Source organism: Rhodococcus sp. PvR099 (assembly GCF_017833315.1).
Classification (GTDB): Bacteria; Actinomycetota; Actinomycetes; order Mycobacteriales; family Mycobacteriaceae; genus Rhodococcus_G; species Rhodococcus_G oryzae.
Genome location: NZ_JAFIBV010000001.1, coordinates 2,386,550 through 2,613,930, shown reverse-complemented (window position 1 = coordinate 2,613,930; position 227,381 = coordinate 2,386,550). Strand labels below are relative to the sequence as shown.

The window sequence follows — 227,381 nt, the reverse complement described above, 5'->3', positions numbered from 1 at the left end:
TCACTGTCGGTCTCGGCCGTGTCGTCGTCGGCGGTGTTGTTATCGGAGCGGGCCGGGGCATCGGGGTCGGGCACCTTGTTCAGCAGTTCGACGATCGCCCGGACCTGGTCGTAATCGGTTTCTCCGGCATCGAATGCCGCGGCCACCTCCGGATGCTTGGCCAACTCCCGGCCGAGTCGGACGATCCTGTTCGCCTGGCCGGGGGTCATAGTGGTCGCCCCGGCGAGCCAGCTGCCGGGCGAGGACGCCCCGACCTGTTCGGCCACACATCGCTGATCGACCTGATGCATCAGACGTACCCGCAGCGCCTCGAGTTGCCGCATCCGCAGCGAGAGCTCGGGAATCAGCGTCAGGAGTTCGGAGTCGGCGAGCTGCCACGCGGCCACATCCTGTGGCGCGGTGAGCATCTCGTCGAGATCCATGTTCGAAGTCTACTCGAACATGCGTTCGAGCGCTAGGGGTGTGGGTGACTGGGAGGAGCTCTTACCCGGCCGAGTTTGGAGCCGGAGAGGTGGTGGTGGTCGGGGCGGTCGTGGTCGCCGCCACCGCGGTGGTCGGGGGAGTCGCGATGGCAGGCACCGCGTCCTGCGAGTCCACCGGGACGGCGGCCTCAGTGGTGGGGACCGCGCTCGGCGTCGTCGTGGGTGTCGATGCCGATCCGGTGGCCGATGCCGCCGGTGTTTCGGTGGGCGCCGCGTCGGTCGTGGTTGGTGCGACGGACTCGGTTGCCGTCACGGTGCCCGCCACGGGCGTGGTGCTCGGCGCCGTCGGCGCGGACGTGGCGGTGGCTGTGGCCGAAGAGAGGGCCGCGGCCAGGCTTCCGGCGTCCGGCTTCGCCGACGGGTCGATGGGCTGTCCGTTCTGCGCCTGCTGAGCGAGGTGGGTCAGCCACGCCGCGGCGTACTCGGCGGAGGTCAGCGGCTTGCCGTTGGCGGCATCGTTGTCGCGCCAGTAGTCGAAGTGGTGACCGACGTCCTTGGCGAGCGTCAGCTGGTAGGGATCGCTCAGGACGACCGGGATGGTGTTCTGGTTCGTAGTGATGAGACCGATGATCTCCTTGAACACCTTCTGCGGGAGGTAGGCCAGCGGGGACATCTCGTCGGCGGAGATCGACTGGGCCTTCGCCGGAGCCTTCGGGGCCTCACCCGGCTTGTACGACGGGGAGGACACCGTCAGCAGCACGTCGAGGAAGGTCTGGTCGCCCTTCATCCAGTCCGGCTGGGACCGAACCTCCGCGAACGCGTTGAACGCGATCTGGCTGAGCGCGACGGCGACATCCTGTCCCGTCGCAGGCGTGAGGCCCTCGCGCTCGAGGGTGTCGACGTTCAGTTGCCTGCCCACGTTGATCGCGAGCTGCAACAGCGAGATGTTCTCCGGCACCGCGCAGGTGAAGTCCTTCTCAGAGCAGAACGACGCGACCTTGCCGCCCAGCGCGCCGAAATCGTCGCCGCCGGTGTCTGGAAGGGCGCCCGCTCCTGCGGTCGGGTTGGTGCCGTTCTGGTACTGCCGGTCGAATCCGTCCGGATTGGCAAACGGATTCTTCGCCCCGGGGAACGGGCCCTGACCATTCGCGCGGCCCGCGTCGGCCAGGATGACCACGCCGACGACGTTGCCCGGATTCACGATCCCGTATTCACCGTTGGTGTCCGCGTCCTGATGGCCGACGTCCATCGCGACCCGCCGGGCGACGTCCGCGCCTTCGCTGTACCCGACGACGGCGAACTTCGTGTCCGGGCACGCCACCCGGATCTCGCGCATCACCGATTCGGTGTTGGCCACGCCCTTGGCGACGGCGCCCTCGTAGCTGCTCATGTTCGCGGGGTAGGCGATGTAGACGGCGGCATACGCCTTCGGATCGACGACACCGTTCGGTGCGTTGATCACCGGATCGACCCAGTGGCTGCTGTAGTCGCTCGACAAAGCGGCAGGCAGCGCCTCGCCGTTGGGTCCGACCAGCATCTTCGTGGTGCCCGCCACGGGCGTGTCATTGCGGCCGGCGATCGAGATGGTCACCATGTCGTGGCACTCGGTCACCGACGACGTGAGCTCGGTGTCCGCGGTGCGCGGCGCCGGGGACAAGGCCCACGTCAACCCGAGTATCGCCGTCACCCCCACGACGGCAGGCACCAAGGCAGCCGAAGCTATCCGATGGCGTGCGATGAACCCGCGAACTGTCATGTCGTCTCCCCATTCCGACTACCGAGGCACGCGTCGGTACTACCCCCCGAGCGGTGCGTCACATCACCAGATACATCGTCACATGGGACGGAAGTGCTACACAGAGATTACGCACGGACTTTCCGCAGTACCGGAAAGGGCACGACGCGCCCACCCCCTCTGGTGGGCGCGCCGATCCGGACTACCGCAGGCTGACCCGCACTCCGCCGGAGAACATCGAGTCGTGTAGCTCGATCTCCGCGGGCGCCGCGTCGATGGGCATGTCGTAGACCACCTTCATGGTCACGGTGTTTCCGGGGTTGATCTCGTCCCAGAGCGCCACGTCGGTGTCCAGGTTCAGCCCGGCGGAGGTGTCCGCGGTGAACTTGCGACCCTTCGTGTCGTACATCTCCTGGTTGTCGGGGCTCAGCCCCTTCGGCTCGTCGGCGGTGTTCTGAACCGTCATCGTGACGATCACGAACTGGCCCTGTGCCTCCTCTGCGAGAAACTGGTTGTCGCCCAGGGAAGACAGGCCGGTCTGCACATCGGTGACCACGAACTCGAACTTGCCGTCGCGGACCGGGGCGTTCATCGTGGCGGCGGCCTCCGAGGCCGGCTTGTTCGAAGGCGCCTCGACCGTCGCGGCGCCCGGCTGCGCGCCCGCGGGTGCCGCTTCATAGGAGGCATCGGGATTTCCGGCTTCCTTGTCGCCGCCGCCGCTGAGGCCGCCGACGACGAGGATGGCGCCGATCGCGCCGACGACCCACGGCCACTTCTTGACCTTCTTCTTCGGCGGCTCGGGGGCAGGGTGCGGCGGGATCCGCCAACCCTGCGGGGACTGGTCGGGATTCGGTGTCTGGGGGTAGGTCATGGTCTCCCTCTCGTGGTCGGGCGGAGGCCGTCCGAGTTACTTCGTGAACGTGTGGTCACATCGTGCGGGAGTCGAGGCGATAGGTGGTTACGTCACCGCGATAAGGCGGGTTATCAAAACTCAGCATCGCCCCATGGGCCTGCCTGCGGTGTGCTGGACCCGCATCCGCCGCGGGACCTTGGGCACTCTGCCGAGAGAACCGTCACCCTTGGCGAGGGCACCTTCTAGGTTGGTCATCATGAAAGAGGTTGTGGACATGGGCGAGTCGCATGGGTTGTCCGAGGACGACTGGGAGCACCTGGCCCTCGACGTGCTCTCGGAGCTCGCATGGAAGCCGCTGAGCGGCACCGAAATCGCCCCCGGCACCGGTGAGCGGGCCTCCTGGGACGAGTTGCTGATCGTCCCGCGCCTGCGGGCCGCGATCGCCAAGTTCAATCCGGAGTTGCCTCCGCACATCGTCGACCAGGCGGTCGCGCTCGTCGCGACGGCCACCTCCAACGACGCGATCTCGGAGAATCAGGTCATCCACGGCTTCCTCACCGAGGGGCTGCGCAAGATCAGCTACGTCGACGACTCGGGAGTCGAGGTCACCCCGACCATCCGGCTGTTGTCCACGCAGCCTGATGACAACGACTGGCTTGCAGTCAACCAGGTGACGATCGTCCGGGCCGACTTCAAGCGCCGGTTCGACGTCGTCCTCTACCTGAACGGGATGCCGGTCAGCGTTGTCGAGCTCAAGCGGGCGGGTGCCGAGCACGCCGGCCTCGTCGAGGCGCACTCGCAGCTGCGCACGTACCTCGCCGAGTTCCCTCTGGCGTTCCGTTTCGCCGTCTTCAACCTCGTCTCCGACGGCATCACCGCCCGCTACGGCACCCCGTTCACCGTGTTCAACCACTTCTCGCCGTGGAACGTCGACGACGACGGAGTCCCGGTCACCGCGGAGAACTCCGATGCCGACACCACCGCGCTCGACGTGGCGCTGCACGGCTTGTACAACCAGGAGCGGTTCCTGCAGCTGATCCGCGGCTACACCGCGTTCGACAAGGGTGAGGATGGGCTGGTCAAGCGGATCGCCAAGCCGCACCAGTACTTTGCCGTCACCAAGGCGGAGGGCTCCACGGTCTACGCCGTGGAGAGCAACGGCAAGGCCGGCGTGGTGTGGCACACCCAGGGCTCGGGCAAGTCCATGGAGATGGAGCTCTACGCCAATCAGGTGATCCGGCACCCCAAGCTGGCGAACCCGACGATTGTGGTCATCACCGACCGCACCGAGCTCGACGGACAGCTCTACGAGACCTTCCTGCGCTCGCAGTTACTGCCCGAGCGCCCGCAGCAGGTCCGCAAGCGCGAGGAGTTGCGGCAGGAACTGTCCGGCCGGACCACCGGCGGCATCTACTTCACCACCCTGCAGAAGTTCGGGAAGACGAAAGAGGAGAAGGACTCCGGGGCCAGCCATCCTCTGCTGTCCGCGCGCAGGAACATCATCGTCATCGTCGACGAGGCGCATCGCAGCCACTACGACAACCTCGACGGCTACGCGCGGCACCTGCGCGACGCGTTGCCGCACGCCACCCTCATCGCCTTCACCGGCACCCCGATCTCGTTCGAGGACCGTGACACCCGAGCGGTGTTCGGCGACTACATCGACATCTACGACCTGACCCGCGCCGTCGCGGACGGGGCGACGGTCCCGGTGTACTTCGAGAGCCGTCTCGTCAAGGTTGCGTTCGCGGACGGCGTCAGCGAGGACGACCTCGACGCCACCGCCGACGAGGTGACCGCAGGCCTCGACGACACCGAGCGCGACCGGATCGAGAAGTCCGTCGCCGTCGTCAACGCCGTCTACGGCACGCCTGCCCGGCTGTCCAAGCTGGCGCAGGACGTCGTCGAACACTGGGAGTACCGCCGGGACGCGATGCGCCCCTTCATCGGATCGGACGACAACCCGACGGCGCCGGGCAAGGCCATGATCGTCGGCGCGACCCGCGAGATCTGCGCCAACCTGTACCGCGAGATCGTGGCGCTGCGGCCGGACTGGCACTCCGACGACCTCGCCTCCGGGCGCATCAAGGTCGTCTACTCGGGCAACGCCTCGGATCAGCCCCCGATCAGCGACCACGTGCGTCGCGACTCGGAGAACGCGACGATCAAGAAGCGGCTCAAGGACGTCGACGACGAGCTGGAGATCGTCATTGTCAAGGACATGATGCTCACCGGCTTCGACTCGCCGCCGCTGCACACCATGTACCTGGACCGGCCGCTCAAGGGTGCTCTGCTGATGCAGGCGCTGGCGCGCGTCAACCGGACCTTCCGGGGCAAGCAGGACGGCCTGCTCGTCGCCTACGCGCCGATCGCGGACCACCTGGCCGAGGCGCTCGCCGAATACACCCAGGCGGACCAGAAATCCAAGCCGCTGGGCCGCGACATCAACGAGGCGATCGACACCGCGAAGAACCTGATCACGGTCCTCGAGTCGATCCTGCACGGGTTCGACTGGCGAGCACGGCTGCGTGCCGCGAGCGCCCGCGCCTACTTCGAGGCGGCGAACGCGACCGTCAACCACCTCCGCGATCCGCGGAACCCGGAGAACCAGGTCCGCGAGGGGGAGGAGACCCTGGCCGTCCGCTACCGGAAGTTCGCCTCGCAGCTGTCCCGGGTGTGGGCGATCTGTGGCAGCCGAGAGGAACTCCGTGAGCTCGCGCCCACCGCGCGGTTCTTCGAGGAGGTCCGCGTCTACATGGCGAAGTGGGATGCGGAGGACCGGCTGGCGCGCGGCCAGGCGGTGCCCGAGGACGTGGAGCGCGCGCTGCGGCAGCTGATGGCGGCGTCGGTCGAATCCGGCGAGGTGCTCGACATCTACGACGCGGCGGGGATGCCGAAGCCGTCGCTGAGCGACATCAACGTCGACTTCATCGCCAAGACCAAGCAGGCGAAGAACCCCAATCTGGCGATCGAGGCACTGCGGCGGCTCATCAACGAGGAGTCGCGGAAGGCCGCCAGACACAACGTCGTCCGCCAGCGCGCCTTCTCGGAGAAGCTGCAGGACCTGATGGTCAAGTACACCAACAGCCAGCTCACCTCCGCGGAGGTGATCGCGGCGATGGTCGAGATGGCGAAGGAGGTGGCCGAGGAGGCCGACCGCGGCGCCCGCTTCTCGCCGCCGCTCGACTACAAGGAGCTGGCGTTCTACGACGCCGTCTCGCAGAACCCTTCCGCCGTGGCGGAGCAGGGGGAGGGCAAGCTCGCCGACATCGCGCGCGAGTTGGTCGCCGTCATGCGACGGGACGTGCGCACCGACTGGACCGTCCGCGAGGACGTCAAGGCCAAGCTGCGCTCGCAGATCAAACGGCTGCTCACCAAGCACGGGTATCCGCCGGATCAGCAGCCCGAGGCGATCAAGCTGGTGATCGAGCAGATGGAGATCATCGCGCCGGAGATGGCGGCCTAGGGTGCCCTGTGCGCGATTTGTACCCCAGCTGGGGTACAAATCGCGCACAGGCGGCGGAGCCGCCCTACAGCGTCAACTGCATGAATGTCATGTCCAGCCAACGCCCGAACTTCATCCCGACCTCGGGCATCACGGCGACCGTCCGGAATCCGAACCGCTCGTGCAGTGCGATCGAGGTGGTGTTGCTGGACTCGATGCTCGCCACCATCACGTGCACGCTGCCCGCCTTGGCCCGCTCGATCAGCTCGGCCATCAGCTGGGACGCGATGCCCTTGCGGTGGTGATCGACGTGCACGTACACGGAGTTCTCCACCGTGTACCGGTAGCCGGTCTTGGCCCGCCACACGCCGTAGGACGCGTAACCCGCCACCCGGCCGTCGGATTCCGCGACGAGCACCGGATAGCCGGCCCTGCGGCGGGCCTCGAGCCACTCGCGGCGGTCCTCGACGTCCACCGTCTCCTCGTCCCAGATGGCGGTGGTGTTGAGGACCGCCTCGTTGTGGATCTCGAGGATGCCGGGCAGATCGTGGTGGTCGGCGTCGCGGATCAACAGGCTCACCGCCTCATCGTGCCGCACCGGGACGGTCCGCCGCATCGGGACCGTCGGCTCAGCCGTCGATGCCGCGGCGGGTCTTCTCCAGCGCGGCCAGCATGCGCAGGATCGAGGCCTTCTGGTTGCCGAGATCGGTGAGCCGGGCGCGGGCGGCCAGGCCCTGACCGGCCTCCGCGACGGTGATCTGCTCGTCGACCGACGCGAGCTGGTCCAGCAGGCCGGTGACGCGCGCCTCGAGGGTCGCCATGTCGACGGTGGTGGTCGGTGCCGACGCGGCCGGGGTCGAGGCCGAGGATGCGGCCTTCGGGGCGGCCGTGCGGCGGGGTGCGGGCGCGGTCTCCGCGACGACCGCGGCGGCGCGCGGCCGCAGGGCCTTGCGGACCAGGGCCGGGTCCGGCGGGGTCTCGAGCTTGATCTGGTTCAGCACGGCGCGGGCGTCGCGGGCGGTGACGCGCCACTCCCGCTCTTCCTCGTCGTCGGACTGCAGCGTGCCGCCGAGCGGGCGCAGACCGTACATCCCGAGGAAGCGCCGGGCGCCCTCGATGATCTCCTCGTTCTCGCGGCAGGTTCCGCAGCGCGGCTCGTTGCGGTACATGTCAACCGACTCCGCGTCTCCGCACCAGACGCAGGCTCCTGGGACCCATCGCCTGGCCGTCCGCATCGTCGTTGTTCCGGACTGGCCATCGAGTGTCTGCGCGTCAATCACGACGCATGACAATAGGGCAGAGCGAAGTGGCCCTCGACACCGGCTGGCAACCAACCTGCGGTTCTGCATTCCGGCGTGATCAATCTCATGTTCATGTCCCGGCGCGGCGCGCCGCGACCCGGTCAAACGCTTGCCGCGCAAGAGGTTCCGGCACCCGTCGGGACGTCGAACGGAGCCGGTCGACGGGTCGCGGGTCAACGCTGCGGCGGGGGCGGAGGCGCGTCGCCGGGGGCGAGCTGGGCGCCTATCTTCCGGAAGATCGATTCGGCCTCGTTCTTGTACAGGCCGGCGTCGTCGAAGGCCTCCTGGTCGTAGGTGACGGCGACGGCGATCGCGACCTTCTTCGACGGCAGGTAGGCCTCCGCGGCCGCGTAGCCGGAGAACAACGGGTTCTGCATCAGCCAGTCGCCGGTGATGATGATCCCGAGCCCGTAGGTGTAGCCCTCCGACATCGTGGTGCATGTGGGGCACCCGGGCAGGGTCGTCGTCTTGCCGCGCAGGTCGGTCGACACCATCTTCTTGTACGACTCCGCGGACAGGAGCTTGCCGGTGCCGATCGCGACCGCGGTGTCGTGCATGTCGGAGATGTCGGTGGTCTGGACGGCCCCGCGGGTGATGGTCCAGGACGGGTTCCAGTAGGTGGATTCCTCGTAGAACGGGGCGCCTGCCGGGATCTGGAGGGCCTCGCGACGCTCGGAACTGAAGGCGTGCAGGGCGGGTTCGGTGATGGCGGCGGTGCCGGGGTCGGTGGTGTTGGTCAGCCCGAGCGGGCCGAGCACCCTCTCCTGCATGAGGTCCGTCATCCGCTTGCCGGTGATCTTCTCCAGCGCCAGCCCGAGGATGACGTAGTTGGTGTGCGCGTAGTTCCAGTTGGTCCCTGGCTCGTAGAGCAGCGGCTTGGCGGTCGAGGAGGCGATGAGTTCCTCTGGGGTCCACCTGCGGAAGGGGTCGGCGTAGATGGCCGCGTCGAACTCGGTGGCGCCCAGGACGTAGTCGGGATAGCCCGAGGTCATCTGGGCCAGCTGACCGAGCGTCACGAGGTCACTGTGGGGGATGTAGGGCAGCCAGGTCGACACCTTGTCGTCGAGGCTCACCTTCCCCTCGTCGACGAGCTGGAGCAGCAGGGTGGAGACGTAGGAGATCGCCACCGCGCCGTTGCGGAAGTGCATGTCGGTGGTGGCGGGCACTCCCGTCATCGACTCCCCGACGGCCTCGGTGAGGATCTCCCTGCCGTCGACGGTGGCGCGCACGATCACCGACTTCAGGTGGCCCTCGGCCATGGCCTCGCGGACGATCGTCTTGACGGCATCGGTCTGCGCCGGATCGGCGGGTGACGGGGGTGGCGACGCGGTGTCCGTCGAGGTGCACGCGGCCACGAGGCCGACCAGGCTCACGAGCACGAGAACGCGCCGAATCATCGCCATAGTTGATCATCGCAGATCGGGCGGGCCGACCTGGTGGTTTCTAGGCCGGGGCCCCGATCACATCGGTGGCCCATTCGACCAGGGGCCGCAACGATTCCCACGCCTTGCGGACCTCGGTCGCGGTGCGCCTGGTGTCGAGCCACTTCGGGGAGGGGTACAGGCGACTGGCCGTCAGCGACTTGTGACGAAGCAGCTCGATCCGCGGATGCTCGACGGTGTAGCCGCGCGGCGTCGTCTTGAGCCGGTCGCCGCCGATCTCGAACTTCGCGGCCTCGAGGTCCCGGGTGATCGTCTCGAGCTGGCCGCCGCGGAGGTCGGTGTCGACCGCGGCACGGAAGCGTGCGACCCGATCAGGGTCGGCCTGATAGAAGCCGCCCGCCACGAAGAGCCCGCGGGCGTCGAGCTGCACGTAATAGCCGAGGGCCGGCCCCACCGCACAGAAGCCGCCCTGATGCGTCTTGTACGGCGACTTGTCCTTGGAGAACCGGACATCGCGGTACGGGCGGAACAGCTTGGCCTGCCCGAAATCGGACTCCAGCTCGGCGAGCAACGCGGCCATCGGCGCGTGCACGCTCTCGTCGTAGACGGCCTTGTGCGCCGTCCACCAACTCTTGCTGTTGTCCGCCTCGAGGTCCTCGTAGAAGTCCAGGGCGGCGACGGGGAACCCGGAGAACGCGGTCATGTGAAAAGGCTAGCGCCTGTGCGCGGTTGACGGGTCCAGGGACTCGTCAACCGCGCACAGGCGCGAAGCGCCTAGGCGCTGCCGTTGAAGAGGGAGGTCACCGAGCCGTTCTCGAAGACCTCCTTGATGGTGCGCGCGAGCAGCGGCGCGATCGAGAGCACGGTCAGCGTCGGGAAACGCTTCTCCTCGGGGATCGGCAGCGTGTTGGTCGCGATGACCTCCTTGGCGCCGCAGGCCGCGAGCCGCTCGGCGGCCGGGTGCGAGAAGATCCCGTGCGTGGTGGCGATGATGACGTCGCCGGCACCGGCGTCCTTGAGCACCTTGACGGCGCCGGCGATGGTGCCGCCGGTGTCGATCATGTCGTCGATCAGCACGCAGGTGCGGCCGTTGACGTCACCGACGACGCGGTTGGACTTGACCTGGTTCGGGACCAGCGGGTCGCGGGTCTTGTGCACGAACGCCAGCGGCGCGCCGTCGAGGGCGTCCGCCCACTTCTCGGCGACCTTGACGCGGCCGGCGTCAGGGGAGACGACGCAGATGTTGTCGGTGCCGTAGTTCTCCCGCACGTACTCGGCGAGCTGGCCCTGCGCGTGCATGTGGTCGACGGGGCCGTCGAAGAAGCCCTGGATCTGATCGGTGTGCAGGTCGACCGTGATGATCCGGTCGGCGCCCGCGGTCTTGAGCAGGTCCGCGATCAGGCGGGCCGAGATGGGCTCGCGGCCGCGGTGCTTCTTGTCCTGGCGGGCGTACGGGTAGAACGGCAGCACCGCGGTGATGCGCTTGGCGGACCCGCGCTTGAGCGCGTCGATCATGATCAGCTGCTCCATGACCCACTGGTTCAGCGGGGCCGGGTGGCTCTGCAGCACGAATGCATCGGATCCACGCACCGACTCCTCGAACCGGACGAAGATCTCGCCGTTGGCGAAGTCGCGGGCGGTCTGCGGGGTGACCTGGATGTCCAGCTCTTTCGCGACCTGCTCGGCCAACTCGGGATGGGCGCGACCAGAGAAGAGCATCAGGTTCTTCTGGTTGTCGATCCAATTCGCGCTAGTCACTGATCTTCGCCATCCTTGTTCGTGTTTTCGGCTTGTTGCTGCTGTGCCCGCGCCGCCGCTTCGGCGGCCGCGGTGCCGGGTCGGTTCCGCTCGACCCAACCTTCGATGTTGCGCTGCTTACCCCCGGACACGGCGAGCGCGCCGGGCGGAACGTCGAACCGCAGCACCGTACCCGCACCGGTGTACGCACCGTCGCCCACCTGCACCGGGGCGACGAACATCGTGTCGGACCCGGTGCGGACGTGCGACCCCACCACCGTACGGCTCTTGCTGACGCCGTCGTAGTTGACGAACACGCTCGACGCCCCGATGTTGCTGTGCTCACCGACGGTGGCATCGCCGACATAGGTCAGGTGCGGCACCTTCGAGTGCGCCCCGATGTCGGAGTTCTTCACCTCGACGAAGGCGCCCAGCTTGCCGGCCTCGCCGAGCACGGTGCCGGGGCGCAGGTAGGTGTACGGCCCGACGGTGGCGCCCGCGCCGATCGTCGAGCGGTCGGCATGGGTGCGGATCACGGTGGCGCCCTCGCCGACGGTGACGTCGCTGAGGGTCGAGTCCGGGCCGATGACGGCGTCCTCGCCCACGGTGGTGCGGCCGCGCAGCTGCACGCCGGGCTCGATGGTCACGTCGGGCCCGAGCTCCACGTCGACGTCGATCCACGTGCTCGACGGGTCGATGACGGTGACCCCGGCGCGCATGTGTCGTTCCAGGATCCGACTGTTCATCTCCGCGGCCACTTTCGAGAGCTGGACGCGGTCGTTGACACCGGTCACCTTGGCCTCATCGGCGAGCTGCGCGGCGTACACATGATGACCGTCTTCGCGGGCGATCTTCAGGACGTCGGTGAGATAGAGCTCCTGCTGCGCGTTATCCGTTCCGAGCTTGCCGAGCGCGTCGCGAAGGACCTGGGCGTCGAACGCGTAGACGCCCGAGTTGACCTCGGTGATCGCGATCTGCTCGGGAGTGGCATCCACGTGTTCGACGATCTCGACCACTTCGCCTGCCGCGTTGCGGACGATGCGCCCGTACCCGTTGGGATCGGCGGGGACGAAGGTCAGGACCGTCACTGCGGCGGGGGTGGGCGCCGTTCGGTGCTCGTCGATCAGGCCGTGCAGGGTGTGGCTGTCGAGTAGTGGTACATCAGCCGCGGTGACGAGCACGATCCCCTCGAAGTCGTCGGGGAGCGCCTGAAGGCCGCACTCGACAGCATGCCCGGTTCCGTTCTGCTGCTCCTGGACCGGCGCGAAGATCTTGCGACCGAGTTCGGTCGCGACCTCTGCGATCGCGCTGCCGACGGCCTCGCGCTCGTGCCCGACCACGGCGACCAGGTGCGTCGGGTCGAGTTCGGCTGCCGCGTGCAAGGAATGCGCGAGCATCGTCCGACCCGACAGCGTGTGCAGCACCTTGGGGGTCTTGGACCGCATCCGGGTCCCCGCACCCGCTGCGAGGACGACCACGGCGGTCTCGGCTGGCATGACGCTCCCTCGAACTCGAACCGGTTTGTACAGCTACTGGGTCACCCAGTAGATCGCGCTCCGCCGCCAGGACTCGAACCTGAACTATCTGAACCAAAATCAGAGGTGCTGCCATTACACTACGGCGGATTGCCGCACCTGCGGAAACGCGTCAGAAACTGGAGGCTCGACCCAGCCCCGCCTGTGCGCCCACGATCCTCGCATGCTGGCGCGGATTTGGTCGAACCGCCTCGACTGAATCGATTCGCGTGCCGGATAGGCTGGCGGCATGTCCCGACCCCCGCAGGCCCCCGGCGAACGACCTCCGCGGACGCGGATGACCGGCACCCAGCGTCGAGAGCAGCTGATCGAGATCGCCCGCACCCTGTTCGCCGAGCGCGGGTACGAGGCCACCTCCATCGAGGAGATCTCCGCCCGCGCGAGCGTCTCCAAGCCCGTGGTCTACGAGCACTTCGGCGGCAAGGAGGGTCTCTACGCCGTGGTCGTGGACCGCGAGATGTCGACCCTGCTCAACATGATCACCGCCTCGCTCTCGCAGAATCGGTCCCGCGTCCGGGTCGAGCGGGTGGCGCTGGCACTGCTCACCTACGTCGAGGAGCGCACCGACGGCTTCCGCATCCTGGTGCGCGACTCCTCGGTGACGGCAGCCGACGGCACCTATTCGTCCCTGCTCAACGATGCGGTCAGTCAGGTCGGCCACATCCTGGCCTCGGACTTCTCCAAGCGCGGCTTCGACCCGGAGCTCGCCCCGCTCTACGCACAGGCGTTGGTCGGGATGGTGTCGATGACCGCGCAGTGGTGGCTCGACGAACGCACCCCGTCCAAGGAGGTGGTGGCCGCGCACGTGGTGAACCTGTGCTGGAACGGCCTGACCAACCTGGAGGCCGATCCAAAACTCGGCGGCCAGTAGCGGCGGCAGGGGCCGCGCCGCCGTGGCCGGCCCATCGGAAAACGTCGGTGGCCGCGCCTAGACTCTTCTGTGGTCGTCCCCAGCGGCGGCTTCACCCGTTCGGCGAGCCCAGGAGCATCGACGTTGTCTTCCCGTTCTTCGAATCCGGTGGCCGTCGACTCCGCTGCGTTTCCCCTCGCCGGAGTGTTCTCGGTGGCCCTCGCCGACCCGGCCTTCGGCGGCGTGCGCGAGGCCGTCGGCTCGGCTTCGCTCGACATCGTCGCGCCCACCCCGGCCCGGCCGTTCATCGCCTCGGCCATCGCGGGGGAGACGCAGCTGCTGCTCGTCACCGCGACCGGCCGCGAGGCCGACGACCTGACCGGTGAGCTGCGCGAGGTGCTCGGTGACGCGGTCGCGCAGTTCCCGTCCTGGGAGACGCTGCCGCACGAGCGGCTCTCGCCCGGCGCGGACACGGTCGGGCGCAGGCTCGAGGTGCTGCGCAGACTGGCCCGCCCGGACGACGCGGACTACGGCCCGCCGCTGCGGGTCATCGTCACCACCGTCCGCTCGCTGGTGCAGCCGATGGCCCCCGGGCTCGGCGAGATCGAGCCGATCACGCTGCGGGTCGGCTCCGAACACGACTTCGACGCGCTGACGCACCGACTCGTCGAACTGGCCTACGAGCGCGTCGACATGGTCGGCAAGCGCGGCGAGTTCGCGGTCCGCGGCGGCATCCTCGACATCTTCTCGCCGACCGCCGACCACCCGGTGCGGGTGGAGTTCTGGGGCGACGAGGTCACCGAGCTGCGCGCGTTCTCGGTGGCCGATCAGCGGTCGCTGCCCGAGCTGGATATCGCCACCCTGATCGCGCCGCCCTGCCGCGAGCTGCTGCTCACCGCGGCGGTGCGCGATCGCGCGGCGGCACTCGCCGCCGACAACCAGGCCGATGCGGCACTGGTGGAGATGCTCGACAAGCTGTCCGCAGGCATCCCGGTCGAGGGCATGGAGGCGCTGCTGCCCGTGCTGCAGAACGGCGAGTTGGCGCTGCTCACCGACGCGCTGCCCGCGAACACGCACGTACTGCTCTGCGACCCGGAGAAGATCCGCACCCGCGCGACCGATCTGGTGCGTACCGGCCAGGAGTTCCTCGAGGCCTCCTGGACGGCGGCCTCGCTGGGCGGGGCGGCGCCGCTGGACGCGTCCACGATCGACACCTCGAGCGTCGGCGGCAAGGGCCTCGACCTCGCGGCCTCCGCGTACCGGTCGCTGCGCCAGGTCCGCGAGAGCGTCGAGGCGTCCGGCCGGCCCTGGTGGACGGTCAGCCCGCTCGCCTCGGGCAGCGGCGAGGAACTGACCCTCGAACTGCGGTCGGTGCCGGAGGTCCGCGGTTCCGACGAGCTGCTGGCCGAACTGTTCGTGACGCTGCGGGCGCACGTGAGCGCGGGCGGTCGGGCCGCGATCGTGGTGGCCGGCTCCGGCACCGCGCACCGGGTGCTGGAACGCCTCGCCGAGGCGGAGGTCCCTGCGACCGAGCTGGCGCCGGGCGCGGCGCCAGGGCAAGGCGTGGTCGGGGTGCTCTGCGGCAGCCTGCACGACGGACTGATGTTCCCTGGCGGCGAGGCCGCCGACGCCGGCCTGGTCCTGATAACCGAGTCCGACCTCACCGGCAATCGCGTCGCGGCGGTAGGGGACGGCAAGCGGCTGCCCGCCAAGCGGCGCAACCAGGTCGACCCGCTCGCGCTGACCGCGGGCGACATGGTGGTGCACGACCAGCACGGCATCGGCCGCTTCGTCGAGATGGTCGAGCGGACCGTGGGCGGCGCGCGCCGCGAGTACCTGGTGATCGAGTACGCGGCCAGCAAGCGGGGTCATCCCGGCGACCGGCTGTTCGTGCCGATGGAGTCCCTCGACCAGCTCTCCCGGTACGTCGGCGGCGAGCTGCCCGCGCTCTCGAAGCTCGGCGGCTCCGACTGGACCAACACCAAGCGCAAGGCCCGCAAGGCGGTTCGAGAGATCGCAGGCGAGCTGGTGCAGCTGTACGCCGCCCGGCAGGCCGCACCGGGCCACGCCTTCGGCCCGGACACCCCGTGGCAGAAGGAGATGGAGGACGCGTTCGCGTTCACCGAGACCCACGACCAGCTGACGGTCATCGACGAGGTCAAGGCCGACATGGAGAAGCCGGTCCCGATGGACCGCGTGGTGATCGGCGATGTCGGCTACGGCAAGACCGAGGTCGCGGTCCGGGCGGCCTTCAAGGCCGTCCAGGACGGCAAGCAGGTGGCGGTGCTGGTACCGACCACCCTTCTCGCGCAACAGCATCTGCAGACCTTCACCGAGCGGATGGCCTCCTTCCCTGTCAAGGTCCGGGGGCTGTCCCGCTTCACCGATGCGGGGGAGTCGAAGGAGATCATCGCCGGCATGGCGGACGGCGAGGTCGACGTCGTCGTCGGCACCCACCGGCTGTTGCAGACCGCGGTCCGCTGGAAGGACCTCGGGCTGGTGATCGTCGACGAGGAACAGCGCTTCGGTGTCGAGCACAAGGAACACATCAAGGCGCTGCGCACCCACGTCGACGTGCTCACCATGTCCGCCACCCCGATTCCGCGAACCCTCGAGATGAGCATGGCGGGCATCCGCGAGATGTCGACCATCCTCACCCCGCCGGAGGAGCGGCACCCGGTGCTCACCTATGTCGGCGCGTACGCCGACAAGCAGGTGGCCGCCGCGATCCGGCGCGAGCTGCTGCGCGACGGCCAGGTGTTCTACGTGCACAACCGGGTCAGCTCGATCGACAAGGCCGCCAAGCGACTTCGCGACCTGGTGCCCGAGGGACGGGTGGTGGTCGCGCACGGTCAGATGAACGAGGAGACCCTCGAGAAGACCGTGCAGGGCTTCTGGGAGCGCGAGTTCGACGTGCTGGTGTGCACCACGATCATCGAGACCGGGTTGGACATCTCCAATGCCAACACCCTGCTCGTGGAGCGGGCCGATTCGCTCGGTCTGTCCCAGCTGCACCAGCTGCGCGGGCGCGTCGGCCGCAGTCGTGAGCGCGGGTACGCGTACTTCCTGTACCCGCCGGAGAAGCCGCTCACCGAGACCGCCTACGACCGCCTCGCCACCATCTCGCAGAACTCCGATCTGGGCGCGGGCATGGCCGTCGCCATGAAGGACCTCGAGATCCGTGGCGCGGGAAATGTGTTGGGGGCGGAACAGTCCGGACACGTCGCCGGCGTCGGCTTCGACCTGTACGTGCGGCTGGTCGGCGAGGCCGTCGAGGCGTTCCGTGCGGTCGCCGACGGCAGGCCGGTCACCACCGATGAGGCACCGAAAGAGGTCCGCATCGACCTGCCGGTGGACGCGCACATCCCGCCCGACTACGTGACCAGCGACCGGCTCCGGCTCGAGGCGTACCGGAAGCTGGCCGCCGCCACCGACCCCGAGGCCATCGCCGCGGTGATCGAGGAGCTCGTCGACCGGTACGGCCCCGTGCCGGAGGAGGTGGGCCGGCTGGTCTCGGTCGCCAAGCTGCGCCTGCTCTGCCGCGAGTTCGGCCTCGAGGAGGTCTCGGTGGCGGGCACCCAGCTCAAGATCGCGCCGATGCACCTCCCGGACTCGAAGCAGCTGCGTCTCAAGCGCCTGTACCCGAGCGCGCAGTACCGCGCGACGACCGGGATGGTGCAGCTTCCGTTGCCGCGCACCGGTTCCGGCGGGGTCGGCGCCGACCGGGTGCGCGACGTCGCGCTGCTGCAGTACATCGCGGACTTCCTGCTCGCCCTCGACGGCCGCGCCGCGGGCGCGGTCGACGTCAGCCTGCCCGCGAGGGTGTGAGACGGTGACGAGCGAGCCCGGACGTCCCGAGCCACGGCCGGGCGACAGTGTGGTCGAGGCCATCGACGTGATGGACAAGCTGTGGGGCTACGGCGGCTGGGAGGTCACCCAGACCCACCACTCGCTGACGGTCTACCTCGTCGAGGAGACCTACGAGCTGCTCGACGCGATCGCCGCGAGCGATCCGGCCGAGATCCGTGAGGAACTCGGGGATCTGTTGCTGCAGGTGCTCTTTCAGTCCCGGATCGCGCAGGCCGCCGGGCATTTCGACGTCGACGACGTGGCGGCCACCCTGGTCGCCAAGCTGGCGCACCGCAGCCCGCACCTGGCCGAGGACGCCGTCGGCCCGATCGACATCGCCGAGCAGGAGGCGGCGTGGGAGCGTCGCAAGACCGCGGAGAAGTCGCGCGCCTCGTGCATCGACGGCATCGCCACCAGCCTGCCCGCACTGGCGTTGGCGGAGAAGGTGATCGGCCGGGCCCGCAAGGCCGGGTTGCCCGCCGAGCTGGTGCCCGAGGACCTCACGACGGTACGGATCGGGGAGAACGGCAACGCGGAGGTGACCCTGAGGCGGGCGGTGCTGGCGTTCGCGGACCGGATCCGGGCCGCCGAGCGCGCCGCCGCTGCGGCCGGGATCAGTCCCGGCGCACTCGCCCCCGAGGACTGGAAGGCGCACTGGGCCTAGCGGATCCGGGCCGCCGTCATCAGTGCCCCGGCTCGGCCACCGGTTCCGCCGGGGACGCCTGTCCCTCGAACAGCGTCGAACCCCAGTACCCGCCGTCGTCCTGGACGCCGGGCGGCACGGCGAACACCGCGGACCCGACGTGCTTGATGTACTCGTTGAGCGCGTCGTTGCGCGAGAGCGACAACTGCATCGGCACGAACTGCTTCTGGGGATCGCGGCAGTAGGCGATGAAGAACAGTCCGGCATCGAGATGTCCGAAGCCGTCTGACCCATCGGTGAAGTTGTAGCCGCGGCGCAGGATCTTGATGCCGCCGAGCTCCTCGTCGGAGGCGAGCCGAACGTGCGCGTCGGTGTCGATGACGGGCTGCCCGCCCGCGCCCTTCGCATCGAGGTTCAGCGGATCGAACTCGTTCTTCTCTCCGAGCGGTGCGCCGGTGCCCTTGCTGCGCCCGATCACCCGCTCCTGTTCGTGGAGCGCGGTGCGGTCCCACGATTCGATCAGCATCCGGATGCGCCGGGCCACCAGGTACGAGCCGCCCGCCATCCACTCCTGGTCGTCGGCCCCGGCCACCCAGACCTGTTCGTCCACGGCGCCCTGGTCCTCGGCCTTGATGTTGCGCGTTCCGTCCTTGAACCCGAACAGGTTCCGCGGCGTCGACTGGGTCGTCGAGGTCGAGGAGGTCCGGCCGAACCCGAGCTGCGACCACTTCACCGCGACGGTGCCGAAGCCGACCCTGGCGAGGTTGCGGATGGCGTGCACGGCCACCTGCGGGTCGTCCGCGCAGGCCTGGATGCAGATGTCCCCGCCGCTGCGGGCCGGTTCGAGGGAGTCGCCGGTGAACTTGGGCAACTCGGCCAGCGCTGTCGGCCGCTTGCCCGCCAGGCCGAACCGCTCGAACAGCGATGGTCCGAACCCGATGGTCAGCGTCAGCCGGCTCGCGTGCAGGTCGAGTGCCTCGCCGGTGTCGGTCGGCGGGGAGTAGTCGCCCGCGCCGATCGCGCCGTCGGGCACGGCCTCCTCGCCCGCCGTCATCCGCTCCGCCATCTCGGTCCACCTCTTCAGCAGGGCGACCAGCTCGTCCCGGGAGTCGGTGGTGACGTCGAACGCGACGAAGTGCATGCGGTCCTGCGCCGGGGTGACGATCCCGGCCTGGTGGGCGCCGCGGAAGGCGACCACCTGGGTGTCCACCGATGCGGGCTCCGGGGCGGTCAGGCGACCGACCGCTGCGCCAGCGCCCACCGCGAGCGCCCCGGCGCCAACGGCGCCGAAGAGCCGCCGCCGCGAGAGCCCGGGACGGCGGGCGCCGTCACTGTCCGGCGACGACACCCTGCACCTGGCTCACCTCGGCGGACAGCGCGTCGATCTTCTGCGAGAGTGCCTGCCGCTGCGGCTCGGTCACCGTGCTGTACAGCACGAATCCGTCGCCGCTGCGGTAGAGGGCCAGCTCCGCGTCGAGCTCGGCGAAGCGCTGATCGATCCGGGTGCCCAGCGCGGGGTCCTTCTCGTCGACGATCGGGCGGAGCGTCGCGATCGCGGCCTGGGAGCCGTCGACATTGGCCTGGAAGTCCCACAGGTCGGTGCCGCTGAAGATGTCCTCCTCGCCGGTGATCTTGGTGCGGGAGACCTCGTCGAGCAGCGTCTGGGCGCCGCCGGCGACCTGGATCGGGTCGACGGTGAAGTCGGGGGAGTTGATGCCGTCGGACAGTTCCTGGAGGTCGGCGAGGAGCTGGTCGGCGATGGCGTTCGTGTCCGGCTGCAGGCCCTGCGCCCACAGGTCCTTCTCGAGCCGGTGGAAGCCGGTCCACTTCTGGCCGGGCTCGAGGTCGACCTCGCGCAGGTCCAGTCGCGGGTCGAGGTCGTCGGGGAACGCCTCGGCAATCGGCTCGATGCGCTCGTAGTAGGTGCGGGTCGTCGGGAACTTCGCCTTGGCGGCCTCGATGTCGCCGGACTTGACCGCGGCGACGAACGCCGCCGCCGTCTCCTGGAGGGCGGTGACCTGGCTCGTGACGTAGCGCTTGTACTCGGCCGCGGCGTCGGCCAGCTGGCCGCTCTCGTCGGCGGCCTTGGAGGAGTCGCCGGTCACCGTGAACTCGGAGCGGATGCCGTCGCCGACCATGCCCGGCTTGCAGGCGGTGTGGTACGTGCCGGCCTCGGAGAAGTTCACGATCAGGGTGCGGATCAGGCCCGGACCGACGTTCTCGACCTCGCCCATGACGCGGTCGCCCTCGCCGTAGACGTAGAACTCGGTGACCTTCGAACCGTTGTTGGTGATCTCGAAGGTGTTGTTGCCGGTCTCCCCGGTGTCGCGCGCGACCTCGCAGCTGGTGTCCGTCGCGGTGACCGCGATCGCGCCCTCGGCGCTCTCGGACTTGGAGGTGCAGGCGGCCAGCGCCACCGGCGCGAGGGCCAGCAGTGCAATGGTGGGAACGGTGCGACGCACGGTGGAGCCTTTCAGGATGCGGTGATGTGTGAAGATTCGGGGAGCGGAGCCTGCGAGGGCTTGGCTGGTACCGGGCGCAGGAACAGGGTGAGCACGACGACCAGATACACCGCCCAGGCGACCACCTGGAGGACTGTCGGGTCCGGCCGGAAGTTGAAGATGCCCTGCAGGACGGTGCCGTACCAGGTCGAGGTGTCGAAGTGTGCCGACACATCGAACGCCAGGTTCGATCCGCCCGGGAGCCAGCCGGCGATCTGCAGGGCGCGGACGCCGTACGCCAGGATCCCGGCCGCGACGACGACCAGGAACACCCCGGTATAGCGGAAGAAGGCGGTGAAGTTGATCCGGACCGCGCCGAAGTACAGGGCGACGGTCAGGGCCGCGGCGATGGCGATCCCCAGGAGCAGTCCGACGAGCGGCCAGATGCTGCCCGCGGTGTTCTCCGCGTAGCCGACCAGCAGCAGCGCGGTCTCCACCCCCTCGCGGCCGACGGCGAAGAAGGCCATCGACGCGACCGCGAACGGTCCGACCGCGAGCGCCTTGGACAGCCCCGCGCGCAGGTGCCCGGAGATCGAGGCGGCGGCCTTGCGCATCCACAGGATCATCGCGGTCACGATGACCACGGCGACCAGGGACGCGAGTCCACTGATGAGCTCGGCCGCCATGCCGGTCACGGTCGAGGTACCGAAATGGATGGCGACGAAGATGATCGCGACCATGGCGACGGCCGCGGCGACGCCGAGCCACACCCATTTGAGGGCGTCGCGCCGGTCGGACTTGACCAGAAACGCGACCAGGATCATCACGACGATGCCGGTCTCGAGCCCCTCGCGGAGCCCGATGAGCCCGCTGCCGAACAGCTGCGTCGCAACGCTCGGCGCGCTCGCGCCCGCGGCGAGTATGAGCACGGGGGCTCCTTATCTGTGCACGTCCGCAGCCCGGACATAGGCAAGGCGAACCTTCTCTTGAACCGAACTAAGGTAGCACTTACCAGATGTGCGCCCCGGTCGAGGCGGCGGCCCGTCCGAATTGCCCGGATTGCCGCCCGTCCGTGATTCACGTGGATCATGGACGCGGTGACCACACGACGTCGACGACTGCTCGGGTGCGTTGTCGGGACCGTGCTCGGCGCCGCGATCCTCGCCGGATGTGCGGGTGAGCCGAAGATCGCCATCCCGCAGGGCATTCCGCCGGGCCCCGGTGCGCCCGTGCCCCCGATCGACATCGACGCGCCCGGTCGGACCGCCGATCAGTTGCGGGACTGGGCCGCCGACCAGACCGATGCCCTCGGCATCTCGGTCACCGCGCTCGAGGCCTACGGCTACGCGGCCGCGGTGATGGCGCAGAGCCGGCCCGAGTGTGGCATCGGCTGGACGACGCTGGCGGGTATCGCGAGCGTCGAGAGCAGGCACGGCACCTATCGCGGTTCATCCGTCGCGCCGACCGGCGACGTCAGCCCGCAGATCCGGGGGATACCGCTGGACGGGGGACCGGGCGTCGCCGAGATCCCGGACACCGACGGCGGCGCGATGGACGGCGACCCCGTGCACGACCGCGCGATGGGCCCGCTGCAGTTCATCCCGGAGACATGGAAGCGGTGGGGCGTCGACGCCAACGGCGACGGGGTGGCGAATCCGGACAACATCGACGACGCGGCGCTGACGGCGGCGCGGTATCTCTGCGCCAGGGGCGGCGACCTGACCTCCGAGGAGGGCTGGCGCCGGTCGCTGATGGCATACAACCTGTCCGGCGAGTACCTGGCCGACGTTCGCGACCGCGCGGCCGCGTATTCGGTGGGGACCCGGCCGTGACCGCGCGGCGCGACGACACGGCCGGTTGCTGCCGTTAGGCTCAGACCTGGCACTATGTAGCGAAATCGTCTACTGGAAACGCCGCCAAAAGGAGAACCATCCGTGGCCATCATTGAGCAGGTCGGAGCTCGCGAGATCCTCGATTCCCGGGGAAACCCCACGGTGGAGGTCGAGGTGCTGCTCGACGACGGCAGCTTCGCGCGCGCCGCGGTGCCCTCGGGTGCCTCCACCGGCGAGCACGAGGCCGTGGAGCTGCGTGACGGTGGCGACCGCTACGGCGGCAAGGGCGTCGAGAAGGCCGTCGAGGCCGTGCTCGGCGAGATCGCCCCGGCCATCATCGGCATCGACGCCACCGAGCAGCGCGTGGTCGACCAGGCGCTGCTGGACCTCGACGGCACCCCGGACAAGTCCCGACTCGGAGCCAACGCCCTGCTCGGCGCGTCGCTGGCCGTCGCCCGCGCGGGCGCCGAGTCCTCCGGCCTGGAGCTCTTCCGCTACGTCGGCGGCCCGAACGCGCACGTCCTGCCCGTCCCGATGATGAACATCCTCAACGGTGGCGCGCACGCTGACACCGGCGTCGACGTCCAGGAGTTCATGGTCGCGCCGATCGGCGCCGCCACCTTCAAGGAGTCGCTGCGCTGGGGCACCGAGGTGTACCACTCGCTCAAGTCGGTCCTCAAGGCCAAGGGCCTGTCCACCGGCCTCGGTGACGAGGGCGGCTTCGCCCCCGACGTCGCGGGCACCAAGGAAGCACTCGACCTGATCATCGAGGCCATCGCCAAGACGGGCCTGAACCTGGGCACCGACGTCGCGCTGGCGCTCGACGTCGCGGCGACCGAGTTCTACACCAAGGGCACCGGCTACAAGTTCGAGGGCAAGATCCGCACCGCCGCCGAGATGTCGGCCTTCTACGCCGAGCTGATCGCCGCGTACCCGCTGGTCTCCATCGAGGACCCGCTGGACGAGGACGACTGGGAGGGCTGGGTCGCGCTCACCGAGCAGATCGGTGACAAGGTCCAGCTCGTCGGCGACGACCTGTTCGTCACCAACCCGGATCGCCTCGAAGAGGGCATCGTCAAGGGCGCCGCGAACGCGCTGCTGGTCAAGGTCAACCAGATCGGCACGCTGACCGAGACCCTGGACGCCGTCGACCTGGCGCACCGCAACGGCTACAAGACGATGATGAGCCACCGCTCGGGCGAGACCGAGGACACCACCATCGCCGACCTCGCCGTCGCCGTCGGCAGCGGCCAGATCAAGACCGGCGCCCCCGCCCGCAGCGAGCGCGTCGCGAAGTACAACCAGCTCCTCCGCATCGAGGAGGCCCTCGGCGACGCGGCCCGCTACGCAGGCGAGCTCGCGTTCCCGCGCTTCTCCTTCGACGGCTCGGCGAGCTGAGAACGGAAGCGGTACTGAGCCTATGAGCCAACGCGGTAGGTCACGTCCGGGCGGCAGCCCGGCCGGTCGGGACTCCCGTCGCACCCGCGACGAGTCGGCTGCGCGGCGTCCGTCGCGCGGCCGTACGACCGGACCTACCGCGTCGGCTCCAGGCTCCGGCCCCGCTGCGGGCGGAAAGCCCGCACCGGAGTTCGAGCCCGAGTCGTCCAGCGAGAAGCCCATCCGCGCACGGGGTTCGCGCGCCGGCTCCTCGGGCGAGGACAAGCCCGAACGCACCATCCTCGGGCTCTCCACCGGCAAGGCGGTGATGCTGGCGGTGGTGGTCTGCGCCCTCGCGCTCACCCTGGCCGTCCCGCTGCGCAACTACCTCACCCAGCGCAGCGAGGCGGATCGGGTTGCCGCGCAGCAGAAGGAACTCGAGGAAGACCTCAAGCAGCTGACCCGGCAGAAGCAGCAGAACGACGACCCCGCGTACATCTCCGCCGAGGCCAGGGAGCGGCTGCAGTACGTCAAGCCGGGCGAGACGCCGTTCCAGGTGCAGCTCCCCGGCGAGGTGGCGACCAGGCCCGAGCAGCTCAGCGAGCGCAAGCGGACAGGGGATCCCTGGTACACCGACCTGTGGCGTCCCATCGTGGAGCCGCAGCCGGAGCCCAGCGCGACGCCAGCGCCGCCCGTCCCGGGACCGCCACCGCCCGCACCGGATTCGACCGGCGCGGGTTCGATGACCATTCCTCATGATCAAGGAGGGCCCGTCGGGTGACCGATTCGGCTGACAGCACTTCCCGCCCCGCGGTATCCCAGGACGACCTGGCCGCCGTGGCCGCGCAGCTCGGCCGCGATCCGCGCGGCGTGCTCGCCATCGCCTACCGGGCACCGGACGGCACGCCAGGTGTCGTCAAGACCGCGCCCCGGCTGCCGGACGGCACGCCGTTCCCCACGCTGTACTACCTGACCGATCCGCGTCTCACCGCCGAGGCGAGCCGGCAGGAGTCGGCCGGGGTGATGCGCGAGATGACCGAGCGCCTCGAGCGCGATCCGGAGCTGGCGCAGGCCTACCTCCGTGCGCACGAGTCCTACCTCGCCGAGCGGAACGAGATCGATTCGCTCGGAACCGATTTCACCGGCGGCGGCATGCCCGACCGGGTCAAGTGCCTGCACGTGCTGATGGCGCATTCGCTGGCGAAGGGACCGGGGCTCAACCCGCTCGGCGACGAGTCGGTCGCGCTGGCCGCGCAGGGCAAGCTGCGCGGCACCGCCATCCCGGCGGACTGGCCGGTCTACCAGGGACCCGGCGAGACCGGGAACGACGAATGACCAGGGTCGCTGCTGTCGACTGTGGCACCAACTCGATCCGCCTGCTGATCGCGGACGCCGACGCGGAGGGACACCTGCACGACGTCCGCCGCGAGATGCGGGTCGTGCGCCTCGGGCAGGGTGTCGACGCCACCGGCGCGTTCGCGCCCGAGGCCATCGAACGCACCCGGGTCGCGCTGCAGGAGTACGCGGACATGATCCGCGAGACCGGCGCCACCGCGGTCCGGATGGTCGCGACGTCGGCGACAAGGGACGCCTCCAACCGCGAGGACTTCTTCGCGATGACCAGGGAGGTCCTCGGTGCCGTGATCGAGGGGGCGGAGGCGGAGGTGATCTCCGGGGACGAGGAGGCACGGCTGTCCTTCGCGGGCGCCGTCGGCGAACTCGACCCTGCCGCAGGACCTTTCGTTGTCGTCGATCTCGGCGGCGGATCCACCGAGGTGGTCCTCGGTGACGGCGGCGGGGTGCACGCGGCGCACTCGACCGACATCGGCTGCGTGCGGATCACCGAGCGCTGCCTGCACGACGACCCGCCGACGGCCGAGCAGATCGCGCAGGCGCGCGAGTTCGCGTTGGCGAAGCTGACCGAGGCCTTCGATGTGGTGCCGGTGGAGCAGGCACACACCTGGGTCGGCGTGGCGGGCACGATGACGACCATCGCCGCGGTCTCACTGGAACTGCCGCACTACGACGCCGAGAAGGTGCACCTGTCGCGGATGACGCTGCCGCGACTGCACGAGGTGAACGATTCGCTCGTGCACATGACCCACGACCAGCGCGCCGCCCTCGGGCCGATGCACCCGGGTCGGGTCGACGTGATCGGTGGGGGAGCGATCGTCTCCGACGTCCTGGCCGAGGAGCTCGCGCGCCGGGCGGGGATCACCGAACTGGTGGTCAGCGAGCACGACATCCTCGACGGGATCGCGCTCTCGATCCTGTAGCTCCGATCCGGCAAATCGTCGCCGCGGGCAAGCTAGCATCCACGTGTCCAGTTCGACCGTTTCCGCGGTCGGACCGGTAGCGGCTGTCGCGATGTCGGCGCCGCGGCCCCCATAGCCCAATTGGCAGAGGCAGCGGACTTAAAATCCGCCGAGTGTCGGTTCGAGTCCGACTGGGGGCACTGGTCTGGGTGTTTCCCGGCAGGATCCGGGCGCCCACCGCCTCGCGCCGCTACCCGATCACAACGAGATTGCCTCGCCCTATCATGGGCAGATGAGCAGTAACCCTGCTGCGAAACGAGTTGCTCGCCTCCTGGTTGAGCGGGAGGAGCTCCTGCTCAGAGTCCGCGAACTCGAGGCTCTCCTGGACCGATCGAGGCGACAGCTTGACGAGGTGAACGCAGAGATCTCCTCGCTGCGCCGAGTCGAGAGCGAACTGCTCCGGCGTCACCCTGAGCTCAAGCAGGAATGACTGAGAAACGGCATCGCCGATGCCTATCCCGGCCGTAGACAGAAGGCTGACGTTGTCCTGGGCGGACTGATCGAGCTTGCCCGTGCGGCGCTACGCCGACCGGCGGATGTCGTCCTTCTCGCCCGTCGGGCGGGGCGCTTCGATGGGGATGCCGATGAACATTCGGCGCATCACGGCTCGCGTCAACGCGCCGACGGCGCGGGTCTGGAGGTCCAAGACTGCGTCAGTCGTCGCCAATGCCAGCACCACGGGTGTGCCGATCCACACCGGAATCTTCATGCGCCTTCTCCTCGGGACTGCGTGCGCCCGTCAGCGATGGGAGTTCTGGCGGGATGAACAGGCGGCCCCGCCGACGCAGGGGGCTTTGTCGACGGGGCCTACGCCACTCATCGAGGGATGGTGGCGCGAACTCACCGTAGACGGAGCAAGTCGTTACTCGCGCGTACAAAACTGGACGGTTCTCCAGATTGGCAGATGGGCCTCCCATCCGGGTTTCACCCATGCCGGATGAGGTGTCGGTGGCACATCCGAGAAAATCTGAACTCCTCGATCACTCGAATAGAGGAGAGAAACGGCATGGATGGTTCCGGATCCGTTGAACTGACTGCAGCGTTGGCCGGGATCGGTGTCCCGGACCGCGTGGAGACACCGCTCGGCGCATTCGAGTTCTTCGACGGCGTACCGCTACCCGAGTCGACCCGCAAGCTGTACGACGGACTGGACTTCGTCCGAGGCATCGACGCCTTCCTCAATGCCGTGCCAGGAGCGTCTCTGGTGGCGATGAGGCGCGGATTCCGCAGTATCGGGATCGACGGGCTCAACGTCCTCGGCGTCACCGACCCCCGGGCCAACTCGGGGAGCTACTTCCTGACCCCGAACACCTCGACCGCGTACGGGACGATGTTCATCGACCTGCACGACGGGCCGGTGGTCATCGAGCCGCCGACGAACTCCCTGTGTGTCGTCGACGACTTCTGGTTCCGATACGTGACGGACATGGGCATCGCCGGACCGGACAAGGGGCAGGGCGGAAAGTACCTGTTCCTCCCGCCCGGCTACACCGGCGACGAGCCTGAAGGCTACTTCGTCTGTCGCACACCTACTTTCACCAACTGGGTGGTCTTCCGCGCACTCGACGGGATCGAGGCGGTCAAGCAGTCCCGTGTCTACCGGCTCTCCGAGTCGGCCAATCCGCCCGAGATGACGTTCGTCAACATTGCGGACGAAGTGTTCAACACCGTCCACTCGAACGACATCTCCTTCTTCGGCGAGGTCGACGAACTGATCCAGGAGGAGCCGCCCGGCTCGCTCGACCCCGAGCGGGCGGGGCAGCTCGCCGGGATCGGCATCAAGCACGGACGACCGTTTGAACCGGACGACCGGCTGAAGAAAATCCTCGACTCGGCGGCGAAGACCGCCGCGGGCATCAGCCGGGCGCTCGCGTACTTCCCGCGCGGCACGGAGAACTTCACCTTCGAAGGCGCGTCCTGGAAGGACGGGTTCGTCGGCGGCAGTTACGAATTCCTGCACGAGCATGCGCGCCTGCTCGACGCCCGCACCCTGTTTCACTACGTCGCCACCGTCATCACGCCGGCGATGGCCCACGCGCAGGTCGGCGCCGGTTCCGCATACACCTACACCGCCGAGGACTCGCAGGGGCGCCTGCTCGACGGCGCCAAGACCTACCGCCTCGTGTTGCCACCGAACCCGCCGGCAAAGAACTTCTGGTCGGTCGACGTTTATGACACCCAGACGCGGTCGCTCCTCCAGACGGACAACCCCCACCCGAGCGTGATGAGCCTCAGCGGCACCGTGCAGGAGGAGAACGACGGGTCGATCGTGCTGTGGTTCGGGCCGACCGCGCCTGCGGGCAAGGAAGCGAACTGGATCCGAACCGTCCCCGGCAAGAGCTGGTGGCCGATCCTTCGACTCTACGGCCCCCTACAGCCGTGGTTCGACAAGGCCTGGCAGCCCGGCGAGATCGAAGAAGCAAGCTGAGGATCGCCCGTCAGGAGCTCGGTGGCGTCTCGCCTCGGTAGGCCTGGTGGCGGTGTAGGAACTTGGCGCGGTGCCCGCGGAGGAGCTGCACCTCGTCCACGTCCTCGCCCTGCTCCCGCTGCTCGGCCTGACGTTTCTCGAACTCCAGGGCGATCCTGGCCGGGTTCGTTTGTTCGCGCAGATCGCGGGCCCGCATGGCGGCGGACTCGTCATGCAGTAGATACGCGGCGGCACGGTCGCAATAGATGAGCATTCGCTCGTACCCCAGTCTCACCGCCGCGCCTTCGTCGAGCCTTGTTGCGCCGATGTCCTCGACCAGCTGAAACGGAAGGCGCGCGAACCGGTAGTTGAATCGGGCCACCGCCATGGGTATCCCGAGCACGGTTCGATCGTATCGGCGTCGCATCGGGCTGGCTGTGGACAACCGCTGTGGAAATCAGCGCATGGCGGGGAGGCCGTACCTCTTGAGGGCGGCGGCCACCAAGCCGGTAGCGAGGGCGGCCGCTGCCGCGGCTCGAAATGCGGCCGACCTGATGCGGGGTGCTGCGTGCGATGCCATTGGCGACGGTTCTCCCTCGTTGGCGTGCCTCCGGTTGAGGCGGCGGAGCCAAAGGTATGCCACGTCACACGTGTTGGCCACCAATGGAACGCTTGGTTTCCACCGAGGTGAAACACGTTCTCGCGCTACGTGAGTTGGCACAAAGAAGGCCCGTCGCCCGGAGGGTGTCGGCTCAGGACTCGTCGATGCCGGCGAAGGCGGCAGTGGACTGGCGCAGCAGATCGGTGACCCGTTTGTCCGAGTACCCGGTGGGAGTGATCACGACGCCCCTGCGCGGGCACCACACCACGCCTTTGTCGATACGGGTCGCCGACGCGGCTAGGCCGACCTCCCACTTCCCGAGCACGACCGCATCGGGGTCCACCGATACTTCCCAGTCGAGGATCCAGGACTCGAGGGCTGCCCACTGATAGGCGGGGTCAGCGATTCTTGCGCGCACCGCGGCCATTGTGGCGACGCGAGCAGAAGCTGGCAAGCGTCGCACTTCAGAGCGAGATTCGGCCGACCTCCACGGGTTCGACGCGTCCGGTTGAGAGGTCCGTCGGCGGCCGGTTCACGGGTAGATGGCGGCCTTCAGGTCCTCGAAGGATTCGCGCAGCAACTCGGCGTAGCGACCGTCGTCGCGCAGCTGCCGCGGGTCTGCGGTGATGTTGACCGCCAGCGAATCACCCACCGAGCTGATCGAATGCACCACGCCGCCGAGGCCTACGAGCGGGGCCACCCCGAAGTTCGCGGCGACGGTGGATCCGCAGAGCGCCATGTCGGCTGGGCCCTTGGGCACGTTGGTGACCAGGGTGTTGGCGAGCCGGATGGTCGACGACTGCCGGGTGGGGAGCGCGCCGAGGACGCGGAGACCGTTCCGCACCACGAATCCCGGGATCGAATTGGCGAGCGCGTCGAACTGCGTCTCGCCGGGGCCGGTCTTGCGCACCGTGTCCATCAACACCGAGCGATGGATCGCCCCGGCGCGCTCGACGAGGTCGGGGAGGTCGGTGTGCAGGTCCACAGCGAGGGTGACGAACCGGTTCCGGGAGGTCGCCTCGGCGGCGTTGCGGGTCGAGAGCGGGACCCCGGCAGCCAACGATCCTTCCGGCGCGGTGCCGACCTCGCACAGATATCTGTGCATGGTCGAGCCGACGATAGTGAGCATCAGGTCGTTGACGGTCACACCGCCGATCGCGCTCCGCATCGCCCGCAGCTCGGGGACCGAGAAGAACACGGCGTCGAAGACGCGCTCCGGGCCGAGGGGTTGATTCAGCACAGTGCGCGGGCGCAGCGCGGCGGGAACCTCGTACATCCCCTGCGCGCGCTCCGCCCGCATCAGTCGCTGGACCCGTCGCGCCCGGGGCACAAGGCCTGCGAGTAGGCAGAGGTTTCGGGGTAGAGAGGAAACCGCGGCGGCGGCCATCGAGAACCGGGAAGGAATCGCAGCCGCCGCGGCCGGGCGCTCATCGGTCGGCAGGTTCTCGGTGAACAGCTGCCGGGAGATCTTGGCGCCGAGGCCGCCGTCCGCCATCGAATGGTGCATCTTGATGGCCACCACGGTGGCGTCCCCCGGGATCTCGGCGACCCCGGCGACCCCGGTGACGATGTGGATCTCCCACAGGGGTCGCGAGGGGTTCAGTGGCCGCCGCTGGATGTCCGCCAGCAGCGTCCGCAGTTCCTCCCAGCCTCGCCCGTCGTGGAAGACGACGTGGTCCTCGGCCGCGAACGCGGGGTCCTCGGCCCAGTACGGGTGGTCGAGGTCGAAGGGGATCCGGATCATGCGCTGGCGCAGGATGCCGATTCGGTCGGCCCGTTCCGTGATCCACCGCAGCAGCTCGTCCCGGCCTGGTTCGGGGTGCTCACCCGAGTCGAAGGCAAATGTCGAGACGGAGGTCTGATTGGCCGACGGTGTCTCGACGTACACGAACACGGCGTCGCGCGGATCGACCTGCATCATCAATGTCCCCCGAGGGCCGAAGCGCCATTCCCAGGTGAACGTACCGTCCAGCTCGGCGGTTGCTGTCTTTAGCACCCCCGCGACTCCAATCGGCCGACTCGGGTACGTGACGTCGGCCACTAGTTTTTCGGCGCCTGTGGGAGCTCGAAACCGTCGGGTCTCGCGCGGGTCGGTTCCGTGATCGACGCAAAACCGGCCGGTTTGTTATCTCGTCGTTACTGAATCTGTCTCGCTCGGATTTTCGCGCCTGACCTCACATTTTTGACGGTCCGCCGGATCGCAGTAGGGACTTGTCGCAGGTGGGGCGGCGCGCCGCGCCGGGCGGACAGGGTGCCCGGCGCGGCGTCCCGGCCGGGGTTCAGTCGATCAAGATCGTATTTAGATAAAGATTCGATCACGGTGGACGTATCGATATCGTTTCGTTACATTCGTTGTGGGGGTCCGAGGTTGCACGGCCCAAAAGGTGCGACCAAGAAGCCAACGAAGATGAGGTAAAGACTGTGGGAACTCTCCGCAGGACGTTCAATCGTTCCAGCTCGATCACCACCGCCCGTCGCCTGAAGGGTGCAACCGTCGCCGTCGCGACCGGCGCGATCCTGGTCGGCGGCATGCAGCTCGGATCCGCCACCGCGACCGCTGCGCCGATCGATCACCAGGCCTTCGCCGCCGTGCCCTTCCAGCTTCCGCAGGAACTGCTGCCCCAGGGAGCCCCCGCCGCACCGGCGCCGCTGCCCGAGATCACCGGCGCGCAGCAGTGGGTCAACGACCAGCTGCGCGCGCTCAACCCGGGCGGGTCTGTCGCACCGCTCAAGGCGCGCACCGTGCAGCCCGTCAACGGCCACATGACCTCCGGCTACGGCGCTCGCTGGGGCTCGCATCACGGCGGCATCGACATCGGCGCCAACCTCGGCACCCCGATCATGTCCGCTGCCAACGGTGAGATCATCTCCGCGGGCCCGGCCTCCGGCTTCGGGCTGTGGGTCCGCGTGCGTCACGACGACGGCACCGTCACCGTCTACGGACACGTCAACGAGTACACCGTCAATGTCGGCCAGCGTGTCGAGGCCGGTCAGCAGATCGCGACCGTCGGCAACCGCGGCCAGTCCACCGGACCGCACCTGCACTTCGAGGTGTGGGACGCGAACGGTGCCCAGCTGGACCCGAGCGAGTGGCTGGCGGCCAACGGTGTCGCGGTGACCTGGGGCAGCGCCCCGGCCGCCTAGGCGCCGGACCAGGCTTCAGACCCCCACGCGCGGGGCGTGGGCACGCTGTCGGAAGACGGCGATGCTCATGCCCCGCGCGTTCGGCGTCTCAGATGCCGACGGCCGTCTCGAGTGCCTCTAGCTCGGTGTCGAGGTGGTCCAGGATCGCCTCGAGGTCCGGCAATGCCCGCCTGCAGCCGGTCAGCCCGAACGCGATCGCGTCGTCGGAACTGGTGCAGGTGATGTTCAGGGCCTGTCCCTCCTGCGGGAACGCGATCGGATACAGCCCGTCGAGCCGGGCCCCGTTCCAGTACAGCGGTGTGCGGGGGCCGGGAACGTTGGAGATCACGACGTTGAACGGCGGGCGGACCGCCCCGCTGCTGCCCGCGACCACGTGCAGCGCCGCAGGCACCATTCCGGCCGCGCTCACCGCGAGGATCTGCGACGAACTCATGCCGATCATCGACTCCTTGCCCTCGAGCATCGACGTTCGCACGGTCTCGAGCCGCTGCGCCGCGTCGGCGGAGTGGGTCGCGAGGTTGCACATCAGCACGCCGAACGAGTTGCCCGCCTGGCTTTCGTCGGGGCCGCCGCGAAGCGACACCGGCACGGCGGCGATCAGCGGGACCTCGGGCAGGGCCTCCCGCGACTGCAGATACGTGCGCAGGCCGCCGGAGCACATCGCGAGCACCACGTCGTTGACGGTGGCGTCGGACGCCTTGGCGATCAGGCGGAGTCGCTCGATCGGCCAGGACCGGGCGGCGTAGCGCCGTGCCCCGGCGATGGGCACGTTGAGGATGGTGTTCGGGGCGGCAAAGGACAGAGAGCCGCCCTGCTCGCGGAGCGCGCGGACCACGGTGCCCGCCAGCGCCGAGCCGAGCCCGGCCGCCCCTCCCAGCAGTGACGCGGCCCCGCGGACCGCGGCGGCGGGCAGTCCGAGGACGCCGCCACCGTCGCTGGTCTCGACGGCCGGTTCCTCCGATGCGGGGCACGCCGGCTCCGGGTCCTTCATGTCCCAGACGGCGGGGATCGCCCGGTCCGTCGGGTCCTCGCTCAGTGACTGCGCCAGCAGTCTCATCGCCGAGACCCCGTCGGCGAACGCGTGGTGAAACTTCGTGTACACCGCGAATCGGCCGTCGTTCATGCCCTCGATCAGGTGCATCTCCCACAGTGGACGGTGACGGTCCAGGGGTGCCGAGTGCAGTTGTGAGCACAGGTCGAGTAGTTCACGCATGCCGCCGGGTTGCGGCAGGGCGTCGTGGCGCACGTGATACCCGAGGTCGAACCCGCTGTCCTCCTCCCAGGCCCACTGTCCGAATGAGGACCACGAGCGCGTCGGCTTCTGGCGGAACCTTTGTGCCGCAGTGTCCTTCGCGAGAGCGGCATCGAATGCCGCGCGGACATCGGAAGCGGTGGCGCCCTCCGGCGGCTCGAAAAGCTGCAGCCCGCCAACGTGCATGGGGTGTTCGCGCGATTCCGCCAGCAGCCACATCGAGTCGGCGGGAGACATAGACAGCGGCATGGGCGGCCCTCCTGGGTTCTCGACCGCTGCCCCGGTCGGATTGTGGATTTCTGTCGAATTTGTTGTACCCGTTCGTGAATCGCCCCGCTACTTGTCACTTGTCCAGTCATGGGACGGACGGTCGAGGTGGTCGCTCGTCCATGTCGGGCCCGGGACCTGGAACAATCGAGCGGTGCCGGTCCCCGAAGAAGTCCTGTCCCGACTGCGTCGGTTCCCCGACGTGGAGGCGCCGAACCTGTTCGCCGTCGACGGCGCGGATCGGCTGATCCTCGACGAGGCGGGCCCGTCGCTGCTGGGCGCGGCGAGCGGGACGGTGGCGGTGATCGGCGACCACTACGGCGCCCTCACCCTTGGGACGATCGCGGGCTTCGGCGTCACCGACGTCCGGGTTCACCAGGACCCGATCACCGGCGAGCTCGCGCTGTCGCACAACGCCGCGCGAGCCGGACTGAGCGAGGCCTACCGGTCCTGCGGGCTGGACGAGTCCCTGCTCTCGGGGGCGCGGGTGGTGCTGGTCCAGCTGCCGCGCAGCCTGGCCGCCCTCGCCGAGATCGCCGAGGCCGTCGCCCGGCATGCCGATCCGGAGGTGGTGATCTACGCGGGCGGCCGCGACAAGCACATCACCCCCGCGATGAACGAGGTGCTCGCCCGCAGCTTCGGCGACGTGCATGCCACCCGTGGCAGGCAGAAGTCCCGGGTGCTCGTCGCCCGCGGCCCGCTCGATCCGCCCGCCGAGCCGACCTACCCGCTGCGCGAGCACCTGGCCGAGCTCGACATGGAGGTGGTCGCGCACGGGGCCGCCTTCGCGGGCACCAAGCTCGACATCGGAACCCGGTTCCTGCTCGACTACCTGCCCCGGATGAACCCGGATGCGCGATCGGCGGTCGACCTCGGTTGTGGCACAGGGATTCTCGCCGTGGCCTTGGCTCGTTCCCGTGCCGACCTGCGGGTGATCGCGACCGATCAGTCCGCCGCGGCTGTCGCGTCGACGGCGGCGACCGCGCACGCGAACGGGGTCGGCGACCGGGTGACCGCGCTGCGAGACGACGTGATGTCCACCCTCGGCGACGCCACCGCCGACCTGATCGTCTGCAATCCGCCGTTCCACGTGGGTGCGGCCGTCCATACCGGGGCGGCGCTGTCGATGTTCCGCGGCGCGGGCCGGGTGCTGCGCGAGGGTGGTGAGCTGTGGACCGTCTACAACTCACACCTGGGATACCGCGGTGCGCTCAGGAAGTCGGTCGGCCCCACCGAACTGATCGGACGGAACCCGAAGTTCACCGTCGCCCGGTCGGTCAAGGGCGTGTGACGGCTCGGCCCGCTACTTGACGGGCCCGCCGCCGATCGGGTCGCCGTCGAACTGGTCGCGGGTGATGCCGAGGTCCTCGATGATGACGCCGTCGACCACCTCCGCCTCGACGGACTCGGGATCGCCCGGCTGCTGACCGTCGTCGTCGAGCGGGGTGTCGGGCTCTTCCTCGGCGAGCCGCTCGTCGAGGGTCTCGCCCGCGGCGGCCTCCGCCGCGGTGGTCCCGAAGCGATCGGCCTCGCTCCAGTGATCGGGGGCGTCGACGACATCATCGCCGTCGTCGTTGCGGACCTCGTCCGAGTCGAGCGACTCGCTGGCGTTGAGGGTCTGGCCCGGGCCGTCCTCGGTGCTCATGAGTCAATAATGCCACCCTTGGGTGCAATGTCGTGCCAGGTGAACCTCGTTTTCGTGCGGGGCGGGCGCGATCCGCGCCCGGTAGAGTCCCCACTGTTCCGGCTGGCGACTTGTTTAAGTTCGAAGCGCTGGGAACTTACGGTCACATGTGAGACGTTTTACCAACAGAACGGGATTTCCCGTCGCGGTCGGGCCACAGCGGCACGGCAGGATCCCCAGGGATCCACCTATAGAAGGGACACGCACGGTGCGCACCACCAGTAACCCGGTGTTCCGCAACCTCCCCAAGCAGGAGGGCAGCGGATACGCCTCGTTCGGTTCTGCCGCGGCAGGCGCGGGGCAGATGACACAGCAGTTCGGTCAGCCCCAGTACACGCAGGCTGAGCCGTACACGACAGGTCCTGCTCAGCGGGCCATGACCATCGACGACGTCGTCACCAAGACGGGCATCACGCTCGGTGTGCTGACGGTCGCGGCGATCATCTCCTACGTGCTCGTCAACTCGAACGTCGACCTCGCGGCGCCGTTCGTGATCGGCGGCGGACTCATCGGGCTGGTCCTGGTCCTGGTCGCGACCTTCGGCCGCAAGATGGACAACCCGGCGATCGTGCTGGCCTACGCCGCGGCGGAGGGCGTCTTCCTTGGCGCGCTGTCGTTCATGTTCACCGACATCACGTTCGGCGGCACCGGCGGCTCCACCCTCATCGCCCAGGCGGTGCTCGGCACCTTCGGCGTGTTCTTCGGCATGCTCGTGGTCTACAAGACCGGCGCCATCCGCGTCACCCCGCGGCTGACCCGGATGATCATCGGCGCACTGATCGGTGTCGTGGTGCTCTCGCTCGGCAACCTGATCGCCAGCTTCTTCACCCCGGGTGGCCTCGGCCTCCGTGACGGTGGCGGACTCGCGATCGTCTTCAGCCTCGTCTGCATCGGCATCGCCGCGTTCAGCTTCCTGCTGGATTTCGACGCCGCCGACCAGCTGATCCGCGCCCAGGCGCCGGAGAAGGCGGCCTGGGGCGTCGCGTTCGGCCTCACCGTCACCCTGGTGTGGCTGTACGTCGAGATCCTGCGACTGCTGAGCTACTTCAACAGCGACTAGTCACCGCACGCCTGACCACGAACGGGCGGTTTCCTGCTCCGTCACTCGACGGATGTTCAGGAAACCGCCCGTTCGGCGTTGTGGAATCGATTCGCGGGTTGTCCACAGGTCGACGGTTCGCCGGGATCGGTGCCTCGCCGACGCGGCATGGTGAGGCGATGGGGGCAGACGACGCACCGTTTCGGGGATCGAGCGCCATCGCGGCGGGGGTGGTCACCGAACACCAGCTATACCACGATTTCGTGCGCCTCTACCAGGGCGTCTACATCAGCAAGCGTGTGGAGATCACCGCAGCCCTGCGCGCACGCGCGGCATCGCTGTTCGCCGGGCCCGACGCGGTCCTGACAGGGTTCTCCGCCGCTGCTCTGCACGGGTCCAGGTGGATCGACGCCAGCGAGCCTGCGGAGGTGATCCGCCCGGGCCATCATCGGGCGACGAGGAAGCTCATCGTCCACGATTGCCGACTCGAACCGGACGAGATCACCGTCGTCGACGGCATTCGAGTGGCCACGGCAGCGCGTGCTGGGTTCGATCTGGGCAGGCGCTTGTCGCGAGTATCCGCGATCGTCGCGTTGGATGCCCTCTGCAACGCGACGGGACTCAAACCCGCCGAGGTCACAAGGCTCGCGGAGCAACACCCACGGGCGCGTGGACTCGTCCGGTTGCGCTCGATCCTCGGCGAGGTGGACGCCGGGGCGGATTCGCCGCCCGAGACCCATACTCGTCTGGCCATCGTCGACGCGGGTCTGCCGCCGCCTGAAACACAGATCCCGATCGTCGAGAACGATGGATGGAGGTTCGCGTGTGCGGACCTGGGCTGGCGGGAGTGGTCGGTCCTCGTGGAGTACGACGGAGAACACCACTGGACCGATCGCCGCCAGCGAGCCTGGGACATCGAGCGCTCGGCGCGGATCGAGGCGCTGGGCTGGACCGTGGTGCGGATCGGTGCGGAGCTGCTCTACAACCGGCCGGATGAACTGGTCCGCCGGGTGAGGGCCAAACTCCGCGCGGCTGGGGCTCCGGTATGACGACGAACGGGCGGTTTCCTCGCGGGCCTCTCGGCCGATGCTCAGGAAACCGCCCGTTCGCGGTGGTGCAGAAGGACTAGCTGAGGCGCTCGAGCACCATCGCCATGCCCTGGCCGCCGCCGACGCACATGGTCTCGACGCCGAAGGTCTTGTCCTGCTCACGCAGGTTGTTGAGCAGGGTGTTGGTGATGCGGGCACCGGTCATGCCGAACGGGTGGCCAAGGGCGATCGCGCCACCGGAGACGTTGATCTTGTCCTCGTCCAGGTTCAGCGCGCGGGCGGAGCCGATGACCTGCACCGCGAACGCCTCGTTGATCTCGTACAGGTCGATGTCCGAGGTGGCCATCTTCGCGTAGCCGAGGGCCTTCTTGACGGCCTCGATCGGGCCGAGGCCCATGATCTCGGGGGAGAGGCCGGTCGCGGCGGTCGAGACGACGCGCGCCAGCGGGGTCAGGCCGAGGGCCTTCGCCTTGGTGTCGCTCATGATGACGAGCGCGGCCGCGCCGTCGTTGAGCGGGCAGGCGTTACCGGCGGTGACGGTGCCGTCGGGGCGGAAGACCGGCTTGAGCTGGCTGATCTTGTCGTAGCTGGTGCCTGCGCGCGGGCCGTCGTCGGTGGACACGACGGTGCCGTCGGCGAGGGTGACCGGGGTGATCTCGTTGGCGAAGAAGCCGCGGTTGATGGCCTCCTCCGCGCGGTTCTGGCTGCGGACGCCCCAGCGGTCCTGGTCCTCACGGCTGATGCCGGTCAGCGAGGCGACGTTCTCGGCGGTCTGGCCCATCGAGATGTAGATGTCGGGGGTCAGGCCGTCCTCGCGGGGGTCCTTCCACGCGACGCCACCCTGCGCGGCCAGCTCGGTGCGCGCCTGGGCGTCGGCGTACAGGGCGTTCTTGGTGTTCGGCCAGCCGTCGGCGGTGCCGGTGGTGAAGGACGAGACGGACTCGACGCCCGCCGAGATGAACACGTCGCCCTCGCCCGCGCGGATTGCGTGCATCGCCATCCGGGTGGTCTGCAGCGAGGAGGAGCAGTAGCGGTTGACGGTGACGCCGGGCAGGAAGTCGTAGCCGATCGCGGTGGCGACCACCTTGGCGATGTTGTAGCCCGACTGGCCGCCGGGCTGGCCACAGCCCATCATCAGGTCGTCGATGTCGGCGGGATCGAGCTCCGGGATCTTCGCGAGGGCCGCGGCCACCATCTGGGCGGCCAGGTCGTCGGGACGGATATCCTTGAGCGAACCCTTGCCGGCCCGGCCGATGGGCGAACGTACAGCGGAGACAATGACGGCCTCAGGCATGAGAACTCCTTGCAGTAATCGGGGTGCATGGTGGGTGCCACACACTGTGGATTTGACCCAGACGTTACGTGGCGCTCGCGGCGCGCTGACGGCGCCGTCGGTCATCGACGATCTTGAGCACTCCGGAGGTCGGTTCCGGGGCCACCTGATCGGCCCCCGGCTCGCCCCTGCTGGCCCGGCGCTCGGTGTCGCGGCGCCACAGGAAGCGGTTCGCGGCCTCGGTGATCCGGGCGGAGATCCGGCGCGACTCGGCGGCCTCGGAGACCTCGGGCAGCTCGGGCAGCGGACCGCCCTCCCATTCCCCGAGCGCGCTGGCGAGGACGGGGAGCAACTGCTGGGCCGCGAGCTCGTACCCGGCCGCGGAGGGATGGAAGTGGTCGGCGGAGAACATGGTGTCCGGGGCGGCCAGGAACTCCGGCGCGAGCAGGTCTGCGAGGGCGACGGGATGGCCGCCTGCCCGCAGCACCGCCGCCGCCTGCGCGCGGGCCAGCCGGTGGCCCCACTCGCGAACCACCGACCGCAGCGGCTGCGGGATCGCCGTGACCACCCCCAGGTCCGGACAGGTGCCGACGACCACAACCGCGCCGGCCTGGCGGAGCCGCGCCACCGCGTCGCCGAGCCTGCGGGCGGACGAGTGGATCGAGTTCTTGGCGGTGACGTCGTTGGCGCCCACCAGGATCACCGCGGCGTCCGGTGGCGGGCCCGCGATGAACATGGCATCGACCTGACCCTTGAGCCCCTTCGAGGTGGCGCCGCCGATCGCCTTGGTGGACAACCAGATCCGCTTGCCCGTCTCCTCGGCGAGGCCGCGGGCGATCCGCACCCCTGGCACCTCGTCCGGGACCGCGCAGCCGACCCCGGCCGCGGTCGAGTCGCCGAAGATCATCAGGTGGATGTCGAACTCCGCGCCGAGGCGCCAGCGCTCGGGGGCCTCGCACCCGGGCGTGTAGATGCCGTCGGCCTCGGGTGGTTTGGCGACGTTGCGGCCGATCACGCCGCGCGCGGCGGTGGCCTGGCCCATCAGGTAGTTGTAGAGCGCCCACGACGCGGTGCCTGCCGAGGACCCCGCGACGACCGCGGCCGCGCTTGCTTTCGCGGCCGTTTTCCATCCGCTGGTGGGCACCGGATCCACCCTCCGCTCGTCGCGAGTGCTACCGGCCACAAATCTAGTGCGAAAGCCCGCGCCGCGTGGGGTCTGCGCTCGGGGACCCGACATCGAGATCGGAGCGGGCGGAGCGACCCCCGAGAAGGGACCTGGTGTTGCCCCCGTCGCGCGCTCTGGGACCATGTAGGCATGCGCATCGCGGATCATGTCACCGACCTCATCGGAAATACTCCGCTGGTCAAGCTGAACTCGGTGGTCGAGCCCGGCTCGGGCCTGGTGGCCGCCAAGATCGAGTACCTCAACCCGGGCGGCAGCTCCAAGGACCGGATCGCGGTCAAGATGATCGACGCCGCCGAGGCGTCGGGCGAGCTGAAGCCCGGCGGGACCATCGTCGAGCCGACGTCGGGCAACACCGGCATCGGGCTGGCACTGGTCGCGCAGCAGCGCGGCTACAAGTGCGTCTTCGTCTGCCCGGACAAGGTCAGCGAGGACAAGCGCAACGTCCTCAAGGCATACGGCGCCGAGGTCGTGGTGTGCCCGACCGCGGTGGCACCGGAGCACCCGGACAGCTACTACAACGTCTCCGACCGCCTGGCCCGCGAGCTGCCCGGCGGCTGGAAGCCCAACCAGTACTCCAACCCGGGCGGGCCTGCGAGCCACTACGAGACCACGGGCCCCGAGATCTGGCGGGACACCGAGGGCAAGATCACGCACTTCGTGGCGGGCGTCGGCACCGGCGGCACGATCACCGGCACCGGTCGCTACCTCAAGGAGGTCTCCGGCGGCAAGGTCAAGGTCATCGGCGCGGATCCTGAGGGCTCGGTGTACTCGGGCGGCACCGGACGGCCGTACCTGGTCGAGGGCGTCGGCGAGGACTTCTGGCCCACCGCCTACGACCCCTCGGTCCCCGACGAGATCATTGCGGTCTCCGATGCCGACTCCTTCGACATGACGCGGCGCCTGGCCCGCGAGGAGGGCCTGCTGGTCGGCGGCTCCTGCGGCATGGCCGTGGTGGCCGCGCTGCGGGTCGCCGAGCGCGAGCCCGACGCGGTGATCGTGGTGCTGCTGCCCGACGGCGGCCGCGGCTACCTGTCGAAGATCTTCAACGACAAGTGGATGGCCTCGTACGGCTTCCTGCGCACCCCGCTGGACGGCAAGGTCCACGAGCCGACCGTCGGCGACGTGCTGCGTGGCAAGTCGGGCGAGCTGCCCGACCTGGTGCACACGCATCCGTCGGAGACGCTGCGCGACGCGATCGAGATCCTGCGCGAGTACGGCGTCTCGCAGATGCCGGTCGTCGGTGCCGAGCCGCCGGTGATGGCGGGCGAGGTCGCGGGCAGCGTCACCGAGCGGGACCTGCTCTCGGCGGTGTTCGAGGGCCGGGCGCAACTCGCCGATCCGGTCGCCAAGCACATGAGCCCTCCGTTCCCGCTGATCGGCTCGGGCGAGCCGGTGACCGCCGCGACCAAGGCGCTCGGCGACTCGGACGCGCTGATGGTGGTCGACGACGGCAAGCCCGTCGGCGTCATCACCCGGCACGACCTGCTCGGATTCCTCAGCGCCGGGGGATAGCTCGACCCGGGCCGCCCCGCCCGGGTGCCGTTAGGATCCCCGCATGGGGGAGATGAGATCTCGGGTGGGGATGGTCGCCGCGGCGACCGCGGTGCTGGTGTCCGGATGTTCGACGGTGACCAGTGGGACACCGGTCGCGGAGTCAGAGGGTTCGGACGGCGGTGCGGCGGTGGCGCTGTCCGCGGGCGAAGCGCCGGACTGCGCCACGATGGCCGGGGCGTTGGGCGGCTTGGTGGCCGGCATGCCGCTGGCCAACCAGGGCACGCTGCCGGGCTCCACCGACCCGCTCTGCCTGTGGGCGGACGGGGACTTCACCGGGACCCAGCGCAATCTCTTCGTCAGCGTCAAGGCCAACGGGTTCACCGAGGCGATGCTCGAGGCCTCCAGGGGGAAGACGAGCCTCGGCGTGGTCGACGAGCCGCGCGCCGACGCGCTGGGTGGGCTCGTGATCAAGGTCAACGACACCGTGTACACGCTGACGATGGCCGGTCGCAGTGTCGATGCCGGCAGCCACGGCAGCCAGGGATACACGGAATCGGAGTACATCGACGCGCTGGTCTCGGTTGCCCGATTACTGACCGAATAGCGGCTCGCTAGGCTTACCGGCATGAGCGAGCACAGCAACGCAGAGCAGGGGTTCTCCACCAGGGCCGTTCACGCCGGGTACGAGCCGGATCCGCTGACCGGCGCGGTGAACGTGCCGATCTACGCCAGCTCGACCTTCGCCCAGGACGGCGTCGGCGGGATGCGGAGCGGGTTCGAGTACGCGCGCACCGGGAACCCGACCCGGCGTCCGCTCGAGGCCAACCTCGCCGCCCTCGAGTCGGGCACCTATGGTCGCGCGTTCGCGTCCGGCATGGCGGCCACGGACTGCCTGCTGCGCTCGGTCCTGCGCCCCGGTGATCACCTGGTGATCCCGAACGATGCCTACGGCGGCACCTTCCGGCTGATCGACAAGGTGTTCACCCAGTGGGGCATCGAGCACACTCCGGCCGCGGTGTCCGATGTGGACGCGGTCCGCGCCGCGATCCGCCCGAACACCAAGCTGGTGTGGGTGGAGACCCCGACCAACCCGCTGCTCAACATCGGCGACATCGAGGCGCTGGCCGGAGTCGCGCACGAGGCCGGGGCAAAGCTGGTGGTGGACAACACCTTCGCGTCGCCGTACCTGCAGCAGCCGCTCGGCCTCGGTGCGGACATCGCGCTGCATTCGACCACCAAGTACATCGGCGGGCACTCCGACGTCGTCGGCGGCGCGCTCATCACCGACGACGAGGAACTCGACACCGCCTTCGCGTTCCTGCAGAACGGCGCGGGCGCGGTGCCCGGCCCGTTCGACGCGTACCTGACCATGCGCGGCATCAAGACCCTCGCGCTGCGGATGGAGCGGCACAGCGAGAACGCCGAGCAGATCGTCGACCTGCTCACCGGCCACGCCGCGGTCTCGCAGGTGATCTACCCGGGTCTCGAGTCGCACCCGGGCCACAAGGTCGCGGCCAAGCAGATGCGTCGCTTCGGCGGCATGATCTCGGTGCGTCTCAAGGGCGGCAAGCAGGCCGCGCTCGACTTCTGCTCGCGGACTGAGATCTTCACGCTCGCCGAGTCCCTCGGCGGTGTCGAGTCGCTGATCGAGCACCCCGGCGCGATGACCCACGCGTCGACCGCGGGCTCCGCGCTCGAGGTGCCGGACGACCTGGTCCGGCTCTCGGTCGGCATCGAGGACGCCGCCGACCTCATCGCCGATGTGGAGCAGGCACTGAAGTAGGCAGCTCCGCTGCCCGTGCGCGGTTGACGAGTCCTGAGACTCGTCAACCGCGCACGGGCGCCGCAGGCGCCTTACGCTGGCGCTGTGGAACTCGTGACGAGGGAACAGATCGCGGCGGCGGCCGACCGACTCGCCCCGGTGATGCGCAGGACACCGATGGTCGCGTCGCGGGTGCTCTCGGAGCGCTGCGCCCACGACGTGTGGCTCAAGTGTGAAAACCTTCAGCGCACAGGCTCTTTCAAACCTCGTGGCGCCTACAACCGGATCGCGAACCTGACCCCCGAGCAGCGGGCGGGCGGTGTGGTGGCAGCCAGCGCAGGCAACCATGCGCAGGGTGTCGCCTGGGCCGCCAGCCGGCTCGGCATCGAGTCCACGGTCTTCATGCCGGTCGGCGCGGCGCTGCCGAAGCTCGTCGCGACCAAGGCGTACGGTGCGACGGTCCACCTGCGCGGTCACACCGTCGACGAGGCACTCGTGGCAGCCAAGGAGTTCGCCGCCGCGACCGGGGCCGTGCTCATCCACCCGTTCGATCACGTCGACGTGGTCGCGGGCCAGGCCACCGTCGGGCTGGAGATCCTCGAGCAGCTGCCGGAGGTCGGGACCATCGTGGTGCCGACCGGCGGTGGCGGTCTGCTCGCCGGGATCGCGGCGGCGGTCCGGGACTCGGGCCGCCGGGTGCGCCTCGTCGGCGTGCAGGCCGAGCAGGCGGCGGCCTGGCCGAGGTCGCTCGCCGAGGGCGCCCCCGTCGAGGCGGAGGCCCTGTCCACCATGGCCGACGGAATCGCCATCGGACTCCCGGGTGCGGTGCCGTTCGCGCACGTCGACGCCCTGGTGGACGAGGTGGTCACGGTCAGTGAAGACGCGCTGTCCCGGGCCCTGTTGCTGTGCAGCGAGCGGGCCAAGCTGATCGTCGAGCCGGCGGGGGCGGCAGCGGTGGCCGCCCTGATGAGCTGCGCGGCGGAACAGCTGCGGCTGGAGGGGACCGTGTGCGCGGTGTTGTCCGGCGGCAACATCGACCCGTTGCTGCTCACCCACGTGATCACCCACGGCCTGCGGGCCGCCGGGCGCTACCTGGTCGTGCGGGTCACCATCCCGGACCGCCCGGGTGGGCTGGTGCGGCTACTCGGCGTGGTGAGCGAGCGCGGCGCCAGCGTGGTGGACGTGGTGCACTCGCGGACCGCCCGCGACCTCGGCCTGGACGAGGTGGAGGTGCTGTTGACTCTGGAAACGAGGGGGCCCGACCACCGCGACGAGGTGCTGGGCGCCCTCGACACCGCCGGCTTCGCCGTGCGGGTGCAGGAGTAGGCGCTCCGCGCCCGTGCGCGGTTGACGAGTCCCCACACTCGTCAACCGCGCACGGGCGGCGCAGCCGCCTAGGCGATGGTCGCGTTCGCGACCGGGACGTCGAACACCCGGCACCAGATGAGCACCGTGCTGGCCTGGCCGATCTGGATCTCGGCGGGCAGCTCGTAGTTCTGGTCGCCGCGGCTGCCCTTCAACGCCCCCAGCCGGACCGGCTCTGGGCTCCGGACATCGGCCCCGTCGATGAGGTGCACGAAGTAGTCGGGTCCCGCCTCGACCTCGAAGTTCTCGAAGCGCAGCACGCGGCGGCCGTCGCCCAGGTCCAGTAGCCGTGCGGAACCCGTTGCGTCGTGGTCGATTCCGACGAACTTCGCGGCGCCGATCTCGTGCGCGCCGCCCGGGTGGTCCCCGCCCGGTTCGAGCACGGCCACCCCGACGAGTGGATCGGGTTCTCGAACGTCGGTGCCGCGGAACGTCGGCACGATGACGAGCGCGATGACCGCGGCGGCGAGCAGGGTCTGCGCGAGCGCGCCGATCCAGACGTGGCGGGTCAGCCGGTAGAGCGTCCAGCCGAGCAGCAGGAACAGGGCGAGGGTGGCCGCGCCGATGGCGAGCGTCCGGGGATGGGTGGAGGTGTTCGAGATGAGGTTCGGCGGGATCTCGTAGATCAGGGCGAGGGCACCCACGGCCAGGCCCGCGGCGATCAGGACGAGCAGCGATCCGGTCAGCCACCGTCGACGGCGGAAGGGGCCGATCTCGGGCCCGGATCGCATCGCCATGTCGTCAAGCGTAGGCACGGGTGCTCGCCACGGTGGCGTTGTTCTCGTGCGCGATGACGCGGTCGATCACGGCCAGCCGCAGAGCCGGGTGACCCGGAAGTCCTGGTCCACCAGCCTGGCCGGCATCCCGAGCTCCTCGAGCCAGGCGAGCGTCTCCTCGCCCCCGCGGACCGCCGCCCTGCTCGCCGCGGCGGCGGCCAGGGCGGAGCCCGCGACCACGGACACGGTGCGCCAGTGCGGCGCCCCGGCGGGATCCGGGTGCAGCGGGCTGACCGTGCTGGCGGTCGCGAGGCCGGAGCCGGACGGGATCGAGACCTGACACGACGGGTCGCCGGGCAGGTCCTCGACCTTGATCTGCCAGCCGCTGCGCGGCTCCGGACCCGCGGTCGCCACGTCGCCGCCGAGGCTGACCAGCACCCCGCAGCCGAGCAGCTCGGCGACGGCGGTGGCGCAGCGGTCGGCCGTGACGGAGCGGGCGGTCGCGGACACGTCGAGGGTCAGCCCGGCGGGGAGGGTGACGTCGTGGCCGCGGACGGTCACGGAGCGCCACCGGTCCGGTTGCGTGCCGCCGACGGTGGGGTCGAGGACGCCCGCCGTCAGCTCGGCGGCCAGGAGGGCCCTGCTGACCTGCTCGGCGAGCAGGACGCTCACCCGGGTCGTGGTGCCCGCGGACCGGTTGAGTGCCGCGATCTCGGAGTCTTCCCGGGTGGCACTGGTCGCGACGTCGGCGGCGGCCAGGTGGCCGCGGACCATGTTCCAGGCGGATTCCAGCATGTCGGGGTCTGCCACGACCACCGTCGCGCGCACACCCCACATCGACCAGCTCTTCGCGGCCTTGTCCGCCGCGAGGGTCACGACCCGCCCGAGATCACGTCGAACTGCCCGGCGCCCCGGGTGACGACCGGGCCTGCGCCGTTCGAGCGGTTCGAATCGGCGGCGATGACCGTCCCCGAATCCGAGGAGGGGGCGTCTCCGAGCGCGAACGAGGCGCCGGCGAGGGACCCGACGCTGAGCGCACCGACGATGCCGGACGCCGCGACAGCACGGCGGAATCGGGACGTCCGGTGGGGCTGCTCTGCGGGTCGCTCGCTCATGACGACCAGGATCCACCGCGAGCCTGAGAGAGACCTGAGGGTCTGCTGAAATTCTGGTTCTTGGCCTGAAATGTCGCGGTGCGCGGGCATACGCTCCGTGAGTGCGCAGTTTTCCCCGCCCGAAGTGGGCCGATCCGCCGGCAGATGCACAGTCGGCGGCGGCTAACGCCGGACCGGCACGCCGCGATACAGGCGTCGTGTGGGTTCGGGAAACACGGTTCGATCGATGTGATCGAAATCGCCCCGCGGCCGGGTCGGGGGACCTAGCGTTGCACCTGATAGCCCGCTCGAAGTTTGGAGTTGCGAATGCCGGTTGATCCAACGGCGGTGATCGTGGCAGTTGCCACTGCCCTCGGCGGCCTCGTTCAAGGGGCCGACATCCCATTACCGGTGAAGGATCAAGCAGCACAAGCGATTCAGTCTTTCGAGGCGTCGGCACCCGCGGCGTCGCAGCAGATCAACGACGTCATCGGCATGTTGCCCCAGAATATGCAGGGTCAGGCACAGCAGGCCGTCGCGGATGCTGCTGCCGCAGTGGAGGATTCAATCAAGCCGTACCTCCCACCTGCCCCGCAGATTGCACCGGGGGTGCCGGCCGTGCCGCCGCCCGCGGTGGTCGCGCCGCCGGTGCCGGAGGCGCCCCGCTACACGGCGCCGCCCGCGCTGCAGGCGACCCCGATCGGCGGCGACCCGAGCCGGATGCTGCCCGACGCATTGACGGACCTTCCCGAGATGGTGATGGCCCCGATCGGCGCGATCGCGGTCTTCGTGCCGTGGCTGAAGAAGGCGGGCGAGATCTGTGAGGGCATCAAGCCCCCGGTCCTCGCCGCGCTCTATTCGGCGGAGAACGGTTTCCGGTACGGCCCGACGGCGCCGGTGTCCAGGGACGGAGCGCGCGGGCCGGGCCAGTTCATGCCCGGCACCTGGGCCAAGTACGGCAAGGACGCCGACGGCGACGGCAAGGCGGACATCCTCGGCGTCGCGGACTCGGTGATGGCGTCGGGGCACCTGCTCTGCGACATGTACACCGAGATCGAGGGCTGGCAGAAGCAGGGCCTGGTCAAGGGCGACACCCTCGATCTGGCCATCGCCGGGTACAACGCGGGGGTCGGGGCCGTGCGGCGGTCCGGCGGGATGCCGTCCGGGCTGCCCGACTACGAGAACCAGACCAAGCCGTACGTGAAGAAGATCCGGGCCAGCGAGGCTCGATTCGCGGGGATCCTCACCCCGTTCGTCGGCGGCAACTTCGGCGACGGGATCGGCGGCAAGATCGTCGAGGCCGCGCTCCGCTACCTGGGCCTGCCCTACGTCTGGGGTGGCGGCAACATCAACGGGCCCTCCGGCGGTGGCTTCGACTGCTCCGGGCTGACGTCCTACGCGGTGTACGCCGCAACCGGCGACCTGCTGAAGCTGCCGCGGACCTCGGAGACCCAGTGGAACGTCGGCGAGGAGATCCCGCTGGCCGAGGCCAGACCCGGAGACCTGCTGTTCGGCAACTGGCAGTCGGGTGGGCCGGGGCACGTCGCGATCTACATCGGCAACGGGCAGATGGTGCACGCCCCGCAGACCGGTGACGTGGTCCGGGTCGGGCCGGTGTTCGACGGGATGAAGGTCCGCCGGATGGTGTGACGCGGCTCCGCCGCAGTTCGCTACTGCTGGAGCGGCGGCGCGGCGACAGCCGGAGCTGGGTCGATGGATGTGGTCGTCGACGCGCTCGCCGGGGAGGTGGCCGCGCTCGACGGCGTCACCGGCGAGGTCGAGATCGGCGGTGCGACGGTTGTGGTGGCCGGGGGAACCGTCCAGTTGCTGCCGATCCCGCAGACGGGGACCCCGGGCGGACACCCTTCAGTGGTCATGCCGCACTCGGTGTGGCCACAGCTGTCGGTCCCGCATGCCGGGCCCGGCACGCAGTTGTATCCCGGCGGGATCTCCTGGACCGGCGACTCGTAGTACGAGGACTCCGGTGCCGGGGCGGGCGCGTGGCCGTCCCACGATTCCGGCCCGGCCTGCGGTGCGCCCGGGGCCGCCGAACTCGTCGGCGGCGCAGACTTGGTCACCTTGGCCGAGGTCGTGGACGCCGAGCTCGGCGCGGGGCCGCCGGATTCCGATCCGCTCGAGCATCCGGCCAGCAACACCACCGGCACGACCAACACGAGCAGCATGCGCAGAACCGCACCCAACCGACTGCCGGTCCACATTTTTCGCAACATGGCGAGAACATTTGCAGACCGCGACTCGCGTGGACCAGTGGCCGGGAGGCCACCCATCGATAAGATCGGGTCATGCTTTCGGTAGCGGTCGTTGCGTTCGACGGAATCAGCCCGTTCCACCTGGCGGTACCGACGCTGGTGCTCGGCCGATCCGGCACCGGCGTCGAATCCGGCTCGCCCTATGACGTGCGGGTCTGCGCCGAAGAGCCCGGAACGCTTTCCACCGCAGCCGGTTTCGACATCACCGTGCGAGACGACCTCGACGTGGTGGCCGGCTCCGACATGGTGGTCTTTCCCGGCTGGCTCCGCGGACGCGGGGTGTCGCCCGCGCTGAACGAGGCGGTACACGCCGCCCACGAGAGGGGCGCTCGACTGGTCGGGCTGTGCCTGGGTTCCTGGGCGATCGCGGCGACCGGGCTGGCCGACGGTCGCGAACTCACCACTCACTGGGCCGCGGCCGAGGAGATGGCCCTCGCATTCCCGAAGGTGCGCGTGCGCGCCGACAACCTCTGGACCGATCTGGGTGACGTGATCACCTCCGCGGGCGTCGCCGCGGCACTGGACTGCTGCCTGCACATCGTGCGCGGCGACCTGGGCGCCCGCGCCGCCACCGACCTGGCTCGGTCGCTGGTCACCGCGCCGCACCGCAACGGCTCGCAGGCCCAGTTCATCCCGGTCGCGGTGCCCGACGACGACACCGACGATCCGATCGAGCACGCGATGGTGTGGGCCCGCACCCACCTCGACACCGGCATCGACCTGGACAACTGGTCGCGTCGGGCGCTGATGTCGCGGCGCACCTTCACCCGGCGGTTCAGGGACCGCACCGGCACCAGCCCCCAGCAGTGGTTGTTGCAGCAGCGCACCGACCACGCCCGGCTGCTGCTCGAATCGACCGACGAGACGGTGGACCGGATCGCCCGTGACACCGGCTTCGGCAGCGCGGTGAGCCTGCGCCACCACTTCCACCGCATGCTCGGCACCAGTCCGGCGGCCCACCGCGCCCAGTTCCGCGGGGCAGCGCAATGATCACCGCGTCCTGACTTCCTCGGAAAACACGAAACCCCGGCTCGAGCCGATGCTCGAACCGGGGTCCGGTGGAAATGAACGCGAACGGGCGGCGTGCCGCCTCAGCTGTGGTACGGCTCCGCGCTGACGAGCGTCACCTGCATGGTGTTGCCGTTGGGGAGCGTGTACTTGCGGGTCTCGCCGACCTTCGCCTCGAGCAGCGCGCTGCCCAGCGGGGAGTTGGGGGAGTAGACCTCGAGCTTGTTGTCGCGGGCGCCCTCTTCGCGGGTGGCGATCAGGAAGGTCTCGGTGTCGGACTTGTCGCCGTCGTAGTAGACCTTGACCACGGAACCGGGCAGTGCCACACCGGACTGGGTCGGCGCCTCGCCGACCTTCGCGCTGTTGAGCAGCTCCTGGAGCTGGCGGATGCGGGCCTCCTGCTGGCCCTGCTCCTCGCGTGCCGCGTGGTAGCCGCCGTTCTCCTTGAGGTCGCCTTCCTCGCGTCGCTCGTTGATCTCGGCCGCGATGACCGGGCGGTTGGCAATGAGCTGGTCGAGTTCGCTCTTGAGCCGGTCGTGTGACTCCTGGGTAAGCCAGGTCACCTGGGTCTCGGTCATGCTCGATCACTCCTCGTAGTCGGAACCCATCCGGGTCCCCTGGGCGGGCCACTGAACTCCAGTGGCCTTCGGCGACGAGAGCGCGCCTACCCCCGGTGGTTGGATCCCCCCGGTTCGCTCAGTCATGTGAGCGGTGCACCCTGCCGCTATGCATCTATACGCAAATGCAGCAATACACGGTTCCAAAGCCGGAACCGTGTACCCGAGGATTCTAGCACGAGCAGGGATTTCTCCATGAAAATCGCGCTGGTGCGGGCCCGGGGCGGTCCGGCCGGATCAGCCGTTGGTCAGGTACTCCGGCACGGTCGTCCCGCAGCCGTAGATATCGGCGATGGCGGGGCGCTGAGACGTCTTGATCAGCGTGGTCACGTCGACGGTGCCGCTGTCGGACGGTCCCAGGTACACCTCGCGGCGGCCGGTCTCGGAGCCGTCCCTCGACCGGGCCCGCACGATGCAGACGGCGGACTCGGACGGGTCCTCGCGGGTCACGGTGAACCGGATGCTGATCGTCGACTCGTCCACCAGGTTGTACGCGATCGACTGGCCCTCGACGTCGTCGCCTGCGAACTTGTTGTACGCGAAGAAGGCCAGGGCGAGCCCAAGGAGCACCACGCCGACGCTGAGGATGATCGCCACCACCCGGGATCCGCGCAGATCGCGCGTTGGCGTCGGGTAACGGTCGGCGGGAGGCGTCTCGGTCATATCGCTCAGCTCTCGTACAGCGGCACCGGGCCTGCGGCGGCCCGGTCGGTGTACCTCGCGCGCTGCTGGGGCGGGGCCACGGCTGACGGCGGAAGTACCGGGTGGAACTATAGGGGAAGGACAACGGTGCGTTGTCGGCGGACGTCGGCGTCGGACCACCACGTCGCTACAGGCGAAGCTGAGGTGAAGGAGCACTGTGAGCGGATTGCGTCTCATGGCCGTGCACGCCCATCCCGACGACGAGTCGAGCAAGGGCGCCGCCACCACGGCCCGGTACTCGGCCGAGGGCAACGAGGTTCTCGTGGTGACGCTGACCGGCGGCGAGCGCGGCGACATCCTCAACCCCGCGATGGATGTGCCCGGCGTGCGCGACCGGATCAGCGAGGTGCGCAAGGAGGAGATGGCCGAGGCCGCTCGCATCCTCGGCGTCCAGCAGCTCTGGCTCGGCTTCGTCGACTCCGGGCTGCCCGAGGGCGACCCGCTGCCGCCGCTGCCCGAGGGCTGCTTCGCGCTGGTGCCGCTGGAGGAGTCGACCGAGGCGCTGGTCAAGGTGATCCGCGAGTTCCGTCCGCACGTCATCACCACCTACGACGAGAACGGCGGATACCCGCACCCCGATCACATCCGCTGTCACGAGGTGTCGGTGGCCGCGTTCGAGGCCGCGGGCGACCCCGAGCGTTTTCCGGGGGTGGGGGAGCCGTGGGAGCCGCTGAAGCTCTACTACTCGCACGGCTTCATCCGTAAGCGCCTGCTGCTGTTCCAGGACGAGTACGACCGCCGCGGCGAGGAGTTCCCGATGGCGGAGTGGCTCAAGAAGTGGCGGACCGAGCAGGGCGACCTGATGGCGCGGGTGACCACCCAGATCGTCTGCGGTGACTACTTCCCGCAGCGCGACGACGCCCTGCGTGCGCACGCCACCCAGATCGACCCCAACGGGTCGTTCTTCGCGGTGCCGCTGGACATCCAGCAGAAGATCTGGCCGACGGAGGAGTTCGAGCTCGCGAAGACGAGGGTGCGCACCGCGATCCCGGAGTCCGACCTGTTCGCAGGCATCGACCACGTCGGCTACGGCCACCCTGAGGAGAAGAAGTGATCTTGGCAAGTGCGGCCGGCTGGCTGGCACAGACCCCCAGCAATCCGGTCGGGCCGGAGTTCGGCAAGGCCTCACCGATCGGCTTCGTCATCATCGTCGCGCTGCTCGTCGGCACGGTGCTGCTGGTCCGCTCGATGAACAAGCAGCTCCGCAAGCTGCCCGACACCTTCGAGCCGGAGCATCCCGAGCTCGACCAGGCCGCGGACGAGGGCACCGATCGGGGCGCGGCGGGCGAGGCGCCCACCGACGGGAAGAACGCCGAACCGCCGACCGGCTCGGCGAGCTAGGCAGCGCGCGATGTCGGCCCTGGCCCGAAACACTCTCGGCGGGGCGACGAGCCCCTACCTGCGTCAGCACGCCGACAACCCCGTGCACTGGCAGCAGTGGGGCCAGGAGGCGCTGGAGTGGGCGCGCGAGCGAGACGTGCCGATCCTGCTCTCCGTCGGCTACTCCGCCTGCCATTGGTGCCACGTGATGGCCCACGAGTCCTTCGAGGACGAGGCGACCGCGGCGCTGATGAACGAGAACTTCGTCTGCATCAAGGTCGACCGCGAGGAGCGGCCGGACCTCGACGCGGTCTACATGAACGCGACGGTCGCGATGACCGGCCAGGGCGGCTGGCCGATGACCTGCTTCCTGACCCCCTCGGCCGAACCGTTCTACTGCGGCACCTACTACCCGACGGTGCCGCGCGGCGGGATGCCGTCCTTCACCCAGCTGCTCGAGGCCATCACGGACACCTGGCGGGGCAGGCGAGGAGAGGTGGAGGAGGCGTCCGCCGCGATCACGGCACAGCTGACCGCCAACGCCGCCGGGGTTCCCGGGGGGCAGGTGGTCCTCGACGCGAACCTGCTGGACGCCGCGATCGTCGCCGCGCTGCGTGACGAGGACCGGGACAGGGGCGGATTCGGGGCGGCGCCCAAGTTCCCGCCGTCCGCACTGATGGAAGGGCTGCTGCGAGGCTACGAGCGCAGCGGTGACGCGAAGGTGCTCGCCGCGGTGGAACGCACCGCGGAGGCGATGGCGCGCGGCGGGATCTACGACCAGCTGGGCGGCGGGTTCGCGCGCTACTCGGTGGATGCCGACTGGGTGGTCCCGCACTTCGAGAAGATGCTCTACGACAATGCCCAGCTGTTGCGGGCGTACGCCCACCTGGGGCGGCGTACTGGGTCGGCGCTGGCGATCCGGGTGGCCGAGGAGACGGTCGAGTTCCTACTGCGGGACCTGCGCACCGAGTCCGGCTGTTTCGCCTCGGCGCTGGACGCCGACACCGATGGCATCGAGGGCCTGACCTACGCGTGGACCCCGGACGAGCTGCTCTCGGTCCTGGGCTTCGAGGACGGTGTGTGGGCCGCCGGGCTGCTCGCCGTGAGCTCCGCGGGCACCTTCGAGGCGGGCACCTCGGTGCTGCAGCTGCCCGCGGACCCCGAGGACCCCGCGCGCTGGGATTCGGTGCGGTCCAGGCTGTTCGAGGCGCGGTCTGCTCGCCCGCAGCCGGGGCGTGACGACAAGGTCGTCACCGCCTGGAACGGTCTCGCGGTCACGGCCCTTGCCGAGGCGGGCGCCGGGCTCGGTCGCCCCGAGTGGGTCGAGGCCGCGGCGCACTGCGCCCGGACGCTCCTCGGCGAGCATCTGGTCGACGGCCGGCTTCGCCGGGCCTCGCTCGGTGGGGTCGTCGGTGACGCGGCCGCGGTGCTCGACGACCACGGCGCGCTGGCGGTCGGGCTGCTCGCCCTGCACCAGGCGACCGGTGACCTCGAATGGCTCACCCGCGCAGAGGAACTCATCGACCTGGCGATCGCACACTTTGCCGATCCCGAGGAACCGGGCAGCTGGTTCGACACCGCCGACGACGCAGAGGCCCTGATCACCCGGCCGCGCGACCCCTTCGACGGGGCGACGCCATCGGGGGCGTCCACGATGGCGGAGGCGTTGCTGGCGGCCGCGGCGCTGGCCGGTCCCGAGCGTTCCGCCCGGTACGCCGCGGCGGCCGCGGACACCCTGGACCGCGGGGTGCTGTTGCTCGCGCGGGCGGCCAGGTCCGCGGGGCACTGGCTGGCCGTGGCCGAAGCCTCGGTGCGCGGACCGATCCAGGTGGCGGTGTCGATGACCGGCGACGGCGCCGGCCTGTTGGAGGCGGCCCGGCGCGAGGCGCCGGGTGGTGCGGTGGTGATCGGCGGTGCGCCGGACACGTCGCCGCTGCTCGCCGACCGCCCACTGGTCGACGGCGAACCTGCCGCCTACGTGTGCCGAGGGTTCGTCTGCGACCGGCCGGTGACCGGCGCCGAGGAGTTGCGTGGACTGCTGGGGGTCCACGCTCCGTAGCCGACGCTGCTGAAGGTGCCCTCGGGTCAGCCGCCGGTCGCCGCACGAATCGTGGGCCACGACCTGCCGAGTTCGTCCCGCCAGTAGGGCCACGCGTGCAGCCCCACCGGGGAGGCGCCGCGGGTGACGTGGGCGCCTGCCTCGCGCAGGGTCTGAGCGAGCTGGTCGGTGCACAGCGAAACGGCGAATTCCATCACGCCGCCGACCACGACCGACTGCGCGAAGCCGGGGGCGTTCGGGTTCTCGTGCGGTCCAGGCAGACCGGAACCGGAGGACAGGTACACGGGTTTACCTGCCAGCCGTGGGGCTCCGAGGAACACGTCGTGCGAGCGCCATGTCTCGCTGCCAGGTGGCCCCCACATCTGGTCGGAGGTCCCGTTGCCGTTGATGACCACGAGATCGGTCAGTGCCTTGCCTGCCGGTCCCTCGGTGAGATAGCAGCCGCTGTATCCCACGGCGCCGTCGTAGACCTCGGGCGCCCGCTCGGCGAGCATCATCGCCGCGGTGGCACCCATCGAGATGCCGCCGATCGCGTTGCGGCCGTTGGTGCCGAACCGGGCGTCGATCAGCGGCGGCAGCTCCTTGGACAGAAACGACTCCCATTGGGCGCGACCGAATTTCGGGTGGTCCTGCACCCAGTCGGTGTACATGCTGCCGGTTCCGCCGATCGGGAAGACGACGTTGACGTCCTTGTCGGCGAAGAACGCCGCCGCATCGCCCCGAGCGGGGTCGAGCCAGTTGTTGTCGTCGACCTGTCCGGAATTGCCGTCGAGTAGGTAGTAGACGCCGTGGGGTCGGCTGCGGTCGGCGGCGGGGAGCACCTTCACCGGCACCTCGCGTCGCATCGCGGGGGAGGCGACCTGCAGCAACAACACGCCACCGCTCAGCTCGGTGGCGCTGGTGACGGCGGGCGTGGCGTCCGCGGCCACCGGGACGTAGTCCGGGACCACGGTCTGCGCCGCGGCCCCAGGCGCGACGAGGACGGCCACCGCGATCGTCGCGATGGCCGCGATCGCTGTCGATGCTTCTCGCATGCCGCCTCAGATCCCGAGCGAACGGGCGATCATCGGCCACGACCCGTGGAGGTCGTCCTGCCAGTAGCCCCACGAATGGGTTCCGGCGGGCCGGAAGTCGAAGACCACGTTGTCCATGCCGAGTTCGCGCGTGCGGTCGGCGAGCCTGTGGGTGCAGTAGTTGGTGGCGGACTCGATCACGCCGCCGACCACGATCTGGCTGCCCAGGGTGAGTGGGTTGCCCTTCAGCCTCGGGTTGGCCAGCGTGTCGTGCGGGCCGGGCAACCCACTGCCGTTGGAGACGTAGATGGGGATGCGCGGCAGTCTGGCCGCGTTCACGTAGGGGTCGCGGGCGGTCCACTCGGGATCGCCGGGCGGCCCCCACATGTTCTCTGCCTTCCCGCTGCCCGCCCCGACCACCATCGTCACGAACTGGCGCCCCGGCATCTCGCTGGTCATCGCGCAGCCGCTGTAGGAGGCGACGCTGCGATAGAGCGTCGGAGCCTGGATGGCGAGGTCGAGCACGGCGGTGCCCGTCATGGACAGGCCCGCCAGCGAGTTCTCGCCGGTGGTGGCGAACGCGGAATCGATCACCGGCGGGAGCTCCCGCGTCAGGAACGTGGTCCACATGTTCCTGCCGTTGTTCTCGTTGGTCTTCGCCAGACCGGGATCCGGGTTACGCCAGTCGGTGTAGTAGCTGAACGCGCCCTCCATCGGGGTCACCACGGTGACGTGCTTGTCCGCGAAGAACTGGGCGACGTCGGTCTGCGCCTGCCAGGACGCGCCGTCCTCGCCGCCGCCCGCCCCGTTGAGCAGGTACAGCGTCGGCGCCGGGCGGTCCGTGTCCTTCGGCCGCAGCACCTGCAGCGGGATGTTCCGATCCATCGAGGGCGAATAGACCTCGATGTCGATGCGCCGGTCGGGGCCCTGTTGCTCGCTGACGATCGCGGCCCCGGCGGGCTGGGCGGCGGCGGTCGGCTGAGCGGTGACCGCGATCGCCGCGCACACCCCGAGGATCAGGGTCGCGGAAACACCGCGTCGACGCCGCGCGGGCATCTGGTCGCTGTGGCTGTCCATCTGGCTCCTCCTGATCACGCAGGGAAGGCGGCGGGTTCTCGCCCGGCTCGGGCCCGCGTGGGGAGAACCCGCGCGGGCCCGAGGTCACACTCGAAGTCGAACGAGGCTACTTGCCGGCTCCCGGCGTGCCGCCGCTGAGCGCGATCAGCGCGTTGATCACCTTTTGGCCGTTGTCGTTCATGCTCGTCACGATGGGTCCGAGCACTTCACCGATCGATCCCATTTCTCTCCTCAAAGGTAGGACGAGGGTCGTCACATCCGCCCTCGCGTGGTCGAAAGTGGTGTCGTAGTTGGTGTTACAACGAATTCGCGCGGTCGCGGAGACCGCCCCGTGTCTCAGGCGGGCGGCGTCCCCACGCTGCCCTCCACCGATCCCATGAAGACCTCGAACAACCCGTCAGCGGCCATCATCGACCCCAGCCCGGGGATGATCGCCCCGATGATGTCTCCCAAAGACCCCACGTGTGCCTCCTCAAGTCATACCTCGGATGCGGTGCGTGATCTCGCCAGTGATTCCGCGGGCTCATGCACCGTTCGGATCGTCACGACCGGTTGGTTCGTGACGTCAGTACGGTAACAACGAGTTAATGATTGTGTTGTGAATTCGCAAAGTTTCGTGACCTTGGGTAACGGATGGGTCGCGGCGGGGCTCAGATGCCGACTTCGTGGGCCGGCTCCGCGAGGTCGCGGAGCGAGTCGCGCAGGAGGTCCCGGTAGCGGTCCGTGTCGGGCATCATCGCGGCGTCCGTGCTGAAGGACACCGCGACCCCGTCGCCGCGGGAGGACACGATCAGGTGCCGGAGGCCCGAGCCGTCGAGGATCTCGAGGATGCCGAACGTCCGGACCAGCGGGGCCGAGCGCAGCAGCAGGTCATCCCCTGCCCATGGGACGTTGCTGATCATGGTGTTGTACCGCTCGACGGTGGGGCCGGAGTGGTCCTTGAAGGCCTTTGCCCGGCCGGCGAGCCGCAGCAGGAGCGCAGGCGAGGACTCGATCCGCCGCGCCGAGCGTCGCACGTGCTCGTTGCGGCTGCGCTGCTTCTCCAGGCGCGTGGAGGCGCCGATCGCCCGCAGTCGGTCGACCGGGTCGCCGATGTCGGTGTGCAGATCCACCGCCATCAACGCGAGGTGGGTCGCGCGGGGGCCCTCGGGTCCGTCCGCGACCCCCTTTCCGGTGCCGCGCAAGGACATCGGGACCATGGCGGCCAGCGAACCGTCTGGTGACTCGTCCTGCTCGGACAGGTAGGTGCGGAGCGCGCCCGAGATCGTCGCCAGCATCACGTCATTGACCGTCGCGCCGTCGGCCGCCGCCTGTGCCGCCCTGATCTGGTCGCCGGGAAGGATCACCAGATCGAAGGTCAGCTCGGCTGAGATCGGTCGGTTGAAGCGGCAGGACGGGCGCGACAACGCCGGTTCGACGATGGTCCCGTCGGCCACCTCCGCCCGGATGCGCTCGTCGGCGGCCCCTGCCGCCGCGAGGCCGCGGCGAAAGCGCAGGCACTGCACCGGGAGTGAGGCGAGCGCGCGCGTCACCGCAGTGGCGGTCGACCAGTCACGCGGCCGGGTGGGGACGGGCGGGTGCGAGGTGTCCGGCCCGAACAGCCGCCGCCCGAGGTCGCGGGTGGCGATCCCGTCACCGGCGCTGTGATGGAACTTCAGTACGGCCGCCGTCATGCGGTCGGGGTCCCCGGCAGATATCGGGTCGCGGCGCAGGCTCCGCTCCCGCGTGGTGACTCCGGTGATGAAGTGCAATTCCCACGGGGGGCGCGTCAGGTCGATCGGGGCGTCTGCGATGCGGGAGATCTGTCGCCGCAACGGATCCCAGCCCGGGGCCTCGGCCGGCGACACGTGGACGTGGTCACGCAGGTTCATCCGGGGGTCGGGTGCCCAGTACGGCAGGTCGAGGTCGAGCGGCACCCGTCGTAGCCGGCGCGTGAACATCCCGGCGTGGCCGAGGCGCGCCCGCATCCAGGCGATCGCCTCGGGTTCGGTCAGCGGCGCTGCCTCGGCGGACGTGTCGAACAGGTACACCACGACGATGTTCGAGCGGTGACGTGACGACTCGCTGTACACGAACTCGGCATCCTGCGGTGCCAGCTGCGTGACCCCGGCCCCCGACACCCTCACCGCTCTCCCTCCCATGCGTGCGGAGCGGCGGACCGGTGCAGGGCCCCCCGCGGTTCGTGTCCCAGGCTAAGCACATCGCGCCGTCCTGGGGTCACAATTGCCCAATCGGGTCGCCGGGTTCGATGGGGTCGCTGGTGCCCGGTCGGGGGCCGCGGGCGCGGTCGGGCGTGCTCAGCCGAGGACGACGAGCCATACCGCGATGTAGTGGCACAGTGCCGCGATCACGGTGCCCGCGTGGAAGAACTCGTGGTGGCCGAAGGTGTCGGGCCAGGGGTTCGGCCACTTGGTGGCGTAGAGGATGGCGCCGACGCTGTAGAGCACCCCGCCGACCGCGAGCAGGATCAGCGGCAGCCAGCCGACCTCGTCGACGAGTTGTCCCGCGACCGGCACGATCGCCCAGCCGAGGATCAGGTAGAGCGGGACGCCGACCCAGCGCGGAGCTGTGGGCCACAGCATCTTCAGCGCCACCCCGGCCAGTGCGCCCGCCCACACCACGGCCAGCAACGTCCGGCCGGTCTCGGGCGGCAGCGCGAGCAGTGCGAACGGGGTGTAGCTGCCCGCGATGAACAGGAAGATCATCGAGTGGTCGGCGCGCTTCATCCAGATCCGGCCGCGCGTGGTCGCCCAGTGCACCCGGTGGTACGTGGCACTCACGCCGAACACTCCGCAGACCGTCACTGAGTAGATCGCGGTCGCGACGGCGGCTCGACCGGATTCCTGCGCCGCGGCGGCGACGAGCACGGCGCACGCGATCACCGCGACCACGAATGCCCACAGGTGGATCCAGCCCCGCATCCGCGGCTTCACCGGCGGCGCTGCGAGGTCGAGTTCGGACATTGCGGCTCCCGGGCGGTCGTGAACCTACGGTTGCGTAGGTTCGGGCGTCGGTCGCCACTGTAGCGGCCGCCGGAACCGCCGGAAACGGGGTGAGACGACGATTACAGCCGCGGCCGTCGGGGCCGCACCGGGGCCGCGTAATGTGGGCTCTCGTGGTGATGTCCAGGTGAAGGTCCCGAACCTGCTGTACAGCATCTACGAGCGACGCCTTCGCCGTCAGCTCGAGGGGCTCCAGCACCCGCGACACGTCGCGGTGATGTGCGATGGCAACCGTCGATGGGCCAGGGAGAACGGTTTCACCGACGTCAGCCACGGTCACCGGATGGGTGCGCTGAAGATCGCCGAGATGCTCGGCTGGTGCGATCAGGCGGGCATCGAGATGGCCACCATCTACCTGCTCTCCACCGAGAACCTGCGGCGCGAGCCGGAGGAGCTCGACACCCTCCTCGAGATCATCACCGATGTGGTGGAGGAGATCTCGGGTCCCGGGCAGAACTGGAGCGTCAAGATAGTCGGCACCCTCGACCTGCTCCCGGAGGAGCAGGCGCGCCGCCTGCGCGAGGCCGCCGAGCGCACCGCGGGCCGCACCGGCACGCACGTCAACGTCGCCGTCGGCTACGGCGGTCGGCAGGAGATCGCCGATGCCGTGAAGTCGCTGCTGCGCGAGAAGCTCGACGAGGGGCTGTCCGGCGACGCACTGGTCCGGGCGATGTCCGTGAAGGGGATCGACGGCCACCTCTACACCTCCGGGCAGCCGGACCCGGACCTGGTGATCCGCACCTCGGGGGAGCAGCGACTGTCGGGCTTCCTGCTGTGGCAGAGCGCGTACTCCGAGATCTGGTTCACCGAGGCGTACTGGCCGGAGTTCCGGCACGTCGACTTCCTGCGCGCGCTGCGTGACTACGCGGCCCGGCACCGCCGATTCGGCGCATAGGCGCTTCGCGCCTGTGCGTGGTCGACGAGTCTCAGGACTCGTCAACCACGCACGGGCGGCGTAGCCGCCCTACAGCTTGCGCAGCCGCAGCCGGTTGATGGAGTGGTCGGCGTCCTTGCGTAGCACCAGCGTGGCGCGCGGGCGGGTCGGCAGGATGTTCTCGACCAGGTTCGGCCGGTTGATCGAGTTCCAGATGTCGTCCGCGGCCAGCACGGCGTGCTCGTCGGACAGCCCGGAGAAGTGGTGGAAGTGCGACGTCGGGTCCGCGAACGACGTCTTGCGCAGCGCCAGGAAGCGCTTGATGTACCAGCGCTCGATGTCCTCGATCCGCGCGTCGACGTAGATGGAGAAGTCGAACAGGTCCGAGACCATCAGCCGCGGTCCGGTCTGCAGGACGTTGAGGCCCTCGATGATCAGGATGTCGGGCTGGCGCACCAGGTGGTACTGGCCGGGCAGGACGTCGTACGAGACGTGTGAGTACACCGGCGCCGCGACCTCTTCCGCGCCGGACTTGACCTCGGTGACGAAGCGCAGCAGCTTGCGGCGGTCGTAGCTCTCGGGAAAACCCTTGCGGTGCATGAGGCCCCGGCGCGTCAGCTCGGCCGTCGAGTACAGGAAGCCGTCGGTGGTGACCAGGTCGACGCGCGGGTGGTGATCCCAGCGCGCGAGCAGGGCCTGCAGCACGCGGGCGGTGGTGGACTTGCCCACCGCGACGCTGCCCGCCACGCCGATCACGAAGGGCACCTGCCGATCCGGGTGCTTCTCGCCGAGGAACGTCGCGGTGGCGGCGAACAGGCGCTGCCGAGCGGCCACCTGGAGGTGGATGAGCCTGGAGAGCGGCAGGTAGACCTCGGCGACCTCGTCGAGGTCGATCTGTTCGCCGAGGCCGCGCAGGCCGAGGAGCTCTTCCTCGGTGAGCACGAGCGGTGTCGACTTACGCAGGGTTCGCCATTGCTTGCGGTCGAACTCGACGTAGGGGCTGCTCTCGCTCACTCGTGCCATGCGCGCACCTGGATCTCGCTCTGCATAGTCGGATTGTGCTCGACACCACTGTGCGCGGCGGCGGCGGGTCGGACAACTCGCCGATGGTTAGGGTGGACGACCATGGACCCCGTCGAACTCGTCCGCGAATACCTGCTGCTCGGACTCGGTTTCGACCGGTTGGAGGAGGGCTTCGTCGACGCCTTCACCGGCGACCAGGCGCTGCGCAGGCAGGTGGAGAACGCGCCGCCGCCCGATCCGCGCCTGCTCGCGCGCCGCGCCGCCGAATTGCGTGACGAGGTTGCCGGTTCCGGGTTGCCCGCCGAACGGGCCGCGTTCCTCGACGTGCACCTGCGCGCGCTGGAGTGCTCCGCCCGGAAGTTCGCGGGCGAGCAGATCGGCTTCGTCGACGAGGTGCAGGCCTACTTCGACGTGCGCATCGAGCCGGGCTCCGAGGACGAGTACCGGGCTGCGCACCGGGCGATGGACGAGGTGCTGGCGGGCGACGCCGCCCGCCCGCTCGCCGAGCGGCTGCAGGCGCACCGCGCCGCCGACGAGATCCCGCCGGAGCGGCTGCCGGAGTGCGTCGAGGCCTTCTCCAGCGCGCTGCGCGACCGGGTGCGGGCGGAGTACGCGTTGCCCGAGACCGAGCGGGTCGAGTACGAGGTGGTCGGGGACAAGCCCTGGTCCGGGTTCAACTACTACCTCGGTGACTACCGGTCGAAGGTGGCGATCAACTCCGACCTCAAGCAGCACATGGCGAACCTGCCGCACCTGATCGCCCACGAGTCGTATCCCGGCCACCACACCGAGCACTGCCGCAAGGAGGCGGGACTGGTCGGAGCGGGGCAGGCCGAGCAGACCCTGTTCCTGGTCAACACGCCGCAGTGCCTGATGGCGGAGGGCTTGGCGGACCACGCTCTCGGCTCGATCGTGGGGTGGAGTGGAGCCGGCGGAACTCCCATGGGTGCAGGCTGGGGGCCGTGGGCCCAGGAGATCTACGCGGACCTGGGACTGCGCTTCGACGGCGAACGCGCGGAGCGGTTGGCGAATGCGTCGGCCTCGCTACTCGGGGTCCGGCAGGACGCGGCCCTGCTGCTGCACGACCGCGGCCGCAGCCAGGACGACGTCGCCGCGTTCCTGCAGCGGTGGACCCTGTCCACGCAGGAGCGGGCCCGGCAGACGCTGCGGTTCCTGTCCGACCCGCTGTGGCGCGCCTACATCAGCACCTACGTCGAGGGCTACCGGCTGCTCGGGAGCTGGCTCGACCGCGGCGCCGACGCGGCAGGCCGATCCGAGTTGTTCCGGCGGTTGCTGGACGAGCCGCTGATCCCGTCTGCGCTGCGTTGACAGCCATTGCCTAGACTGAGCGTGCCCCTGCCGTAGCTCCCGCTTGGAGATTCCTCGATGACCGCTGTGCCCAGCACCGACGTCAACAATGCCTCGCTCGCCGAACTCGATCCCGAGGTCGCGGCCGCGATGAACGGCGAGCTGGCCCGTCAGCGCGACACCCTCGAGATGATCGCGTCCGAGAACTTCGTGCCGCGCGCGGTGCTGCAGGCTCAGGGCAGCGTGCTGACCAACAAGTACGCCGAGGGCTACCCGGGCCGTCGCTACTACGGCGGCTGCGAGCACGTCGACGTCATCGAGGACCTGGCGCGCAACCGTGCCAAGGAGCTATTCGGTGCCGAGTTCGCGAACGTCCAGCCGCACTCCGGCGCGCAGGCGAACGCCGCGGTGCTGATGGCGCTGATGAACCCGGGCGAGAAGCTGCTCGGCCTCGACCTGGCGCACGGCGGCCACCTGACGCACGGGATGAAGCTCAACTTCTCCGGCAAGCTCTACGACGTGGCGTCCTACGGGGTCAGCAAGGAAGACCACCGCATCGACATGGACGAGGTCCGCAAGATCGCGGTGGCGGAGAAGCCGAAGGTGATCGTCGCCGGCTGGTCCGCGTACCCGCGGCAGCAGGACTTCGCCGCGTTCCGGTCCATCGCGGACGAGGTCGGCGCCTACCTGTGGGTCGACATGGCGCACTTCGCCGGGCTCGTCGCCGCGGGCCTGCACCCGTCGCCCGTGCCCTACGCGGACGTCGTGTCCACCACCGTGCACAAGACCCTCGGCGGCCCCCGCTCCGGACTGATCCTGGCCAAGCAGGAGTGGGCCAAGAAGATCAACTCCGCGGTGTTCCCCGGCCAGCAGGGCGGGCCGCTCATGCACGCCATCGCCGCGAAGGCCGTCTCGCTCAAGATCGCGGGCACCGAGGAGTTCAAGGACCGTCAGGCCCGCACCCTGTCCGGTGCCCGGATCCTGGCTGAGCGCCTCACCGGCGCCGACGTCGCGGACAAGGGCATCTCCGTGCTCACAGGCGGCACCGACGTGCACCTGGTCCTGGTGGACCTGCGCAACTCGGCGCTGGACGGCCAGCAGGGCGAGGATCTGCTGCACGAGGTCGGCATCACCGTCAACCGCAACGCGGTGCCCTTCGACCCGCGTCCGCCGATGGTCACCTCCGGCCTGCGCATCGGCACCGCCGCGCTGGCCACCCGTGGGTTCGGCGACGCCGAGTTCACCGAGGTCGCGGACATCATCGCGACCGCGCTGGCGCAGGGCTCGGACACCGATTTCGCCGCGCTGCGCGCCCGGGTCTCGAAGCTTGCCCTCGACCTGCCGCTGTACGAGGGCCTCGAGGACTGGGGCCTGCTCTCCAAGACGGTCTAGCGCCTGAGCTGGAGTTAACGACGTGTTCATCGGCGCCCTGCGTGTTGCGAGTGCAGCAGGGCGCCGATCGCAGTAGCGTCCCCGGTAACAGGCAGCGGACCTAGTTGCCTGTCCGGGAGGTTCTGATCGTGGCTGAAGTATTCAGTACGAGAGGGCCGGCGCCCGGCCCTCGTGCGGATTGACGCACCAGGGACGGACCGGCCCAGCGAACTGAAGTTTGCGCGGGTGCCGCGCAGACGTAGGAGCCTCACGTGACCGCAACTCGCTCCGTATCTGCCCATTCCGGACATGCCGGGAACTCCCCGAGGTCCGCAACCACGAAGTCTCCCGAACGGTCAGTTCGCACCTACGTACTCGACACCTCGGTTCTGCTCTCGGATCCGTGGGCCGTCACGCGTTTCGCGGAGCACGAGGTGGTGCTGCCCCTGGTGGTCATCGGGGAGTTGGAGGGCAAACGCCACCACCACGAGCTGGGATGGTTTGCCCGCGAGGCGCTTCGGATGCTCGACGACCTGCGGATCGAGCACGGACGGTTGGATCAGCCGGTTCCGATCGGCTCCGACGACGGCACGCTCCAGGTGGAGCTCAATCACACGGACCCCTCGGTCCTGCCGATCGGATTCCGCACCGACTCAAACGATTCCAGGATTCTGGCCTGCGCCCTCAATCTCGCCGCCGACGGCAAGGAGGTGGTCCTGGTCAGCAAGGACATTCCCCTGCGGGTCAAGGCCGGCGCGGTGGGTCTGCCCGCCGACGAGTACCACGCGCACGACGTGGTCCCGTCGGGATGGACGGGGATGACCGAACTCGACGTCGCCTCGACCCGGATCGACGAGCTGTTCTCCGAGGGGGTCATCGATCTCGACGAGGCGCGAGAACTGCCCTGTCACACCGGAATCCGGCTGATGGGTGGCAGCTCCAGCGCGCTGGGGCGGGTGACCCCGGACAAGCGGGTGCAGCTGGTCCGCGGCGAACGGGAGGCCTTCGGCCTGCACGGCCGCTCGGCCGAGCAGCGGATCGCCCTCGACCTGTTGCTCGACGAGAGCATCGGCATCATCTCGCTCGGCGGCAAGGCCGGTACCGGTAAGTCGGCGCTCGCCCTGACCGCAGGGCTGGAGGCGGTGCTCGAGCGTCGCACCCACCGGAAGGTGGTCGTCTTCCGGCCGCTGTACGCGGTCGGTGGACAGGAGCTCGGCTACCTGCCCGGCAGCGAGAGCGAGAAGATGGGTCCGTGGGCGCAGGCGGTGTTCGACACCCTGGACGGCCTGGCGAGCCCCGAGGTGATGGACGAGGTGATCAACCGCGGGATGCTGGAGGTATTGCCGCTCACCCACATTCGCGGCCGGTCACTACACGACTCGTTCGTGATCGTGGACGAGGCGCAGTCCCTCGAGCGCAACGTGCTGCTCACGGTGTTGTCCCGGCTGGGCACCGGGTCCCGGGTGGTGCTCACCCATGACGTCGCCCAGCGCGACAACCTGAGGGTCGGCAGGCACGACGGCGTCGCCGCGGTGATCGAGAAGCTCAAGGGGCACCCGCTCTTCGCCCACATCACGCTCACCCGCAGCGAGCGGTCGCCGATCGCGGCGCTGGTGACCGAGATGCTCGAGGAGTTCGGCCCGACCGCCTGAGGCGCGGGGTGGGGAGGCCCGGTCGCTCGGGCCTCCCCATCTGCTACTGCTGCGGAGCCTGGTCCTGGGCAGGCGTCTGGGCCGTCTTGTCCGTGCCGCGGAGCTTGCGCCACTGGGTGGTGGCGACGTACTTGATGAGCAGGCCGTAGTTGCGGAGCTTTTCCATCATGGGTCCCTTCGGTACCGGATCGGTGAGTCGATCCGGTGAATTCTATGGGGCGACAGACACGCCGGATCGACACCGGTCAATGTCGGGATGAACACACCTCACCAGGGCTTTTCGAGGCCCCTGTCAATGGCGCGTACCGCCGGGGCGTCCGTACCATCGGCGGACGTGCACGGTGAGAGCGAAGTGATCGACGCGAATTCGGACTGGGTCCGCCCGAGGCTGCTGCAGGCGACCTTCATCCCGGTTCACGGGGCGATGGCGTGGTGGGGCACAGACGATGTTGCCGCCGAGCTGGTTCGGTTGGGTCTGCCGCAGGGGCGGGCGGCGAGCTGCCGGTTCGCGGTTCCCGTCGGCGGCGCCGTCGCGCCTCGCACGGTCGATGCGCGACTGATCGATCTGGTGGACGTGCTGCCCGCGTTGCGGGCGATGGACCCGGACGGGGGCGCCGGGGGATCCGTCCGGTCGTGGTGCGCGGCCGCGCACCTCGCGGGCGGGGACCGGGCGGCGAGCGACGAGCTCGCCGCGCAGATGCCCGCCGCGGCCCATGCTCTGCTGAACGAGGACGAGTCGGCGATCCATACCGCGGCCGCCCTGCTGAACAGTTTCACCTCGGCGGCGCGGACCACCGAGGACCTGGCGACGGCGCACATCCGCGCCACCTTGCGGCCGTACCAGGTCCAGGGTGTGGCCTGGCTCCTGGCTCTCGAGGAGGTGGGCGGCGGCATCCTCGCCGACGAGATGGGGCTCGGTAAGACGCTGCAGGCGATCTGTGCGCTCGCCACCCGGAACGAGCTGGGTCCCCACCTCGTGGTGTGCCCGACCTCGGTTGTCGGGAACTGGCGTCGCGAGCTCGCACGGTTCGCCCCCGACCTCCCGGTGATCGTCCATCACGGTGCGGGCAGGGCGCTGCCTGCGACGGTGATTCCGGGGACCGTGGTGCTGACCAGCTACGGTCTGCTGCGCTCGGACGTCGACCGACTGTGCGAAGCGGCCTGGGACGTGGTCATATTCGACGAGGCGCAGCAGATCAAGAATTCCGATTCCCTCGCGGCCAGGGCGGCGGCGCGGCTGTCCGCGCGGATTCGGGTCGCGATGACCGGTACCCCGGTCGAGAATCGGCTCGACGAGCTGTGGTCGATCTTCCGCGCGGCCAATCCGGCGCTGTTGGGCACCAGGGCACGCTTCCGTCAGCGGTTCGTGGTGCCGATCGAGTCCCGACGATCGGCGACGGCCGCGGCCCGGCTCGGCGCCCTCATCGCGCCACACGTGCTGCGGCGTACCAAGTCCGCGGTCGCCACCGAGCTGCCGGACAAGCAGTACTCGACGGTCGCGTGCACGCTGTCCGAGGAGCAGGCGCGGCTGTACCGTCACGCGGTGGAGCGTGCGTTCGATACGGGGCTCGGCAGTGGGATCGCCAGGCGCGGCAACGTGCTCGCGCTACTGACCACCCTCAAGCAGGTCTGCAACCATCCCGAACAGTTTCTCGGTGACGGCGGCGCGCTGCGCGGCAGGTCGGGCAAGTTCGACCGGGCCACCGAAATGCTCTCGGAGATAGTCGAAGACGGGGATCGGGCCTTGGTGTTCACGCAGTACCGCACGATGGGGGAGCTGCTGTCGACGCACCTGACGACCGAGCTCGGGGTCGGCGAGATCCCCTTCCTGCACGGTGGTCTGAGCGCACGGTCGCGCGATCGGATGGTCCAGGAGTTCCAGGACGACCCGGACTCGGCCCCCGTCCTCATCCTGAGTCTGCGTGCGGCGGGATTCGGTCTGAACCTGACCCGAGCCAGTCATGTCGTGCACTACGACCGATGGTGGAATCCCGCGGTCGAGGACCAGGCCACGGACCGGGCGCATCGGATCGGCCAACGCCGAACGGTGAACGTGTACACCCTCGTCACCGGCGGCACCATCGAGGACCACATCGCCTCGATGCACGAATCGAAGCGTGCTCTGGCGGAATCGATCTCAGGGAACTCGGAGGCTGCGCTGGCCGAGCTGGCCGATGACGAGCTGCGCTCGCTGCTCGACCTCGACGCGGTCGGTGCTCGATGACGGCGGCAGAGTTCGGAGCGACGGCGTGGGGTCGGGCCTGGCTCCGCACGATCGAGTCGACGGCGGCCTCGGCGCCGAATGCGCTGCTGCCCGAGGCCCGGCGCCTCGCCAGGGGCGGCGCGGTGAATGTCACGGGTGTGTCCGCAGGAAGGGTGTGCGCGGAGGTGGCGGCGAGGCAGAAGTCCCACGCGGTCACCATCGAGGTGCCGCGCTGGGACGATGCCGCGCTGGCGCGGGTGGGCGAGGTGCTCGGCGCGGCCGGGCTCGGCGACGCAGGTGCGTCCGGTGATCTCCCGGATGCGCCCGTGGCGGAGCTGCAGGGCGCGGGTATCGCGGTGGCGGCGACACCGGCGGAGTGCGGGGCGACGTGTGCCTGCACGAGCCGCCGGACGCCGTGCCTGCACCACCTGGCGACCGTGTACGCCCTCGTCCAGCTGATCGACGAGGAACCGGCGCTGGCCGTCCGGCTACGATCCGACGACTCGGTCGGCTCGGCGGGCCCCGGCTCGCTGGAGCCGTCGGACTGGATCACCCTGTCCGAGGTGGACCCGGCGTCGTTCTACGGCTGACGAGAAGCTGCTCGGCCGCCGACTTGTCACGCGTCCAGCGCAGCAGCCTCGCTGAGGTAGCCCGTACCGCGTCCGCCGCGCCTGCCGGTCACGGCCCTGGCAACGCCGACCACGATGCCGCGGATGACATCGCGGACGCTGAAGTAGTCCCGCCACACCGCGATTCTTCCGTCGCGCAGCTCGAACGTGCCGCACACCCAGAACTCGGCGTTGACCGGACCCGCTCCGAGCAGGTCGGTGCGCTCGGTGAGGACCACGCCGTTCTCTCCCGCCGCGTGATGCACGATCACGTCGAACCGCAGGCCGGGGCGGGCGAGCTGCCGGAGCACCCGGGTCACCGTGGGGTATCCACGCAGGATCGGCAGCGAGACGTTGTGCCAGGCGATCTCGGGGTGCAGGTATTCGGCCGCGGCGTCGACATCGGCCCTGGCCAGGGCGGCCAGGAACGCGCGCACCACCCGGACGTCGGCCGGTGTGTCCACGGAACTCGGTTCGATGGTTGCAGGGCTCATGTCGGTCCGATCGCTCGTGTGGTCGGGGGTGACGGTATCCCGACCGTACCGGCCAGGTGCTTGACCGCGCGGGCCCCGCGGGACACCATGTGGTGTGCGCAAACTGGCGAGCGCGATCCTATCGACCGTCATCGCAACGGTGCTGGCGCTGCTGTGTGCGCCGCACGCTCTGGCTCAGGGGCCCTGGTTCGACGGGGCCGTCGGAGGGGCCACCCAGGTCATCGCCGTCCGCGGGTCGGGCGGCTCGAACGCCACTCTGGAGGCCTGGCAGCGCTCCCCGCTCGGCTGGCACCGGATCTCCCCGAGCCTGCCCGCACAGGTCGGTGCGGACGGGTTCACGGATGCGGCCGCGGACGGCGTGCCCGCGACCCCGGAGGGCGTGTTCAGCCTGGACGCGGCGTTCGGCACCGCCGGGAACCCGGGCGGCGGCCTGCCGTACCGGAAGGTGGGTGCCAACGACTGGTGGGACGGCGATCCGGACAGCGCGACCTACAACACGCATCAGGTCTGCGCCCCGGGGTCCTGCGCCTTCGACGAGTCGGCCAGCGAGGAGCTGGAGATCCCCGCCTACCGCTACGCGGTGGTGATGGGCGTCAACAAGGAGCGGGTGCCCGGCGGTGGCGGCGCCTTCTTCCTGCACGTCTCGAACGGCGAACCCACGCTGGGCTGCGTCGCGGTGAGCGAGGGCGCCCTGGTCTGGCTGATCCGGTGGCTGCAGCCGGGTGCGGTCATCGCCATCGCGAACTGAGCAAGGCTCGTCGACTGCCGGGAGGCCGGAGTGAACAGCGATCGATCCACCCCCTCGGCGGACGCGAAGTCGATCGCCGTGCGCAGCATCGAGTTCGTCGCCGCGGGCAGCCGCGAGGACTTCGACGCCATCATCCATCCGGACGCGGTCAACCACGAGACCAAGACCGAGCCGCCGCACACCCGGGTCCGCGGACCGGGATCCTGGCATGCGACCGCGCTGTGGCTGCGCAGGCCGTTCGCGGACCTGCACTTCGAGATCGGGAACATCGTGGCGGAGGGCGACCTCGTCGCGGTCGAGGTGACCATGAGCGGTCGCCACGTCGGGCTGTTCCTGAACTTCGACGAGGGCGGCGCCGTCGCCGGTGCATTCCCGCCGACCGGCCGGAGTTTCGCTGTCACCCAATCACATTGGGTACGACTCGAGGACAGCCTGGTGATCGAGCACTGGGCCAACCGCGATGATCTGGGCATGGCCGAGCAACTCGGCTGGTTGCAGCCGAGCCCGGCCTACTTGGTGCGGATGCTGTGGGCCAGGAGTCGCGCTCGGAAGTCGCCGCCTGCCTGAGCCGCTACTCCTGGACCTTCGCCATCGCGAGGACGTCGAGACGGCGGTCGAGCTCGGCCTCGGTCAGCTTCTCGGGAACCAGCCCGCGGTCGATCACCGTCTGGCGGATCGTCTTGCGCTCTTTGAGCGCCTCCTTCGCGACGGCGGCGGCCTCCTCGTAGCCGATCGCGGAATTCAGTGGCGTCACGATCGAGGGCGACGACTCCGCGAGCGTCTTGAGGTGATCGGTGTTGGCGACAAGGCCCGAGACGCACTTGTCGGCGAACAGTCGGGAGACGTTGGCGAGCAAGCGAAATGACTCGAGCAGGTTCCTGGCCATCATCGGGATGTACACGTTGAGCTCGAAGGAGCCTGCCGCGCCACCCCATGCGACGGCCGCATCGTTGCCCACGACCTGCGCGGCCACCTGCGTGACCGCTTCCGGCAGAACGGGATTGACCTTGCCGGGCATGATCGACGAGCCGGGCTGCAGGTCGGGGAGCCGGATCTCGCCGAGTCCGGTCAGTGGGCCCGACCCCATCCAGCGGATGTCGTTCGCGATCTTGGTGAGCGAGACCGCGATCGTCCGCAGTGCGCCCGATGCCTCGACCAATCCGTCGCGGGCGGCCTGAGCCTCAAAGCTGTTGCGCGCCGGGGAGAGTGCGTCGATCCCGGTGGTCCGGACGAGTTCGGCGACCACCAAGGGCCCGAACCCGTCGGGGGCGTTGAGCCCGGTGCCGACCGCGGTGCCACCGATCGGCAGCTCGCCGAGCCGGGGGAGGGCAGACATGATCCGCTCGATACCTGCCTCGACCTGCCGGGCGTAGCCGCCGAATTCCTGCCCGAGGGTGACCGGCACGGCGTCCATGAGGTGGGTCCGTCCGGACTTGACGACGGACTTCCATTCGGCGGCCTTGTCGAACAGCGCGAGCCGCAGATGGTCGAGCGCGGGGATCAGCGCCTTCACCGCGGACTCCGTGGCCGCGAGGTGGGTTGCCGTCGGGAAGGTGTCGTTCGACGATTGCGACATGTTGACGTGATCGTTGGGGTGCACCTCGACGCCGTTCGCCTTCGCGATCGACGCGATGACCTCGTTGGCGTTCATGTTGGAGCTGGTGCCCGAGCCGGTCTGGAACACGTCGATCGGGAACTGGTCGTCGTGCCTGCCCTCGGCGATCTCCTCGGCGGCCGCGATGATCGCGTCGGCCTTGACGGCATCGAGCAGTCCGAGGTCCTTGTTGACCTGCGCGCAGGCGGCCTTGAGCAGGCCCATCGCCCGGATCTGCGCGCGCTCGAGGCCGCGGCCGCTGATCGGGAAGTTCTCCACCGCGCGCTGGGTCTGGGCCCGCCACAGCGCGTCGATCGGGACTCTGACCTCGCCCATGGTGTCGTGCTCGATGCGGAACTGCGATTCGGCGTTCTCAGTCATACCTAGCAGCTTGCCACTCGAGCGGCTGCGCCGCCTGTGAGTCCTTGTGGCCCCTATACGGACCAAAAGGACTCACAGGCGCGGAGCGCCTCAGGGCATGGGGAACTGGGCGTCCGGGTCGCCGTCGAAGTCGACCGAGGAGTACTCGCGCAGCTTCGACAGGCGGTGGTAGGCGTCGATCATCCGGACGGTGCCGGACTTGCTGCGCATCACGATCGACTGGGTGTGCGCGCCGCCGCCGCTGTAGCGGACGCCGCGCAGCAGGTCACCGTCGGTGACGCCGGTGGCGGTGAAGAAGACGTTCTCGCCGGAGACCAGGTCCTCGGTGAGCAGCACCCGATCCAGGTCGTGGCCCGCGTCGATGGCCTTCTGGCGCTCGGCGTCGTCGGTCGGGGCGAGCCGGCCCTGCAGCGCGCCGCCCATGCAGCGCATGGCGGCGGCGGCGATGATGCCCTCGGGGGTGCCGCCGATGCCGATCAGCATGTCGGTGCCGGAGTCGGGGCGGGCCGCGGCGATGGCGCCTGCGACGTCGCCGTCGGAGATCAGCCGGATCCGGGCGCCGGTCGTGCGGACGTCGGCGATCAGCTGGGCGTGCCGGGGCCGGTCCAGGATGCAGACGGTGACGTCGGAGACCGAGGACTTGCGGACCTTCGCGATGCGCTTGATGTTCTCCGCGACCGGGGCCGTGATGTCGATGACATCGGCGGCGTCGGGGCCGACGGCGATCTTCTCCATGTAGAACACGGCGGACGGGTCGAACATCGCGCCCCGCTCGGCGACCGCGAGGACGGAGATCGCGTTCGGCATGCCCTTGGACATCAGCGTGGTGCCGTCGACGGGGTCGACCGCGAAGTCGCAGTCCGGGCCGTCGCCGTTGCCGACCTCTTCGCCGTTGTAGAGCATGGGCGCCTCGTCCTTCTCGCCCTCGCCGATGACCACGACGCCGCGCATGGACACACTGCTCACGAGCTGACGCATGGCGTCGACGGCGGCTCCGTCACCGCCCTCCTTGTCGCCCTTGCCGACCCAGCGGCCCGCGGCCAGCGCGCCCGCCTCGGTGACGCGGACCAGCTCCATCGCCAGGTTGCGGTCCGGCGCCTCGCGGCGACTCGATGGGGTGCTGGCCGTCATGTGCGGTGCCTCCTAGTGGTCGGCGCATGCGGCGCCGCCATAGATTCCGTCGGGGAAGTCAGGGTTCGACTCGAGCGTGATTGTCTCATCACCGGTGGCCCGCGGATGAGGCTGGGCTACGGCAGCCGCTCGAGCGACCATCCCGTGCTCAGATCGCGGAGCAGGTCGGGGGCGCGGTGGACGGCTCGCTGCTGGTCGGCGAACTGACGGAACGGCTGGGTGAGCAGCGCGGCGGCCACCCCCGGTCGATCCTCGGCGAGGCGCCGATAGGCGACCGCGATGTCTCCGGCGATGTAGGACCAGCGCGGTCCGCGATCCGCCCAGTTGAAGTCGGGCAGCGGCGCCCGCAGCCGGTAGGTGGCGCCTGCGACCTCGCCGGTGACCGAGACCGGGGCGAACACCCCAGGGGCCAGCGAGCCAGGGACCGAGGGCTTCGCGGCGATGGTCGTCACATAGGTCAGTGCCCGCCCGACGCCGCCGCGCGCCGCCGACGTGGCGTCCCACTGGTCGGCGACGACCTGGTTCTGTTCCCGGTCCGCCATCCGGACCATGGCATCGGCGTAGCCGGCCGGGGTGCCGGAGTAGATGCCCGCCCACGCGGCCCTGGCGTTGTCGTCGAGCAAGCCGGCCGCGTCGAGTTCGTCGACGGCGGCCCGCCCGCCCGCGAGGTACGCCTCGTGCATCGGGACCATGTCGAAGAAGATGTGCTTCTGCATGATCAGCAGGCGCTTCTGGTACCAGTCCAGATCCTGCGCCGTCACGGTCGGGCCGACGGTCGTGAGCACCCGGGCGTCCGGCGGCAGCAGCGTCGTCGCCGCGTCGGGCAGCGCGCCGGTGGCCGCGGCCACCGCGCCGGCGAGGCCGCGGACGGCGTCGACACCGAGCGCCATGCGGCCCATGTCGAGGTCCCAGAAGCCGCCGGTGAAGGACGCGCCCGCCATCCCCGCCATCCCGGCCCAGTACAGCTCGGCGCGGGCGCGTTGGTACCGGCCGTAGTTCTCGTACACCCGGTCCACCAGCGTGGCGTTGGCGGCGAGGCCGGTGTTCGGGTCCCAGGTGGCCAGGTCGATGCCCGCCGACCGGGCGCCGCGGACGAGCCAGTACTGGTGCAGCAGTGCGGAATAGCGGCCGGCAGGCACGCCTGCCGCCCGGGCCTCGCCGAGCGCGTCGCCGAGGACAGCGGGGTCGGTCGGCAGTCGGGGGTCGAGCCCGCCCGCCCGCTCGGCCTTCGCGTTGGCAGGCGCGATGTCGAGCAGGGTGGCGTAGCCGGCGGGCTGGGCGGCTGCCGCTGCAGGCGCGGCCGTGGTGACCGCGGCGAGGCCGAGCGCGAGGAGCACCCCGCGGATCGCGGCGGTGCGAATGGCAGGCGGGCGGATGCAGATCCTCGAGCGCATGCCGGACATCTAACAACATATATTTGATTTCCGGTGGCGATTACGTCCGCCGGTGGGAACCGCCGGACCTCGGCTGACGCGCGGCTGGGATACTAGCTGCGTGGCCGAGAAGAAACCCCGGATTCTGCAGAACAACAAAGACATGATGTGGTCGATCATCCCGTTGGTCCTGTTGTGCCTGATCGTCGCCGGGGTCGCGAGTCGCTGCTCGTTCAGCCCGGGCGGTCCCACCTCCGGGCCGGTGCCGCAGTTCGACGTCGACGCGTCGCTCAAGTACGACGCCGGTGTGCTCGGGTTCCCGGTCCGCGACCCCGCCGTGCCCGAGGACTGGCAGCCGAACTCCGGCAGCCGCGGAGTGGTGGGCGGTGACAGTGGCGGCGACGTGACCACCGTCGGCTACATCACCCCGAAGGGCCGCTACCTGCAGCTGAGTCAGAGCGCGGCGACCGAGGAGGCGCTGGTGCCCTGGGTCGCAGGCGACCTGCGCAGCCCTACGGGTGTCGCCCCGGTCGCGGGTGATCGGTGGGTGGAGTACGCCGAGGAGGGCAGCGAGCCGATCTGGGTGACCGATCTCGGCGATGTCCGGGTCCTCATCAAGGGCAGCGGCACGACCGAGGAGTTCACCGAGCTCGCCACGGCCATCGACGCGGCCCAGCCGCTGACGCCCTGATCAGGGCCCTCCGTCCGGTCCGCTAGACGGCCGAACCGTCGAGCGTGCAGAAGCTGTGGCAGACCCGGTCGCGGACGATCACGTCCGGGCACTCCGGGTCGAACCATCGGTCGACGTACGCCCAGTGCACGGGGTGCGCGAGGTAGGGGCCCATCAGTCCCTGCAGGTCCGTGAACTCCTGTTCCCACACGTGCGTCCACGGCGACGCTCCCTCCGCCCGTGACACCCGGCTGAGCTGCCAGGCTCGGATCGCGGGGACATGGCGGGGCATCCGGAGCAGCTCGTCCTCGAACCGCTCCACCACGGTGTCCGCCGCGCCGGGATCCACCCGCAGCAGCAGCGCGCGGTAGATCCCGCCCTCGGCTCCGACCCCGAGCTGTCCGCGTGGCTCGCCGCGGTATTCGACGCCGTCGACGTGGTCGACGGCCGCGGGATCGAGGAGCGCATCGACGGCGGGTTCGGCCGTGCGCCACCGATCCTCGGCATCGAACTGGAGATGCGCGAGCAGGTCGCCGCCGTTGCGGACCCCGGGCAGTGTCGGCTGGATCAGCACGCGGTGCGCACCCGCCAGGGCCGCGGTGCGGCGCAGGTCGTCGGCCAGCCGCGCCCGGGCGCCCTCATCGACATCGGGGCGGTGGTGAATGAGCTTGGTGATCTTAAACATCGGTCAACCCGTCCACGTCCTGTGCGGCGGAGGCCATCGTGCGGGTGCGCTCGAGCACCAGCTCGTCCATCCGCGTCCACCATTGCCCGAGGGTGGGGTCCGGGCGTCCCTGCCACGTCATCCGCCACCAGCCCTCCGCGCCGTCGAGCGTCCAGGTGACGGTGATCGTGTTCGACTCGTCGTCGAACCAGATCGGCGGACTCACCAGCACGTGCTCGAGGGTCATGCCCCGCCCGCGGGCTCCGGGGGCGTACTCGGCCAGGTATGCGTCGACGAATTCTCGTGCGCGCCCCGGCCTGGTGACCACCCGGTCGATGACGTACACCTTTTCGCCTGCCATGCGCCGAGGCTAGGGAGTCGCCGGTGACGGGGCAGCGGGCGCTCCCGCTCATCGGGAGTTCGTTCAGCGCACGACCGGTACCAGCACCGGGTTGTCGGGGAACAGTGCCCACACTCTTCGCACGATTCGACAGGTTTCGCGCATCGACGCCGCAGACTGTGAGAGGAATCCGGAAGTGTCAATTTCCTCGGAGGCGACATGGACCTGATCTTCACCAACGGAATCGTTGTCACGATGGATGAGGCTCTGCCCGTTGCGGAAGCGCTCGCGGTGCGCGATGGGCGGATCTCGGCGGTGGGGACGGCGGACGAGATCCTCGCGCTGCGGACCGCCGACACGGAGGTGGTCGATCTCGGCGGACGGGCGGTGCTTCCGGGTTTCGTGGAGGCACACGGCCACCCCACCATGGACATGACCCGCTACGCGGAGACCGTCGTCGACATCCGTCCCGTCATCGTTCCGGACGCGGACGCGGTGATCGCCCTCATGCGCGACACCCTGGCGGACACACCCGCGACGGTGCCGCTCGTCTTCAGCGGACTCGACCCGTTGCTCCAATCGGGGTTCCCAGAACCGACCGGGCCCTGGCTCGACGAACTCGCCGGGGAGCGGCCGGTTCTGGTGATGCACAACTCGGGTCACCTCGCGTGGGCGAACACGGCGGCGCTGCGGCTGTCGGGTCTGCCCGAGGATGCGCCGGATCCGACCGGCGCGCATTTCGAGCGTGACGCCGACGGGAAACTGACCGGCAAGGCGTACGAGGTCCCGGCGATCTTCGCCCTCGCGGGCCCCATGCAGAGCCGGGACGTCGACCCGGCGGCACTGTGGCGTGCCGAGTTGCAGGGGCTGGCCGCGCGTGGCATCACCACGATCGCGGACCTCGCGTTCTCACCGCACCAACTGCCGCTGATGCGCGCCCACTACGCGGGCGATCACCCCCTCGTCCGGCTGCGGACGTACGAGATGTCCACCGCCGAAATGCGTTCCGAGTCTTCCCCGGACGACGGTGACGACATGTTCCGGCAGATCGGCATCAAGCTGTGGGTCGACGGGTCGCCATGGGTGGGAAACATCGACACCTCGTTCCCGTACCTCAACACCGACGCCACGCTCAACGTGATCGGCCTCGGACACGACCACCGTGGCCAGGCGAACTACACGGGCGAACAGCTCGCAGCGATCGTCGGCGCGTACTTCCCGCTGGGGTGGCAGATGGCCTGCCACGTCCTCGGCGACCGCGGCGTGGACACGATCCTCGACGTGTACGAGGCCGCGCTGACCGAGCATCCCCGAGCCGACCACCGGTTGCGCCTGGAACACTGCGGGGCGATGACCGCGGCCCAGTTTCGGCGGGCCGCCCGGCTGGGCGTGACCTGCAGCCTGCTCATCGACCACCTCTACTACTGGGGCGATGTGCTCGTCGACGGGCTGTTCGGCGACGAGATCGGCTCGCACTGGATGCGCGCGCGATCCGCCCTCGACGCGGGCATCCGGGTCTCCCTGCACAACGATTCGCCGGTCACGCCGGTCGAGCCGCTGCGCAACATCTCCGTCGCGGTGACCAGGACCAGCCGCACCGGACGGGTCCTCGCGCCGGAGGAGCGCATCACCGTCGAGGAGGCACTGCGCGCCCAGACGCTCTGGCCCGCGCACCAACTCTTCGCCGACGAGATCATCGGGACGCTGGCCCCCGGTAAATATGCCGATCTGGTCGTGCTGTCCGCCGACCCCCGCGCCGTGGAACCCGCCGCGATAGCCGATCTCACGGTGGAGGCGACCTACCTTGCCGGCCGCGCGACCTACTCGGCGGGCGGCTGAGGCCTGCTCCGCGCTAGCGCGGGTCGCCCTCGTCGTCGGCGTGCGAGAGCGCCTTCTCGACCCGGGCCCGCGCCCCCGCGAGGTGCTCCTCGCAGCGCTTGGCCAGCGCCTCGCCGCGCTCCCACAGCGCGAGGGAGTGGTCGAGGTCGAGGCCGCCCTGCTCGAGCATCTTGACCACGTCGGCCAGCTCGTCGCGCGCGGCCTCGTAGCCGAGCTCCGATACCGGTTGGCTCACTGTGCTTCTCCTGACTTGTCCTTGCCCATGACGGCGGCGATGACCGCGCCGTCGGCGACCCGAACCCGCAACTGGGTGCCGGGCGGGGCGTCTTCCACCGAGCGCAGCACCTCCGGATCGGACCCGGGCACCACCTTCTGCACCACCGAGTACCCGCGGGCCAGCGTCGCCGCAGGCCCGAGGGTGGTCAGACGGGCCGCGAGGTGCTCGACGACGGTGGCCTGACCGGCGACCAGCCGGTTGACGTCGCGCCTGCCCGCCTCGCGCAGCCGCGCGATCTCCTCGGCCCGCCGCTCGACGGCGGCGAGCGGGTCGGCGAGCACCGGTCTGCTGCGCAGGTCGGCCAGCGACCGCGCCTCGCGTGCCACCCAGTTCCGCAGTGCGGCCGCGCCGCGCGCCCGAAATTCGGCGACAAGCGCCTGCTCGGCGACCGCGTCGGGGACCACCCGCTTGGCGGCGTCGGTCGGCGTCGCGGCGCGCACGTCCGCGACGTGATCACAGAGCGGGTTGTCCGGTTCGTGGCCGATCGCGCTGACCACCGGGGTGGTGCACGCGGCGATCGCGCGGCACAGGGTCTCGTCGGAGAACGGCAGCAGGTCCTCGACGCTGCCGCCACCGCGGGCAAGGACGATCACCTCCACCGCCGGGTTCGAGTCCAGCTCGGCCAGCGCCGCGACGATCTGCGCGGTTGCCGTCGGACCCTGTACCGCGGTGTTGCGGATCTCGAACTGAACAGCGGGCCAACGCTTTCCGGCGACGCTGAGCACATCACGCTCGGCGGCACTGGCCCGCCCGGTGATCAGGCCGACGGTGTGCGGGAGAAACGGCAGCGGCCGCTTGAGCCGAGGATCGAACAGACCCTCGGCCGCGAGCAGCGCGCGCAGCCGCTCGATCCGGGCGAGCAGCTCGCCGATCCCGACGGCCCGGATCTCGGTGACGCGCAGGGACACCGTGCCGCGCCCCGTGTAGAAGGACAGCTTGCCGAACATCACGACCCGGCTGCCCTCGGTCAGCGGAACCGGGGAGTCGCGGATCAGCGCGGGGGAGCAGGTCACCGACAGCGACATGTCCACGGAGGCGTCGCGCAGCACCAGGAACGCGGTGCGGGTGCCGGGACGGACGTTGATCTGGGTGATCTGGCCCTCGACCCAGATGCTGCCGAGGCGATCGATCCACTGCGAGACCTTGGTCGCGACGGATCGGACCGGCCACGGGTGCTCGGGCGAGTTCGAGGTCGGCGCGCCCGTCTGGCTCGGCTGGACGGAGCTCACTTTGCCTTGGCGCTGGTGATCCGGTTACCGAGCATGGTCTGGAACGGGGCGCGGGCGCGGGCGGCGTTCTCGTAGGCCAGCAGGGCATCGAGCTCCTCGACCGACAACGTCCGCAGCCGCGCCCGGAGCTGGGCGAGCGTCAGGTTGTCGTAGTCGAGGTACTCGGCGATCTCGGGCCGCGTCGCTGCCGGCTTTGCCTTCGTCGACGCGGGCGTGCCGTTGGCGGACTTGTTCGCGGCCGCCTTCTCGGGTGCGGCGCTCGCGGGCGTCGCCGCGGGTGCGTCCGGCTCGGACTCCGGCTGCATCGAGTACAGCGCGAACCGGCCCTGGTTCGTGGGCTTGGCCGCGGCCCCGTCGCCGCCCGACGGCGCGGGCGCGGTGTCCTCGTCGAAGACCGCCCACTCCGGCTGTTCCTCGTCCTGATGGAAGAGCATCGAGAACGCCTGATCGCCCTTGATCGCCAGCGCCGTCATCGACTGCTGGACGCGCATGGTCGTCTGCAGCATGTGGCTGATGGTGGTCATGGGGAGCGCGACCGCGGTGTTCGGCAGCTTCTGCACCTCTTCGACAACCGTGACGGCGATCCCGGCAGCGACCCGCGCAGCGAAAGGGGGACGAATCATGGCCCTAAGACTGCCTGACGAATGCCCCTTTTGGTAGCTGGGCGCGCGGTGTGCCTGATCGGGCGCCCCGTCGAGGCTGCCCGTACCCTGGTGTCATGTCTTCCGCAGTCCCCCTGAACCTGGGCATCGCCCGTTCCAGCGCCCCTGCTCCGGGCGGCTCCGGCAAGCGCGTCCTGCTCGCCGAACCACGCGGATACTGCGCGGGTGTCGACCGCGCGGTCGAGACGGTCGAGCGGGCCCTCGAGAAGCATGGCGCACCGATCTACGTGCGCAAGGAGATCGTGCACAACCGGCACGTGGTCGAGACGCTGTCGGACCGCGGCGTCGTCTTCGTCGACGAGACCGACGAGGTGCCGGAGGGCTCGCTGCTGGTGTTCTCCGCCCACGGGGTGTCGCCTGCCGTGCACGACTCCGCGGCCGAGCGCAACCTCAAGACCATCGACGCGACCTGCCCGCTGGTGACGAAGGTGCACCAGGAGGCCAAGCGGTTCGCGCGGGACGACTACGACATCCTGCTGATCGGGCACGAGGGCCACGAGGAGGTCGAGGGCACCGCGGGCGAGGCCCCGGACCACGTCCAGTTGGTGGATGGACCCGAGTCGGTCGACGCCGTCTCCGTGCGCGACGAGACGAAGGTGATCTGGCTGTCGCAGACCACGCTCAGCGTCGACGAGACGATGGCGACGGTGGCCCGGCTCCGCGAGAAGTTCCCGCTGCTGCAGGACCCGCCGAGCGACGACATCTGCTACGCCACCCAGAACCGGCAGGTCGCGGTGAAGGCGATGGCCCCGGAGTGCGATCTGGTGATCGTGGTCGGGTCGCGGAACTCGTCGAACTCGGTGCGGCTGGTCGAGGTGGCCCTCGGCGCGGGCGCGCGGGCGAGCTACCTGGTCGACTACGCGCGCGAGATCGACACCGCGTGGCTCGACGGCGTCACCACGGTCGGTCTCACCTCGGGGGCCTCGGTGCCGGAGATCCTGGTCAGCGGCGTGATCGAGCTTCTCGCCGAGCACGGATTCCACGATGTGCAGCCGGTGACCACCGCGAACGAGACCCTCGTCTTCTCGCTGCCGCGCGAGCTGCGCAAGCCGAGCAACACCGGTTCCTAGCGCGGGCGGTGACGCCCCGGTCCCGGCCCACATGGAGCCGGTCCTCGGGCGTCAGTACCTGCCGCGCGGCTGATCGTGAGCCGAGTCCTCGCGGTCCCGGTATCGGACCTGCGGGATCGGGTGCACGGGGGTGTACGGGTCGGCGGCGCCGCGAGGGGGCTGCACCCGGGCGGTCGCGGCGGTCGGCGCGCGTTCCGGCCTGCGGCCGGAGTTCCCCTGCGCGGGCGGAGGGGGGACCGGACGACGCTGGACCTGGGTCGGCGCCGGGTCCCGGTACACCGCGCGTCCGGGCTGGGTCTGCGGAGCCCCGTGCGGGCGTTGCGCCGGTGCGGTGCGCTGGGCCGCCGTGCGCGGCTGATCAGTTCGTCGTGCCGCCTGCTGCGGCCGGGTCGCGGGGCGATCGGTGCCGCGGGCGGCGCCTGCCTCCGCGGACCTGCTCTTCGCGCGGGCAGGGGGGCGGACCGCCTGCTGGCCGAGGTAGAGCCGGACCCCGCCGATGATGAGCACGGCGAGGGTGGTGGTCAACATCAGTGGAAAGCGATTGACCAACGGGATCGCCACGTTGAACATCAGATCCTTGAGCCCACCCTTGGATCCCGTGGTCAGGAACTGGTAGGCCAGCGGCACGGCCGCGAACAGGATCAGCGGCGGCTGGACCATCGCGGCGAACAGGCCGCGGCTGCGAACCGCGAGGACCGCGCCGACACAGCCAAGAAAGTAGAAGACGGAGAACGCGGACGTCAGTTCGTTGCCACGGACCGCGTCAATGGCGAATCCAACGAAGGTCGTCGCCACCGCGATGAGAACGGCTGCCGCTGCGGGCACGCCGGGCACAGTGGGGAGAACAGACCGCATCTCGAGCGGCACCCCAGAGCGAGCACGTTGGGTTGCAGACACCCTTAGACACTAGCCGTTCACGATCCGATCGCCTCGTTGGCGCGACCGTTAGTGGGCAAGTTCTCGCCGAGGCCGACGGCCCTCGGCCACGAGTCGATCCGCCCGATCTCGGCGACCTCACCGTCCCCGACCTCCAGTTCGTGGAGCTTGCGGGCGGTCACGATGACCCGCGACTCCATGGATGCGGCCGTCAGATTGAACGAGTCGACGGCCTTGCCCAGTTGGGATCCGAGCCGGTCCAGGTGGCTGCCGACCACCCCGAGCCGGGTGTACAGCTCGCGGCCCAGGCGGTGAATGGTCGCGGCCTCACGGGAGAGCGTCTCCTGCCGCCAGGTGTGCGCGATGGTGCGCAGCAGTGCTACAAGGGTGGTCGGGGTGGCCAGGATCACGTTCTTCGCGAAGGCGTGCTCGAGCAACTCGGCGTCGGCGGTGAGCGCGGCGTCCAGGAACGGGTCGCCGGGGACGAACAGCACCACGAACTCCGGGCTCGGATCGAACGAGGCCCAGTAGGCCTTGGCGGAGAGCTGGTCGACGTGTGTGCGCAGCTGTCGGGCGTGCCGGGTGAGGTGACCGTCCCTGATGCGGGGATCCTCTTCCTGTGCCGCGTCCAGGTACGCGGCGAGGGGAACCTTGGCGTCGACCACGATCTGCTTGCCGCCTGCCAGCCGGACCAGCAGGTCCGGTCGGACGCCCTCGCCACTGACCTGGGTGTCGAAGTCGCAGTGTTTGACCATTCCCGCCAGCTCGACCACCCGCTCGAGCTGGATCTCACCCCAACGGCCACGGATCTGCGGGGCGCGCAGCGCGGTGACGAGCTGGCCGGTCTGGGTGGTGAGCAGCTGGGAGGCGCGATGCATGCCCGCGACCTGTTCGGACAGCCCCGCGTACGCGTGCACCCGGCTGCGTTCGACCTGCTGGACCTGGTTTGCGAGCGCGTCGACCGCGTCGTGCAGTGGGCCGACCAGGTGGGAGACCTGTTCGCCGACCGCGCCCGACGTGCGCCGAGCCGAGTCCTCGTTCACCGCGGCGAGGGACTGTCGCAGCGTCCTCTCGTTCTCGCGCAGCGCCGCGAGCTGGGCCTCGGCCCGCGCCGCGTGCTGGCCGGACCGGGAGGCGTGCCAGAGCCAGCCGACGGCGATGCCGAGGCCGAGCGCGACGAGCAGTCCGAAGGCGGTGACGGGGTCCATGGGGCAGATGGTGCACGAGGGCACCGACACGCTCCGCCCTGGAGTGACCTCGGGCGCCCCTCGTGCCTGTGCTCGGCGCGCGTCACCGATCGTGTCGGCGCCGTGATCTACGGTCGGCGCATGCGAATCCTGCACACCTCCGATTGGCACATCGGGCGCACCTTCCACGGCGTGGACCTGCTCGCCGATCAGGCGAGCGCGCTCGAGGCCATCGCGGCCCTTGTCGCGGAGAACGAGGTGGACGTGGTCGTCGTCCCCGGCGACGTGTATGACCGCGCGATCCCCAGCGCGGATGCGGTGACGGTGTGCAACAACGGTTTCGAGGCCATCCGTGCGGCGGGAGCGGTGATCGTCGCCACCTCCGGCAATCACGACTCCCCGGCGCGGCTCGGCGCGGGCTCGGCGTTCTCGGCCGCTGGCGGACTGCACCTGATGACGCGGGTCTCCGAGGTGGACCGTCCGGTGCTGCTCGAGGACGAGCACGGCGAGGTCGCCTTCTACGGCCTGCCGTACCTCGAGCCCGAGACCACGCGGGCGGAGCTCGGCGTGCCGACTGCGCGCTCGCACGCCGAGATCCTGGATGCGGCGATGGCGCGCGTCCGTGCGGATCTCGGGGGCCGCGCCGTCGACGGCAGCCGGCCGCGTGCGGTCCTGCTCGCGCACGCCTTCGTGGTCGGGGCCGAGGCGACCGGCTCTGAACGATCCATCTCGGTCGGCGGGGTCGAGACGGTCTCGGCCTCCGCGTTCGACGGCGTCGATTATGTGGCGCTCGGGCACCTGCATTCGCCGCAGACCCTCACCGATCGGGTGCGCTATTCCGGGTCGCCGCTGCCGTATTCGTTCGGCGAGCGGACCCACCGCAAGGCGGTGTGGATCGCCGATCTGGACGCCGCGGGTCTCGCGGAGGTGCGCCGCGTCGACCTGCCGGTGGTGCGCGGGCTGAGCCAGCTGACCGGCACCGTGGACGAGCTGCTCGACGACGAACGGTTCACCGCCGACGAGGACAACTACGTCTCGGCGATCCTCACCGATCCGGTCCGGCCGGAGGACCCGATGCGCACCCTGCAGACCCGGTTCCCGCACATGGTGCACCTCGAATGGCAGCGACCCGAGGGCAGCGCGAACCTGCACTACGGGGAGCGCGTTCGCGGGCGCAGCGACCTGCAGATCGCCACCAGCTTCCTCACCGATATGCGGGGCGAGCCGACGGCGAGCGAACTGCGCCTGGTCGAGCGCGCGCTGAGCGCCGCGGTCCGCGAGAACGAGCTCGGCGAACCGGCGGCCCTGGAAGAGATCGCGTGAGGCTGCACAGTCTGGAGGTCTCGGCGTTCGGGCCGTTCGGCGACACCGCGACGGTGGACTTCGACGCCCTCGGCGCGGATGGCCTGTTCCTGCTGCACGGCCAGACCGGCGCGGGCAAGACCACGATCCTCGACGCGGTGGCCTTCGCGCTGTACGGCACAGTCCCTGGTGCCCGGCAGCAGGGCAAGCGACTGCTCTCGGATCACGCCGCCGCGGGTTCGGTGCCGAAGGTGGTGCTGGAGGCGACGATCGGAGGCCGCAGGCTCCGCCTGACCCGCAGCCCCGAATACGAACGGGCAAAACTCCGTGGCACCGGTACCACCAAGGAGAACGCGAAGGCGACGCTCACCTGGCTGGACGGTCACGGTCAGAACCTGACCCGCCTCGACGAGATCGGCGAGGAGATCGGCCGGCTGCTCGGCATGAGCGCGGACCAGTTCTTCCAGGTGGTGCTGCTCCCGCAGGGGGAGTTCGCGCGATTCTTGCGCGCGGACACCGACGAGCGGGGTGACCTGCTGGAGCGGCTGTTCGACACCACCCGGTTCGGCACGGTCGAGGACTGGTTCGCCGAACGCAGGCGCGAGAGCGCGGCGACGCTGGAATCCGGACGCAAGTCCGTTGACCTGATGCTCGCTCGCGTCTCCACGGCGGCGGGCATCGAAGCGGGCGCCGACGCCGATCCACTGACATGGGCGCACAAGTTGCGGGCCGACGCGGAGGAGGCCAGGGACACCGCCACCGCGGAACTCGTCGCGGCCAGGGCGGTCGCCGCGCGGGCCACCGCCACGCTCGCCGAGGTGACCCGGATCCGGGGCCTGCAGCAGCGGGCCGCGAAGGCAGCGGCGGAGCTACGCACCCACGCCGAGGGCGCGGACGAGCGGGCAGCGCAGACCGAGGAACTCGCCAGGGCGGTGCGGGCCGCGCCGATCGCCGAGATCCGTGTCGAGGCCGCCGCGGCGGCGGAAACCGCTGCGCGGGAACTGAAGCTGATGGAGACCCTGGCCGGAGGTGTCGGCGCGGTCGACGAGGGCAGGGCGCTGCTGGAGCGGCTGTCCTGGCCCGAGGTCGCCGAGGACCGCGGCGTCATCGCCGCGACGATCCGCGGCTGGACCGACGAGGTCGCGCGGCTCGACGACCTCATCGCCGAATCGCTGGTCGCCGACGCCCTGCAGGAGACCGTGGACCGGCTCGGCGAGCGGCGCCGCGAGCTCGCCTCCGCCGCAGCGGAACTCGAGCTCCGTCGGACCGCGCTGCCCGAGCAGCTACGCGCCGCCGAGGGCGATCTCGCCGCGGCGCGGCAGGCGGTCGCGGCGCTGCCCGCCCTCGACGAGGCGCGGGGCAGGGCCGCCGACGTGCAGGGCGCCGCCGTCGCCCTCGCACAGCAGCGACAGCTCCGGGCGGACGCCGCGGACCAGCTGTCGGCGGCGCGGGGCCGACACCAGGACGCGCGCGGCGAGCTGCTCGACCTTCGCGAACGCCGCCTCGCAGGCATGGCGGCCGAGCTCGCGGCCGGACTCGCCGACGGCGAACCGTGTGTGGTATGCGGTTCGGCCGAGCACCCGAACCCGGCCGAGCCGTCGGAGACGATGGTGACCAGGTCCGACGAGGACGCCGCCCGAGTGTCGGAGCAGCGATTCGCCCAGGAGGTCGATGTCGCGACCGATCGCCTCGCGAAGATCGATCAGGCCATCGAGGTCCTGCTCGAGCGGGGCGGCGACCGCGACCGGGATCGGCTCGCGGCAGAACTGTCGGCGGCCACCCAGGCGCACGCGGCCGCGCAGGCGTCGGCAGCGCGTGAGCAGGCGCTCTCCGATCGCCTGTCCGGGCTGCGAGCCGAACAGGAAGGCCTGCAGGAACGTTCACGCGTCGCCACGGCCGAACTCGCGACCCTCGACGAGCGGATCGCGGGGTCGGTGCATCAGCTGGAGACCATCAGCAAGCGGATCGCGGAGGCCTCGGGCGTCGACGAGAGCCCGCAGGCGCGCCGCGACCGGCTCGACGCGCTCGCGGCGGCGGTGTCGCGACTGCGAGACCTGCGCGCGCAGGTCACCGCCGCGCAGGAGAGCGCGGAGGCGTTGTCCGCGAAGGTCGCCAGGGCGGCGGCCGAGGCCGGGTTCGAGTCGGTGGACGAGGCGGCCACGGCCACCAGGGACGAGCGTCGGGTGGCGGCGATCGAGGCCGCGCTCGAGCAGGCGCGGGATCAGCGGGTGCGGGCCGAATCGGTCCTTGCTGAGGCGGAGGTGGCCGCCGTCGCCGGGATGGACCCCGTCGACCCGTCGGTCGCCGAGTCCGAGGTCGAGGGTGCGAACGCGGTGGTGAACTCGGCGATCGCCGTCGCGTCGGAGGCCGACCGCAGGCTGGCGGACCTCGAACGGCTTGTCGCGCAGCTGGCGAAGGAGGTCGGCGCGCTGGCCCCGATGCAGGAGCGGCACGCGGAACTGGCGGGCCTGGCCGAGGTGATCGCCGGGCGGGGACAGAATGCCCGCAAGATGTCGCTGCGGTCCTATGTCCTCGCCGCCAGGCTCGAGGAGGTCGCGATCGCCGCCTCGACCAGGCTGCGCCGGATGTCCGGTGGCCGTTACGAATTCGTGCACGCGGACGGGGCAGGGCCGCGCGGCAAGCGGGGCGGGCTCGGCCTGGACATCCGCGACGACTACACCGGGGTGGTGCGCTCGGCGAAGACCCTCTCGGGCGGCGAATCATTCCTCGCATCGCTGTCGCTGGCGTTGGGTCTGGCCGACGTCGTCGCCGCGGAGTCGGGAGGCCTTGTGCTCGACACCATGTTCATCGACGAGGGATTCGGCACCCTCGACTCCGACGCGCTGGAGTCGGTGATGGGGGTCCTCGACGAGCTCCGTGCGGGCGGACGGGTGGTCGGCATCGTCAGCCATGTCGACGAGATGCGGCAGCGGATCCCGAGCCGGCTGCACGTGATCCGCGGGCGGGCCGGGTCGAGCGTGGAGGTCGTCGCGGGATAGTGCGGGCCGGGCGCGCCTGCGTCAGTCCGCGGTCGCGAGATCGCCTGGCTCGGCGGCGGGCACCGCCTCGCTCACCACCTCGGTCTCGGTCCCGGCGTCGGGGTCCCGATCGTCCAGCTTCAGGTCGACCTGCTCGCCGATGTAGCGGATCACCACGGCCACCACGGCCGCGACCGGGACGGCGAGGAACGCGCCGACGATCCCGAACATGGAGCCGCCCGCGGTCACCGCCAGCAGCACGATCACCGCGTGCAGCTTCATGGTGCGGCTCTGTAGCACCGGCTGGAGCACGTTGCCCTCGAGCTGCTGCACCGCGATCACGATGACCAGGACGATCAGCGCGGTCGTCCAGCCCTTCGCGACGAGCGCGACCAGGACGGCGAGGGCGCCCGCCACGAAGGCACCGACGATCGGGATGAAACCGGCGATGAAGGTGAGCAGGGCGAGCATCGGGGCCAGCGGCACGCCCAGGATGATCAGGCCGAGGCCGATGAAGAAGGCGTCGACGAAGCTGACCAGCGCCTGGGTGCGGATGAATCCGCCGAGGGTGTCCCAGATCCGGACGGACACCTCCTCGAAGTGCCGTCCGGCGCGACCGCCGGTGACGCTGTGCAGCCACGGCAGGAAGCGTGGCCCGTCCTTGATGAAGAAGAACGCGAGCACCAGCACCAGCGTGAGCGTCACGAGCATGGAACCGGCCGCGCTGACGCCGCTGAACACGCCGGTCGCGATGGCCTGAGCACTGGTCTGCAATTTGTGGATGATCGCCTGGACCGCGGAGTCGATCTGATCGTCCTGCAGGTTGATCGGCGGGCCCTTGATCCACTCCTGCACCTGCGTGATGCCCTGGCTGGCCTTGTTCGCGAGCTCGGGCGCCTGGTCGACCACCGAGGGCACGATCAGCGCGATGATCCCGCCGAAGAAGCCGAGGAACGCGATCAGGGTGATGCCTGCCGCCGCCCCAGGGGGCACGCCGCGAGAGGTCATCGCGCGGGTGGGCGGCCACAACACCGTCGAGACCACGATCGCCAGCAGAACCGGCAGGACCGCGACCCACAGGACGCCGAGCAGGGTCCACACCACCCAGCCGCCCGCGGCGATGAGCACCAGGCACAGCGACCACTTGGCGAGCCACATGCCGCCCATGCCGAGTATCTCGCCGCGGTCGCGGGGGTGGTGCTGACGCGGCTCGGTCGGCGGCGCGGTGGGCTGATCGCTCACGGTCGGTCCTTCCTGGCGGTGATGGACCGAATCTACCGTGCGTGCTCCTCGTGTGAGATCAGCCAGCGCTTGGCGGGCAGGCCCCAGCGGAACCCGCCGAGCGTGCCGTCGGTGCGCAGCACCCGGTGGCAGGGCACGAACAGCGCGGCGGCGTTGCGGGCGCAGGCCGACGCCGCTCCGCGCACCGCGGCGGGACGTCCTGAGCGGCCGGCGAACTCGGTGTAGGTGATCGGGTCCCCGGCGGGCACGGTGCGCAGTACATCCCAGGCGTGCACCAGGAATTCGCCCGACTGCTGCCGGACGGTGATCGAATCGATGCTGGTCAGTTCGCCGCGGTGGTAGTCGGCGACGGCGCGGGTGACGGCGCCGAGATCGCAGAGCCGGGTGAGCGCGGTGGGACGCAGGCTCGGGTGGATCAGTGCCCGCAGCTCCTCGGGGTCGTCCGTCCATCCCGACGCCAGAACCGCGCCGTCGTCGTCGACGAGGGTGGTGAACGGGCCGATCGGGGTCGTGGTGGTGGCGTACTGGGCGATCATTTCTTGTCCTCCGTATCGGGGGTCGGTGTGGGATCGAGCGCACCGCGTGCGGCAAGTGCGTTACGCCACAGGTGCATTGATGCGTACGAGCGCCAGGGGGTCCAGCGCGAGGAGTCGGTCAGGTCGGCGCCCATCGCCTGTGCGCCCTGGCGGACGACGAGGTCCGTGTCGAGCAGCACGTCGGGGTCCGCGAGGGTGCGCATCACCACGTAGTCGGCCGTCCACGGTCCGATGCCCTTGTACGACAACAGATCCGCGCGCAGATCCTCGGCGGTGCGGCCTGCGTGCAGGGTCAGGGTGCCCGCGGCGAGCGCCTCAGCGACCCCGATGACGGCGTCGATCCGGCGGGCGGGACCGGTGAGCACCTCGCGGCCGCGCGCGGCGATGACGTCGGTGCCGGGGAAGCTGTGGGTCAGGTGCGGGTCGTCGACCGGGGCGCCGAGCGCGGCCACCAGGCGGGCGGTCTGGGTGGACGCCGCGGCCAGTGAGATCTGTTGCCCGATCATCGTGCGCAGCAGGAGTTCGTCCGCGTCGATGCTGCCCGGTACCCGGATGCCGGGGGCTGCCCGGACGCTCGTCGCCAGCGCGGGATCCACGGCGAGGGCGCCGTCCACCGCCTCGGGGTCCGCGTCCAGGTCCAGGAGATGTCGCAGTCTGGCGACGGCGGGCGCGAGGTCGCGCATGTCCCGCAGGGTGAGCTCGGCCCGCACGTACTCGGGCAGGACACACAGCGCGACCACCCCGCAGCCGCGGGGGAGTCGGAGCGTTCGCCGGTACTCGCCGTCGGACCAGCGCTCCATGCCTGTGACGGCGTGCCCGGACAGGAACCAGGCCAGCCAGCCGGCGTCGAGGGGTTTGCGGTAGGGCAGTCGCAACGACACCGTGCCCTTGGCGGGCGGTGCGTCGGCGAGCTTGGCGGCCTCGGTGCGCATCGTCGAGGGGGCAACCGCGAACACCTCGCGGACCGTGTCGTTGAACTGCCGGATGCTCGAGAATCCCGCGGCGAAGGCGATGTCCGACATCGGCATGGCCGTGGTCTGGATCAGCAATCGGGCGGTGTGCGCGCGATGTGCCCGGGCGAGGGCGAGCGGTCCTGCGCCGAGTTCCGCGGTCAACGCCCTGGTGAGGTGCCGCGACGAGTACCCGAGGGAGGCGGACAGCGATTCCACCCCGCCGCGCTCGACGGCACCGTCGGAGATCAGCCGCATTGCGCGGGCTGCGAGATCCGAGCGCACGTTCCACAGCGGCGAACCGGGCGCGGCGTCGGGCAGGCACCGGCGGCAGGCGCGGTACCCGGCCTGCTGGGCGGCGGCCGCGGTCGGCAGAAAGCTGACGTTGCCCGGCTTCGGAGTGATCGCCGGGCAGGAGGGCCTGCAGTAGATGCCCGTGGTCCGCACCGCGGTGATGAACTGCCCGTCGAAGCGGGCGTCGCGGGAGGACACGGCGCGGTAGCAGCGGTCGAAGTCGAGATGCGTTGCGGTCACAGTCACCACTGTGGCAGCGCGCCCGCGGCCGCGCTAGCGGAAATCGGACATCACTGTCTGGCGTCGAGTGTGCACCTGGGGTCGCATCGTCCGAGAGCGAGCGACATTCCCCCGAGCACTTCGTGCAGGGAGGTGCCCCAGGTGCACACTCGACGGATCAGGCGCCGCGGGTACGGACCTCGTAGTCGCCGGTGGCGCATCCGGTCATCAGCGAGCCCTCGCCGAGCGGAGTGAAGGCGACGTCCTCGACCCCGACCGTGTCGACGGCCGAGGCGCCTGCGTCGACCCGGTTGGGGAACCAGACCTCGAGACTGCAGCTGCCCTCGCCCGCGGTGCCGGTCAGCTCCAGCCGATTTCCCTCGGCCGCGAGGTGGGTGATCCGTCCGGGCGCGTATCGCGGGTAGGCGCGGGTGATCTGGTCCAGCAGCGCGGTGTTCCGCGGGGCGTCCTCCCCGGTGCTGCACAGCACCGGCATCAGCCCGTTGCCCAGTTCCTGGATGCCGTTCTGCGGGTCCCCGCAGGCCTGCTTCCACACCCAGTAGGTGCCGCCCTGGATGTGCGCGTCCTGCTCCTGTGCGAAGCGGGCGGCCTTGTCGACGAGTCCGTCGCCCCAGTAGCCGTACTCACCGGTCCAGACCGGGATGTCGCCGTACTTGTGCGCCACTCGGTCGGCGAGGGTGAAGCCCCGTTCGATGCTGACGATCGTCGGCAGGCCGAGCGAGGCGTCCATCGTGATGGACTCGGCGTAGAGATGCGGGGAGAAGACGATGTTGGTGTCGTCGGTGAAGCCGGCCGGGGGGCCGCTGTCGAACCCGAGGCCGGACCACAGGATGCTCGGCTCGAAGTAGACGATCTGCTCGGCGCCCGCCTCACGGATGGCGTCGATGGTCCGGTCGTAGAAGCGGCCGAGCAGCAGCGACGAGGTGAGCGGCGCGGTCTCGCCGAAGTTCGGTTCGTTCAGCAGGTCGTACCCGGCGACGGCATCCTCGTCCTTGAACTCGCCCGCGAGCATCGCCCAGGCCTGGACCAGCTGTTCCTGCACGCCGTCGGTGTCGTAGTAGAAGTTGTTGAACGCGCGGCCGCCGGCGGGCGAGATGTCGCGCCCGGTGAACTGGCAGCGCGGTGCGCCGTCGGTGATCGTGGCCCACTCGGGCGCGCCGTCGTAGCCCCACATGGGCGAGGTGCCCGGCCTGCAGCTGACGTCATCGGGGGATGGGGCGTTCGACCAGCCGTCCTGATGCATGTCGAGCACGGTGTAGAGGCCGTGCGCCTTGGCCTGCGCGACGGCGACCCGGATCTGGTCGACATAGGCCTCGTCGTAGCGGCCGCGTTCCGGCTCGAGGGCGGACCAGGACAGCGCGAGCCGGACCACGTTGAACCCGTGATCGGCGATACCGGCGAAGTCCGCGTCGGTCAGGGGCAGGGTCGAGGGGACCTCGGGCCGCGGCGCGTAGAAGTCGACGAGCTGGTTGACGTTGACGCCGCGCAGCAGCACCTCGCGGCCGGCCGCATCGGCGATGACCTCACCCGAGACACTCAGGGGCAGCAGGGTTCCCGCCTCGACGGAGTCGAGGGGCGCAGGCGACACGGGCTGCGCATCGGGGCGTGCCAGGAACGGGACGGTCACCGCGACGGCGGCCAACGTCACCGCTCCCGCCCGCAGGGCCGGGCGGGGGATCGGCGACGGCTGGGTCGCCTGCCGCCGCGACCAGACCGCCGCGAGTCCGACGATCCATCCCGTGCAGGCGCCGTAGGCGACGCCGTCCGCGAGCCGGATGTACCCGCCCATCAGCGGCCAGAGGTCGCCCGCGAAACCGTCGTCGGAGACCATCCCGACGATCGATGCGGCGACGGCGAGCAGCGCGCCCGCGCCCATCGCCGCGAACCATCCGGCGAGGAAGGTGGCCGCGGTCCCGCCCGTCACCCGGCGGCCGAGCACCCGCTGGCAGCCGATGGCGCCGAGGACGAGTACGGCGATCCCGCCGACGGTCGCGAGTACGCCGTTGAGGACGTTGGGCGCCGGCATCCACCGGTCGTAGGGGGCGCCCGCCCACCACTGTCCCGCCAGGAGCGGGGCGACGGCGCCGAAGATCAGCGCTCCTGCCCACACCGACGGCGCGTCGTCCGATGCGTCGGCCACGCTGCGGCGGCGGCCCGCGATCGCGACGATGCCCGCGACGATCAGTCCGGCGGGAATCGCCTTTGCGAGGGCGAACCCGCTGCCCCACGCCGCGGTCCCGAGGTCGCCCACCGCCACCAACGACATCGCGAACTTCGCCAGGAGCACGGCGAGCACGACGCTTACTGTGGTGGCCGCGAACAGCCAGCGGGACCCGGCGATCGACCGAACCGCCCACCAGGTGACGCCGAGCAGCACCGGCAGGTAGACGACGAACGGCGCGATTTGCCAGGGCGCCCGGATCGGCCACAGGTCCGCGCCGGTCCAGCCGAGCAGGCTCAGCAGGCCGCTCGGATCCGCGGCGGCCTGGACGATCACCAGCACACCCAGGGCCAGGGTCGCGATCCAGGCAAGGCGATTCGAAGACATCCGACACATTCCGTTCACTCAGGAGTTCTCGGAATCCTAAGTGCCTGCGCTTCTGCTCGCGCCCGAAACTGGACGATTGTCCGAATCGCGGGACCGGTTCCTCGCCGAGCGTGCACCTGCCGTCGCTTCGGCCCAGGAGGGACGGCAACAACTGCACGCTCGGCGGTCAGTAGCAGCGGGCACCGGCGTGGAGTAAGGCCCCCGAGGGGCCGGTCCGCCGAAAACGCCCAGAGCCTCGCAGAACGTGAACTAGTCTCGGAAAACCTACTTCGCGGTATGTTCCGACACCGGGAGAGCTATGAGTGCTCGCATCGCCCGCGCACCGTCGCGGTCCTCCGTTCTCCGGAGGTGCCTGCCCGCGCTGGCCGCCGTCGTGCTGGGGCTGGTGGTGGCGGGACCGAGCGCGCCTGCGCCCGCCGCCGCGTCCGAGGCGGACACCTACCTGAACCTGCCCCTGATCAACCGCGATGCCGCGCACGGACCGGGCGGGGTGAACCCGGCGCTGCCAACCGATCGCGGCGTGCTCGCACGGCTGCTCGACCAGGCCAGGGCCTCCGATGCGGCGCCGACCTCGTATGCCGCGCTGCTCTACCAGTACTGGCTCGCCGACGTCACCGCCGAGGCCGGCATCGACCTGGCGCGGTGGGATCCCCGCACCGGGGTCGAGACGAACCGGGAGAACCTGATCCGGTCGTACCGGTACTACGAGCACCTGCAGCTGCAGCACCGCGAGTTGCAGTGGGCGGGCATGGCCGGGCAGGTCGGCGCCGACTTCGGCGGCGGGCTCATCGATTTCGAGCTGATCACCAACATCTACGACTTTCCACAGCTGCAACAGACCACGCGCGCCATCGTCGCGACGGCGACCGACGTGGCGGGACCGCAGATCGTCGACCGGCTCCCGAAGGGGTTGCGCGCGTTGGCAGGGGCAGGCACCACGGTCACCGGCGACGACCTGCACCACATCCTGGGCATGATCCTGGTGATGCAGAAGAACATCTTCTCGGATCTGATGCCGATGCACCGCGCGTACGTCACCGAGGGCCTGCCTGCTCTCGAGGAGATGCGCGCGGCGGGGCTGTTCAGGCAGGACGTGATGGACGCGTGGCGCGACATCGCCTCGACGGATGCGGACCGGATCGCCCGTGGCAACGTGGCCCTGCTGCGTCGCGAACAGGGTGTGATCATCCGGGAACAATGGGACGACGTGCGGGCCTACAAGGGCGACGTCGGCGAGGCCGTCAGCTACCTGTCCACGGTCGCGGGGTCACCCTCGGTGGCAGGCGTGCTGCCGCCGCGCTCGTTCCGTCCCATCGAGATTGCCACCACCCTGCCCGACGGCCGGACCGCCACCTTCACGACGCCGCTGCCGAGCTGGAACTGGTCGGTCTACGAGGAGCGGTGGGACTACATCACCACCCAGTTGCTGCCCAGGTACAAGGCGACGGTGGAAGACGACTGGCTGCGGCTCGAGGCGGAGCTCCGCACCCCGTACGAGATCCAGATCGAGAGCCACCGGCCGTTGATGAACATTCCGCAGATCCTGCAATCGGCCCTCCAGAACACGAAAGTGACGGTGTCCTGATGTCGACCGATCCGCGCCACCCTCGCCCCCGCATCGGCGGGGCGCACTCGCTCTCGGCAGCCGCCGCGGCCGTCCTGCTCGCGATCCTGTCGCCGGGTGTCGGTGCGGCGCAGGCACCCCCGCCGCCCGTCGCGGTCGACACGCCCGCGCTGCAGGGCGAGGTGTTCAATCCGTTCGTCGAGGGCGCGTTCGAGGGCGGGGAGTTCGGCACCCGCGACGAGATCCTCGGCGCGCTGCGGCCGAACGATCCGTTCTACGTCGAGCCGCCGCTCACCGGTGCCGAGAAGCCGGGCACCCTCCTCAAGGCCAAGCGGGTCGAGGTGATGTTCACCGGCTTCAAGCCGGCAAACCTCGAGGCGTACAAGATCATGTACGTCACCACGGGGAACGACGGGGTGACCCCGACGATCAGCACCGGGTTCGTGATGATCCCGATCGACGGCGTGCCCGCGTCGGAGAAGAAGGTCATCGGGTACCAGGAGGCCAACGACAGCGTCGGCGCCTACTGTCACCCCAGCACGCAGTGGACGGGCGGTGACCCCCTCGACGGCGCCTCGTGGTCCGCGCTCGGGCCGCTGGCGCTGATGTTCGGCAAGGGGTACGCCGTCGTGATCTCCGATGTCGGCAACGATGCCGACCCCGATCCGCACGGCGTCTTCGCGGCGAAGTTCGCAGGCCATGCCCAGCTCGACGCGCTGCGCGCGGCCACCGCGGGCGGCGGGACGGGGCTGAGCCCGCAGGCCCCCATCGCGCTGTTCGGTGTCGCGGGCGGCGGCGTCGGCGCGGCCTCCGCGGCGGAGATGCAGGCCGGCTACGCACCCGAGCTGAACGTCAAATCGACTGTCCTCGAGGGCATGGTCATCGATCAGCGGAACTTCATGCGGACCGCGGACGGCTCGGTCGGATCGGGCTTCGCCTTCGCGACCCTGCTCGGGCTCGAGCCCTGGTATCCGGAGATGCGGATCAACGACAAGCTCAACCCGGTGGGCAGGGCGCTGGCGGACGAGTACCGCGTGCAGTGTCAGATGCCGTCCTACTTCACGGCTCCCTTCGTGCCGCTCCGGCTGCTGTTCTCCAGCGGTCAGAGTCCCGCCGACATCCCCGAGTTCCAGCATGTCTACGACGACAACAGGCTCGGCGGCCAGGCGCCGAGATCTAAGGTGCTGATCTCCTCGTGTGGCAAGGACGACTCGCCCATGTCCCTTGTGCCCGCACAGGATTCCCGTGACCTCGCGGCCCGCTACCGGGCCGGTGGTACCGACGTCACCTATGCGCCGAGCGACTGCAACCTGAACCGGCTGTTCGCCGACCCCTACGGGTGGGGGACCGACCTGTTCGGCATGCAGACGATCGACTGGATCGACAGGAACTTCGCGGACTGAGGCGCGGCGCCGGCCGCGCGGTCAGAATCGGGCGGCGTCCGCGTCGATCCAGTCGCTGCGCCAGCCCGCGGGCGGGTCCTCGAGCAACTCGCCCGACTGCAGCCACTCATAAAGATCCGCATAGGTTTTCGTGGTGAACGCGTCGACGCGCCGATTGAGCATGGACGGCCGCAGCTCGTCGAAGCCGTCCAGGCCCATCGAGGCGATCAGCTGCTTCGCGCTGGCCACCGTCGACTTCTGGAACCGGTACACCCGGGCCGACTTGTCCGGCACGTCGATCGACTTCGAACGGGAGCGGTCCTGCGTCGCGACCCCGACCGGGCAGTGGTTGGTGTGGCAGGCCTGGGCCTGGATGCAGCCGACCGCGAACATCATCGCTCGGGCCGCCAAGGTGAAGTCGGCGCCCTGGATGATGCGCTTGACGATGTCGGTGCCGCTGGCGACCTTGCCGGAGGCGCCGACCCTGATCCGGTCACGCAGGCCCGCGCCGACCAGTGCGTTGTGCACGAGCATCAGGCCCTCGGTCAGCGGCATGCCCATGTGATCCTCGAATTCGACGGGGGCGGCGCCGGTTCCGCCCTCCGAGCCGTCCACGATGATGAAGTCCGGCGAGGTCCCGGCTTCCAGCATGGCCTTGCAGATGCCGAGGAACTCCGAGCGCGAGCCAACACAGAGCTTGAACCCGACGGGCTTGCCTCCGGAGAGGCTACGCAGCGTCGTGATGAACTCGATCAGCCCGGCGGGGGTGTCGAAGGCGCTGTGTGCGGGCGGCGAGATCACGGTGACCCCCACCGGGACGCCGCGGGTGTCGGCGATCTCCTGGCTCACCTTCGCGCCCGGCAGCACGCCGCCCAGGCCGGGCTTGGCGCCCTGGGACAGCTTGATCGAGATCGCCTTGACCTGGGGGTCGACGGCCTTACCTGCGAAGACCTGCGGATCGAATCGTCCGTCCGCCGTGCGACATCCGAAGTAGCCGGAGCCGATCTCCCAGATCAGGTCGCCGCCGTGCTTGCGGTGGTAGGGGCTGATGCCACCCTCGCCGGTGTCGTGGGCGAATCCGCCGCGTGCGGCGCCAGCGTTCATCGCCTCGACCGCGTTGGCGGACAGCGAGCCGAAGCTCATCGCGGAGACGTTGAGCAGCGCGATGTCGTACGGCTGGGTGCAGTCGGGCCCGCCGAGCCGCACCGTCGGGGTCGCCTCGGGGGCGTGCCGTGCCCGCAGCGAGTGCGCCATGAACTCGTACCCGGGCGCGTGTACGTCGCGTTCGGTGCCGAAGGGCTCGTCGTCCTTGGTGCCCTTGGCGCGTTCGTACACGAGATCGCGGGTCTCACGATCGAACGGCGTTCCATCGGTGGATGATTCGATGAAGTACTGCTGGATCTCGGGGCGGATCTTCTCGAGCATGAACCGGGCGTGCCCGAGGATGGGGTAGTTGCGCAGGATGCTGTGCCGGCGCTGGAGTAGATCCCAGGTGCCAAGGCCCGCGAGCGCCACGAGGATGGCGGCGAGAATCGCGATGACGACCCGCCATCCGGATCCCATGCCGAGGGCGAGCGCCAGTGCCGCGAGTCCGGCGAGCCACACTCCGGCAACGATCAGCCATCTCACCACGGTGCATCCTTTTCGCGTCACGTCCATTGCCGGTCGGGTCGACCGAGTGTTGCACCCGGCGTGCGGGGCGCCGAAAACGACACGGCGGCCCCGGAAATGAGATCCGGGACCGCCGTGTCGGGTGGAGCGGGTGTACTACGCCGGGATGGTCAGAACCTGGCCGACGTTGATGGCGTCCGGGTTCGGGATGCCGTTGGCGTCGGCGATGCGCTGGTACTGGTTGCCGTCGCCGTAGAAGTGGGTGGCGAGGTCCCAGAGGGTGTCGCCGGGGGCGACGGTGTGAGTGCGCGGGGCCGGGGGCGCCGGCGGGGCCTCGGCGGCGGCCGGGGCGACGGGGGCGGGCTCGGGCTCCGGCTCGGCCACGACCTCGACGGCAGTGTCCGAGGCCCAGACGGCCTTGTCGCCCGCGTACAGCACCACGTTGCGGTCGTCCTGGACGACCAGCTTGACGTCGGAGTTACCCGAGGTCTCGGAGGCCCACACGGCGTCGTTGCCTTCGGTGTACAGCACGAAGTTGCCGTCGTCCTGCAGGTCGGCCTTGACTGCGCTCTTGCCGTTGGTCTTGCTGGCCCACACAGCGTTGCCGCCCTCGCTGAGCACGAGGTTGCCGTCGTCCTGCAGCGTCAGCGCGTAGGCGCCGTTGTTGGAGGTGATCGACTGTCCGGCCGTGAGGCTCGAACCGGCCTGCAAGGTGTCCGCCACGTTGTTCCCCTTTCAGAGGTGATCGTCGGTGAAGCGCTTGTAGTGCTGATCCACACGGGGACCGCATGATCCAGCCCTCGGCGTGCTCACAGAGCGTACGCGGCGCGAAAGAGTTTCGCTGGGGCTGAAGGGCGATCTGAACATAGTCTGAACAATGTGACGCGCTGGGAGAACGAACGTAACGAAGAGCAATCACGCGCCTATATCCGGCGTTTCGAGGAGTTGGCGGCGCAGGGCGTGGATCTGCACGGGGAGGCCCGGATGGTCGATGCCGTGATCGCGCCGGGTTCGCGGGTACTCGACGCCGGATGTGGCACCGGGCGTGTCGGCGTCGAATTGTCCAGGCGCGGTCACCATGTCACGGCGGTCGACCTGGATCCGGTGTTGGTGGAGGCCGCGCGGACGCACCCGGAACTGACCGTGCACCGGGCGGACCTCGCCGAACTCGACCTGCCGGGCGAGGTGTTCGACGCGATCATCGCGGCCGGGAACGTGCTGATCTTCCTCGAACCAGGGACGGAACGGACTGTGCTGCAACGGTTTGTCGCGCACCTGGCCGACGGCGGGGTGTTGGTGACCGGGTTCGCCACCGACTACCGGTACACGGTCCGCGACTTCGACGCGGACCTGGAGTCGGCCGGGCTGGTGCTCGAGCAGCGTTTCGCGACGTGGGATCTGAGGCCCTGGCGGCCGGACGCGACGTGGGCGGTGACGGTCGCGCGCAAGCGAGGGTAGCGGCCGCCTCAGACCCAACAGGCTATGGCGATTGGCCCGGCGAACGGAATGAAGGCCAAGGGCGAGCAGGTCAGCGCGGCACCCAATGGGCCCTGCTGTGGGTTGAGGTATGCGGGCTGGACGGGCGCGGGGATCGGCGATGCCGGTCCGGCGGCGGCGATGGCAGGGCCGAACGCGATCACCGGCACCGTGGCCGCGGCCACTATCGCTGCGCGGAGTGAATTTCTGGTCATGGTGATCCTCCTGGTGGCGGCGTGGCGCACCGCGCGGTTCCGGGGTGCCCTCGGATTGCGCTCTTCTCATTGTGAGCGCCGGGAGACCGCATGTCACGGCCGTGGGCTACTCGTTTTGCCCGCCTTCGCTGAGCCATGGGTGCAGGCCCGCAGTCCGGGCCTGCACTGACGACAGGGCGACGACTCGCTCGGATAGGGTGCTTGCGCTGTATCCGACTGACTTTCTGGGGGGACCATGTCCGAGACCGATCTTGCGAGCGCGCCCACGTCCTCGGCGGCGCCGTCTTATCCGCAGCCCGCGTACCCGTCCTATCCGCAGCACGCGCAGGCCCCGCAGCCGATGCAAGCCCCTGTCCAGTACGGGCCTCCGGTTCCCGGCGCTGTGCCCGCGCCGCCGCCGTCGAACGCGGGCTGGGCGGTGGCCGCGGTCGTCTTCTTCTGGCCGCTGGCGTTCGCCGCGTTCAACCACTCGTCCTCGGTGTACCCGAGGTGGGCGCTCGGTGACTACCAGGGTGCCCAGTACGCCTCCGACCGCACCAAGCAGCTCGGCCAGATCGCGCTGTGGCTGGCTATCGGCCTGGGGGTGCTGTACGTCATCCTCTTCGCGGTGATCTTCGCCGCCGGGATCAGCAGCGTCGAGGACAGCACCAGCGGGTACTGATCCGCAGGTCTACGGACCGGTGTGTGCAGGGCGCCCACCCCGGTCCGTAGACTCTGGAGACCGTGAGCCTTACCCTCGGAATCGTCGGACTGCCCAACGTCGGCAAGTCCACCCTCTTCAACGCGCTGACCAACAATGACGTGCTGGCCGCGAACTACCCGTTCGCGACCATCGAGCCCAACGTCGGCATGGTCGAGCTGCCCGATCCGCGGCTGGTCAGGCTCGCCGAGATCTTCGGCTCCGAGCGGATCCTGCCCGCGACGGTCTCGTTCGTCGACATCGCCGGCATCGTGAAGGGCGCGTCCGAGGGTGCAGGCCTTGGCAACAAGTTCCTGGCCAACATCCGCGAGGCCGACGCCATCTGCCAGGTGGTTCGTGTGTTCGCCGATGACGACGTGGTGCACGTCGACGGCCGCGTCGACCCGGCCTCGGACATCGAGGTGATCGAGACCGAGCTCGTCATCGCCGACATGCAGACCCTCGAGAAGGCCCTGCCGCGGCTGGACAAGGAAGCGCGCAAGAACAAGGAGCTCAAGCCGCTGCACGACGAGGCGGTCAAGGCCCAGGCGTTCCTCGACGAGGGCAAGACCCTCTTCAGCGTCAAGGACAAGCTGGACTTCGGGCTGCTGCGTGAGCTGAGCCTGCTCACCACCAAGCCGTTCCTTTACGTCTTCAACGCGGACGAGGCGGTGCTCACCGACGAGGCGAAGGTCGCCGAGTTGCGGGCGTCGGTCGCCCCCGCGGACGCGGTGTTCCTCGACGCGAAGGTCGAGCAGGAGCTGCTCGAGCTGGACGAGGAGGACCGCCAGGAGATGCTCGACTCGATCGGCCAGTCCGAGCCCGGCCTGCACGCGCTCGCCCGGACCGGCTTCCACACCCTCGGGCTGCAGACCTACCTCACCGCCGGCCCCAAGGAGTCGCGCGCCTGGACCATCCACAAGGGTGACACCGCCCCGCAGGCGGCAGGCGTCATCCACACCGACTTCGAGCGCGGCTTCATCAAGGCAGAGATCGTGTCCTTCGCGGACCTGGACGAGGCGGGTTCGATGGCCGCGGCCAAGGCTGCAGGCAAGGTGCGCATGGAGGGCAAGGAGTACGTGATGGCCGACGGTGACGTGGTGGAGTTCCGCTTCAACGTGTAGAACCCCAGGCGAACGGCTTGTTAGGTCGCCCGTCCGCAGCAGAACCCGCAGAGGCCCGGAACAGCTCGTCCGCAGCCCTGCGGGTTCTGTCGTCTGGGTCGGGCCACGGTGGCTGTAGGTGTTCAGCGTGACGCTGGGCTGAACGCCGGACCGAGAAACGTCTGCAGGTAGGTCAGCAGAGCCTCCCGGTCGTCCACGTCGACTGCCGATCCCGGCGTCCCCACCAGCGAGACGAGCATCCGGACCAGCCATTCCGCCGCCCCGGGCAGGTCGAGGTCCTCTCGGGCCAGGCCGCGTTGCTGGGCGTCACGCAGCCGGTCCACCCAGAAGTCGGACAGCTGGGCGACCACGTCCTGGGAGTAGGTGCCCATGATCTCGGCGTACTCGTGCGGTTCCCGGGCGGCCAGTTCAACGGCCAACGGCCCCAAGGGATTCTGCCTCGACAGCACGACCGCCTCGGTCAGCATGCCGGACACGCTGTCCTGTCGCGCGATCCGATCGGCCGCGTCCTCCCAGAAGTCCGCGCCCCGGCGGATCAGTGCCGCCGAGAGCAGTGTCGCCTTATCGGTGAAGAACCGGTACAGGTAGGCGCGGCTGAGATCGGCTTCCTGGGCCACGGCGCGCACGGTGGTGCGGCGGATCCCGTCGCGCGCCAGACAGAGTTCGGCGGCGTCCAGGATGCGGTCGCGCACGACGCTGGAGTCGGGTCTCATTGCCGCTCGATCATAGGGCGTCGAAAAGTTCGGAGAATTCTTCTGTAAACACTTGTGTCAAAGTGTCTACAAAGCACTACGTTCTCCACCATGACCGGCCGCGCGGAGGGCCCGGTCGCCGACCGAGGCGACGGCGTGTCGGAACGGTGAGCGCTACGGAGGACCTATGGGATTCCTGCTACCGGTGGAACCGGACATCGACGCGGACGAGTTGCGCCGCGGCCGCCGACCCACCCAGATGCGCATCCTCTCGGAGAACTACCTCTCACAAGGTTTCGGGACACCCGATGTGGTGTACGTCGGCTACCTCGCGAAGATCGCCCTGTTCATTCTCGGCGCGGCAATGTTCGCGTTGACCACACCCGGCGTGGACGGCCTGCTCGACGTCGGCCAGTGGTGGGCCCTGCCGGTCGTGTGGCAGAAGGTCGTGCTCTGGTGCATCCTCTTCGAGGTCACCGGCCTGGGCTGCGGATTCGGGCCCCTGAACCTGCGCTTCCTGCCGCCGTTGGGTTCGTTCCTCTACTGGTTCCGCCGTGGAACCATCCGGATGCCGCCGTGGCCGAGGCGAGTTCCGCTCACCTCCGGAGACAAGCGCGGCGTCGTAGACATCGCCGCGTACGCCGCGCTGCTCGTCTCGCTGCTGGTGGCGTTGGTCTCCGCGACCGCTGCCGGGACGGTTCAGCTGCCTTGGCAGAAGGTGGCCGTCGTCCTGGGACTGCTCGCGGTCATAGGACTGCGTGACCGGACGATCTTCCTGGCCGCCCGCGCGGAGGTCTACGGCGCGATTGCCGTGACCTTCCTCGTCCCGTTCCCCGACTCCATCGTGGCCGCCAAGTTCGTCCTGCTGTGTATCTGGTGGGGTGCGGCGGTCTCGAAGCTCAACGTGCACTTCCCGTCGGTCGTGCAGGCGATGGAGGCGAACAGCCCGCTGTGGCGAACGAAGCGCATCAAGCACCTCTTCACCCGCTCGTACCCCGATGACCTGCGCCCGTCCTGGCTCTCGAAATTGCTCGCCCACGGCGGAACCGCGATCGAGTTCGTCGTTCCGCTCGTGCTGATCCTCTCCGGAGGCGGCACCGTCACGACGGTCGCAGCGATCGTGATGATCCTGTTCCACCTGCACATCATCGTGACGATCCCGATGGGGACGCCGCTCGAGTGGAACGTGTTCATGATCTTCGCCGTGCTGACGCTGTTCGTGGACAAGGCATCCCTGGGGCTCGGCGACCTCGTCCATCCCGCGGTCCTGCTGATCCCGGCCGTCAGCTTCCTCCTCGTGATCCTCGGCAACCTGTTCCCGGAGCGGATCTGCTTCCTGCTCGGGATGCGGTACTACGCCGGGAACTGGGACACCACCGTCTGGTGCCTGTCGCCCAGCGGAGAGCAGAAGCTGACCGACGGCACGATCCGCTTCGCGATGCTGCCGCACCGCCAGCTGGAGAAGATCTACGGCGGCGAGGACGAGGCCCGGGTCACGCGGCTCACCGGCTTCGCGTTCCGCGCGATCCACACGCACGGCCGCGCGCACGCCGCACTGCTGCCCCGACTCCTGGCCGACCAACCCACCACGGAGTACGTCGAACTCGACGGCGAGACGGTGGCCGGCGTCGTGCTCGGCTGGAACTTCGGTGACGGTCACCTGCATTCCGAGCAGCTCGTCGAGACGCTCCAAAGCCTGTGTGCCTTCGATTCCGGTGAACTCCTGGTCCTGGTCCTGGACGCCCAGCCGATCCACAAGCAGACCCAGGCCTACCGGCTGCTGGACGCCGCCACCGGTGAGTTCGAGCGGGGCACGGTTCGGGTCGCGGACATGGTCAACCGGCAACCGTGGGCCGACGACATGCCGGTGACGGTGAGCGAAAACCCTCGGGCCCGCTGACATGGCGAACGTGAGGACCGCAGTCGTGGTCGGTTCCGGCCCCAACGGTCTGGCCGCCGCCGTCCGATTGGCCGGGCACGGAGTGAAGGTGACGGTGCTGGAAGGTGCCGAAAGTCCGGGAGGAGGCGCGCGCACCAGTGAACTGACGCTGCCCGGACTGCTGCACGACGTCTGTTCGGCGGTGCACCCGCTCGGGGTCGCCTCGCCGTACCTGGCGACCCTGCCTCTCGCCGAACACGGCCTGCGGTGGCGGTGGCCCGAGATCGACCTCGTCCATCCTCTGGCGGACGGGTCGGCCGGCGTGCTGGCCGGCGACGTCGATCACACGGCCGCCGGAATGGGTGTGGACGCGGACGCCTGGCGCAGGGTCTTCGGGCCCCTCGCGCGCACCTTCGACACCCTTGCCCCCGAGGTGCTCGGGCCGCTCCTCCGAGTGCCCAGGCATCCGATCACCCTGGCCAGGTTCGGGCTCCGGGCCGGACTCCCCGCCACCGTCCTGGCCAGGGCCTTCCGCACACCGCAGGCCCGGGCCTTGTTGATGGGGTGCGCGGCGCACCTGTTCCAGCCGTTGAACCGTCCGCTGTCGGCGTCGGTGGGTGTGATGTTGGTGGCGGCCGGGCATCGTTACGGATGGCCGGTCGCCGAGGGCGGCTCGCAGGCGATCACCTCGGCGCTGGTCTCCCTCCTGCGCGAGCGCGGAGGGGAGATCGAGTTCAACGCTCCGGTCCGATCGTTCGCCGACCTGCCGGCCGCCGACGTGACGTTGTTCGACACGACTCCGCAGGCGGTTGCCGAGATCCTGGGTGATCGGCTCGGCGGGCGGGGCCAGCGCCGATACCGGTCCTACAAGTTCGGCCCTGCCGCCTTCAAGGTGGACCTGGCCGTGCGCGAGGGGGTCCCGTGGACCAATGAATCTGCGCGCAGGGCAGGGACGGTCCATCTGGGTGGCACTGCCGGCGAGGTGGCGGCTGCGGAGGCCGCAGTCGTGGCGGGCAGGATGCCGGCGCGGCCGTTCGTGCTCGTCGGGCAGCAATACCTGGCCGACTCGACCAGATCGGTCGAGGGAGTGCATCCGATCTGGGCGTATGCGCACGTCCCGTCCGGCTACGACGTGGATGCGACGGAGGTCGTGCTGGACCAGATCGAGGCGTACGCGCCCGGTTTCCGCGGCCGGGTCGTCGCGGTGCATGCCACCGGCCCGGCGGAGTACGAGCGCTACAACGCGAACTACGTCGGGGGCGACATCGGGGGAGGGGCGAACTCGCCGCTCCAGATGGTCGGGCGACCGGGGTTCGCGCTCGACCCGTACGCGACCGGTGTCGATGGCATGTTCTTGTGTTCGGCCTCCACGCCGCCAGGTGCGGGCGTACACGGAATGTGCGGGGCAGGCGCTGCCGCCAGCGCGTTGCGCAGTCTGGGCGTCGATGTGCAGCCCCTCCGGCGCCGAGCCGACTGACGGGTTACCACTGAACTGAACCGGATCACGGCCACTCGTGGTGGTGGCACGGCGGTGCTGCGGTTGGACAACGTGCCGGAGATGATCGCTGCTGCGCTGACCGACTGGGCTGGCACGAGGACCGGGATGCTGTTCATCCCACCCGGGGAGCCGTGGCGCAACCCCTTCATCGAGTCCTTCAACGGTCGCCTCAACATGCACCTGTTCTGGTCCCTGACCCACGCCAAGGTCACCATCAGCGACTGGAAGGAGGAGTACAACCACGACCGGCCGCACTCATCATTGGGCTACCGAACCCCACGGGCCTACGCTGCAATCTGTACCCACTAATCGACTCTCACGCGTCTGGTGTCGTATGCCCACATCGCGATCTCGACGCGGTTGCGGGCGCCGAGCTTGGTCATCAACGATGCGACGTGGGTCTTGACCGTGCTCAGGCCGACGAAGAGCTCGGTGGCGATCTCGGCGTTGGTCCGGCCCCGTGCCACCAGCGCGAGCACCTCCTTCTCGCGCTCGGTGAGCGGGTCGATGGGCTGGACCGGTACCACCGGCGCCTGGTCGGCGAAGGTCGCCAGCAGCCGGCGGGTGACGTTGGGGGCGATCAGCGCGTCCCCGTTGGCCGCCGCGTGGATAGCCTGCACGAGGAGCTCCGGCCCGGCGTCTTTGAGCAGGAAGCCGCGGGCGCCGGCGCGTAGGGCGCCGAGGACGTACTCATCGAGGTCGAAGGTGGTGATCACGACGACCGCCATCGGGTCCGTCACGTCTGGCCCGGCCAGGCGCCGCGTCACCTCGACGCCGTCGAGCCCGGGCATCCGGATGTCGACGAGGAGGACATCGGGACGCAGCCGGGTCGCCAGGTCGAGCGCTGCGAGCCCGTCTGCTGCCTCCCCCACGACCTCGAGGTCGGGTTGCGCGCCGAGAATCATCACCAGCCCGGTCCGGACCAAGTCCTGGTCGTCGGCTACGACAACACGGATGCTCATGCCATCGCCTCCACCGGCATCACGGCCTCGACCACCCAGCCACCCTCGGGCCCCGGCCCCGCGGAGAGCGATCCGCCGAGGAGCTGGGCGCGTTCGGCCATGCCCAGCAGGCCGAACCCAGGCTCCGGGGCCGGCCCCGGCTCGGTCTGTCCATCGTCGCTGACACGCAGCCTGACGGCGTCGCCCTCCCGGCGTACGTCGATCCCGACGCGGGTCGCGCTCCGGGCGTGCCGTACGGCGTTGGTCAGCGACTCCTGCGCGAGCCGGTAGAGCGCGGCATCCACGGGTCGTGCCAGCCGGGTTAACGAACCGTCCAGCGAGACCTCGACGGTGGGCGTCGCGTCCGCGCGCGCCAGAGCAGGCAGGTCCGCGACACCCAGCTGCGGTGAGTAGGCGACGGCTTCCTCCTCACGCAGCACCCGCACCATGGATCTCATGTCCGCCAGGGTTCGCGACGCTTCAGACTCGATCGCGGCCAGGATCTCGGCAGCCTTCTCAGGCTCGATGCCGGCAACCACGCCACCGGCCTGCGCCTGCACCGCGATGGCCGAGACGTGGTGGGCCACGGTGTCATGCAGCTCGCGAGCCAGCCCCACGCGCTCCTGATTGCGGATCTCGCGCTGCTGGCGATGCCAGAGGTCCGCGCGGTAGCGGAACACCGCCGCGAGGGCGACGAACAACAGCAAGAGGACGCTCCCGCCGAAAACGTCGGCCCAGCCCGCGGAGGAGACGTACATCCCCAGCGCGACGACGGCCGTCACGAACGCCGTCCCCAAGACCATCTCCCGGCCCGAGCCCCACCGCACCAGGGAGTAGAGCAGGATCAGGACGGCCATCATGGAGTAGAGGCCGAGGTCCTCGGCGTGCGCAGTCAGCTGGAGGACCGAGAGCAGCCCGGCGACGCCCCACCCGACCAGGGCGGCCATCAGGGGGCGACCCCGCCGCCAGAGCAGGGCAGGCATCACCGCCAGGGCGAGCATCGTCACAAGTGGTCGCCAGGCCAAGCCCGGCCGAGCGATGCCCTCGACCAAGGCGGCGGCCGCGAACACGCCCACAAGCAGCCAGTCGAGCCGACCGATGGGTGGGGCGTCAGCAGGCCGCGGCTCATGCCAGATGGAGCGCCGGACAGTGACCACGGCTACAGCCTAGGGGTCGGCGCGCCTCGGCGTACCCGCCGAAAGAACGAGAGAGAGACCATGCCATCGGCCAGGCGAACCCCAGCCTCCGGGCCGAGGCGCCCGCCGCCGGGCTCAGCGATCGTAGACCTACCGATCCTCACCACAACAACGGAGCCCATGATGAGAACAGGTCAACCCACCGCCACACTGGAAGACCAGCGGATCCCGGTGAGAGCCAAGCTCGCCGCAACGTGGACAAGCTTCATGTTCCTATACGCCTACGTGGACATTCTCAACTTCTTCACGCCCGGCGTCATCGAAGACATCCTCGACGGCAAGGTCTTCGAGTTCGACCTCTCCCAGACCTTTTCGACCACGGCGCTGACCCTCATGGCCATCCCGATCCTCATGGTCGTGCTGTCGATGACGCTGCCCGCCCGGGCGAACCGCATCACGAACCTCATCGTGGCCTCGCTCTACGTCCCCGTCACGGCATTCAACGCGGTGGGCGCGTCCTGGCTGTACTTCTACGGCCTCGGCATCGTTCTGGAATTGATCCTTCTCGCCCTCATCGTGCGGTACGCCTGGACCTGGCCCCGCACCGTCGGCGACCATGGCGACCAGCCCGGACCGTGAAACCGTTCGCGCCCAACAGCAAGCGTGAACCCAAGAGCAGTCCCAGTCCTGTTCGGAGCCATCTGCCTCGGGTGCCGCGGTGTGGGCCTCCTGGCGGTGGGACACCAACTACCACTGGGACGTCGCGTAGGGGCCTTCCAAGGCACCTACCGGCAAACGCAACGGCATCAAAGTCTTGGAAGCGGTCCAGGTGCTGTGAGGGCCGATTAGTGGGTACAGATGGGCGCCGCACGCGGCGCGGCTACCGAGGCGGTCGCCCCGTCACCTACGACGCCGAGGACTACAAGGGTCGCAACGTCATCGAGCGCGGTTTCAACGAGACCAAGCAATGGCGCGGGCTCGCCACCCGCTACGACAATCTCGCCCTCACATACCGCGGCGGAGCCGTCCTCCGAGCCATCATGCTCTGGCTCAACGCAGTAGGAGACACGCCCTAGAGTCCCCTGAGCCCGAGCAGTCGACTCGCGAGGCGAGGTGGTCGATCCCCTCGCCCCCTCAGTCGATCTACGAGCTCTGGCGTGTGGGGCGGGAACGAGTCGAGGATCTCAGCGGGCCCGAACGCGATGGGTTCGCCTGGTTTCGCACGGTCTCGAGCATCCGTCCAACCCGTGATGAGGAGATACCATCCCGCTTCCGCGACTACTGGCGAGTCTGAGGTCAAGATCGCTTCGATCTCCACGACGCCGTCGCTGAGCGAGGCGACATTCTCGACCGTCCGAGATATCACCACGATCTTCGCCGATGGATCGCTGTTCCACACGGTCGCGTTGGCCCACCGCTTGAAGAGCTCGGCCTCCTTGCGTTCTCGGACATCTTGACGCCACCAGAATGCGAGGAGCCCAGCCACGATGAGTCCAGTGGAGCCCCAGAGTACGAACTCGAACATGCCCGCATCATAGGGATCGAGACGCCAGCCTCTCCGAGAAGCGGGCGCATCCGACCACATCGCCATCGGTAACGATCCGCAGCGCCTGCGGCCAAAGCTACGCATTGTGAGCCTGCTGTCAGAGATGCTGCACAGGTGATGCCGACCAAACGAAACGGCTTTTCCGCCATATCGATGGTGATGCTCGCTGTCGCGGGGTTGCTGGTCGCGCTCCCTGGGAGCAGTGGCGCCGCACCGCCGGACTGGCGATACACGATGGTGACGTTCAGTAACATCAGCGACCACGACCTGGATGTCTACGAGTCGGGGGACGCCACTCACTTCCAGCCCCTACGACTGTCGGCGTATCGGCCGCCGTCAGGGGTGGTGCGCGACCCGAGCATCTTCCGGCACACGGACGGGCTCTACTACCTCACTTACACGACAGTCGACGGTGCGAACATCGGCTTCGCGCGCAGCAGTGACCGCATCAACTGGACGTTCCTGGGGGCCTGGCCGGTCCCGCTCTGCTGCGCGTTCCTGCCGGGCACGGGGGACGGAACGGGCTCGGCGAGCCCGCCGGGCTCCTCGGGGTCGGCCGGGTTCAGCGACGGACCGTCGCTGTCGCCGTTCACCACCAAGGCCTGGGCACCCGAATGGTTCGTGGACGGCGAGCGCGTCAGCGTCATCCTGTCGATGTCGACCGGCGGCGGATTCGTGCCGTATCTGATGACCGCGCTGGATCCGTCGCTCCGAATCTGGGGCCTGCCCGTTCCGCTCGACGGCATCGGCGCGGACCACATCGATACCACCGTGGTCAAGGTGGGATCGATGTATCACGCCTTCACCAAGAACGAGACGAAGAAGGTCATCGAGCATGCGGTCGCGCCGTCGGTGACGGGACCCTATTCGTTCGTCCCGGCCGGAAATTGGGGCTCGATGCTGGAGGGCCCAGCCCTGGTTCAGTTGCCGAACAACGCCTGGCGGATATATCTCGACGCCTACACCGAGGGAAAGTACCTCTATTCCGACAGCACGGATGGGCTGAACACCTGGTCGCCCGCGCAAGAGCTTCCAGGCCTTTCCGGGACGGTGCGCCATGTCGGCGTGATGAGAGAGCCTGCGTAACCGCATGCTCAGCGCCCCGACACGGGCGCCTCGCTCAAGGTCCGGCGGGTGACGAACCGTCGCGGCATCCCCGACAGCGGATCGGTGAATTCCAGTTCCCGCGCGAGCAATTGGAGTGGGAGGGAATGGTCGTCCGGCGCCTCGGGCTGCAGGTCGGGGTACAAGCGGTCGCCCAGGATCCCGACGCCGAGCGCCGCCAGGTGGATCCGCAACTGGTGCATCCGCCCGGTGTGCGGACGCAGGACCGTGTGCAGCACGGCACGTCCGGAGGCGCTCACGCCGGTGCTGCGCATCTCGACCGCCGTCTCGGCGTTGGGCTCGCGTGAGTCGTCGACGACGGCCCGCAACTCGCCCCGCCGCGCCTCGATGTGGTTGCGGTAGACGACGGGAACGACGCGCCCGGCGAGCGTCGGTGCGTCCGGGTCCCAGCCGTTCGGTCGTGCCGACACCGCCTCGTAGACCTTCGTGACCAGCCGCTTCTCGAACAACGACTGGTAGGCGCCTCGCGTCGCGGGGCGGGCCGAGAACATCACCAGGCCTGCGGTCCCGCGGTCGAGTCGATGGATCGGCGTCAGGTCCGGGTTGTCGAGGCGGACCCGCAATCGGACGAGCGCGGACTCGCGCAGGTACCGCCCGCTCGGGGTGGTCGGGAGGAAGTGCGGCTTGTCGATCACGACGAGGTCGTCGTCGACGTGCAGGATCTCCTCGTGGAACGGAACCGGGTCCTCCACCGGCAGATCGCGGTAGTACCAGACGAACGGGTACGCGCCCAGCGCCGTGCCGCGACCGATCGGACTGCCGTCGGTGCCCACGATCTCGCCGGCGTCGAGCCGCCGGTACAGTCCGTCCGCGTCCAGGTGGTCGAACCTCGCGATGACATACTCGGCGATCGTCGCCCACGGCCCGGACGTCGGGACGCGCAGCCGCGTCGGTCCGACCCCGTTCTTGACGGGCAGCGGTGAGGGCATCGGCACGAGCATCATCATCCCACCGACTACTGGCGCGGACGTGCCGCGGGGTTTCGCGAGGTCAGGCGCGCGCGAACAGACGCATCGCCTCGTCGACGACGGCGGCGCGGGTCTGACCGTCGGGGTCGGCGTCCGGGCGGAGCCAGATCGAGGCGTGGTTGAGAATGCCGTGCAGGCAGTGCAGGGCGACCGACGGATCGGGGCAGTCGAACTCACCGGTTGCGACGCCGAGATCGACGACCCTGCGGAAGAGCTGGTCGTGGCGCATGCGCATCGATTTGATCGCCTCGCTGTGGACCGGCGGCCACGGTGCGGGGAACGAGAACACCTTGCCGACCTCGGGGTAGCGCACGGTGAGGATGTGCAACTGCTCGGCGATCAGGGCGCGCAACTGGTCGGTCGCGGACAGGTCCGTGGCGGCTTCGAGCGCCCCGCCAAGGCTGGTCAGAACGTCGGTGGTGAGCTTCTCCAGAGCCTCGGCGACGAGCGCATCCTTGCTCGGGAAGTAGTGGTACAGAGTCGCTTTCGCGATATCGGTGCGCTCGGCGACGTCCTCGAATCGCATGCCCTGGTAGCCGCTGCTGGACAGGATCTCGAGCGCCGCGGAGATCATCTCGGCCTTGCGACGATCGCGACGGCGGGTGGCGCGCCCCGCTTGGGCGGCGGGTTCCCCTTCCACGGTCGAAGTCATCGCCCGATCATATCGGGAGTCTGGGTCGGGACGATCTACCGCGAAATGGCAGGTAATCGGGTTCAACCGAATGAACAGGATCAACCATTGAGGCGGTAATTCGACCAGATGGGATAAAGTTCGACCCAAGGGTCGAGAAATGGTGAAAGGTGCGTCCGATGACCGAGGCGACAGGACACGGGGCCGGCTACTTCGAGCGGGTCTCGGAGAATCGGTTCGTCCCGACTCCGCATGCGAGCGGCGCGTGGGCGGCCGACGAGCAGCATTTCAGTCCGCTGGCCGGATTGGTGGTCCACGAGATCGAGAGGATGCGGCTACGCGAAGGTCGCCCCGCGCTGCCGATGAGTCGCATCGGCTTCGACATCCTCGGACGAATCGCGTTGGAGGAGTTCGACGTTCACGTCGAGACCGTCCGGCCCGGCCGGACCATCGAACTGGTCCAGGCAACCGTGGTCATCGCGGGCCGTGCCGTGGTCACAGCCCGGGCCTGGTATCTGGCCGATCTCGACACCGCGCTCGTCGCCGGCGGAGAACCCGACACCCTGCCGAGCCCAGAGTCGGCCACACTGTGGCCGATGGATTCGGTGTGGCCCGGCGGGTATATCGCTTCGCTCGACACCCGGCAGGTCGGTGCACCGAGTGCGGGACGCGCGACGGTCTGGGCATCGACGTCGGTGGACCTGGTGGTCGGGGAGCAGGCCGGTGACCTGGCCTCCTTCCTCGCCCTGGTCGACACCGCGAACGGCATCGGAGTGCGGCGGGACCCCGCCGAGTGGATGTTCCCGAACCTGGACCTGACCATCCATCTGTACCGCCAGCCGGAGGGGAGGTGGACCGGGCTCGACACCACGGTCACGTTCGGCCCGACTGGGCAGGGGCTGACGAGCACGGTCCTGCACGATGTCCGCGGACCCGTCGGCTGTGCGCAACAGATCCTCACCGTCCGTCCGCAGCCAGAACTCGCGGTTCAGACCGCATAGACCGCGAGACTGACATAGGGCACCGCTCCGACTCGTCCCGTATTCGGGTGGTCGGGCGGTGCCCTGTGGTTTCGCCTTTTAGGCGGCGAAGGTGAGTTGGTTGCGCCGGTTGTGTGCCGGCATGGGTTGTCGTCGGGGGTCGATCCAGGTGGGTGGGGTGAACCAGGGGTGGCCGTCGGTTTTGCTGATGGTCACGGTCCAGTCGCCGCGGTGGATGGTGGTGTGGTGGAAGCGGCAGAGCAGTACCAGGTTTGACAGGTTGGTGGGGCCGCCGTTGGACCAGTGCTGGATGTGGTGGCCTTCGGTCCAGGCGGCGGGTCGTCCGCAGCCGGGGAAGGCGCAGCCGCAGTCCCGAGCATTGAGGGCGCGGCGAAGCTTGCGGGGGATGAGACGGGTGGTGCGTCCGACGTCGAGTGGATTGCCGTCGGCGTCCATGGTGATGGGGGTGATGTCGGCGTCGCAGGAGATCTGGGCGGCGAGGTCGAGTGAGATGGGCCCCAACCACGGCATCCAGGCCGGTCCGCGGCGACGACCGCGGTGGTGGTGGTGGCTGTGGTGATCGTGGTTGTCGGTGGTGGCGGCGAGGTCGTCGGCGTCGACGAAGACGTTGATGTGGGGTCGTTCGCCGCCTTCGCTGGGTGCCTGCCCGGAGTCGAGAAAGCTGCGGACGATGTGGGTGAGGGCGTCTGCGCGGCGTTGGGCGGGGGTGCGTTGGTCTTTGCTGGTTTGTCCGTCGCGGTTGTCGGCCCCGGGGCGTGGTTTGGACAGGGCGGAGAGTGCGGTGAGGAGGGCTTCGCCGGAGGCGGCGTCGAGGTGTCCCTTGAGGTGGACGCGGCCGCCGAGCCCGGGTGAGGCGTAGAACTCGTTGAGTTCGGCGTTCTCCGAATCGGCTCTCTTCTTGTCCCCGTTGAGGATCTGATCGAGCGCCTTCGCGCGGCGGGCGAGGGTGGTGGAGTCTTCGGTGCGGGCGGCGTAGAGGAGGTAGCGGGCGCAGGCTTGTGTTCGGGTGGCGTCGGTTCCGATGATGTCGAACACATTCTCGGCGTCACCGTCGCCGTCGGTCGCGGCATTGTCGTCGGAGCGGGCCGGGGCGTCGGGCTCGGGCACCTTGTTCAGGAGTTCGACGATCACCCGGACCTGGTCGTAGTCGGTTTCTCCGGCGTCGAATGCGGCGGCGACCTCCGGATGCTCGGCCAGTCCCCGGCCGAGTCGGACGATCCTGTTGGCCTGGCCGGGGGTCATGGTGGTCGCCCCGGCGAGCCAGTTGCCCGGCGATGAGGCGCCGACCTTTTCGGCCACGCACCGCTGATCGACCTGATGCATCAGACGCACCCGCAGTGCCTCGAGCTGACGCATCCGCAACGACAACTCGGGAACCAACTTCAGGATTTCGGCATCCGCGAGCTGCCACGCGACCACATCCGGTGGCGCGATGAGCATCTCGTCGAGATCCATGTTCGAAGTCTATTCGAATGTATGTTCGACCACAAGGGAAATCTGATCTGGCGCTGCACGTGGAGGGTGAGGGTTGCGTGGTGGCCGACGGTGACGTTGTGGAGCTCCGCCGCAAATGTTTAAGCCCCGGGTTGGCGGCCCATTTCGGGCCGCCCGTCCGCGGCCTTGACCTCTCAGTCGCCTGCGGCCGTCAGGGGCGGCGGGAAAAACGGGCGGCGGCGAAGCCTTGACGCAGCTGTATATACAGGACTATACATATCGCGATGGTGTGACTCGCCGCACAGTGCGAGGGGCCGGCCTGGCCGGATCCACCAGCACAGTCCAGGGAGATCGATTGTGAAAGACACCGCCGCGGCGCTGACCCGAGGTCTGACAGCACGCCACATCAGGTTCATCGCGCTGGGTTCGGCGATCGGGACCGGGCTGTTCTACGGATCGGCGGAAGCGATAAACCGGGCGGGCCCGTCCGTACTGCTCGCCTACCTCATCGGTGGGGCGGCGATCTACATCGTGCTTCGCGCGCTCGGCGAGATGGCGGTGAGCAATCCCGTTTCGGGCTCGTTCGGCGAGTACGCGAGCAAGCACCTCGGGCCGCTGGCCGGGTTCATGACCGGCTGGACGTACACCTTCGAGATGATCGTGGTGTGCCTCGCCGACGTGACGGCCTTCGGCGTCTACATGGGGTTCTGGTTCCCCGACGTACCTCGGTGGATCTGGGTGCTCTCCATCATCTTCTTCATCGGCGCGATCAACCTGCTGAGCGTGAAGGTCTTCGGCGAGGTGGAGTTCTGGTTCACCCTCGTCAAGATCGTCGCGATCGTAGCGATGATCGCCGGCGGAATCGCGATCCTGATCTTCGGGTTCGGGATCCACGACACCGGGACGGGCGTGAGCAATCTGTGGACCGACGGCGGCTTCTTCGCCACCGGGTTCGGTGGGTTCGTCAGCTGCTTCGCGATCGTCATGTTCGCCTTCGGAGGCACCGAGATCATCGGTATCACCGCGGGGGAGGCGGAGGACCCGGAGCGCACCATTCCCCGCGCGATCAACACCGTCCCGGTGCGCATCATTCTGTTCTACGTGCTCACGCTTGCCGTGATCATGGCGATCAACCCGTGGCAGTCGATCGGATCCGAGGGCAGCCCCTTCGTGCAGATCTTCCAGGGCCTCGGCATCGGCCCCGCCGCGACCGTGCTGAACATCGTGGTGATCACGGCGGCGCTCTCCGCGATCAACAGCGACATCTTCGGCGCCGGACGGATGATGTTCGGGATGGCCCAGCGTGGTCAGGCCCCCGCGTCGATGGGGAAGGTCTCCCGCAACGGGGTGCCCTGGATGACGGTGGTCATCATGACCATCACGCTGCTCTTCGGAGCGCTCCTCAACTACCTCATCCCGGACAAGGTGTTCCTGGTCATCGCGTCGATCGCGACCTTCGCGACGATCTTCGTCTGGCTGATGATCCTGCTCTCGCACTACCGCTCGCGGCAGCGGATGGATCCGGCCGAGGTGGCCGCACTGAAGTTCCCGGTGCCGTTCTGGCCGTACGGGCAGCTGATCGCGATCGGCTTCCTGGTGTTCGTGATCGCGGTGCTCGCCTTCGACGCCGACACCCGCGTCGCGCTGATCGTCGGCGCGGTCTGGCTGGCGCTGCTCGCCCTCGCCTTCCTCCGGTGGGTGCGGCCCGAGCGGCTACCTGCCGAGCCCGAACTCGCCGACCAGCCGTCCTGACCCAACCCGAAGAATTTTCGCTACCGCTCATTAGAAACGGAGAACAACCATGAGCACGAACACCCTCCCGCGCGCAGAAGAGCGCGCAATCGACAACAGTGCACCCGTCGTGGTCGGAGTCGGCGCCGTGACGCCGGATGAGTTGGTGCGCGTCGCCCGGTTCGGTGCGCCGGTGCGGTTGTCCGAGGAGGCGCTCGAGGCGATCGGGGCCAGCCGCACCCGCATCCAGGCACTCGCCGAGGACCCGAAGCCGGTGTACGGCGTGTCGACCGGGTTCGGTGCGCTCGCCACCCGGCACATCCCGTTGGAGTTGCGGGCACAGCTGCAGCGCAGCCTCATCCGCTCGCATGCCGCAGGATCCGGTCCGGAGGTGGAGCGCGAGGTGATCCGCGCCCTGATGCTCCTGCGCCTGTCCACCCTCGCGACCGGCCGGACCGGCGTCCGCCCCGAGGTTGCTCAGGTATACGCGGCCCTGCTGTCCGCGGGCGTCACCCCTGTCGTCCACGAGTACGGCAGCCTCGGCTGCTCGGGCGACCTGGCGCCGCTCGCGCACGTGGCGCTGGCAGTGATCGGCGAGGGCACCGTGCGGGACGCCGACGGCGAGCTGATGCCGGCCGCCGAGGCGCTGGCCGCAGCCGGAATCGAGCCGGTCGAGCTCAAGGAGAAGGAGGGCCTTGCCCTCATCAACGGCACCGACGGCATGCTGGGCATGCTGGTCCTGGCCTGCCATGACCTGCGCAAGCTGTTCTCCCTGGCTGATGTCACCGCGGCGATGAGCGTCGAGGGGCTGCTCGGCACGGACAAGGTGTTCGCGGCGGACCTGCAGGCCCTGCGCCCGCACCCCGGTCAGGCCATGGCTGCCTCGAACATGACCCGGGTGCTCGCGGGCTCGGGAATCGTAGCCAGCCACGCCACCCCCGACTGCACGGTCGTGCAGGACGCCTACTCGCTGCGGTGCGCTCCTCAGGTCGCGGGCGGCGCGCGCGACACCCTCGCGCACGCCGAGCGGGTGGCCTCGTACGAGCTGGCGAGCGCCGTCGACAACCCGGTGGTGACCCTCGACGGCCGGGTCGAGTCCAACGGCAACTTCCACGGGGCGCCGGTCGCCTACGTGCTGGACTTCCTCGCGATCGTCATCGCCGACCTGGCCAGCATGAGTGAGCGCCGCACCGACCGTTTCCTCGACAAGGCGCGCAGCCACGGGCTGCCGCCGTTCCTGGCCGACGACCCTGGGGTGGACAGCGGGCACATGATCGCGCAGTACACCCAGGCCGCGATCGTCTCCGAGCTCAAGCGGCTCGCGGCGCCCGCGAGCGTCGACTCGATCCCTTCCTCTGCCATGCAGGAGGACCATGTGTCGATGGGCTGGTCGGGTGCTCGCAAGCTGCGTCGGGCCGTCGACGGGCTCACCCGGGTGCTCGCGATCGAGGCGCTCACCGCCGCACGCGGTCTGGATCTGCGGGCTCCGCTCGAGCCGTCGCCTGCGACCGCTGCCGTGCGAGACACGATCCGTGAGCAGGTTCAGGGGCCGGGCACGGACCGCTACCTGGCGCCGGAGATCGAGGCCGCGGTCCAGCTGGCAGCCTCCGGGGCGTTGCTCGACAGCGCCGAGTCCGTGGTCGGCAAGCTCAGCTGACCCGCTCCGCTCGAATGAGGAATCGGACGCCCGGTGAAACCGGTTACGGGACAACGTCGTTCCGTACCGTGGCGGTCGACCGCAGGGTGGTGCCTTGGCAGAACGGCCAAGGCACCACCCAGGTGGTTGCATCGACCGGCCAGTGGCGGGTGAGCATCGCCGAGGAACCACTCGAGTCGAGGTTCTCGGTCATCGAGGGGTTCGACCGATTGATCACCCCTCTCGGCTCGGTATCCCTCGAACTCACGGGGCCGCCCTTCGTCGACCTACCGGGCTCGGCCGATGCGGTCACCGTGGTGCGCCACGTCGTCGAGCCGTTGCACACCTTGGCTTTTCCTGGCGAGTGGGCGCCGGCATCGCGGGCATCGTCCCGTACCCGGGCCCTCAACGTGATGGGGAGGCGGGGAGAGGTCGACATGTCGGTGGACATCGGTTCCGCCGAGATCCCCGATCCCGGTTCGGTCCGGATCTGTCTCGATCTCGTGACCGAAGCGGCCCTGATCGTGCCGCCCGGCGAACCGATGCCGTCGGTGAGTCAGGGAAGATGCGCGATCATTTCGATATCGCCCTCTGAGGCGCAGTAGTTTCGAGCCGGGCAGACGGGCCCGAAACCTGGAAATCCTCGGCTCGACGCGGCGGCAGGCGCTCGCGTCGAGCCGAGGACGTATGAGGGGTCGGGCTCAGTGCAGCCGAGTGGCCAGCGCGGTGGTGACGATCCGGTGGATCAGTCGCGCCGCGGTCCGCGCTGTGCGGTTGTCCACGTCGAGAGCGGGATTCAGCTCCGCGACATCGAGCAGCCGCAGCTTGCCGCTCCGTGCCACCAGATCACACACCCGCTGGATCACCTCGAGCGGAACACCGAACGCGGCCGGGGCGCTGACCCCCGGGGCGACCGCGGCGGGCAGCACGTCGAGATCGATCGTCAGGTACAGGACGTCGACCGCGTCGAGGAAGTCCTCGACGAACGCCTCCACGGCAGGCAGGTTCGCCGCCGTGCAGTCGTCGTCGAGAAGGTGCCGCACGCCCAGTTCGGTCGCCGTCGCGAAGAGCGCCGCGGTGTTGCTGGGTTGCGCGATGCCGAGCACCGCGTAGTCGAGGGCTCGGCCCAGCGCGGTTTCGCGGTCGGCCATCTGCCGGAAAGGAGTTCCGGAGCTCGGCCGCGGGTCGCTCCGCAGGTCGAAATGTGCGTCGAGGTTGAGCACGCCCAGGCGTGCGCCTGATGCGACGGCCGCCGAATTCGCGATTCCGAGATAACTGCCGTAGGCCACCTCGTGCCCGCCGCCGAGGACGGTGACGAGGCTCCCGGCGTCGAGCAGGCCGGTGACGGCCGAGCCGAGCCTGTCCTGGCCGCCTTCGAGATCCTCGCCGACGACCTCGACGTCACCGGCGTCGAACAACCGCACCGGGGTGGCGAGCGACATCGACGCGAGCGCCCGGCGCAGCGCCGCCGGGCCGTCGGCGGCGCCCCGGCGGCCCTTGTTGCGGCGCACCCCCTCGTCGCTGCGGAACCCGATGAGAACGCCTGCACCGGAATCGGTTCGGTCCTCGAACGCTGCGACGGCGCCGTGCCAACGCAGGTGTTCGGCGCCGGGTCCGTCGTCGCGTCCCGACCAGGCTGTGGGGGCAAGGTCCACGGTGGTCATCGTCGGTATCCGTCCTTCCAGATCTCGCGCACCAGCGCCACCCCGGGCCGGTAGGCCAGGTGCAGATGGGACGGGGCGTCCAGTGCGATCAGATCGGCTCGCGCGCCGACCCGGATGTGCCCGATGTCGGTGCGCTGCAACGCCGCGGCACCGCCGGCCGTCGCGGCCCACACAGCCTCGGCCGGGCTCATGTGCATCTCCCGCACCGCCAGCGCGATGCAGAAGGGAATACTGGTGGTGTAGCAGGTTCCGGGATTGCAGTCCGCGGCAAGCGCAACGGTGACGCCGGCATCGAGAAGGGCCCGAGCGTCGGGGTACTTGTTGCGCGTGGAGAAGTCGGCTCCTGGCAGGAGCGTGGCGACGGTGCCACCGGCCGCGAGCGCCTCGACATCGGCGTCGGTGGTATAGGTGACGTGGTCGACGGACGCGGCCTTCAGCTCGACCGCCAACTGAACGCCTGCGCCGTAGCTGAGCTGATTGCCGTGCACCCGCGGGGTGAGCCCGGCGGCGATGCCGGCCTCGAGTACGGCCCGCGACTGGTCGGCGTCGAACGCGCCCTCCTCGCAGAACACATCGATCCACTTCGCGTGCGGCGCACACTTGGGGATCATCTCGTCGACAACCATCCGCACGTAGTCGTCGCTGCGACCCGCGAACTCCGGCGGTGTGACATGCGCGGCGAGCAGGGTCCGCTCCGTGGTGTGTGCGGAGGCGACCTCGAGGCTGCGCAACTCATCGGGAACCGACTGCCCGTAGCCGGATTTCGTCTCGATCGTGGTGGTGCCCGAGTGCAGCGACTCGGCGACGAGCCGCGCCACGTTCGCGCCCAGTTCGGCGTCCGAGGCGGCCCTCGTGGCGGCGATGGTGGTGCGGATGCCGCCCGCTCCGTACGGGGCGCCCGTCATCCGCGCCTCGAACTCCTCGGCACGTTCGCCGCCGAAGACGAGATGGGCGTGACTGTCGACGAACCCGGGCAGGGCGGCCCGGCCCCGGAGGTCGTACCGGGATCCGGCACTGCCCTCCGGGATCCGGGAACGGGGGCCCACCCACTGGACGAGCCCGTCCCCGAGGACCACCGCGGCGTCGTGGATCAGGCCGAGCGGGCCTGCACCGGACTCGGGGTCATTGGTGACCAGGGTGCCGATGTTGTCGATGACGGTCCACCGGCCGTCCTGCCCGGGTGCGTCGTACACGTTTACGCCTCCTGCATCGGGATGCGAACGCCGCGCTCGGCCGCGACCTGGGTCGCGTGCTCGTATCCTGCGTCGGCGTGCCGGATGACACCCATGCCGGGGTCGTTGGTGAGCACCCGCTCCAGCTTCTGCGCGGCCATCTCGGTGCCGTCTGCGATGCACACCTGACCGGCGTGGATGGACCGGCCCATCCCGACGCCGCCGCCGTGGTGGATGGACACCCAGGACGCGCCGGAAGCGGTGTTGACGAGGGCATTCAGCAGCGGCCAGTCGGCAACGGCGTCGGAACCGTCGGCCATGGCCTCGGTCTCCCGGTACGGCGAGGCGACCGATCCGGAGTCGAGATGGTCGCGGCCGATGGCGAGCGGCGCGGAGAGTTCCCCGGAGGCCACCATCTCGTTGAACTTCACACCGGCCTTGTGGCGGTCGCCGTACCCGAGCCAGCAGATGCGGGCGGGCAGGCCCTCGAAATGAACCTTCTCGCCCGCCATGGTGATCCAGCGCTTGAGGTGCTCGTTCTCGGGGAAGAGCTCGAGAATCGCGCGGTCGGTGGCCTCGATGTCCTTGGGGTCGCCGGAGAGGGCCGCCCACCGGAACGGGCCGAGGCCCTCCTCGAAGAGCGGACGGATGTAGGCGGGAACGAACCCGGGGAACTCGAATGCCCGGTCGTAGCCGCCCTTTCGGGCCTCGTCGCGGATCGAGTTGCCGTAGTCGAAGACCTCGGCGCCCGCGTCCATGAATCCGACCATCGCCTCGACATGTGCGGCCATCGACTTCTGGGCCTCGGCGGTGAAGTGTTCGGCGTCCTTCTCGGCCATCTTCTGCCAGTCCTCGAGCGCGATTCCGACCGGCAGGTAGGACAACGGATCGTGGGCGGAAGTCTGGTCGGTGACGATGTCGATCGGGGCGCCCATCGCGAGCAGGGCCGGGAAGACCTCGGCGGCGTTGCCGACCAAGCCGATGGACAGCGGCTTGCGGGCATCGCGCATCTCGACGGCCAGCGCGAGGGCGGCGTCGATGCTCTCGGCCTTGGTGTCGAGGTAGCCGTGCGCGATCCGGCGGTCGATGCGGGTCGGGTCGACGTCGACGCAGATGGCGACGCCGTCGTTCATGGTGACCGCGAGCGGCTGCGCTCCGCCCATGCCGCCCACACCTGCGGTCAGGGTGATGGTCCCGGCGAGGGTCCCCCCGAACCTCTTGCGCGCCACCGCGCCGAAGGTCTCGTAGGTGCCCTGCAGGATGCCCTGGCTGCCGATGTAGATCCAGGAGCCGGCCGTCATCTGGCCGTACATCATCAGGCCCTCGGCCTCGAGCTTGCGGAACTGCTCCCAGTTCGCCCAGTCGCCGACCAGGTTGGAGTTGGCGAGCAGGACTCGCGGAGCCCACTCGTTGGTGCGGAAGACCCCGACGGGCTTGCCGGACTGCACGAGCATCGTCTCGTCGGACTTCAGTGTCTGCAGCGTGCGGACGAGGGCGTCATAGGCCTCCCAGTTGCGCGCGGCCTTGCCGGTGCCGCCGTAGACGACCAGGTCGTCGGGACGCTCCGCGACCTCCGGGTCGAGGTTGTTCATGAGCATGCGCAGGGCGCCCTCCTGCTGCCAGCCGAGGCAGGTCAGCTCGGTGCCGCGCGGTGCCCGGACCGGCCGGGGTCCGGTGGGGGAGTGATTGGTCATCCTGGGTCTCCTGACGATGTTGTGTGACCCCATGACACATCCTCGGCGCTACGCGGAACAGTGCCTCCTTCGATGATTCTCGGATACGAGACACGTTTCCGTTGGCGAGTCCGATCCGGCGGCGAGCAGCGGGCCGATAGACTGGGCGGAAACGAGATGCCCTCGAACGGGCGGGATGTGGACGGTGGCGAGGGTGGCGATCGACGAGTCGGACGTGGCGTCGCTCTACAGGGCCCGCGGGCACGAATCCGCGCCCGCATATCAACGGGTCAAGAATCTCATCGCGGAGCAGATCGTGTCGGGCCGTTGGCCTGAGGGAGACCAGCTGCCGTCGGAGAATCAACTCGTCAACTCGCTCGGGTTGTCTCGAATGACCGTCAACCGGGCGTTGCGCGAACTGAGCGCCGACGGGCTTGTCGTGCGACTCATGGGCGTCGGCACCTTCGTCGCCGAAAGAAAGGTCAGCTCAGCGCTTTTCGAGGTGCGCAACATCGCCGACGAGGTGACGCACAGGGGACACCGGCATCGCAGCGAGGTGGACCTGCTCCGCGCCGAGCCTGCCGAAGCGATCGTCGCGCACCAGTTGGGGGTGCCGGACGGGAGCCCGGTGTTCCATTCGCGGTTGGTGCATTTCGAGGACGACCTGGCAATCCAGGTCGAGGACCGCCACGTCAGCCCGGAGATCGCACCCGAGTATCTCGATCAGGACTTCACCGCTCAGACACCCAACAACTACCTGATGTCGGTCGCGCCGCTCGGCCGTGGTGAGCACGTGGTCGAGTCGGTGCTCGCGACCGCGGAGGAGTGCCGGCTCCTGGGGATCGACGAGGCCGAGCCGTGCCTGCTCATTCACCGGCGCACCTGGTCCGAGGGGCGGTTGGTGAGTACCGCGCGACTCGTGCACCCCGGCTCCCGCTACCGGCTCGAGGGCACCTTCGAGACGCAGTGAACCCGGAGCGGCCGCGGTGAGCCGCGGCCGCTCGCACCGGCGGCGATCGGCTCAGACGCTACCGACCAGGCTCCGGATCTGGCGCACCGCAACGGACATGGCCGCGACATCGACGGACGAGTTCTCGAAGATCGCGTCGAGGGTCGATCGTGCCCGCAGGATGCGGGTGGAGTTCCGCACCTCCCAGCGTCCGATCATCTCCGCCGTGGATTCTCCTGCGCTCGCCGGGTTCCCGAGTAGGTCCAGGCACAGCGCCCGCAGGGAGCCGTAGAGCTCGTCCCGCATCGCAAGGCGGGCAAGGGAGTTCCATCGGTTGTCGTACGACAGTCTCGACACCGACTGCAACAGATGCACGGCGCCGAGATGTTGGCTCAGTGCGTAGTACAGCTCTGCGACGTCCGGCACGTCCCGGCCGCTGACGTCGGCCACCTCGATGATGTCGAGCAGGCCGAACTGATCGAGCAGCAGGTGAACGCGGGCCGCCAGATCGTGCGGGACACCGGCGTCGACCGACGCGGCGACCCGCGCGTGCAGGTCGGCAAGCTCTTGTCCGCGAAGCCAGTCCGGGACCAGGTGCGCGTGCCGGACGAGTCGGGGCGCGAATCGTTCGACCTCGGCGCCGATGTCGAGGGGCTGCGGCCGGTTGGCCAGCAGCCAGCGCGAGGCCCGGTCCAGCACCCGCTGGGTGTCGACCACCAGGGCATCGGTGACGTCCGTCGGCAGCCCGCTCTCCGCGATGTCCGCCCACAATCGGTTCAGGTCGAAGATCCGGGCCGACGCGACATGGGCGCGCACGGCGTCGGATCCGATCGCCGCCGAGTCCTCCGCGAGGCGGAACGCGAAAGTGATTCCGCCGTGGTCGATCACGTCGTTCGTCAACATCGTCGCGACAATCTCGCGGCGTAGCCGGTGTGAGTCCAGGTGGTCGCCGAATCGGTTCCGCACGGCGTCCGGGAAGTACGCACGCAGCCGGTCGCGCAGCGCAGGATCGTCCGGCAGGTCACCGGCCAGCAGTTCGTCCTTGACGGCGAGCTTGACGTGCGCCATGAGGGTGGCCAGTTCCGGAGAGGTCAGCCCCTGGCCGTCCTGTGCGCGCCGAGACAGCTCGCGCTTGTCCGGTAGCGCCTCGAGCGCGCGGACGAGTCCGCGTTCGTTCTCCAGCCTTGCGATCATCCGGGCGTGGACGCCGAGCGCGGAGGCGGCAGTGGATCGGCTCACACCGAGGATCCGATTCTGGGAGCGGTTGTCTGCCAGTACGAGTCGGCTCACCTCATCGGTCATCGACCGCATCAGCGCGTCCCGTTCACCGGCAGCGAGGTGGCCGGACGCGACCATGCCTGCGAGCAGGATCTTGATGTTGACCTCGCGGTCGGAGCAGTCGACGCCTGCCGAGTTGTCCAACGCGTCTGTGTTGATGCGGCCTCCGGCGCGGGCGAACTCGATGCGACCGAGCGGGGTCAGCCCCAGATTCCCACCCTCCGCGACGACGCGGGCGCGTAGGTCGCGCCCGTCGATGCGGACCCCGTCGTTGGCCTTGTCTCCCACCTCGGCGTGGGATTCGGTGGAGGCCTTGACGTAGGTGCCGACGCCGCCGTTCCACATCAGGTCCACCGGGGCGCGCAGGATCGCGTCGATCAGTTCGGCGGGAGCGAGCGCGGTGACGCCGTCGGAGAGACCGAGAGCGCCCCGCACCTCGGGGCTGACCGGGACCGACTTCACCGAGCGCGCCCACACCCCGCCGCCGGGGCTGATCAGCCCGGGGTCGTAGTCCGCCCAGGAGGAGCGGGGCAGGCCGAACAGTCGACTGCGTTCCGCAAACGACGTCGCCGCGTCCGGCGCGGGGTCGAGAAATATGTGACGGTGGTCGAAGGCGGCGACCAGTCTGATGTGCTCGCTGAGCAGCATGCCGTTGCCGAACACGTCGCCGCTCATGTCACCGATGCCGACGACCGTGAAGTCTTCACTCTGGGTGTTGCGGCCCATCTCGCGGAAGTGACGCTGCACGCTTTCCCAGGCGCCGCGTGCGGTGATGCCCATCGCCTTGTGGTCGTAGCCGACCGATCCGCCGGAGGCGAACGCGTCGCCGAGCCAGAATCCGTACTCGGCGGCGACCTCGTTGGCGATATCGGAGAAGGTGGCGGTGCCCTTGTCCGCGGCGACGACGAGATAGGTGTCGTCCGCGTCGTGGCGGACTGCGTCGCGGGCGGGAACGACCGAGCCGGTGGCCGGGTCGATGTTGTCGGTGACGTCGAGCAGGCCGGCGATGAACTGCCGGTAGCACGCGATGCCCTCGGCCAGGTTCGCGTCGCGATCGGTCGCGTCGATGCCCGTCGGTGCGGGCGGCTGTTTCACGACGAAGCCGCCCTTGGCGCCGACCGGCACGATGACCGCGTTCTTCACCGCCTGCGCCTTGACCAGTCCGAGCACCTCGGTGCGGAAGTCCTCCTTGCGGTCCGACCATCGGAGGCCGCCGCGGGCAACGGCGCCGAACCGCAGATGCACGCCTTCTACTCGTGGTGAGCAGACGTAGATCTCGAATCGTGGTCGGGGGTGGGGGAGCTCGTCGATCCGTTGCGGATCGAACTTGAACGAGAGCAACGGCGAGGTGCCGCCGTGGGCGAAATAGTTGGTGCGCAGGGTGTTTCGGATGAGGGTGGTGAAGGCCCGCAGGATGCGGTCCTCGTCGAGGCTGACCACACTGCCGAGCGCATCGTCGAGACGGCAGGTCAACGCCTGCTGGCTGCCCTCGTCGTTCGTCGCCGGGTCGAAGCGGGCCTCGAACAGCTCGACCAGCAAGCGTGCGGACTCGGGGTGTGCGGTGAGGACCTCCGCGATCCGCACCTGGCTGTACGGGAAACCGGCCTGCCGCAGGTACTTTGCGTACGCCCGCAGCATCGACGCCTGTCGCCAGGTCAGCCCCGCGCGCAGTACCAGGTGATTGAACGTGTCGACCTCGGCGTCACCACGCCATGCGGCGGCGAAGGCCTCGGTGGAACGGGCAGCCATGCCGGTGTCGGCCGGAGCGGGATCGACGTCGAGGGTGAGGCCGAAGTCGTAGATCCAGCACGGACTGCCGGCCGAGTCGCTCATCGGGTAGGGCCGCTCGTCGAGCACCTCGACACCGAGGGACTGGATCACGGGGAGGATGCGGCTGAGCGAGACGGCCTCTCCGTCGATGTAGAGCGTGAGGCGCAGTTGTCCCCTGGCCGCGCCCGTCGGCGGGTGAAGGGCAACCTCGAACGAATCGGTCCGCAGCGCCTCGATCCGGGTGACGTCCGCGGCGGCGCGCGCGGGGTCGAAGTCGTGCTTGTAGGCCTCCGGCAGGGATTCGATGTAGGACTTCGCCAATACCGGATCCGCCATCCGGTCGCGGAAGTCGTCGTCCCAGGCCTGCGTCATCGTCGGCTTCTCCTCATGCGGCAGCAGTTGTATATACAGGACTATACAACTCTGTGAGCTGCCTCACAAGGGTCGAATCGTGGCTACCGCCAGCTCAGCGTGGGGAGGGGACGTGGCCCGAGATGTGCGAGGTCAGACGCTCAGCGCCGGTCATCAGGGTCTGGCCAACGGCATCCGGTTCGGGATAGGCCAACTGCTTGCGCCAGGTGGTGCTCAGGGCCGCGACGGCACGGCCGTTGTGATCGAAGACGGCGGTGCCCACCGACCGCAGGCCCGTCGTCACCAGGTCCACCTCCTCTGCCCACCCGCGCGAGCGTGCATCGGTGAGGGTGCGTCGCAGTTCGGTCAGCGTCCGCGGGCCGAGTCCGGTCCGTGTGATGAAGTCCCCGCGCCGGGAGTACAGCGCCTTGACCTGGGCGTCGGGCAGGGCCGCGAGGATGGCGCGCCCATTGGCGGTCAGGTGCGCGGGGAGCCGCACCCCGATGTCGGTGATCAGTGAGACCTCGGCCGCGGGTCCGGACGTGGGGCGTTCCTTGAGGAGATAGACCGTCTCGTTGCCGTGCAGGATCCCCAGGTGCACGGCCTGTCCGAGCTGCATGGCCAGCCGGTGCAGGATCGGCTGCGCGAGCCGCTCGAGTGGTTCGTGGCGCAGGTACGCCGAGCCGATCTCGAATGACGTCACCCCGAGCCCGTACGCCTGCTCGCCGGGCACGTACACCACGAATCCGCGCTCTACCAGCACCGACAGGATGTGGTAGACGGACGAACGGGGTAGATCCAGGTCGCGGGCGAGGGCGGCCGCTTGCACCGGACCCGGGCGCTCCGCGAGTCGTACCAGGATGTCGAGGGCACGTCCGACCGCAGGCGATGCGCTGGAACCCGCTGGCTTGACCACCCAGCCGATTCTGCCAGCGGCGTCGTCGGAACGTCACCGCGACGCGGGCCGATGAACGGCGGGGAAACGACAGCGGAACGGTTCGTGTACGTCTAGGGTCATCTGGAATTTGTCCCTACCGCACCTGAGGTGGCTTGTGTCTTTTCCGCCCACCAACGTTTCCCGCCGCGCCTTCCTGGCCGGCCTGTCCGTGCTCGGCGGCGCGACCCTGCTGCCCGCCGCGGCGAACGCCACCCCCGTCCTCCGCCAGGCCCCCGATGCCGGGGCCGGGCTGATACGCAACCCCGAGTTCGGCAACGGAGTCATGGCCGGGGTGCCGCGCACCGACGGCGCGACGTTGTGGACGCGCGTCGGCGCGGCGGGGGGTACCGGCAGCCTCGAGACCGGCAGCCTCGGCGGCGGCAGTGTCGGTGGCAGTGCCGGCGGAAGTGCCGGTAGTAGCGGCGCGGGCGGTGAATTGGCGTTGGTCGTCTCGAGGCGGGAGGACCTGTCGAGCCCGGTGCTCGCCGAACGGGTTCAGGTACGTGAAGACGCCGACGGCACAGTGCATTTCGATGTGAACGGACTGGCTCCGGGGGAGACCTACTACTACCAGTTCCGGGGTAACGGAGGCGAGTCGCCCGTCGGTCGGTTCCGGACGCTGCGGCCGGCCGATTCCAACGAGCCGGTCCGCATCGGCTGGTTCACCTGCCAGGGCTTCGAGGAGGGCTACTACGCGGCGCACCGGCATCTCGCCGAGGAGGACCTCGACTTCGTCGTGTGCCTCGGCGACTACGTGTACGAGTTCACCAAGCCGGGCGTCCGGGGCGTCACGACCAACCCGTTCCCGCAGACCATCGACGCCATGCGGGACAAGTACCGCCAGTACCGCACCGACGCGAACCTGCGGCAGATGCACAGTCAGCACGCGTTCATCCCGATCTGGGACGACCACGAGTTCCGCAACAACTACAGCAAGGACGGCTGGACGTTCCCGGTGATCTCGCCCATCGAGGGCGCGGTCGGGTTCCAGCAGAAGAAGCAGTGGGCGTGGCAGTCGTGGTTCGAGCACATGCCGGTTCCCCGTTTCGCCAACGACCCGACGCGCACGTACCGCTCGCTGCGGGTGGGCAAGACGGTGGAGCTGTTCGCGCCCGACACCCGGCAGTACCGGGACCGGCAGGCCTGCGGCGACTCCCTGGACCACATCGTGTGCGCCGAGGCCGACGCGGCGGGCCGGACCATGCTGGGCTCGACGCAGAAACAATGGCTGCTCGACGGCATGACCAGGTCGGACGCCCGCTGGAAGGTGGTGGCGAACGCGAACATGATGATGGGCATGGTGGTGGCGGACAACGGCACCCGGGCCTACATGGACACCTGGGACGGCTACGGCGCCGAGCGAGCGGAGATCCTGTCCACCGCGGCCCAGTCGGTGGACAACCTGGTCCTGGTCACCGGCGACGACCACGACGGCTGGGCGGGCGAGCTCTGGGACACCGGGTTCGCGCCGGGCACGCCGAGCGGCGCCCAGGCCAACGCGCCCGGGACCCGGCGCGCGGGTGTCGAATTCGTCGTCCCGTCCGTCACCTCCGCCAACACCGCGGACGGCGGCTACACCAGCAGCAGTGACAACACCGGCGGGGCGCGCGCCGAGGAGGTCAACCGGCGGGACAAGAACCCGCACGTCAAGCACGCCGACATGGTCAGCCACGGGTACGGCGTCCTCGAGGTCGACGCGAGCGAGGCGCGCTTCCAGTTCCGGACGGTGGACAAGCTGAACCCGAACTCGGGAGTGGAGACGACGAAAGCGCTGCGCACCCCGGCCGGGCAGTCGGTGATCGAGACCCTGTGACCCGCCTCGACAGGTGACAAATGCGCAAAGGCCCCGCCGTGAGGCGGGGCCATTGCGCATTTGGAGGCGGGTTGTCAGCGCAGACGGCCCGACCCGCTTCCTCTCACGTCCGTCAGATGATGGCGCCTTCGAAGAGCACGCTGTACAGCCCGCCGATCACGAACGCAGCGACGTAGAGCGGTCCCCTGATCGGATCGCCTGCATTCGCACCCGCCTGAAGCCAATTCATGATTTCGATTGAACCCATGTCCCCCACGCTCCTCGTATAACGCTGACAATGTCCGGCGACGGTGTCGCCGCGGGCCGACCTTACCGGTAGCGGCCCCGTGGTGAGGCCGAATTCCGGTGTCAGGCAGCCTCTCCCAAGAGTCCCGACGTCACGGCACGTGGAACGTGGCGAAACCGGGAGTGACGATCCCGGCCACCGGGTTGACGACGACGACGACCTGACCGATCCCGGTGTTCACCGTCGCCGCGGCCGGGATCCCGTTCAGACCGTCCGACAACTGGGTGGTGCCGGTCGCGCCGGACGACAGGTTCATCCACTGCACCTGCGAGGAGAGCGGGCAGCCCCAGCCTCCCGGATTCCCGCCGGTGATCACCACGGATCCGGGCTGGGCGCCGACCACCGCCGCGCATCGAGCCGCGGGAGCGTCGAAGCTCCCGTTCGGATTCCCGTATGGGGACGGATTCACCTGAAACGGAACGGTCACCGGAGCCGCCGCCGCAACCCCCGCGGTCGACAACCCCAACGCGGCGACAGAGATGGCACACATACCGAGCTTGCGAGCGAGCTTCACAACAGATCTCCTGCAACGCTAGAGGGCCCGACCCTGACACGACCCACCGTATCGCGCGCGTACTGGACGGTCCGCATGTTGACGGGGCCGGAGTGTCCGGAGACACTGCCGTAAGGCCGGAGTGGGCCGCCAGCACGAGGGAGGTCCCGATCGATGCCGATGCAACAAGCGCAGGCTCGGATGTTCCTGGTCATGCTCCGTCGGGAGGTCGAAGACCTTGCGGCAGGTATCGAAACCGCCGAGGCCGACGCGGTCCTCGCCCGGCGCTCCGGCAACCTCGACCGTCAGGCCGAACTGCTCGTCAGAGCAGGGGCGCTGGATCGGCGCATGTACGAGATGCACCGCATGATCGCCAGGCTGCTGAAGCGGTTCCCCGACGTCGACGACCTCGCGCCCGAGCCCGCCTGACCCAGATCCACAGCGAGATGAGTGCTCACGCGACACGGGTCGGCGCGCGACGCGTGTACCGAGCCCCGAACGTCGCCTGCACCTGGATCCACTGCGCAAGCACCTGGCACCCGGTGAGCCCGCCCGCGTCGAGCGGTTCGGTGGCATAGGCGACGTGCCGACCGCCCCGCGGATTGCTCATTCGCACGCGGCCCCAGGTCATGCGTGCGGGCAGGTAGCCGAGCACCTCGAGTGCGGCGGTGCGCAGGCGCCGCAGGTCCGTGCGCCACTGCCTGACGCTCAGGCGGGTCTTGGTCGCGTTCTGGAAGCTGTTGTTCCGGAGCAACTCCCATAGCTTGCCCAGCCACGTGCTGGGTTCCCGGAGCGACATCCAGCGCGTGAGGTCCGCGATGTCGCGAACGAAGCTGTCGTCGCTGGCATTGCAGATCATGTCTTCGGGGTGTCCGACCCAGAGGACGGGGATCGAGTCCGGTGTCGCGGGCCCCGGCCCGGCGACGCCGTGCCCGCGGCAGCCCGGCACAGCGCCGTCCGGCTGCTCGGGGTCGGAGATCAGCCCGACCGCGGCGATACCGCCCGCGGTCAGGTCTCCGGCGGCGATGTGCCCCAGCACCTCGCGGATCACCGTGCAGCCCTGCGAGTAGCCGATCAGCATCACCGGGCCGTCGGTCTCCGCAACCGCCTCGATCACCCTGCGCACGCCGACGGCGGTGCTCTGCCGGTAGCTGAGCCCGCCGACGGCGACGGGGCCGTACGAGGCGGGGTAGCCGACCCAGCGTGCGACGAAGCGGCCGTCGAGCGTGTCGGTGACCTCGCGCAGCAGCCCGGACACCTCTGTGCGGCGGTCGTCGGGGTGCGACTCCCCGGTGCCACCGACGGCGAGCACGGTTATCTGCGACATGAGTCCACGATGCCCGCTCCGGGTAAGGATCCATTCATGGGCGCCTGAGAAGATCCTGGCAATCGGGGTCCGGCGCGGCTTAGGGTCGAGGTCATGACCCGTCCTGCCATCGGTATGGAGTACACCGTCCTGGACTGTCCCGATCCGGGCGCGTTGGCCGCCTTCTACGGCGCGGTGCTCGGATGGGGGGGCACGCGGTCGGACGACCACTGGGTGGTCCTGCAGGGTCCGGGCGCGCTCCGGCTGGCGTTCCAGCTCGCGCCCGACTTCGTCCCGGCCGACTGGCCGGCGGAGGGAGTGCGGGTGCACCTCGACCTGCGGATCGACGACATGGATGCGTCCACGAGGTGGGTGCTCGGCCTCGGCGCGGAGCTCGTCGAGGGACCGGCGGACCACCCGGACTTCGCGGTGTTCCGGGATCCGGCCGGGCACTACTTCTGCCTGTGCCTGAACGACTGAGCGGGGGCGTTCAGCCGGCCTTCGCGAGCAGCGCATCGAGCGCCGCGTAGCTGTCGTTCATGCCGCCCTCCATGCCGGACTGCAGCATGCCGTCGCGCTCGGCGGCGGTGAAGAACTGGCTGTCGATGACGACCTTGGTGCGGCCGTCGCCCAGGTCGACGAACTCGACGGAATCGATGCACGGGTGCGCGGGCATGCCGTCCCACTCGAAGGAGTAGACCAACCGCTCCTTCGGGGTGATCTCCCGGAAGCGTCCCTCGAAGCCGTCGGTTCCGCCCTCGTGGTGCTCGACCAACCGCCAGTGGCCGCCGCGCTCGAAGTCCCAGCGCTCGACGTCGAGCGGGTTCCCGCGGCCCCACCACTGGGCGAGTTGCTCGGGTTCGGTGTACGCGGCCCAGACCCGGTCGCGGGTGGCGTTGAAGACGCGTTCGACATGGATGTCGCGGTCGCCGGGGGTGGACACGGTCGCGGCGGCGGGGGTGTGTTGCGTGGTCATCGTTACTCCTCCATGCGGTTGAGGAACTGTCCGAGACGGTCCAGGCGGCCCTCGATCTCGAGTTGGTGACCCCGGATCCAGGCGAGCTCGCGGTCGAACGGGTTCGTGCCGAGTCGGCAGTGGCGCACGCGGCCGCGCTTCTCGGTCACGACCATGCCGGCTTCCTCGAGGAGGCGCAGGTGCTTCGTGATGCCGGTGAGGGTCATCTCGAAGCGCTCCGCGAGCTCGCTGACCGTGGCGTCCGTCCGGCCGAGGTGTTCGAGGATCCCGCGTCGGGTGGGATCCGAGAGCGCCGCGAACGAGGCGTCGAGCCGTGAATACTGAACCATCTAGTTCAGTATTGCCCGCAGGTCTGGCGGTGTCAATGGTGGGAATGGCGAGACCCTTGGCGGTAGCGTCCCATTCATGACTGAGGCAGTGAAGGGTCCGGCGTCCTACTTTCCGTCGATCGAGAAGAAGTACGGCCGGCCGATCGCGGAGTGGCAGACCATGATCCGGTCCTCGGATCTGACCAAGCACAAGGAGCTCGTCGACTGGCTCAAGGCCGAGCACGAGATGGGCCACGGGCACGCCAACGCCCTGGTCAAGTACACCCTCGACGAGGACGCGGCCGGCTAGATCGGCCGCGGACGCGAAGGACGAGGAGGCGGCGCCGTGCTCCCGCTGTTCGCGTCCGACCCCGCCGCAGGAGCGATCCTCGCGGCGGCGTTCACGGCATTTGTGTTCTCGGAGTTCTGGATCGGGCGTACCCGGCCCGGTAGCGCCGAGCGGGACCAGGACGCGCGCAGCGGGCTCGCGGTCGGGCTGGGGCTGCTGTCCGCCTACGCCGGTGGGCTGGTGATCAGCCTGCTCGTCACGTCGACGGTGATCACCACCGGCGCGGCCTGGTATTTCGTTGCGGGCCTGGCGATCGCGGCCGCGGGTCAGGGCATGCGCCTGCGTGCGGTGTACGAACTCGGAGCCGCCTTCACGTTCAGGGTCCAGGTCGCGCCCGGTCAGACGGTGGTGGACACCGGCCTGTACCGGTGGATCCGGCACCCCTCGTACACCGGCGCGCTGATCTGCGCCCTTGGGTTCACCATCGCGTACACCAACTGGCTCGCACCCCTCGCGGTGCTGGGGCTCGTGCTCGGCTACGTGGTGCGGATCCCGCACGAGGAGCGGACGCTGGCCGAGGGGCTCGGCGACCCGTACCGGCAGTACATGCGCCGGACCAAGAGGCTGATCCCGTTCGTGTTCTAGGCGCCCCCACCGGATCCGTCTGCCCTCGGCAGACAAATCGATTCGCCACCGCGCTAAGCGGATACAACGGAATACATGACCACGACACCAGCCCTGACCTACCGAGACCAACTCACCGATCGACTGTTCCGGCAGCGCACCGTGATGCTGACCGGTGAGGTGAACGACGAGATGGCCGAGCGGGCCTGCGCCGAGATGGTGCTGCTCGCCACGGCCGACGCCGAGCGTGACGTCGTCGTCTACATCAACTCACCCGGCGGCTCCGTGCTGGCCGGGCTCGCCATCTACGACACCATGAAGCTCATCCCCAACGACGTGGTGACCGTCGCGCTGGGGTTCGCTGCGAGCATGGGCCAGGTGTTGCTCGCCTCCGGCACCCACGGGAAACGGATAAGCCTGGCGCACAGCCGGATCATGATGCACCAGCCGTCTGCAGGCATCGGCGGCACGGCGATGGACATCGCCATCCAGGCCGACAACTGGGAGTACATGAAGCGGCAGTCGGAGGAGATCCTCGCGGCCGAGACCGGCCGCACGGTCGAGGAGATCGCCGCCGACAGCGACCGGGACCGCTGGTTCACCCCCGAGCAGGCCCGCGAGTACGGGATGGTCGATCACGTGGTCGGATCGTTCGCGCAGATCGCGCCGTTCGCGACCGCAGGACGGATGGGGCTGTAGTCATGGCGCAGTACGCGATTCCCAGCGTCATCGAGCGGACCCCGGCGGGCGAACGATCCTTCGACGTGTTCAGCCGACTGCTCAACGAACGGATCATCTTCCTGGGTACCGAGATCGATGACGGTGTGGCGAATGTGGTGATGGCGCAGCTGCTGCACCTCGAGGCCGATGCGCCGGATCGGGAGATCGGCCTGTACATAAACTCGCCGGGCGGGTCGACCACCGCGATGCTCGCCATCTACGACACCATGCAGTTCCTGCGCCCCACGGTGGCCACCTATTGCATGGGCCAGGCCGCGTCCGCCTCGGCGGTGCTGCTCGCCGCGGGCGCGCCGGGGCGCAGGCATGTGCTCGCGCATTCACGGGTGTTGCTGCATCAACCGTCCGCGCAGGGCCAGGGCACCATCTCCGATCTCGCCCTGCAGGCCGCGGAGGTGCTGCGGGTCCGGTCGCAGACCGAGGAGATCCTCAGCGCGCACACCGGTCAGGACGTGGCACGACTGCGCAGGGACACCGACCGGGACCGGATCTTCACCGCCCAGGAGGCACTCGACTACGGCCTCGCGGACCAGATCATCGTCTCCAGGGACGCGGCGTAGCGGACGGCGTTGCAGATCAGGCGGCCATCAGCTCCACCCGCGGCGGACCGGTCACCGTGTGCTGACCGGTGCGTCGCGGGGCCGACAGTCGCCGCACACCCCTGGCCAGCAGGTTCTCCAGCGGCATGCCGAGCGCGTCGCACACCGAGCGCAGCATCTCCGACGACGGCTCCTTGCGTCCGCGCTCCATCTCGGAGAGGTACTGCTTGGACATGCCCACCGTGCGCGCGACGTCGTCGAGGGTGCGGTCCTGGTCGCGGCGCTCGTCCCGCAGGATCTCGCCGTAGACCTTGCGCAGCAGGGGAGCGGGTCGGTCGGCGCGGTCCGGGCGTCGGCCCTCGCGTCGCCTGGTGGCGATGTCGACGACGACCGGCCGGTCCGCAGCTGTCATGACCGCAAGCCTGCCACCGGGCCGCGGCGAAAGGCGCGGTTGTTCGCTGAGGGCTGACCCGGCGACGCGTTCGGCGCTGCGCATGGTGTCGGTGGCGACCGTCCGTTCCTGGATGGACAATTCGGTGGGAGCCCGGCCGTCGGGCGCAACGGAAACGGAGACCGCAATGGCGCCCGAGAGTACGGACAGCTTCCTCGTGGAACGCTCCATCGACGTCGCCGCGAGCCCGGCCACCCTGCACGGCCTGATCGAGGACTTCCGCCGCTGGCCCGAGTGGTCGCCCTGGGAGGTGCTCGACCCCACCATGACCCGCACCTACGGCGGCGCCGACCGCGGGGTCGGCGCCACCTACACCTGGTCGGGCAACCGCAAGGCCGGTTCGGGGTCGATGGTCATCACCGAGTCGGTCCCCGGGCAGAAGGTGGTGCTGGACCTGACGTTCCTCAAGCCGTTCAAGGCCGAGAACGTCACCACCTTCCTGCTGGAGCCCAGCGGTGACGGCACAACGGTCCGCTGGCGGATGACCGGCAAGAAGACCTGGTTCTTCAAGGTCTTCGGGTTCATCTTCAGCATGGACAAGATGGTGGGCAAGGACTTCGAGAAGGGCCTGGCCAAGCTGAAGGCCCTCGCCGAGGCCGGATAGCTCCCGGGCCGGCCACGGCGGGCGCATCGGCGGCGGTCGGTCGGTGATACCTTCCGTCGGTGCCGCGGATGAGTCCCCCTGATGCGCAGACGTACTGGATCTCTACCAAGATCCACAGCGACCAGTTCCTGCTCTACTGCTTCGAGGACCCGGCCGACTCGACGGCCGCGATGCGCGGCTCGCTCCTCGCGCGCGCCGCGCTCGTCCCGGACCTGCGGCTCAAGGTTCGCGAGGTCCCGTTCCACGCCGACTACCCGCACTGGGTCCCGATGGACGTCGGACCCGACCACGTGGTGGCCCATGAGCCGCTCGAGAGCTGGCCGGACTGCCTGCTGGCCGTGGGGGGGCTGCTGACCGAACGCCTGGACTCGCGCGAATCGCCATGGCGGCTGCACCTTTTCGCGGTCGCGCACGGGGCGCCGCGGTGCGGCGACGCACCCGCGGTGGTTGCGGTGCTGCAGGTCGCGCACGCCCTGGCCGACGGGCGAGGCGCCTCGACGCTGGCCCGAGCCCTGTTCGGTGGGCAGGACGCTGCGGTGCGGCGGGCGCCGAGCCCCGCGCCGTGGCGACCGGCCTTGGCGCTCACGCTGGCCGCCGCCCGACTCCCGGCGCAGCTGGCCGCCCTCCTGGCCGCCGCGGTGCCCGCCCACCGGACCCATCGCGACCTCGAGCGCGACACCGCCACGGGGGTGTTGCCGCCGCAGCCGCCGAGCCTCCCCAAGGGTCCGACCAACGCCCGGCCGGACGAGCGCCGGTCGGTGCGGATGGTGGTTCGCGACGCCGCGGACCTGCGCGGGCCCGGCGTCACCGTCACGGTCGGGGCGATGACCGCGATCTCGCTGGCGCTGACCCGGTACCTGCGGGCGCAGGGGAGCGCGGTGCCTGCAGACCTCGCCGCGGAGGTGACGGTCGCCAAACCCGGGCAGGCGCGGTCGCGAAACCACTTCCGCAACGTCGCGGTCGATCTGCATCCCGGCGTCGCCGATCTGCGGGACCGTGCCGCGGCGATCGCCGCGTCGCTGGCAACCCGCCGGACCCGCGGCGAGCACCCGGCCGCGGCGGCCGCGGACCGCGCGCTGCGCTCGGTTCCTGGGCCGCTGGTGCGGTGGGGCGTCGAGCAGTTCGATTTCGGCGCGATCCCCGACACCGTCACCGGCAACACCGTGGTCTCCAGCGTCGACCGGGGTCCGGCCGATCTGTCCCTCGGCGGCGGACCGGTGCGTTTCACTGCCGGCTTCCCGGCGTTGTCCCAGTTCATGGGCCTGACACATGGAGTACACGGCATCGGTGAGACCGTCACGATCGGCGTCAGCACCAGTCCGTCCGTACTGGCCGACCTCGACGCCTACGAGACCATGCTGCACGAGGCGATAGACGAGGTCAGCGCCGCATTCGGGCCAATCGGGTGGCGAGCCGCGCCGTCCCCGGATACCCTGCATTCGGTGTCGGAAGCTCCGGCAGAGCAGTGACGACTCGACGAGTCATCGAAGGAGTACCCAGATGTCGACCTACATTTATGATGCGCTGGTTCCCTACGTCGGACCGGCCGAGGCCGCGAACCTGGCCACCCTGCTGGCCGTCGGACCGTAAGGGCCACACCCAACCTCTCGTGAGGCCCGGTGGAGCGTGCGCTCCACCGGGCCTCACGCATGTCCGGGACAGTCCGGACTTATCCCGAGGCCCGGACGGGCCGCCTCGGTGTCGGCGTAATATTCCGACGACGAATCTGGTGTCTGAGGCCCCGATGTCGAGGCCTCGGCTGTCGAAGGGAATCGGATTGAACGCGCACATCGAGCAGCTCGAGTTCCAGGCGGAAACCCGTCAGCTGCTGGATCTGATGGTCCACTCGGTCTACTCGAACAAGGACTCCTTCCTCCGCGAGCTGGTCTCCAACGCCTCGGATGCGCTGGACAAGCTTCGCCTCGAGGCGTTCCGCGACAAGGACCTCGACGTGGACACCTCGGATCTGCACATCGAGATAGAGGTGGACAAGCAGGCGCGCACGCTGACCGTCCGCGACAACGGCATCGGCATGTCCCGCGAGGAGGTCGTGGACCTGATCGGCACGCTGGCCCGCTCCGGCACCGCGGATCTGCGTCGCAAGCTGCGTGAGGCCAAAGACGCGGCGGCGAGTGAGGAGCTGATCGGGCAGTTCGGCATCGGCTTCTACTCGACCTTCATGGTGGCCGACAAGGTCACCTTGCTGACCCGCCGCGCGGGCGAGAGCCAGGCGACTCGCTGGGAGTCGAGCGGCGAGGGCACGTACACGATCGAGACGGTCGACGACGCGCCGCAGGGCAGCTCCGTGACCCTGCACCTCAAGCCCGAGGACGCCGAGGATCACCTGCACGACTACACGTCCGAGTACAAGATCAAGGAACTGGTCAAGCGCTACTCCGACTTCATCGCGTGGCCGATCCGGATGGATGTCGCGCGCAGCGTGCCCGGCGAGGACGGCGCGGAGGCGACGGTGACCGTCGAGTCCGAGACGATCAACTCGATGAAGGCGCTGTGGGCGCGTTCGAAGGACGAGGTCTCCGACGAGGAGTACCAGGAGTTCTACCGGCACATCGCGCACGCATGGGACGAGCCGCTCGAGACCATCGCGATGAAGGCGGAGGGCACCTTCGAGTACCAGGCGCTGCTGTTCATCCCCACCCACGCGCCGTTCGACCTCTTCCAGCGCGACGCCAAGACCGGTGTGCAGCTCTACGTCAAGCGCGTGTTCATCATGGACGACTGCGACCAGCTGATCCCCGAGTACCTGCGCTTCGTCAAGGGCGTGGTGGACGCACAGGACCTCTCGCTCAACGTCTCACGCGAGATCTTGCAGCAGGACCGCCAGATCCGGGCCATCCGGCGCAGGCTCACCAAGAAGGTGCTGTCCACCATCAAGGACATCCAGACCGAACGGCCCGAGGACTACCGCACCCTGTGGACCCAGTTCGGTCGCGTGCTCAAGGAGGGCCTGCTGTCCGACACGGACAATCGTGATGCGCTGCTGGGCATCTCGTCGTTCGCGTCCACCCACAGCGAGGACGAGCCGACCACCCTGGACGACTACCTGGCGCGCATGAAGGACGGGCAGGAGCAGATCTACTACGCGACGGGCGAGACGCGGCAGCTGCTCGAGAGCTCGCCGCACATGGAGGCGTTCCGCGCCCGCGGCCTCGAGGTGCTGTTGCTGACCGATCCCGTGGACGAGATGTGGGTCGGCGCTGTGCCCGAATACGAGGGCAAGGTCTTCCAGTCCATCGCCAAGGGCGAGGTCGACCTCGACACCGAGGAAGACAAGAAGGCCAACGAGTCCGAGCGCGAGGAAAAGGAGAAGGACTTCGAGGGCCTGCTCACCTGGATGGCAGAGGCACTCAACGAGCAGGTCAAGCAGGTGCGGCTGTCCACCCGGTTGACCACCTCCCCGGCCTGCATCGTCGGTGACGCGTTCAGCATGTCGCCGACCCTGGAGAAGATGTACCGCGCCTCGGGGCAGGTGCTCCCGCCCACCAAGCGGATCCTCGAGCTCAACCCGGAGCATCCGCTCGTGGCGGCGCTGCGGACGGCCCAGGCCGACCGCGCCGACGATCCGGCGCTGGCGGAGACCGCCGAATTGCTCTACGGGATGGCGCTGCTAGCCGAGGGCGGCGAGCTCGACGACCCCGCGCGGTTCACCGGCATGCTCGCCGACCGACTGGCCCGAACGGTCTAGACCCGCGGGCGCCGACGCGCCGCGCCGATCTCGTGGGATAGCGAATCGGCGCGGCGCTCCTGCGTTCCTGCGGATACAGTGCGGGTATGTCTGTCGTATACAACGTCTTCGTCGCCATCCACCTGCTCGGTATGGCCGCCATCGTCGGTGGCTACTTCGCCGTGCTGGCGGAGCCGCGGGTATCCGAGGTCATGGTGTGGGGCGCCCGGGTCCAGTTCCTGACCGGACTGATCATCGTCGGGATCGGCGAGGGTGCGCTGGACAAGGAGTACATCACCGCCAAGATCGCGACCAAGCTGGTGCTCTCGCTCGTGATCGTCGCGCTCGCCGAGATCGGTCGCGCCAAGCAGAAGCGGGGCGAGGCGAACCCGAACCTGGCGCACGCGGCCGGGGTGCTCGCGATCATCACCGCTCTGATCGCCGCGCTCTGGACGTAGCCGGGGCAAGCGCGGCCCCAGGTAGGCCATCTCGGTGAGACCCGAAACCAGAACCCGCACAGAGCGACTCGACGAGCTCCCGTTCACCCGTCGGCACGGCAGGTTGCTGGTCGGTTCCGGTGTCGGCTGGGCGCTCGACGCGATGGACGTCGGCCTCATCTCGTTTGTGATGGCCGCGTTGGCCGTGCATTGGGACCTGAGCAAGACACAGCTGTCCTGGGTCGGTTCGATCGGCTTCGTCGGGATGGCCATCGGGGCCAGCGTCGGTGGGCTGCTCGCGGACCGGATCGGCCGCAGGCAGGTCTTCGCGGCGACCCTGCTCGTCTACGGGCTCGCCACCGGTGCCACCGCGCTCGCGGGCTCGCTGGCGGTGCTCATCGCGCTCCGCTTCGTGGTCGGGCTCGGGCTGGGCGCCGAGCTGCCGGTCGCGTCGACCCTGGTCAGCGAGTACGCGCCGCGAAAGCAGCGGGGCCGCATGGTGGTTGCGCTCGAGGCGTTCTGGGCGGTGGGCTGGATCCTGGCCGCCCTGATCGGCTACTTCCTGATCCCGCTCTCCGACGACGGCTGGCGCTGGGCGCTTGCGGTCGGCATCGTGCCGACCGCCTACGCGGTGGTGGTTCGGTTGGGCCTGCCCGAATCGGTGCGCTTCCTCGAGGGCCGCGGCAGGTATGCCGAGGCCGAGGCGGCCGTGCGGTCCTTCGAAGAGTCGCCGCCGATCCGCCGGGCGCAGGGGACCGCGCCCGACACCGCGACCGAGCCCCGGCCGGGGCGACCGGATCCGCCCGCCGACGACACCGTCGTCGAGTCGATCTGGTCGCCGCGGCTGCGCAGGCGGACGGGCGCACTGTGGGCGATCTGGTTCTGCATCAACCTGTCCTACTACGGCGCCTTCATCTGGCTGCCGAGCCTGCTGCTCGCGCAGGGCTTCGACCTGGTGAAGTCCTTTCAGTACACGCTGGTCATCACGCTCGCCCAGCTGCCCGGGTATGCGATGGCGGCCTGGCTGATCGAGGCGTGGGGTCGCCGCGGGACCCTGGCGACCTTCCTCCTCGGATCCGCGATCGCGGCGGGCTTGTTCGGGTTGGCGGACTCACCGACGCAGATCGTCGCGGCGGGTATGGCGTTGTCGTTCTTCAATCTCGGCGCGTGGGGCGCGCTGTACGCGATCGGTCCGGAGCTCTACCCCACGACGGTGCGCGGAGCCGGCACCGGCGCGGCGGCTGCGTTCGGACGGATCGCGTCCATCATCGCGCCGCTGATCGTGCCGTGGCTGCTGACCGGCGGCGGCAACGGACTGGTGTTCGGGGTGTTCGCGGTGTCCTTCGGGTTCGCCGCGGCCGCGACCCTCGCGCTGCCCGAACTCAAGGGTCAGGCGCTGGCCGAGCGCTGACGAACCCGGCCTCCTCTCAGGCCATCTCCGGCACGTGCAGGTGGGCGATCGCCAGTTCGAATTCGCACACCTCGAGGATCTCGCCGCCCATCTCGCGGACCGCTGCTGCTCGGATCTCCTGGGCCAGCTCGCGATTGTTGTCCATGGCCTCGTGGCTGTCGAAGGTCACCGAAGACACCGCACGTCCCGCCGCGTGGTCGACGAGCAGGCTGGCGCTGCAGAACCCCTCGAGGTCCTCCATCGCTGGCATGGACACCATCTTGTAGACGTCGATGGCGTGGTCCATCCGGCCCGGCTCGAGCTTGAGCCACACCGCCCGCACACACGCGCCGTGGCTCGAATGGTGGTCGCGGTGCAGGATCGCGATGTCCCAGCGTTCGACCGTGGTGGTGCCGTTGAAGGCCTTTGCGGCCTCGTCGCGAAGCTGCAGGACGGGCCCCTCGCTCCTGCGCAGCGACTCCTCGTCCATCCAGGAGCTGGTGGCGATGCAGCGTCCGCTGTCGTGGTCGACCAGCAGGGACAGTCCCGCGCAGCCCTCGAGTTCGGCGAGTGCAGGCATCACCGTGTCGCGAATATGTTTGATTCCCGCGTCGATGAACGACGGGTGGGCCTGGATAGTGGTTGAGCGTGCAAACACGATCCACCTCCTTGTTCTCGAGGCAGCACCCGGCGGGCGCCACCGGTCAACCCCCCCTCCATGCCTCACCCTCCTCCCACCGGGTGCGCATGGCAATGGGGGATCGCAACGACAAAGGCCCGGGGGAGCGTGTGCTCCGCCGGGCCTCGGGTCGTGTCGTCTCAGCTCACAGGCCGGGACGCTTGCCCACCGTCAGGGTGACCTCACCGGTGTGTGCGAAGAAGTCGTTGCCCTTGTCGTCGACCACGATGAAGGCAGGGAAGTCCTCGACGTCGATCTTCCAGACCGCCTCCATGCCGAGCTCCTCGTACTCGATGACCTCGACCTTCTTGATGCAGTCGAGCGCCAGCCGCGCCGCGGGGCCGCCGATGGAACCGAGGTAGAAGCCGCCGTGCGCGTCGCAGGCGTCGGTGACCTGCTTGGACCGGTTGCCCTTGGCCAGCATCACCATCGAGCCGCCCGCCGCCTGGAACTGCTCGACGTACGAGTCCATCCGGCCGGCCGTGGTGGGGCCGAACGAGCCGGACGCGAGACCCTCGGGGGTCTTGGCCGGACCGGCGTAGTACACAGGGTGGTCCTTGAGGTACTGCGGCATCTCCTCGCCCGCGTCGAGACGTTCCTTGATCTTCGCGTGCGCGATGTCGCGCGCGACGACCAGTGGACCGGTCAGCGACAGCCGGGTCTTGACCGGGTGCTTGGACAGCTCCGCGAGGATCTCGGGCATCGGCTTGGTGAGGTCGATCTTGACCGCGGCGCCCTTGCCGGTGCCCGAGATGCCGTCGGTCTCGGCGTCGAGCTGGGTGTCGGTGACCTCGGGCAGGAACCGGCCCGGGTTGAACTCGAGCTGCTCGAGGAAGATGCCCTCGGGGGTGATCTTCGCCTTCGCCTGGCGGTCCGCCGAGCAGGAGACGGCGATCGCGACGGGCAGCGACGCACCGTGGCGGGGGAGCCGGACGACGCGGACGTCGTGGCAGAAGTACTTGCCGCCGAACTGCGCGCCGATGCCGATCTTCTGGGTGAGCTCGAAGACCTTCTTCTCGAGCTCGTGGTCACGGAAACCGCGGCCGGTGATCGCGCCCTCGGAGGGCAGCTCGTCGAGGTAGTGCGCGGACGCGTACTTGGCCGTCTTGAGGGCGAACTCGGCGGACGTGCCGCCGACGACGATCGCGAGGTGGTACGGCGGGCAGGCCGCGGTACCGATCGAGCGGATCTTGGCCTCGAGGAACTGCATCATCGAGTCCGGGTTCAGGATCGCCTTCGTCTCCTGGAACAGGTAGGACTTGTTGGCGCTGCCGCCGCCCTTGGCCATGAACAGGAACTTGTACGAGTTCTCGTGCCCCTTGGCCGTGTCCGCGTACAGCTCGACCTGCGCGGGCAGGTTGCTGCCGGTGTTCTTCTCGTCCCACATGGTCACCGGGGCCATCTGCGAGTACCGCAGGTTCAGCTTGGTGAAGGCGTCGTACACGCCCCGCGAGATGGCCTGCTCGTCGTCCCCGGGCGTGAGGACCTGCTGGCCGCGCTTGCCCATGACGATGGCGGTGCCGGTGTCCTGGCACATCGGCAGCACGCCCGCCGCGGCGATGTTCGCGTTCTTGAGCAGGTCGAGCGCAACGAACTTGTCGTTGTTCGAGGCCTCCGGGTCGTCGAGGATGCTCGCGAGCTGCGTCAGGTGATCGGTGCGCAGGTAGTGCGAGATGTCGTGCAATGCGGTCTCGGTGAGCAGCCGCAGCGCCTCGGGCTCGACGTTCAGGAAGGTGCGCCCGTCCGGTCCCAGGGCGGTGGACACCCCCTCGGTGGTCAGCAGCCGGTACTCGGTGTTGTCGTCACCGATCGGCAGCAGGTCCTCATAGAGGAAGTCGGCCATCATCTCTCCTGTACACGGGGCGTGGAAGCACGTTCAGGCTAGCGGCGCTGCTCCCGCGCCCCGATCCGGGGGCGGGAACGAGCCCGTCGCCCGCGCGGGCGGTCCGTACACTTGACGAGATGCACACCCACCCCAGGCTCCACGCTTACCTCGACGTCGCCGTCGTGGTGCTGGTCCTGGTGGGAACCAATCTGATCGCGCACTTCACCAACGCCTGGGCGAGCATCGCCACCGTGCCGATCGCCGCGATCGTGCTGGTCGCCATGACTCGCCGCCGGGGTCTGGGCTGGTCTGAGCTGGGACTGTCGCGGCGGCACTGGCGCACGGGGTCGCTCTACGCGCTCGCCGCGGTCGGGGTGGTCGTCGCGGTCGTCGCGATCGGGGCACTGCTCCCGATCACCCGGCCGTTCTTCATAGCCGATCGCTACGCCACCATCTCGGGCGCCCTGATCGCGTCGATGATCGTCATCCCGTTGCAGACCGTGATCCCGGAGGAACTGGCGTTCCGGGGGGTGCTGCACGGCACCCTGGATCGCGCCTGGGGTGCGCGCGGGGTGTTCGCCGCGGGGTCGCTGCTGTTCGGCCTGTGGCACATCGCGTCCTCGCTCGGGCTGACGAGCGGGAACCGTGGGCTCACCGGGATCCTCGGCGGTGGGGTGTGGGGGCAGGTGCTCGGGATCGCGGGCGCGGTGCTCGCCACCGCCGCGGCGGGATTCGTCTTCACCTGGCTGCGCAGCCGCAGCGGCAGCCTCATCGCACCGATCGCGCTGCACTGGTCGTTGAACGGGGCAGGCGCGCTCGCCGCCGCCGTGGTGTGGCAGATGTCCGTGGCCTGACCTCGGGCCGACACCCAGGTCAAACAGCCGTCGGCGCGCGTCGACGCTGACTACGCTTGCCGAGTATGACGGCCGGCGATCGCCGGCTTCTCGCGGCGACAGGGCTGCGCTCGGCCGGGACCACCGCGGGTCGCTGGGTGAAGCACGCGAGTTACCTGAAGAAATGGCTGGTGCTCGGCACCGCCATCGGCATCATCGCGGGGCTCGGTGCCGTGGTCTTTTCTCTCGTGCTCTCCGAGGCCACCCACCTGCTGCTCGGAATGCTCGGCGGCTACACGCCGCCGGAGGCCGCGGGGGACGGCGGCGGCACGGGCAGCGGCGACTCGCCCCGCCCGTGGGCCATCCCGATCGTCGTCTGCCTGGGTGGGCTGGCCTCCGGGGTCATCGTGTTCACCTTCGCCCCCGAGGCGCAGGGACACGGGACCGACGCGGCCATCGAGGCGATCCACCGGAACCCGCGGATGATCCGCATGAGAGCGGTGCTGGTGAAGCTCGTCGCCTCGGCGATCATGATCGGCTCGGGCGGGTCCGGTGGCCGCGAGGGCCCGACCGCCCAGATCTCCGCCGGGTTCGGCTCCCTGCTCGCGCGCACCCTCGACCTGTCGCCGAAGGACGGCCGGGTCGCGGTCGCGGTCGGCATCGGATCCGGCATCGGCGCGATCTTCGGGGCCCCGCTCGGCGGCGCCCTGCTCGCCGGGTCGATCGCCTACCGGGACGACTTCGAGTTCGACGCGGTGATCCCGGGGCTGGTCACCTCGATCGTCGGCTACACCGTCTACGGGTCCCTGCTGGGCTTCGCGCCGCTGTTCGGCTACGCGGCGTCCGACTACCGGTTCGACGATCCCCTGCAGCTGGTGTGGTTCGCGGCCATCGGCGTGCTCGGGGGGCTCGTCGGCCTGCTCTACAGCAGGACGTTCTACGGCACCGTCGCGATATCGGACCGGGTGCGCTGCAGCCGGATCCTCAAGCCGGCGATCGGCGGACTCCTGGTCGGCCTGACGGCCCTTGCGTTGCCCGAGGTGCTCGGCAGCGGATACGGCTGGGTGCAGCAGTCGCTGGACCGGACGGGTCTGCTGGCGATCCCGCTATGGGTGGTGCTGGTGCTGCCGTTCGCGAAGATCCTGGCCACCTCGCTCTCGATCGGCACCGGAGGATCGGGGGGCATCTTCGGGCCCGGCATGGTGATCGGCGCCTTCATCGGCGCGGCGGTGTGGCGGCTCCTCGAACCGATCGCGCCCGCGGTCCCGGATTCGCCCGCGCCGTTCGTCATCGTCGGGATGATGGCCTGCTTCGGCAGCATCGCCCGCGCGCCGATCGCGGTGATGCTGATGGTCGCCGAGATGACCGGCAGCCTCACCATTCTCACGCCCGCGATGGTCGCGGTCGGGCTGGCCTACCTCATCGTGCGTCACTCCGGTGAGACGATCTACCGGGCCCAGCTGGGCACCCGCGAGGACGCCCGCGCGGCGCGGTTGACGGCGGGGATGCCGCTGCTGGGCCGGGTCGGCGTCGGTGAGGCGATGTCGCCCCCGCGGCTGGTCCTCGACGGCGGCACCGACGTCGCCGACGCGCTGGCGCGATTGAGGGAGGCGGGAGTGCCGGGGGCGCCCGTCGTCGACGGCGAGGGGCGTTTCATCGGCGCGGTCTCGCCGTCGGGACTCGCGGCCGCGGCGCCGGATGCGATCCTCGCGCGGCGCGCCGATGCGGGGGCGCCGACGGTCGACGTCACCGCGAACCTCGACGAGGCGCTGGAGGCGATGCCGGACGAGGCCCGGTGGCTGACCGTGCTCGACGGGCAGAGGCGGGTGTGCGGCATCGTCGGGGTGCCGGACGTCGTCCACGGCTATCGGATGGAGGTCCTGGCCGAGCAGCGGCGGGTGGAGCGGGTCGGGACGCATGTCGAGGTGCTGGACGTGCGCGCGGCCGAAGACTCGCCCGTCCTGGGAAAACGGCTGGCGGACAGGGCCCTTCCCGCGGGGTCGCTGGTGGTCTCGGTGCGGCGCGGCGACGCGGTGGTCCCCGGCACCGCCGCGACCCGACTGCGCGCAGGCGATCTCGTCACCGTCCTGGTTCCGCCCGAACAGAGCGCGTCGGTCCGCCGACTGGTCGAGGGCGACTCCGCGGGAGGCGACCGATGAGCGCCGCGACCGCCGTCACGGTGTTCCACCGGACGCCCGACGCCGGCGGTTTCGCCGGGTGGGCCGACGGCATGGGCGTCGCCGCGCGGGACGCGGACGGCTTCGTCGATGCCAGGGTGGCCGCGTACGAGGCGCCCGAACTGGACTGGGCGGTGTCGGTGACATTCGATTCCGAGGAGCACCTGCACCGCTGGCTGGACTCGGCCGGCCGGGCGGGGCTGATCGCGGCGGGGGAGAGCTTGGGATTCCGGCGCGCGAGCTCGGATCTGATCCTGCTCGAGGGTTGTCTGCCGCCAGGAACCGCGGTGTTCGAACACCCGGTGTCGCCGGGGCGCGAAGGGGCCTTCGAGGCGACGCAGGTGCGACTGTCCGCGTTGATCGCCACCTTCTCGGGGTTCGAGGGCACCACGGTGCTGCGGCCGGTGGGTGCGGGCACCTGGATGTCGGTGCTCCGGTTCCGCACCGACCGCCAGCTGGCGGCCTGGATGCGCTCGAAGGAGCGCACGGAGGCGCTCCCGGAGCTCCGATCGCAGTTGTCGGAGGACTTCTCGGTGGTCGCGCGGAGCACGCCGTTCGGGTCGATCCTGCGGGTGCAGGACGGCACGACGCGGATCACGCCGCAGTGGCGCACGGCGATGCTGATCCTGCTCGTGCTGTACCCGACCGTGATGACGCTCTCGCGATTCCTTGGGCCGGTGCTGAACGAGTGGGGCCTGCCGCCCTGGCTGTCGATGTGGCTCAGCCAGATCGTCAGCGTCGGGTTGATGACCTGGCTGCTGATGCCCGCGGTCACTCGGTGGTTCCGGCGCTGGCTCGATCCCGTGGACGGCGCGGGGCCGCGCGTGGGGCTGATCGGCGCGGTCGCGGTCGCGGTGGTCTACACGGCGACGCTGACCACGTTCGCAACGGTGCACTGGCTGCAGTTCTGGGACTACATGGACTGAGCGTCCGACGAACGGGCGGTTTCCCGGACTTCCGTCGAGTGACGGAGCGGGAAACCGCCCGTTCGTGGCTTCCTAGCTCAGCGCAGCACCTCGCGGTGCTCGTTGGCGTACGGCACGTGCTCGTCGATGCGTCCTTCCTGCAGCTTGTTGACCCACTCCGGGTCGGCGAGCAGCGCCCGTCCGACGGCGACGAGGTCGAACTCCTGATTCTCGTACTGCTGGAGCACGCGGTCGATGCCGACGGTGTTCGAGGCGCCGTCGGGGGAGAACGCCGTGGTGAACACCTTGTCGAGTCCGACCGAGCCGACCGTGATCGTCGGCAGCCCGGACAGCTTCTTCGTCCACCCGGCCAGGCCGAGCTTCCCGTCCGAGCCTTCGAGTTCGGCGAACGCGGGTTCCCAGTGCCTGCGGGTGGACGCGTGCAGCACGTCGACACCGGCGGCGACCAGCGGGTCGAGAACCTGCTCGAGCTCCGCGGGCGACTGCGCGATCCGCGCGTCGTAGTGGTTCGACTTCCACTGGGAGAAGCGGTAGACGATCGCGAAGTCCTCGCCGACCGCCGCGCGGATGGCCGCCACCACCTCGGAGGGGAACCGGGTCCGCGACTGCAGCGAGCCCCCGTAACCGTCCGAGCGCCGGTTGGTGCCCGCCCAGAGGAACTCGTCGAGCAGGTAGCCGTGCGCACCGTGCAGCTCGATGCCGTCGAATCCGACGTCCTTCGCGTTGACCGCGGCCGCGACCCAGGCCTCGCGCAGTTCGTCGAGGTCGCCGGTCGTCAGCGCCCGACCGCTCGGGGAGCCGTCGAGCGCGAGGCCGGACGGGCTGACGGTGGTCGCCTCCGGGTTGAGGCGGGGGGCCTCCCCGCGCTCGACCCCGAGATGCCAGAGCTGCGGGATGATCGCGCCTCCCTCCGCGTGCACGGCGTCGACGACGCCGCGCCAGCCGGCCAGGCTCTCGGTGCCGTAGAGGTGGGGTACCCGGGTGTGCGGGCCCGCGGCCGGGTCAGGGATGTAGGTCCCCTCGGTGATGATGAGGCCGACCCCACCCGCTGCGCGGCGACGGTAGTACTCCGCCACGTCCGCGCCCGGGATCCCGTCCGGCGAGAAGCCCCGGGTCATCGGAGCCATCGCGAAACGGTTCTTCACGTTCAGGGACTTGACCGCGAACGGTTCGAAGAGTCCGTCGACGGGCAGGGGGACGTGTGATTCGGTCATGACCCTGGGTAACTACGTGCAGGCGCAACTTATTCCGAGGGTGCTCGACACCCGGCTAGTCGAGGTCGCGCTCGCGGCTCTCGCGTTCGATCCGCTGCTGCTTGCCGATCCGGCGCTGTTCCTCGGCCCGCTCTCGGCACTGCCGCAGGAAGGCCTCGTCGTCGTCGGGATTCTGCGGGAGCTGCCTGCCGGGTCGGTCGTACTCGCTGTAGGCGGAGGGGTGCGGTCGCCCGCGCTGCGGTCGCGCGCCCTGTGGGCGGCCGAGGATCAGCCACAGCAGGGAGCCGACCGTAGGGATCAACAGCACGATCAGGATCCAGCCGATCCGGGGGAGGTGGCGTACCTCGTGGTCCTCGCAGGTGAGCACGTCGACGATGCAGAAGACCCACAGCGCCATCATCACGAGTCCGAAAGCCGCGTACGGCATGAAAAATGTCCTCCCCAGTCCAGTACGGCGCCCTGTTGCGCCGCGTCACCCGGCCGCGCGCGCATGGCTGCGGTGCCGGGATGACCCCCGCGGGGAGAATATGTGTTGAGGGCGCCGATTCGTGAGCTTTGCTCAGATTGTGATCCCGGTCATCCCTCGTCGAGGACGATCCACTCACCGAAGGGCGGCGGGCCCTCACCGTGGACCTTGATTCGCTGCTCGGTGGCATCGGGGTGTTTGACGTGCATCCACTCATAGCCGTGCAGGACGTGTTCCTCGGCCGCGGATTCGTCGACCACCACCATGTCGCCGTTGGCGCGCTGCTCGAACGCGAATCCACTCTCGGGCGCGATGACCCACCACGTCTGATTGCCCATGACCTCGAGTCCCATCCGGGAGAAGTTGTGCGGACAGGTCAGACGTTACCGCCGATCGACACCGGGCGGGCGTCCCGATTCGGCGTCGAAGGGCCGATACGCTGCGGCGACGCCGCAACAGGTGTTGCTAGAGATACTAATGTGACTGGCGACACCAGAGTGATTGTGATGGAATGGCCGAACCACCCAGGTCACCGTGGCCCCTCGTCGGCAGTCGGGGCGTGCCGGTGACGACAGCAATCAGTGATGTGAGGGCGTCGTGCAGGTTTCCCGTCGAGAACTCTTCAAGTACGTGGCCGCCGGATCCGCCGCTCTTGGCGTCACGGCGCTCGGATCCAATTCCCTGCTCGCGCAGGCCTCTCCGAACCTCGGCACCCTGATCGACTACGCGGGCGGGGTTCCGTCCGCGGAGGCCATCCTCGCCGCCGGACACGTCGGGGCCATCCGTTACGTCTCGGACCGTCGGCCAGGGGCGGAGTGGATGGAGGGCAAGCCGATGCTGGAGGCGGAGGCGACAGCACTCGCCGAGTCCGGGCTGGAGGTCGTCTCCTGCTACCAGTTCGGCAAGGCGGACACCGCGGACTGGCGCGGCGGGTTCGATGCGGGCGTGGAGCATGCCGAGCGCGGTCTCGAGCTGCACCTGGCCGCGGGCGGTCCGGAGAACCGGCCGATCTACGCGTCCATCGACGACAACCCGAGCGAGGACGACTTCACCGAGCTGATCGCCCCGTACATCCAGGGTTGGGAATCGGTTGTCGGGCACGAGAACACGGGCGTCTACGCGAACTCCCCGACCCTCGACCTGCTGGTGGCCGAGGGCCTGGGCGCGTTCTACTGGCAGCACAACTGGGGCACGCCGTCGGGTTTCGTGCATCCCGAGGCGCATCTGCACCAGTACGAGATCGACAAGCGAGCCGTCGACGGTGTCGGCATCGACCTCAACGCGATCCTCAAGGCCGACTACGGCCAGTGGTCGCTGGCCTGACCGAACGCCGCGCCCCTGCGATGCGGGGCGCGGCGGAGTGCTGGGGCGGTCAGCAGGCCGGCTTGGCGATGTTGTAGATCTGCTGTGCCTGGTCCGGGGTGGCCTTGACGCCGTTGTTCTCGGCCCTGGTCTCGAGGCCGGCGACGATCTCCTGCTCGGACTGGCCTGCGTCGATGTCGGCGCAGGTTTGCGCCAGGATGTCTTCGATGGCGTCGTCGTCGCGGCCCGCTGCTAGATCGGGATTGGCGACCTTGAACGCGGCGGTGAAGGTCGCGACCTTCGCGCTGTCGAGGGCGCCCTTGGCCTTCGAGACGGCGGTGCTGGCCGCGGCGTTCGCCGAGGACATGGCGCCCTCAGCGGCGTTGGCGGCGGAGGTCATGGCGCTTCCCGCGGCGCCTGCGGCGGACGACATCGCGGCCGATGCCTTGTCCTTGGCGGTCTGGGTGTTGTCGGTGGCTTCGTCGGAACTACAGCCGGTGAGGGCGAGCGCGAGGGCGGCGGTGGAGGCGGCGAGCACTGCAGCTGCTTTTCTCATGCGGTCGAGCCTAGCCGCGACGGCGGGGGATTCGGCGCAAGACGAGCGCAGTCCGATCACGACTCGATGACAGACTTCTCGCATGGGTATCGGTCGCTACGCCGCACTGCTGGCACGCAGGCCGGTGCGCAGGCTGATCCTAGTCGGGATGATCGCGCGGCTGCCGCACTCCGCGGCCGGGCTGATCCTCACCCTGCACGTCGTGCAGACCCTCGGCAGGGGATACGCGGCCGCGGGACTCGCGGCGGCGGCGCTGACCATCGGCATCGCGGTCGGCTCGCCCTGGCGCGGCAGGCTGATCGACCGGATCGGGCTGCGAAGAACCCTGCTGCCCTCCGTGATCGCCGAGGGCGTGCTGTGGCCGATCGTCGCCTTCGTGCCCTACCAGGCACTGATCCCGGTCGCCTTCGTCTGCGGGGCCTTCGCACTGCCGATCTTCACGGTGGTCCGCCAGAGCATCAGCGTGCTGGTCGGCGAGGCGGATCGGCGGACCGCGTACGCCCTCGACTCGATCGGCACCGAGCTGGTGTTCATCGTCGGCCCGGCGACAGGGGTATTCCTCGGCACTCACTTCAGCACCCGGTACACCCTCATCGCGATAGGCGTGTCCGTCGTGGTTGCCGGTCTGTTCCTGATGTGGTTCAACCCGCCGACCCGCAGTGAGACCCCCGCCGTCGCGGCAGGAGCCGAGGCGGCGGTCGCACCCGCGGTTGACGACGCGACGGCCGCCACTCTCAGCGCCGCGACGCGCCCCGGCTGGCTCACCGCCGCCGCCGTCGGCGTGTTCGCCGCCTCGGCGGGAGCCACCTTGATCCTGGCGGGCACGGACGTCGGCATCCTGGCCGCGCTGCGGGCGAGCGGGGAGGTGCAGTCCCTCGGTGTCGTGTTCTTCTTCTGGTGCGTGTCGTCGATCGTGGGCGGGCTGATCTATGGCGCGATGCATCGCCCCGTGAGCCCGGCGCTGCTGCTGTTCCTACTCGGCCTGTTCACGCTCCCGATGGCCTTCGCCACCTCGACCTTCACACTGGCGGCCCTCGCCATCCCGGCCGGGCTGTTCTGCGCGCCGGTGATGGCGGCGACGGGCGAGGCGATCGCGGACCTGGTTCCGGAGGACCGGAGGGGCGAGGCTATGGGTTGGCAGGGGACCTCGTTCACTCTCGGCGGCGCGGTCGGTTCGCCCCTTGCCGGTGCGATGGTCGACCGTGCCGGACCGGCGGCCGGGTTCACCGCCGTCGCGGTGGTGGGCATGGCGATCGGATTGGCGGGGTACGTGGCCAAGCTATGGGTCGCGGCCGCGCGGGCCGGCCGACACGACCACGTGTGAGCATCGTAGGTCGGGCCCGCTGCCGGTAGCGTCAGCGGAACCATTCGAGAGAGGACAGACGTGGAACAACTCATCAACATCGTGTACGCCCTCGCGGCGAACATCTACGACCGCGTGTCGAGCGGATCCGTGGCCCCTCAGGAACCGCAGAACCCCTAGTGCGCGACGCGCCCTAGGCGCCGCCCACCGCGGAGAGCCACTGGCGGGCCTCGTCCGGAAGTCCTCCGGACGACTCCGCGGCGCGGCACCATTTCTTGGCCATCTTCAGGAACTTCATCGGGTTGTAGACGTCTTCCTCGCAGGACCACAGCCCGTCGCCCGCGTAGTGCAGGATCGTCAGGTTCGAGGCCTCGTGGAGCGTGCCGTCGCCGGGATCACGCATCGGATTGCGGATCTCGCAGATCACCCAGCCGCGCTCCTCGTCGATCGTGTGCCAGGCCGCGGGGAACTCCGTCATGTGGCTGCCGGGGAAGCTCGTCATCGTCCGCACCACCCACTCCCGGATCTGTTCCCGGCCAATGAAGTTCCCGTAGGCGTGCTCGATGTAGGTGGCGTCCTCGGTGAACATGTCGGCGAAGAGGTTCCAGTCGCCCGTCGCGGTGGCCTTCTCAACCGTGCGCTGGTAGCCCTCGAAGGCCGACTCCAGTTCAGCCCTCGTCCACGTCCGGTTGTCGGTCTTGTCCGCCTCGGTCACGTGCATCCTCCGTCGAATCGTGTTGTGCGGCTGTCTGTTTCTGGTTGATGCAGCTCAGGTCTGGGTGTGCGACATCGGCGACACCGCGAGTCCGGGCTCTTCCGCCAGCACGTGCAGCGGGCGGTCGCTCGGGCTCGTGGCGTCGGCACGCCAGGACAGCACCGACCACTTCGACAGTCCGGACAGCGCCGAACCCAGGCTGCCGAACGAGCCGGTGGACAGGGCGGAACCGGCCGAGCCGATGGAGCCTATCGAGAGGATCGAGCCGACGCTGCCGATCGAGAGAATCGAGTAGGCCGAGCCGATCGAGAGGATGGAGCCCTCGGATCGGATGGACAGGATCGAGCGTCGCGAGTGCACGGACTTCACCGAGTGCGGTACGGAGGCCATCGCTGAGGTTTACCACAGGGCCGGACAAAGCAGAAGGGCCCCTTCGCGATGCGAAAGGGCCCTTCTGGGATGGCTGGTGACTTACGGAACGACAACCATTCCGACGGTCGGCAGGAAGCTGCAGGTGATCGGTGCGGCGCCCTCGGCCTGGGTGGTGAGGGAGCCGGAGATCACCGCGAGAACGCGGCCGCGACCGGTGTCGGCGATGGCGGACAGGGTGGCCGGTCCGTCCGGGTTGATCTTCGACTCGGACGTCAGGTTCTGAGTCGCCGACTTCTGGTTGTCGATGTTGACCCAGCTGACGGTGAGCGGGACCGGCTGCACGTCGGCGGGCTTCTTGGTGCCCAGCGCGGTGAAGACGAACCCGGCCTGGCCGGCCTTCGGTCCCGGAGGGGGCAGGTGCGCGGGGCCGGGGACGGCCAGCGCGGTACCCACCGAGTCGGCGGTGGCCGAGATGCAGCCCTTGCCGAGGGTCGGGTAGAGGAACTGGGCGATCACGGGGCCGCTCTCCGGCGGGAGCTCCGGTCCGCCGCCGCCACTGCCGTCGAGGAAGGTGATGACCTTGGAGAGGGTCGCCTTCGTCGACTCGGGCAGGTTGGAGGACTCGAGCAGCGTGCGCGCCTGGGCGAGCAGGTCTGCCTGCGGTCCGCCTGCGATGTCGGACGGGCCTGCCGCGGCACCGATGATGGCCGGTGCCAGCGAGGCCAGAGCCTCGATGTTGAGGCCCTCGGGGAGCACGGGCGCGGGCTGCGCCACAGCGTTGGTCGGAGCAGCCAAGGCAGCGGCCGCGGCTATCGCTAGCGCGGTGATCGTTCTGCGCGGTCCTCGCGTACGAAGCACAGTCGTCCCATCCTTATTTTCTTCAAGCGTCGGTTGGCCTGCAGGCCCCCAGCGGTAACGAGGGGCCACTCTATGCAGGCCATCAGGCGGTTGTACAGCGCTTGCCGAGACAACCCTGTTATTTCTTTGTCACCCGAGAGTGACTCTGGGTCGGGAGTCTATGGCAATGCTGGCCGGATGATGCTTGCCCGGTGACCATATCGTGTGACTAGAGTGAAAATTGAGATTGTTGATGCAACTGTTATCCACAATTTTCGGGGAGGTTCAGCGGCCGCCGCGGCTGCCGTTAGGCTCGCTGTCGAACGCTTCGGGTTCCACCCGTCGGCCCACACCACACGGGAGAACGCGAGACGTGTCCGAGATGCCACCCGCACCCCAGACTCGGGATGCTCGCACCGATAGCCGGTCGGCGTCGATCCTTCGCTTCGCCCCGCTGCTGCTGGCGGTCTCCGTCGCGGTGCGGATGGCATGGGTGTTCCTGAGCCCGAACGGCATGAACCTGGTCGATCTGCACGTATATGTGGACGGCTCGGCCGCGCTGCTCAGCGACAACCTCTACGACTTCACCTACGCCGAGCTGACCCCGGACTTTCCGCTCCCGTTCACATACCCGCCGTTCGCGGCGCTGGTGTTCTTCCCACTGCACTATCTGCCCTTCCCGGTGGTGGGGGTGTGCTGGACGCTGCTCACCATCGCGGCGCTGTTCCTCGTGATCCGGATCAGCCTGGAACTGATCTACGGCGCGGCGGCGAGGGAACCCCGCTGGACCGCGGTCGCGCTGACCTGGACCGCCGTCGGAATCTGGACCGAGCCGGTTCGTACCACGCTCGACTACGGGCAGGTCAACGTGTTCCTGGTGCTCGGCGCCATGGTCGCCGTCCGCAGCACCCGGTGGTGGATCGCGGGCGGGCTGGTCGGCTTCATCGCGGGCATCAAGCTCACGCCCGCGATCACCGGCCTGTATTTCGTGGCGCGAAGGCGATGGAAGGCCGCCGTCTTCTCCGCGGTGGCGTTCGGGCTGACGGTGGCGGTCAGCTACCTCACGATCGGCCCGTCGGCGCGCGAGTACTTCGAACACCTGCTCGGCGATGCATCCCGCATCGGCCCGGTCGGGTCGGTGTGGAACCAGTCGGCGCGCGGTGCGTTGAGCCGAGTACTCGGCCATGACGTCGAGAGCGGCTGGCCGTGGCTGGTGGCGGTGGCGGTGGCGGCGCTGCTCGCCTTCTTCGCCTGGCGGGCGCTCGGGGCCGACGACAGGCTCGGCACCCTCGTCGTGGTGCAGCTCTTCGGGCTGTTGATCTCGCCGATCTCGTGGTCGCACCACTGGGTGTGGCTGATCCCGATGCTGATCTGGCTCGTACACGGACCGCTGGCGGAGCGGCTGGGGTCGAAGATCCTGGCCGGCTGCTGGCTGGCGTCGACCATCATCGGGGTGCCGTGGGTGCTGTCCTTCTTCCAGGACTCGATCTGGCTGATCTCGAGGCCAGCCGTGCTGGCCTGGCTGGGCGCCGTGAACGTCGTGGGCGCCGTCGCGTTCTACGCCTGGGTGATCTACGCCGGACGGCTCAGCCCTCGGCAGCCAGACGATCGATCTCCCGCGCAAGGCCCACGTCCAGATCGGTGATCCCGCCCATGGAGTGGGTGGCGCAGGTGAAGGTGAGCGTGCGCCAGCGGATGTCGATGTCCGGGTGGTGATCGCGGCTCTCGGCGGCCGCCGCGACCCGATCGACCAGCGCGATGGCGGCTGGAAAGGTCGGGCACTTCAGTGTTCGGGTGATCGAGGCGCCCGCCCGCTGCCAATCGGGGAGCGATCCCAGCGCGGCTTCGACCTCGGCGTCCGACAGCAACTCGGCCATGACAATGATGGTGCCATGCATGAAGCCCGGGCGGAAACGAATGCGGTGCGAGAGGTCGCGGCGGCGGCGATCATCGCCGGCGGTCGGCTGTTGCTCGCGCAGCGGGTCGCGCCGCCGGAACTGGCAGGCATGTGGGAGCTGCCCGGCGGAAAGATCGAGCCGGGGGAGACCCCGGCGCAGGGCCTGCGCCGCGAGCTCCGCGAGGAACTGGGTGTCGACACCGTGGTCGGCGACCGGATCGGGGTGGACGTGCCGCTGCCGAAGGGCATGGTCCTGCGCGCCTACCTGGTGTCGCTGTGTGACGGGACCCCGACCGCGTTGGAACATTCCGCGGTGCGCTGGGTGACCGGGCCGGAGCTCGCCGCCGCCGATCTGGTGCCGAACGACAGGGCGTGGCTGGCGGAGTTGATGGCGGTGCTGCACGCGGAATAGTTGTGGCGGCAGGCCGCCTCCATCGCGTGTCGCGCCCGGAAACCCGTTGTCCCCAGCCGTTTCCGTGCCACGCTGGTACTGATCATCGGCGTATCGAGGGGGAGGCGTCAGCCATGGGGTGATCCTCGGCTTGGTGGCGGCCTGTGCCGCCGCGCTGACACTGGGGGTGCCCCCCGCGGCGGCCGCCGAACCGCTGCCCGGTCCGACGCCGTTGGCGGACAATTGGTTCCAGGGGCCGGCCGATCTGTCGGGGTACGCGAAAGGGGACGTGATCCGCAGCCGTCCGGTGGAGGTCCGCTTCCCGGCGAACACTCCGTGGCCGGTGGTCAAGACCACCCAGCTGCTCTACCGCACCACCGATTCGTTCGGGGTGCCGGTGACCACGACGGCGACGGTGATGGTCCCCGATCGCCCGTGGACCGGACCGGGGGCCCGCCCGCTGCTCTCCCAGCAGCAGGCGATGGACGCCCTCGGTCTGGCGTGCAACCCCTCGGTGACCCTGCCCGCGGGAAAGTCCCAGGACCTGGCCCTCATCTCGCCGATGCTCGCGCTCGGCTATGCGGTCGTCGCCTCCGACTACCAGGGCCCCGAGATGGCCTGGATCGCCGGACGACAGACCGCACACGGCGTGCTCGACGGCATTCGTGCCGCGCAACGCTTTGAGCCGCTTGGGCTCTCGCAGTCACCGGTCGTCATGTACGGCTACTCGGGCGGCGGGCACGCGACCGCATGGGCGGCCGAACAGAAGTCCACCTACGCGCCGGAACTCAATGTCATCGGTGTCGCCGAGGGCGGGGTCCCCGGCGACCTGGCCGGGCTGAGCGAGAAGCAGCCGGCCGTCGGTTTCACCGCCTGGGGCACCCTGCTCGGGTTGTCGAGGGAGTTCCCGGACAAGGTCAGGCCGCAGGAATACCTCACCCCAGAGGGGATCGAGTTCGCCAATACGCTCACCGACGGGTGCCTGACGGACCTGCTCGGCAAGACCAAGGGCATCAGCCTCGCCCAGTGCTCGAAGGTGGGCGACATCCTCACCATCCCGAGCGTCGAGGCCGCCATCGAGGAGAACTCGCTGGCACGCACCGCCGCCACGCCGGACATGCCGCTGTTCGTCTTCCATGACACCAAGGACGTGCTGATCCCGGACCGGGGGATGACCGGAGTGGTCCGTGAGTACTGCAACCGCGGGGTCGACGTCCAGTACGCCCCCGGACTTGGCGTCGATCATGTCGGTGGGGCCTTTGTCGGGATGCCGCCCGCCTACAAGTGGCTCGACGACCGCGTCGTCGGCCGTCCGACAACGCCGAACTGCTGATCCGGGCGACGCGCGACGGGGAGGGGCTCAGGAGGCGCGTGCCTTCTTGAGCCCCTTCTTCAGGTCCTTGCCCGTGACGCCCTCGTTCTCGAGTTTCTTCATCCGCATGATGACGACGGGACACTTGAGGCACCGCGTCTTGCTGCGGCAGCACTTCTTCTTCGGCTTGAGGCTCGAGACCTTCTTCGCCTTGACCTTGCCCATGTCGGCTCGGCCCTCCTGCCCGGTCGGATACCGGATCGTCCCGGCCTACCCGAGGTTAGCTTGCCCTCACGAATCGGCCCGGCGCAGGCGCGTGCCGCGGTCGGGCTCGGCGGCCCGCTCGCTCGGTCCTTGTGGTTGACCGAGTAGCAGATCCAGGGTGATTCACAACTCGTTTTCGGCGGAATTGCCGCGGGCGGGTAGTATCTAGCTGGCCGCAATGCCTGCACAGGTCGTCCTGTGCTGATGGATTCGCATTCGCGACGCGGCCGCCCGAGCCGTGCGAGCCTAGGTTTCGCGTGGCTGAATCAAGCCAGCCAGGAGACCGCAGCGTGCCCAGCACCACCTTCCGCAATGTTGCCATCGTCGCACACGTCGACCATGGCAAGACCACCCTCGTCGACGCCATGCTCCGGCAGTCCGGCGCCTTCGCCGAGCGTGCCGAACTGGTCGACCGCGTGATGGACTCCGGTGACCTGGAGCGCGAAAAGGGCATCACCATCCTCGCGAAGAACACCGCCGTGCATAAGCACAACGAGGACGGTTCGATCACGGTCATCAACGTGATCGACACCCCCGGCCACGCCGACTTCGGTGGCGAGGTGGAGCGCGGCCTGTCCATGGTGGACGGCGTTGTGCTGCTCGTCGACGCCTCCGAGGGCCCGCTGCCGCAGACCCGTTTCGTGCTCCGCAAGGCGCTCGCCGCCTCGCTGCCCGTCATCCTCGTCGTCAACAAGACCGACCGTCCCGACGCCCGCATCGAGGAGGTCGTCTCCGAGAGCCACGACCTGCTCCTCGACCTGGCGTCCGATCTGGACGACGAGGCCGCCGAGGCAGCCGAGCTCGCCCTCGACCTGCCGGTGCTCTACGCCTCCGGCCGTGAGGGCAAGGCCAGCAAGGTCCAGCCCGAGAACGGCCAGGCCCCCGACGCCGAGAACCTCGACGCGCTGTTCGAGGTCCTGATGGAGAACGTCCCGGCACCCAAGGGCACCGTCGACGCGCCGCTGCAGGCGCACGTCACCAACCTCGACGCCTCCGCCTTCCTCGGCCGCCTGGCCCTGGTCCGCATCCACAACGGCGAGCTCCGCAAGGGCCAGACCGTCTCCTGGATGCGCGAGGTCGACGGCGAGCCCGTCGTCACCAAGACCAAGATCACCGAGCTGCTGCAGACCGTCGGCGTCGAGCGTCAGCCCGGAGAGGTCGCCGTCGCCGGTGACATCGTCGCGGTCGCCGGCTTCCCCGACATCATGATCGGCGACACCCTCGCCGACCTGGAGAACCCGGTCGCGCTGCCGCGGATCACCGTCGACCAGCCCGCCATCTCGGTCACCATCGGCACCAACACCTCGCCGCTCGTCGGCCGGGTCAGCGGCCACAAGCTGACCGCCCGCATGATCAAGTCGCGTCTCGATCAGGAGCTCGTCGGCAACGTCTCGCTCAAGGTCCTCGACATCGGTCGCCCGGACGCATGGGAGGTGCAGGGTCGTGGTGAGCTCGCGCTGGCCATCCTGGTCGAGCAGATGCGCCGCGAGGGCTTCGAGATGACCGTCGGCAAGCCGCAGGTGGTCACCCGCCAGGTCGACGGCAAGGTGCACGAGCCCTTCGAGGAGCTCACCATCGACAGCCCCGAGGAGTACCTCGGCGCCATCACCCAGCTCCTGGCGAACCGCAAGGGCAAGATGGTCCAGATGGCCAACCACGGTGCCGGCTGGGTCCGCATGGAGTTCATCGTCCCCTCGCGTGGCCTGATCGGTTTCCGCACCGACTTCCTCACCGAGACCCGCGGCACCGGCATCGCCAACGCCGTCTTCCACGGCTACGCGCCGTGGGCGGGAGAGATCCGCGCGCGCCACACCGGTTCGCTCGTCTCCGACCGCACCGGCTCGGTGACCCCGTTCGCGATGATCCAGCTCGCCGACCGCGGCACCTTCTTCGTCGAGCCCGGCGCGGACACCTACGAGGGCATGGTCGTGGGCATCAACCCGCGTCAGGAAGACCTCGACATCAACGTCACCCGCGAGAAGAAGCTGACCAATATGCGTCAGTCCTCCGCCGACGTGATGGAGACCCTGGCCAAGCCGATCAAGCTCGAGCTCGAGGGCGCCATGGAGTTCTGTGCAGGCGACGAGTGCGTCGAGGTCACCCCCGAGGTGGTCCGCGTCCGCAAGGTGCACCTGTCGCAGACCGACCGCGCCCGCGAGCGCTCGCGCAGCAAGTCCCGCGACAAGGCCGCGCTGTAGAGTTGCGCTTCGCGCCTGTGCGCGGTTGACGAGTCTGCGGACCCGTCAGCCGCGCACAGGCGTTTACAGCCGTAGATCGAAAGGGACGTGCGAGTGCATCGAGCGGGACGACGAACCCGACAGATCCTGCCGATCGCGACAGCCCTTGTCGCCGGCCTGATGCTGGCGGGCTGCACCGCGAACCCGCCGCCGCCGGTGGAGAGCACCGACAGTCCCAAGCCGACGACGGCGGTGCCCACCAAGAACACCGTCGTTGTCGCGATCGACGACGTGGGCCTCGGCTTCAATCCGCACCTGCTCTCCGACCAGTCGCCGGTCACGTCGGCGGTCAGCTCGATGGTGTTGCCGAGCGCCTTCCGTCCGGTCCCCAGCCCGACCCGGCCCGGCGGCACGGACTGGCTCCCCGACGAGTCCCTGCTGATCTCCGCGGACGTCACCTCCCAGAATCCCTTCACGGTCACGTACCAGCTCCGCAACGAGGCGCAGTGGTCCGACAGCGCGCCGATCGCCGCCGAGGACTTCCGCTACCTGTGGCGGCAGATGATCAGCCAGCCCGGCGTCGTCGACCCGGCCGGCTACGGCCTCATCACCGACATCGGCTCCTCGGGCGGCGGCAAGACCGTCACCGTCACGATGAGCTCGCCGTATCCGGCGTGGCGGGAGTTGTTCACGGACCTGCTGCCCTCGCACCTGGTGAAGGACTCGCCGGGCGGGTTCACCCGCGGACTGGCGGAGAACATCCCGGTGTCCGGCGCCGACTTCCACATCAAGTCCATCGACCGCGGCCGCGACGAGATCCTGCTCGAACGCAACGACCGGTTCTGGGGCAAGCCCGCGACCCCCGACCAGATCCTCATGCGTCGCGGTGGTTCGTCCGCGCAGTTGGCGGACTCGATCCGTTCCGGTGACGCCCAGGTCGCGCAGGTGCGGGGCAGCGGCCCGCTGCAGGCTCAGTTGGCCGCGATCCCCTCGGTGCGCGCCGCCGTCACCCCCGCGCCCCGGGTACTGGAGCTGACCTTGAACGGCAGGGTCCCCGCGCTCGCCGACCAGCGGCTGCGTCGCGGTCTGATGGGGCTGCTCAGCCCCGACCTGCTGGCCTCCGTAGGCACCCCGACCGGCGCGAACGCGACGCCGGCCCGAGCCCAGGTGCTGGCGCCGTCCGATCCGGGCTACGTCCCGACCGCGCCGCCCGCGCCGAGCCGCGAGCAGGCGCTCGGGTTGCTCGCCGAGGCGGGCTGGGTTCACACCCTCGTCGACGGCCCCGGTGAGACGGCGACGGCCAGGACCGCGAAGGACGGCGATCAGCTGGCCCTGGTGATCGGTGCGCCGGAGGGCGACGACTCCGCCATCGCGGTCGCGAACACGGCGGCCGACCAGCTCCGCGGCGCCGGGGTCGATGCCTCGGTGACGACGATGAGGCCGGACGAGCTGTACGGCAAGTCGCTCGTCGAGGGCGAGGTCGACGCCGTGGTCGGCTGGGCGCGCGCGGGCTCCGACCCGGCGACCTCGATGGCCTCCCGGTTCGCCTGCCCCCCGCCTGCGGCCCCGGCACCGTCCGGCGCAGGCGAGTCGACGGACGCCGAGCCCGACGTCGTGCCCGATCCGCTTGCCCCGAGCAATCTGTCGGGACTCTGTGACGCGGCCCTGCAGGCGGGCATCGACGAGGCGCTCCGCGGAACCGCGGACGTCGGACACGTGATCGCTCAGGCCGAGCCGAAGCTGTGGGATCTCGCCGCCGTGCTGCCCGTCCTGCAGGACACGACCGTGGTCGCGGCCGGGCCGGGCGTCCAGGGTGTTTCGCTGACCGGCGCGATCCAGGTCGGCATCTTCGCCGATGCCGCCGGCTGGTCAAGGAGCCCGCAGTGAGCGAACGTCGACTGCTGCTGGTGCACGCCCATCCCGACGACGAGACCCTCACCACCGGGGGCACCATCGCGCGGTACGCCGCCGAGGGCGCGCGGGTGACCGTGCTGACCTGCACGCTCGGCGAGGAGGGCGAGGTGATCGGTGAGCGGTGGGCGGGCCTCGTCGCGGACCGGGCCGATCAGCTCGGCGGCTACCGCATCCTCGAGTTGACCGAGGCGCTCGCGGCGCTGGGCGTCGACGGCCCCAGGTTCCTGGGCGGGGCGGGTCGCTGGCGGGATTCCGGCATGATCGGCACCCCGTCAGCCGCCAACCCGCGCGCGTTCGTGAACGCGGACCCCGAGGAGGCGGTCGAGGCTCTGGTCGCGGTGATCCGGGAGGTCCGTCCGCACGTGGTGGTCTGCTACGACCCGGACGGCGGCTACGGCCACCCCGATCACATCCAGGCGCACCGCTTCACGATGGCAGCGGCGTTGGCCGCGGGCACCGATATGTATCCGGCCGCGGGTCGGCCCTGGGAGCCGACGAAGGTGTATTGGACTGTCACCGAGGCGAACTCGTTGGCACAGGGGATCGAGTGCATCACCGAGATCCCGTCGTCGTGGCGGATTCCGGAGCCGGGGGAGTTGCCCTGTGTGCTCGACGAGACGGTGACCGCCGCGGTGGACGTGCGGGCTGTGCTCGAGGCCAAGCGGTCGGCGCTGACCGCGCACGCGACGCAGGTGACGGTGTCGGAGACCGGCTCGGAGTACGCGCTGTCGAACAACGTGGCGCAGCCGATCCTGGCCGAGGAACACTACGTTCTGGTGCGCGGCGCCCGCGGTGCGGTCGACGCCGACGGGCGCGAGCGGGACCTGTTCTCCGGCATCGCTTTCTAGCACGCGGCCGCCCCGAAGGCTTCCAGTCGCCCCACGGGGTGACCCGATCCGGGTTACCCTCGGTGTGCTTCATCAGTCGTACCTGAGTTTCTCGCACGTTGTATCCAGATCGATTGTCGATTTCCGGATCACGAAGGGATCAGCCCGATGGCGTTGCACAGGGTCACCGACAGGGGCGGGGACGCCCAAGACATCTACTCGACGCCGCTCAGCCGAGAAGTGTTGCCGAAGTACCAGATGCCGAAAGAAGCGTCGGACCCGCGGATCGCCTACGCACTGATCCACAGCGAACTCCAGCTGGACGGCAACTCCTCGCAGAACCTCGCGACGTTCTGCTCGACCTGGTCGGAGGACGAGGTCCACCGGCTGATGAACGACTGCCTCGACAAGAACATGATCGACAAGGACGAGTACCCGCAGACCGCGGAGATCGAGTCCCGGTGTGTGCACATGCTGGCGGACCTCTGGAACTCACCCTCCGGACGCGACACCATGGGCTGCTCCACGACCGGATCGAGCGAGGCCGCCATGCTCGGTGGGCTGGCCCTCAAATGGCGCTGGCGCGAGCGGCGGCAGGCGGAGGGCAAGCCCACCGACCGCCCGAACCTGGTGTGCGGGCCGGTGCAGATCTGCTGGGACAAGTTCGCCCGGTACTTCGACGTGGAACTGCGCCAGATCCCGCTCGAGCCCGGCGCGACGGGGATACGTCCGCACCAATTGCGGGAGTACGTCGACGAGAACACCATCGGTGTCGTCGCGATCCTCGGCGTGACCTACACCTGCGACTACGAGCCCGTCGAGGAGATCGCGGCGGAGCTGGACGCGATCATGGCGGACACCGGGCTGGACGTGCCCGTTCACGTCGACGCGGCCAGCGGGGGATTCATCGCCCCGTTCGTGCAGCCGGAGTTGTTGTGGGACTTCCGTATCCCGCGAGTGGCCTCCATCAACACCTCCGGTCACAAGTACGGACTGGCCCCGCTCGGGGTCGGCTGGGTGGTGTGGCGGTCGGCGGACCTGCTGCCCGAGGACCTGGTGTTCCGGGTGAGTTATCTCGGCGGCGACATGCCGACCTTCGCGCTCAACTTCTCCCGGCCGGGCGGCGAGATCGTCGCCCAGTACTACCTGTTGCTGCGCCTCGGCCGCGAGGGCTATCGCATGATCCAGCAGACGTGTGCCGAAACCGCCCAGGCCCTCGCCGAGGAGATCAAGACGATGGGGCCGTTCACCCTGCTCTACGACGGGACCGGCGGGCTGCCCGCGGTGTCCTACACCCTGACCGGCCCGGCGACGGCGGGCTTCTCGCTGTACGACCTCAGCGATGAGCTGCGGAGGCGCGGCTGGCAGGTGCCCTCGTACCCGTTGCCCGCGAACCGGCAGGAGACAGTCATCCAGCGGGTCCTGGTTCGGCACGGGATCTCCCGCGATGTGATCTCCCTGCTGGCCGAGGACATCCGTCGATCGCTGGCGCGGCTGGCAGGGGGCACGCCGTCCGACGAGGCGCGGGAAGGGTTCCATCACTGACGGGGTTCGGGTTCCTCCCGAGGCATGGGGTCGGCTGTGACGGCCGACCCCAATCCGATTAGACTGTGATGTGGGTCATAGCCGGGTCGGGCTGACGGAAGGATGTCGATGTACAACTGGAGTGTTCAGAACGCGATCGTGGCATTCGTGGATTCGCTGCGCCCCTACTCGGAACAGCATCACGAGATGTACATGAACGCGCTGTACAACTTCGTCGACATGCAGAGTCACCTGCTCACGCTCCTCGGCTACCCGCCGGTGGGCTGAAGCCCCCGCCTACGATTGGTGCCATGACATCCGGCACCAGCCCCGCACCGACCGGGCGCCGCATCCTCGACTCGGCGATTCTCGGCCTGCTGATGTTCGACGGCGCGCTCACGGCCGTGCTGGCCGTGCTCTTCCTGCCCACCTACCTGGGTTCGGTGGCGTTTCCGATCAGCGCGCTCGCCGCGGGTGTCGTCAACGTGTTGCTGGTGCTCGGGGCCCGCACCGTCACCGACCGGGCATCGATGGCGGCGCTGCCGCTGGTCGGCTGGTTCCTCGGCTTCGTGCTGTGCATGTTCGGCGGTCCGGGTGGGGACGCCCTGTTGCTCGCGAGCCCGCTGACCCTGGTGCTGCTCGGACTCGCGGTGGTGCCCGCCGGGCTGCTCCTGCTGAGGTTCGCCTCCGAGGACGCCGTCGCGCGCGGCAACTCCGCCCGCCGGGCCTAGGAGCGGCGGGCGAATAGGAGGGTGTCGGCTACGGGGGCAGCAACCCCGCAGCCCGACCGGCGTCGGACAACATCGCCTCGACCATCGCCTGCGTGAGCCTGCCGGTGAAGGTGTTCTGCTGGCTGACGTGGAAGCATCCGAACACCTCCAGCGCGCTGCCGTCACCGGTCGGGGGCAGGACAATGTGGGCGCCGTGGCCGAACTTCGGCCGCGGCCGCGGTACCGCCCAGCCGGCGTCGGTCAGTGCGGGAAACAGTGCCTGCCAACCGAATCCGCCGAGCACGACCACCGACCGCAGGGTCGGCGAGAGCAGCCGCAGTTCCTCGTCGATCCAGCGGCGGCAGGTGTCCCGCTCGGTGGGCGTCGGCTTGTTGTCCGGGGGAGCGCAGTGCACGGGTGCGGTGACCCTGACCCCACGCAGCCGCAGGCCGTCGTCGCGGCTGACCGCGGTCGGTTGGTTCGCCAGCCCGACCGCGTGCAGCGCCGCGTACAGCACGTCGCCACTGCGGTCACCGGTGAACATCCGACCGGTCCGGTTCCCGCCGTGCGCGGCGGGGGCGAGCCCGACGATCAACAGCGCGGCATCGGCCGGCCCGAACCCGGGAACGGGCCTGCCCCAGTAGGTCTCGTCGCGGAACGCGGCCCGCTTCTCGACGGCCACGCGCTCGCGCCACTCGACGAGCCGCGGGCAGCGTCTGCAGTTGACGAGCTCACCGTCCATCTCGGCGAGGGTGGCATGGGCTTCCACAGATCCGACGGTACCCGCGCGTGGTCCGGGCCCGTCAGGAGCAGGGAATCGTGCCCTGGAGGTTCGGATCGAGCGCCTTGCGCGCGAGGAAGACCGGAGCGGGGTGTTCGAGGAGCCCGACCTGCGGATTCGGGCCGGTGTCGAAGCTCTTCCTGGAGTGCCCGACAAAGAGGTCCTGGTTCTGGCACTCGTCCTGCACGTACACATTGCGGAGGGACGGTCCGGGGGCGGCGTCGAGGAACGACCCCGTGTACGGGGTGATGGTCCGGTCCGTTTTCGATGCGATGACGGTGTAGTCGATCCCCGGGAACGTCTCCTGGCCTGCGTTGAGTGTGGCCAGGAATTCCGATCCGATGATCTGCTGCTGCGAGGACTTCGAGGCGCCCGCTGCCCTGGCCGCCTCCACGGTCGGGTACTGGTCGCGGTAGCTCGTCCCGTGGGTGGACGGCGCGAGCATGACCAGGGTGTGAACCTTGCTGTTCGCGGGGTTCTGCTGGTCCGCCCCGCCGGCGAACCGGAGGTACTGCCGGGTCACGGTGCCGCCCTGCGAGTGCCCGACGACGTCGACCTGCGCGGAACCGGTTTCCGTCCGAACCTTGTCGACGAACTCGGCCAGTTCGACGGCCGCGTCCTCGATCGCCGCGTGTCCCCACCAGTCCCGGCCCGCCGGGATGGGGGTCGGGCCGAGGAAGAGTGAGGGGGCGAAGCCGTAGTTCAGCGCGAAGACGCAGTACCCATCGTCCTTGAGCGGCTTGATCAGCGGGCCCTGGTCGCTCGGGTTCTCCGTGTTGCCCCAGCTCTCCTGCATGCTCCTGCCGGTGCCGTGCACGAGCACGACCGGTCGAGGGTGCTCCGGCGACGGCTCACATTCCCAGTCGTTCGCGCCCGCGAGCAGTCCCTGTTCGGGCTCCGCGGCCGAACCCGTCATCGAGGACTGGGCGGACGCCGTCGCCGACGGGAGGATCGCGGTGGTGAGGGCGAACAGTGCGACGGTTGCGACGCTCGTCGCGACCGCGCGGAGCCGGTCGTTCACATGAGTACTCCTGGGGCTGGGTGCGGGAAATGCGAGACAGTGCAGCCGTCATCTGTAACACCCCCGACGGGGTCGGCGCAGGAGAATGCCCTCTTCGGTCAGTCTGCCGCCGCTCGCACTCTGAGCGTCAGCACCTGGAACGGCCTCAGCGTCACCGTGATCGCGTCGCCGTCGACCGTCGCGCCGGTGGGGGCGGCCACCGGCCGTTCGAGCAGGTCGACCGTCTCGACGCCCGCGTGCGGGAAGTCCACGTCGATCAGCGCGGTCGATCTGGCGCCGGTGGATTCGTACAGCCGGACCACGACGTCGCCGCCGCGGTCCTCGGCGAGCTTGACGGCCTCCACCACCACCGCGGGATTCGACACCCGCAGGAGCGGTTCGACCGGCGCGCCGCCCGTGATCGTGCGCGGCGGCAGGTTGATCCGATAGCCCTCGGCGACGGCGTCGCCGATCGTGGCACCCGGCCGGACGGAGACCCGCAACGTGTGTGCGCCCTGATCGGAGGTCGGGTCGGGGTACAGCGGCGCGCGCACTAGCGACAGACGCACCGTCGTGGTGCTGCCGCCGTCCTGCCGGGCGGAGCGTCCGATGTCGTGGCCGTAGGTGGCGTCGTTGGCCACCGCGACGCCGTACCCGGGCTCACCGACGTGCACCCAGCGGTGCGCGCAGATCTCGAACTTCGCGAAGTCCCAGGACGTGTTGGAGTGCGTCGGCCGGAAGACGTGGCCGAACTGTGTCTCCGCGGCGCTGCGGTCGGCGTGCACGTCGAACGGGAAGGCCAGCTTGAGCAGCTTCTGCCGTTCGTGCCAGTCGATCTCGTTGCTGATCTCCAGCGCGCGGGCGCCTGCGGCGAGCTCGAGCCGCTGCACGATTGTCGAGTCCCCGAACGACCTGCGCACCACAACGGAGTCGCCGTCACGATCGACGGAGTCGGGATCCCGCAGGTCGGTCACCGTGTGGCGATAGAACTCGTCGATGTCCCAGGCGTCCCACTGGTTCGGCACGTCCCGGTGCAGCTGGAGCAGGTTGCCGACCGCGCCGGGCGCGATGGCGTCGCGTCCGGTGTCGGCATCGGTCAGCGAGGTGATCAGGCCGTCGCGGTCGATCGTGACCCGGACGAGGCCGTTGTCGAGGACAAAACCCTTGCCGCGCCCGGTGATCCGGGTGGGGGCGGCCTCGGGGACGGCGGTCGCGATGCCGAGCGCGGGCACACCGTCGCGCGCCTGGGGGCTCGCGTTGAGGGTGAGGGTCGCCGAGCCCGCTCCGGTCAGTGCTCCCGCCGCGTCGGCGATGATCTCCTCCAGACCGGCCGCGACGGCGGCGTAGTTGCGTTCGGCGTCGCGGTGCACCCACGCGATGGAGCTGCCCGGCAGGATGTCGTGGAACTGCTGCAGCAGCACCAGATGCCAGAGCCGATCGAGCTCGTCGTACGGATAGTGCGCGCCGGCTCGCACGGCGGCCGTGGTCGCCCACAGTTCCGCCTCGCGCAGGAGGTGCTCGCTGCGCCGGTTGCCCTGCTTGGTCCTGGCCTGCGAGGTGTAGGTCCCGCGGTGCAGCTCCAGGTACAGCTCGCCGGACCACACGGGCGGGGTGGGGTACTCGGCCTCCGCCCGGCGGAAGAAGTTCGCGGGCGAGTCCAGCGTGACGGTGGGTGAGCCCTCGAGCGAACGGGTCCGCTCGGCCGCGGCCAGCATCTCGCGGGTCGGCCCGCCGCCGCCGTCGCCCCACCCGAACGGGACAAGGGACACCGTCCCCGCGCCCTGCTCCCGGTAGTTGCGCTGGGCGTGACCGAGGTCGTGTCCGGACAGGTCCGAGTTGTACTTGTCCACCGGGGGGAAGTGGGTGAAGACCTGGGTGCCGTCGATGCCCTCCCATCGAAAGGTATGGTGCGGCATCCGGTTCGTCTTGTTCCAGGAGATCTTCTGGGTGAGGAAGTACTGCGACCCCGACAGGCGGACCAACTGGGGCAGCGCGGCCGAATAGCCGAACGAATCGGGCAGCCAGACCTCTGGGGTGTCGACGCCGAACTCGTCGAGGAAGAACCGCTTGCCCGCAACGAACTGCCGCGCCATGGCCTCGCCGCCGGGCATGTTGGTGTCGGCCTCCACCCACATGCCGCCGACCGGGACGAACTGGCCGGCCGCGACCTTGTCTCGGATCCGTTCGAACAGCTCCGGATAGCCGTCCCTGACCCAGGCGAGCTGCTGCGCGGACGAGCAGGCGAACCGGAAGTCCGGGTGATCGTCCATCAGCGCAACGACATTGGAGAAGGTGCGGGCGCACTTTCGGATGGTCTCGCGCACCGGCCACAGCCAGGCCGAGTCGATGTGCGCGTGCCCGACGGCGATCAGGTTGTGCGCGCTGGCGTAGGCCGGTCGCGCCAGCACCTCGCGCAGTTGCTCGCGGCCGGCGGCGGCGGTGCCCGCGATGTCGTCCGGGTCGACGGTGTCGAGCATCCGCTCGAGGGCGCGCAGGATCTCGTGCCTGCGTGGCAGGTCGAACGGCAGCGCATGCATCAGGCCGCTGAGCGCCGCGATGTCCTGGGTCAGCTCCCACACCGTGCGGTCGCGAAGCGCGAAGTCGACCTGGCGGAGCTGGTAGATCGGTTCCTCGCCCGCGGTGTCCAGGTCGCCGAGGGCGGTGGGCTGGAAGCCGAAACTCCGTGCCACATCGGGATTCGCGGCCAGCTCGAGGTAGAGGTCGACCGGCCGGTGCGGATCAACCGGAAGATGGGTGTTGAACGGGGAGATCGCCTTGATGACGGTGCCGTCGGGGCGGTAGGCGAGCGCCTCGGCGTTGAAGCCGGGGCCGCCAGTGAAGCCGGGGTCGACCACCAGCTCCACCTCGACGTCGTCGCCCAGGCCCCGCCAGCGATCCGGCACGCGCCCGGTCACGTGGAGCCACATCGTCCCCCACGGCCTGCCCCAGCGGGTCCCGATCGCGATGGGCGCGAACTCCTGCCTCAGTGCCTCCGTGACAGGCACCGGCTCGCCCGGCACCTGCCACGCCGTGAGCTCGGCCGGGACGGTGTCCCGGTAGAGCGCCCCGCCGAGCCGCTGATCGACGAACCGCCGCAGCCGCTCCTCCACGATTTCGCGATCGTCGTGCATCGGTGTCCTCCGTGCGTCGATGAGGGGATCGGCTCAGGTGTCGCGGGTCCAGATGTCCCCCGCGCCAGGGGTCACCGTCTCGATCAGGGCCCAGGCGCGGTCGGCGGGCAGATCGAGGACCTCGTAGTGGCCTGCCCCGGCCGGGGTGGCCGCCACCACGGTGGCGACGCCGGCGCGCCGCTGGAACCAGCTCTGCCGCACGGTCCATCCGATGATGCCGTCGGCCTCGAGGCTGGCCCGGCTGCGGTCCAGCGAGCCGCTGCGGGTGATGAGCCATCCGGGCGGCGTGGCGTGACCGAGGCCCCGATAGCGGTCCCAGGCCAGCGCGGTGGCGGCCGCGGCCAGGGCCGCGAGGCCGGCCCACGCCTGCCACCCCAGCGGCACCCCCAGCGCCGTCGCGACCGCGGTCGCAACGGCCAGCGCTGCCACCGGGAGCAGTGCCCGGGTGTACCGGCGGCGTCTGGCGGCCGGGCCGTGTGGGGCGAGTTCCACGGGGGAGTGGTCGCCACCAAGGACGACGGCCGCCACCCGCTCGGCCTCGGCCCGCGGCGCCTGCGGCATCAGCAGGGTGGACTGTCCCTTGCCGGAGCTGATCCCGGTCATGATCGCGTCGAGGTGGGCGCCGCCCGCGGCCCGCAGCAGCAGCGGCTCGCGCAGCGAGGTCCCGCGCAGCCGGGCCCTGTCCAGGGTGGTCTGCCTGATCTTGAGCAGGCCGTGGCTGACGTGCAGCACCTTGCCGTTGTCGGTGACCCGGAGGTTGCCGAACGCGATGAGGTAGCGCACGCAGGAGAGCCCGCTCGCCACGACGATGAGCGCGACCAGCCCGAGCGCGACGGCGGCGGCGATGCCGAGGTGCTGCATGGAGTCGACTCCTCGACTCACCGCCGAGGAATCGGCGATCCGCTTGCCGAGCCCGTATTGGAAGGCGAGGCCGATCGCGGCGGCCACCGTCAGCACCCCGGTGACGGAGAACGGTGCGTAGCGGACCCAGGCGGGTGTCCAGTGCGCGATCTCCGTTTCTCGGCGCGGGGTACCCGCGTCCGCTCCCAGCTGCGCCGCCTCGGCATCGACGGGCGCCGCCGGTTCCCGGTGCCCGGCCAGCAGGGCCGCGCGCAGGGCGGGGACAAGGGCGGAATCGAGCGCGTTGAGTTCGAACCTCTTGGAGTCGCCGTGTCCGGACTGCTGGCCGGTGCCGATCCGGACGACGGACAGGCCCAGAACCCTGTGCAGTACACCGGATTCCACGTCGACCGAGCGGATCCTGTTGCGCGGAACCGAGAGCAGGTTCTTCTGGAACACCCCGGTGCGCAGCTGCACGTGGACCGGGCCGATCCGGTAACCGGTGGTGAACCAGCGCAGCAGCGCGTACGCCACCAGGACGGCGACGACGATCAGACCGAACGTGTGGTTGCCGCTCTGGGTGCCGACGACCAGTGAGATCAGCAGCACCGGTAGCAGTTTGACGACCTCGTCGACCGGATGGACGAGCAACATCCGCTTGTCGAGCCGCAGCCACGGCTGTTCCTGCTCGGCCGCCAACGCGGCTGCGCCCGAGGCCTCCGGTGGGGCGGTACCGGGCGCGGGGTGCGGTGTCGCGTAGTGCGGAGGGGCAGGATGCCCTGGTGCGGTCACGTCGCGTCCCCGACGTTGCGGCCCGCGATCTCGGTGAGCTGCGCGACGGTCCGGTCCGCGACCTCGCGGTCGAGCGCGGTGATGGTGACCGCACCCGCGGACGAGGCGGTGGTGACGGTGACCGTGGCGAGGCCGAGCATCCGGTCGAGCGGTCCACGCTCGGTGTCGACCGTCTGCACCCGGGAGATCGGGGCGATGCGGCGCTCCTGGGTGAACCATCCGGTCTTCGTGTACACCGCGTCGGCGCTGATCTCCCAGCGGTGCACGCGGTACCGCCACTGCGGGACGACAAGGACGTGCGTCGCCGCCACCGCGAGGCTGACGACGAACACCGCGACGTGCGGCCACGTGGTCCAGCGCCCGTCGACGAATCCCCAGACGATCTGGGCGATGAAGACCGGGATCCACATCAGCGCGGCGTTGATCGCCCACAACTGCGGGGCGCGGGTGCTGGGTCGCCACTGGGGGTCGGCCATGGTGACGACGGGGGGCGGGGGAGTGCTCACCTCTCCAGCCTGCCCGATCTGGTGCCGTCGCAGTGCGATCATCCGTCGGTTTCGGCCGATGTCGCCCCACGCCCACGGGTCCTCGGGAGGGTTAGCCTGGGAGAGGCGAGGGAAGGAACGACCATGGACCGATTCGATCCCGCCTCCGGACCCGAGGTCCCCGAGGCCGACCACGCCGAGCAGGAGACACCTGTCGTCGAGCAGGACGACGCGGACACCACGGCGGAAGTGGCGCCCGGCTCGCTCGAGGTCAACGACGCCGACGCGGCCGAACAGGCGCGTGTCGTGCCGGACGACGACGAGTATCCGCACGGGTGACGGGGCGCGTTTGCTGCGGTGGGAGGCCTCCCCCTGGCAGGTCCAACGGGTGATGGCGCATGATCGAACGCGTGAGCACTGACGACGCCCCCTCGACCACGCCCGCGATGCTGCCCGATCCCGCGATGCCGTCGGGATCCGCGCAGGTGGGTGCACCGGCTCCGCCCGCAGGTCTGGCGGCCCCTTCGGCGTCCGCGATGCGCAGGGCGCTGCGCCGCGCTCGCGACGGCGCCACCCTCAACGTCGACGAGGCGACGGTGCTGCTGCACGCCCGCGGTGCCGACCTCGAGGATCTGTGCACCTCGGCGGCACGGGTCCGCGACGCGGGCCTCGAGGCGGCGGGGCGGCCGAAGACGGTCAGCTACTCGCGCAAGGTGTTCATCCCGCTGACCCGGCTGTGCCGCGACAAGTGCCATTACTGCACGTTCGTCACCGTCCCCGGCAAGCTGCGGGCCGAGGGCCGGGGGATGTACCTGGACCCGGACGAGGTGCTCGACATTGCCCGCCGCGGCGCCGAACTCGGCTGCAAGGAGGCGCTGTTCACCCTCGGTGACCGGCCCGAGGAGCGGTGGCCGGAGGCGCAGGAGTGGCTCGAGTCCCGGGGCTACGACTCCACCCTGGATTACGTGCGCGCGATGTCGATCCGGGTGCTCGAGGAGACCGGACTGCTGCCGCACCTGAACCCGGGCGTGATGAGCTGGGAGGAGATCTCACGGCTCAAGCCGGTCGCGCCGTCGATGGGCATGATGCTCGAGACCACGTCCACCCGGCTCTTCACCGAGAAGGGCGAATGCCACTACGGCAGCCCCGACAAGGATCCGGCCGTGCGGTTGCGCACGCTCACCGACGCGGGCAGGCTCTCGGTCCCGTTCACCACCGGCATCCTGGTCGGCATCGGCGAGACGATGACCGAACGTGCCGAGTCCATTCTCGCGATCCGCAAGTCGCACAAGGCGTTCGGTCACATCCAGGAAGTCATCATCCAGAACTTCCTGGCCAAGGACGACACCGCGATGCGCGACGCGCCGGACGCGGGAATCGAGGAGTTCCGGGCCGCCATCGCCGTCGCCCGGCTGTTGCTCGGGCCCGGCATGCGGATCCAGTCGCCGCCGAACCTGGTGTCCGCCGACGAGTGCCTCGCCCTGATCGCCGCGGGCGTCGACGACTGGGGCGGCGTCTCGCCGCTCACCCCGGACCACGTCAACCCCGAGCGGCCGTGGCCGAACCTCGACACGCTGGCCGCGATCACCGCCGAGGCGGGCTACACCCTCACCGAGCGGACGGCCGCGCAGCCGCCGTACGTGCTCGCCGGCTCGCCGTGGATCGACCCCCGCATCTCCGCGCACGTCCAGGCCCTCGCCGACCCGGTGACCGGGCTGGCCAGGCCGGACACCCGACCGACCGGCCTGCCCTGGCAGGAGCCGGACGAGGCGTGGGTGTCGGCCGGGCGCATCGACCTGAACACCGCGATCGACACCGAGGGCCGCAACACCGAGACCCGCAGCGACCTCGGCAGCGCGTTCGGTGACTGGGACTCGGTCCGCGAACAGGTCCTCGAGCTGTCCAACCAGGGCGCGCCGGTGCGGCTCGACTCCGAGGTGCTGGCGGCGCTGCGCAGCGCCGAGCGCGACCCCGGCGCCTGCACCGACGACGAGTACCGGGCCCTGGCGACCGCAGACGGCGAGGGCCTCGAGGCGATGGTCGCGCTGGCCGACGCCCTGCGCCGTGACGCCGTGGGCGACGACGTCACGTACGTGGTGAACAGGAACATCAACTTCACCAACATCTGCTACACCGGCTGCCGGTTCTGCGCCTTCGCGCAGCGCAAGGGCGACGCCGACGCGTTCACCCTGTCCACCGCCGAGGTGGCCGACCGGGCGTGGGAGGCTCACGTCGCCGGGGCCACCGAGGTGTGCATGCAGGGCGGTATCGACCCCGAGTTGCCCGTCACCGGCTACGCGGACCTGGTCCGCGCCGTCAAGGCGCGGGTGCCGTCGATGCACGTGCACGCCTTCAGCCCGATGGAGATCGTCAACGGCGCCTCCCGCGGCGGGCAGAGCGTGCGGGACTGGCTGACCGACCTGCGCGCGGCGGGCCTGGACTCGATCCCCGGCACCGCGGCGGAGATCCTCGACGACGAGGTGCGCTGGGTGCTCACCAAGGGCAAGCTGCCGACGAGCACCTGGATCGACGTGGTCACCACCGCGCACGAGGTGGGTCTGCGATCCAGCTCGACGATGATGTACGGACACGTCGATCAGCCGCACCACTGGGTGGGGCACCTCAACGTGCTCCGCGGAATCCAGGACCGCACGGGCGGATTCACCGAGTTCGTCCTGCTGCCGTTCGTGCACCAGAGTTCGCCGCTGTACCTGGCGGGGGCGTCGAGGCCGGGGCCGACGCAGCGAGACAACCGGGCCGCGCACGCGCTGGCCCGGATCATGCTGCACGGGCGGATCCACAACATCCAGACCAGCTGGGTCAAGCTCGGGGTCGCGGGCACGCAGGCGATGCTCCAGGGTGGCGCCAACGACCTGGGCGGCACCTTGATGGAGGAGACCATCTCGCGGATGGCCGGTTCGCAGCACGGATCGGAGATGACGGTGGCGGAGCTGCGGGCGATCGCCGAGGGGATCGGACGCCCGGCCCGGCAGCGCACGACAGGTTATGCCGAGAGGGTGGGAGTGGCATGAGCGAGAAGGATCGGATCGGCGACGGCAGGGTCGTCGCGGTGCTCGACCGCGCGGCCTGGGGGATCAACCCGGTGCTCGACCTGATGAGCACCGATCCGCTGCGGATCAAGGCGAGGACGTTCACGCCTACCGCCGAGCAGCGCACGATCGTCGGGACGAGCGAAGCGACGGGGGGCGTTCTCGAGAAGGTGCTCGACGCGGCGGCCTGGCTGCTCGATGTCGCCGAGGTGCCCGGCACCGCGGCGTGGGAGCGGGCGAGCGACGAGCGTCGCGCCCGATGGTGGGTGACCCGGCTAGGCGCGCTGAACACCATCGCGGTGGCGTTTCCCGGCGTGTTCGGCCCGCTCGTCCGGCGGCTGCCGATCCAGGACCTGCTGGCGTTCGCGAATCAGACGCTGGTGCTGGTCGCGGTGGCCAGGGAGCTCGGCGTCACCGATCGCAGCGCCCAGGTGGATCTGCTCGCCTCGGTGCTCTGCCGCAGGCAGACCGACGCCAGGACGCTGCTCGCGCACCCGGATGCGACGCCCCCCGAGGCCGGTTCGTCCTGGCGGCCGTTCGCCCTGCTCGGCGCGATGTGGACCACCTCCCGGATGCTCCGGGCGATCCCCGACGAGCTCGGGAAGCGGCCGAGGCCGGGCCAGCCCTATCGGACCCTCGGGAAGCTGCCCCTGGTCGGCGCGGTGGCGGACTACCTCGGTGAGCGGGGCGCCCTCGCCCGGGCGGCCGCGCAGGGGCAGCGCTGGATCGACGGCCACACGGTGCGGACGGCGGCGGGCAGATCGGGCTTGCAGGGCCTGTCGAGCGTCTGACTTTCGACCCGGTGCCGCGGGCCGCTCCGCAGTAGTCTGTGGGTGTTCCCCGGTTTCGCGTCGAATCCGGCGGTCAGGGCACCCTAAGCGGGTGTGCCCGGCTCGGGGAGGAGATACTGGTAACTCGTGGGCGGACATGGGGGTTCGCCCGGCGTGATGGTTTTTGACGAAAGGCAGGGAGAGCAGCAGTGCCCTACACGATTGCTGAACCGTGCGTGGATGTTCTCGACAAGGCGTGCATCGAGGAATGCCCTGTCGACTGTATCTACGAGGGTGGCCGCATGCTCTACATCCACCCCGATGAGTGCGTGGACTGCGGCGCCTGCGAGCCCGTCTGCCCCGTCGAGGCGATCTTCTACGAAGACGACGTCCCGGATCAGTGGAACGCCTACGTGAGCGCGAACGTCGACTTCTTCGTCGAGCTCGGATCTCCCGGTGGCGCCGCCAAGCTCGGCAAGGTCGATTACGACCCGCCGTTCATCAAGGCGCTGCCGCCGATGGGCGAGCACTGAGTTGCTCGGTACCACCGTGACCGGTCGCACCCGGGTTCCCGTGTCCGCGGGGCTGCCCGACTTCCCCTGGGACTCGTTGGCAGAGGCCAAGGCCAAGGCCGAGTCCCACCCCGACGGGATCGTCAACCTCTCCGTCGGCACGCCTGTCGATCCGGTGGACCCGCTGATCCGCGAGGCGCTCGCCTCCGTGTCGGAGGTGCCGGGATACCCGACCACGCACGGCACCCCCGAGTTGCGCGCGGCCGCGGTCGGTGCGCTGACCCGGCGGTACGGGGTCACCGGGCTCGATCCGGCGGCCGTGCTGCCCGCGATCGGCACCAAGGAAGCGATCGCCTGGCTGCCGCGTCTGCTGGGGTTGGGCGCCGATGACCTGGTCGTGATCCCCGAGGTCGCCTACCCCACCTACGAGGTGGGCGCGCTGCTCGCCGGCGCCAGGGTGCTGCGCGCCGACGGCACCATGCGGCTCGGCCCCGAGAGCCCGGCGCTGATCTTCATCAACTCGCCGTCGAACCCGACCGGCAAGGTGCTCGGCATCGACCACCTGCGCAAGGTCGTCGACTTCGCCCGGCAGCGCGGCGCGATCGTCGTCTCCGACGAGTGCTACCTGGGCCTGACCTGGGAGGCCGAGGCGTACTCGATCCTCGACCCCCGCGTCTGCGACGGCGACCACACCGGCCTGCTTGCGGTGCACTCGCTGTCGAAGACCTCGAACCTGGCCAGCTACCGGGCCGGCTTCATCACCGGCGACGCCGCCCTGGTCGCGGAACTGCTCGAGGTGCGCAAGCACGCCGGGATGATCATGCCGTTCCCCGTGCAGGCCGCGATGACCGCGGCGCTGAACGACGACGCGCACGAGAACGCGCAGCGCGAGCGGTACCGCGCGCGCCGCGAGGTGCTGCTGCCCGCCGTGCGCGCCGCCGGGTTCACGGTCGACAGCTCGGAGGCCGGCCTGTACCTGTGGGCCACCCGCGAGGAGGCCTGCCGGGACACCGTGGACTGGTTCGCGGACCGCGGCATCCTGGTCGCGCCCGGTGACTTCTACGGCCCCGGCAGCAGGCGGCACGTGCGGATCGCGCTCACCGCGACCGACGAGCGGATCGCCGCCGCCGCGACGCGACTCACTGCCTGACCCTCGTTACCTGGCCGCGGACCCGCCACGGCGCTAGCCTGGGGGCGGAGTTCCTCGTTGCCGGGGTACCGCCCCTGCAGCGTCCCCTCGCGGGCAGGAGGCAGCATGGACGCCGTCACTCGGGTTCCTTCGCCCAGCAACGAACCGGTGTACTCGTACGCACCGGGTAGCCGCGAGCGGCTGTTGCTCACCGCCAAGCTCACCGTGCTGGCCTCGGATCCGCTCGAGTTGCCGCACGTGATCGGTGGCGTACACCGGCAGGGCGCCGGTGAGCGGGTGGACGTCGTTCAACCACATCGGCATTCGGCCGTGCTCGGGACGCTCACCAACGCCACCCACGAGGACGCGGACGAGGCGATCGAGGCCGCGGTCGCCGCCGCGCCCGGCTGGCGGGCCCTGTCCTTCGACGACCGGGCCGCCGTGCTGCTGCGGGCCGCGGACCTGCTCTCCGGTCCCTGGCGGGAGACGCTGGCCGCCGCGACCATGCTCGGGCAGTCCAAGTCGGTCCAGCAGGCCGAGATCGACGCGCCGTGCGAGCTGATCGACTTCTGGCGGTTCAACGTGCACTTCGCCCGGCAGATCCTGGCGGATCAGCCGGTCTCCGGTCCTGGGGTGTGGAACCGGCTCGAGTACCGGCCGCTCGAGGGATTCGTCTACGCGATCACGCCGTTCAATTTCTCCGCCATCGCGGGCAATCTACCGACCGCACCCGCGCTGATGGGCAACACCGTCGTCTGGAAACCGTCGACCACGCAGACCGTCGCCGCCTACTGGACGATGAGGCTGCTGGAGGAGGCGGGGTTGCCGCCGGGCGTGATCAACCTGGTCACCGGCTCGGGCGCCGCGGTTTCCGATGTGGCGCTGAGCGATCCGCGCCTGGCCGGCATCCACTTCACCGGCTCGACCAGGACCTTCCAGCATCTCTGGCGGGAGGTGGGGGCCAATATCGGCTCGTACCGCGGCTATCCGCGGTTGGTCGGCGAGACCGGCGGCAAGGATTTCGTGGTCGCGCATTCCTCGGCGAATCCCGAGGTGCTGAGCACCGCACTGGTGCGCGGCGCCTTCGAGTACCAGGGCCAGAAGTGCTCCGCGGCGTCCCGCGCCTACGTCCCGAAGTCGGTGTGGCACAGGATGGGAGAGTCCTTCCTGGCCGAGGTCGATCAGCTCAGCTACGGCGACGTGACGGACCTGTCGAACTTCGGAGGGGCACTCATCGACCGCGCGGCCTACGACAAGAACGTCGCCGCGATCGAGCGGGCGCGGGACGCCGCCGGGGTGCAGGTCGCGGTCGGTGGAAAGTACGACGACAGCGAGGGATACTTCGTCCGGCCGACGGTGCTGCTCGCCGGGGATCCGCGCGACGAGGCCTTCGCCACCGAGTACTTCGGGCCGATCCTGTCGGTGCACGTCTACGACGACGACAAGCCCGGCGCGTTCGAGGACCTGCTCGCGGTGGTGGACTCGAGTGCTCCCTACGCGCTCACCGGATCGATCATCGCGGACGACCGGGTCGCGGTCGACAAGGCGTCCACGGCACTGCGATTCGCGGCGGGCAACTTCTACGTCAACGACAAACCGACCGGTGCCGTGGTCGGACAGCAACCCTTCGGTGGGGCCCGCGCGTCCGGCACCAACGACAAGGCCGGCTCGCCGATCAACCTGCTCCGCTGGACATCCGCCCGGACCATCAAGGAGACCTTCGTCCCACCGACGGACCACCGCTATCCGCACATGGAGCCGGAAGAATAGCCGTGGTGGCGCAGGTGTTCGAGAACCCGCTGCGGCCCGCGATCCTGGCGGCTGCGCGATCGACGACGCTCAAGGCCGCGATCACCAGGGCGCCCGTCACCCGATCCATCGTCAAACGGTTCATCGCGGGGGAGACCAGGGCGGAGGCGCTGACGGCCGCGCGCGCGATCCTCGACACCGGCAGGCTGATCAGCATCGACCACCTCGGCGAGGACACCACCGACGAGGCCAAGGCGGGGGCCGCCGTCGCCGAGTACCTGGCCCTGCTCTCCGACCTGGCGGAGCTGCCGGAGGCGAGGGAGCCCGGCGGGGTGCGCCCACTCGAGGTGTCGGTGAAGCTGTCCGCGCTGGGGCAGGCGCTGCCGGTCGACGGCCGCGAGATCGCGTTGGCGAACGCGAGGACGCTGTGCGCCGCCGCGGAGCGGGCCGGGGTCTGGATCACCGTCGACGCCGAGGACCACACCACCACCGACTCCACCCTGTCCATCGTCCGCGAACTGCGCGCTGACCATCCGTGGCTGGGCGCGGTGCTGCAGTCGTACCTGCGCCGCGCCGAAACGGACTGCCGCGACCTGGCGGGCCCGGAATCGCGGATCCGGCTGTGCAAGGGCGCCTACCGGGAGCCGGAATCGGTCGCCTTCCAGGCCAAGGCGGACGTGGACGCCTCCTACCTGCGCTGCCTGCGGGTGCTGATGGAGGGCGGCGGCTACCCGATGGTGGCCTCCCACGACCCGGTCATCATCGCGGAGGCCGACTCGATGGCGTCGGGGTCGGGGCGGGACTCGGCGGACTTCGAACACCAGATGCTCTACGGGATCAGGGACGGCGAACAGCTCCGCCTTGCCGGGCTCGGCGCCCAGATGCGGGTCTACCTGCCGTACGGCGGCCAATGGTACGGCTACTTCATGCGCAGGCTCGCGGAGCGGCCCGCCAACCTGGGCTTCTTCGTCCGTTCGGTCTTCACGAGGGACTGAGGAGGGATAACCGCCCGGTGGGTGGGAACGGCTATGGAGAACGGGTTCTCGGCCAAGGAGATTGAAGGGAGCTGTGACCGGTATCACTGCGGTCACCCCGGGGGCCGCTGAACGAGAGGACGCTTCATGACCAACGTGGAAACCGAGATAACCGATGAGGTCCGCGTCATCGACCAGGGCACCCCGCCCGCTCGCTTCGCACGTGGCTGGCACTGCCTGGGGCTGGCGGAGGAGTTCCGCGACGGGAAGCCGCACTCCATCGAGGCCTTCGGGACCAAGCTCGTCGTGTTCGCCGACAGCAACGGCGAGATCAAGATCCTCGACGCCTACTGCAGGCACATGGGCGGCGACCTGAGCCAGGGCACCGTCAAGGGCGACTCCATCGCCTGCCCGTTCCACGACTGGCGCTGGGGCGGCAACGGCAAGTGCACCGCCATCCCCTACGCCCGCCGCGTCCCGCCGCTGGCCCGCACCCGCGCCTGGAAGATCATGGAGCAGGACGAGCTGCTGTTCGTCTGGAACGACCCGGAGGGCAACCCGCCGCCCGCGGACGTGACGATCCCGCAGATGTGCCCCGAGGGCACGGAGTGGACCGACTGGGTGTGGAAGTCGATCGTCATCGACACCAACTGCCGCGAGATCATCGACAACGTCGTCGACATGGCGCACTTCTTCTACGTGCACTACTCGTTCCCGACGTACTTCAAGAACATCTTCGAGGGACACGTCGCGATCCAGGAGTACGAGGGCGTCGGCCGTGAGGACATCACCGAGTGGGACGACCCGGACGTCCCGCAGCTGGTCTCGACCACCTCGACGGCGGCGTACCACGGCCCGTCGTTCATGATCGACGACCTGACCTACCACTACGAGCACTTCAAGGCCGAGTCGATCCTCATCAACTGCCACTACCCGGTCGGCCCGGACCAGTTCGTGCTGATGTACGGCATCAAGGTCAAGAAGACGCCGGAGGTCCCGGCGGAGATCGCCGACCAGATGGTGCAGGCGATGATCGGCTACATCGGCATCGGCTTCGAGCAGGACATCGAGATCTGGAAGAACAAGACCCGGATCGACAACCCGCTGCTCACCAACGAGGACGGCCCCGTCTACCAGCTGCGCCGCTGGTACGAGCAGTTCTACGTCGACGTCGCCGACGTCAAGCCGGAGATGGTTGACCGCTTCGAGTTCGAGCTCGACACCACAAGGCCGGTCGAGGCGTGGAAGCAGGAAGTGGCCGACAACATCGCCCGCAAGGCCGACGCGGAGGCCTCGGCCTGATGGAGCCGGTCGATTGCGAACGCTGCGGCAACCGGGTGCTCGTCGAGAAGAACAGCTGGGAGCACACCACTGTCCAGTGGAGCACCGACCACCCCGAGGTAATCTGCGAGAAGTACCAGCAGGACCCTTCGCTCACCCAGCGCGGTGCGCGTATCGGGCGCTGTTCGGCGTTGCGCGAATCGATCCGCAAGGCCGTCCTGGACGGACGCATCCCCGTTCCGGAATGAGCTACCGCCCTCGCCGGGCGCGGCGTGAGCACGCCGCGCCCGGCGAGTCTCGCAGGCCTGCATCGGATTCCTGGATTGCCGGGTTTGTCTGATATCCCTTGGGGATGAGTGCACCCAAGCAAGTCCAAGACGTCGCGGCACCCCGGAAACGGAAGAGCCGAGTCCTGAGTGTCCTCGGCGTCGTCGTCGGCGCCGTCGTCGGCTATGTGGTCATCACTCCAGTCATCCGCGGCGAGGACACACCGCAGCCGACCGTCGGGGAGTCGGCCGCCCCGCGGGCGGCGGACGCAGGCGATCGCGCCTCCGCGGCGCAGGCCGCCCTCGATGCGGAAACGCACTGTGAGAAAGCAGTTGCGGAGCGACTGAATTCGCCTGTGACCCCGGGATTCCCGGAGGCGCACGAGACGAGTCTCGCGGGGCTCGGCCACGAGGTCCGTGGCGTGGTCGATTCGCAAGACGGGTCCGGGGCGAGTGTCCGCAGCACCTTCGAATGCACCGTGTTCCCGGTCGGCGCCGGGCAGTTCTCCGTGACGGTGACCGAGCTGTCCGAGCAGTGAGCTGGTAGCCCCACGGCGTAGCGATCAGGTTCGAGCGCCGACCGGCCGCGCGTCGCCGCCGCGCCGGTAGGACAGCGCGTAGAGCGTGAACCCGACGACGGGCAGGATGATGTCGAACCACAGCGGTGCACCGATGTTGCCCGACTTGGTGTTGTCCTCGGCGATCCAGAAGTACACGTGGCCCGCCGCGTCGCCGAAGTACTGGATCGTGGTGACTGTCAGCAGCGCCAGCCAGAAGTAACCGCGGAACCAGAAGCACAGGACGCCGGTGACGCCGATCGCGAGGTCACCCATCGCGTTCTCGAACTGGAATCCGCCGTCGCCCCTGGTGTATCCGATCATCTCGGCGATGGCAGGTCCGTCGAACACGTGGAAGGCGGCGCCGACCACCGAGCTCAGCCCGATCGCCAGCACCAGCCACCACACGAGGTAGGTGTCGATCACCGCCGCGGGCCTGGTGTCCGTCCGATGCCTGCGGACCTGTATCGCGGCGACGATCAACGCCAGCGCAACGGCGATCACAGTGGTCACGGGACTCCTCGGGTTGACCGTCACAGGCGTCGATTCCATGGTTGCGGCTCGGGCGTCGTCGTGTTGCCCTTTTGGTGAACGCTCCGTGTGAGACGCTGGGCTGGTGCTGCTTCGATCGCTAGACGCCCTCGCCGTCGCCCGAGGCGACGATGTCGCCGACGCCGTCCGGATCGGCGACACCACGCTCTCGCGCAGCGACCTCCTCGGCGCTGCCGGAGCGCTCGCCAAGCGCATCGGCGGCGCCGAGCGGGTCGCCGTCCTCGCCACGCCGACCGCGTCGACGGTGATCGCGGTGGTCGGTTGCCTGCTCGCTGGCGTCACGGTCGTGCCGGTGCCGCCGGACTCCGGTCAGACCGAGTTGAGCCACATTCTGTCCGATTCGGGGGCCCAGGCCTGGCTCGGGAACGCTCCTGACGGTAGCGGGTTGCCGGTCGTGCCGGTGCGGTTGCACACCCGTGACTGGCACTCTCACCCAGAACCGCCCCCGTCCTCGATCGCCTTCGTGCTGTACACCTCCGGCACCACGGGTCCGCCGAAGGGCGTGCTGCTGAGCAGGGGAGCCATCGCCGCCGGCCTCGACGCGCTCGCGGATGCCTGGAAATGGACCGCGAACGACACACTGGTGCACGGACTTCCGCTGTTCCACGTGCACGGACTGATCCTGGGGCTGCTCGGCCCGCTGCGGGTCGGCAGCAGGCTGGTCCACACCGTGCGGCCCACGCCCGAGGCGTATGCGCAGGCCCACGGATCGCTCTACTTCGGCGTGCCGACGGTGTGGTCGCGGATCGTCGAGGACGAGGTGTCGGCCAAGTCGCTGAGCGGCGCCCGGCTGCTGGTCTCCGGCAGCGCCCCGCTCCCGGTGCCGGTGTTCGAGCGGCTCGCGGACCTGACCGGGCTGGTGCCGATCGAGCGATATGGCATGAGCGAGACCATGATCACGGTCAGCACCCGCGTCGGCGGCGAGCACCGCCCCGGTTGGGTGGGGCTGCCGGTGGCGGGCGCCGAGACCCGGCTGATCGACGAGGACGGGACCCCGGTCCCGCACGACGGCGAGAGCATCGGCGGACTGCAGGTGCGGGGGCCGATGCTGTTCGACGGGTATCTGAACCGCCCGGACGCGACCGCGGCGTCGTGGACCGAGGACGGCTGGTTCAAGACCGGGGATGTCGCGGTGATCGACGAGCACGGATTCCATCGCATCGTCGGCCGCGAATCGACCGACCTGATCAAGTCCGGTGGGTACCGGATCGGGGCGGGGGAGGTGGAGGCCTCGCTGTTGGGGCACCCGGCGGTCCGCGAGGTCGCGGTGGTCGGGGTGCCGGACGCCGACCTCGGTCAGCGGCTGGTCGCCTACGTGGTCGGCGAGGTGCCCTCGCCCGAGGACCTGATCGAGCACGTGGTCGCGGAGCTGTCCGCGCACAAGCGGCCCCGCGAGATCCGGGTGGTGGACTCGTTGCCGCGCAACGCACTCGGCAAGGTACAGAAGAACCAGCTCGGCTGAACCGGCTGGCCCTAGGCCAACGCGCCCGCACCACCGAGCGTGACGAACTCGCGGTCCTGCGCCCTCAGCGCGGGCAGGGCCGCGGCCAGTCCCTCCGCGGTGTCACCCGCGGGGCGGTTCATGTGCGCGATCACGATCGACCCGGGCGCAGCGGAGGTCAACGCGCCCTGGACCTTCGAGGTGGGCATGGTCGCGCCCGAGTCGCCGTTCATCGTGAAACCGACGACCTCCTCGCCGAGATCCCGGACGATGGCGGCCGCGACCTCATCGCAGTGTGCGGTGCCCGGCCGGAACCAGCGCGGCGCGACGCCGGTGATCTCCTGCAGCCGTCGGTGATTGACAAGCACCTCGTCGATGACCTCCGCCACGGAACGGGTCCCGGCGATCCCGTACGCCGATCGTCCGGTCACCGACAGCGGCAGGTGCTGTGTCCCGTGGTTGCCGAGTTCGATCAACGGGTTGTCCGCGAGGCGCACCGTCAGCGCCGGATTGGCGTCGATCCAGCGACCGTTGAGGAACAGCGTGGCCGGCAGCCTTTCCCGCTCCAGCAGGACCAGCAGATCGGCGTCCACCGCGGTACCGCCCGGGCCGCCGCAGGCGTCGAAGGTGAGGGCGAGCCTGCGGTCGGGCGGCGCGAGCCGGGTCCTGGTCCCGCTGACGGCGACGCCCCATTCCCGCGGGACCGCGCCCGCGTACCTGGCCTGCACCGTCGCCACGGCGGGCCGGACCGGACTCAACAACGGGTAATCGGTGAGGCTGTCGGCAGGCCCGACCGGGAGCGGCTCGGAACTGGCGACGGTGGGCCCGCCGACCACGGCGAATCGGTGCGCGGCGACCGCGACGCCACCGGCGAGGCCGAGTAGCAGGGACCGGCGGGTGAGGGGCGAGCGCACGGCGACACGCTATGACAGCTGAGGCGATCTCGCGCGCCGAGGCGAACCGTTGGCGGAGACGGCTCCTTTTGGGCCCGACGCGACTAACCTCGATAACCATGACCAAGCCAGCCGAGAACACCCGTATCGTGCTCGCGTCACGCCCCGTCGGCGAACCCCAGCCGTCCGATTTCCGGATCGAGACCGTCCCGGTCCCGGTTCCCGGCGACGGGCAGCTGCTGCTCAAGACCCTCTACCTCTCCCTCGATCCGTACATGCGGGGCCGGATGAGCGCGGCGAAGTCGTACGCCGATCCGGTCGAGCTCGGCGACGTGATGGTCGGCGGCACCGTGTGCGAGGTGGTCGAATCGAAGGACCCCGCCTTCCACGCGGGCGATGTGGTGCTGTCCTTCTCGGGCTGGCAGACGCACTCGGTGATCGACGCGCATCACGTGCGCAAGCTCGACCCGCAGGCCGCGCCGGTGCAGAGCTGGTTGGGCGTGCTGGGGATGCCCGGCTTCACCGGCTACGCCGGGTTGCTGCGCATCGGCGACCCCAAGCCGGGGGAGACGGTGGTCGTCGCCGCCGCGACGGGGCCGGTCGGATCGGCCGTCGGGCAGATCGCGAAGATCAAGGGCGCCAGGGCGGTCGGCATCGCGGGCGGGCCCGAGAAGGTCGCCTACCTGCGCGAGATCGGCTTCGACGCCGCGATCGACCACCGAGCACCGGATTTCGCCGAGCAGCTCGCGGCGGCCTGCCCCGATGGCATCGACGTGTACTTCGAGAATGTCGGCGGTGCGGTGTGGGCCGCGGTGTGCCCGCTGCTGAACGACTTCGCCCGGGTTCCGGTGTGCGGGCTGGTGTCGCACTACAACGAGACCGCGGCACCCGCGGGTCCGGACCGGCTGCCTGGCTTCATGAACGACGTGCTGAAGAAGAGCCTGACGATCCGAGGCTTCATCCAGAGCGAGTTCGTCAAGAGCGACTTCAAGGCGTTCGTCGCCGACATGTCCGGCTGGATGCACAACGGCCGCATCGCGTACCGCGAGGACATCGTCGAGGGGCTGGAGAATGCGCCCGCCGCCTTCAACGGGATGCTGGCCGGGCGCAACTTCGGCAAGCTGATCATCAAGGTGGCCGAGGCCGGCTCGTGACGGGGCTGGGAGAGCGGCCCCAGGAAAAGGTCGGGCCGCTCGAACTGATCGCGTTCCTGTGTGAGCTGGCGATGCTCGTTCTCCTTGCCATGACCGGGGTCGCCGCGACGGATTCACTGCTCGGTCGGGTGCTCGCGACGGTCGCGTTGCCGGCCGCGGCGGCGGGGATCTGGTCTGTCTGGATGGCACCGACGTCCCGCCGCAGGCTTGCCAATCCGTCCCGGCTCTACGCGCAGGTCACGTTGTTCGCGGTGGTCGGGACAACTGTCGGGTTGTTCCTCGGCTGGCTGGTCGGCGCGGCCTTCTTCGTGGTGTCCGCGGTCGTGTTCGCAGAATTGTGCAGGCGGGAGCGGCGCACCGCATAGGACCACCGTCGAACCGGTTGTTCTCGGCAGGGCCTCTACTTGCTGTCGCGGAAAACCGGCTCCCGGTTCTCGCCGGGCCAGTGTGGCCTCCTCGAAGTTGTCGGTCATCAGCCGGATCATCAACACTTCGGCACGCTGATCATCAAGGTCGCGTGACCGCAGTTCTTGACCTGAACCGCGGTTGAGGTCATAGCGTCGCGGGTGCATCGCACCGACGACGGGAGCCCCCATGACCGCGACAGCGTCCGCCCTCACACCCGCTCAGATCGAGTACCTCGGCAGCCAGCGGCTCGGCCGTCTCGCGACGGTCGATCGTCGGGGCGCCCCGCAGAACAACCCGGTGGGATATCGGTACAACGCCGAGCTCGGCACCATCGACATCGGCGGCCACAACCTCGGCGCGAGCAGGAAGTTCCGCAACCTCGCGGGCAACGACCGGGTGGCCTTCGTCGTCGACGACCTCGCGTCGATCCAGCCGTGGGTGGTGCGGTGCATCGAGATCCGCGGCAGGGCGGAGGCATTGACGGACGTGGAGCCGTGGGGGAGGGGGATGTCGCCGGAGCTGATCCGCATCCACCCCGACCGGGTGATCGCATTCGGGCTTGACTCCGGCGCGGGCGCCTGAACTATTTGCTGTCGCGGAACACCGGCTCCCGCTTCTCGCGCCGGGCCAGGGTGGCCTCTTCGAAGTTGTCGGTCATCAGCCGGATCATCAACTGACCCAGGCCTTCCTGGTTCATGTGTTGCGCCATCGAGGAGGCGTCCAGGCTCGACCAGAGGGTGCGCTTGGTGAGCTCGACGCCGGGCCGGGAGAAGGCCGCGATCCGCGTCGCCAGGTCGAAGCACTCCTCGAGCAGGTCCTTGCCGTCGATGATGCGGGAGACGAGCCCGATCCGCTCCGCCTCCGCGGCATCGATGTCCCGACCGGACAGCATGATCTCGAACGCGCGGGACGAGCCGATCGCGCGCGGCAGCAGGTAGCTCAGCCCGAGCTCGCTGGCGGTCAGTCCGTTGTTGATGCCCGCCGCCCGGAAGTACGCCTCCGGGGCGGCCATCCGGATGTCTGCGGCCAGCGACAGGCAGAAGCCGCCGCCGATCGCGGCGCCGTTGACCGCGGCGATCACCGGCTGATGCATCCGGCGGATCGCCAGCACCACGTCGTCGAGGATCTCCATGGCGCGCAACGCGATCGACGGACGGGTCAGGCCGTCGATGTGCGGGGGACTGCCCGCGGAGGCCTGGTCGGCGCCCGAGCAGAAGCCGTGGCCCGCGCCGGTGAGGACGACCGCGCGCACCGAGTTGTCGTTGCTGATCGCCTCGAGCGATTCCTTCAGCGGAACCATCACGTCGAACGCCATGGCGTTCATCCGCTCGGGGCGGTTGAGGGTCACCAGGGCCACGTTCTCGCGGGGCCGCTCGACGAGGACAAAACTCATGGCCGTTCTCCTGCTCGACGACGGACGTAGGTCGCGCCGACACTACGTCCTGCCTGGCCGCCGCGGAGCGGTTTCTGGCACCAGGTGCAGGATGCGCCCCGTGGAGGTGTCCACCCCGGCCCGACTCCTCCGGAAACGCGTCGTCCGATTCCCGCCAGCACCGAGTCCCGGGATTCAGCAGTCTGAATCAGGTGCTCACCGCACCACTTTCAGCAGATCTCCCGAAAGGACTCATCATGTCTTCGAGCCTGGACTCCAAGGTCTTCATCGTCACCGGCGGTACCTCCGGCATCGGCCTCGCGGTCGCCCGTCGGCTCACGGCGGAGGGCGCCGCGGTCGTGCTCGGCGCTCGCCGCCGGGATGTCGGTGCGGACGCCGCCGCGGGCATCCGCGCCGCGGGCGGCACCGCGATCTTCGTGCCCGCGGACGTGTCGGTGGAGGCGGACGCCGCGGCACTGGTCGACGCCGCGGTCGCCGAGTTCGGGCGGCTGGACGGGGCCTTCAACAACGCGGGCGGCGTCAACGCGTCCGGCCCGGTGTCCGGGATCGACGGGGCGGACTGGGACGCGGAGCTCGCGCAGAACGCCACCAGCGTCTTCCACTGCCTCAAGCACCAGATTCCCGCGGTCCTCGAGACCCGCGGGGCCATCGTCAACAACGCGTCCAACCTGGGAGCCGTCGGGCTGCCCGAGGTCGCGCCCTATGTCGCGGCCAAGCACGCCGTCGTGGGGCTGACCCGGGCCGTCGCGCTGGAGGTCGCCGAGCGCGGAGTGCGGGTCAACGCCATCACCACCGGCGGGGTCGACACCCCGCTCTCCCGCGGATCGATGGCCCCCACCGACGAGGCGATGGCGCAGATCGCGGCCATGCACCCGGTGAACCGCGTCGCCCAGCCGGAGGAGATCGCGCCGTTCGTCGCGTTCCTGCTGAGCGAGGAGGCGTCGTTCGTCACCGGCGCCGCGCTGGCGATCGACGGGGGATTCACGGCGCGCTGAGCGGAACCGGACGCGCGTGCGGACGCCTTGGCCTAGGCGTCCGCACGCCGCCTGCGCGCATTGAGCACCGAAAGGCCGGCGATCACGGCGAACAGCACGGCCGTGGAGATCAGCTGCTTGCGGGCGTCGGCGTCGGTCAGCATCAGCAGGATCAGGCCGCCGAGCGCGGCGAGGGTGAACCAGCTCAGGTAGGGGAAGCCCCACATCCGGAGGCTGAGCTTGCCCTCGGCCTCCAGCCGCGGTCGCAGCCGCAGCTGCGAGACCACGATGAAGATCCAGATCACCAGCAGCGCGGCGCCGACGGCGTTGAGCAGGATCGACAGCAGCGAGTCCGGCAGCAGCCAGTTCAAAAGCACGCTGACGAAGCCGAAGAACACCGAGAGCAGCACCGCGTTGGTGGGCACCCCGGTCTTGGACAGGCCGCCCAGCAGCGCCGGGCCGTCGCCGCGACGGGCGAGCGAATAGGCCATCCGGGAGGTGCCGTAGACGTTGGCGTTGAAGGCCGACAGCAGCGCAACCACGACCACCAGTTCCATGAAACCGGCCACGTAGGAGATGTGTGCCTGGTTCAGGACGGCCACGAAGGGACCGCTCTGCAGCTGCGGCGAGTTCCAGGGCAGCACCAGCACCATGATCGCGATCGAGCCGATGTAGAACACGCTGATGCGCCACACCACGCTGCGCACGGCCGTGGCGATCGAGTGCTCGGGGTCCTTCGACTCGGCCGCGGCGATCGTCACGATCTCGATGCCGCCGAATGCGAACGCGACCACGAGCAGGCCCGCGGCGATGCCCGCGAAGCCGTTCGGCATGAAGCCGCCCTGGCCGAACAGGTTCGTGAACCCGACCGGGTCGGTGTCCGGCAGCAGCCCGAAGACCAGCAGTACGCCGATCACCAGGAAGGCGATGATGACCGCGACCTTGATGGCGGCGAACCAGAACTCGAACTCGCCGAAGTTGCTCACCTTGGCCAGGTTCACCACCGCGAAGAAGGTGACGAAGACCAGCGCGACCACCCACTGCGGCACCCCGGGCAGCCATCCGTGCACGATCGCCGAGGCCCCGGTGATCTCGGCGCCGAGCACCATGATCAGCATGAACCAGTACAGCCAGCCCATCGTGAAGCCGGCCCACTCGCCGATGCCGATGCGCGCGTAGTGGCTGAACGAGCCGCTGGCCGGGATCGCGGCGCCCATCTCGCCGAGCATCCGCATCACGAAGACCACGATGATGCCGGCGATGATGTACGAGATCAGCACGGCCGGGCCGGCCTTCGCGATCCCGACACCGGTGCCGAGGAACAACCCGGCGCCGATCGCGGAACCGAGGCCCATCATCGTCAGATGGCGGACCTTGAGCCCGTGCCCGAGGTGCGAGGTGTCGCCCTCCTCGGCGAGGGCTGTAGCGGTGTCCTGTGCCGGGTCGCTCGTCGTCATCGTCAGTCGTTCTTGTGCAACGCGGCGTTGAGCTCGACGCCGGTGCCCTTCCACGGCACCACCTCGACGGCGCCGGACACCGAGTTACGGCGGAACAAGATGTTGGACTGGCCGTTGAGCTCCTTGGCCTTGATCACCGTGCCGTCCGGGCCGGAGACCTTGGTGCCGGAGGTGATGTACAGACCCGCCTCGACCACGCAGTCGTCGCCGAGGGAGATGCCGAGGCCGGAGTTCGCGCCCAGCAGGCAGCGCTTGCCCACCGAGATGACCTCCTTGCCGCCGCCGGAGAGGGTGCCCATGATCGAGGCGCCGCCACCGACATCGGAACCGTCGTCGACGACGACGCCCGCGGAGATGCGGCCCTCGACCATCGAGTTGCCGAGGGTGCCTGCGTTGAAGTTCACGAAGCCCTCGTGCATGACCGTGGTGCCGCTGGCCAGGTGCGCGCCGAGGCGGACCCGGTCTGCGTCGGCGATCCGGACGCCGGAGGGGACCACGTAGTCGACGAGGCGCGGGAACTTGTCGATGCCGTAGACGGTGACCTGGCCGCGGGCGCGCAGCTTGGCGCGGACCAGCTCGAAGCCGTCGACCGCGCAGGGGCCGAAGTTGGTCCACACCACGTTGGCGAGCAGGCCGAAGACGCCGTCGAGGTTGGCGCCGTGCGGCTGGACGAGACGGTGCGAGATCAGGTGCAGGCGCAGGTAGGCGTCGTGCGCGTCGACCGGCGCGGCGGCCAGATCGGCGATCGAGGTGCGCACCGCGACCTGCTTGACGCCGCGGGCCTCGTCGTCGCCGACCAGCGCGGCCAGCTCGGCCGGGATGTCGGCGCCCTCGAGCACGACGGTGCCCGTCTCGGCCACATCGCTCAGCGTGGGCTCCGGGTACCAGGTGTCGAGGACGACCCCGCCCGTGGTCACGTTTGCGATACCGACTGCCGTTGCTCCCTGAGTGCTCACGGGCAGTCAGGGTACCGGCTGGAGCAATTGAACCGTCACCCGCGCGCATCCCGTGCAAGGCTGAGCGCAGACCGTCGTACCGGCCGAATGGATGTGGGGACGCATGCGTGGAATCGGATTCGCCCGTTCGGTCAGGATCGCCGCGGCCGGCGCAGCGGTGGCCGCGGCCCTCTCGTTGCTGTCGACGCCGCAGGCGGGCGCCGCGCCGCTCTGCCCCGGCGCGAGGCAGGCGCCCGCGTTGGTCGGCCGGGTGCCGGGCGCGGCAATCGAGGGTGCTGCCGTCGACGGCGCGGGCCGGCTCTACCTCACGGACCTGCGCAGCAACCGGGTGCTCCGGATCGACCGGCCAGGCGCTCCGGCCGTGCCGTTCGCGACCCTGCCCGGCCCGATCGGCGGCGGCCTGGTCTTCGCGCCGGACGGCGCCCTGCTGGTCGGCTACGGCGATGCCCGCGTGTTCGTCGGCGACATCGCGCGGCCGGCGGGGATCGTCAGGATCGACGTCGGGACCGGCGCGGTGCACCCGTTCGCGTCGGGACTCTCCGCGGCGAACGGCCTGGCCGTGACCCGCGACGGCACCGTGTACGCCACCAACGACCTCGCATCGCTGGTCGGGCGGGTGCTGCCGAACGGTGTCGTGCAGCCCGACTGGGCAGTGCTGCCCAGCGCCAACGGCGCCGCGCTCAGCGCCGACGACCGCTATCTCTACGTGTCGCGGACCTTCGTGAATCCGGGCGTGAGCCGGATCCCGCTGGCGAACCCGGCCGCACCCGAGTCGCTGGTGGACTTCGGCAGCGGCGACGCCTTCGTCGCGCCTGACGGGCTGGTGCTGGACGCGGCGGGCCGTCCGATCGTGCCCACCGACATCAGCGGCGAGATCCTGCGGGTGGACGGGCCGAACCGGTACTGCGCCCTCGCCGGCGGCCTGCCGGGTTCCAGCGTGCTGACCTTCGGCAGCGGCGGCTCCGGGTTCTCCGAAGGCCGGCTGTTCCGCGCCGGTTTCGACGGCGACATCTACGAGATAGGCGCGTAGCGCCCGTGCGCGGTTGACGAGTCCCTGGACTCGCTTACCGCGCACGGGCGGCGGAGCCGCCTAGTCTGATCGGGTGACCCCGACGCCGCGCCTTGACCTGCACGCCGACCCGATCGAGCTCACCGCCGCGCTGGTCGACATCCCGAGCGTCTCCCATGACGAGGCACTGATCGCGGATGCGGTGGAGGCGGCGCTGCGGGAGCAGACCATCGGCTTCGAGGTGATCCGCAACGGCAACGCGGTGCTCGCCCGCACCGACCTGGGACTGCCGAGCCGGGTGATGCTGGCCGGCCACCTCGACACGGTGCCGATCGCCGACAACGTGCCGAGCACTCGCACCTTCGACCCCGTGCAGGGGGAGCTGCTGCACGGCTGCGGCACCGTCGACATGAAGTCCGGTGACGCGGTGTTCCTGCACCTGGCCGCGACGATCGAGGAACTCGCGCACGATCTGACGCTGGTGTTCTACGACTGCGAGGAGATCGCGGCCGTGCACAACGGCCTCGGCCGCATCGAGCGCGAGCTGCCGCAATGGCTGCAGGCCGACGTCGCGGTGCTCGGCGAACCGTCGGGCGGGTTCATCGAGGCCGGCTGCCAGGGCACCCTGCGGGTGCGGCTGACGACCTCCGGCACCCGTGCGCACTCGGCGCGATCCTGGCTGGGGGACAACGCGATCCACAAGTTCGGGCCGCTGCTGGCCAGGCTCGCCGACTACCAGGCGCGCTCGGTGGACATCGACGGCTGTGTCTACCGCGAGGGTCTGTCCGCGGTGCGCATCGCCGGGGGAGTGGCCGGGAACGTGGTGCCCGACGCCGCCGAGGTGGACGTGAACTTCCGGTTCGCACCCGACCGCAGCGTGGACCAGGCGATCGAGCACGTCAGGGAGGTGGTGGACGGACTCGGCCTCGGCTTCGAGGTGACGGACAGTTCGGCGGGGGCGCTTCCCGGTCTGGGTGCCCCGGCCGCCGCCGCGCTGATCGGAGCGGCGGGCGGACAGTTCCGCGCGAAGTACGGCTGGACCGATGTCGCCCGGTTCTCGGCGCTCGGCATCCCGGCCGTCAACTACGGCCCCGGCGACCCGAACCTCGCGCACAAGCGGGACGAGCACGTCCCGACCTCGCAGATCACCGAGGTCACCCGGGTGCTGCGCGGCTACCTCAGCACCTGACGTCTCACGCGGATGCGTCCGTCCCGTCGATCGCAGGCAGCCAGCGGTCGGCGAGCGACCGAACCCAGTCGGCCGCCGCGCGGGGGTCGTCCGGCGGAGCCTCGACGAGCACCAGTTCATCGACGCCCGCCCCGGCGAGCGCGGGGACGTCGCCGGGATCGACGTCGCGCAGCGCCACGGCCATCCGCAACTCGCCGGGGTCGCGCCCGACCGCGCGGCACAGTCCGCGGAGGGTGTCGATCCGTTCCGCGACCTGCTCCACGCCGGAGAGATTGAATCCGTACCACCCGTCGCCCCAGGTCGCGGCCCGTCGCAGCGCCGGGTCGCTGTTGCCGCCGACGACGATGGGGATGCGACGGTCGCGAACCGGTCTGGGATTGACCCGAACGGCGTCGAAGCTGACGAACTCGCCATCGAAGGAGGCGACGTCGTCCCGCCAGAGCGTCCGCATGGCCGCGACGTACTCGGCGGCGCGCGGGCCACGCCGAGCGAAGGGAACGCCGAGCGCGGCGAATTCCTCCTCGGACCAGCCGATGCCGACGCCGAGCGTCAACCGGCCAGCGCTCATCAGGTCCAGTGTCGCCGCCTGCTTGGCCAACAGCACGGGGTTGTGTTCGGGGAGAAGGAGTATGCCCGTCGCGATGTGGATCCTGCGCGTCGCCGCGGCGGCGAAGCTGAGCCCGATCATCGGGTCGAGCCAGTCCGCGACGGCGGGCACGGCGATCCTGCCGTCGTCGGCGTAGGGGTAGCGGGAGGTCGGACGGTCCACCATCACGACATGTTCGCCCGCCAAGAGCGTCGCGAAGCCGGAGTCGTCGGCGGCGACCGCGACGGCGTCGATCACCTCGCGGCGAGCGCCGGTGCCGATTCCCAGCGCGTGGAGCCCCAGACGCATCGGTCAATCGTGGCACACGCGAACCGGCGCCGCCGGTGGAACGCAGCCGGCCTCACCCAGGCGGTCGACGGGTGAGGTCGGCCGCGGTGACTAGCCGATGCTGAACGGCTGTCCCCACAGCGTGGTGCTGCTGGTGATGTTGTCGGTGCTCACCGAGACGGTGGCGTAGGACCGGGCCTGCGCGTAGCCGGCGCAGCCCTCGACGCCGATGGTGGAGTCGGCGTAGGTGACGCTGCCGCTCTTGCCCTTGAAGCTGTTGGCACCGCTGTGCATCTCGCCGCCGAAGCCGTCGGCCTTCTCGAGGTCGAGCAGTTTGACGTTCTTGGCCTGGCCGGGGCCGATGCTGACGGTGCCCGCGGTCTTGGCGGTCTGCTTGGCGCTCTCACCCTCCCAACCCGAGGACATCCCGGCGTCGGCGCCGCCCTTGCCGCCGAGTGTCAGCTGGCAGGCCACCACGTAGCCCGCGGTGATGCTGCCGCCCTTGGCATTCGGCCCGGTGACCTCGGCGCCGATCCGGCCGGACACCCATACATTGCGGTGCAGCGGGGTCGCGCCCATCGACGGCGAGATGTTGGCGCTTTCGCCGGTACGGGTGATCGTGACGACCGTGCCGTCGGCGAGGATCTCGGTGATGCTGCCGTCCGGCAAGGGGACGAAGGTGTCGGCATTGGCCGCACCCGCCGACAGGAAGCCGACCGCGACGGCCGTGGCCGCGCCGACAGCGGAGATCTGCAGCCCGTGACGCAGGCCGGTGTTGCTGGAGTTCATGATTTCCCTTGTCATCCGATGCTGAAGGGCTGGCCGTACAGGGTGGTCTTGGAGTAGTTGCCGCCGACGATCTCGACCACGGTGTAGGAGCGGGCCTGGGCGAAGCCGCCGCAGTTCTGGATCTCGAGCTGGGTGTCCTGGTACTGGACGGAGTACTTGCCGTTCTTCTTGATGTCCTTGCCGGAGACGCCGACGAACTTGACCTGGCCGGCCGAGACCGGGACGGTCAACGACCCCGAGACTGACGGGCCCGTGAGGTCCATCGAGGCGCCGATGGACCCACCGAGGCCGGTGATGTCGACCTGGCAGCCCACGATGTAGCCCGTGCTGATCCGCGAGACCCCGTGCGTGGACGAGTTGTTGGTGCCCTTGTCGTTGGTCGCACCGTTCCAGGGGCCGGCCTCTGTTTCCTTGGTGATGCCGGTGACATCGGCGGTGACCGTGCCCGAGACCCACGCGGTGCGGCCGGCACCGTTGGCGGCCAGCGACGGCGAGATCAGGGCGCTCTCGCCGGTGCGGGAGACGACAGCTCCCGGCCCGGCCTTCTGCCCGTCCGGCAGCGGCACCAGGGTGTCGGCATGCGCCGCACCGGTCGACATCAGGCCGATCGCGACCGCGGCGACCGCGGTTGCGCCCGCCATGCGGGCGCCGCGCACCACGGACATGTTCTTCACGCTCAAAGCAATCCCCTCACAAGGAATCTCGACCGGGCAACTCGGGTGACCGAGGCGGGCGGGGACATATCGTTGCCACCGCGAACAAGAAGTTAGCGAAGGCTAAACTACTTTGCAATCGCTTGCTGTGGCGTTTACCCAGTGAAATGGGTCACCCGCGTCGGGATAGCCTTGCTCGCATGGCACCCGACAAGACGCCCGGCCGGGCCGCGAAGCAGAACACCTCGAAGCGGGGCAGTGCCTCGGTCAAGCACCGCGGACCGATCCTGCTCCGCCGCGATCGCAAGGTGGAGACGACAACCACCGATTCGAGGCTGCTCGACCAGCGTGGGCCGACCGACTGGGTGCACACCGATCCGTGGCGGGTGCTGCGGATCCAGAGCGAGTTCGTCGAGGGCTTCGGAGCGCTCGCGGAGGTGCCGCGCGCGGTGACGGTCTTCGGCTCCGCGCGAACCGGGTCCGATCACCCCGAGTACACCGCGGGCCGTGACCTCGGTGCCGCACTGGCCGAGGCCGGGTACGCGGTTATCACCGGGGGCGGCCCCGGCGTGATGGAGGCCGCGAACCGTGGTGCCAGCGAGTCGGGCGGTTACTCGATCGGTCTCGGCATCGAGCTGCCGTTCGAGCAGGGCCTCAACGAGTGGGTCGACCTCGGCATCAACTTCCGCTACTTCTTCGCCCGCAAGACCATGTTCGTCAAGTACTCGCAGGCCTTCATCTGTCTGCCGGGCGGCTTCGGCACCCTCGACGAACTGTTCGAGGCGCTGACCCTTGTGCAGACCCGCAAGGTCACCCGGTTCCCCATCGTGCTGTTCGGCACCCAGTACTGGTCCGGCCTGCTCGAGTGGATCAAGACGACGCTGGTGGAGAGCGGCAAGATCTCCGAGAGCGACGTCGAACTGCTGCACGTGACCGACAGCGTCGAGGAGGCCGTGCGCATCGTCGTCGAGTCGCAGCACGGCGTCGACGCCGCCGAGCTGATGGGAACCGAGGAGGAGTGGTGATCTTCCCGATCCGCACCATCTGTGTGTACTGCGCCTCCGGGCCGGTCGACGATTCGTACCTGGCGCTCGCGGCGGAACTGGGCACCGAGATCGGCCGGCGGGGGCTGCGGTTGGTCTCGGGCGGCGGCAACGTCTCGATGATGGGCGCGGTGGCAAGGGCCACCCGCGAGGCCGGCGGCTGGACCATCGGCGTCATCCCGAAGGCGTTGGTGCACAGGGAGGTCGCCGATACCGATGCCGACGAACTGATCGTCACCGACACGATGCGTCAGCGGAAGCAGATCATGGAGGACCGGGCCGACGCCTTCATCACCCTGCCCGGTGGGATCGGCACGCTCGAGGAGCTCTTCGAGACCTGGACTGCGGGCTACCTGGGCATGCATGCCAAGCCGGTGGTCCTGCTCGACCCGGTCGGCCACTACTCGGGGCTCCTGAGCTGGCTGGACGGACTGCGTGACGGCGGCTTCGTGCAGCAGCGGGCCCTCGACGGGCTGCTGGTGACGTCCGGGGTCGGCGAGGCGCTCGACGCCTGCACCACCCCGTGATCGTCGGTGCCTGCATGTCACTATGAAGCCCATGACCGAACCCCACGTCGCGGCCTCGCCGACCCTGTGCGGCAAGCCGGTGGCGACCGATCGGGCCCTGGTGATGGCGATCGTCAACCGCACCCCGGATTCGTTCTACGACAAGGGCGCCACCTTCACCGATGAGGCGGCCATGGCGGCCGTCCACCGGGCGGTCGACGAGGGTGCGGACCTGGTCGACATCGGCGGCGTCAAGGCGGGCCCGGGAGACGAGGTGGACACCGCCGAGGAGATCCGCCGGGTGGTGCCGTTCGTGGAGGCGATCCGCGGCCGGTACCCGGACCTGCTGATCTCCGTGGACACCTGGCGCGGCCCCGTCGCCCGGCTGGCCTGTGGTGCGGGCGCCGACCTGATCAACGACACCTGGTCCGGTGCCGATCCGACGCTGGTGGAGGTCGCGGCCGAACTGGGCGCCGGATACGTCTGCTCGCACACCGGCGGCGCCGTGCCCCGGACCCGGCCGCACCGGGTCCGCTACACGGACGTGGTCGCGGATGTGGTCGACGAGGTGGTGACGGCTGCGCAGCGGGCGCGCGATCTCGGCGTTCCAGCCGACGGTATCCTCATCGATCCGACCCACGATTTCGGCAAAAACACCTTCCACGGGCTCGAGTTGTTGCGGCGCGTGGACGTTCTTGTAAACACCGGGTGGCCTGTCCTGATGGCACTGAGCAACAAGGATTTTATCGGGGAGACTCTAGGTGTAGAACTCGCCGAGCGGTTGGAGGGTACGTTGGCAGCGACAGCATTGGCAGCCGCAGAAGGTGCCCGAGTCTTCAGGGTCCACGAGGTCGCATCCACCAGACGAGTGGTCGACATGGTCGCCGCGATCATCGGCACCAGGGCGCCGGCCCGCACGGTCAGGGGGCTGGCATGAGGACGAGCACGAGCGGTGAGCGTGTCTGGTCGGAGGCGAACAGCTGGGACCATCCGGCGTGGAGCATCGCCGACCTGATCGCGGCGAAGGCAGGCCGGACGGTGTCCGTCGTGCTGCCCGCACTGAACGAGGAGAAGACGGTCTCCGCGGTGGTGGACACCATCCATCCGCTGCTCGGCAGCCTGGTGGACGAGCTGATCGTGCTCGACTCCGGGTCGACCGACGAGACCGCGGAACGGGCCGCCGCGGCGGGGGCCACCGTGGTCAGTCGCGAGCAGGCGGTGCCCGGCCTCGCGCCGGTCCCCGGCAAGGGCGAGGTGCTCTGGCGCTCGATCGCGGCGAGCACGGGCGACCTGATCGCCTTCGTCGATTCCGATCTGATCAACCCCGACCCGGAGTTCGTGCCGAAGTTGCTCGGCCCGCTGCTGACGGTCGACGGCATCCACCTCGTGAAGGGGTACTACCGGCGGCCGCTGCGGGTCAGCGGGACCGAGGATGCGAACGGCGGCGGCAGGGTCACCGAGTTGGTCGCGCGACCGCTGCTGGCGGCGATGCGGCCCGAGCTGACCTCGGTGCTGCAACCCCTCGGCGGTGAGTACGCGGGGACGAGGGAGCTGTTGTCCGCGGTCCCGTTCGCGCCCGGGTACGGGGTGGAGATCGGGCTGCTGCTCGACACCTACGACCGGCTCGGGCTCAGCGCCATCGGCCAGGTGAACCTGGGGGTGCGCAAGCACCGCAACCGGCCGCTGGTCGAGCTCGGCGTGATGAGCAGGCAGATCATCGGCACCATGCTCCGCCGGTGCGGCATCGAGGATTCCGGAGCGGGGCTGACGCAGTTCCTGGCCGAGGGTGACTCGTTCGTGCCGGTGACCACCGAGGTGTCGCTGGCGGACCGGCCGCCGATGAACACGCTCAGGCCATAAGGCAGGCGGGTCACCGGGTTGCGGCGCATGTCGGACCGCCGTGACAGGATCGGATCATGTTCACGGTGCTGCTCTATCTGCTGATCATGGCGCTGGTCGGTGGGCTGTTGTTCCTGGCCGCCTCCGCGGTGTTCGGGCGCGGTGAGGAGATGGCCCCGCTGCCGCCGGGGACCACCGCCACCATGCTCCCGGCCGAGGACGTCACCGGGGCCGACGTCCGCGCGCTGCGGTTCCAGCAGACCGTGCGCGGATACAAGGCCGCCGAGGTGGATTGGGCACTGGATCGGCTGGGTCGCGAGATCGATTCGCTGCGGGGCGAATTGGCGAGCCTGCGCGAGGCGCCGGTTCCCGGGCCGGAGAAGCCATGAGCGAGGACGCGTCCTACGACGGCCGGACCCGGTGCCCGTGGGCGGTCGACGGGTCGGGATCGCGGATCTACCGCGACTACCACGACGAGGAATGGGGCGTGCCCCTGAGAGGTCGGGACGAGCTCTTCGAGCGGTTGTGCCTGGAGGCCTTCCAGTCGGGGCTGTCCTGGATCACCGTGCTCCGCAAGCGGGAGGCCTTCCGCTCCGCGTTCGCGGGGTTCGACGTCGAGGCGGTGGCCGCGTTCGGAGCCGACGATGTCGAGCGGCTGCTCGGCGATCCTGGCATCGTCCGCAATCGGGCGAAGATCGAGGCCTGCGTCGCGAACGCGGGGGCCGTGCTCGAGATGCCGGACACCGATCTCGACTCGTTGCTCTGGTCGTTCGCACCCGAGCCACGCCCGAGCCGGTTACGGACCGTCGACGAGGTGCCCGCGGTGACCGCGGAATCGACGGCCATGGCCAAGGAACTCAAGCGTCGGGGGTTCAAGTTTGTTGGTCCCACCACGGCATATGCCCTGATGCAGGCGACCGGGATGGTCGACGATCACCTGCTCGATTGCTGGGTCGGGGTGCGCCGCTGAGCCCGGTTTCCGGTCCGCATTCGATCGGAAACGAGACTCAGGTTCCCGGCATTCCTTGCAATAGGGAAGAATGGCACATGTGATCCCCGACAACAGCTGTCGGGGTACCGACGGTAAGCCTAGGCGCAGAGCTTGTCAGCGCAGATCTGGAGGGAGCAGGTAATGGCGGCCATGAAGCCCCGGACCGGTGACGGTCCCCTCGAAGCCACCAAGGAAGGGCGAGGAATCGTCATGCGGGTTCCGCTCGAGGGTGGAGGTCGGCTCGTCGTCGAGCTGACCCCGGAAGAAGCCGCCGCGCTCGGAGACGAGCTGAAGGGCGTCACCAGCTAACTCCTCGCAAGGTTCGGTGCGGCGCACGTTGCCGGACGCGAACCTTCAGGCATACGGCCCCGCTTGCCACCTCGGCTCGCGGGGTCTTTGCGGTGCAATCGACAGAGAGGCGGACCGATGCTGGCCGAGGTCGTCGGGCTGCTCGCCTGCCCACACTGCGGCGGCGGACTGGACGTCGCCGACCGCACCCTGCTGTGCGAACAGGGACACAGCTTCGACATCGCCAGGCAGGGCTACGTCAGCCTGCTGTCCGGGGCCGCGAAGTTCACCGGCGACAGCGCCGAGATGATCGCGGCCCGTGCTCGATTCCTCGACAGCCACCATTTCGACCCGCTGATGGACGCGGTGGCGCGCGCGTGCGCCACCGATGTCCCGGTGGACCCGGCGGTGCTCGAGGTCGGCGCGGGCACCGGGCATTACCTCGCCGCCGTCCTCGACGCGCTGCCCGCCGCGCGGGGTATCGGTGTCGACGTCTCCAAGGCCGCCGCGCGATGGCTCGCCCGCAGCCATCCCCGGGCGGGCTCGGTGGTCGCCGACATCTGGACCCAGCTGCCGGTCCGCGCGCACGCCCTCAGCCATGTGCTGTCGATCTTCGCCCCGCGCAACGCCGCGGAATTGCGCCGGGTGCTGCGGCCGGACGGAACGCTGATCGTGCTGACCCCGACGGATCGGCACCTGCGTGAACTCGTGGACCTGCTCGGCCTGGTTCGGGTGGACGAGAACAAGACGGTGCGCCTCGGCGCCAGCATGTCCGGGTACTTCGAGCGGGCCGACCGGGTCGCCGTCGAGTACCCGATGACACTCTCGCGCACCGATGTCGACAGCCTGATCGCGATGGGCCCGTCGGCGCGTCACCTCGGCGACGAGGCGCGAGCGCAGCGTATCGCCGGGCTGCCCGAGACCTCGACGGTGACGGCCTCCGTCACGATCAGTAGCTACCGCCCGGTCCCTGCGGCGGGCCGACGCCCGGTGTAGCCCTCGCTCGCGGCCTGGTAGACCGCGAGGGTCTGCTTGGCGATCTCCTCCCAGGAGAACTCGGCAATCGCCCGTGCCCGGCCCGCCCGGCCCATCGCGGCCGCGCGGTCGCGGTCGGAGGCGACCATGTTGACCGCCGTGGCCAGCGCGTGCTCGAACGCCTCCGGCTCGTAGGAGTTGTAGTGCACCAGCGTCCCGGTCACGCCGTCCTCGACCACCTCGGGAATGCCGCCGACGTCCGAGGCCACCACCGCGGTCTCGGTGGCCATCGCCTCCAGGTTCACGATGCCGAGCGGCTCGTACACCGAGGGGCACACGAACACCGTTGCCGCGGACAGGATCTCCCGGACCTGCGCGGTGGGCAACATCTCCCTGACCCAGAACACGTTGCGCCGTGCCTCGGAGAGCTTCGCGACCGCCCGCTCGGTCTCCTCGGCGATCTCCGCGGTGTCGGGCGCGCCGGCGCACAGCACCAGCTGCACGTCCGGGTCGAAGTCGTGGGCCGCCGCGATCAGGTGGCCGACCCCCTTCTGCCGGGTGATCCGGCCGACGAATGCCGCGATGGGAGCGTCCGGGTCGACGCCCAGATCACGCAGGACCGAGGTCGGGCGTTCGCCGCCGAAGTCCGGGTACCAGACATCGGTGTCAATCCCGTTGCGCACCACGTGCACTCGATCCGGATTGACGAAGGGATAGGCGTCGAGCAGGTCGAGGCGCATGCCGGCGCTGACAGCGATGATGGCGTCGGCGTACTCGACCGCGTTGCGTTCGGACCAGGAGGAGATGCGGTAGCCGCCGCCGAGCTGCTCGGCCTTCCACGGGCGCCGGGGCTCGAGCGAGTGCGCGGTCATGATGTGCGGCACCCCGTAGAGCTCGCCTGCGAGGTGACCCGCCAGGCCGGTGTACCAGGTGTGTGAGTGCACCACGTCGGCCGCGCCCGCCGCCTGCGCCATCCGCAGCTGCGCCGACAGCATGGTCAGCGCGGGATTGGAGCCGGCCAGAGCGGGATCGGGCCGGTGCACGATGGCGCCCTCGCGGGGCTCGCCCATGCAGTGCACCTCGACATCGCAGAGCCGCGTGAGCTGGGCCACGAGCTCGGTGACGTGGACCCCCGCGCCACCGTAGATCTCCGGGGGGTACTCCCTGGTCATCATCGCAACCCGCACGCGATAAACGTAGCCGCCGAGCCGACTTGGGGCTACCGCTGGCGGGGGTCAGGCGCGGCCGATAGGTTGACAGGGTGAGGAGCCAGCCGCATGTGCTCGGAATCGTGCTCGCCGGAGGCGAAGGGAAACGTCTGTACCCCTTGACCGCTGACCGGGCCAAGCCGGCGGTGCCGTTCGGCGGGGCCTACCGCCTGATCGACTTCGTACTCAGCAACCTGGTCAACGCCGGCTATCTCCGGATCTGTGTGCTGACCCAGTACAAGTCGCATTCCCTCGACCGCCACATCTCGCAGACGTGGCGGCTGTCGGGTTTTGCGGGGGAGTACATCACCCCTGTCCCGGCACAGCAGCGGCTCGGCCCGCGCTGGTACACCGGCAGCGCGGACGCGATCTTCCAGTCGCTCAACCTGGTCTACGACGAGGACCCCGAGTACATCGTGGTGTTCGGCGCCGACCATGTGTACCGGATGGATCCCGAGCAGATGGTCCAGCACCACATCGACTCGGGCGCGGGGGTCACCGTGGCCGGGATCCGGGTGCCGCGCAGCGAGGCGTTCGCGTTCGGCTGCATCGACAGCGACGAGTCGGGCCGGATCACCCAGTTCCTGGAGAAGCCGGCGCATCCGCCCGGCACCCCGGACGACCCGAACGCGACGTTCGCGTCGATGGGCAACTACGTGTTCACCACGAAGGTGCTGGTGGACGCCATCCGCGCCGACTCGGAGAACTCGGACTCCGACCACGACATGGGCGGCGACATCATCCCGGCGCTGGTCGCCGCGGGGATGGCCAATGTCTACGACTTCAAGGACAACGTGGTGCCCGGCGCCACCGACCGGGACCGGGGGTACTGGCGGGACGTCGGCACCCTCGACGCGTTCTACGAGGCACACATGGACCTGGTGTCCGTGCACCCGGTGTTCAACCTCTACAACCGGCGCTGGCCGATCCGCGGCGCGGCGGAGAACCTGGCGCCCGCCAAGTTCGTGCAGGGTGGGCTCGCCCAGGAATCGGTGGTGGGCGCCGGCTGCATCCTGTCCGCCGCGACCGTGCGCAACTCCGTGCTCAGCTCCAACGTGATGGTCGACGACGGCGCCACCGTCGAGGGCAGCGTGTTGATGCCGGGCGTGCGCGTCGGCAAGGGCGCGGTGGTGCGGCACGCGATCCTGGACAAGAACGTGGTGGTCGGCGAGGGCGAGATCATCGGCGTCGACCTCGAGCGCGACCGGCAGCGGTTCGCGATCAGCCCCGGTGGTGTCGTCGCGATCGGCAAGGGCGTCTGGATCTAGGGCATCTCTCCCAATCGCGTCGTCCTGGTCGGGTAACGGTTCGATGCGCCGGTTCGCCGCGGCGTCTCGGGTGAGTAACGAGATCTTCGTCCGCAATCCATGAACCCCGTCTGCCTGGTCTAATGGAATGCTCAGAGACAGAATAGATTTCGACAGCGAGTACGCCCTAACCCAAGATCCGCCGGCCACCCGTACCGGTCAGTCGTACACGCGCGCGGGGGCCCAGAGTTTCGGGACGCGCGATGAGCGAAGCAGTGCTGGGGCTCTCCGTGAGCAGAAGCGAGCCGGCGCAACCCCGCCTCGAGCCGGTGCAGCGAATCGACATCGAGGCAGGCGGCGGTCGCATCGTTCTCCGCGGGCTGCTCGCGATTGCGACGTTGAAACCTGCGCAGGCCGCGCTTCTCGTCACCGATGTGATCGATCAGCTCGAGCTGGTGCGGAGCCGGGACGGCTACCCGATCCTCCGCGACCAGGCGGTGACGGTATCCGACCGGGGACAGCTCGCGATCGATCGCACCGGGAGTGCGGCGTCCTGGCACGACGTGCAGGATGCGGTGGCGAGTCTGCTTCGAAGCATCGCGACGAACTGTCGTGATCGCGCGCTCGCCGACCGGCTGGACGAATCTATCGACCGAACAACAGATCTGGCCGACCTGGCCCGCGGGGTTCGCGGCGCGGTCGCACCGTCGCTCGACCCCTCCACGGTGGGAAGGACGCGGTGTCAGCTCGCGGAGCTCGTCTCGGCGACAAGGGGACGGACGCTCTCGGACGATCGGGTGGTCACGGACCGCGCGAACTCGCAGAGCCTGCCGGCCCCGGCGGTCGGATCGTCGCTCGCCCCGAAGGGCTGGTATCCACCCATCGGGAATCCGTGGCATCGGCGACGGAGACGGCTGTCGCGTCGCCGGGGTGTGCTCGGCCTGATAACGATCCTGTTGCTCGTCGGGGCAGTGTGGGCGGCGCCCGGTGCGTGGTCGGAGCTGCGCCGGGGCTGGGATACCGTTCTCCATCCGGTGAATCCGTCGGAGCAGAATCACATCAGTCCGGTCTCGCCGCCGCCACCCGCGCCCGAAGCCGACCAGGAGACCTCGCCGACCGCGCAAGGAACCGCCGAGGCGGGTCCGGTTCGTACCGGTCTTCCTGGCAGCGCGGGGCCGATCACCCGGGTCACCGCCACCTTCGCCAACGGCGAATGCTCGACGGGACAACCGTGCACCATGCGGGTCGACGTCCACGTCGATCCCGCGGCGAACGTCGAAGCGGTGACCTGGCACGTGAGCGTGTACGACCGATGCTCCGGAGCCGTCCATCCGGGCAATGACGTCACGATGCCCGTGCCGCCGGGTGGGCAGCAGGTGTACGGCATCGCAAGCGTCGTCCTGCCGCACGCCCCCGCGCTCGCCGTCGCCGGGCTGACCAGCGCCCCGGCGGCAGCCGCGTCGGAGCCGGCATTCGTGCCCGCCGAGAACGCAACCTGCTGAGGCGTGGTCGCATGCAGGCGCACCAACGAGAATCCGATCCCTGGCTCGTCGGGGCGGCGATCACCCTCGTCGTTCTCGGCCTGCTCAACCTGATCTCGACAGGGAAGTCGACGGACGCGGTGCGCCACGCACTCTTCGCCGCCGTCGGCCTCGGTGCGATGTACGCGATCTCGCGCCTGCGGCCCAGCAACCTCCGACGATTCGGCTGGACGTTGTTCGCCGCCTCGGTTGTCCTGCTCGCGGCGGTGCCACTCATCGGGGTCGCGACCAAGGGTGCCCAGCGCTGGCTGAACTTCGGCCTGTTCACCGTTCAACCCTCCGAGCTCGCCAAGTTGGCACTGGTACTTGTCCCCGCGGCGATCTTGGCGGGTGGGTACACCCTCGGCCGGTTCGCAGCGACCCTGTTGATCTCGAGTGTGCCGATCGGCCTGGTCGCGCTGCAGCCCGACCTGTCGACCGCCGTGGTGCTCGCCTCGACCGTGATACTCATGCTGATCCTGGCCAGGGTGCCGCTGCTGCCACTGCTCCCGCTGTTCGCGCTCGGGATCGCTTCGTTGCCCCTTGCCGTGCTGTTTCTCCGGCCCTACCAGCTCGAGCGCATTCACGTGTTCCTCTCGAGCAACGCCGACCCGCAGGGGTCGGGTTGGGCTGCGTTGCAGGCGGACATCGCGATCGGCAGCGGCGGCTGGTTCGGTCTGGGGCGTGAACCGTTCTACGACCTGAGGGCCGAGTACCTTCCCGAATCGGAGCACGACCTCGCCTTCGCGAGCCTCGTGTACGGATGGGGTCTGTTCGCCGGTCTGGCAGTCGTGATCGCCACGATGGTCATCGTGTGGCGAGCCGCGCTGGCCGCCCGAACGGCGCGGACCCGGGAAGCTGCCCTCGTCGCAGCCGGGATCGGTGGGCTGTTCGGAGTGCAGGCCGTGGTCTCGATCGCTCAGAGCCTGTCGCTTCTGCCACACACCGGCATGCCGATCCCGCTGTTCAGCTACGGGGGCACGGCCGCAATCCTCGGATTCGTTGCGATCGGGCTGGTGCTCGCGATCCGCCGCGACGGCGTCACGCGTCCCCTGTGGGCCACCGAGTCCAGACGGCGCCGCCTACCCCGAGGAGTGTCGGCAGGCGCCGTCACGGTCACGGCGATGCTCCTCGTGCTGTCGGTGTTCGCGTGGCAGCTGCAGAGCGGCCGGGGTGTGGAGTTTCGCGCGATGAGCGACCGGCAGATGGAGCGTTGCATCCGCCTACCCGCCGAGCGGGGTCACATCCTCGACCGCAACGGCGAGCCGCTCGCGTACAACGTCCCCGAATACGCCGTTGCGGTGGTTGCCCGAATGTTCGATCGCGACGACGGGCCCGTGCGCGCCGAACTGGCCGCGCTGCTCGGCGTCGCGCCGGAACAGCTGGCGGCGACCCTGGAGAGCGGCGGCGACGAGTTGGAGGTCGTTCTTGGACGGGTGACGCCCGAGCAGGCTCGGCGAATCGTGGACGCCCAGATCCCGTGGGTGCTCGTGTACCCGACCGGGCGCAGGCACTACACGGACGGAGCATCGCTGGCATCCATCCTCGGGCACGTCGGGCTCGCGGACCCGCAGGACATGGAACGCTGGCCACAACTTGCCCTCGGATCACGGGTCGGCAAAGCGGGACTCGAAAAGCGGTACGACGCGCTGCTCCGCGGCACCGACGGCAGGCAGTGCATGTACGTCGCTCCCTCTGGGCGTCTGGTGGCCACCGGCGAGCGGGTGGACCCGGTGCGAGGACACGACCTGCGGTTGCACCTCGACATGGGGCTGCAGCGGCTCGCGACCGACGCGCTGACCGACGCGGTGCGCACCAGCGGGGGCGACATGGGCGCGGCGATCGTGATGGACGCCCGCACCGGGGCGGTGTTGACGCTGGCCAGCGTGCCCGGATTCGACAACAACCTCTACGGCCCTCCGGTCGACACGGTCGCGCTGGCGGCACAAACCGAGGGGCCCGGGCCGGGACGGATGCTCAACCACGCCGCCCAGTCCGCGGCCCCGCCGGGCTCGACCTTCAAGATCGTCGTCGCGGCGGCGAATGCGAAGTACAACGTGCTGTCGCCGGACGCCGTACTCGCAGGCGGTGCGTCATACACCTATGGAGGGCACACATTCGCGAACTGGCAGCCGATGGGACCGAACAGTTTGATCGGGGCGATCCAGTGGTCGGATAACGTCTACTTCTACCAGCTCGCCGAGCTCCTCGGCCCCGAGCGAATCGCGGCGACCGCTACGGAGCTCGGGGTGGGTGAGGAATCGGGGATCGACCTGCCGGGCGAGTCCGCGGGTTTCCTTGGCACACCGGAGAACGTCGCCAGCATCGGGGGAACCTGGTATCCGGGGTCGACCCTGCTGATGGGTATCGGTCAGGGCACCGTCAGCGCGACTCCGGTGCAGTTGGCGCGCTGGACGTCGGGCATCGCCACGGGCTCGACGGTGACACCGCAGCTCGCCGCGGCGTACGGGCCGGACGCCTTGCCCATTCCCACCGCGGAGCCTCGTCGACTGTCCTTCGCGGACCAACTCGGCCCCGTGCGAGCGGGGATGCGGGCATCCGCCGCAGCCGGTACCGCCGGGCAGCTGGCCACCTTGCCGGTCGCGGCGGGCGCCAAGACCGGAACGGCGGAGGATCCGTCGGCGCCAGGAAAGGGCCTCAATGCCTGGTTCTCCGCGGTGGTGCCCTTCGACGCTCCCGAGATCGTGGTCTCGGTGCTGGTCCGTGGCGGTGGTTTCGGATCGGCGACATCCGGGCCCGTCGCCAAGAAACTCCTCGAGCGTTACCTCGCGCAACCCCGGGCGGTGCCGAACCGCTGATCCCCGATCCACCGCGGGGATGCTCCTGATGTGCGCTGATCAGTCGCTGTAGGCGGCAACGACTTCGGGGTGGTCGAGACAAGCAGTCGCACCTTCGGCGACACAGGTCAGCGGGCGCTCGGCCGTCTTCACCGGGAGCCCGAAGGACTCTTCGAGCAGCTGCGACAGGCCGCGCAGAAGCGACCCACCGCCGAGCACCAGGAGTCCCTCCGACATCACGTCACCGATCGCCTGCGCGGGAATGTCCTCCAGGCACTCGGCCAGTGTCTGCACGATCCCAATTGCGGTCGGCCGCAGCGCATCCACGATCTCCTCGGTCTCGAGTGTGACCAGACGTGCCCGGCCGGTCACGGCGTCGCGGCCCTCGACGACGAGCGACTGCCCCTCGGCAGTCTCGGGCGCACCGACCTTCACCCGCTCGGCGGTGAGCTCGCCGACGATGATGTTGTGCTCGGTCCGCAGGTAGTGAGACAGCGCGTTGGTCAGTTCATCCCCCGCGAGTCGGCAACTGCGATGCGAGAGCATGCCACCGAAACAGAATGCGGTGACTTCCGAAGTGCCGCCGCCGATGTCGACGACGAGGTGGGCGCGGGGTTCGAGCGGGTTGATCCCGCAGCCGAGTGCCCCCGCGACCGGCTCCGGGATAAGCCCGACCTTGCGCAGACCGGCCTCGTGCCCGACCTCGAGCAGTGCCCGACGCTCGAGCGAGGTGGCGCCCGCAGGAACAGCGAAGACGCCCTTCGGCCGCAGACCGTAGTGCCTGCTCGGGGCCGCGCGCTTGATGACGGCCGTGACGAATGCCCTGGCCGACTCGAGGTCGACGATCACCCCATCGCGCATCGGACGAACGGGCGTGACCCCCACGGGATTGCGGCCGACCAGGTCCCGCGCGTCGATGCCGATCGAGAGAGCGTGGTGCGGTTCCTTTTCTCGAACCAGCATGAACGATGGCTCGTTCAGGACGATGCCGTCTTCGGGGGTGCCGACGACAGTGTTGGTGGTTCCGAGATCGATACCAAGTCCGCTCACGTCGGCCTCCGAGAGGTGTTCCAGCGAGATGATTTGATCGTACGCAGCGGCCCCGACGTTCGGTCGATATCGCGCTGACTCGTCGAAGATCTCGCGAAACTGGTCCATCCCGGTGGCGTCGTCGCCGTCGGCGAGGGCCACCCGGATCTAGCCGGCGGTCGCGCGCACCGGCTCGGTGGACCTCATCAACTCGGCCCAGGACTCGACGTTCGGGTGGCGCTTGAGCAGTGCCCGGCGCTGACGCTCGGTCATCCCGCCCCAGACACCGAACTCCACGCGGTTGTCGAGGGCCTCGGCGCCGCACTGGACGATGACGGGGCACCGGCGGCACGCGGCGGCCGCCTCGCGTTGGGCGGCGCCGCGAACGAACATCTGATCGGGGTGCTCGGCGCGGCACAGCGCACGCTCCACCCAGGCGTGCGGCAGGGCGAGGCGTGGGTAGTCGCAGTCGGCGGGGGCGAAGCCCCCCGACTCCGGTCGGGGGCGGTCTGAGCAGATCACGAGGTCTCATGCTGCCCCGGATCCGGCCCGCGCGATGGACAGTTGACCGGAAGTTGGTCAACTGTCCATCTCGGGGTAACGGTGCGGCTCCGGCGGGCCCCGGGAGCCGGGAGCCGGGAGCCGGGAGCCGGGAGCCGGGCGAACCTACTGCCGGAGGTCGCGCCGTCGGAACGCGATCAGGCCGGCGACGAGCAGCGCCGCATCGATCACCAGGAGCCACACCAGCGGGGTGGCCTCGAATTCCGCGCCGGGCAACTTGGGTGTGTGGCTGAAGGGTTGGAGGCCCTGCACCCACTGCGGGACGCCGGAGATGGAGCCGAGCAGGAAGAGGGCGACGAAGGTCACCAGCACTCCCCACGCCACCGGGGTGAAACGCGGAACCAGTCCGAAGAGCAGCACCGTGATCGCCGCCAGCATCCAGACCGCGGGCAACTGCACGAGCCCGGTGGCAAGCACCCGGGGTAGCTTCCCTCCGATATCACCCGCCGCGATTCCGTAGGTCAGCCCGGCCACCAGCCCGGCGGCGAGCAGGGCGACGGCCGGGCCCGCGACTGCGAAGACGATATGGCTTGCGGCCCATCGGGTCCGGCCGACTGCGCCGCAAGTCACGGACTCGGCGCGCTGCGCGGTCTCCTCGCCGTGGAGTCGCAGCGCCGAGGAGATCGCGAGCGCCGCGGCGCCGACGGCGAGCATGGTGAACGAGATCGTGATGAACGCGTCCTCGAGTGCCTGCGTTCCGCCGATCCGGCTGATGATCTCCAGGACCGCGTCGCTGCCACCGAGTTCGTCGCCGATCCCGTGTACGACGCTGCCGATCAGCAGGGCGTACAGGCTGATCCCGATGGTCCAGGCGATCAGCGTGCCGCGCTGCAGCCGCCAGGACAGGCCGAACGGGCCGCTCAGCGACCGCGTCGCGGTGGGCGAGCCCAGACGCTCGGCGATCAACCCGGCGCCGACGTCCCGCCTGCGCAGCAGTGCATAGGCCGCCGCGGTCAGCGCGATCGCCGTGGTCAGGTGCAGCAGGAGCACCCACCAGCGGTCGCCCGCGTACGGGCGCACCTGCAGCGACCAGCCCAGCGGCGACAGCCAGGACAGCGCGGACGGGCCGGCGTCGCCGACGGCACGGAGCGCGAAGGCGGTGCCCAGCACGGCAAAGGCGATGCCACGGGCGGTGCGGGCGCTGGTGCTCAGCTGGGCCGCCACGGCGGCAACGGCGGTGAACACGATCCCCGACGCCGCCAGCGCGAGCCCGAACGCGATCGAGCCCGCGTGTGGCACGTCGGTGGTGAGCAGTCCCACCGAGCCGATCAGCCCGGTCGCGATCGACGCGCCGAAGGCCACCAGCAACGCGGCGGTCAGGCCGGCGTACCGGCCGACGACGGTCGAATCGAGCAGTTCCGTCCGACCGCTCTCCTCCTCCGCCCTGGTGTGCCGGATGACGGTGAGGATCACCGCGATCGCGATCAGCGTGTAGAACATCCCGGCTTTCCAGATGCCGACGGCGCCCAGGCTGTCGTTGTAGATCTCGCCGTACATGGCGCGTTGCGCCGGGCTTCCCATGATGGTGGCCGCGAAGGCCGCACGGTCCGCCTCGGTGGGGTAGATGCTCTCGATGCTGCCCATGTAGACGGGCGCCAACGGCAACGAGAGGAGCAGTACCCACAGCGGCAGCACGATCCGGTCCCGCCGCAGGAAGAGCCGGACGAAGCCGAGGGTTCCGGTGAAATTCGATGTCCCGCGCGGGACCGCCGCGGCCGGATGCCGGGGGCCCGCGACCGTCGCGGTGCTCATGCCGACACCTTCTCCCCGGTGTGCTCGGGTCCCTCGACCTGATAGTGGCGCAGGAACAGTTCCTCGAGCGTCGGTGGCTTGCTGACCAGGCTGCGCACCCCGGCATCGCCGAGCACGCGGATCAGCTCACCCAGGTGCTCGCTGTCGACCTGGCAATGGAGGGTGTGATCGTCGATCGAGACGTCCTCGACACCCGCGAGCCGGCTGAGGTCGCCCGGGTCGCCCGTCAGCTCGGCGCTGATCGAGGTGCGGCTCAGGTGTCGCATCGACGACAGCGAGCCGCTCTCCACCGTCTTGCCCGCGCGGATGATGGTCACCCGATCGCACAGTGCCTCCACCTCGGACAGGATGTGGCTGGACAGCAGCACGGTGACGCCGCGACGGGCCGCCTCGGCGACACTCTCGCGGAATACCTGTTCCATCAGCGGGTCCAGGCCGGAGGTCGGCTCGTCGAGCAGGAGCAGCCGGGCGTTGGACGACAACGCCGAGATCAGGGACACCTTCTGCCGGTTGCCCTTCGAGTAGGTGCGCGACTTCTTGCGTGGATCGAGGTCGAAGCGCTCGATGAGCTCGGAGCGCCTGGCTTCGTCGATGCCGCCGCGCATCCGGGCCAGCATGTCGATGGTCTCGCCGCCGGTCAGCGACGGCCACAGGGTGACATCGCCCGGTACGTAGGCCAGGTCGCGGTGCAGGGTGACGGCGTCGCGCCACGGGTCGCGGCCAAGAACCGTTGCGCTGCCCGCGGTGGCCCGCAGGCTGCCGAGCAGCACCCGGATGGTGGTCGATTTGCCCGCGCCGTTGGGGCCGAGGAAGCCGTGCACCTCGCCGGGCGCGACCTGCAGGTCGAGGCCATCGAGGGCACGGATCTGGCCGAAGGTCTTGACCAGGTCGCGAACGTCGATCAGTGGGGTCGTCATGGCGTCTCCTCGGTCGGGGATTCCGTGTCGGGATGGGTGGTGGGGTCGTCGGCCTCGGTGGCCAGGAACGCGTCGAGCAGCGAGGAGTCGGTGAAGATCCCCTCGGCATACATCTCGAGGGCGGGCAGGGTGATCTCGTCCGACAGGTCGCGGATGGCCGTGGCGTAGTCGAGCGTCCCCTCCCGGTCCGCCCGTATCTGCAGGTAGAGCAGCAGCGCGCCGACGTTGTTGAGGGTGAGGTACCGCGCCCGCGCCTTCGGGTCGCGGCTGGCCCGCAGCTTGCCGGAGCGCACGCCGATCGCGAGGTACTCCTCGGTGTCGGCCACCATGTGTTCGAAGAGGGACTCCGCGAGCCGGCCGCCTGCCTGGAAGCTGCGCACCATGTACGCGACGACGGGCGCGTACTGCTCGAGTTCGCTCAGCGCCGCGATCGCGCCCGCAGGACCGGGCGTCGACATGGCCTGAGCCTTCTGCTCCCGGATGATCTCGAGAACGTGCGCGTCGCACTCGGCGCGCAGTCCGTCCTTGGAGCCGAAATGGTGGTTCACCAGTCCGGGGGAGACCCCGGCTGCGGTCGCGATGGCGCGGACCCCGGTGACGAAACCCTGCTCGCCGAAGACCCGGATCGCCGTGTCGCGGATCCGTGCACGGGCGGTCATGTCCCGGTCGGGGGTGGAAGAGTCGGCCATTGCTGAACGCATGTTTAGTAGATTAAACACTCGTTCAGTCGTGCGGCAAGTGGTCTCCCGTCAAGAGGCCGTAAAAATTCGCCGACGCAGGCGCGAGCGGGTGGCGCTACTCCGAACGCGACGCGCAGAGCAGCCCGTCGCCGACCGGCAGGAGCACCTTCGTCAGGCGGTCGTCCTCCGCGATCGCCCTGGCGGCCGCGCGCACGGCCAGGGTGGTCGCGTCGCGCTGGTTCGGGTCGGCCACGCGCCCACCGAGCAGCGCGTTGTGCAGCACGATCACCCCTCCGGGTCGGAGCAGTCGAACCCCCTCGGCGACGAACTGCGGGTGGTCGGCGGGCGAGGTGTCCACGAACACCAGGTCGTAGGCGGCGTCGGCGAGGCGGGGCAGCACGTCCAGGCCCCAGCCGTTGATGAGCCGGGTTCGGCCGGGCGCGATCTCGCCGGACCGGAACGCGTCCTTGGCGGCCCGCTGGTGCTCGGGTTCGGTGTCGATGGTGGTGAGCACCCCGTCGGCACGCATGCCGTCGAGCAACCACAACCCGCTCACCCCCGCGCCGGTCCCGATCTCGACCACGGTCTTGGCGTCGAGCATCTGGGTGAACAGGCTCAACAGCGCGCCGACGGACGGAGGAACCGGGGTCGCGCCGAGATCCTCCGCCCGTTCGCGTGCGAGCGTGAGGACCGCGTCCTCCAGGACCGATTCCTCGGTGTGAGCCAGCAGCTGCTCGGCGTTGTTGTGCACGAATCCGAGGTTATAGCCGACACGCTGCGGTGGAGTCGAGGCGCGCACGTGATTTTGGCCGCTGACCCGCAGATTCTCAGCTGAACCTCAGGTTGCTCACACATCTCACACATTTGGATCGGAAAAGGTAGGGGCACACGAGATCGCTGACCGCCCAGGAAGGGGGTACCGGACGAACCCGGCGAGAAGGGAACAAACCCGACATTGTGGGGGTTGTGCCTTTTATTCGTATCGTCCTGTGCTCGCTCACCAGCTGTCCTTAGCAGGAGGTTTCCACAATCTCGATGGTCAACGCCGTACCCGCCTTCGATGCGGAATTCACCGAGTCGGTGCCGACGGGCGGCCCCGACGCCGCCGATCTGAGCGGCACCGCCGCCTTTGACGCCACCGGCGATCAGACCAGCATGCCGTCATGGGACGAGCTCGTCCGTGAGCACGGCGACCGGGTGTACAGGCTGGCCTACCGGCTCTCGGGCAACGCCCAGGACGCCGAGGACCTCACCCAGGAGACCTTCATCCGGGTGTTCCGGTCGCTCTCGAACTACCAGGCGGGCACCTTCGAGGGGTGGTTGCACCGGATCACCACGAATCTGTTCCTCGACATGGTGCGGCGCCGCAACCGGATCAAGATGGAGGCGCTGCCCGAGGACTACGAGCGGGTCCCGTCCGACCGTCCGAACCCCGAGCAGATCTATCACGACGCCCGGCTCGATCCGGAGTTGCAGTCCGCGCTGGACTCGCTCGCGCCCGAGTTCCGTGCCGCTGTGGTGCTCTGTGACGTCGAAGGCCTGTCATACGAGGAGATCGGTGCCACACTGGGAGTCAAGCTCGGTACCGTACGCAGCCGAATCCACCGTGGACGGCAGGCGCTGAAGGAATATCTGACCGCGGTGTCGGGGACAGGGAAGATGACATTCGCATGACCGTGCAGGAGGGTTGGATGACGCAGGCCCGGAAACCGCGCCGCTTCAGCTCTACCGAGCATCTGGCCAGTGAGGCGATCGCGGCGTACGTCGACGGCGAGCTGCAGATGAACGCCTACCTGCGGGCCGCGCAGCACCTGTCGATGTGTCCGGAGTGCGCTGCCGAGGTCGACGCCCAGCACCACGCGCGCGGCGCGCTCCGTGAGGCCTCGGAGATCAGCATGCCCAGTTCGCTTCTCGGCATTCTGAGCCAGATCCCGATGTGCAACCCGCTCCCGGACGCCGACGCAACAGCACAGGGCCGCGGTCGTCGCTTCGCCGAGCGATCCGGCTTCCGGCGTGCCGACGGCAAGGCAGGCGCCGTGCTCGCGGCGATGGTCACGTCGTACTCGTTCGCGTCGTCGTGGCGCAGGCGCCGCTAGTCGCCACCGCGTCGGTGATGATGCCACGCACCGCGTCGGTGATACTGGGATCCGTGACTGACGCCAACGAGGGGTACACAGCCGCGTGAACTCGGATCCCACATCCCCGGCCGCAGGCGCGCTGGATGCAGCAGCCGAACAGGATTCGGCACCGCCCCGGCTGGCACCGCGACCGCTCTACCGTCCCACCGTCGACCCCGCGGCCGCCGACGCCTTCGGACGGCCCGACGGCGTCGACTCCTCCTTCGCGCCCGGCACGGACCGCACCGCGGATCCGAAGGTCGCCGTTCGGCGTCCCGACCCGGTGCTCGCCGAGGCCTTCGGCCGTCCGGCAGGCGAAACCGATTCGATCCAGCGCGATCCGTCCGCGAGCGACTCCGAGGAGGCGGCGGACGAGGCGCCTGCCGATCCGTGGCGGGACCCGGACGCACCGGCACGGCTCGGTTCGCCCGCCCTCGATGCCCCCGCGGCCGGGGACCTGCCGCCCGCGCCCGCACTCGGCATCCGCGACGTCCTGCTCGGCGAGCGCATCGCGCCGCGGGCACTGGCCGCGCTGGCAGGCGTCGCGTTGGCGATCGGCCTGGTCGGCGGCATCATCGGCCGGGTCACGGCCGAGAACGTCGGCGCACTGACCAGCCAGCGGGTCGAGCTGACGCAGTCGAGCGGCGACGACGCCGAACTCGGCCAGGTCGCGAAGGTCGCCGAGGCGGTGCTCCCGTCGGTGGTGTCCATCCAGGTCGCGCTCGGTGAGCAGTCCGGCACCGGCTCGGGTGTCGTGATCAACGGCGAGGGCTACATCGTCACCAACAACCACGTGATCTCGATGGCCGCGACGAACCCCGACGCGGCGACGCTCCGCGTCGTCTTCGCGGACGGCACCAAGGCGCCAGCGCGCGTCGTGGGTCGCGACACGAAGACCGACCTCGCGGTGCTCAAGGTGGATGTCGGAAACCTGACCGTCGCCGAGCTCGGCCGGTCCGCGGACCTGAAGGTCGGCGACGACGTGGTGGCGGTCGGATCGCCGCTGGGGCTGAGCAAGACGGTCACCAGCGGGATCGTCAGCGCGCTGCACCGCCCGGTCCGGCTGTCCGGCGAGGGCACCGACACCGATGCGGTCATCGATGCGGTCCAGACCGATGCCGCGATCAACCCCGGCAACTCCGGTGGACCGTTGGTGGACCGCGAGGGCCGGGTGATCGGGATCAACTCCGCCATCCGAAGCGAGAGCGGGGGATCGGTTGGCCTGGGGTTCGCCATCCCCGTCGACGACGTCACCGCGGTCGCGCAGGAACTGATCCGGACCGGAGCCATGCATCACCCCGAGATCGGCGTGAACGCGCGGTCGGTGACCAACGAGCAGACCAGTGGCGCCGAGGTGGCCAACGTCAAGGACGGCGGGCCCGCGCAGCAGGCCGGGATCATCGAGGGCGACGTCATCGTCAAGGTCGGTGACCGCGACGTGACCAGCGCGGACGAGCTGGTGGTCGCGGTGCACCAGCAGGCCGTCGGCCAGCCGGTCCCGGTGCAACTGGTGCGGGCGGGCCGGACGGTCGAAGTCCAGGTCACACCCGCTTCGGACTGAGTGGTTCCCTCGGAGGGCAGCGGTATGCGATGTGAATTCGGCACCGATAGCGGCGCGGATCGCCGCGGGCACGTAGGCTGACCCGGTGTTTGGCAACATTGGCTGGGGCGAGTTCATGGTCCTACTCGTCGCGGCGCTCGTGATCCTCGGACCCGAGCGGTTGCCCGGTGCCGTCTCGTGGGTGACGAAGTCGCTGCGCCAGGTCCGTGACTACGCGGGCGGCGCGACGCAGCAGCTCAAGGACGAGCTCGGCCCCGAGTTCGAGGACCTGCGCAAGCCGCTCTCCGATCTGCAGCAACTGCGGGGGATGACGCCGCGCTCGATGATCACCAAGCATCTCCTCGACGGCGACGACTCGATCCTGACCGGGAACTTCGACGCGAAGCCGCAGAGCAGCGGCGGGCCCGCCAGCACCGGCCTGCCCCCTACGGTGCAACGCGAATCGACACCCCTCGCCTCCGGCGAGCGTCCCCCGTACGACGCCGACGCCACCTAGGGCCCGTCGAACGGAATCCAGTCGCTGGTCGCCGGGTCCCGGTGGAAAGCGACGAATATCGAGCCCTCGTCGCCAGGGCGTTCCGGGTCGAACAGGACCTGTGTCGTGCCCTGGTCCGGTACCCGGTGCAGGCTCGGAACCCTCCGCGTGACCCACCGTGCGACGCCCTCGGCGTCGGTGAACGTCACCGTCGCGTCGATGCCCACGATCGACACCGAGCCGTCCTCCTGAGGGCTGTCGATGAGCACGTTGACGTCGGCGATGATGCCCGGTACCCGTAGCCCGCGTGCCAACAGCCGGTCACGCTCCCTGAGTTGGACGTTCTGCCTGCGGAACCCGGACATGGTCCGCGACACCGCCGCTCCGGTCGTCACCAGCAGGAGCAGGGGAATCCAGATCTCCGTGTAGTAGCCCACCCAGGCGAGCGGGCTCCACGGCGTCTCGGTCATGGTGACCGGGTCGATGGCCGCGCCGACCTGCGCCGGTGGCCACCAGTTCAGGGTGGACACCGAGAAGCCGAGGGTGATTCCCGCCCAGCCGGCCGCGGCCATGAGGCCGGGGCAGCGGTGGCGCCCCAGGAAGGTCGCGAGGTCGTCGGACATCCCGACTCCGAACAGGACGTAGCCGAAGGCCGCCCCGAACGGCCACCAGAGCCACGTCGGAGCCTCGTCGAACCGGGCCTCGTCGGCGAACGCGGTGTCGATGACGGCGTGCCGGAAGATGTCGGCGACACAGGCCAGGCCGTACCCCAGCAGCGCCGCGCAGGCCACGAACACCGCGAACCGGAAGCAGAGCCACAGTAAGAAGGTGGGGCTGCCGCGCCTGGACTCGAGTTCGTCGTGCCGCCGCCGAGCCGGATCCAGTGTGCTCAATGCCCCCGCCTCGTCCACCGTCCAGGAAGCCACACTCTATCGAGCGCATTCGGCGTAGCGTCCAGCCATGGGAACCACCCAGGGCGCCCGCAACCAGCTGTGCCACGCGGGGGGTGACGTCTGATGCGCGATGTCCTCACCGAACTGATGGCGATCTGGCGTGCGGGTGGGACCGCGGGTGTCGGCACGGTGGTGCAGACCTTCAGGTCGGCACCGAGGCCCCCGGGCGCGGCGATGGTGGTCGCCCCCGACGGCACCGTGGCCGGCTCGGTCTCGGGTGGCTGTGTGGAGGGCGCCGTCTACGAGCTCGCCCGGGACGTGGTCGAGTCCGGCAGGCCGGAGCTCGAGCGATATGGCGTCACCGATGATGATGCCTTCGCGGTGGGGCTGACCTGCGGCGGCATTCTCGACGTCTACGTCGAACCGGTCTCCCGCCGCACCTTCCCCGAGCTCGCCGAGGTCGCCGAGGACATCGAGCACGAACGCCCGGTGGCCGTGGCGACCGTGATCGACCACCCACAGACCGCGTGGGTCGGTCGCCGGATGATCGTGCGGCCGGACGGGATCGGTGGAACGGTCGGTTCGGCGCGCGCCGACGCCGCAATCGGCGATGACGCCCGAGGTCTGCTCGCGGCGGGACGGACCGGGGTGCTCACCTACGGCCCCGACGGCCAGCGGCGGGGCGAGGGAATGCGCGTGTTCGTCGCGAGTCATGCCCCGAGTCCACGCATGCTCGTCTTCGGCGCCATCGACTTCGCCGCGGCGGTGGCGCATCAGGGAGCCTTCCTCGGCTATCGCGTCACGGTGTGCGACGCCAGGGCGGTGTTCGCCACCCACGCCCGCTTCCCGACCGCGGACGAGGTGGTCGTGGACTGGCCGCACCGCTACCTGCAGTCGCAGATCGACGCCGAGGCGATCGACGGGCGCACCGTGATCTGCGTGCTCACCCACGACCCCAAGTTCGACGTCCCGCTGCTGGCGCTCGCGCTCCGGCTGCCCGAGGTCGCCTATGTCGGGGCGATGGGGTCGCGGCGTACCCACCGCGATCGGCTCCACCGCCTGCGCGAGGCCGGGCTCGGCGAGGCGGAGCTGGCGCGGCTGTCGAGCCCGATCGGACTCGACATCGGGGCCCGCACGCCTGAGGAGACCGCGGTGTCCATCGCCGCCGAGATCATCGAGCTGCGCTGGGGTGGGGGCGGCGAACGGCTGACCGCGATCGAGGGCCGGATCCACCACGACGAGACCTCCTGACCGGTGCCTGCACGAGTCGTGTGCGGATCGTTTGCGCTGATCGCTCGGGGCGCTTGACACCCCCGGTGGACCGGTCGAGTCTGGATTTGTCCCCATGCGATGCGAGGTGGATCAGATGCAGGTCCCTGGACCCTTTGAATACGAGCGAGCGACGAGCGTGGTCGACGCGATCGGACTGCTCGAACGGCTGGGGAGCGAGGCCCGACTGGTGGCCGGCGGCCACAGCCTGCTCCCGATGATGAAGCTGCGGCTGGCGAACCCCGAGTACCTCATCGACATCAACCCGCTGCACGACGAGCTGGGTCACATCACGGTGGAGCCGTCGGGCGTGCGGATCGGTGCGATGGTGCGACACCGGGAACTGCTCGAGTCCGCGGAGCTGGCCGCGCTGTGGCCGATCTTCCGGGACGCCGAGCGGGTGATCGCCGACCCGGTGGTGCGCAACCGCGGCACCATCGGCGGATCGCTCTGTCAGGCGGACCCGGCCGAGGACCTCAGCACGGTGTGCGAGGTGCTCGACGCGACCTGCGTACTGCAGGGGCCGCGCGGTGAGCGCTCGATCGCCATGTCCGAGTTCCACGTCGGGCCGTACGAGACCGCCGCGGCGGACAACGAGATCCTCACCGAGATCCGGATCCCCTTCCGTGATCGCGGGTCGAATGCCTACGCGAAAGTGGAAAGACGCGTAGGGGATTGGGCGATCGCGGCGGCGGGCGCCGCGGTGTGGCTGGACGGCCCGGTCGTCGTAGAGGCGAGGATCGGTCTCACCGCGGTGAATGCCGACCCGTCCGGATTCGGCGAGGTGTACGAGTTCCTCATCGGCAAGCCGTGTACCGACGAGGTCGCGCTCTATGCAGGCGATCTGGCGTCCCGGCACTGCGAACCGGTCACCGACCAGCGGGGTACCGCGGAGTACAAGCGGCACCTGGCCAAGGAACTGACCCGCCGCGCGCTGCGCACGGCTGCCGGACGGGTCCACTAGCGAGGACAGGTCGGGGGACCAGGGAAGGACGAAAGACATGCAGGTGACGATGACCGTCAACGGCAGTGAGGTCACGGAGGACGTCGAACCCCGAATGCTCCTGGTGCACTTCCTGCGAGATCAGCTGCGGCTGACCGGAACCCACTGGGGCTGCGACACCAGCAACTGCGGCACCTGCGTGGTGCTGGTGGACGGCGAGCCCTTGAAGTCCTGCACGATGCTGGCCGCGATGGCCGCCGGGCACGAGGTGCGCACCGTCGAGGGCCTCGAACGCGACGGCGAACTCGACCCGGTCCAGCAGGGCTTCATGGAATGTCACGGCCTGCAGTGCGGCTTCTGCACCCCCGGCATGATGATGACCGCAAGGGCCCTGCTCGACAGCACCCCGCATCCGGACGAGCAGGCCATTCGCGAGGCGATCTCCGGACAGATCTGCCGGTGCACCGGGTACACCACGATCGTCCGTTCCGTGCAGTGGGCCGCGGCGCACGAAGAGGGCGCGGCCCGCGAACCGGAACCGGAGCGCGGCACCGGTCCCACCGCGGCGCAGCCCGAGACCTCCTCACCGCCGCGCGTCAGCGAGCACGCCGGAGGTGCATCATGACCACCGTCGACCATCCACCGACCGGACCAGTGACGGACGAGTCGGACAACGAACACTTCGACAACAACAAGAAGCCGGTCGGGTACGGGCGGATGCTCCGCAAGGAGGATCCCCGCTTCATCCGCGGCCGCGGGAACTATGTCGACGACATCGTGCTTCCCGGCATGCTGCACCTGGCCATCCTGCGGTCGCCCGTCGCACACGCACGCATCGTGCGCGTGGACACGACGGCGGCGCAGGCGCATCCGAAGGTGAAGGCGGTCATCACCGGCGCCGACCTGGCCGAGCAGGGACTGGCCTGGATGCCGACCCTCTCCAACGACGTGCAGGCGGTCCTCGCCACCGACAAGGTGCGTTTCCAGGGGCAGGAGGTGGCGTGCGTCATCGCCGAGGACCGGTACTCGGCGCGTGATGCGCTCGAGCTGATCGACGTCGAATACGACATCCTCGATCCGGTGATCGACGCCCGCAAGGCGCTCGCGCCCGACGCCCCGGTGATCCGAACCGACCTCGAGGGCAAGACCGACAACCACGTCTTCGACTGGGAGGCGGGCGATCCGAAGGCGACGGAGGAGGCGTTCGCCAGGGCGGAGGTGATCACCACCCAGGAGATCGTCTACCCCCGCGTGCACCCGGCGCCGATGGAAACCTGTGGCGCCGTAGCGGATTTCGACGCGGTCAACGGCAAACTGACGCTCTGGTCCACCTCCCAGGCGCCGCACGCCCACCGGACCCTGTATGCACTGGTGGCCGGGCTGCCCGAGCACAAGATCCGGGTCGTCTCGCCGGACATCGGCGGTGGGTTCGGCAACAAGGTGCCGATCTACCCCGGATACGTGTGCGCCATCGTCGCCTCGCTGGTGACCGGGAAGCCGGTCAAGTGGATGGAGGACCGCAGCGAGAACCTGATGAGCACCGGGTTCGCGCGGGACTACATCATGCAGGGCGAGATCGCCGCCACCAGGGAGGGCAAGATCCTCGCGATCCGGACGAACGTGCTCGCCGACCACGGCGCCTTCAACGGCACCGCGGCTCCGGTGAAGTACCCGGCCGGTTTCTTCGGGGTGTTCACGGGCAGCTACGACCTCGAGGCCGCCTACTGCAAGATGACCGCCGTCTACACCGACAAGGCTCCGGGTGGGGTGGCGTATGCCTGCTCGTTCCGGATCACCGAGGCGGTGTATCTCGTTGAGCGACTAGTCGATTGCCTCGCGTACGACCTCGACATGGATCCCGCCGAGCTGCGGCTGAAGAACCTGCTCAAGCCGGACCAGTTCCCCTACACCTCGAAGACCGGCTGGGTCTACGACTCGGGCGACTACGAGGTGACCATGCGCAAGGCCATGGACATGATCGGCTACGCCGACCTGCGCCGGGAGCAGGCCGAGAAGCGTGAGCGGGGCGAGCTGATGGGCATCGGCATGTCCTTCTTCACGGAGGCGGTCGGTGCCGGGCCCCGCAAGCACATGGACATCCTCGGGCTCGGCATGGCGGACGGTTGCGAACTCCGCGTGCACCCGACAGGCAAGGCCGTGGTTCGGCTGTCGGTGCAGAGCCAGGGGCAGGGGCACGAGACGACCTTCGCGCAGATCGTCGCGGAGGAGCTCGGCATCCCGCCGGACGACATCGACGTGGTGCACGGCGACACCGACAACACCCCGTTCGGCCTCGGCACCTATGGCAGCCGGTCGACGCCGGTGTCCGGGGCGGCCGCGGCGCTGGTCGCGCGGAAGGTGCGGGACAAGGCGAAGATCATCGCGTCGGGCATGCTCGAGGTGTCCGTGGCCGACCTCGAATGGGAGAAGGGTTCCTTCCACGTGAAGGGCGATCCGACGACGGCGGTGACGATCCAGGACATCGCGATGCGGTCGTACGGTGCCGGCGACCTGCCGGAGGGTCTCGAGGGCGGGCTCGAAGCCCAGATCTGTTACAACCCCGAGAATCTCACCTACCCGTACGGATCGTATTTCTGCGTCGTCGACATCGATCCCGGCACCGCCGAGGTAAAAGTGCGCAGGTTCCTCGCGGTGGACGACTGCGGCACCCGGATCAACCCGATGATCATCGAGGGACAGGTGCACGGCGGCATCACCGACGGGATCGGGATGGCGCTGATGGAGATCATGGCGTTCGACGAGGACGGGAACTGCCTGGGTGGCTCGCTGATGGACTACCTGATCCCGACGGCGCTCGAGGTGCCCCACCTCGAGACCGGTTTCACGGTGACGCCCTCGCCGCACCATCCGATCGGCGCCAAGGGTGTCGGCGAGTCGGCGACCGTGGGTTCGCCGCCCGCCGTCGTGAACGCCGTGGTAGACGCGCTGAAGCCGTTCGGCGTCCGGCACGCCGACATGCCGCTGACACCCTCGCGGGTGTGGGAGGCGATGCAGGGCAGAGCGGCACCACCGATCTAGCCCGCGGCCGGAGACCGGGCAGGACCCAGCACAGCGCAGGAGGGTGCGGGCATGGAGACGAACGCGCGGATCGCCGAGCTGATCGACCGCAGGCAACCGTTCGTGCACGCGACCGTGGTGCGGGCCGAGCCGCCGACTTCCGCGCACACCGGCGACGAGGCGATCGTGCTGCCGGACGGCACCATCGAGGGTTTCGTCGGCGGTCAGTGCGCCGAGAGTTCGGTGCGCAGGGCCGCGCTCGATGCCCTGCAGTCCGAGGAGAGCGTGCTGCTGCGGGTGCTGCCGGACGGCCAGGCCCAGTTCCCGGAGGCGCCGGGGGCGACGGTCGTCGTCAACCCGTGCCTGTCCGGGGGCGCACTGGAGATCTTCCTCGCGCCGCGACTGCCCGCCGCGCGGCTGTATCTGATGGGCACCAACCCCGCCGCGGACGCGGTCGCCGAGCTGGCCCGGATGCTGGGGTTCCAGATCGAGCGGGTCGAGGAGGGCGGCAGGCCCGGCGACGCGGTGGCGGCGGTGATCGTCGGACTCGGGGGGAACGAGGCGGAGTCCATCAGGTCCGCGCTCGACGCCGGCGTGGGATACATCGGGCTGGTCGCCAGCAGGATCCGCGGCGCGAGCGTGCTGGATCAGCTCGAACTCGACGAGGCGGAGCGGGCCAGGGTCCACACCCCGGCCGGGTTGCCCATCGGCGCGCGCACCCCTGCCGAGATCGCGTTGTCGATCCTCGCGCAGATCGTGCATGGCATTCGGCTCGGCGAGCTGGCCCGCCGAAGCCCGGCTCTGGACGCCGCACTCGCCGCCGCGGCGCAGGACACGGTCACCGATCCGAACTGTGGCATGACGGTGACGGTCCGCGCGGACACCCCGCGGGTCGAGCTCGACGGGCAGACCTACTGGTTCTGCAGCGCCGGGTGCCGCGACCAGTACGCGCGGGAGCGGTCCCCGTGACGGTCACCGGCATCGTCCTCGCGGCCGGGGGATCGGCCCGCCTCGGCAGGCCCAAGCAGCTGCTGGAGTACCGGGGCGCCCCGCTACTGGCGGCGGTGCTGCGGGTCGCGCGCGAGTGCCGCCTCGACCAGGTGCTGGTGGCCCTCGGCGGGGCGGCGGCCGAGGTGGAGGCCGCCGTCGACCTGTCCGGGATACAGGTCGTGCACAACCCCGACTTCGGTTCCGGCTGCGCCTCGACGATCTCGCGCGCGCTGGACGAGGTCGACCCGAACGCGCGGGGCATCGTCCTGATGCTCGGCGACCAACCCGGGGTCCGGTCGGCGACGGTCGCGGCACTGCTCGACGTCGCGACGTCGGACGCGAGTGCGGTCTGCCGATACCGGGACGGCCGCGGGCACCCGCTCTGGTTCGGTCGCAGTATCTTTCCCGAGCTGCGGGGGCTGCACGGCGACAAGGGGGTGTGGAAACTGCTCGAATCGGGCCGGATCCCGGTGTTGGAGGTGCCGGTCGATGCCGAGATCCCGCTCGATGTCGACACCTGGGACGACTACCTGGCGCTGCAGGCGCAGGATTCTCGGTGAGCCATGAGCCGGCCCGGGTTCGCCGATCTCGCCGACGTCGTCGGGCGCTTCGACGCGCAGGACTACCTGCTGGACGAGGGCACGGCGTCGGCGATCTACCTGGCACTGGCGCTCGGGCGGCCACTGTTGCTCGAAGGCGAGCCGGGAGTGGGTAAGACGACCGCGGCGAAGGCGCTCGCCGCCGCGCTCGACACCACGCTGATCCGGCTCCAGTGCTACGAGGGGCTCGGTGCCGGTGAGGCCCTGTACGACTGGAACTACCAACGGCAGCTGCTCGCGATCCGGATGGCCGAGTCGCGCGCCGGCCGGCTGGACGAGTCGGATCTGTTCACCGAGGAGTTCCTGCTGCCGCGCCCGATTCTGCAGTGCGTGCGGCACAGGGGCGCAGGGGCGCCCGTGCTCCTGGTCGACGAGATCGACCGTGCCGATGACGAATTCGAGGCATTGCTGCTCGAGTTCCTCGGCGAGTCGTCCGTCACGGTGCCGGAGCTCGGGACCTTCGCCGCGGAGCGACCGCCCGTGGTGGTCCTCACCTCCAACCGCAGCCGCGATCTGCACGACGCGCTCCGCAGGCGCTGCCTCTACCACTGGATCGAGTATCCGAAACCCGAACGCGCGGTGGCGATCCTGCGGCGCACCGTACCGGAGGCGAACACAGCGCTGATCAAACAGGTCACCGAGTTCGTCGGCGAAGCCCGCGGGCTCGACCTCGACAAGCCGCCCGGTCTGGCCGAGTCGATCGACTGGGTGTCGGCGCTCGCGGCACTGGGCGCGACCGAACTCGGCCGCGCCGAGGCGGTCACGAGCCTCGGTGCGATCGCCAAGACCCCGGACGACCGGGACTCGATCGTCGCGCTGCTCGACCACAACGAACGCGATCGGGCCACGCCGTGCGCGGCACCCGATGTCACCACATGAGAGGTCAAGGGCGATGAAGCTGGAAAATCAGTTCACGGTGCACGCGCCGATCGAGACGGCCTGGGACACCCTGACCGATCTCGATGTGGTCGCGCCTCTGCTCCCGGGTGCGCAGCTGACGGGGCGCGACGGCGACGCGTACCTGGGCAAGATGAAGGTCAAGGTCGGCCCCGTGACGAGCGAGTTCTCCGGCCGGGCGGCGTTCAGGGAAACCGACCGAGCGGCGCATCGAGCCGTGATCGAGGCCAACGGCCGGGATTCGCGGGGCGCGGGCAACGCCTCCGCCACCATCACCGCGCGGCTGGTCGAGGAGGGCGACGCGACGAGGGTGACCGTCGACACCGACATGAAGGTGGTCGGGAAGCTGGCGCAGTTCGGCAGCGGCGTCATCGCACAGGTGTCGGAGAAGATGATGAACCAGTTCGCCGCCTCGCTCGAGGCCAAGCTGGCCGCGGGGGAGCAGGCAAGCGAGCCGGAGACGGCGGCGCAGGCAGAGGAGGCACCCGGTGCGCTCGTCGCGGCGCCGGAACCGGCCCATGAGCCCGAGCCGCTCGACCTGCTCGGGTTGGCCGGACCGGCCCTCGCGAAGCGGCTGCTCCCACTCGCGGCGGCGCTGCTGGCCGGTCTCGTGGTCGGGCTGGCCATTCGATTCCTGTGGCGACATTGAGCCGTGGTCATGGCCGAACCGGCACTGGCAAGGGGGATCGACCTGGCGGCCTTCTCCATTGCGCTGACGATGCGCCTGCGGGCAGCGCGGATCCCGGTGACCGAGGGCGCCGCGGCCGAGTTCGCCAGGGCGCTGTCGTCGTTGCGGCCGACGTCGATGTCCCGCCTGTACTGGGCGGCGCGCCTGACTCTGGTGCGCAGGCAGGCCGATCTCGCCGGCTTCGACCGGGTCTTCACGGGCGTCTTCGGGGCGTCGCTGTTGGCGATGGACCCGAATGCACACCGCGCGCTGCGTCATTCGCTGCCCGATTCCCACATTGCGGCGCTGGTGTCGCGCGCGGGGAGCGACTCGACGCAATCGCAGGGCGTCGGACTGCCCTGGGCGACGATGGCGGCGGTCCGGGTCACCCGCGACCGCGGCGAGGAGGGGCCGAGCCTGCCCCTGCGATTGCCTGGCCGCCTGGAGGCGGTGGAGGGCCGGCCGTTCGGGGAGTTCAGGGAGGACGAGTTGCGGGCACTACGCAGCTGGTTGGACGAGGCATCGGTCGCCTGG

At 69.5% G+C, this 227,381-nt stretch carries 218 protein-coding genes, 2 tRNA genes and 3 pseudogenes (2 of these 223 running past the window's edge); 122 read left to right on the top strand and 101 right to left on the bottom strand.

Features of this window, described 5'->3' with window-relative positions; all coding sequences use genetic code 11:
- The 3 genes from JOE46_RS11855 to JOE46_RS11845 all read right to left on the bottom strand — a co-directional run.
- On the bottom strand, nt 1-422 hold the start of the coding sequence (locus tag JOE46_RS11855; protein ID WP_209927297.1) for an HNH endonuclease signature motif containing protein. Its footprint begins 988 nt before the window's first position; the window shows 422 of its 1,410 coding nt (coding positions 1-422); it begins with the start codon at nt 420-422; the stop codon falls past the left edge of the window.
- Between the two features lie 61 nt (nt 423-483).
- Entirely contained in the window at nt 484-2,178 is a 1,695-nt protein-coding gene (locus JOE46_RS11850) for a cutinase family protein (RefSeq protein ID WP_209927294.1), read from the bottom strand.
- Nucleotides 2,179-2,359: 181 nt separating this feature from the next.
- Complete coding sequence (locus tag JOE46_RS11845) at nt 2,360-3,028, bottom strand: DUF4352 domain-containing protein (RefSeq protein ID WP_209927287.1); 669 nt, start codon at nt 3,026-3,028, stop codon at nt 2,360-2,362.
- 256 nt (nt 3,029-3,284) lie between these two features.
- Between JOE46_RS11845 and JOE46_RS11840 the strand changes: the two genes are divergently transcribed.
- Complete coding sequence (locus JOE46_RS11840; RefSeq protein ID WP_374102918.1) at nt 3,285-6,476, top strand: type I restriction endonuclease subunit R; 3,192 nt, start codon at nt 3,285-3,287, stop codon at nt 6,474-6,476.
- A 64-nt stretch (nt 6,477-6,540) separates the two neighbouring features.
- Here the strand turns inward: JOE46_RS11840 and JOE46_RS11835 are convergent, their stop codons facing one another.
- The 7 genes from JOE46_RS11835 to JOE46_RS11805 form a co-directional block, all read right to left on the bottom strand.
- The gene (locus JOE46_RS11835; protein WP_280923596.1) at nt 6,541-7,029 is read right to left on the bottom strand and encodes an N-acetyltransferase family protein; all 489 of its coding nucleotides are present in this window, start codon (nt 7,027-7,029) and stop codon (nt 6,541-6,543) included.
- A gap of 55 nt (nt 7,030-7,084) precedes the next feature.
- Nucleotides 7,085-7,735, bottom strand: coding sequence for a hypothetical protein (locus JOE46_RS11830; RefSeq protein WP_077042586.1), 651 nt, complete (start codon nt 7,733-7,735; stop codon nt 7,085-7,087).
- Between the two features lie 194 nt (nt 7,736-7,929).
- The gene (locus tag JOE46_RS11825) at nt 7,930-9,159 is read right to left on the bottom strand and encodes a serine hydrolase (protein WP_209927281.1); all 1,230 of its coding nucleotides are present in this window, start codon (nt 9,157-9,159) and stop codon (nt 7,930-7,932) included.
- A gap of 40 nt (nt 9,160-9,199) precedes the next feature.
- Nucleotides 9,200-9,841, bottom strand: a complete 642-nt coding sequence (locus tag JOE46_RS11820; RefSeq protein ID WP_097212305.1) for a DUF2461 domain-containing protein — start codon at nt 9,839-9,841, stop codon at nt 9,200-9,202.
- 71 nt (nt 9,842-9,912) lie between these two features.
- A complete protein-coding gene (locus JOE46_RS11815) occupies nt 9,913-10,896 on the bottom strand; it encodes a ribose-phosphate diphosphokinase (protein WP_077042583.1) in 984 nt (327 codons plus the stop codon).
- Nucleotides 10,893-12,371, bottom strand: a complete 1,479-nt coding sequence (glmU, locus tag JOE46_RS11810; protein ID WP_097212306.1) for a bifunctional UDP-N-acetylglucosamine diphosphorylase/glucosamine-1-phosphate N-acetyltransferase GlmU — start codon at nt 12,369-12,371, stop codon at nt 10,893-10,895. Before glmU ends, JOE46_RS11815 begins: the two co-directional genes overlap by 4 nt.
- Nucleotides 12,372-12,429: 58 nt before the next feature.
- Nucleotides 12,430-12,500, bottom strand: a tRNA-Gln gene (locus JOE46_RS11805).
- A 139-nt stretch (nt 12,501-12,639) separates the two neighbouring features.
- Between JOE46_RS11805 and JOE46_RS11800 the strand changes: the two genes are divergently transcribed.
- The 3 genes from JOE46_RS11800 to JOE46_RS11790 all read left to right on the top strand — a co-directional run bounded on the left by JOE46_RS11800 (nt 12,640) and on the right by JOE46_RS11790 (nt 17,773).
- The gene (locus tag JOE46_RS11800) at nt 12,640-13,281 is read left to right on the top strand and encodes a TetR/AcrR family transcriptional regulator (protein ID WP_209927280.1); all 642 of its coding nucleotides are present in this window, start codon (nt 12,640-12,642) and stop codon (nt 13,279-13,281) included.
- A gap of 147 nt (nt 13,282-13,428) precedes the next feature.
- Nucleotides 13,429-17,088, top strand: coding sequence for a transcription-repair coupling factor (gene mfd / locus JOE46_RS11795; protein ID WP_209929081.1), 3,660 nt, complete (start codon nt 13,429-13,431; stop codon nt 17,086-17,088).
- A gap of 70 nt (nt 17,089-17,158) precedes the next feature.
- Nucleotides 17,159-17,773 (top strand): MazG family protein, encoded by a 615-nt coding sequence (locus JOE46_RS11790; protein WP_209929080.1) that lies wholly within the window; start codon nt 17,159-17,161, stop codon nt 17,771-17,773.
- A 19-nt stretch (nt 17,774-17,792) separates the two neighbouring features.
- Here JOE46_RS11790 and efeB read toward each other — a convergent pair whose 3' ends face one another.
- The 3 genes from efeB to efeU are packed head-to-tail and all read right to left on the bottom strand — an operon-like array spanning nt 17,793 to nt 21,122.
- Nucleotides 17,793-19,100 carry an iron uptake transporter deferrochelatase/peroxidase subunit gene (gene efeB / locus JOE46_RS11785; RefSeq protein ID WP_209927278.1) on the bottom strand — a complete coding sequence of 436 codons (1,308 nt, stop codon included), beginning with the start codon at nt 19,098-19,100 and terminating at the stop codon, nt 17,793-17,795.
- Nucleotides 19,081-20,229: an iron uptake system protein EfeO gene (gene efeO, locus JOE46_RS26440; protein WP_245221671.1), complete on the bottom strand. Its 1,149-nt coding sequence runs from the start codon at nt 20,227-20,229 to the stop codon at nt 19,081-19,083. The genes efeB and efeO overlap by 20 nt, the downstream gene beginning before the upstream one ends.
- Nucleotides 20,226-21,122 carry an iron uptake transporter permease EfeU gene (gene efeU / locus JOE46_RS26435; protein WP_257017516.1) on the bottom strand — a complete coding sequence of 299 codons (897 nt, stop codon included), beginning with the start codon at nt 21,120-21,122 and terminating at the stop codon, nt 20,226-20,228. Before efeU ends, efeO begins: the two co-directional genes overlap by 4 nt.
- Before the next feature lie 213 nt (nt 21,123-21,335).
- Between efeU and JOE46_RS11775 the strand changes: the two genes are divergently transcribed.
- From JOE46_RS11775 to JOE46_RS11750, 6 genes are all read left to right on the top strand, one after another.
- Nucleotides 21,336-22,025: a lytic transglycosylase domain-containing protein gene (locus JOE46_RS11775; RefSeq protein ID WP_374102917.1), complete on the top strand. Its 690-nt coding sequence runs from the start codon at nt 21,336-21,338 to the stop codon at nt 22,023-22,025.
- 102 nt (nt 22,026-22,127) lie between these two features.
- A complete protein-coding gene (gene eno, locus JOE46_RS11770; RefSeq protein WP_077042577.1) occupies nt 22,128-23,423 on the top strand; it encodes a phosphopyruvate hydratase in 1,296 nt (431 codons plus the stop codon).
- 22 nt (nt 23,424-23,445) lie between these two features.
- Nucleotides 23,446-24,183: a septum formation initiator family protein gene (locus JOE46_RS11765; protein WP_097212328.1), complete on the top strand. Its 738-nt coding sequence runs from the start codon at nt 23,446-23,448 to the stop codon at nt 24,181-24,183.
- On the top strand, nt 24,180-24,737 hold the full coding sequence (locus JOE46_RS11760) for a DUF501 domain-containing protein (RefSeq protein WP_097212329.1): 558 nt from the start codon (nt 24,180-24,182) through the stop codon (nt 24,735-24,737). The genes JOE46_RS11765 and JOE46_RS11760 overlap by 4 nt, the downstream gene beginning before the upstream one ends.
- The gene (locus JOE46_RS11755) at nt 24,734-25,678 is read left to right on the top strand and encodes a Ppx/GppA phosphatase family protein (RefSeq protein ID WP_097212330.1); all 945 of its coding nucleotides are present in this window, start codon (nt 24,734-24,736) and stop codon (nt 25,676-25,678) included. The genes JOE46_RS11760 and JOE46_RS11755 overlap by 4 nt, the downstream gene beginning before the upstream one ends.
- 105 nt (nt 25,679-25,783) lie before the next feature.
- Nucleotides 25,784-25,857: transfer RNA gene (locus JOE46_RS11750), tRNA-Leu, on the top strand.
- Nucleotides 25,858-26,237: 380 nt separating this feature from the next.
- Here JOE46_RS11750 and JOE46_RS11745 read toward each other — a convergent pair.
- Nucleotides 26,238-26,426: a hypothetical protein gene (locus JOE46_RS11745; RefSeq protein ID WP_209927271.1), complete on the bottom strand. Its 189-nt coding sequence runs from the start codon at nt 26,424-26,426 to the stop codon at nt 26,238-26,240.
- Between the two features lie 297 nt (nt 26,427-26,723).
- Here JOE46_RS11745 and JOE46_RS11740 point away from each other — a divergent pair, with 297 nt between their 5' ends.
- Nucleotides 26,724-28,145, top strand: a complete 1,422-nt coding sequence (locus tag JOE46_RS11740) for a DUF1254 domain-containing protein (RefSeq protein WP_179800587.1) — start codon at nt 26,724-26,726, stop codon at nt 28,143-28,145.
- A 10-nt stretch (nt 28,146-28,155) separates the two neighbouring features.
- On the opposite strand, the gene JOE46_RS11735 is transcribed toward JOE46_RS11740, so the two are convergent.
- The 3 genes from JOE46_RS11735 to JOE46_RS11725 all read right to left on the bottom strand — a co-directional run bounded on the left by JOE46_RS11735 (nt 28,156) and on the right by JOE46_RS11725 (nt 30,721).
- A complete protein-coding gene (locus JOE46_RS11735) occupies nt 28,156-28,527 on the bottom strand; it encodes a hypothetical protein (protein WP_209927269.1) in 372 nt (123 codons plus the stop codon).
- 349 nt (nt 28,528-28,876) lie between these two features.
- A complete protein-coding gene (locus JOE46_RS11730) occupies nt 28,877-29,143 on the bottom strand; it encodes a hypothetical protein (protein ID WP_143548471.1) in 267 nt (88 codons plus the stop codon).
- Between the two features lie 114 nt (nt 29,144-29,257).
- Nucleotides 29,258-30,721 carry a wax ester/triacylglycerol synthase domain-containing protein gene (locus tag JOE46_RS11725; RefSeq protein ID WP_209927267.1) on the bottom strand — a complete coding sequence of 488 codons (1,464 nt, stop codon included), beginning with the start codon at nt 30,719-30,721 and terminating at the stop codon, nt 29,258-29,260.
- A gap of 425 nt (nt 30,722-31,146) precedes the next feature.
- On the opposite strand from JOE46_RS11725, the gene JOE46_RS11720 reads away from it, so the two are divergent.
- Complete coding sequence (locus JOE46_RS11720) at nt 31,147-31,869, top strand: M23 family metallopeptidase (RefSeq protein ID WP_257017517.1); 723 nt, start codon at nt 31,147-31,149, stop codon at nt 31,867-31,869.
- A gap of 88 nt (nt 31,870-31,957) precedes the next feature.
- Here the strand turns inward: JOE46_RS11720 and JOE46_RS11715 are convergent, their stop codons facing one another.
- Nucleotides 31,958-33,370, bottom strand: a complete 1,413-nt coding sequence (locus JOE46_RS11715; RefSeq protein WP_097212335.1) for a wax ester/triacylglycerol synthase family O-acyltransferase — start codon at nt 33,368-33,370, stop codon at nt 31,958-31,960.
- Between the two features lie 172 nt (nt 33,371-33,542).
- On the opposite strand from JOE46_RS11715, the gene JOE46_RS11710 reads away from it, so the two are divergent.
- The gene (locus JOE46_RS11710) at nt 33,543-34,679 is read left to right on the top strand and encodes a methyltransferase (protein ID WP_257017518.1); all 1,137 of its coding nucleotides are present in this window, start codon (nt 33,543-33,545) and stop codon (nt 34,677-34,679) included.
- Nucleotides 34,680-34,691: 12 nt separating this feature from the next.
- Here the strand turns inward: JOE46_RS11710 and JOE46_RS11705 are convergent, their stop codons facing one another.
- Nucleotides 34,692-35,033, bottom strand: coding sequence for a hypothetical protein (locus JOE46_RS11705; protein ID WP_097212337.1), 342 nt, complete (start codon nt 35,031-35,033; stop codon nt 34,692-34,694).
- Between the two features lie 247 nt (nt 35,034-35,280).
- Here JOE46_RS11705 and JOE46_RS11700 point away from each other — a divergent pair, with 247 nt between their 5' ends.
- A complete protein-coding gene (locus tag JOE46_RS11700) occupies nt 35,281-36,132 on the top strand; it encodes a Bax inhibitor-1/YccA family protein (protein WP_097212338.1) in 852 nt (283 codons plus the stop codon).
- Between the two features lie 158 nt (nt 36,133-36,290).
- Complete coding sequence (locus tag JOE46_RS11695) at nt 36,291-37,160, top strand: DUF559 domain-containing protein (RefSeq protein WP_209927265.1); 870 nt, start codon at nt 36,291-36,293, stop codon at nt 37,158-37,160.
- Nucleotides 37,161-37,236: 76 nt separating this feature from the next.
- Here the strand turns inward: JOE46_RS11695 and JOE46_RS11690 are convergent, their stop codons facing one another.
- The gene (locus JOE46_RS11690) at nt 37,237-38,454 is read right to left on the bottom strand and encodes an acetyl-CoA C-acetyltransferase (RefSeq protein WP_097212339.1); all 1,218 of its coding nucleotides are present in this window, start codon (nt 38,452-38,454) and stop codon (nt 37,237-37,239) included.
- Nucleotides 38,455-38,518: 64 nt separating this feature from the next.
- Complete coding sequence (locus JOE46_RS11685; RefSeq protein ID WP_097212416.1) at nt 38,519-39,577, bottom strand: SGNH/GDSL hydrolase family protein; 1,059 nt, start codon at nt 39,575-39,577, stop codon at nt 38,519-38,521.
- A 171-nt stretch (nt 39,578-39,748) separates the two neighbouring features.
- Between JOE46_RS11685 and JOE46_RS11680 the strand changes: the two genes are divergently transcribed.
- The 4 genes from JOE46_RS11680 (at nt 39,749) to ilvA (ending at nt 44,201) form a co-directional block, all read left to right on the top strand.
- Nucleotides 39,749-41,131 carry a cystathionine beta-synthase gene (locus JOE46_RS11680; RefSeq protein WP_097212340.1) on the top strand — a complete coding sequence of 461 codons (1,383 nt, stop codon included), beginning with the start codon at nt 39,749-39,751 and terminating at the stop codon, nt 41,129-41,131.
- Nucleotides 41,132-41,174: 43 nt separating this feature from the next.
- Nucleotides 41,175-41,717: a hypothetical protein gene (locus JOE46_RS11675; protein WP_143548473.1), complete on the top strand. Its 543-nt coding sequence runs from the start codon at nt 41,175-41,177 to the stop codon at nt 41,715-41,717.
- A gap of 21 nt (nt 41,718-41,738) precedes the next feature.
- Complete coding sequence (locus JOE46_RS11670) at nt 41,739-42,896, top strand: cystathionine gamma-synthase (RefSeq protein WP_097212342.1); 1,158 nt, start codon at nt 41,739-41,741, stop codon at nt 42,894-42,896.
- A gap of 141 nt (nt 42,897-43,037) precedes the next feature.
- Nucleotides 43,038-44,201, top strand: coding sequence for a threonine ammonia-lyase (ilvA, locus tag JOE46_RS11665; RefSeq protein ID WP_218840977.1), 1,164 nt, complete (start codon nt 43,038-43,040; stop codon nt 44,199-44,201).
- Between the two features lie 68 nt (nt 44,202-44,269).
- Here the strand turns inward: ilvA and JOE46_RS11660 are convergent, their stop codons facing one another.
- The 3 genes from JOE46_RS11660 to JOE46_RS11650 form a co-directional block, all read right to left on the bottom strand.
- A complete protein-coding gene (locus JOE46_RS11660; protein ID WP_097212343.1) occupies nt 44,270-44,977 on the bottom strand; it encodes a DM13 domain-containing protein in 708 nt (235 codons plus the stop codon).
- A 66-nt stretch (nt 44,978-45,043) separates the two neighbouring features.
- Nucleotides 45,044-45,832 carry an FAD:protein FMN transferase gene (locus JOE46_RS11655; protein ID WP_269589434.1) on the bottom strand — a complete coding sequence of 263 codons (789 nt, stop codon included), beginning with the start codon at nt 45,830-45,832 and terminating at the stop codon, nt 45,044-45,046.
- Nucleotides 45,829-46,071, bottom strand: coding sequence for a hypothetical protein (locus JOE46_RS11650; RefSeq protein ID WP_097212344.1), 243 nt, complete (start codon nt 46,069-46,071; stop codon nt 45,829-45,831). Before JOE46_RS11650 ends, JOE46_RS11655 begins: the two co-directional genes overlap by 4 nt.
- A gap of 306 nt (nt 46,072-46,377) precedes the next feature.
- On the opposite strand from JOE46_RS11650, the gene JOE46_RS11645 reads away from it, so the two are divergent.
- The 3 genes from JOE46_RS11645 to JOE46_RS11635 all read left to right on the top strand — a co-directional run bounded on the left by JOE46_RS11645 (nt 46,378) and on the right by JOE46_RS11635 (nt 49,310).
- Nucleotides 46,378-47,700 carry a bifunctional lytic transglycosylase/C40 family peptidase gene (locus tag JOE46_RS11645; RefSeq protein ID WP_097212345.1) on the top strand — a complete coding sequence of 441 codons (1,323 nt, stop codon included), beginning with the start codon at nt 46,378-46,380 and terminating at the stop codon, nt 47,698-47,700.
- A gap of 63 nt (nt 47,701-47,763) precedes the next feature.
- Entirely contained in the window at nt 47,764-48,021 is a 258-nt protein-coding gene (locus tag JOE46_RS11640) for a hypothetical protein (protein WP_209927263.1), read from the top strand.
- Nucleotides 48,022-48,353: 332 nt separating this feature from the next.
- A complete protein-coding gene (locus JOE46_RS11635; RefSeq protein ID WP_097212347.1) occupies nt 48,354-49,310 on the top strand; it encodes a GlxA family transcriptional regulator in 957 nt (318 codons plus the stop codon).
- A gap of 101 nt (nt 49,311-49,411) precedes the next feature.
- Here the strand turns inward: JOE46_RS11635 and greA are convergent, their stop codons facing one another.
- Together greA and JOE46_RS11625 are read right to left on the bottom strand one after the other, a co-directional pair.
- Nucleotides 49,412-49,906: a transcription elongation factor GreA gene (gene greA / locus JOE46_RS11630; RefSeq protein ID WP_077042557.1), complete on the bottom strand. Its 495-nt coding sequence runs from the start codon at nt 49,904-49,906 to the stop codon at nt 49,412-49,414.
- A gap of 276 nt (nt 49,907-50,182) precedes the next feature.
- Nucleotides 50,183-50,608, bottom strand: coding sequence for a DUF4307 domain-containing protein (locus JOE46_RS11625; RefSeq protein ID WP_097212348.1), 426 nt, complete (start codon nt 50,606-50,608; stop codon nt 50,183-50,185).
- Nucleotides 50,609-50,804: 196 nt separating this feature from the next.
- Between JOE46_RS11625 and mca the strand changes: the two genes are divergently transcribed.
- The 3 genes from mca to JOE46_RS11610 are packed head-to-tail and all read left to right on the top strand — an operon-like array spanning nt 50,805 to nt 54,026.
- Nucleotides 50,805-51,701: a mycothiol conjugate amidase Mca gene (gene mca / locus JOE46_RS11620; protein WP_097212349.1), complete on the top strand. Its 897-nt coding sequence runs from the start codon at nt 50,805-50,807 to the stop codon at nt 51,699-51,701.
- Nucleotides 51,698-51,988, top strand: a complete 291-nt coding sequence (locus tag JOE46_RS11615; protein ID WP_097212350.1) for a hypothetical protein — start codon at nt 51,698-51,700, stop codon at nt 51,986-51,988. The genes mca and JOE46_RS11615 overlap by 4 nt, the downstream gene beginning before the upstream one ends.
- A gap of 10 nt (nt 51,989-51,998) precedes the next feature.
- A complete protein-coding gene (locus JOE46_RS11610; RefSeq protein ID WP_209927261.1) occupies nt 51,999-54,026 on the top strand; it encodes a thioredoxin domain-containing protein in 2,028 nt (675 codons plus the stop codon).
- Nucleotides 54,027-54,052: 26 nt separating this feature from the next.
- On the opposite strand, the gene JOE46_RS11605 is transcribed toward JOE46_RS11610, so the two are convergent.
- From JOE46_RS11605 to JOE46_RS11590, 5 genes are all read right to left on the bottom strand, one after another.
- On the bottom strand, nt 54,053-55,060 hold the full coding sequence (locus JOE46_RS11605; protein ID WP_097212352.1) for an alpha/beta hydrolase family protein: 1,008 nt from the start codon (nt 55,058-55,060) through the stop codon (nt 54,053-54,055).
- A gap of 6 nt (nt 55,061-55,066) precedes the next feature.
- Nucleotides 55,067-56,116, bottom strand: a complete 1,050-nt coding sequence (locus tag JOE46_RS11600) for an alpha/beta hydrolase family protein (protein WP_245221029.1) — start codon at nt 56,114-56,116, stop codon at nt 55,067-55,069.
- A 336-nt stretch (nt 56,117-56,452) separates the two neighbouring features.
- Entirely contained in the window at nt 56,453-56,578 is a 126-nt protein-coding gene (locus JOE46_RS26760; RefSeq protein WP_257017520.1) for a hypothetical protein, read from the bottom strand.
- A gap of 188 nt (nt 56,579-56,766) precedes the next feature.
- Entirely contained in the window at nt 56,767-58,242 is a 1,476-nt protein-coding gene (locus JOE46_RS11595; RefSeq protein ID WP_257017521.1) for a wax ester/triacylglycerol synthase domain-containing protein, read from the bottom strand.
- Between the two features lie 171 nt (nt 58,243-58,413).
- A complete protein-coding gene (locus tag JOE46_RS11590) occupies nt 58,414-59,079 on the bottom strand; it encodes a hemolysin III family protein (RefSeq protein ID WP_209927259.1) in 666 nt (221 codons plus the stop codon).
- A 166-nt stretch (nt 59,080-59,245) separates the two neighbouring features.
- Between JOE46_RS11590 and JOE46_RS11585 the strand changes: the two genes are divergently transcribed.
- Nucleotides 59,246-60,013, top strand: a complete 768-nt coding sequence (locus tag JOE46_RS11585; RefSeq protein ID WP_097212355.1) for an isoprenyl transferase — start codon at nt 59,246-59,248, stop codon at nt 60,011-60,013.
- Between the two features lie 69 nt (nt 60,014-60,082).
- Here JOE46_RS11585 and coaA read toward each other — a convergent pair whose 3' ends face one another.
- Nucleotides 60,083-61,015 carry a type I pantothenate kinase gene (gene coaA / locus JOE46_RS11580; RefSeq protein WP_097212356.1) on the bottom strand — a complete coding sequence of 311 codons (933 nt, stop codon included), beginning with the start codon at nt 61,013-61,015 and terminating at the stop codon, nt 60,083-60,085.
- Nucleotides 61,016-61,117: 102 nt separating this feature from the next.
- Between coaA and JOE46_RS11575 the strand changes: the two genes are divergently transcribed.
- The 3 genes from JOE46_RS11575 to JOE46_RS11565 all read left to right on the top strand — a co-directional run bounded on the left by JOE46_RS11575 (nt 61,118) and on the right by JOE46_RS11565 (nt 65,346).
- Nucleotides 61,118-62,344: a DUF885 domain-containing protein gene (locus tag JOE46_RS11575; RefSeq protein ID WP_209927258.1), complete on the top strand. Its 1,227-nt coding sequence runs from the start codon at nt 61,118-61,120 to the stop codon at nt 62,342-62,344.
- Between the two features lie 57 nt (nt 62,345-62,401).
- Nucleotides 62,402-63,715 (top strand): serine hydroxymethyltransferase, encoded by a 1,314-nt coding sequence (glyA, locus tag JOE46_RS11570; RefSeq protein ID WP_097212358.1) that lies wholly within the window; start codon nt 62,402-62,404, stop codon nt 63,713-63,715.
- Between the two features lie 251 nt (nt 63,716-63,966).
- The gene (locus JOE46_RS11565; protein WP_209927257.1) at nt 63,967-65,346 is read left to right on the top strand and encodes a PhoH family protein; all 1,380 of its coding nucleotides are present in this window, start codon (nt 63,967-63,969) and stop codon (nt 65,344-65,346) included.
- 43 nt (nt 65,347-65,389) lie between these two features.
- Here the strand turns inward: JOE46_RS11565 and JOE46_RS26755 are convergent, their stop codons facing one another.
- The gene (locus tag JOE46_RS26755; protein WP_269589428.1) at nt 65,390-65,512 is read right to left on the bottom strand and encodes a hypothetical protein; all 123 of its coding nucleotides are present in this window, start codon (nt 65,510-65,512) and stop codon (nt 65,390-65,392) included.
- Between the two features lie 168 nt (nt 65,513-65,680).
- Between JOE46_RS26755 and JOE46_RS11560 the strand changes: the two genes are divergently transcribed.
- Together JOE46_RS11560 and JOE46_RS11555 are read left to right on the top strand one after the other, a co-directional pair.
- The gene (locus tag JOE46_RS11560; protein ID WP_269589427.1) at nt 65,681-67,570 is read left to right on the top strand and encodes a DEAD/DEAH box helicase; all 1,890 of its coding nucleotides are present in this window, start codon (nt 65,681-65,683) and stop codon (nt 67,568-67,570) included.
- Nucleotides 67,567-68,139: a hypothetical protein gene (locus JOE46_RS11555; protein ID WP_097212360.1), complete on the top strand. Its 573-nt coding sequence runs from the start codon at nt 67,567-67,569 to the stop codon at nt 68,137-68,139. Before JOE46_RS11560 ends, JOE46_RS11555 begins: the two co-directional genes overlap by 4 nt.
- 26 nt (nt 68,140-68,165) lie before the next feature.
- Here JOE46_RS11555 and JOE46_RS11550 read toward each other — a convergent pair whose 3' ends face one another.
- Nucleotides 68,166-68,651, bottom strand: coding sequence for a limonene-1,2-epoxide hydrolase family protein (locus JOE46_RS11550; RefSeq protein ID WP_209927256.1), 486 nt, complete (start codon nt 68,649-68,651; stop codon nt 68,166-68,168).
- Between the two features lie 94 nt (nt 68,652-68,745).
- Between JOE46_RS11550 and JOE46_RS11545 the strand changes: the two genes are divergently transcribed.
- The gene (locus JOE46_RS11545) at nt 68,746-69,399 is read left to right on the top strand and encodes a L,D-transpeptidase (protein ID WP_209927254.1); all 654 of its coding nucleotides are present in this window, start codon (nt 68,746-68,748) and stop codon (nt 69,397-69,399) included.
- A gap of 30 nt (nt 69,400-69,429) precedes the next feature.
- Complete coding sequence (locus tag JOE46_RS11540) at nt 69,430-69,966, top strand: ester cyclase (RefSeq protein ID WP_097212362.1); 537 nt, start codon at nt 69,430-69,432, stop codon at nt 69,964-69,966.
- 4 nt (nt 69,967-69,970) lie between these two features.
- Here JOE46_RS11540 and JOE46_RS11535 read toward each other — a convergent pair whose 3' ends face one another.
- The 3 genes from JOE46_RS11535 to JOE46_RS11525 form a co-directional block, all read right to left on the bottom strand.
- Nucleotides 69,971-71,374: a class II fumarate hydratase gene (locus JOE46_RS11535; RefSeq protein WP_209927252.1), complete on the bottom strand. Its 1,404-nt coding sequence runs from the start codon at nt 71,372-71,374 to the stop codon at nt 69,971-69,973.
- A 90-nt stretch (nt 71,375-71,464) separates the two neighbouring features.
- Nucleotides 71,465-72,505, bottom strand: a complete 1,041-nt coding sequence (glpX, locus tag JOE46_RS11530; protein WP_097212364.1) for a class II fructose-bisphosphatase — start codon at nt 72,503-72,505, stop codon at nt 71,465-71,467.
- 116 nt (nt 72,506-72,621) lie between these two features.
- Complete coding sequence (locus tag JOE46_RS11525) at nt 72,622-73,899, bottom strand: hypothetical protein (protein WP_209927250.1); 1,278 nt, start codon at nt 73,897-73,899, stop codon at nt 72,622-72,624.
- A gap of 100 nt (nt 73,900-73,999) precedes the next feature.
- On the opposite strand from JOE46_RS11525, the gene JOE46_RS11520 reads away from it, so the two are divergent.
- Nucleotides 74,000-74,569 carry a DUF4245 domain-containing protein gene (locus tag JOE46_RS11520; protein WP_097212365.1) on the top strand — a complete coding sequence of 190 codons (570 nt, stop codon included), beginning with the start codon at nt 74,000-74,002 and terminating at the stop codon, nt 74,567-74,569.
- Nucleotides 74,570-74,591: 22 nt separating this feature from the next.
- Here the strand turns inward: JOE46_RS11520 and JOE46_RS11515 are convergent, their stop codons facing one another.
- Both JOE46_RS11515 and JOE46_RS11510 read right to left on the bottom strand, forming a co-directional pair.
- Entirely contained in the window at nt 74,592-75,233 is a 642-nt protein-coding gene (locus tag JOE46_RS11515; RefSeq protein WP_209927248.1) for a Dabb family protein, read from the bottom strand.
- Nucleotides 75,226-75,573, bottom strand: a complete 348-nt coding sequence (locus JOE46_RS11510; protein WP_209927247.1) for a hypothetical protein — start codon at nt 75,571-75,573, stop codon at nt 75,226-75,228. Before JOE46_RS11510 ends, JOE46_RS11515 begins: the two co-directional genes overlap by 8 nt.
- A 198-nt stretch (nt 75,574-75,771) precedes the next feature.
- Between JOE46_RS11510 and JOE46_RS11505 the strand changes: the two genes are divergently transcribed.
- Nucleotides 75,772-77,391 carry an amidohydrolase gene (locus JOE46_RS11505; protein WP_097212368.1) on the top strand — a complete coding sequence of 540 codons (1,620 nt, stop codon included), beginning with the start codon at nt 75,772-75,774 and terminating at the stop codon, nt 77,389-77,391.
- Nucleotides 77,392-77,404: 13 nt separating this feature from the next.
- Here JOE46_RS11505 and JOE46_RS11500 read toward each other — a convergent pair whose 3' ends face one another.
- The 3 genes from JOE46_RS11500 to JOE46_RS11490 are packed head-to-tail and all read right to left on the bottom strand — an operon-like array spanning nt 77,405 to nt 79,520.
- Nucleotides 77,405-77,626: an exodeoxyribonuclease VII small subunit gene (locus tag JOE46_RS11500; protein WP_037176321.1), complete on the bottom strand. Its 222-nt coding sequence runs from the start codon at nt 77,624-77,626 to the stop codon at nt 77,405-77,407.
- A complete protein-coding gene (xseA, locus tag JOE46_RS11495; protein ID WP_077042538.1) occupies nt 77,623-78,897 on the bottom strand; it encodes an exodeoxyribonuclease VII large subunit in 1,275 nt (424 codons plus the stop codon). The genes JOE46_RS11500 and xseA overlap by 4 nt, the downstream gene beginning before the upstream one ends.
- Nucleotides 78,894-79,520: a lipid droplet-associated protein gene (locus tag JOE46_RS11490; protein ID WP_097212369.1), complete on the bottom strand. Its 627-nt coding sequence runs from the start codon at nt 79,518-79,520 to the stop codon at nt 78,894-78,896. Before JOE46_RS11490 ends, xseA begins: the two co-directional genes overlap by 4 nt.
- 95 nt (nt 79,521-79,615) lie before the next feature.
- Between JOE46_RS11490 and JOE46_RS11485 the strand changes: the two genes are divergently transcribed.
- Nucleotides 79,616-80,629 carry a 4-hydroxy-3-methylbut-2-enyl diphosphate reductase gene (locus JOE46_RS11485; protein WP_209927245.1) on the top strand — a complete coding sequence of 338 codons (1,014 nt, stop codon included), beginning with the start codon at nt 79,616-79,618 and terminating at the stop codon, nt 80,627-80,629.
- A gap of 51 nt (nt 80,630-80,680) precedes the next feature.
- Here the strand turns inward: JOE46_RS11485 and JOE46_RS11480 are convergent, their stop codons facing one another.
- Nucleotides 80,681-81,454 (bottom strand): DUF6542 domain-containing protein, encoded by a 774-nt coding sequence (locus JOE46_RS11480; RefSeq protein ID WP_307861279.1) that lies wholly within the window; start codon nt 81,452-81,454, stop codon nt 80,681-80,683.
- 89 nt (nt 81,455-81,543) lie between these two features.
- Nucleotides 81,544-82,713, bottom strand: a complete 1,170-nt coding sequence (locus JOE46_RS11475; RefSeq protein ID WP_097212372.1) for a DNA recombination protein RmuC — start codon at nt 82,711-82,713, stop codon at nt 81,544-81,546.
- 120 nt (nt 82,714-82,833) lie between these two features.
- Between JOE46_RS11475 and JOE46_RS11470 the strand changes: the two genes are divergently transcribed.
- Nucleotides 82,834-84,015 carry an exonuclease SbcCD subunit D gene (locus tag JOE46_RS11470; protein WP_097212423.1) on the top strand — a complete coding sequence of 394 codons (1,182 nt, stop codon included), beginning with the start codon at nt 82,834-82,836 and terminating at the stop codon, nt 84,013-84,015.
- The gene (locus tag JOE46_RS11465) at nt 84,012-86,993 is read left to right on the top strand and encodes an AAA family ATPase (protein WP_209927243.1); all 2,982 of its coding nucleotides are present in this window, start codon (nt 84,012-84,014) and stop codon (nt 86,991-86,993) included. The genes JOE46_RS11470 and JOE46_RS11465 overlap by 4 nt, the downstream gene beginning before the upstream one ends.
- Before the next feature lie 21 nt (nt 86,994-87,014).
- Here JOE46_RS11465 and JOE46_RS11460 read toward each other — a convergent pair whose 3' ends face one another.
- The 4 genes from JOE46_RS11460 to JOE46_RS11445 form a co-directional block, all read right to left on the bottom strand.
- Nucleotides 87,015-88,139, bottom strand: coding sequence for an AI-2E family transporter (locus tag JOE46_RS11460; RefSeq protein ID WP_179800597.1), 1,125 nt, complete (start codon nt 88,137-88,139; stop codon nt 87,015-87,017).
- Nucleotides 88,140-88,246: 107 nt separating this feature from the next.
- Nucleotides 88,247-88,750 (bottom strand): methylated-DNA--[protein]-cysteine S-methyltransferase, encoded by a 504-nt coding sequence (locus JOE46_RS11455; RefSeq protein ID WP_245221028.1) that lies wholly within the window; start codon nt 88,748-88,750, stop codon nt 88,247-88,249.
- A complete protein-coding gene (locus JOE46_RS11450) occupies nt 88,747-90,234 on the bottom strand; it encodes an AlkA N-terminal domain-containing protein (RefSeq protein WP_307861278.1) in 1,488 nt (495 codons plus the stop codon). Before JOE46_RS11450 ends, JOE46_RS11455 begins: the two co-directional genes overlap by 4 nt.
- A 157-nt stretch (nt 90,235-90,391) precedes the next feature.
- A complete protein-coding gene (locus JOE46_RS11445) occupies nt 90,392-92,782 on the bottom strand; it encodes a cellulase family glycosylhydrolase (protein WP_209927241.1) in 2,391 nt (796 codons plus the stop codon).
- Between the two features lie 298 nt (nt 92,783-93,080).
- Here JOE46_RS11445 and JOE46_RS11440 point away from each other — a divergent pair, with 298 nt between their 5' ends.
- Both JOE46_RS11440 and JOE46_RS11435 read left to right on the top strand, forming a co-directional pair.
- On the top strand, nt 93,081-94,367 hold the full coding sequence (locus JOE46_RS11440; protein ID WP_245221027.1) for a hypothetical protein: 1,287 nt from the start codon (nt 93,081-93,083) through the stop codon (nt 94,365-94,367).
- Nucleotides 94,367-95,749, top strand: coding sequence for a lipase family protein (locus tag JOE46_RS11435; RefSeq protein WP_209927240.1), 1,383 nt, complete (start codon nt 94,367-94,369; stop codon nt 95,747-95,749). The genes JOE46_RS11440 and JOE46_RS11435 overlap by 1 nt, the downstream gene beginning before the upstream one ends.
- 21 nt (nt 95,750-95,770) lie before the next feature.
- On the opposite strand, the gene JOE46_RS11430 is transcribed toward JOE46_RS11435, so the two are convergent.
- Entirely contained in the window at nt 95,771-97,360 is a 1,590-nt protein-coding gene (locus JOE46_RS11430; protein WP_097212378.1) for an FMN-binding glutamate synthase family protein, read from the bottom strand.
- 135 nt (nt 97,361-97,495) lie between these two features.
- A complete protein-coding gene (locus JOE46_RS11425) occupies nt 97,496-98,062 on the bottom strand; it encodes a LysM peptidoglycan-binding domain-containing protein (RefSeq protein ID WP_077042527.1) in 567 nt (188 codons plus the stop codon).
- Nucleotides 98,063-98,218: 156 nt separating this feature from the next.
- Here JOE46_RS11425 and JOE46_RS11420 point away from each other — a divergent pair, with 156 nt between their 5' ends.
- A complete protein-coding gene (locus JOE46_RS11420) occupies nt 98,219-98,797 on the top strand; it encodes a bifunctional 2-polyprenyl-6-hydroxyphenol methylase/3-demethylubiquinol 3-O-methyltransferase UbiG (protein WP_209927239.1) in 579 nt (192 codons plus the stop codon).
- A gap of 8 nt (nt 98,798-98,805) precedes the next feature.
- On the opposite strand, the gene JOE46_RS11415 is transcribed toward JOE46_RS11420, so the two are convergent.
- The gene (locus JOE46_RS11415; protein ID WP_209927238.1) at nt 98,806-99,030 is read right to left on the bottom strand and encodes a hypothetical protein; all 225 of its coding nucleotides are present in this window, start codon (nt 99,028-99,030) and stop codon (nt 98,806-98,808) included.
- A 235-nt stretch (nt 99,031-99,265) separates the two neighbouring features.
- On the opposite strand from JOE46_RS11415, the gene JOE46_RS11410 reads away from it, so the two are divergent.
- Both JOE46_RS11410 and ychF read left to right on the top strand, forming a co-directional pair.
- A complete protein-coding gene (locus tag JOE46_RS11410; RefSeq protein ID WP_097212381.1) occupies nt 99,266-99,691 on the top strand; it encodes a CD225/dispanin family protein in 426 nt (141 codons plus the stop codon).
- A 62-nt stretch (nt 99,692-99,753) separates the two neighbouring features.
- A complete protein-coding gene (gene ychF, locus JOE46_RS11405; protein WP_072846694.1) occupies nt 99,754-100,833 on the top strand; it encodes a redox-regulated ATPase YchF in 1,080 nt (359 codons plus the stop codon).
- A 122-nt stretch (nt 100,834-100,955) separates the two neighbouring features.
- Here ychF and JOE46_RS11400 read toward each other — a convergent pair whose 3' ends face one another.
- Nucleotides 100,956-101,546 carry a TetR/AcrR family transcriptional regulator gene (locus JOE46_RS11400; RefSeq protein WP_209927236.1) on the bottom strand — a complete coding sequence of 197 codons (591 nt, stop codon included), beginning with the start codon at nt 101,544-101,546 and terminating at the stop codon, nt 100,956-100,958.
- Between the two features lie 166 nt (nt 101,547-101,712).
- Between JOE46_RS11400 and JOE46_RS11395 the strand changes: the two genes are divergently transcribed.
- The 3 genes and pseudogenes from JOE46_RS11395 to JOE46_RS11385 form a co-directional block, all read left to right on the top strand.
- A complete protein-coding gene (locus JOE46_RS11395; RefSeq protein ID WP_209927235.1) occupies nt 101,713-103,425 on the top strand; it encodes a DUF3556 domain-containing protein in 1,713 nt (570 codons plus the stop codon).
- A gap of 10 nt (nt 103,426-103,435) precedes the next feature.
- Nucleotides 103,436-104,881, top strand: coding sequence for an NAD(P)/FAD-dependent oxidoreductase (locus JOE46_RS11390; protein WP_209927234.1), 1,446 nt, complete (start codon nt 103,436-103,438; stop codon nt 104,879-104,881).
- A 3-nt stretch (nt 104,882-104,884) separates the two neighbouring features.
- A pseudogene (locus JOE46_RS11385) lies at nt 104,885-105,211 on the top strand (integrase core domain-containing protein); the annotation flags it as partial.
- On the opposite strand, the gene JOE46_RS11380 reads toward JOE46_RS11385, so the two are convergent.
- Both JOE46_RS11380 and JOE46_RS11375 read right to left on the bottom strand, forming a co-directional pair.
- A complete protein-coding gene (locus tag JOE46_RS11380; protein ID WP_072753353.1) occupies nt 105,208-105,864 on the bottom strand; it encodes a response regulator transcription factor in 657 nt (218 codons plus the stop codon). The pseudogene JOE46_RS11385 and the gene JOE46_RS11380 overlap by 4 nt on opposite strands.
- On the bottom strand, nt 105,861-107,000 hold the full coding sequence (locus tag JOE46_RS11375) for a sensor histidine kinase (protein WP_097212389.1): 1,140 nt from the start codon (nt 106,998-107,000) through the stop codon (nt 105,861-105,863). Before JOE46_RS11375 ends, JOE46_RS11380 begins: the two co-directional genes overlap by 4 nt.
- A 162-nt stretch (nt 107,001-107,162) precedes the next feature.
- Between JOE46_RS11375 and JOE46_RS11370 the strand changes: the two genes are divergently transcribed.
- Nucleotides 107,163-107,618: a DUF6326 family protein gene (locus tag JOE46_RS11370; protein WP_099459053.1), complete on the top strand. Its 456-nt coding sequence runs from the start codon at nt 107,163-107,165 to the stop codon at nt 107,616-107,618.
- Nucleotides 107,619-107,827: 209 nt separating this feature from the next.
- Nucleotides 107,828-108,055: a transposase gene (locus tag JOE46_RS11365; RefSeq protein ID WP_179800595.1), complete on the top strand. Its 228-nt coding sequence runs from the start codon at nt 107,828-107,830 to the stop codon at nt 108,053-108,055.
- Here JOE46_RS11365 and JOE46_RS11360 read toward each other — a convergent pair.
- Complete coding sequence (locus JOE46_RS11360; protein ID WP_097212390.1) at nt 108,052-108,504, bottom strand: hypothetical protein; 453 nt, start codon at nt 108,502-108,504, stop codon at nt 108,052-108,054. The genes JOE46_RS11365 and JOE46_RS11360 overlap by 4 nt on opposite strands.
- A gap of 174 nt (nt 108,505-108,678) precedes the next feature.
- Here JOE46_RS11360 and JOE46_RS11355 point away from each other — a divergent pair, with 174 nt between their 5' ends.
- Entirely contained in the window at nt 108,679-109,611 is a 933-nt protein-coding gene (locus JOE46_RS11355; protein ID WP_097212391.1) for an arabinofuranosidase, read from the top strand.
- 8 nt (nt 109,612-109,619) lie between these two features.
- On the opposite strand, the gene JOE46_RS11350 is transcribed toward JOE46_RS11355, so the two are convergent.
- On the bottom strand, nt 109,620-110,597 hold the full coding sequence (locus tag JOE46_RS11350; protein WP_209927232.1) for a pseudouridine synthase: 978 nt from the start codon (nt 110,595-110,597) through the stop codon (nt 109,620-109,622).
- Nucleotides 110,598-110,640: 43 nt separating this feature from the next.
- Nucleotides 110,641-111,270 (bottom strand): TetR/AcrR family transcriptional regulator, encoded by a 630-nt coding sequence (locus JOE46_RS11345; RefSeq protein WP_097212393.1) that lies wholly within the window; start codon nt 111,268-111,270, stop codon nt 110,641-110,643.
- A gap of 158 nt (nt 111,271-111,428) precedes the next feature.
- Between JOE46_RS11345 and JOE46_RS11340 the strand changes: the two genes are divergently transcribed.
- Nucleotides 111,429-112,250 (top strand): thioesterase family protein, encoded by an 822-nt coding sequence (locus JOE46_RS11340; RefSeq protein ID WP_097212394.1) that lies wholly within the window; start codon nt 111,429-111,431, stop codon nt 112,248-112,250.
- Nucleotides 112,251-112,328: 78 nt separating this feature from the next.
- Here the strand turns inward: JOE46_RS11340 and JOE46_RS11335 are convergent, their stop codons facing one another.
- Nucleotides 112,329-113,705 (bottom strand): HNH endonuclease signature motif containing protein, encoded by a 1,377-nt coding sequence (locus JOE46_RS11335; protein WP_209927230.1) that lies wholly within the window; start codon nt 113,703-113,705, stop codon nt 112,329-112,331.
- Nucleotides 113,706-114,041: 336 nt separating this feature from the next.
- Here JOE46_RS11335 and JOE46_RS11330 point away from each other — a divergent pair, with 336 nt between their 5' ends.
- From JOE46_RS11330 to JOE46_RS11320, 3 genes are read left to right on the top strand one after another with little or no spacing between them, the layout of a single operon-like run.
- Complete coding sequence (locus JOE46_RS11330) at nt 114,042-115,436, top strand: amino acid permease (RefSeq protein WP_097212600.1); 1,395 nt, start codon at nt 114,042-114,044, stop codon at nt 115,434-115,436.
- Nucleotides 115,437-115,485: 49 nt separating this feature from the next.
- The gene (gene hutH, locus JOE46_RS11325) at nt 115,486-117,072 is read left to right on the top strand and encodes a histidine ammonia-lyase (protein ID WP_097212599.1); all 1,587 of its coding nucleotides are present in this window, start codon (nt 115,486-115,488) and stop codon (nt 117,070-117,072) included.
- Between the two features lie 14 nt (nt 117,073-117,086).
- Nucleotides 117,087-117,656, top strand: a complete 570-nt coding sequence (locus JOE46_RS11320) for a HutD family protein (RefSeq protein WP_097212598.1) — start codon at nt 117,087-117,089, stop codon at nt 117,654-117,656.
- A gap of 96 nt (nt 117,657-117,752) precedes the next feature.
- Here JOE46_RS11320 and hutG read toward each other — a convergent pair whose 3' ends face one another.
- From hutG to hutU, 3 genes are read right to left on the bottom strand one after another with little or no spacing between them, the layout of a single operon-like run.
- Entirely contained in the window at nt 117,753-118,715 is a 963-nt protein-coding gene (gene hutG, locus JOE46_RS11315; RefSeq protein WP_097212597.1) for a formimidoylglutamase, read from the bottom strand.
- Nucleotides 118,712-119,908 (bottom strand): imidazolonepropionase, encoded by a 1,197-nt coding sequence (gene hutI / locus JOE46_RS11310; RefSeq protein ID WP_097212596.1) that lies wholly within the window; start codon nt 119,906-119,908, stop codon nt 118,712-118,714. Before hutI ends, hutG begins: the two co-directional genes overlap by 4 nt.
- Before the next feature lie 2 nt (nt 119,909-119,910).
- Entirely contained in the window at nt 119,911-121,581 is a 1,671-nt protein-coding gene (gene hutU, locus JOE46_RS11305) for a urocanate hydratase (RefSeq protein WP_097212595.1), read from the bottom strand.
- 175 nt (nt 121,582-121,756) lie between these two features.
- Here hutU and hutC point away from each other — a divergent pair, with 175 nt between their 5' ends.
- The gene (gene hutC, locus JOE46_RS11300) at nt 121,757-122,530 is read left to right on the top strand and encodes a histidine utilization repressor (protein WP_097212594.1); all 774 of its coding nucleotides are present in this window, start codon (nt 121,757-121,759) and stop codon (nt 122,528-122,530) included.
- A gap of 51 nt (nt 122,531-122,581) precedes the next feature.
- Here the strand turns inward: hutC and JOE46_RS11295 are convergent.
- Together JOE46_RS11295 and JOE46_RS26960 are read right to left on the bottom strand one after the other, a co-directional pair.
- A pseudogene (locus JOE46_RS11295) lies at nt 122,582-125,923 on the bottom strand (NAD-glutamate dehydrogenase); the annotation flags it as partial.
- A 100-nt stretch (nt 125,924-126,023) separates the two neighbouring features.
- On the bottom strand, nt 126,024-126,824 hold the full coding sequence (locus JOE46_RS26960; protein ID WP_097212592.1) for an IclR family transcriptional regulator: 801 nt from the start codon (nt 126,822-126,824) through the stop codon (nt 126,024-126,026).
- Nucleotides 126,825-126,960: 136 nt separating this feature from the next.
- Here JOE46_RS26960 and JOE46_RS11285 point away from each other — a divergent pair, with 136 nt between their 5' ends.
- Nucleotides 126,961-128,658, top strand: a complete 1,698-nt coding sequence (locus tag JOE46_RS11285; protein WP_097212591.1) for an alkaline phosphatase — start codon at nt 126,961-126,963, stop codon at nt 128,656-128,658.
- A 112-nt stretch (nt 128,659-128,770) separates the two neighbouring features.
- Here the strand turns inward: JOE46_RS11285 and JOE46_RS26745 are convergent, their stop codons facing one another.
- The gene (locus JOE46_RS26745) at nt 128,771-128,905 is read right to left on the bottom strand and encodes a hypothetical protein (RefSeq protein WP_257017544.1); all 135 of its coding nucleotides are present in this window, start codon (nt 128,903-128,905) and stop codon (nt 128,771-128,773) included.
- Nucleotides 128,906-129,035: 130 nt separating this feature from the next.
- Nucleotides 129,036-129,434: a hypothetical protein gene (locus JOE46_RS11280; RefSeq protein WP_179800612.1), complete on the bottom strand. Its 399-nt coding sequence runs from the start codon at nt 129,432-129,434 to the stop codon at nt 129,036-129,038.
- 177 nt (nt 129,435-129,611) lie between these two features.
- Here JOE46_RS11280 and JOE46_RS11275 point away from each other — a divergent pair, with 177 nt between their 5' ends.
- Nucleotides 129,612-129,866, top strand: coding sequence for a hypothetical protein (locus JOE46_RS11275; RefSeq protein WP_179800606.1), 255 nt, complete (start codon nt 129,612-129,614; stop codon nt 129,864-129,866).
- A 25-nt stretch (nt 129,867-129,891) separates the two neighbouring features.
- Here the strand turns inward: JOE46_RS11275 and JOE46_RS11270 are convergent, their stop codons facing one another.
- Nucleotides 129,892-130,764 (bottom strand): PE-PPE domain-containing protein, encoded by an 873-nt coding sequence (locus JOE46_RS11270; RefSeq protein ID WP_097212588.1) that lies wholly within the window; start codon nt 130,762-130,764, stop codon nt 129,892-129,894.
- 93 nt (nt 130,765-130,857) lie between these two features.
- On the opposite strand from JOE46_RS11270, the gene JOE46_RS11265 reads away from it, so the two are divergent.
- On the top strand, nt 130,858-131,223 hold the full coding sequence (locus tag JOE46_RS11265) for a VOC family protein (RefSeq protein ID WP_097212587.1): 366 nt from the start codon (nt 130,858-130,860) through the stop codon (nt 131,221-131,223).
- Between the two features lie 10 nt (nt 131,224-131,233).
- On the opposite strand, the gene JOE46_RS11260 is transcribed toward JOE46_RS11265, so the two are convergent.
- On the bottom strand, nt 131,234-131,719 hold the full coding sequence (locus tag JOE46_RS11260; RefSeq protein ID WP_097212586.1) for an SRPBCC domain-containing protein: 486 nt from the start codon (nt 131,717-131,719) through the stop codon (nt 131,234-131,236).
- Between the two features lie 2 nt (nt 131,720-131,721).
- A complete protein-coding gene (locus JOE46_RS11255; protein ID WP_097212585.1) occupies nt 131,722-132,048 on the bottom strand; it encodes a helix-turn-helix transcriptional regulator in 327 nt (108 codons plus the stop codon).
- 76 nt (nt 132,049-132,124) lie between these two features.
- Between JOE46_RS11255 and JOE46_RS11250 the strand changes: the two genes are divergently transcribed.
- The 4 genes from JOE46_RS11250 (at nt 132,125) to JOE46_RS11235 (ending at nt 134,238) form a co-directional block, all read left to right on the top strand.
- Entirely contained in the window at nt 132,125-132,337 is a 213-nt protein-coding gene (locus JOE46_RS11250) for a DUF4287 domain-containing protein (RefSeq protein WP_097212584.1), read from the top strand.
- Between the two features lie 36 nt (nt 132,338-132,373).
- Entirely contained in the window at nt 132,374-132,961 is a 588-nt protein-coding gene (locus JOE46_RS11245) for an isoprenylcysteine carboxylmethyltransferase family protein (protein WP_257017543.1), read from the top strand.
- Between the two features lie 75 nt (nt 132,962-133,036).
- Complete coding sequence (locus JOE46_RS11240) at nt 133,037-133,639, top strand: ClpP family protease (protein ID WP_097212582.1); 603 nt, start codon at nt 133,037-133,039, stop codon at nt 133,637-133,639.
- 2 nt (nt 133,640-133,641) lie between these two features.
- Nucleotides 133,642-134,238, top strand: coding sequence for an ATP-dependent Clp protease proteolytic subunit (locus JOE46_RS11235; RefSeq protein WP_097212581.1), 597 nt, complete (start codon nt 133,642-133,644; stop codon nt 134,236-134,238).
- 16 nt (nt 134,239-134,254) lie between these two features.
- Here JOE46_RS11235 and JOE46_RS11230 read toward each other — a convergent pair whose 3' ends face one another.
- On the bottom strand, nt 134,255-134,629 hold the full coding sequence (locus JOE46_RS11230; protein WP_097212635.1) for a helix-turn-helix domain-containing protein: 375 nt from the start codon (nt 134,627-134,629) through the stop codon (nt 134,255-134,257).
- A gap of 166 nt (nt 134,630-134,795) precedes the next feature.
- Here JOE46_RS11230 and JOE46_RS11225 point away from each other — a divergent pair, with 166 nt between their 5' ends.
- From JOE46_RS11225 to JOE46_RS11205, 5 genes are all read left to right on the top strand, one after another.
- A complete protein-coding gene (locus JOE46_RS11225) occupies nt 134,796-135,272 on the top strand; it encodes an SRPBCC family protein (protein WP_097212580.1) in 477 nt (158 codons plus the stop codon).
- Between the two features lie 68 nt (nt 135,273-135,340).
- Entirely contained in the window at nt 135,341-136,741 is a 1,401-nt protein-coding gene (locus JOE46_RS11220) for a WS/DGAT domain-containing protein (protein ID WP_097212579.1), read from the top strand.
- 308 nt (nt 136,742-137,049) lie between these two features.
- A complete protein-coding gene (htpG, locus tag JOE46_RS11215) occupies nt 137,050-138,978 on the top strand; it encodes a molecular chaperone HtpG (RefSeq protein WP_097212634.1) in 1,929 nt (642 codons plus the stop codon).
- Nucleotides 138,979-139,064: 86 nt separating this feature from the next.
- Entirely contained in the window at nt 139,065-139,415 is a 351-nt protein-coding gene (locus JOE46_RS11210) for a hypothetical protein (RefSeq protein WP_097212578.1), read from the top strand.
- Between the two features lie 34 nt (nt 139,416-139,449).
- On the top strand, nt 139,450-140,805 hold the full coding sequence (locus JOE46_RS11205) for an MFS transporter (protein WP_097212577.1): 1,356 nt from the start codon (nt 139,450-139,452) through the stop codon (nt 140,803-140,805).
- 16 nt (nt 140,806-140,821) lie between these two features.
- Here JOE46_RS11205 and JOE46_RS11200 read toward each other — a convergent pair whose 3' ends face one another.
- Entirely contained in the window at nt 140,822-141,442 is a 621-nt protein-coding gene (locus JOE46_RS11200) for a hypothetical protein (RefSeq protein WP_179800605.1), read from the bottom strand.
- 166 nt (nt 141,443-141,608) lie between these two features.
- Nucleotides 141,609-143,306, bottom strand: a complete 1,698-nt coding sequence (locus JOE46_RS11195) for a fumarate hydratase (protein WP_097212632.1) — start codon at nt 143,304-143,306, stop codon at nt 141,609-141,611.
- A 119-nt stretch (nt 143,307-143,425) separates the two neighbouring features.
- Here JOE46_RS11195 and JOE46_RS11190 point away from each other — a divergent pair, with 119 nt between their 5' ends.
- The 4 genes and pseudogenes from JOE46_RS11190 (at nt 143,426) to JOE46_RS11180 (ending at nt 147,224) form a co-directional block, all read left to right on the top strand.
- Nucleotides 143,426-144,142 (top strand): CPBP family intramembrane glutamic endopeptidase, encoded by a 717-nt coding sequence (locus JOE46_RS11190; RefSeq protein ID WP_097212576.1) that lies wholly within the window; start codon nt 143,426-143,428, stop codon nt 144,140-144,142.
- Between the two features lie 65 nt (nt 144,143-144,207).
- Nucleotides 144,208-145,611 (top strand): annotated as a pseudogene (locus JOE46_RS11185) (chloride channel protein); the annotation flags it as partial.
- Nucleotides 145,612-145,626: 15 nt separating this feature from the next.
- Nucleotides 145,627-146,280, top strand: a complete 654-nt coding sequence (locus tag JOE46_RS26430) for a CBS domain-containing protein (protein WP_306455737.1) — start codon at nt 145,627-145,629, stop codon at nt 146,278-146,280.
- Nucleotides 146,277-147,224 (top strand): antibiotic biosynthesis monooxygenase, encoded by a 948-nt coding sequence (locus JOE46_RS11180; RefSeq protein ID WP_097212574.1) that lies wholly within the window; start codon nt 146,277-146,279, stop codon nt 147,222-147,224. Before JOE46_RS26430 ends, JOE46_RS11180 begins: the two co-directional genes overlap by 4 nt.
- A 77-nt stretch (nt 147,225-147,301) precedes the next feature.
- Here the strand turns inward: JOE46_RS11180 and JOE46_RS11175 are convergent, their stop codons facing one another.
- The 3 genes from JOE46_RS11175 to JOE46_RS11165 all read right to left on the bottom strand — a co-directional run bounded on the left by JOE46_RS11175 (nt 147,302) and on the right by JOE46_RS11165 (nt 149,257).
- Nucleotides 147,302-148,438, bottom strand: a complete 1,137-nt coding sequence (locus tag JOE46_RS11175) for an NADH:flavin oxidoreductase (protein WP_097212573.1) — start codon at nt 148,436-148,438, stop codon at nt 147,302-147,304.
- Between the two features lie 55 nt (nt 148,439-148,493).
- Entirely contained in the window at nt 148,494-148,865 is a 372-nt protein-coding gene (locus JOE46_RS11170) for a PLD nuclease N-terminal domain-containing protein (protein WP_097212572.1), read from the bottom strand.
- Nucleotides 148,866-149,014: 149 nt separating this feature from the next.
- On the bottom strand, nt 149,015-149,257 hold the full coding sequence (locus tag JOE46_RS11165) for a maltose regulon activator MalT (protein ID WP_245221025.1): 243 nt from the start codon (nt 149,255-149,257) through the stop codon (nt 149,015-149,017).
- Nucleotides 149,258-149,501: 244 nt separating this feature from the next.
- Here JOE46_RS11165 and JOE46_RS11160 point away from each other — a divergent pair, with 244 nt between their 5' ends.
- Nucleotides 149,502-150,227 (top strand): DUF1906 domain-containing protein, encoded by a 726-nt coding sequence (locus tag JOE46_RS11160; RefSeq protein WP_097212571.1) that lies wholly within the window; start codon nt 149,502-149,504, stop codon nt 150,225-150,227.
- 49 nt (nt 150,228-150,276) lie between these two features.
- Here JOE46_RS11160 and JOE46_RS11155 read toward each other — a convergent pair whose 3' ends face one another.
- Nucleotides 150,277-150,762: a hypothetical protein gene (locus tag JOE46_RS11155; protein WP_143548482.1), complete on the bottom strand. Its 486-nt coding sequence runs from the start codon at nt 150,760-150,762 to the stop codon at nt 150,277-150,279.
- 82 nt (nt 150,763-150,844) lie between these two features.
- Between JOE46_RS11155 and JOE46_RS11150 the strand changes: the two genes are divergently transcribed.
- A complete protein-coding gene (locus tag JOE46_RS11150; RefSeq protein ID WP_097212569.1) occupies nt 150,845-152,086 on the top strand; it encodes an MFS transporter in 1,242 nt (413 codons plus the stop codon).
- Nucleotides 152,087-152,258: 172 nt separating this feature from the next.
- Here JOE46_RS11150 and JOE46_RS11145 read toward each other — a convergent pair whose 3' ends face one another.
- From JOE46_RS11145 to JOE46_RS11135, 3 genes are all read right to left on the bottom strand, one after another.
- Nucleotides 152,259-152,786 carry a nuclear transport factor 2 family protein gene (locus JOE46_RS11145; RefSeq protein ID WP_097212568.1) on the bottom strand — a complete coding sequence of 176 codons (528 nt, stop codon included), beginning with the start codon at nt 152,784-152,786 and terminating at the stop codon, nt 152,259-152,261.
- Between the two features lie 48 nt (nt 152,787-152,834).
- Nucleotides 152,835-153,170 carry a hypothetical protein gene (locus tag JOE46_RS11140; RefSeq protein ID WP_097212567.1) on the bottom strand — a complete coding sequence of 112 codons (336 nt, stop codon included), beginning with the start codon at nt 153,168-153,170 and terminating at the stop codon, nt 152,835-152,837.
- Between the two features lie 81 nt (nt 153,171-153,251).
- Nucleotides 153,252-154,010 carry a hypothetical protein gene (locus JOE46_RS11135; protein WP_097212566.1) on the bottom strand — a complete coding sequence of 253 codons (759 nt, stop codon included), beginning with the start codon at nt 154,008-154,010 and terminating at the stop codon, nt 153,252-153,254.
- Nucleotides 154,011-154,371: 361 nt separating this feature from the next.
- Between JOE46_RS11135 and JOE46_RS11130 the strand changes: the two genes are divergently transcribed.
- Nucleotides 154,372-155,634, top strand: coding sequence for a mannosyltransferase (locus JOE46_RS11130; RefSeq protein ID WP_097212629.1), 1,263 nt, complete (start codon nt 154,372-154,374; stop codon nt 155,632-155,634).
- Here the strand turns inward: JOE46_RS11130 and JOE46_RS11125 are convergent.
- Nucleotides 155,576-155,866, bottom strand: coding sequence for a 4a-hydroxytetrahydrobiopterin dehydratase (locus tag JOE46_RS11125; RefSeq protein WP_097212630.1), 291 nt, complete (start codon nt 155,864-155,866; stop codon nt 155,576-155,578). The two genes, JOE46_RS11130 and JOE46_RS11125, sit on opposite strands and share 59 nt — an antisense overlap.
- Nucleotides 155,867-155,881: 15 nt before the next feature.
- Here JOE46_RS11125 and JOE46_RS11120 point away from each other — a divergent pair, with 15 nt between their 5' ends.
- On the top strand, nt 155,882-156,298 hold the full coding sequence (locus JOE46_RS11120) for a (deoxy)nucleoside triphosphate pyrophosphohydrolase (RefSeq protein ID WP_097212565.1): 417 nt from the start codon (nt 155,882-155,884) through the stop codon (nt 156,296-156,298).
- A 118-nt stretch (nt 156,299-156,416) separates the two neighbouring features.
- The gene (locus tag JOE46_RS26425; protein ID WP_097212564.1) at nt 156,417-157,610 is read left to right on the top strand and encodes a lipase family protein; all 1,194 of its coding nucleotides are present in this window, start codon (nt 156,417-156,419) and stop codon (nt 157,608-157,610) included.
- 27 nt (nt 157,611-157,637) lie between these two features.
- On the opposite strand, the gene JOE46_RS11110 is transcribed toward JOE46_RS26425, so the two are convergent.
- Complete coding sequence (locus JOE46_RS11110) at nt 157,638-157,814, bottom strand: hypothetical protein (RefSeq protein ID WP_097212563.1); 177 nt, start codon at nt 157,812-157,814, stop codon at nt 157,638-157,640.
- Nucleotides 157,815-158,143: 329 nt separating this feature from the next.
- On the opposite strand from JOE46_RS11110, the gene typA reads away from it, so the two are divergent.
- From typA to JOE46_RS11080, 6 genes are all read left to right on the top strand, one after another.
- Nucleotides 158,144-160,051 carry a translational GTPase TypA gene (gene typA / locus JOE46_RS11105; protein ID WP_097212562.1) on the top strand — a complete coding sequence of 636 codons (1,908 nt, stop codon included), beginning with the start codon at nt 158,144-158,146 and terminating at the stop codon, nt 160,049-160,051.
- 159 nt (nt 160,052-160,210) lie between these two features.
- Nucleotides 160,211-161,917, top strand: a complete 1,707-nt coding sequence (locus JOE46_RS11100) for an ABC transporter family substrate-binding protein (protein WP_097212628.1) — start codon at nt 160,211-160,213, stop codon at nt 161,915-161,917.
- On the top strand, nt 161,914-162,792 hold the full coding sequence (gene mshB, locus JOE46_RS11095; protein ID WP_097212561.1) for an N-acetyl-1-D-myo-inositol-2-amino-2-deoxy-alpha-D-glucopyranoside deacetylase: 879 nt from the start codon (nt 161,914-161,916) through the stop codon (nt 162,790-162,792). The genes JOE46_RS11100 and mshB overlap by 4 nt, the downstream gene beginning before the upstream one ends.
- 147 nt (nt 162,793-162,939) lie before the next feature.
- Entirely contained in the window at nt 162,940-164,316 is a 1,377-nt protein-coding gene (locus tag JOE46_RS11090; RefSeq protein ID WP_209927229.1) for a glutamate decarboxylase, read from the top strand.
- Between the two features lie 108 nt (nt 164,317-164,424).
- Nucleotides 164,425-164,583, top strand: a complete 159-nt coding sequence (locus JOE46_RS11085) for a hypothetical protein (RefSeq protein WP_179800604.1) — start codon at nt 164,425-164,427, stop codon at nt 164,581-164,583.
- A gap of 23 nt (nt 164,584-164,606) precedes the next feature.
- On the top strand, nt 164,607-165,026 hold the full coding sequence (locus JOE46_RS11080) for a hypothetical protein (protein ID WP_097212559.1): 420 nt from the start codon (nt 164,607-164,609) through the stop codon (nt 165,024-165,026).
- A gap of 28 nt (nt 165,027-165,054) precedes the next feature.
- Here JOE46_RS11080 and JOE46_RS11075 read toward each other — a convergent pair whose 3' ends face one another.
- The 5 genes from JOE46_RS11075 to JOE46_RS11060 form a co-directional block, all read right to left on the bottom strand.
- Nucleotides 165,055-165,747, bottom strand: coding sequence for a uracil-DNA glycosylase (locus JOE46_RS11075; RefSeq protein WP_245221638.1), 693 nt, complete (start codon nt 165,745-165,747; stop codon nt 165,055-165,057).
- A gap of 61 nt (nt 165,748-165,808) precedes the next feature.
- A complete protein-coding gene (locus tag JOE46_RS26420) occupies nt 165,809-166,807 on the bottom strand; it encodes an alpha/beta fold hydrolase (RefSeq protein WP_307861277.1) in 999 nt (332 codons plus the stop codon).
- 98 nt (nt 166,808-166,905) lie between these two features.
- A complete protein-coding gene (locus tag JOE46_RS11070) occupies nt 166,906-169,917 on the bottom strand; it encodes a glycoside hydrolase family 38 C-terminal domain-containing protein (protein WP_209927227.1) in 3,012 nt (1,003 codons plus the stop codon).
- A gap of 33 nt (nt 169,918-169,950) precedes the next feature.
- Nucleotides 169,951-171,411 (bottom strand): PH domain-containing protein, encoded by a 1,461-nt coding sequence (locus JOE46_RS11065; protein WP_209929073.1) that lies wholly within the window; start codon nt 171,409-171,411, stop codon nt 169,951-169,953.
- A 134-nt stretch (nt 171,412-171,545) separates the two neighbouring features.
- Complete coding sequence (locus tag JOE46_RS11060) at nt 171,546-172,025, bottom strand: PH domain-containing protein (RefSeq protein ID WP_097212625.1); 480 nt, start codon at nt 172,023-172,025, stop codon at nt 171,546-171,548.
- 153 nt (nt 172,026-172,178) lie between these two features.
- Between JOE46_RS11060 and JOE46_RS11055 the strand changes: the two genes are divergently transcribed.
- The 10 genes from JOE46_RS11055 (at nt 172,179) to JOE46_RS11010 (ending at nt 182,304) form a co-directional block, all read left to right on the top strand.
- Complete coding sequence (locus tag JOE46_RS11055) at nt 172,179-172,373, top strand: hypothetical protein (RefSeq protein ID WP_097212556.1); 195 nt, start codon at nt 172,179-172,181, stop codon at nt 172,371-172,373.
- A gap of 107 nt (nt 172,374-172,480) precedes the next feature.
- Nucleotides 172,481-175,066 (top strand): bifunctional FO biosynthesis protein CofGH, encoded by a 2,586-nt coding sequence (locus JOE46_RS11050; protein ID WP_097212624.1) that lies wholly within the window; start codon nt 172,481-172,483, stop codon nt 175,064-175,066.
- Complete coding sequence (locus tag JOE46_RS11045; RefSeq protein ID WP_097212555.1) at nt 175,063-175,875, top strand: hypothetical protein; 813 nt, start codon at nt 175,063-175,065, stop codon at nt 175,873-175,875. Before JOE46_RS11050 ends, JOE46_RS11045 begins: the two co-directional genes overlap by 4 nt.
- Nucleotides 175,876-176,063: 188 nt before the next feature.
- Nucleotides 176,064-176,387 carry a ferredoxin gene (fdxA, locus tag JOE46_RS11040; RefSeq protein WP_097212554.1) on the top strand — a complete coding sequence of 108 codons (324 nt, stop codon included), beginning with the start codon at nt 176,064-176,066 and terminating at the stop codon, nt 176,385-176,387.
- A gap of 40 nt (nt 176,388-176,427) precedes the next feature.
- A complete protein-coding gene (gene dapC, locus JOE46_RS11035) occupies nt 176,428-177,516 on the top strand; it encodes a succinyldiaminopimelate transaminase (RefSeq protein ID WP_097212623.1) in 1,089 nt (362 codons plus the stop codon).
- Nucleotides 177,517-177,621: 105 nt separating this feature from the next.
- Entirely contained in the window at nt 177,622-179,265 is a 1,644-nt protein-coding gene (gene pruA / locus JOE46_RS11030) for an L-glutamate gamma-semialdehyde dehydrogenase (RefSeq protein WP_097212553.1), read from the top strand.
- A gap of 2 nt (nt 179,266-179,267) precedes the next feature.
- Nucleotides 179,268-180,239, top strand: coding sequence for a proline dehydrogenase family protein (locus JOE46_RS11025; RefSeq protein WP_097212552.1), 972 nt, complete (start codon nt 179,268-179,270; stop codon nt 180,237-180,239).
- A 126-nt stretch (nt 180,240-180,365) separates the two neighbouring features.
- Nucleotides 180,366-181,520, top strand: coding sequence for a Rieske 2Fe-2S domain-containing protein (locus JOE46_RS11020; protein ID WP_097212551.1), 1,155 nt, complete (start codon nt 180,366-180,368; stop codon nt 181,518-181,520).
- Nucleotides 181,520-181,747: a hypothetical protein gene (locus JOE46_RS11015; RefSeq protein ID WP_209927226.1), complete on the top strand. Its 228-nt coding sequence runs from the start codon at nt 181,520-181,522 to the stop codon at nt 181,745-181,747. Before JOE46_RS11020 ends, JOE46_RS11015 begins: the two co-directional genes overlap by 1 nt.
- Nucleotides 181,748-181,851: 104 nt before the next feature.
- The gene (locus JOE46_RS11010; protein WP_097212549.1) at nt 181,852-182,304 is read left to right on the top strand and encodes a hypothetical protein; all 453 of its coding nucleotides are present in this window, start codon (nt 181,852-181,854) and stop codon (nt 182,302-182,304) included.
- Nucleotides 182,305-182,328: 24 nt separating this feature from the next.
- Here the strand turns inward: JOE46_RS11010 and JOE46_RS11005 are convergent, their stop codons facing one another.
- On the bottom strand, nt 182,329-182,835 hold the full coding sequence (locus JOE46_RS11005; protein WP_209927225.1) for a DUF6790 family protein: 507 nt from the start codon (nt 182,833-182,835) through the stop codon (nt 182,329-182,331).
- 103 nt (nt 182,836-182,938) lie between these two features.
- On the opposite strand from JOE46_RS11005, the gene JOE46_RS11000 reads away from it, so the two are divergent.
- On the top strand, nt 182,939-184,336 hold the full coding sequence (locus tag JOE46_RS11000) for an acyl-CoA synthetase (protein WP_097212547.1): 1,398 nt from the start codon (nt 182,939-182,941) through the stop codon (nt 184,334-184,336).
- Between the two features lie 11 nt (nt 184,337-184,347).
- Here the strand turns inward: JOE46_RS11000 and JOE46_RS10995 are convergent, their stop codons facing one another.
- Nucleotides 184,348-185,229 (bottom strand): polysaccharide deacetylase family protein, encoded by an 882-nt coding sequence (locus JOE46_RS10995; protein WP_307861276.1) that lies wholly within the window; start codon nt 185,227-185,229, stop codon nt 184,348-184,350.
- A gap of 98 nt (nt 185,230-185,327) precedes the next feature.
- Here JOE46_RS10995 and JOE46_RS10990 point away from each other — a divergent pair, with 98 nt between their 5' ends.
- The 3 genes from JOE46_RS10990 to JOE46_RS10980 all read left to right on the top strand — a co-directional run bounded on the left by JOE46_RS10990 (nt 185,328) and on the right by JOE46_RS10980 (nt 187,352).
- On the top strand, nt 185,328-186,362 hold the full coding sequence (locus tag JOE46_RS10990) for an NADP-dependent oxidoreductase (protein WP_209927224.1): 1,035 nt from the start codon (nt 185,328-185,330) through the stop codon (nt 186,360-186,362).
- The gene (locus JOE46_RS10985; protein ID WP_209927223.1) at nt 186,359-186,727 is read left to right on the top strand and encodes a YrdB family protein; all 369 of its coding nucleotides are present in this window, start codon (nt 186,359-186,361) and stop codon (nt 186,725-186,727) included. Before JOE46_RS10990 ends, JOE46_RS10985 begins: the two co-directional genes overlap by 4 nt.
- Before the next feature lie 229 nt (nt 186,728-186,956).
- On the top strand, nt 186,957-187,352 hold the full coding sequence (locus tag JOE46_RS10980; RefSeq protein WP_097212543.1) for a PPOX class F420-dependent oxidoreductase: 396 nt from the start codon (nt 186,957-186,959) through the stop codon (nt 187,350-187,352).
- A gap of 1 nt (nt 187,353) precedes the next feature.
- Here JOE46_RS10980 and JOE46_RS10975 read toward each other — a convergent pair whose 3' ends face one another.
- Nucleotides 187,354-188,163: an enoyl-CoA hydratase gene (locus JOE46_RS10975; protein WP_209927222.1), complete on the bottom strand. Its 810-nt coding sequence runs from the start codon at nt 188,161-188,163 to the stop codon at nt 187,354-187,356.
- Between the two features lie 236 nt (nt 188,164-188,399).
- Here JOE46_RS10975 and JOE46_RS10970 point away from each other — a divergent pair, with 236 nt between their 5' ends.
- Nucleotides 188,400-189,158 carry an SDR family NAD(P)-dependent oxidoreductase gene (locus JOE46_RS10970; protein ID WP_209927220.1) on the top strand — a complete coding sequence of 253 codons (759 nt, stop codon included), beginning with the start codon at nt 188,400-188,402 and terminating at the stop codon, nt 189,156-189,158.
- Nucleotides 189,159-189,190: 32 nt separating this feature from the next.
- Here JOE46_RS10970 and JOE46_RS10965 read toward each other — a convergent pair whose 3' ends face one another.
- Together JOE46_RS10965 and dapD are read right to left on the bottom strand one after the other, a co-directional pair.
- On the bottom strand, nt 189,191-190,495 hold the full coding sequence (locus tag JOE46_RS10965; protein WP_245221630.1) for an amino acid permease: 1,305 nt from the start codon (nt 190,493-190,495) through the stop codon (nt 189,191-189,193).
- 101 nt (nt 190,496-190,596) lie between these two features.
- Nucleotides 190,597-191,550: a 2,3,4,5-tetrahydropyridine-2,6-dicarboxylate N-succinyltransferase gene (dapD, locus tag JOE46_RS10960; RefSeq protein WP_209927218.1), complete on the bottom strand. Its 954-nt coding sequence runs from the start codon at nt 191,548-191,550 to the stop codon at nt 190,597-190,599.
- Nucleotides 191,551-191,653: 103 nt separating this feature from the next.
- Between dapD and JOE46_RS10955 the strand changes: the two genes are divergently transcribed.
- Nucleotides 191,654-192,580, top strand: a complete 927-nt coding sequence (locus JOE46_RS10955; RefSeq protein ID WP_097212538.1) for an SMP-30/gluconolactonase/LRE family protein — start codon at nt 191,654-191,656, stop codon at nt 192,578-192,580.
- A gap of 73 nt (nt 192,581-192,653) precedes the next feature.
- A complete protein-coding gene (gene dapE, locus JOE46_RS10950) occupies nt 192,654-193,748 on the top strand; it encodes a succinyl-diaminopimelate desuccinylase (protein WP_097212537.1) in 1,095 nt (364 codons plus the stop codon).
- A gap of 4 nt (nt 193,749-193,752) precedes the next feature.
- Here dapE and JOE46_RS10945 read toward each other — a convergent pair whose 3' ends face one another.
- The 3 genes from JOE46_RS10945 to JOE46_RS10935 form a co-directional block, all read right to left on the bottom strand.
- Nucleotides 193,753-194,643: an LLM class F420-dependent oxidoreductase gene (locus JOE46_RS10945; protein WP_097212536.1), complete on the bottom strand. Its 891-nt coding sequence runs from the start codon at nt 194,641-194,643 to the stop codon at nt 193,753-193,755.
- A gap of 90 nt (nt 194,644-194,733) precedes the next feature.
- A complete protein-coding gene (locus JOE46_RS10940; protein WP_209927217.1) occupies nt 194,734-195,411 on the bottom strand; it encodes an MspA family porin in 678 nt (225 codons plus the stop codon).
- Between the two features lie 11 nt (nt 195,412-195,422).
- Nucleotides 195,423-196,076 (bottom strand): MspA family porin, encoded by a 654-nt coding sequence (locus JOE46_RS10935; RefSeq protein WP_209929069.1) that lies wholly within the window; start codon nt 196,074-196,076, stop codon nt 195,423-195,425.
- 188 nt (nt 196,077-196,264) lie between these two features.
- On the opposite strand from JOE46_RS10935, the gene JOE46_RS10930 reads away from it, so the two are divergent.
- The 8 genes from JOE46_RS10930 (at nt 196,265) to JOE46_RS10895 (ending at nt 201,727) form a co-directional block, all read left to right on the top strand.
- Nucleotides 196,265-197,089: a TIGR00730 family Rossman fold protein gene (locus JOE46_RS10930; protein WP_097212534.1), complete on the top strand. Its 825-nt coding sequence runs from the start codon at nt 196,265-196,267 to the stop codon at nt 197,087-197,089.
- Nucleotides 197,086-197,634, top strand: coding sequence for a TIGR00730 family Rossman fold protein (locus tag JOE46_RS10925; RefSeq protein WP_257017539.1), 549 nt, complete (start codon nt 197,086-197,088; stop codon nt 197,632-197,634). Before JOE46_RS10930 ends, JOE46_RS10925 begins: the two co-directional genes overlap by 4 nt.
- A gap of 22 nt (nt 197,635-197,656) precedes the next feature.
- On the top strand, nt 197,657-198,550 hold the full coding sequence (gene folP / locus JOE46_RS10920; RefSeq protein ID WP_097212532.1) for a dihydropteroate synthase: 894 nt from the start codon (nt 197,657-197,659) through the stop codon (nt 198,548-198,550).
- On the top strand, nt 198,547-199,473 hold the full coding sequence (locus JOE46_RS10915; protein WP_077042451.1) for a glucosyl-3-phosphoglycerate synthase: 927 nt from the start codon (nt 198,547-198,549) through the stop codon (nt 199,471-199,473). Before folP ends, JOE46_RS10915 begins: the two co-directional genes overlap by 4 nt.
- Nucleotides 199,474-199,529: 56 nt before the next feature.
- A complete protein-coding gene (locus JOE46_RS10910) occupies nt 199,530-199,841 on the top strand; it encodes a DivIVA domain-containing protein (RefSeq protein ID WP_097212531.1) in 312 nt (103 codons plus the stop codon).
- Complete coding sequence (locus tag JOE46_RS10905; protein WP_209927216.1) at nt 199,838-200,422, top strand: DNA-3-methyladenine glycosylase I; 585 nt, start codon at nt 199,838-199,840, stop codon at nt 200,420-200,422. The genes JOE46_RS10910 and JOE46_RS10905 overlap by 4 nt, the downstream gene beginning before the upstream one ends.
- A gap of 162 nt (nt 200,423-200,584) precedes the next feature.
- Nucleotides 200,585-200,752, top strand: coding sequence for a DUF3117 domain-containing protein (locus JOE46_RS10900; RefSeq protein WP_003931055.1), 168 nt, complete (start codon nt 200,585-200,587; stop codon nt 200,750-200,752).
- Between the two features lie 117 nt (nt 200,753-200,869).
- Nucleotides 200,870-201,727 (top strand): putative RNA methyltransferase, encoded by an 858-nt coding sequence (locus JOE46_RS10895; RefSeq protein ID WP_209927214.1) that lies wholly within the window; start codon nt 200,870-200,872, stop codon nt 201,725-201,727.
- On the opposite strand, the gene glgA is transcribed toward JOE46_RS10895, so the two are convergent.
- Complete coding sequence (glgA, locus tag JOE46_RS10890; protein WP_209927213.1) at nt 201,688-202,893, bottom strand: glycogen synthase; 1,206 nt, start codon at nt 202,891-202,893, stop codon at nt 201,688-201,690. The genes JOE46_RS10895 and glgA overlap by 40 nt on opposite strands.
- A 74-nt stretch (nt 202,894-202,967) precedes the next feature.
- Between glgA and glgC the strand changes: the two genes are divergently transcribed.
- From glgC to JOE46_RS10875, 3 genes are all read left to right on the top strand, one after another.
- Nucleotides 202,968-204,182 carry a glucose-1-phosphate adenylyltransferase gene (gene glgC, locus JOE46_RS10885; RefSeq protein ID WP_077042446.1) on the top strand — a complete coding sequence of 405 codons (1,215 nt, stop codon included), beginning with the start codon at nt 202,968-202,970 and terminating at the stop codon, nt 204,180-204,182.
- A 242-nt stretch (nt 204,183-204,424) separates the two neighbouring features.
- Nucleotides 204,425-205,663 carry a hypothetical protein gene (locus JOE46_RS10880; RefSeq protein WP_209927212.1) on the top strand — a complete coding sequence of 413 codons (1,239 nt, stop codon included), beginning with the start codon at nt 204,425-204,427 and terminating at the stop codon, nt 205,661-205,663.
- Between the two features lie 11 nt (nt 205,664-205,674).
- Nucleotides 205,675-208,500: an FtsW/RodA/SpoVE family cell cycle protein gene (locus tag JOE46_RS10875; protein WP_209927211.1), complete on the top strand. Its 2,826-nt coding sequence runs from the start codon at nt 205,675-205,677 to the stop codon at nt 208,498-208,500.
- A gap of 39 nt (nt 208,501-208,539) precedes the next feature.
- On the opposite strand, the gene JOE46_RS10870 is transcribed toward JOE46_RS10875, so the two are convergent.
- From JOE46_RS10870 to JOE46_RS10845, 6 genes are all read right to left on the bottom strand, one after another.
- A complete protein-coding gene (locus JOE46_RS10870) occupies nt 208,540-209,529 on the bottom strand; it encodes a rod shape-determining protein (protein ID WP_209929068.1) in 990 nt (329 codons plus the stop codon).
- Nucleotides 209,530-209,676: 147 nt separating this feature from the next.
- Nucleotides 209,677-209,955, bottom strand: coding sequence for a WhiB family transcriptional regulator (locus JOE46_RS10865; RefSeq protein ID WP_245221623.1), 279 nt, complete (start codon nt 209,953-209,955; stop codon nt 209,677-209,679).
- A 219-nt stretch (nt 209,956-210,174) separates the two neighbouring features.
- The gene (locus JOE46_RS10860) at nt 210,175-211,821 is read right to left on the bottom strand and encodes an ABC transporter permease (RefSeq protein ID WP_209927210.1); all 1,647 of its coding nucleotides are present in this window, start codon (nt 211,819-211,821) and stop codon (nt 210,175-210,177) included.
- Nucleotides 211,818-212,738, bottom strand: a complete 921-nt coding sequence (locus tag JOE46_RS10855; protein WP_097212523.1) for an ABC transporter ATP-binding protein — start codon at nt 212,736-212,738, stop codon at nt 211,818-211,820. Before JOE46_RS10855 ends, JOE46_RS10860 begins: the two co-directional genes overlap by 4 nt.
- A complete protein-coding gene (locus JOE46_RS10850) occupies nt 212,735-213,439 on the bottom strand; it encodes a TetR/AcrR family transcriptional regulator (RefSeq protein ID WP_097212522.1) in 705 nt (234 codons plus the stop codon). Before JOE46_RS10850 ends, JOE46_RS10855 begins: the two co-directional genes overlap by 4 nt.
- A gap of 94 nt (nt 213,440-213,533) precedes the next feature.
- Nucleotides 213,534-214,169: an O-methyltransferase gene (locus JOE46_RS10845; protein ID WP_174562886.1), complete on the bottom strand. Its 636-nt coding sequence runs from the start codon at nt 214,167-214,169 to the stop codon at nt 213,534-213,536.
- A gap of 284 nt (nt 214,170-214,453) precedes the next feature.
- On the opposite strand from JOE46_RS10845, the gene sigE reads away from it, so the two are divergent.
- The 4 genes from sigE (at nt 214,454) to tatB (ending at nt 217,592) form a co-directional block, all read left to right on the top strand.
- Entirely contained in the window at nt 214,454-215,092 is a 639-nt protein-coding gene (gene sigE, locus JOE46_RS10840) for an RNA polymerase sigma factor SigE (RefSeq protein WP_245221021.1), read from the top strand.
- 17 nt (nt 215,093-215,109) lie between these two features.
- On the top strand, nt 215,110-215,514 hold the full coding sequence (locus JOE46_RS10835) for a zf-HC2 domain-containing protein (RefSeq protein ID WP_108168841.1): 405 nt from the start codon (nt 215,110-215,112) through the stop codon (nt 215,512-215,514).
- Nucleotides 215,515-215,599: 85 nt separating this feature from the next.
- A complete protein-coding gene (locus JOE46_RS10830; protein WP_097212521.1) occupies nt 215,600-217,096 on the top strand; it encodes a S1C family serine protease in 1,497 nt (498 codons plus the stop codon).
- A gap of 85 nt (nt 217,097-217,181) precedes the next feature.
- On the top strand, nt 217,182-217,592 hold the full coding sequence (gene tatB / locus JOE46_RS10825) for a Sec-independent protein translocase protein TatB (protein ID WP_097212520.1): 411 nt from the start codon (nt 217,182-217,184) through the stop codon (nt 217,590-217,592).
- On the opposite strand, the gene JOE46_RS10820 is transcribed toward tatB, so the two are convergent.
- On the bottom strand, nt 217,589-218,464 hold the full coding sequence (locus tag JOE46_RS10820) for a hypothetical protein (protein WP_209927208.1): 876 nt from the start codon (nt 218,462-218,464) through the stop codon (nt 217,589-217,591). The two genes, tatB and JOE46_RS10820, sit on opposite strands and share 4 nt — an antisense overlap.
- A gap of 123 nt (nt 218,465-218,587) precedes the next feature.
- Between JOE46_RS10820 and JOE46_RS10815 the strand changes: the two genes are divergently transcribed.
- The 9 genes from JOE46_RS10815 to JOE46_RS10775 all read left to right on the top strand — a co-directional run.
- Nucleotides 218,588-219,715 carry an XdhC family protein gene (locus JOE46_RS10815; RefSeq protein WP_097212518.1) on the top strand — a complete coding sequence of 376 codons (1,128 nt, stop codon included), beginning with the start codon at nt 218,588-218,590 and terminating at the stop codon, nt 219,713-219,715.
- Between the two features lie 115 nt (nt 219,716-219,830).
- Nucleotides 219,831-220,697 (top strand): xanthine dehydrogenase family protein subunit M, encoded by an 867-nt coding sequence (locus JOE46_RS10810; protein WP_209927207.1) that lies wholly within the window; start codon nt 219,831-219,833, stop codon nt 220,695-220,697.
- 37 nt (nt 220,698-220,734) lie between these two features.
- Nucleotides 220,735-221,301, top strand: coding sequence for a (2Fe-2S)-binding protein (locus JOE46_RS10805; RefSeq protein WP_209927206.1), 567 nt, complete (start codon nt 220,735-220,737; stop codon nt 221,299-221,301).
- Nucleotides 221,298-223,715, top strand: a complete 2,418-nt coding sequence (locus JOE46_RS10800; RefSeq protein WP_097212516.1) for an aerobic carbon-monoxide dehydrogenase large subunit — start codon at nt 221,298-221,300, stop codon at nt 223,713-223,715. Before JOE46_RS10805 ends, JOE46_RS10800 begins: the two co-directional genes overlap by 4 nt.
- A gap of 51 nt (nt 223,716-223,766) precedes the next feature.
- On the top strand, nt 223,767-224,663 hold the full coding sequence (locus tag JOE46_RS10795) for an XdhC family protein (RefSeq protein ID WP_209927205.1): 897 nt from the start codon (nt 223,767-223,769) through the stop codon (nt 224,661-224,663).
- A complete protein-coding gene (locus JOE46_RS10790; protein ID WP_209927203.1) occupies nt 224,660-225,244 on the top strand; it encodes an NTP transferase domain-containing protein in 585 nt (194 codons plus the stop codon). The genes JOE46_RS10795 and JOE46_RS10790 overlap by 4 nt, the downstream gene beginning before the upstream one ends.
- A gap of 3 nt (nt 225,245-225,247) precedes the next feature.
- Nucleotides 225,248-226,162 (top strand): MoxR family ATPase, encoded by a 915-nt coding sequence (locus JOE46_RS10785; protein WP_097212513.1) that lies wholly within the window; start codon nt 225,248-225,250, stop codon nt 226,160-226,162.
- 13 nt (nt 226,163-226,175) lie between these two features.
- The gene (locus tag JOE46_RS10780; RefSeq protein ID WP_097212512.1) at nt 226,176-226,829 is read left to right on the top strand and encodes an SRPBCC family protein; all 654 of its coding nucleotides are present in this window, start codon (nt 226,176-226,178) and stop codon (nt 226,827-226,829) included.
- 9 nt (nt 226,830-226,838) lie between these two features.
- Nucleotides 226,839-227,381, top strand: partial view of a VWA domain-containing protein gene (locus JOE46_RS10775; protein WP_209927202.1) — the 5' portion only. It continues 669 nt past the right edge of the window; only the first 543 of its 1,212 coding nucleotides appear in the window; its start codon is at nt 226,839-226,841; its stop codon lies off the right edge, out of view.

Coding starts and splice junctions, on each gene's coding strand:
- JOE46_RS11690 (WP_097212339.1), bottom strand. CDS start 38,454: ATGCCTGAGGCCGTCATTGTCTCCGCTGTACGTTCGCCCATCGGCCGG.
- JOE46_RS11055 (WP_097212556.1), top strand. CDS start 172,179: ATGGACCGATTCGATCCCGCCTCCGGACCCGAGGTCCCCGAGGCCGAC.
- JOE46_RS11610 (WP_209927261.1), top strand. CDS start 51,999: ATGTCGGCCCTGGCCCGAAACACTCTCGGCGGGGCGACGAGCCCCTAC.
- JOE46_RS11110 (WP_097212563.1), bottom strand. CDS start 157,814: ATGGGCAAGGTCAAGGCGAAGAAGGTCTCGAGCCTCAAGCCGAAGAAG.
- coaA (WP_097212356.1), bottom strand. CDS start 61,015: ATGGCACGAGTGAGCGAGAGCAGCCCCTACGTCGAGTTCGACCGCAAG.
- JOE46_RS10795 (WP_209927205.1), top strand. CDS start 223,767: ATGGAGACGAACGCGCGGATCGCCGAGCTGATCGACCGCAGGCAACCG.
- JOE46_RS11130 (WP_097212629.1), top strand. CDS start 154,372: ATGCCACCCGCACCCCAGACTCGGGATGCTCGCACCGATAGCCGGTCG.
- JOE46_RS11220 (WP_097212579.1), top strand. CDS start 135,341: ATGAGTCCCCCTGATGCGCAGACGTACTGGATCTCTACCAAGATCCAC.
- JOE46_RS11235 (WP_097212581.1), top strand. CDS start 133,642: ATGGCGCAGTACGCGATTCCCAGCGTCATCGAGCGGACCCCGGCGGGC.
- JOE46_RS11230 (WP_097212635.1), bottom strand. CDS start 134,629: ATGACAGCTGCGGACCGGCCGGTCGTCGTCGACATCGCCACCAGGCGA.
- JOE46_RS10800 (WP_097212516.1), top strand. CDS start 221,298: ATGACCACCGTCGACCATCCACCGACCGGACCAGTGACGGACGAGTCG.
- JOE46_RS11550 (WP_209927256.1), bottom strand. CDS start 68,651: ATGAGCCCTGCAACCATCGAACCGAGTTCCGTGGACACACCGGCCGAC.
- JOE46_RS10895 (WP_209927214.1), top strand. CDS start 200,870: ATGCTGGCCGAGGTCGTCGGGCTGCTCGCCTGCCCACACTGCGGCGGC.
- JOE46_RS10980 (WP_097212543.1), top strand. CDS start 186,957: ATGACCGCGACAGCGTCCGCCCTCACACCCGCTCAGATCGAGTACCTC.
- JOE46_RS26745 (WP_257017544.1), bottom strand. CDS start 128,905: ATGGGTTCAATCGAAATCATGAATTGGCTTCAGGCGGGTGCGAATGCA.
- JOE46_RS11600 (WP_245221029.1), bottom strand. CDS start 56,116: ATGGACAGCCACAGCGACCAGATGCCCGCGCGGCGTCGACGCGGTGTT.
- glpX (WP_097212364.1), bottom strand. CDS start 72,505: ATGACGGCCAGCACCCCATCGAGTCGCCGCGAGGCGCCGGACCGCAAC.
- JOE46_RS10910 (WP_097212531.1), top strand. CDS start 199,530: ATGTTCACGGTGCTGCTCTATCTGCTGATCATGGCGCTGGTCGGTGGG.
- JOE46_RS11275 (WP_179800606.1), top strand. CDS start 129,612: ATGCCGATGCAACAAGCGCAGGCTCGGATGTTCCTGGTCATGCTCCGT.
- JOE46_RS11680 (WP_097212340.1), top strand. CDS start 39,749: ATGCGCATCGCGGATCATGTCACCGACCTCATCGGAAATACTCCGCTG.
- JOE46_RS10835 (WP_108168841.1), top strand. CDS start 215,110: ATGACGCAGGCCCGGAAACCGCGCCGCTTCAGCTCTACCGAGCATCTG.
- JOE46_RS11100 (WP_097212628.1), top strand. CDS start 160,211: ATGCTGGCGGGCTGCACCGCGAACCCGCCGCCGCCGGTGGAGAGCACC.
- JOE46_RS10940 (WP_209927217.1), bottom strand. CDS start 195,411: ATGAACTCCAGCAACACCGGCCTGCGTCACGGGCTGCAGATCTCCGCT.
- hutU (WP_097212595.1), bottom strand. CDS start 121,581: ATGACCAATCACTCCCCCACCGGACCCCGGCCGGTCCGGGCACCGCGC.
- JOE46_RS11175 (WP_097212573.1), bottom strand. CDS start 148,438: ATGACCGAATCACACGTCCCCCTGCCCGTCGACGGACTCTTCGAACCG.
- JOE46_RS11535 (WP_209927252.1), bottom strand. CDS start 71,374: ATGACTGAGAACGCCGAATCGCAGTTCCGCATCGAGCACGACACCATG.
- JOE46_RS11085 (WP_179800604.1), top strand. CDS start 164,425: ATGTACAACTGGAGTGTTCAGAACGCGATCGTGGCATTCGTGGATTCG.
- JOE46_RS11640 (WP_209927263.1), top strand. CDS start 47,764: ATGGATGTGGTCGTCGACGCGCTCGCCGGGGAGGTGGCCGCGCTCGAC.
- JOE46_RS10990 (WP_209927224.1), top strand. CDS start 185,328: ATGACCAAGCCAGCCGAGAACACCCGTATCGTGCTCGCGTCACGCCCC.
- JOE46_RS11445 (WP_209927241.1), bottom strand. CDS start 92,782: ATGTCTTCGAATCGCCTTGCCTGGATCGCGACCCTGGCCCTGGGTGTG.
- JOE46_RS11590 (WP_209927259.1), bottom strand. CDS start 59,079: ATGTCCGAACTCGACCTCGCAGCGCCGCCGGTGAAGCCGCGGATGCGG.
- hutH (WP_097212599.1), top strand. CDS start 115,486: ATGAGCACGAACACCCTCCCGCGCGCAGAAGAGCGCGCAATCGACAAC.
- JOE46_RS11820 (WP_097212305.1), bottom strand. CDS start 9,841: ATGACCGCGTTCTCCGGGTTCCCCGTCGCCGCCCTGGACTTCTACGAG.
- JOE46_RS11490 (WP_097212369.1), bottom strand. CDS start 79,520: ATGATTCGTCCCCCTTTCGCTGCGCGGGTCGCTGCCGGGATCGCCGTC.
- JOE46_RS11460 (WP_179800597.1), bottom strand. CDS start 88,139: ATGGGCGGCATGTGGCTCGCCAAGTGGTCGCTGTGCCTGGTGCTCATC.
- JOE46_RS11155 (WP_143548482.1), bottom strand. CDS start 150,762: ATGAGAAAAGCAGCTGCAGTGCTCGCCGCCTCCACCGCCGCCCTCGCG.
- JOE46_RS10850 (WP_097212522.1), bottom strand. CDS start 213,439: ATGCGTTCAGCAATGGCCGACTCTTCCACCCCCGACCGGGACATGACC.
- JOE46_RS10880 (WP_209927212.1), top strand. CDS start 204,425: ATGAGCGAAGCAGTGCTGGGGCTCTCCGTGAGCAGAAGCGAGCCGGCG.
- JOE46_RS11660 (WP_097212343.1), bottom strand. CDS start 44,977: ATGGCGATGCGATCCGGGCCCGAGATCGGCCCCTTCCGCCGTCGACGG.
- JOE46_RS11675 (WP_143548473.1), top strand. CDS start 41,175: ATGGGGGAGATGAGATCTCGGGTGGGGATGGTCGCCGCGGCGACCGCG.
- JOE46_RS11250 (WP_097212584.1), top strand. CDS start 132,125: ATGACTGAGGCAGTGAAGGGTCCGGCGTCCTACTTTCCGTCGATCGAG.
- JOE46_RS10785 (WP_097212513.1), top strand. CDS start 225,248: ATGAGCCGGCCCGGGTTCGCCGATCTCGCCGACGTCGTCGGGCGCTTC.
- JOE46_RS10930 (WP_097212534.1), top strand. CDS start 196,265: ATGGCACCCGACAAGACGCCCGGCCGGGCCGCGAAGCAGAACACCTCG.
- JOE46_RS11790 (WP_209929080.1), top strand. CDS start 17,159: ATGGACAAGCTGTGGGGCTACGGCGGCTGGGAGGTCACCCAGACCCAC.
- JOE46_RS11670 (WP_097212342.1), top strand. CDS start 41,739: ATGAGCGAGCACAGCAACGCAGAGCAGGGGTTCTCCACCAGGGCCGTT.
- JOE46_RS11165 (WP_245221025.1), bottom strand. CDS start 149,257: ATGGGACTCGAGGTCATGGGCAATCAGACGTGGTGGGTCATCGCGCCC.
- JOE46_RS10875 (WP_209927211.1), top strand. CDS start 205,675: ATGCAGGCGCACCAACGAGAATCCGATCCCTGGCTCGTCGGGGCGGCG.
- JOE46_RS10945 (WP_097212536.1), bottom strand. CDS start 194,643: ATGCGTCTGGGGCTCCACGCGCTGGGAATCGGCACCGGCGCTCGCCGC.
- JOE46_RS11635 (WP_097212347.1), top strand. CDS start 48,354: ATGCTTTCGGTAGCGGTCGTTGCGTTCGACGGAATCAGCCCGTTCCAC.
- JOE46_RS11075 (WP_245221638.1), bottom strand. CDS start 165,747: ATGGACGGTGAGCTCGTCAACTGCAGACGCTGCCCGCGGCTCGTCGAG.
- JOE46_RS11045 (WP_097212555.1), top strand. CDS start 175,063: ATGAGCGAGAAGGATCGGATCGGCGACGGCAGGGTCGTCGCGGTGCTC.
- JOE46_RS11455 (WP_245221028.1), bottom strand. CDS start 88,750: ATGATCGCCCAGTACGCCACCACCACGACCCCGATCGGCCCGTTCACC.
- sigE (WP_245221021.1), top strand. CDS start 214,454: ATGGTCAACGCCGTACCCGCCTTCGATGCGGAATTCACCGAGTCGGTG.
- JOE46_RS11765 (WP_097212328.1), top strand. CDS start 23,446: ATGAGCCAACGCGGTAGGTCACGTCCGGGCGGCAGCCCGGCCGGTCGG.
- JOE46_RS10905 (WP_209927216.1), top strand. CDS start 199,838: ATGAGCGAGGACGCGTCCTACGACGGCCGGACCCGGTGCCCGTGGGCG.
- JOE46_RS10860 (WP_209927210.1), bottom strand. CDS start 211,821: ATGAGCACCGCGACGGTCGCGGGCCCCCGGCATCCGGCCGCGGCGGTC.
- JOE46_RS11270 (WP_097212588.1), bottom strand. CDS start 130,764: ATGTCGCAGATAACCGTGCTCGCCGTCGGTGGCACCGGGGAGTCGCAC.
- JOE46_RS11335 (WP_209927230.1), bottom strand. CDS start 113,705: ATGGATCTCGACGAGATGCTCATCGCGCCACCGGATGTGGTCGCGTGG.
- JOE46_RS11050 (WP_097212624.1), top strand. CDS start 172,481: ATGCTGCCCGATCCCGCGATGCCGTCGGGATCCGCGCAGGTGGGTGCA.
- JOE46_RS10970 (WP_209927220.1), top strand. CDS start 188,400: ATGTCTTCGAGCCTGGACTCCAAGGTCTTCATCGTCACCGGCGGTACC.
- greA (WP_077042557.1), bottom strand. CDS start 49,906: ATGACCGAGACCCAGGTGACCTGGCTTACCCAGGAGTCACACGACCGG.
- JOE46_RS11715 (WP_097212335.1), bottom strand. CDS start 33,370: ATGCCGCTGTCTATGTCTCCCGCCGACTCGATGTGGCTGCTGGCGGAA.
- JOE46_RS10935 (WP_209929069.1), bottom strand. CDS start 196,076: ATGTCCGTGGTGCGCGGCGCCCGCATGGCGGGCGCAACCGCGGTCGCC.
- JOE46_RS11210 (WP_097212578.1), top strand. CDS start 139,065: ATGTCTGTCGTATACAACGTCTTCGTCGCCATCCACCTGCTCGGTATG.
- JOE46_RS11125 (WP_097212630.1), bottom strand. CDS start 155,866: ATGGCCGAGTTGCTGTCGGACGCCGAGGTCGAAGCCGCGCTGGGATCG.
- JOE46_RS11440 (WP_245221027.1), top strand. CDS start 93,081: ATGAGTGCTCGCATCGCCCGCGCACCGTCGCGGTCCTCCGTTCTCCGG.
- JOE46_RS11360 (WP_097212390.1), bottom strand. CDS start 108,504: ATGTTCGAGTTCGTACTCTGGGGCTCCACTGGACTCATCGTGGCTGGG.
- JOE46_RS10780 (WP_097212512.1), top strand. CDS start 226,176: ATGAAGCTGGAAAATCAGTTCACGGTGCACGCGCCGATCGAGACGGCC.
- JOE46_RS11510 (WP_209927247.1), bottom strand. CDS start 75,573: ATGGCAGGCGAAAAGGTGTACGTCATCGACCGGGTGGTCACCAGGCCG.
- JOE46_RS11070 (WP_209927227.1), bottom strand. CDS start 169,917: ATGCACGACGATCGCGAAATCGTGGAGGAGCGGCTGCGGCGGTTCGTC.
- JOE46_RS11705 (WP_097212337.1), bottom strand. CDS start 35,033: ATGAGCACCGAGGACGGCCCGGGCCAGACCCTCAACGCCAGCGAGTCG.
- JOE46_RS11840 (WP_374102918.1), top strand. CDS start 3,285: ATGGGCGAGTCGCATGGGTTGTCCGAGGACGACTGGGAGCACCTGGCC.
- JOE46_RS11370 (WP_099459053.1), top strand. CDS start 107,163: ATGAGAACAGGTCAACCCACCGCCACACTGGAAGACCAGCGGATCCCG.
- JOE46_RS11280 (WP_179800612.1), bottom strand. CDS start 129,434: ATGTGTGCCATCTCTGTCGCCGCGTTGGGGTTGTCGACCGCGGGGGTT.
- JOE46_RS10955 (WP_097212538.1), top strand. CDS start 191,654: ATGCGTGGAATCGGATTCGCCCGTTCGGTCAGGATCGCCGCGGCCGGC.
- JOE46_RS11755 (WP_097212330.1), top strand. CDS start 24,734: ATGACCAGGGTCGCTGCTGTCGACTGTGGCACCAACTCGATCCGCCTG.
- JOE46_RS11845 (WP_209927287.1), bottom strand. CDS start 3,028: ATGACCTACCCCCAGACACCGAATCCCGACCAGTCCCCGCAGGGTTGG.
- JOE46_RS10815 (WP_097212518.1), top strand. CDS start 218,588: ATGCGCGATGTCCTCACCGAACTGATGGCGATCTGGCGTGCGGGTGGG.
- JOE46_RS11020 (WP_097212551.1), top strand. CDS start 180,366: ATGACCAACGTGGAAACCGAGATAACCGATGAGGTCCGCGTCATCGAC.
- JOE46_RS11505 (WP_097212368.1), top strand. CDS start 75,772: ATGGACCTGATCTTCACCAACGGAATCGTTGTCACGATGGATGAGGCT.
- JOE46_RS11485 (WP_209927245.1), top strand. CDS start 79,616: ATGTCTTCCGCAGTCCCCCTGAACCTGGGCATCGCCCGTTCCAGCGCC.
- JOE46_RS10810 (WP_209927207.1), top strand. CDS start 219,831: ATGCAGGTCCCTGGACCCTTTGAATACGAGCGAGCGACGAGCGTGGTC.
- JOE46_RS11435 (WP_209927240.1), top strand. CDS start 94,367: ATGTCGACCGATCCGCGCCACCCTCGCCCCCGCATCGGCGGGGCGCAC.
- JOE46_RS11645 (WP_097212345.1), top strand. CDS start 46,378: ATGCCGGTTGATCCAACGGCGGTGATCGTGGCAGTTGCCACTGCCCTC.
- folP (WP_097212532.1), top strand. CDS start 197,657: ATGAAGCCCATGACCGAACCCCACGTCGCGGCCTCGCCGACCCTGTGC.
- JOE46_RS11170 (WP_097212572.1), bottom strand. CDS start 148,865: ATGCCGTACGCGGCTTTCGGACTCGTGATGATGGCGCTGTGGGTCTTC.
- JOE46_RS11340 (WP_097212394.1), top strand. CDS start 111,429: ATGACCGAGGCGACAGGACACGGGGCCGGCTACTTCGAGCGGGTCTCG.
- JOE46_RS11120 (WP_097212565.1), top strand. CDS start 155,882: ATGCATGAAGCCCGGGCGGAAACGAATGCGGTGCGAGAGGTCGCGGCG.
- JOE46_RS11320 (WP_097212598.1), top strand. CDS start 117,087: ATGAGGAATCGGACGCCCGGTGAAACCGGTTACGGGACAACGTCGTTC.
- JOE46_RS11145 (WP_097212568.1), bottom strand. CDS start 152,786: ATGCACGTGACCGAGGCGGACAAGACCGACAACCGGACGTGGACGAGG.
- hutG (WP_097212597.1), bottom strand. CDS start 118,715: ATGACCACCGTGGACCTTGCCCCCACAGCCTGGTCGGGACGCGACGAC.
- JOE46_RS11695 (WP_209927265.1), top strand. CDS start 36,291: ATGGGGGCAGACGACGCACCGTTTCGGGGATCGAGCGCCATCGCGGCG.
- JOE46_RS11180 (WP_097212574.1), top strand. CDS start 146,277: ATGAGCGCCGCGACCGCCGTCACGGTGTTCCACCGGACGCCCGACGCC.
- JOE46_RS11015 (WP_209927226.1), top strand. CDS start 181,520: ATGGAGCCGGTCGATTGCGAACGCTGCGGCAACCGGGTGCTCGTCGAG.
- JOE46_RS11415 (WP_209927238.1), bottom strand. CDS start 99,030: ATGACCAGAAATTCACTCCGCGCAGCGATAGTGGCCGCGGCCACGGTG.
- pruA (WP_097212553.1), top strand. CDS start 177,622: ATGGACGCCGTCACTCGGGTTCCTTCGCCCAGCAACGAACCGGTGTAC.
- JOE46_RS11470 (WP_097212423.1), top strand. CDS start 82,834: ATGCGAATCCTGCACACCTCCGATTGGCACATCGGGCGCACCTTCCAC.
- JOE46_RS11065 (WP_209929073.1), bottom strand. CDS start 171,411: ATGTTGCTCGTCCATCCGGTCGACGAGGTCGTCAAACTGCTACCGGTG.
- JOE46_RS11525 (WP_209927250.1), bottom strand. CDS start 73,899: ATGCGCTCGAGGATCTGCATCCGCCCGCCTGCCATTCGCACCGCCGCG.
- JOE46_RS11650 (WP_097212344.1), bottom strand. CDS start 46,071: ATGAGCGAGCGACCCGCAGAGCAGCCCCACCGGACGTCCCGATTCCGC.
- JOE46_RS11555 (WP_097212360.1), top strand. CDS start 67,567: ATGACGGCGGCAGAGTTCGGAGCGACGGCGTGGGGTCGGGCCTGGCTC.
- JOE46_RS11090 (WP_209927229.1), top strand. CDS start 162,940: ATGGCGTTGCACAGGGTCACCGACAGGGGCGGGGACGCCCAAGACATC.
- JOE46_RS11395 (WP_209927235.1), top strand. CDS start 101,713: ATGGGATTCCTGCTACCGGTGGAACCGGACATCGACGCGGACGAGTTG.
- JOE46_RS11475 (WP_097212372.1), bottom strand. CDS start 82,713: ATGGACCCCGTCACCGCCTTCGGACTGCTCGTCGCGCTCGGCCTCGGC.
- JOE46_RS10975 (WP_209927222.1), bottom strand. CDS start 188,163: ATGAGTTTTGTCCTCGTCGAGCGGCCCCGCGAGAACGTGGCCCTGGTG.
- JOE46_RS11010 (WP_097212549.1), top strand. CDS start 181,852: ATGAGTGCACCCAAGCAAGTCCAAGACGTCGCGGCACCCCGGAAACGG.
- JOE46_RS11345 (WP_097212393.1), bottom strand. CDS start 111,270: ATGACTTCGACCGTGGAAGGGGAACCCGCCGCCCAAGCGGGGCGCGCC.
- JOE46_RS10965 (WP_245221630.1), bottom strand. CDS start 190,495: ATGATGGGCCTCGGTTCCGCGATCGGCGCCGGGTTGTTCCTCGGCACC.
- JOE46_RS11410 (WP_097212381.1), top strand. CDS start 99,266: ATGTCCGAGACCGATCTTGCGAGCGCGCCCACGTCCTCGGCGGCGCCG.
- JOE46_RS11825 (WP_209927281.1), bottom strand. CDS start 9,159: ATGGCGATGATTCGGCGCGTTCTCGTGCTCGTGAGCCTGGTCGGCCTC.
- JOE46_RS11625 (WP_097212348.1), bottom strand. CDS start 50,608: ATGACCGAGACGCCTCCCGCCGACCGTTACCCGACGCCAACGCGCGAT.
- JOE46_RS11140 (WP_097212567.1), bottom strand. CDS start 153,170: ATGGCCTCCGTACCGCACTCGGTGAAGTCCGTGCACTCGCGACGCTCG.
- JOE46_RS11240 (WP_097212582.1), top strand. CDS start 133,037: ATGACCACGACACCAGCCCTGACCTACCGAGACCAACTCACCGATCGA.
- glyA (WP_097212358.1), top strand. CDS start 62,402: ATGACCGCTGTGCCCAGCACCGACGTCAACAATGCCTCGCTCGCCGAA.
- JOE46_RS11060 (WP_097212625.1), bottom strand. CDS start 172,025: ATGGCCGACCCCCAGTGGCGACCCAGCACCCGCGCCCCGCAGTTGTGG.
- hutC (WP_097212594.1), top strand. CDS start 121,757: ATGTGGACGGTGGCGAGGGTGGCGATCGACGAGTCGGACGTGGCGTCG.
- JOE46_RS11265 (WP_097212587.1), top strand. CDS start 130,858: ATGACCCGTCCTGCCATCGGTATGGAGTACACCGTCCTGGACTGTCCC.
- JOE46_RS11195 (WP_097212632.1), bottom strand. CDS start 143,306: ATGGCCGACTTCCTCTATGAGGACCTGCTGCCGATCGGTGACGACAAC.
- JOE46_RS11350 (WP_209927232.1), bottom strand. CDS start 110,597: ATGATGATGCTCGTGCCGATGCCCTCACCGCTGCCCGTCAAGAACGGG.
- JOE46_RS11605 (WP_097212352.1), bottom strand. CDS start 55,060: ATGCGAGAAGCATCGACAGCGATCGCGGCCATCGCGACGATCGCGGTG.
- JOE46_RS10915 (WP_077042451.1), top strand. CDS start 198,547: ATGAGGACGAGCACGAGCGGTGAGCGTGTCTGGTCGGAGGCGAACAGC.
- JOE46_RS10855 (WP_097212523.1), bottom strand. CDS start 212,738: ATGACGACCCCACTGATCGACGTTCGCGACCTGGTCAAGACCTTCGGC.
- JOE46_RS11380 (WP_072753353.1), bottom strand. CDS start 105,864: ATGAGCATCCGTGTTGTCGTAGCCGACGACCAGGACTTGGTCCGGACC.
- JOE46_RS11225 (WP_097212580.1), top strand. CDS start 134,796: ATGGCGCCCGAGAGTACGGACAGCTTCCTCGTGGAACGCTCCATCGAC.
- JOE46_RS11800 (WP_209927280.1), top strand. CDS start 12,640: ATGTCCCGACCCCCGCAGGCCCCCGGCGAACGACCTCCGCGGACGCGG.
- JOE46_RS11740 (WP_179800587.1), top strand. CDS start 26,724: ATGGATGGTTCCGGATCCGTTGAACTGACTGCAGCGTTGGCCGGGATC.
- JOE46_RS11515 (WP_209927248.1), bottom strand. CDS start 75,233: ATGTTTAAGATCACCAAGCTCATTCACCACCGCCCCGATGTCGATGAG.
- glmU (WP_097212306.1), bottom strand. CDS start 12,371: ATGCCAGCCGAGACCGCCGTGGTCGTCCTCGCAGCGGGTGCGGGGACC.
- JOE46_RS11150 (WP_097212569.1), top strand. CDS start 150,845: ATGGGTATCGGTCGCTACGCCGCACTGCTGGCACGCAGGCCGGTGCGC.
- JOE46_RS11355 (WP_097212391.1), top strand. CDS start 108,679: ATGGTGATGCTCGCTGTCGCGGGGTTGCTGGTCGCGCTCCCTGGGAGC.
- JOE46_RS11575 (WP_209927258.1), top strand. CDS start 61,118: ATGGACCCCGTCGAACTCGTCCGCGAATACCTGCTGCTCGGACTCGGT.
- JOE46_RS11260 (WP_097212586.1), bottom strand. CDS start 131,719: ATGACCACGCAACACACCCCCGCCGCCGCGACCGTGTCCACCCCCGGC.
- JOE46_RS11850 (WP_209927294.1), bottom strand. CDS start 2,178: ATGACAGTTCGCGGGTTCATCGCACGCCATCGGATAGCTTCGGCTGCC.
- JOE46_RS26430 (WP_306455737.1), top strand. CDS start 145,627: ATGCCGCTGCTGGGCCGGGTCGGCGTCGGTGAGGCGATGTCGCCCCCG.
- JOE46_RS11080 (WP_097212559.1), top strand. CDS start 164,607: ATGACATCCGGCACCAGCCCCGCACCGACCGGGCGCCGCATCCTCGAC.
- JOE46_RS11400 (WP_209927236.1), bottom strand. CDS start 101,546: ATGAGACCCGACTCCAGCGTCGTGCGCGACCGCATCCTGGACGCCGCC.
- JOE46_RS10805 (WP_209927206.1), top strand. CDS start 220,735: ATGCAGGTGACGATGACCGTCAACGGCAGTGAGGTCACGGAGGACGTC.
- JOE46_RS26755 (WP_269589428.1), bottom strand. CDS start 65,512: ATGGAAAAGCTCCGCAACTACGGCCTGCTCATCAAGTACGTCGCCACC.
- JOE46_RS10900 (WP_003931055.1), top strand. CDS start 200,585: ATGGCGGCCATGAAGCCCCGGACCGGTGACGGTCCCCTCGAAGCCACC.
- JOE46_RS11190 (WP_097212576.1), top strand. CDS start 143,426: ATGCACACCCACCCCAGGCTCCACGCTTACCTCGACGTCGCCGTCGTG.
- JOE46_RS11745 (WP_209927271.1), bottom strand. CDS start 26,426: ATGAAGATTCCGGTGTGGATCGGCACACCCGTGGTGCTGGCATTGGCG.
- ilvA (WP_218840977.1), top strand. CDS start 43,038: ATGCGCAGGACACCGATGGTCGCGTCGCGGGTGCTCTCGGAGCGCTGC.
- JOE46_RS11255 (WP_097212585.1), bottom strand. CDS start 132,048: ATGGTTCAGTATTCACGGCTCGACGCCTCGTTCGCGGCGCTCTCGGAT.